This is a genomic window from Yersinia sp. 2466 StPb PI (assembly GCF_041538325.1).
GTDB lineage: Bacteria > Pseudomonadota > Gammaproteobacteria > Enterobacterales > Enterobacteriaceae > Yersinia > Yersinia enterocolitica_E.
Genome location: NZ_JAULSL010000001.1, coordinates 3056040 through 3286725 on the forward strand (window position 1 = coordinate 3056040; position 230686 = coordinate 3286725).

Genomic DNA, 230686 nt, shown 5'->3' on the forward strand with positions numbered 1-230686 from the left:
ACACGGTCGCCCAGCCCCAGACGGGTGAGTAACATATTGGCCCGCTCGCGGCGTTCATTTTTACCCAAACCGGCATAGACCGCCGGTACTTCGACATTGTGGGCAGCACTGAGATGCGGCAGCAAATGATAACGCTGGAAAATAAAGCCAAAGTGCTCACGGCGCAGAGCCGCGAGTGCATCATTATCCAATACCGCCACATCCTGCCCTGCGACGCGGTAAACACCAGCACTAGGCTTATCCAGACAACCCAGAATGTTCATCAGCGTCGATTTACCCGAACCGGAAGCGCCGATAATTGCTACTAACTCACCGGCATTAATTGTCAGTGAGACATCCTGCAATACATCCACGGTCTCTTCACCGGACTGATAGCTACGACGGATGCCTTTTAACTCAAGCAATGCCGTCATTACGTCTCCTCCGTGCCACCGCGGCTAACGATGACCTCATCACCGATATTCAAACCAGAAATCACCTGTGCATCAACGTTATTACGGATACCAATCGTCACTTCACGTTTCTCTTCTTTACCGTCTTTCAGCACCGCGACCTGATAACGGTTAGTCCCTAACTCATCACCCAAGGCCGATAACGGAATAACCATTGCCTGTTTTACATTGGCAAGTTGAATTGAAACCTGCGCAGTCATTTGCAGGCGCAATAAGCGATCTGGATTCGGCACCTCAAAACGTGCCGAGTAGAAAATGGCATCATTTACTTTTTCTGGTGTTGGTTGAATATCTTTTAACACCCCATCAAAGTGTTTCCCAGGATCACCCAGCACGGTAAATGAAGCTTTCATCCCCGGTTTAAGATGAATGACATCCGCTTCGGATACCTGCGCATTCACCAACATAGTGCTCATATCCGCCAACGTCAGAATATTAGGCGCTTGCTGAGCGGCGATCACTGTTTGCCCCTGCAAGGTGGTGATTTGCACCACATCGCCATCCATTGGCGCAGAAATTTTGGTGTAATCGAGATTGATATTTGCTGTATCCAAACTGGCTTTAGTTTTATTAATTTGCGCATTAATCGTCTCTACCTGCGCTTTTTTCACTGCCAGCGTGGTACTGGCCTGATCCAAGTCTTGGCGTGATACCACCTGTAATTTTGCCAAATCCTGTTGGCGGCGCAGGGTGACCGCGGCCAGTTGCATTTCAGCCTTCGCCTGTGCCAACTGAGCATTCAAATCCTGTAATGTCGCCTCTACTTCTTTAATTTGGTTCTGTGCCTGTTGCGGGTCGATCATCGCCAGCAATTGTCCTTGCTTAACTTGATCGCCAATCTCCACATACAGTTTTTCCAACTGGCCACTGACCTGTGCACCCACATCAACTTTACGCACCGCATCGAGTTTGCCGGTTGCCAGAACATTCTGTTGCAAGTCACGATTGGCAACTTTTACTGTTTGGTATTGCACCGGGGCTGGGGCCGTCAGATGTCTGATGAGGAAAAAACCCCCGATAATTAACACGGCAATTATGGTAAGCCATCGGCGCTGACTGCGACTGAACTGAATCAAATCAATTACCTTCCCTATTCGTCAATTTTTCAATCTGCTGAAAATAGCATCAGAAATTCTCATTTAACTAAACCAAATATCAATACAACCGTGCTATAGGCGAAATCTAAGATGCATTGAGCCTCTGTTTAGTTCCCGTTTGTTTGAATAGCGCCAGAAACACAGCGATATTACGGATTTAATCATGCATAACATCAATAACACAGCATCAATCCCCAACAATATTAACCGTTGGGGGTTAATTACATTGCTATTCAAAGGTAGTCAGGCTCTGGGTGGCTCATGGCAAAAATTGCAGTTTCGGCTTAAATTTATCGCCCGGACCCTTATCAGCCCAAAACTGACCTTTCGTTTATTGGGTGTACTGGTAAAACAACCGTTACTAAACAGTATACTGCGCGCACAACCCGATTTGCCTTGTAAGTTGCATCGTCCTTATCTGACTAACACGTTCAATAATCGCCAAAAACTGGGGGTGCTACAGGATCATTTCCTCTTGGTAAACCAATGTATGCCTGCAGTATTACGTCGCAACTACTTGCATACTTCGCCCTATAAACTGGCTGAATTAATTGGCAAGAATGAGGAAAAGTATTCTCTTTATTTGGGTGTTATTCCAAAACTCAATAAGGAAGGAGAAATTACGCTGATGCTGGCAAATGAGCAACAGCAAACGCTGGCGGTGCTGACTTTCAGCCTGTTTTACTATCAACAGCAAAAAACATTGTTTATTGGTGGGTTACAAGGTGCCGATAATGGAACACCACACAGCGCAATTCACACCAGCACTAAAGCTTGTCATGGTTTATTCCCTAAACGTTTGGTATTGGAAGCCGCATGCTGTCTGGCAGAGTTAATGGGAATAACACAAATTAAAGCCGTGGGGAATGAAACGCACATTTATCAAAACTGGCGCTATCGGGCCAAGAAAAAAGAGATATTGCATGCTGACTATGACAGTTTTTGGTTGTCTGTTGGCGGAGTAGCGTGCACAGAAGGCCATTTCAATTTACCGACCAAATTCGCGCGTAAACCGATTGAAGATATTGCTAGCAAAAAACGGGCAGAATATCGCCGCCGCTATGAGTTACTTGCACAACTTGAGGGGGCGTTAGCCACGCATTTTACTCACGACGTGGCGTGACCCGTGTTGAAGTGATCTGGTGCTAATCGGCTCGACCACGCGCCAGCCAAACTACTTGAGAGAACATTTTTTTCAGTAATAGGGGGACAGATTCTACCCCCCTCTCTTTGGCCTGACTGGCAACCTCAATAGCCAGATCCGGCTTGGAGGTACGGTGAATCGCCTTTTCAATCACTCTACGCGGCTGCATTTTGGCATTGGCAGGAATTGCTGAGATCCGATGATAGACATCATCAAAGCCAGCGCGATATAAAAAGTGTTCCATATCTGGTGCTGGCAATATGGTCAGGCGATCCCGTTCATGATCGCGCCCATTGTCCGCCATATTACGCACCGTGGCGGCATACTTTTTACCGGCATCATCGCCATCAGTCAGAACATGCCATTGAATGCCCATCCGGTTGGCAAACTTAAGCAGCGGGCGCAAACCACTCTGAGCGAACTCAATCACTTTTACCCCTTCAGCTTCAAAGTGGTAACCACACTGGCGAGCAAACTCATTGAGTAACCAGATCTCTGTTTCACCTTCCACCAGCAGCCAGCAACGGGCAAACAGGGCTGAGGGCCGATTGAAACGAATATGGAAAGCGATACGGCGGCTATCTTCAGGGCTCATGCCACGAGAGCCAATACGATAAGTCGCGACTTTTGCCGATTCGCGCACCAATCGGCAAATGCTCTCTATCGGCACTAATGACACTAACTCACCGGAATTTGTCGTGGTAATCCGTTGCAGAGGGAGCTGGCTGAGCAACCCCCAGGCGACGGACAGCATTATCGGATGCAAGCGGGTTTCAGGGTCTTCTACCAGTAGCAAGGGCCGAGAATGGGGATCGAGACTCAATGGCCCTTTAGCCTGCAATAACGTTGAAAACATCCCTAAAAGTATCAACCGCATACTGCGGCTGTTCGGCTCAGCCACCATCCGGTTTATATTGTCGAGGGCCAGCCAAGCTTCACGTTCCGGTTGTGGCCGATAACGGTGATTACGCAAACCGGCGGACTGCGATCCAGACTCGGCAAAGTAGTGTTCCAGCAGTTGGCGCATCGCCTCCAAGCCCTGGCGTAATTCTGAATTAGTCAGTTTCTGTGGGTTACGGACCAACTCACGGCTTAATTGATCCAATTGCTGGTTCAACGCCACTTTATCAGGTGCATGGCTGTTTTCGGTGCTGCTACGGAGCCGGCGCATAAAGCGCGCATCACGCAATCGCAATACCGGGTGGATACGAATAACGCCACGTGCCAACTTCTCAATATCGTGCAAAGACAGTGGCTGGCCTTCTAAATCAAGGAAAGTACGCCAGGTGCACACCGTGCCATCATCAGCCAGTTCCCCCTCGACCCGATAATAAATACGATGCAGACCATCATCATTTTTTATCCATAATGGGGCTAAATGGCGGTAACGTGGGGAGTGCCAATGACCAATGTCTTTCTCACAAAAGGTAAAAATAACCTGTAAATGGCGCTCTTTAGCCGTCTCGTCCCCTGCCGGATAATAAAAATCCTGCACGGTAAAATGATAGAGTTGAGGTTCGGGAGACAACAGCAACGTGAGCGCATCTAATAAGCTGGATTTACCCCAGGCGTTCTCACCGATTAGCACAGTATTATCGTCAAGGCTCAATGAAATACGATTAATACCGCGAAAACCGACAATATCAACACGTTCAAGATACATGCTACGCCTCCGGTGCGAATTTATTCATACTGATACTACAGATAACACTGTTAACTCAGCAATCATAGTCGATTGTCTTGACGCCAGACGCAAAAAAACCTTACGGGTCAAGTGCCGCGGCCCGTGCGTACTGCTTTACTCTGCCGCTGATTTTAGATAGCTTATTGCGCCACAGCTCATTATTAATCTGCTCATGATAACCAAAGTCATTGGCGTTACAACAAGTCCACAAACGAATGATTAATCGGTCTCGAACCGATTTGCATAACATTCATGCTCGTTCACAGGGTGAGTCTCAAGTAGGTTCATTCATTCCGATGAGCTTACATCGATAAGTGATTCGGGTGGGCAAGTGCAGCTAACACCACAGTAACGTCAATGAAGAAGGGTATAGGACGGTATAACTCGTGTATTCAGGATTGTTGATCATACTTTTGCCGTTAATTATTGGTTATCTGATCCCACTTAGTCGCAAACCATTAATTCAATTAATCAACCGCTTATTAAGCTGGATGGTTTACGTTATTTTATTTTTTATGGGGATCAGCTTGGCCTTTTTGGAAAACCTCAGCGCTAACCTGCTGCTCATTTTCCAGTACACCGGCATCTTTTTTCTGTGTATTTTTTGTGCCAATTTGCTCGCACTGTTTTTGCTCGAACGCAAAATACCGTGGAAGAATACTCATCGGCAGGAAGCATTACCCTCACGGCTGCATATGGCGCTAGAGTCATTAAAACTGTGCGGCGTAGTCATTGTTGGCTTCCTGTTGGGTCTAAGCCAATGGGAGTGGTTGCAGTTTGCCGCCAAAGGCAGCGAGTTGGCACTGATTTTCCTGCTGTTCTTAGTGGGGATTCAATTGCGTAACAGTGGTATGACACTGCGCCAGATAGTGTTGAACCGCCGTGGCACCATGGTGGCATTTGTGGTAGCAATCAGTGCCTTACTCGGTGGTATGCTTGCTGCACTACTGATCGGTTTGCCAGTTAAAACCGGGCTGGCGATGGCCTCTGGCTTTGGTTGGTATTCACTGTCTGGTATTTTGCTGACTGATGCGTTCGGCCCAGTAATTGGTAGTGCCGCATTCTTTAACGATTTGGCGCGTGAATTAGTGGCAATCATGCTGATTCCAACCTTAGTCCGCAGTAGCCGCTCCACGGCGCTTGGCTTATGTGGCGCCACTTCTATGGACTTCACCTTGCCGGTATTGCAGCGCAGTGGTGGGCTGGAGATGGTCCCTGCCGCTATCGTCCACGGTTTCTTGCTAAGCTTACTGGCCCCGGTATTGATCGCTTTCTTTTCTTAATCACTTTATTACCCAGCGCCGTGGATCAGCCGATTCACTGTGCGCTGTTCCTACCTAATAGTGAATAAATTCTCATTCGCAGCAAAAGTTGCGCCAAATCAAAACAAGTGAAAGTTGCATTAAAAAAGCCTTTTTAAACCTCGGGTGCACCTCTATGCTTTTAAACACGCATTACAAATGCAACTTTAAAAGGAAAAATAATTATGTTCTGTGTGCAATGTGAACAAACTATCCGAACACCTGCGGGTAACGGCTGCTCTTACGCGCAGGGGATGTGCGGAAAAACCGCCGAAACCTCTGATTTACAAGACCTATTAGTTGCTGTACTGCAAGGGCTTTCCGCATGGGCATTGACCGCCCGCGAACTTGGTATTATCGATCATCAGATTGATAGCTTTGCACCCAGAGCTTTTTTCTCGACCCTGACCAATGTGAATTTCGACTCAGACAGAATCGTCGGTTACGCGAAAGAAGCCATCTTATTGCGCCAATCACTGGCCATTCGTTGCCGCTTGCTTGATAGCACTATCACGGTTGATCACCCACTGGCTGAGCTACAACTACTGTCCGACGATATCCCTACCCTGCAACAACAATCGCTGCAATTTGCGCTAAACAACGATAAAGCTGACGTCGGTGACGATATCCACGGCTTGCGCATGCTGTGCTTGTATGGACTGAAGGGGGCGGCGGCCTATATGGAACATGCCCATGTCCTGGGGCAGTTCGATGAGCAGATTTATGCTGATTATCATGCTTATATGGCCTGGTTGGGTACCCAACCGCGTGATGTCGACACGCTACTGAATAATGCAATGGGTATTGGCAAAATGAACTTCAATGTGATGGCCATTTTGGACCACGGCGAAACCCAAGCCTATGGCGATCCACAGCCAACGTCGGTGAATGTGCGCCCGGTTGCCGGTAAAGCTATCTTGATCTCCGGTCATGATCTCAAAGACTTACAAATGCTGTTGGAGCAAACTCAGGGAACCGGCGTTAATATTTATACCCACGGTGAAATGCTGCCTGCTCACGGCTACCCTGAGTTAAAACGCTATCCACATCTGGTGGGTAACTATGGCAGTGGCTGGCAGAATCAGCAGACCGAATTCGCCAAATTCCCCGGTCCGATCCTAATGACATCTAACTGTATCATTGACCCGAACGTAGGCAATTACGGTGATCGTATCTGGACCCGCAGTATTGTTGGCTGGCCGGGTGTTAATCACCTGGATGGGGAAGATTTCACCCGCGTCATTGAACAGGCATTGGGGATGGCTGGCTTCCCGTATAATGAGCTGGAACACTTGATTACTGTCGGTTTTGGCCGCCAGACCTTGTTGAATGCGGCAGATACCGTTATTGATTTGGTCGCCACTAAAAAGCTGCGTCATGTATTCCTGGTCGGGGGATGTGACGGTAGCCGTACAGAACGTAGCTATTTCACTGATTTTGCCCGCAGTGTGCCACAAGATTGCATCATCATGACACTGGCTTGCGGCAAATATCGCTTCAACAAACTGGATTTTGGTACCTTGGAAGGCTTGCCACGCCTGCTGGATGTCGGCCAGTGTAATGATGCTTACTCCGCCATCATGCTGGCGGTTAAATTATCAGAAAAACTGGGTTGTACCGTCAATGACCTGCCACTCAGTCTGGTACTGTCATGGTTTGAACAGAAAGCCATTGTCATTCTCCTGACCCTGTTGTCATTGGGTGTCAAAAATATTTATACCGGCCCGACCGCGCCAGGTTTCCTGACTGACAACCTGATGGCCATCCTCTACGAGAAATTTGGTATGCGTCCTATTACCACCGTAGAGCAAGATATGAGTGCGATTTTGGGGAGTTAAGTCAATATTTTGGCTCATTAAGTAATGGCACATTGCCCGGCCAGAGTGGTTTATTGCCACTGGTCGGGCACTATTAATGGCTTTTTTGCCCGAAAATGACCTGATTCGTTGTGAGGTTTTGATGACTGATTTTATCCCAACCGCTGATTTTATCCCAACCGACTGTCCTACCGCCCTGTGCCCTAACCGCATGCAAGTTCATTCCATCTGGCAAGAAACACCCGATGTCTGGAGCCTGCGGTTAATTAATCACGATTTTTATCCTTATTTACCGGGCCAATATGCCTTGGTAAGCATTCGCAATAGTGATGAAACGCTGCGGGCATATACGCTTTCCTCGACACCCGGTTTAAGTCCGTTTATCCAGCTCACCGTGCGCTGTTTAGCTGATGGGGAAGGATCACGCTGGTTGACCCAGCAAGTCAAGGTGGGGGATTACCTGTGGCTTTCCGATGCTCAGGGCGATTTTACTTGTGCTCACGCTGATGATGACCACTACCTGATGCTAGCTGCTGGCTGTGGTGTCACTCCCGTGATGTCGATGTGTCGTGACTTACTGGCACGGCGTGCACAAGCAGATATCCGGGTGATATTTAATGTGCGCTCACCAGCAGATGTCATTTTTGCCGCTAGCTGGCAAGCCTTGTTACAGCGCTATCCACAACAATTACAGCTCACATTGATGGCTGAATCAGAGGCCAGCGATGGGTTCGTTGCAGGTAGAATCAATGCACAAATAATGCAACAGGTAGCACCTGACATTGCCCACCGCCGGGTGATGACTTGTGGGCCCGCGCCCTATATGGATTGGGTTGAGCAGTATTGCCGCGAACAATCAGTTCCAGCAGATCATTTCCAGAAAGAGCAGTTCCGCACCCGTGATAACGCTGTCGATAGCGGTAATGAATTGACGATGACCATCAGCCATCCTTTGCGCAGTGTTAAAGTCCCGGTGGGTACGTCCCTGCTATTCGCCTTGGAACAACACAAAGTACCGGTGATGGCCGCCTGCCGCGCGGGTGTTTGTGGTTCTTGTAAAACCCGTATTCTGCATGGCGAATATACCACCAGCAGCACCATGACGCTGACAGCAGAAGAGATTGCTCAAGGTTATGTGTTAGCTTGTAGCTGCCAGTTACAAGGTGATGTCCAACTAGCCTGAATGCCGATTAGCCTCCATTAATGGCGCAATTATTGCCAAACGCGCCATACTTTGACCTCATAGAATAATGACTCGCCATTAATCCTTGAGGGAACACAACTATGAAGCAAACTGTGGCAACACTGGTCGCAAAAACGTTGGAACAAGCAGGTGTTAAGCGAATATGGGGTGTAACCGGCGACTCACTCAATGGCCTGAGTGATAGTCTGCATCGGATGGGCACTATCGAATGGCTGGGTACTCGCCATGAAGAGGTGGCCGCCTTTGCCGCCGGGGCTGAGGCACAACTCACCGGGCAGTTAGCAGTCTGTGCCGGTTCCTGTGGCCCGGGTAATTTGCATTTGATTAATGGCCTGTTTGACTGTCATCGTAATCATGTCCCCGTATTGGCTATTGCCGCACATATTCCCTCCAGTGAGATTGGCAGTGGTTATTTCCAGGAAACCCATCCGCAAGAACTGTTTCGCGAATGCAGCCACTATTGTGAGCTGGTTTCTAACCCGGAACAGTTGCCACGGGTGCTGGAAATCGCCATGCGTCAAGCTATCCTCAATCGCGGCGTATCAGTGATCGTATTGCCAGGTGACGTGGCGTTACAACCTGCACCAGAAGATGCCGCCATCGTGTGGCAAACACCCAAATTACCGCTAGTTCAGCCGCTGATGAGTGAGTTGAACATTTTGGCGCAAACGCTTAATCAGGCGAAAAATATCACGCTAATGTGTGGTAGCGGCTGTGCTGACGCCCACGATGAAGTGGTGAAGTTAGCTGAAATGCTGCAAGCCCCGGTAGTACATGCCCTACGCGGGAAAGAACATATTGAGTGGGATAACCCTTACAGCGTTGGCATGACAGGGCTGATTGGTTTTGCCTCCGGCTATCATGCCATGCTCAATGCCGATACCCTAATTCTGCTGGGAACACAATTCCCCTACCGTGCATTCTATCCAACCAACGCCAATATCATCCAAATTGATATCAACCCCGGCAGTATTGGTGCGCATTGCCCGGTCAATATGGCGCTGGTCGGCGATATCAAAACCACACTTAGCGCGCTGTTGCCACAACTAGAAGTCAAAAGTGACAGCACATTTTTGCAAAAAGCGTTAGAGCACTACCGTACCACCCGTAAAGATCTGGATGGTTTGGCGACCGCCAATGATAATCAACCCATCCACCCGCAATATCTGGCACAACAGATTAGCCGCCATGCCACTGATGACGCAATATTCACCTGTGATGTCGGCACACCAACGGTATGGGCGGCCCGCTATCTGGAAATGAACGGTAAGCGGCGTTTACTGGGATCGTTTAACCATGGATCGATGGCCAATGCCATGCCACAAGCCATTGGCGCGCAAGCAACGGCCCCTGACAGGCAAGTGGTTGCCTTATGCGGTGACGGTGGTTTCACCATGCTGATGGGGGATTTTCTCACTCTGGCACAATTAAAACTGCCGGTGAAAATTGTGGTGTTTAACAACAGTGTTCTGGGGTTTGTCGCCATGGAGATGAAAGCCGGTGGCTATCTGACCGATGGCACTGACTTGCATAATCCAGACTTTGCCGCCATTGCCAATGCCGCCGGTATCAAAGGGATTCGGGTCGAGAAAGCCTCCGAATTAGATGCCGCACTAGAGAGTGCTTTCGCTCATCCGGGGCCGGTTTTGCTCGATGTGGTCACCGCCAAGCAAGAGCTGTCGATGCCACCACAAATCAAATTTGAGCAAGCCAAAGGATTCAGCCTTTACATGCTAAGGGCTATCATTAATGGCCGTGGCGATGAGGTGGTCGAGCTGGCAAAAACCAACTGGCTCCGCTGATTCCCTAAGCCATCTGGTAACAGAATAATTAGCAATGAAAGTGGTTTTTTAATCACTTTCATTGTTTCCCCCCTCCAGTTTCTGATTGAGACAGAAATTATCCTTATATTTTATGTGTCATAAACGACATTTTTTACTCGTCACCCAGCAAAATAGCAAATAGAGGCGTACTGTCTTTTAATCAGTGGTTGCCATTATTTATCAGGATAATTGTTAGTAGCTATATAAGCAGCACGCTAACTTTATTTATGGTGGTGTCATTATGTCAAAGAGAGCCAAATCAGGGACTTCGGCTACGGCTGAATTAACCTGTTTACTGCGGGCAAAGTCATACGGTGATAAACGGCCTTATTTTAAAAGTGATGATTACGTGGCGGTTATTCTAAGCCAGACCTTCCATTCATTCTTTTCTATGATGCAGAAAACCTTTCTATTGGGCGATGATAGTTTACATATCGCTACCCCGGCAGGAATTTACCCTTATATTGTCGCCAGAACCTTGTATATCGATGATCTATTTAAGAAAACCGCGGGTCGATTTAGTAAAATATTTATTCTGGGTGCGGGCTTTGATTCAAGAGCAATTCGTTTCTATCACGCACTGCAACATAGCCGGGTTTATGAGATAGACCATCCAGCCATGCAACAATCTAAAATAGAGAAACTCCGTGAGTGCGATATCACCCCACCTACCAATCTAACTTTTTTACCCCTTGATTTTAATCTGCAAAGTCTGGCGGACATTCTGGCGGATATCCCGTTACAGGCGGGTGAAAAATGCCTGTTTCTGCTGGAGGGGTTATTGATGTACCTCGAGCCAGAACAGGTAAGAACACTGTTTAGTGCCATAAGTGACTACTGCAATGAAGGTAGCCAAATTATCTGCGACTTTGTTTACGCTCATCTGTTGACGGAACTCTCGGTATTAACCGACGAAGAAGGCTTACCCCAGCACAACCCGGAATATGGCGCAAAAGAGAGTGTTGAACGTGTGCGCAGTATTGGCGAAGAGTGGACGTTTGGTATCACTACCCGCGGCATAGATACCTTGCTGGAGCAATACGGTTTCATATTATTGGATAAGGCTGATGCCCACGAACTGGAAACGCGGTTTTTTACCGATAAACAAGGCAAATGCCTGGAGGAAATTAATACATCTTCGTGTTTGGTCTATGCCCAGCGAGAAAAATCCTAATAAATCAGCCAATAATGCCAATTCGAATTAATTATCAGTTATCACGATAAATATTACTCACCAAATAGCTAAATAATACCTTTCACTCCTTTCTTGTTTTATCAATCTGGCTATGATGAAGAATATCTTCTTATTCTGACCGCGAGAAAATTATGCTGATCGATTTACGTAGTGACACAGTAACTCAACCTGACACCGCAATGCGCAATGCGATGGCTAACGCTGAAGTGGGTGATGATGTCTATGGCGATGACCCAACGGTTAATGCCTTGGAAGCTAAAGCCGCCAGCCTGTCAGGTAAGGAAGCGGCACTGTTCCTACCAACCGGCACCCAGGCCAATCTGGTGGCACTATTAACCCACTGCCAGCGGGGTGAAGAGTATATTGTCGGTCAGAAAGCCCATAACTATCTGTATGAAGCTGGTGGCGCGGCAGTGCTTGGTAGCATTCAGCCACAACCTATTGAAGCCAATGATGACGGTACCCTGCCACTGGATAAAGTGTTGGCAGCCATCAAACCCGATGATATTCATTTTGCTCAGACCCGGCTGTTGAGTTTGGAAAATACCCATAGCGGCAAAGTGTTGCCTCTTCGTTATTTACAGCAAGCTTGGGCGCTGACTCGAGAGAAGAAACTGGCACTGCATATCGATGGCGCACGTATTTTTAATGCTGCCGTCGCCTTAAATGTGCCACTAAACGAGATCAGCCAGTATTGCGATACCCTGACGATTTGCCTCTCAAAAGGGTTGGGCACACCGGTGGGTTCCCTGTTGTGCGGCAGTGCTGAGTATATTCAACGCGCCCGCCGCTGGCGTAAAATGACCGGTGGCGGTATGCGTCAGGCGGGTATTCTGGCCGCGGCAGGCTTGTATGCCTTAGAGCACAATGTCAGCCGGTTAAAAGATGACCATGACAATGCAATATGGCTAGAGCAGCAACTGCGCGCATTGGATATCGAAATTGCAGCACCCGGAGCGCAGACCAACGTACTGTATATTAAGCAATCCGCCGAGGCTGCCGCCAAGCTTGGCCCTTGGATGCGTGAACGCGGTATATTGATCAGTGCAGGCCCGGTAACTCGAATGATTACTCACCTCAATATCAGCCGCCATGATCTGGAGAAAGTGGTTGCGCTGTGGCGTGAATTTTTGACCGAGCAGCGCTCATGACACCGCAACGGATATTGGTATTAGGTGCCAGTGGCTATATCGGCCAGCACCTGGTTCCAAAGCTCAGCCAACAAGGACACCATGTTATTGCCGCCGCCCGCCGCATTGAGTGGTTAAAAGAGCAACAGTGGTCGGGAGTCGATTGTCGCTTCGTTGATCTTTATCAGCCAACCACCCTCAGTGCTGCGTTGCAAGATATTGATGTCGTTTATTATCTGGTTCATGGTATGGGCGACGGGCAGGACTTGATTGAACAGGAACGTATTGCTGCTAATAATCTGAAAACGGCGCTACAACACAGCGCCGCAACCTCATCGCCCACGGTGAAACAGATTATTTATTTAGGTGCATTACAACCCGAGGATAACAGCTCGCCTCATCTGATTGCGCGTAAGTTAACCGGTGAACTGCTGCGCCAAAGCGGCATTCCGGTCACCGAACTGCGCGCCAGTATTATCGTCGGCCCCGGTTCGGCCGCGTTTGAAGTGATGCGCGATATGGTTTATAACCTGCCCATCCTCACCCCGCCACGCTGGGTTCGTTCTAAATCTTCGCCCGTTGCACTGGATAACCTGCTGGTGTATTTGACTGAATTACTCAACCATCCGGCACAAGATAACCGAATTTTCGAGGTTGCCGGGCCGGAATACATCAGTTATCAGACCCTGTTTGAGCGCTTTATTGCGATCAGTGGTAAACGGCGTTGGCTGATTCCGATCCCACTCCCTACCCGGTTTATTTCGGTTTATTTCATCAATCTGGTCACCTCGGTACCCACGTCGATTGCCAGTGCATTGATTGCCGGATTGAACCATGATTTACCAGCCAATGGTGAGGCTTTGCAGGCGCTTATCCCACAACAGCTGATAAGTTTTGACGACGCGGTCAAAGAGACACTGCGCCGTGAAGATGAAGTGGTCGACTCCGCCGACTGGGGCTACGACCCCGAGGCCCGCGCCCGCTGGCGGCCCGGCTACGGATTTTACCCTAAACAGGCCGGTTGCCAGCTATCGACTACCGCCTCCAGTGAGGCGCTGTGGCACGTGGTGCAACAAATCGGCGGTAAAGAAGGTTATTTTTATGGCAATCCGTTATGGAAAATCCGCGCCTGGATGGATGACATCGCCGGTGGTGGCGTGGTATATGGCCGCCCAGAGCGGGAAACACTGGCATTAGGCGACCTGATTGATGGTTGGAAAGTCATTACAATCAAACCATTACGCCAATTAGCCATGATGTTCGGCATGAAAGCGCCGGGTCTGGGCCGTCTCACTTTTACTATCAAGGATTTAGGTGGCTGCCGAAGCATTGATGTGCGGGCGTGGTGGCATCCGGCCGGTTTTAGCGGTTTACTGTACTGGTTTGTAATGATGCCAGCACACCTGTTTATTTTCCGTGGAATGGCAAAACGCATCGCGGCGCTGGCCGAGCAATATGATCGTGAACCTACCGCACCCGCGCACAACGAATCAGAGCCTTAAATCAAACGGCGTGATGCATCCCCTATTTAATGGGCGTTGCAGCTAATAACGCTGCAAATTCAAGTAAGCAGGGGATTCTGATTGCATAGCACCGCATTTCACGAAAGAATGGCATCTTATTTGCTGGGCGAATGATTCCAAACGCTAGCATTCTGATTTTTGGTGGGAACCGAATTCGCTATGAAGGTATTGGTCACCGGTGCAACCTGTGGGTTAGGCCGAAATGCCGTTGAATATCTCCGTCGTCAGGGTATTAAAGTCATCGCCACCGGCAACAATCCGGCGATGGGCGCATTGTTGACAAAAATAGGTGCTGAATTTATTCATGCAGATTTGACAAACCTGGTCTCCTCGCAGGCGAAAGCCATGCTGGCAGACGTCGATACCCTATGGCATTGCTCTAGTTTTACCTCTCCTTGGGGCACCGAACAGGCGTTCGAACTGGCTAATGTGCGCGCCACACGCCGTTTGGGGGAATGGGCCGCAGCCTATGGTGTGGAGAATTTTATTCATATCTCCTCACCTGCTATCTATTTCGATTATCACCACCATCGAAATATTCAGGAGGACTTCCGCCCGGCACGTTTTGCTAACGAGTTCGCCCGCAGTAAAGCTGCCGGTGAAGAGGTTATCAAACAATTAGCACTTTCCAATCCACAAACCCATTTCACTATTTTACGTCCGCAGGGGTTATTTGGCCCTCACGACACCGTGATGCTGCCGCGCCTGTTACAGATGATTAAGTATTATGGCACTTTGCTGTTACCCCGTGGCGGTAATGCGTTGGTGGATATGACTTACCTGGAAAATGCAGTGCATGCGATGTGGCTGGCGACTCAACGTGAGAACACGCTGTCCGGTCGCGCTTATAATATTACCAATCAGCAGCCCCGCCCGTTGCGCACCATCGTGCAACATTTACTGGAAGAGTTGGATATGACATGCCGTATCCGCTCCGTGCCCTACCCGATGATGGATATCATGGCCAGAGCCATGGAGAAACTGGGGAATAAAGCAGAAAAAGAGCCGGTGCTGACACATTATGGCGTCGCTAAGCTCAATTTTGATCTAACGTTGGATACCCACCGAGCTGAAGAAGAATTAGGCTATCGGCCCATTGTCTCACTGGACGAAGGGATTATCCGTACCGCCCGCTGGCTGAAAGAGCACGGTAAGTTATGCGCTAAGTAAAACAGCACCCTAGGTAAAAATTGGTGGAAATGGTTGATTTACTGACCAACTGCAACTCTGATGACTTTGGGTATATACTGAAATAACTTTCATAACAGATTCTTTCACCTAAGGTCATCATATGAAAAAGAAAAATATTGCCGTTGTTCTTCCTCTTGCCATTCTACTTAGCGCCTGTACCAGCACCGTTGATCCCGCTTATAAGGATATCAGCAGCCGTACTGCACCTTGTGTTGAAGGTGGGCCGGATACCGTAGCGCAAAAATTCTATGACCTCCGCGTGCAACAAATTGGTCATCAAAGTGGCTTGCCTGATGATAATCTCTCGGCCCAATTTCGCCCTTATTTGAGTCAGGCGTTGTACGAGCAAATTCAGATTGCCAGAAAACAGACTGGCAACCGCACTACGACCCAGGTGAATAAAACTCAAACCATAAACGGCGATATTTTCACCAGCCTGCGGGAAGGGAGTACCAGTGCCGACGTTGCCAGTGCCTCAACCATTCCCAATACCGATGCCAGAAATATTCCGCTGCGGGTTAATTTGACGCATCAAACTGCAGGTGGCCAATCGGTGATGTGGCAAGACGAAGTGCTGATGATACGTGAAGGGACATGCTGGGTTGTCGACGATATCCGTTTTATGGGGGTATCTGCACCGGCAGGGAGCTTGCGGCAGCTACTGGGTGATCACTAACCAGCCCAAAATGCCACCAACACCCCTGCAATTTGAAAGAAAATGAGTATCCCCTATAGATTTCGGATTGCAGGTAGGCGGCAAAGGAGTGCATCCCGATGAGCTTACACCGGTAAGTGATTCGGGTTAGCGAGAGCAGCCAACACCCCTGCAATTTGAAAGAAAATGAGTATCCCCTATAGATTTCGGATTGCAGGTAGGCGGCAAAAGAGTGCATCCCGATGAGCTTACACTGGTAAGTGATTCGGGTTAGCGAGAACAGTCAACACCCCTGCAATTTGAAAGAAAATGAGTATCCCCTATAGATTTCGGATTGCAGGTAGGCGGCAAAAGAGTGCATCCCGATGAGCTTACACTGGTAAGTGATTCGGGTTGGCGAGAGCAGCCAACATCCCTGCAATTTGAAAGATAACGGGGATAGCTCTGTCAGATTTATGCATCGCGTGACAAATTCCCTCGGATATCAGTCAAATCCAAATGTTATGCTGTTTTGCTGGGTTTATTCTGGTTATTAATAAATTTTAACGCACAAAGATTGCATAAGTATGCCGCGGAAGTTACCATTCACCGCATCATTGGCTATTCAGATTTGGCGCATGAGTATTCAACTTAACGGAATTAACTGTTATTACGGCGTACATCAGGCGCTGTTCGACATTACATTAGACTGCCCGGCCGGCGAGACCTTAGTGCTATTAGGGCCAAGCGGTGCAGGTAAAAGCTCATTACTGCGCGTACTCAATCTGTTGGAAATGCCCCGTTCAGGGACTTTGCAGATCGCCGGTAATCACTTCGACTTTACTCAGGCTCCCGGTACAAAAGCGATTCGCGAATTGCGCCAAAATGTGGGTATGGTGTTTCAGCAATATAATCTTTGGCCACATCTGTCAGTGGTACAAAACCTGATTGAAGCCCCTTGCCGTGTGCTGGGTCTATCAAAAGATGAAGCCATGGCACGGGCGCAGAAGCTGCTGTCACGGTTGCGTTTGACTGATTTTGCTGACCGCTTCCCCCTGCACCTTTCTGGTGGCCAACAACAGCGAGTGGCGATTGCCCGCGCGTTGATGATGGAGCCGCAAGTTTTGCTGTTTGACGAACCCACAGCGGCACTTGACCCGGAAATTACCGCACAAATCGTCAGTATCATCCGTGAATTGGCCGGCACCGGCATCACTCAGGTGATTGTTACCCATGAGGTAGAAGTGGCCCGCAAAACGGCCAGCCGTGTGGTCTACATGGAAAACGGTCATGTGGTGGAACAAGGTGATGCCAGCCACTTTACACAACCAACAACCGAAGCTTTTGCCAGCTATCTGTCACATTGATATCTATTTGGGAATTTGCGATGAAAAAATTAATAATAGCGGCCGTCCTTGCCAGTATCAGTCTGTCCGCCTCTGCCGCGGAAACTATCCGTTTCGCGGCTGAAGCCACTTACCCGCCATTCGAATTTATTGATGCTAATAATAAAATGCAGGGCTTCGATATCGATCTGGCTAATGCGCTGTGTAAAGAGATGCAAGCCGAATGTACCTTTACCAACCAAGCCTTTGACAGCTTGATCCCAAGCCTGAAATTCAAACGTTTTGATGCGGTGATTTCAGGTATGGACATTACCCCTGAGCGCCAAAAACAAGTAGCCTTTACTAAACCTTATTACGATAACTCCGCACTGTTTATCGCTGAGAAAGGTAAAGTGGCTGATTTGGCGGCCCTGAAAGGCAAACGAGTCGGGATGCAGAATGGTTCTACCCATCAGAAATACCTGATGGAAAAACACCCTGAAATTACCGCCGTACCTTATGACAGCTATCAGAATGCTATTCTTGATTTGAAAAATGGCCGTCTGGACGCAGTATTTGGCGACACTGCGGTCGTCAACGAGTGGTTGAAGCAGAATAACCAACTCGCTGCGGTGGGTGACAAAGTGACTGACGCTGACTATTTCGGTACCGGTTTAGGTATCGCAGTGCGTCAGAACAACACCGAGTTACAGGGTAAGTTAGATGCTGCACTGGCGAAAGTTAAAGCAGATGGCACCTATCAGACAATTTATAAAAAATGGTTCCAGCAGTAATCTAAACACCCATGAATGAATTTCAACCTTTAGCAAGCGCCGCCGGTATGACCGTCGGCCTTGCCGTTTGTGCACTGGCCCTCGGTCTGGTTCTGGCGATGCTGTTTGCCGTCTGTGAATCATCACGGGTGAAAGTGGTCAGCTACCTGACTACCGGCTGGGTCACCATTTTGCGTGGGCTACCGGAGATTCTGGTGGTCCTGTTTATCTATTTCGGCTCCTCCCAGTTGTTGATGATGCTGTCGGACGGTTTTACCCTGAATCTTTATCTGTTTGAGCTACCCATTAAGCTCAATATCGATAATTTTGAGGTGAGTCCGTTCTTGTGCGGTGTTATCGCACTCGCCCTGCTCTATTCTGCTTACGCCTCGCAAACCTTACGCGGCGCACTGAAAGCAGTGCCTATCGGGCAGTGGGAGTCCGGTCAGGCATTGGGTTTGAGTCAGGCGGCCATCTTCTTCCGTTTGATCATGCCGCAGATGTGGCGTCATGCATTGCCAGGCTTGGGCAATCAGTGGTTAGTGCTGCTGAAAGACACGGCGTTAGTGTCACTTATCAGCGTCAATGACCTGATGCTACAAACCAAAAGTATTGCAACCCGGACCCAGGAACCTTTCACTTGGTATGTAATTGCAGCGGCAATCTACTTGGTGGTGACTCTGCTGAGCCAGTATGTGCTCAAATGGATTGAACTCCGTACCACTCGTTTTGAACGGAGCCCATCCTGATGCTGGAATATTTACCCGAGATCCTTAAAGGGCTGCATACCAGCCTGACGTTGACGATTGCATCACTGTTGGTGGCACTGGTGTTGTCGCTGCTGTTTACCATTGTGTTAACGCTAAAAACACCGATTATCACGCCACTGGTTAAAATTTATATCACACTGTTCACCGGCACCCCGCTGCTGGTGCAGATCTTTTTGATCTATTACGGTCCAGGTCAATTCCCCGCTATCCGTGAATATCCGTGGTTATGGAGCTTATTGTCGCAACCTTGGTTGTGCGCAATGATTGCGTTGGCATTGAACAGTGCGGCCTATACTACGCAACTGTTCTACGGTGCAGTTAGGGCAATTCCATCGGGTCAGTGGCAATCTTGCGAAGCATTGGGGATGTCAAAAGCCCAATCGTTACGCATCCTACTGCCATTTGCCTTTAAGCGCGCATTATCATCCTATTCCAATGAAGTGGTCTTGGTATTCAAAAGTACCTCATTGGCTTATACCATCACATTGATGGAAGTTATGGGCTATAGCCAACTGATGTATGGCCGTACCTATGACGTGATGGTGTTTGGTGCCGCCGGGATTGTCTATCTGTGCGTGAATGGTTTGCTGACGTTGCTGATGAGATTGGTGGAACGCAGAGCACTGGCGTTTGAGCGGCGCAATTAAGATTATTCTTTTGATTTTGTGACCAATTTGGTTGTTAGCTGTTTAGTTATCATATTCGGTTGTTAGGGCTTCACAGCTCACCTGACCTCCAATGAACCAACCGGCAAAGGGGCCATAAGCGTGGCCCCTTATGCAATCCCGCGCTTGCGCTAAATATTGCCCTGTGGGTAAACCTCCTGCGTCTTTCGGGCTAACGAGCCAGCGCGATTCGCATCCCTGCTCAAGCGCGCTTTTCGCGGGGGTAATTTGTCCCATCCCTGGAACTCACCCCTTCGGGGCCGCTGCTAGCAGCGTTCAAATGTGCTCCCGGCAGATTTGTCCATGCCCGCTCACTCTACCCTCCCTCCTGGTCGGCAACATTCCTGATTGCGCTCAACGTCAAAAGCCAATTCAAAACCATGGTTTTTAGGTTTTGATGTTTAAAAGCACATTTGAGCAGCCGAGTGAAGAGTGGAGTAAGGGAAATCCGCCATGGACGGCGGGTTGAGGCGTCATGAGCAGGGACGCGACAACACTGCGAAGCAGTTTTGAACAACGCTTGCGTTGGCCCGGAGGCTAGCCTCAAAGAGGCCATAATAAAGCCGTCCGCTAGCCGAAATGATGAGCCGAGGGCACCTGCGAAGCAGGCTGGCGATACGTGCGCAAGCGCAGGGGTTCCAAGGGGTTACGCGCTTGTAACCCCCTTGGCGGTTGAGGCACCACATGGCGAGGTGATCACCGCACTCATGTCAACCGAACTTGATCACAAACGATTATCAACCGAAACTAGATCCGATTTGCTGTCAACCAAACCCAAACCTCTCGCCTGTCCTGTCCTTCCAGTGATTAAAATAAAATTAAATTTTTAATCACATTACTTGCATATAAATTCATAAAGTGGCAATGTAAATACCATAATTTATCCGAATAGAACGTGATGAAAAACCACCAGTTATAATAAAATCAATAACTAATAGCTCATTTTATTTAAAAAATTCAGACAGGAGTTTAAGCATGAAAAAGTTACTATTGGCAACCCTACTAAGTGGTATGGTTTTCAGCGCGACTGCCGCAGAAACTATTCGTTTTGCTGCCTCAGCCACCTATCCGCCATTTGAATCAATGGATGCCAATAACGAAATCGTCGGCTTCGATATGGATCTGGCAAAAGCGTTGTGTAAACAAATGGAGGCCAACTGTACCTTCACCAATCAGGCTTTTGATAGTCTTATCCCAGCGCTGAAATTCAAACGTTATGATGCCGTCATTTCTGGCATGGATATTACCCCTGAGCGTAGCAAGCAGGTCGCGTTCACCCAACCTTACTATGCAAACTCCGCCATTGTGATTGCACCAAAAGGTAAATTCAGTTCTTTTGCCGATCTGAAAGGCAAGAAAATCGGGATGGAAAATGGCACCACTCATCAGAAGTATTTGCAGGACAAACATCCTGAAATTCAGACGGTGGCTTATGACAGCTACCAGAATGCCATCATTGACCTGAAAAATGGCCGTATTGATGGGGTGTTTGGTGATACTGCGGTAGTGAATGAGTGGCTGAAAACCAACCCGAACCTGGCATCAGTTGGCGAACATGTGACCGACCCACAATACTTCGGCACTGGCCTTGGCATTGCGGTACGCCCGGAGAATACCGCATTGTTGGAGAAGTTGAATAAAGCCATTGATGCAGTGAAAGCCGATGGGACATATAAAGCTATCAATGATAAGTGGTTTCCAAACTGATTTAATAACTTCCCCAAAGTCATTGCAGTTGTAGGTAGGCGGCAAACGAACGCATCCCGATGAGCTTACTCAAGTAAGTGATTCGGGTGAATGAAGGTAGCTAACAACCCTACAACTTCAAGGCCGCAGGGTAAGTAAGATTAGAACTTCATAGTGGGCGGTATGCGGAAACATATCAAACAACTGCACCCGCTCAATATGGTAATCGGCTAATAGGCTGATATCTTTCGCCATTGTCTGCGCATTACAGCTTGAATAGAGTATGAATTCAGGTGCCATCTGAGCAAGATAGTCACACAGTTCAGCACCAATGCCACGCCGTGGGGGGTTAACCAATACCAACTGCGGCACTTGCGTTTCTGCGGTGGCGAAACGGGTGGAATCCAGTGCAGCAAAACTGACATTCTTTAATCCCAACTGCTGCGCCGATTGGCGTGCGCAGGCGATGGCTTCCGCGTTGATTTCAATACCGGTGAGTTGCGTCTCGGTGCTGGCACAATGCAAACCAAAACCACCTACTCCGCAAAACAGATCCCACATACTGCTGATATCCAGCTCCCGCACCCATTGCCGTGCCGTGGCATACAGTGAGGCGGCAACCTGAGGATTGGTCTGGAAAAAACTTTGTGGCCGGATAAACAGCGGCACCTGATTAAACAGTTCGGGCAGCGCCTGCTGTTCAGTTAACGGGACTTCTTGCTCCCCTTCCAAGATTGCCATATGCACTGGCTGAATATTAGCCGAGATAACAGCCAGTTGAGGCAATTGCTGCTGTAACCATGGCAGTGCTGCGCGTAATTGCGCCAGCTTGGTTTCAGAACGCAGTACAAAGCGCAGCATTAACTCACCGCTATAAGTACTTTCAGTCAATAACAGGAATTTAAGCTCGCCGCGTTTACGTGCAACGTTATAGGGTGTGAGACCGGCGCGGGCTATAAACGTTTTCAGCACGGTAAAGACCGGGGCAAAACTGGCCGGGTAGAGTGGACAGTCAGATAAATCGACCGGGGTACCGTCACGATGCAACATCCCTAATAGCGGCCGTTCAACACTACCACTGACCACCATTTTCGCTTTATTACGAAAAGCGTTCTCACGCCCGAAAACCGGCGCTAACCACTGAACCACAGGGTGACCAGCTAGCAGACTCTCCAAATGATGTTGTTTGTCAGCCAGTTGTTGTGGATAGGGTTTATCCAGCCACTGGCAGGAACGACAGCGACCCGCCGTATACTGTGCGCAATGCATTAATATTGACCGTTATAATCTGAGAAGTTGAATAATTTGCAGCCGAGGCTGTTGATGAGGCGAATTGTAGCATTGTGCCGCGCTAAACACTCATTTTGACTGAGGGAAATAGCGGTACCAGGGGAAAAACAGCAAACCGATAATCACCACATCAGGGATCTTCTGTAACAGTAGGCTATGTAGAATTTCGCTGCCGGTATCACCTTCAACCCGAAAAACATCTAAATACAACCAGTCCAGTGACACCATCAACAAATAAACACTCGCGATAATCTGACACGCCAAATAGCACCAACGCGCCCAGTTCTTGCGATAACACACCGCAGCGCCGCAGACAATCTCTAACAGCAATAGCACCACACTGGCCAAGAAGATCAGGCCAAAATCCCAGCTTTGCAGACTTTCACTGATAAATTCACCGGTACCCACCCACCCCAGAGTCGCAACCAATAATAATACGCCGAGGATACGGGTAGCAATAATGGCAGTACCGGCGATGAGGACCGGTACTGGCGTCGTTGCAGAGGATGAAAATGCTAAGGATGAAAATAGTTTTCTCATGTCGCCCTATCTGCCCTCAGTCCGGTTGCTGCAACCTAATGTTATCCCTGACAATAACGCCGCTGGTCAGCGGCGTTAAAGCAGAATGAAGCCTAACAGTTTTAACGGCAATCAGCTACGGGCAGCTTTTCGTAATTCACGCAACCGCTGCTTTTCCGAACGGGACATAAACCACCACGCGATTAAACCGATTATCCCAACCACCAGCAAGATAAGTGTGGCAAGGGCATTAATCTCTGGATTAACCCCCATCCGCACACTAGAAAAGACCAGCATCGGCAAGGTTGTCGCCCCTGGGCCGGCAACAAAGCTGGCAATCACTAAATCGTCCAGCGATAAAGTAAAGGCCAATAACCAGCCGGAGATTAATGCCGGTGCAATCATCGGCACGGTAATCACGAAGAACACTTTCAGTGGTGTGGCCCCCAAATCCATGGCGGCTTCTTCAATAGAACGGTCCAGCTCACGCAGACGAGAACTTATCACTACCGTCACATAGGCAGTACAGAAGGTGACGTGCGCCAGCCAGATGGTGAACATGCCACGCTCTGCTGGCCAACCGATAGCATGCCCCATAGCAACAAACAGCAGTAGCAATGATAAACCGGTAATCACATCGGGCATCACCAACGGCGCTGTCAGCATAAAAGCAAAACCGGTTGCACCGCGAAAACGGCCAAAACGCACCATCACCACCGCGGCTATTGTCCCCAGAACCACCGCCATCGTGGCGGAGGCGGCGGCAATAGTCAGACTCAGGCCAACGGCAGATATCATCGCTGAATCATTAAATAGCTCTGTATACCAACGGGTTGACCACCCCGCCCATACGGTTACCAGTTTAGAGCTGTTAAATGAGTAGATAACCAGCATCAACATCGGCGCATACAAGAAGGTATAACCGACAATAAGGATCACCCGACGCCAGACCGAACGTACTTCCGGTAGGTTATTCATACCGGGCCTCCTATCTCTTTATTCTGATGCTTGTGGAACCAGAGTATCGGCACAATCAGCAGCACTAACATCACCGTCGCAACCGCCGAGGCAACCGGCCAATCGCGATTGTTAAAGAACTCTTGCCACAAAATACGACCAATCATAATGCTGTCCGGCCCACCGAGCAGTTCAGGGATAACAAACTCACCCACCGCAGGGATAAACACCAACATGGAACCGGCAACAATGCCACCTTTGGTCAATGGCACAATGACACTGATAAAGGTCTTAAATGGCTTGGCCCCCAGATCCAGCGCCGCCTCCACCAACGAATAATCCAGTCGGGTCAGCGCAGTATAGATTGGCAGTACCATGAATGGCAGATAGGAATAGACCACACCAATGTATACCGCCAGATTGGTGTGCAGAATAATCAGCGGTTGATCAATAATCCCGGCCCACATCAGGAAATTATTCAAGATTCCATTGTTTTTCAGAATACCCATCCAGGCATAAACCCGAATGAGGAATGAGGTCCATGAAGGTAAAATCACCAACAGCAATAAGATATTACGAGTGGATGATTTACTGTGTGCAATCGCCCAAGCCAATGGATAGCCGATAATCAGGCAGCATAGCGTCGACACCGCAGCCACTTGCAATGATTGCAGGTAAGCATCGATATACAGCGGATCATCGAGCAGTTGCAGATAGTTACCAAGATTGAGCGAGATATCCAACTTGCCGTCCAGCCAGGTAACCAGATCGGTATAAGGGGGTACGGCGCGCGCCATCTCGGCCAGACTGATTTTGAATACAATCAGGAACGGCAACATAAACAACAGAAATAGCCACAAATAAGGCATGGCAATAACCAGTTTACGGCCATGCGCCATTTGGTAACGCTGGACAAAAGCCTTAATCGGCCCGACAGTACGGGTCGGTGGTTCTGCTGCCCCACGGGTAGATTTAGACATCACGATATTAACTCCCCAAGGCTCTTAATTACCCAAAACCACGCAACTGTCAGCATCCCAACATAATTGCACTTCATCGCCCCATGTTGGCATCCCTTTACGGTAGCGATGACCATTTTGTAGCTGTGCACTCAGCATCTGCCCGCTGTGTAACTTCACATGATAAATGGATAAATCCCCCAGATAAGCAATGTGTACCACTTCACCGACCGCGAAGTTGCAGCCATCTTCTGGCACTTGTTCACACAACATCACTTTTTCCGGGCGCAGAGCCACAAATACCGGGACACCGTCTACCACCGAGGCATCAGAATCCACTTTCAATGGATGGCGCAGACCGGGGCTGTCAATCACCAATGCATCATCCAGCCGCTCTTTTAGTACTCCCTCAAATACATTCACCGAGCCGATAAATTCAGCGCTGAATCTACTGTTCGGATGTTCATAAATCTCTTCCGGTTCGCCAATTTGCACAAACTTGCCACGGTTCATAATGGCGATGCGCCCGGCCATCGTCATCGCTTCTTCCTGGTCATGGGTAACCATCACACAGGTCGCCCCCACCCGCTCCAGGATATCAACAACTTCCAGTTGCATCCGATCACGCAGCTTTTTATCCAACGCCCCCATGGGTTCATCCAGCAACAGCAGTTTTGGCCGTTTGGCCAAACTACGGGCCAGAGCCACGCGCTGACGCTGCCCGCCAGAGAGTTGGTGTGGTTTACGCTTAGCAAACTCTTGCATGTGCACCAATGTCAGCATCTCTGCGACGCGGCTTTTGATCTCATCAGCAGGTAACTTGTCTTGCTTCAAGCCAAACGCGATATTTTGCTCAACCGTCATATGGGGAAATAACGCATAAGACTGGAACATCATATTGATCGGGCGCTGATACGGCGGCACATGAGACAAGTCCTGCCCATCGAGCACTATCTGCCCCTGAGTCGGCTGCTCAAAACCGGCCAGCATCCGCAACAGGGTGGATTTACCACAGCCTGAAGCCCCTAACAGCGCAAAAATCTCACCTTTGTAGATAGTCAGATTGACGTCATCTACCGCGGCCTGACCATCAAATGACTTGGTTAAGTTGCGGATCTCCAACAAGGGTGTAAACACCTTCTGGGATTTTGGCTGCGGGCGGGGAATTACATCATTCACTCAGCGTGCTCTCCGTAAAAGCAGAACAGGCCGCATTTAAGGTGCGGCACAATAAAAAACAGGAACAGGAAGATAAACTCCCTGCCCCTACCCTCGTTCATTTCACTTTCCATCAATGTGATATCAGCCACGCGTTGAACGCAAGCTACTGATTCACACCAATGGGTTATTTACCACTTTTCACTTTTGTCCAAGCCCGGGTGATCACACGATCAATTTTCGGGTCTTGTACTTTCAGCGTGAACATTTTGGCGCGCACATCCGCTGGCGGATAAATACCAGGGTTATCACGTACTTCTGCATTTACCAATGGCGTTGCCGCTTTGTTGGCGTTGGCATAGAACACATGATTACTGATATTAGCAATCACATCAGGGCGCATCAGGTAATTCAGGAACTGATAGGCTTCATCCTGATTTTTAGCATCAGATGGCATCGCAAACACATCAAAGAAGGCTAATGCGCCTTCCTTCGGAATGCTGTAGGCCACATTCACGCCATTTTTCGCTTCTTTGGCCCGATTAGACGCCTGCATGATGTCACCGGCCCAACCGACAGCGACGCAGATGTCACCATTTGCCAGATCATTAATATATTGTGAAGAGTGGAAGTAACGGATGTTCGGCCGCAGTTTCAGCAACAATTCAGTGGCAGGACCGGTGTAGTCGGTCGCCTGAATACTGTTTGGGTCTTTACCTAAGTAATTGAGTACAGTTGCAAAGATCTCACTTGGTGCATCCAGGAAAGAGACACCGCAACTTTTCAACTTCTCAAGATTTTCAGGTTTCAGCACCAGATCCCAACTGTTTACTGGCGCATCTTTCCCCAGAGCAGCTTTCACTTTCTCGACGTTATAGCCGATACCTGTTGTCGCCCACAAATAAGGAATAGCATATTTATTTTCTGGGTCGTGTTTGCTGACCAGCGCCAACAACTCAGGATCGAGATTTTTATAATTAGGTAGCTTACTTTTATCTAACGGCTTAAAGACACCCGCAGACAATTGGCGCTCAAGGAAACTGGCTGATGGCACCACTAAATCAAACCCGGTACTCCCGGCCATCAACTTACCTTCCAACACCTCGTTGGAGTCAAACACATCATAGACAACCTTAATGCCGGTTTCCTTTTGGAAATTAGCCAGCGTATCGGGTGCGATATAATCGGACCAGTTGTAAACGTGCAGTGTTTTTTCCTCAGCAGATGCTGAGACGGACGCGGCCATTAATAAGCCAGCAGCAACACCCGATAACCACTTTTTACGATGGGTGAACATCCGTTAACTCCTCCAGAATAGGGGGTGAAGTCGTGCGCTAAATTTGTATCCGCTAGGATACAACACCTTTGCCCTGCCGAGTGCTATTGCCACCTGCACCAGATGCATGACTATGCACGGTGAGTGATTATTCACCTAGTAAGAATAATCACTGTTTAGGCGGAGGAATATTATGCCCTTTGCAGAAACAGCAGCATAACCGCACTTGGCAATCCGTACCATACTCTAGGGTAAAAAACGCCTTTTATCGATTTTTTATGCACATTCTATCTATGTAATGCGCCACTAATGGCATAAACGGCGATAAATATCTGGCAAAGTAGGGTAAAAAGCAGAATATCTTATGGTTTACAGGGGAAATAACAGTGTGCCACCGCTATCAGCGGCACATTTAATGAAGGGATATTAGTGGATAACCGGATAAGCCGTCGCCGTCTGTAGCGATTCATCGTCGTCACTGTTGCCAATAAACAGTAAATCATTGGCACGCGCTTCCAGAATGATCATCGAAATCTGCTCTTCACACTGCTGCATAAAATAGCCAAATTGAGCAAATGTGACACCCACTTCTACCGTCAGTGACTGGCAGACAATCAATTTCGGCAAATTATCATCCTGAATATCGATAAAGGCTTTAACCGTCAGCGAGCTGGCATTTATTTGACTCAGATCCGCGACTAACGGGATAAGGGCCGTCGGCCTGACTTCAGCCAGCGCCGAGAACAAGATGATGTTATCAACCAAATCAACTTTGGCATCAAACACGCCCTCAAAGTTCTGCATATGCGGCAAATGCAGCGCCTGACAGGAGTCGCACTCAAAAAATGAGATACCGAGTTGATCCAGCCAACGCCGTAATAAGGCTAAATCCGGGACGATGAGTGAATCCATAACTACCTACCTCACGATTCTCATAAGACGAAAAGTGGCATAGCTTACGGAATATTAACCGACAGTGCTATGATCAATACCGACAAATTTAATGCCCTTATAAAGACTCAGTCATTATCCTGATCGGGTTTATTATCCTTTTTGCTCTGCTCTGCCTCTGATTCTTTGTTGGATGGCGGCCTTGATATTCTATCGGCGCTACCTAATAGTGGGCCAAAACCACTCGCTACGCGCCAAACAATACACGCAGCGGCAGGGAGCATCAGGCCAATCCCGACAAAAATCATAATAATGGCGACAGCTGGTGTTCCCATTGAACCAGATAATGACAAGTAGCCATTAATACTTAGGTAGGCAACAACCAGTAACAGCATCCCCAGCACTTCTGAAATAATCACAATGCGGGGCATATCTCCTAACGAGCGCATCTTTACCTCCGATAGGCTCTGCATAAGCGTTTATACAGTGTATTGAATCCCCACAACTTGTAACAGTACCGATAAGCAAATAGGTACGATTAATCAAACTAACAGGCAAATCCTGCTTTTTTTTCACCGCGTCAAAGGGCATAGTAGACCGCAGTAAGAGTGAGTAATGCGCTAGAAGTCATTTAACAGTTGAAGATAGAAAGAGCTGTTGGCGAAGTGATTACCCCTGTTTGAGAAATGGCGGGGATAGCTCAATTTAATTAAGGAGTTTTACATGTTTGCTGTGATTTTCGGGCGTCCTGGATGTCCTTATTGTGTCCGTGCTAAAGAACTGGCAGAAAAACTGGAAACTGAACGCGACGATTTTAAATTCCGTTACATCGATATTCATGCGGAAGGTATCACCAAAGCTGATTTGGAAAAAACCGTCGGCAAACCGGTAGAAACCGTACCGCAAATCTTCATTGATGAGAAACACATTGGCGGTTGCACAGATTTTGAAGCATACGCTAAAGAAAATCTGAGCCTATTCCAGTAATCTGGTCAGCCGCACAGAGCGTTTCCTCGCCAATATTATTTGGTTTTATTCGAAAAAGGGTGCTTAGCGCCCTTTTTTTATTGCTGGGACTCTAGTACCACACAGTAAAAACCGCCTCAGGAAACCAGACGAAGCGACCTACAAACAACATATAAGCCCATCTATAATTGGTAACAAAGCATATCCTTCTAGCGAGACCAAACTTCCTGCTTATTACTGGCTGTCTCGCAGCAGACAGATTAGAATAACTCCCACTATCGCCTGCCTTTATGTGCTGTTTAGCGATAAATATTCTGAGTTTAAAGAAATGCCCCTTCTACCTTTAAACCAAGAGCGTATACATCGTGGTCATTCGAGCTAAATAGAAAGTCATACTCGTGAATATAAACGTCGCAAATCTGTTAAACGGCAATTACATCTTGCTGTTATTCGTAGTTTTAGCCTTGGGGTTGTGCCTGGGTAAACTGCGACTCGGCCCTATTCAATTAGGTAATGCTATTGGTGTGTTGGTGGTATCACTGTTGCTTGGGCAACAGCACTTTACCATCAATACTGAAGCGCTGAATCTGGGCTTTATGCTATTTATTTTTTGTGTCGGTGTTGAAGCCGGTCCAAACTTTTTCTCTATATTTTTCCGCGACGGTAAAAACTACCTGATGCTCGCTCTGGTCATGGTAAGTAGCGCAATGATTCTGGCGTTGGGGCTGGGTAAATTATTTGGCTGGGATATTGGCCTTACTGCCGGGATGCTGGCAGGCTCCATGACCTCCACACCGGTTTTGGTCGGTGCAGGTGATACGTTGCGCCATACCATCGCCAATAACCCGGCGTTGCAACACGCGCAGGATAATCTGAGCCTCGGGTACGCCCTAACCTATCTTATCGGGCTGGTGAGCCTGATTTTGGGCGCACGTTATTTGCCCAAACTCCAACACCAGGACTTACCGACCAGTGCTCAGCAGATTGCTCGGGAGCGCGGTCTGGATACCGATAGCCAGCGTAAGGTCTATTTGCCTGTCATTCGCGCTTACCGGGTTGGCCCGGAACTGGTGGCATGGGCAGATGGTAAAAATCTACGTGAATTAGGTATTTACCGCCAGACGGGTTGTTATATTGAGCGTATTCGCCGCAATGGTATTTTAGCCAACCCAGATGGTGATGCGGTGCTGCAAGTGGGAGACGAGATTTCACTGGTCGGTTACCCTGACGCTCACTCCCGTCTTGATCCCAGTTTTCGTAACGGTAAAGAAGTTTTCGACCGTGACCTGCTGGACATGCGCATTGTTACCGAAGAAATTGTGGTTAAAAATAGCAATGCTGTTGGAAAGCGACTCAGCCACTTAAAATTGACTGACCACGGCTGTTTCCTAAACCGGGTGATCCGCAGCCAAATTGAAATGCCGATTGATGACAACGTAGTATTGAATAAAGGCGACGTACTGCAAGTCAGCGGTGATGCACGGCGCGTTAAAAGCGTGGCAGAAAAAATTGGCTTTATCTCTATTCACAGTCAGGTCACCGACCTGCTGGCTTTCTGTGCCTTCTTTATTCTCGGATTGATGATTGGTTTAATTACCTTCCAATTCAGTAATTTCAGTTTCGGCATTGGTAATGCTGCCGGCCTATTAATGGCTGGCATCATGCTCGGATTTTTACGTGCTAACCACCCTACTTTTGGCTATATCCCGCAAGGTGCGTTGAATATGGTGAAAGAGTTCGGGTTAATGGTCTTTATGGCTGGCGTCGGATTAAGTGCAGGTGGCGGTATTAATAGCAGCTTGGGCGCGGTCGGTGGACAGATGCTTATCTCTGGCCTAATCGTGAGTCTGGTCCCAGTCGTCATCTGCTTTCTCTTTGGCGCTTATGTATTACGCATGAACCGTGCTCTGCTTTTTGGTGCCATTATGGGTGCTCGCACTTGCGCACCGGCCATGGACATCATCAGCGATACTGCCCGCAGTAACATCCCGGCACTAGGATACGCAGGGACTTATGCCATCGCCAACGTACTATTAACATTGGCAGGTTCGTTGATCGTTATTATCTGGCCGGGGATATTAGGCTAGTACACTAAAAAGGCCGTTGCGGAAAAAGCTAAACATTATTTTATACTTTTTTTATTTCCCCAGAACTTTCTTACTGGACTGGGGTCTGATTTAATGCCACTGCTTTTCTTTGATGTCCCCATATTGAGGAGCCCGATAGTCCCGCCTTCTTAGGTTCAAGACTAATCGGGTTTTTTCTTGCCTGAAATTTGAGTTCTGCCTATTTCTACTCTCGTCCATATCGCGCCATCTGCCCCTTAAGGCTTTCTTAAGACAATATTATTACAGTATTAGTATTCCCTATTTCCGCTTCAGGTTACTTCGTGAAGACCAGTAAACCCACCTCTCAAGCCGATGTCACTCCAGTGACATTAAATAATGCCTCAACAGCACAGATAATTAAGACAAACTCCCTTTACTCGTTGCCGTTATCCTTCTATTTTTGGCAGGTTTTTGGGTTAGTGATCTGTGGATTGCTCTTTCTGTGGCTGTCGAACAACGAGCAACTAGATTGGTTTATCAGTAATTACTGGTTTGATCCCGTCGGGCAAAATTTTCCATGGGAAAACAATTACTGGCTGGATTTACTCAACCACCGATTATTGAAAATAACCATTATCAGTACTGCCGTGGTGGCATTGTTATGGGGGATTTATCGCCGTAATGGGCGCTTGGTGACGACCATGTTGTTGTTTGGCATCGGTCCATTGGTAGTTGGGATGCTAAAGGCCGTCAGCGCCCACTCCTGCCCTTGGGATCTGGTGGAGTACGGTGGCAAAGCTATCAGTTATGCGCTGATGGGTACCGCTCCTGTAGGTGCAGGTCCCGGCCACTGTTTTCCCGGTGGCCATGCATCCAGCGGTTTTGCCGTGATGGCACTGTTCTTCCTGTTCTACCCCGAGCGGCCTCGGTTGGCTTCGCTGTGTTGGTTGCTCGGTATTGGTCTTGGCATGTTGATGGGGTTTGGTCAAATTATGCGCGGGGCACATTTTCTTACTCATAACCTGTGGGCGGGTTGGTGGGTATGGCTGAGCCAGTTGGCTCTGTTTTGGATGATTAGCGGTTTTTACCGCCGCGATAAAGGTACTGAATAATGGAACAAATGAACTATTTTTTCTTTTCCATGATAAATGCGACCCCGGCATCACCGCCATGGATGATTTCTTTTGCGACCTTCATCGCACGTGACCTGATCATGATTATCCCCATGTTACTGGTGGCACTGTGGCTATGGGGGCCAAAAGATAGCATTAACTTGCAGCGAGCAGTGGTAACCAAGGCAGCAATCGCTCTTGCTTTCTCTATGCTTTCAGCGGCTTGTATCGGGATGCTTATCCCACACGATCGCCCTTTTGTTGTCGGTTTTGGCTATAACTTTATGAGCCATGCACCCGACAGTTCTTTCCCAAGTGATCACGGCACTGCTATTTTCACCTTTGCCTTAGCCTTTGTTTTTTGGCACAAACTCTGGTCCGCAGTCAGCATGATGGTCGTCGCGGCCGCCATTGCATGGTCACGTATTTACCTGGGTGTTCATTGGCCATTAGATATGGTGGGTGCCTTCTTATTAGGGATTATTGGTTGCCTATTCGCACAGTTAGTATGGAATTTATTCGGTGACGCTATCGCAAGTGGTATGACTCGCCTTTATCGTATTAGTTTTGCTCTGCCTATCAGTAGAGGATGGGTCAGAAGCTAGTCACGCTAGGTTATAAATCTCACATTGCCGATGGATCTAAAAGATCGGCAATATCCACCGCCGCCAGTCACATTATAAAATAATCCTTTAAAATCAATTTACAAAAGAAAGTCACCTATTGATTACCGGTGCATTTAAGCCGCTAAAATGTAATTAAAATAACAAAATAAAATGTAAAACAGTTAAATATGTGAGAATTACCTTTGTTTTCCTCTGATAATGTTACTATTATAACAGCATTGATAACTTACAGATGAACAAAAGGATAAAAATCATGACGATCAATTATGCTAATTACATTGACCATACTCTATTGGCAATGGATGCCACGGAAACCCAAATTATCAAGCTGTGTGAAGAAGCTAAACAGCATCATTTCTATGCCGTATGTGTTAATTCTGGATACGTGCCAGTCGCCGCCCAACAGTTAGCCGGTAGTACGGTTAAGGTGTGCTCAGTCATTGGTTTTCCACTGGGTGCGGGTCTGACTGAAGCAAAAGCCTTTGAAGCTCAGGCAGCAATCAACGCTGGGGCGCAAGAGATTGATATGGTTATCAATGTTGGCTGGCTAAAAAGTGGCAAAATTGCCGAAGTTAAAGCCGATATTAAGGCTGTACGTGATATTTGCGCCACTACACCGTTGAAGGTAATATTAGAAACCTGCCTGCTAAGTGATGCTCAAATCGTACAAGTTTGTGAAATGTGTCGTGAGCTTGACGTAGCTTTTGTGAAAACCTCAACAGGCTTCAGCACCGGTGGTGCCAAAGAAGAACATGTTAAATTGATGCGTGCTACGGTTGGTCCGGTAATAGGCGTTAAAGCCTCTGGTGCAGTTCGTGATCAAAAGACAGCAGAAATCATGATCAACGCAGGGGCGACACGCATTGGTACCAGCTCTGGTGTAACCATTGTTTCGGGCCAACAGGCCGTGGCATCAAGCTACTAACTCATTGTAAGTCTATTAATCGATTGTTTAGATTCGAATCGATTGTCAGCCCGGCTACTGCCGGGCTTATTTATTGCAATACGTTGTATTATAAGAAACTATAGTGCAACGTATGGTATTAATAATTGTTTGTCAGGAATAGCTTATGGAAACCCGCCGTGCAGAACGAATCAATAAACTTACTCAGGCCCTAAAGCGTTCCGACAAAATCCACCTCAAAGACGCGGCCAATTTGCTGCGAGTCTCTGAAATGACTATTCGCCGTGATCTTAGCGCCGAGCCGACCGCCGTGATTTTGTTGGGTGGTTATGTGGTGATGGACCCTAAAAGCAATAACGCCAATAACTATTTTGTTTCTGACCAGCAAGCCAAACAGGTGGAAGAAAAACGCCGTATTGGTCAGTTGGCAGCAAGGTTGATCGCCGAAAATGATACGGTTTTTTTTGACTGCGGCACTACAATTCCCTCTATTATCGACGAGATAGACGAAGAACTGGTATTTACTGCCATTTGTTACTCCCTTAACACCTTTCTTTCCTTACAAGACAAACCCAACTGTAAAGTGATTCTGTGCGGTGGTGAATTCAAACCCAATAACTATATTTTCACACCGATCAGTCAGCACAATGAGCTGGACAATGCCTGCCCAAACAAAGCTTTTATCTCCGCAGCCGGCGTTTCAATTGAGTATGGCGCCACCTGTTTCAACTTCGATGAAATTCTGTTAAAGCACCGAGCTATGGCCAAATCACAACAGAAAATCCTGGTGGCCGACCACAGTAAGTTCGGTAAAATAAAACCTGCCAGCATTGGAGCATTGACCCTGTTTGATGCGTTAGTCACCGACCGCCAGCCTGATGCCGAGTTCAGCCAGTTCTTTTTACAACATGGCATCAAAATCGACTGTTAGACTTGATTACATAGCAAAAATCTTAACCCGGTAAATACCGGGTCGATAAACCTATCCGCATATATCAAGTAAAAATTGGATTATATTTAAGCAGAATAGCACAACATTAAATAACCATATTATATTTGTGGTTAAATCACTCTTTGCCTATCAAATTTCTAAAACACAATTCCATTATTAAATGAACATGCAACAGTATAAAGATTTAAGGTAAATTAATTTAACATTTAGTGTTCATTTAACGCATTTAAATAAAAGAATAACGTTAGTTTATTGTCAGACAAATTAGTGACAGAAAAAATTTATATGACAAATATAGGGCTCGATACTAATAATCATGCGCTGACTTATTCCCCCTCACTATGCCTATTGTCTTTTTTCCTCTTATTTTCCTGTTGAATTTATCATCAATTCCATAAACCACCATCACATGGTGATTTATTTAATAATATTAAAAATCAACAAGTTAAATTATTCTTGTTGTTTTAAACTAATGATATTCATCAATAAATCAGTGAAAAAATCGATTTCCGCTAGATCCATAAGCGTGGTTAAAATATATTGCACGCCAAGAAGCAAGGAATAAAGAATAGTCTGTTTATTTATCGGCCAGAAGGGAAAGTATACTTTTCATTATTTCTAGTGATAAATCATAAACATTTACATAACAATCAGTTTTAAATTCGTAACAAATGATCGGCGGCGAGTTTATTAAGCATTTGGGAGCATGATCACGGTAGTTTTCACTGCAAATCGCTATCTTGCCGCCAGCAAAAACTATTGTTCTTCCAAGAACACCAAAAATATCCGATACCGCGAATTCATCTTCTTAATATCGGTTAAATTTTGCACTTGACAATTTAGGTATAAAGCACGATTACGGCACCAAAGTAATAACCAGGGCACCAATTTTAAACGAATCGTTTTGACTGAATTTTTCGCCTGATTATGCAACTCGATAATGCATAGCGGGTATCTAACTTTCGGCTCTTAATTTTAAATTAACGTGTTCACAGTGGAGATCTTTATGGACACTACTCAAGCAGGCACTATTGCCTCCCCGGGAAAAGTTTCATCAAGCACATGGCGTAAAAGTGACACCATGTGGATGTTGGGCCTGTACGGTACTGCAATCGGTGCAGGCGTATTGTTCCTGCCTATCAATGCCGGTATCGGCGGCCTTCTGCCGCTGATTGTAATGGCCATCATTGCTTTCCCGATGACCTTCTTTGCTCACCGTGGTCTCTGCCGGTTTGTGCTGTCAGGCAAAAACCCAGGTGAAGACATTACTGAAGTGGTTGAAGAGCACTTTGGTATCGGCGCAGGTAAGTTGATTACCCTGCTTTACTTCTTCGCTATCTACCCGATTTTATTGGTATACAGTGTGGCAATCACCAACACCGTTGATAGCTTCATTACCCACCAGATGCATCTGCCATCACCACCGCGTGCTATTTTGTCCCTGATTCTGATCGTGGGCCTGATGACTATCGTGCGTTTTGGTGAGCATGCCATTGTAAAAGCAATGAGTATTCTGGTATTCCCATTTGTTGCAGCATTGATGTTGTTGGCTGTGTACCTGATCCCTAACTGGACCGGTGCAATATTTGAACATGTATCAATGGACGGCAACGGTACTGGTAGCGGTCTGTGGATGACCATGTGGCTGGTTATTCCGGTCATGGTGTTCTCATTCAACCACTCCCCTATCATCTCGGCGTTTGCAGTATCAAAACGTGAAGAGTACGGCGTAGATGCAGAGAAAAAATGTTCACGCATTTTGGCTTTTGCTCACATCATGATGGTTGTCACCGTTATGTTCTTCGTCTTCAGTTGCGTACTGAGCCTGTCTCCTGCGGATCTGGCGGATGCGAAAAGCCAGAACATTTCTATTCTGTCTTACCTGGCTAACCACTTTAATACTCCAATAATTGCCTACATGGCGCCGGTTATTGCCTTTATCGCTATCACCAAGTCTTTCCTGGGTCACTATCTGGGCGCACGTGAAGGCTTTAATGGCATGATGATTAAGTCTCTGCGTAGCAAAGGCAAAACTATCAATCATGACAAACTGAACCGTATTACTGCCCTGTTCATGCTGGTAACAACCTGGATCGTCGCAACCATGAACCCAAGCATTTTGGGTATGATTGAAACCTTGGGTGGCCCAATCATCGCGATGCTGTTGTTCCTGATGCCAATGTACGCAATCCATAAAGTTCCAGCGATGCGTAAGTACAGCGGCCATATCAGCAACGTATTCGTGGTTATCATGGGCCTGATTGCTATCTCTGCAATCTTGTTCAGCCTGTTCGGTAAATGATTCTGAGGCTGGCCAACGTCCACGGCCAGCCAGTTATCATGGTCTGATGTTGTAAATTGTTTCAAAAACCGGAGCGTCCGCTCCGGCTTCCTACCACGGCAATGTCATCACTTTAATAATTAGAACCTTTAAGGGGCGATATATGGTCAGCGTTTTTGACATTTTCAAGATTGGTATTGGTCCATCCAGCTCTCATACCGTCGGCCCAATGAAGGCTGGCAAGCTGTTTACCGATGACCTAATCGAACTGGGGCATCTTTCTGCCGTCACCCGAATCACTGTTGATGTTTACGGCTCTTTGTCTCTTACCGGTAAAGGCCATCATACCGATATTGCGATTATTATGGGTTTGGCGGGGAATCTGCCTGATACCGTTGATATTGATGCAATCTCTGGTTTTATCCGCGATGTAGAGTTGCGGGAACGTCTGCTGTTGGCAAACGGCAGCCACGAAGTTGATTTCCCGGCCAATGGCGGGATGAACTTCCACAGCACTAACCTGCCATTGCACGAAAATGGTATGACCATCAGCGCTCATGCGGGTGATGACTGTATTTTCAGTAAAACGTATTACTCCATCGGCGGTGGTTTTATTGTCGATGAAGCACACTTTGGTCAGGAAGATAGCCAAGCGATTACTGTGCCTTATCCGTTCAAGTCTGCCCGTGACTTGCAAAAGCACTGTAAAGATACCGGTTTATCACTGTCCGGTTTAGTGATGCAAAATGAACTGGCATTGCACAGCAAAGCCGAAATAAGTGCTCACTTTGCCGCAATCTGGGCAGTGATGCGTGCCGGTATTGAGCGCGGCATCAATACTGAAGGGTTATTGCCTGGTCCAATGAAAGTACCACGTCGCGCCGCAGCTTTGCGCCGAATGCTGGTTAGTACCGATAAAAATAACTCGGATCCGATGATGGTTGTCGATTGGATTAATATGTATGCATTAGCCGTCAATGAAGAGAACGCTGCGGGCGGGCGGGTCGTGACTGCCCCGACTAACGGCGCGTGTGGCATTATTCCGGCAGTTTTATCTTACTACGACAAATTCATTCGTCAGGTAAATGAGAACTCATACAGTCGCTACTTCCTGGTCTCTGGTGTGATTGGGGCGCTGTATAAAATGAATGCGTCTATTTCCGGCGCTGAAGTGGGTTGTCAGGGCGAAGTGGGTGTGGCCTGTTCCATGGCCGCAGCAGGCTTGGCTGAGTTGATGGGCGGTAGCCCTGCTCAGGTGTGCATTGCAGCAGAAATCGCGATGGAGCATAACCTAGGGCTGACCTGTGACCCAGTGGCAGGGCAAGTTCAAGTGCCGTGTATTGAGCGTAATGCAATTTCTGCGGTGCAAGCCGTTAACTCTGCGCGCATGGCGCTACGTCGTACTAGCGAACCCAGTGTTTGTCTGGATAAAGTCATCGAAACGATGTATGAAACCGGCAAAGATATGAATTCTAAATACCGCGAAACCTCCCGAGGGGGGTTAGCAATCAAGATCGTTGCCTGTAACTGATTTATATCAGTGATAGGTCACCTAATATGCTAAAAGGGCTACTTTTCAGTAGCCCTTTTTCTTATTAATCAATCATCTTCTTTAAACTAGCCAAATACGCTACCAAACCATTGACTGAGTTTCATCATCACGAAGTCCCAGATGCGACTAAAGAAACCGCCCTCTTTTACTTCGTTTAATACCACCAGCGGGCGTTGGTCAATCGTCTTGCCATTAAGCTGAAAATCGATGGTTCCGACCACTTGATTTTTGGCCAGCGGCGCACGCAGCTCCGTTTGATCCAACTTATAACTGGCTTTAAGATCCTTCATCTGCCCTTTCGGGATAGTGATAGCGGCATCCTCTGCCACCCCAAGCTCGGCCTCGCCGGTATCACCAAACCACACTTTCTGCGTCACAAAAGGTTTGGTGGCTTTAATCGGCACCACGGTTTCATAGAAACGGAAGCCCCAGGTCAACAGTTTTTCACTTTCACTAAAGCGAACCCGATCACTGGGTGCACCTAACACCACAGAGATTAAACGCATTGGCCCTTCGGTTGCAGACGCGACCAGATTATGCCCCGCACCGGAGGTAAAACCGGTTTTCATGCCATCCACATTGAGATTAGTGCTCCATAGCAGACGATTACGGTTAATCTGACGAATCTTATTAAAAGTGAATTCTTTCTCTTTGTGCAGCGCATACTCTTCCGGCACGTCGCGGATCAGTGCCTGACCTAATACCGCCATATCCCGCGCAGTGCTGTACTGCCCTGGCGCATCAAGACCATGGACGGTCATAAAGTGAGTATTCGCCAGACCCAAGGCTTTGGCGTAATTGTTCATCAGGCCAACAAAACTGTCTTGGCTACCAGCCACATAATCGGCCAACGCAATACTGGCATCATTGCCTGACTGAATCACAATACCTTTATTCAAATCGGACAATTTTACCTGATCGCCCGGTTTCAAAAACATCAGTGAGGAACCACGTAATGCCGGATTACCCGTAGCCCAAGCATCTTTCCCCACGGTCACTAAATCATCAGGGTGCACTTTCCCCGCTTTAATGGCCTGTCCAATCACATAACTGGACATAATCTTAGTCAAACTGGCCGGATCGAGGCGCTGGTCACTGTTCCCTTCCACCAACACCTTTCCACTGTTGTAATCCATCAGCACATAGGCTTTGGCATCTACCGGCGGAGCAGCCGGGTCTCCAGCCGCATGCGCGGCGGGCAGCACCAAAAGCAATAAGCCAGCACTGAAGGTTAATTTCTTTATCTTAAAGGGGAGGATAAATTTCATCATGAGGTCGCCAGAGTATCCTTGCTAATAATTGGAAATAAGTGGTATTCCCAGAACCAACCACTGTCCAATTAGCGAAAAAATAACGTCTTTTCACTTAGACTGAAATATTAGCTTAGTCATATTTCAGTCCCTTTTCTAAATTTATCCCATTGCTGGCTCAATTGGGCGTAGTTTTACGTTTTGTTTTGTAAAGAGACTGTTTTTTGTGAATATCGATGGCTATACGGCTAACCATCTTCCTGTCTGAACATCCTTACACCTAAGCACCTAAACGTCTAAAAAAACATAAATATATAACAAAAGGTAATATAGACAGGTTATTTGTTCTTTTTAATGCTTAAGCCGCTAGCGCTATTATCCAGCCCATCAGTTGTTATCCAAATTCATGCTGTTAAACAATTTATGCTGTTAAACAAATAATGCTGGAGTATGCAATGGCTATCCCACGCTCGGTACTTGATCTTATCGGCCACACCCCGCTACTGGAACTGACCCACTTTGATACCGGCCCATGCCAACTGTTCGTCAAGCTGGAAAATCAAAATCCCGGTGGGTCGATTAAAGACCGTGTCGCGCTCTCGATGATTGAGCAAGCTGAAAAAGAAGGGTTGCTGCAACCCGGCGGAACCATCATTGAAGCCACCGCTGGCAATACCGGCCTTGGGTTGGCATTGGTGGCGGCGCTAAAAGGTTACAAACTGCTATTAGTGGTACCGGATAAAATGAGCCAGGAGAAAATTTTCCACCTGCGAGCATTGGGCGCACAAGTGCTATTGACCCGCTCGGATGTGGGCAAAGGGCATCCGGCTTATTATCAGGACTATGCTCTGCGTCTGGCGCAGGAAACACCGGGGGCTTTCTATATCGATCAATTCAATAACCCGGCAAACCCCGCGGCGCACCGGACATCGACCGGCCCTGAGCTGTGGCAACAGATGGATGGGCAGGTCGATGCCATCGTGGTGGGTGTTGGCTCCAGCGGCACCCTGAGCGGCCTGAGCCAATACTTTGCCGAGGTTTCACCCGCCACCGAGTTCGTACTGGCCGATCCTGCGGGATCTATTTTGGCAGATTACGTCGACAGCTCGCAGATTGGCGATGCGGGTAGCTGGCTGGTCGAAGGAATTGGTGAGGATTTTATCCCGCCACTGAGCAACTTTTCTCAGGTAAAAAAATCTTATCGCATCGATGATGCTGAAGCCTTCAGCACCGCACGCGCGCTATTGCGGGAAGAAGGGGTACTGGCAGGCTCATCTACCGGCACCCTACTGGCCGCAGCATTACGCTATTGCCGCGAGCAAACCACACCAAAGCGAGTGGTCACCTTCGTTTGCGACAGCGGCAACAAGTACCTGTCCAAAATGTTCAACGATTACTGGCTCATGGAACAAGGTTTGCTGAGCAAGCCCCAGTATGGCGATTTGCGTGATTTCATCACTTATCGTCATGAGGACGGCGCAACAATTTCTGTTTCACCGCAGGACACGCTGGCCGTGGCTCACGCCCGAATGCGCCTATATGACATCTCCCAACTACCCGTATTAGACGGCGAAAAAGTGGTCGGGTTAATCGACGAATGGGACTTGCTGAACACCGTACAAGCAGATGCCAGCCATTTCAAATTACCGGCCAGTGCCGCTATGACCCATCAAGTGAACACATTACAAAAAGAGGCCGATTACCGCTCTCTACTGGCGACATTCAATGATGGCCATGTAGCAGTAGTGTTGGATGGAGAGCGTTTCCTTGGCTTGATTACCCGCACTGATGTTTTGAATACCTGGCGTCAAAAGCTGGCTTAATCTTCTCATATTAAGGATTTTTATTATGGCAAAGTTCGATACCTTAACCGTTCATGCCGGTTATACCCCCGATAGCACCGGTGCGGTGATGCCCGCAATTTACGCGACATCCACCTTCGCACAACCCGCTCCCGGTGAGCATACTGGTTATGAATATTCGCGCAGCGGCAACCCAACGCGTGCCGCGCTGGAAAAGGCGATTGCGGAACTGGAAGGGGGCACTCGAGGTTACGCCTTCGCCTCTGGTCTGGCAGCCTGTTCAACTGTGCTTGAACTGCTGGATCAGGGTAGCCATATCATTGCCGTGGATGATTTATATGGTGGAACCTATCGCCTGCTGGAAAAAGTTCGCAGCCGAACGGCCGGTTTGCGAGTGACCTATGTCTCCCCTGCGGATACCGAGGCATTAGAACAAGCAATATTGCCAGAAACCAAAATGATCTGGGTGGAGACACCGACCAATCCATTGCTGAAACTGGCTGACCTGGCGGCCATTGCGGCGATTGCCAAAAAGCATCAACTTATCAGTGTGGCCGATAATACCTTCGCCTCCCCTTACATCCAGCGCCCGCTGGAACTGGGCTTTGATATTGTGGTGCATTCCGCCACCAAATACCTTAATGGCCATTCTGATGTGGTCGCTGGCGTCGCGGCGGTGGGCAATAACCCTGAACTGGCAGAACAGTTAGGCTTTCTGCACAATGCGGTGGGCGGAATTTTAGATCCTTTCAGCAGCTTTCTGACGTTACGCGGACTGCGCACCTTGGCTTTGCGCATGGCGCGACATAATCACAGCGCTCAGCAGATAGCCGAGTGGCTCGAAGGGCAACCACAAGTTGAAAATGTCTATTACCCAGGGCTGAAAAGCCACCCACAACATGAGCTGGCATCACTGCAAATGGCGGGTTTCGGCGGTATGATTTCTGTGCGATTGAAAGGGGATGATGAATACGCTCGCGCGGTAATCAAACGCTCACATCTGTTTACCCTGGCCGAAAGTTTGGGCGGGGTGGAAAGTTTAATCAGCCAGCCATATAGCATGACTCATGCCTCCATCCCCTTAGAAACCCGGCTGAAACACGGTATTACGCCACAATTGCTACGTTTGTCGGTGGGTATTGAGGATACCGAGGATCTGATTGCGGACTTGGCACAAGCACTAAACGGTTAATCTCCTGCTGACAGGACGTTGCCGCGTTGATAGCGGCAACGTCCATTATTACGCAGTGAAACCACAGCAATCAATACCGCGGCTGTTATATCAAATATAGGTGGTGATAAATTTTAGCGCCGGTGAGCCAACGACCTGACCCATCTATCGCCCAGGCTTTGTACGCCCTGAACCAAAATGACCAATATGATTAATGTCGCTACCATCACTTCATTATTAAAACGTTGATAACCATAACGAATAGCCAAATCACCTAATCCACCGCCACCAATAACCCCCGCCATTGATGAGAATCCCACCAGCATCACGACAGTTAAGGTAATACCGGCCAATAAAGCGGGAAGTGCCTCTGGCAACAGAACTTTTTGAATCACATGGCGTGCCGAGCCGCCCATCGATAAAATTGCCTCAATCCGCCCTTTATCCACTTCATCCAAGGCCGCTTCGACCACTCGGGCAAAAAATGGGATGGCCCCCAGAGTAATTGGCACGATGGCCGCGGTACTGCCTAACGTGGTGCCGATAATCCAACGGGTAATCGGAATCAACGCAATCAGTAACACCACAAAGGGCATTGAGCGCCCCAGATTAACAATGGCACCGACCAATGTATTCAAGCGCGGCGCAGGCAAAACCCCATTGGGGCGCGAAATAAATAACAACACCCCCAGTGGTAAGCCAATCAATACAGTGAAAAAGGTGGCAATTACCACCATATAGATGGTTTCGCCGGTGGCATTGGTGACCAGTGCCAGCAGATCTTGCCAACTCACGCCGCTGTTCATATCAGTTCTGCCCTCACGCCACGCTCATTAAGAAATTGTAAGACCTCAGCTAAACTCAACCCGCCGTCTGGGTGGCTGAAATCAACCTGCAAACGCCCAACCCGCTGGCCACCTATCGATTCCACCCCACCGCCAAGTAGGGTTACCCCCACGGCATGTTGCTGCGCCAACTCACTGAGCACGGGGGAAGCCGATAAGGTATCGAAAAAGGTTAGCTCCGCCACTGGCGCACCAGACAACGACGCCGGCCCCCGAGCGGGAAGCAATGAACGCCCTAAACGGGAATGTGTTGATGCCAATAAGTCAGCAATAGCGCCGGTTTCCACCACCCGCCCCCGCTCCAACAGTGCTGCGCTATCACAGATGGATTTCACCACCTCCAATTCGTGAGTGATCAACACGATGGTCAATCCAAGTTGGCGATTGATATCACTGAGCAATGCCAGGATCGATGCGGTGGTTTCAGGGTCCAGCGCGCTAGTCGCTTCATCAGATAACAAATATGACGGTTTGGCGGCCAGCGCTCGGGCAATTCCCACGCGCTGTTTTTGTCCGCCCGATAACTGCGAGGGGAAAGCATAAGCCTTGTCACTCAAGCCAACCAAATCCAATAACTCCGCAACGCGCTGCTGGCGTTGCGCTTTGGGCATCCCAATAATTTCCAGACCAACAGCAATGTTGTCCCATACATTACGTGAATGAAGTAAATGGAAATTCTGAAAAATCATGCCGATATTTTGCCGTTGCAGCCGCAATTCACGGTCAGAAAGTGTGGTTAATTCCCGGCCATCCACTTGAATACGGCCCGAAGTGGGCCGTTCCAATAGGTTTAGACAACGGATTAAGGTACTTTTACCTGCCCCGCTACGGCCAATAATACCGAACACCGAGCCTGTCGGGATCTCAAGCGAGACCTCCTCCAGGGCCACCATTGGCAGCCCTCCTTGTGGATAGGTTTTACTCAGGCGTTCGATGCTAATCATGATTTAAGGCCTGCCACAGGGATAACTGAACCGGCGTATTTCTCAGTGATAAACTTCGCCACTTCGGGTGACTGTAAATCTTTCGCCAATTGTTTGATTCGTGGATCACTGGCCAGCGCGGGGGTGGTGACCAGAATATTGGCATAAGGGTTACCGGCAGCTTTCTCCAGTCCTAATGCATCTTTCGCCGGATTAAGCCCTGCCTCCAACGCATAATTTCCATTAATCACTGCTAAATCAACATCATCCAATGAACGAGGGATTTGCGGTGATTCAATCTCTAAAATTTTCAGGTGTTTTGGATTGTCCGCGATATCCTTCGGCGTCGCCTGATTTTTAGCCGGATCGGTAAAGCCCGGCTTCAAGGTAATCAGTCCCTGATCTTTCAGTAAATAGAGCGCACGGCTGAGATTAGTCACGTTATTCGGCACCGCTACCGTGCCATTTTGCGGGACATCAGCAAAGGTTTTATGTTTGTGGGAATAGACGCCAAGTGGCTCAATATGCACCGTTGCGGCCACGGCAAATTTTTGCCCCAGCGCCTGCTCCTGGGAGTGCAGATAAGGCACATGCTGGAAGTAGTTGGCATCGACATCACCGTGAGCCAGCAACTCATTCGAGTTCACACCATTGGGGATCTCGATGACCTTCAGGTTCAGAGAGGGATCGAGTTTTTGCACAAATTGCAGAATTTCTGCATGAGGAACCGGATCGGCGGCTACCCGCAGCGCTTCGGCTGCCTGTGCTGACAAACTAAAAGAAGACACCCATGCAGTTAGTAAGGTGGCACTAATCAGGCCGGAAATACGTGTTTTAGTCATTATCATCACCCCAAAAATAAAGTTTTTAATTCAAGCGACCCAAAAATCAGTGCGCCAGGTAGATTGCCAGCAGACGATCCGCGATGAGCTTATCCAACCCCTACAGCTTCAATTGCGCAGGGTAGTAACGCTCGGCAACATCGGGGTGAGAGCGCAAACGGCCCTTGAGATAATTAAGCCCAACATCACGAAACAGCGGGTTATGAGGATCACTGGCTGGCCCACGCGCTTGCGCCACCAGCGGCGCTGGCAGTTGATACAGCGGAACCACCGCATCCAGACGCGCCCCCAGGAAGAAGGCGATAGATAACCGGTCTGTACCGGCAGGAGGTGTTTCCACCCGGTGCACCGTGGCGCGCAGATAACCATTACTGGCCAGCTCCAGCAGCTCTCCAATATTGACCACGAAGGTGCCGGGTCGTGGTGCGGCATCAATCCAGCGCCCTTCCTCCACCTCCACCTGCAAGCCGCGTTGCTGGTCTTGCAATAAGAAACTGAGGAAACCGGAGTCTTTATGCGCACCGACCCCCTGACCGCTTTGTGTGGTTTCACGCCCTGGATAGCGAATCAACTTGATATGTTCATTGGGTTTATCGCCATACAACTCATCAAATGCATGTTCATCCAGTTCCAATGCCAGAGCGAAAGCCCGCAGCAAGCGCAGTGCCATTCCGGTCATTTCCCGCTGCCATTGCAGTATTGTTGGTTTTAATTCCGGCAATGCCGCTGGCCACTGGTTTGGCCCTTGCAGCCGCGCCCAACTTGGCGTATCTGGCGTTTGCGGTAATGGGGCTCTTTCCGCGCCAATATCGAACTGCTCGCGCCAGTCCGGCTGGCCTCGTGTTAACTCAGAGGCCGCACGGTTATAGCCACGAAAATGTGGCGAGCGCACCATGGCCACCGCCAGTTTGTCCTCATCAGGCAAGGCAAAAAATTCACGGGATAAGGTTTGGATTTGTTGTAATAACGCGGGGTCAATGCCATGTCCGGTGAGATAAAAGAATCCGATATCTCGTGCGGCATGGCGTAAATCGACTAAGAATGCCTGACGTTCAGTTTCACTGCCATTAAGCAGGGAAAGATCCAATAGTGGTAATGTGTTGGCAGATAATGGGTTAACCGCGGTTGGGTTAACAAATAATGGGTTGCTTAGTGTTTGATGACTCATGTTTCACTCCAGGATTTTCAGTCGGTTGTTTTTTTTGCTCAGAACCAATGAAAACTGGACAACCATATAAACGAATAATCAGCATAATCAGCTCCTGGGCTGTGGGGTGAAAGCAGACAGACGACAACACTCTTTCTTTAGCCATCGGGCGTTTAGTGACAAACCGCGTTAATAACCTGTCATTTAAGGATAAAAAGCAGTTTTAAGAGCGTTCTCGACTAGATACTTAACAATCTATATCCAAACGATATAAACAATTAACACCGAAACTGAGTAACTCACCAATATCAATCCGTTCTATGTTATTTCTTTCATTACTGATAACAATGCCGTATCACCTGCCCGGCAACATCGAAAACCAGAGTCATAACGTTGTCTTAATATTCAGATAATCTGCCATCCATAACTGTATCGGGGTGAGCTAGCAACCCTGCCGTGCTAAGTAAGCTTCCATGTTTTGCTAGAAAGTATTAGCTTAACGGTTGATACCCTTTTTTCCGTCGGGGGATTTCAGATGTCCAGCACATGCACTGTTAAGTTTCACTTCAATCTTTCTGTCAGCCGGGAGGTGACTTAATGGATTTGGCCCTGTTTGATCTCGATGAAACGCTGATCAGTGATGATAGCTCCGGCCTTTGGTTACGCTGGCTGGTTGATAAAGGGCTGGCTCCTAGTGAGCTGGCAGAACAAGAACAGTATTTGATGAAACAGTACTATCAAGGGCAGATGTCGATGTCCTGTTATATGGAATCAACATTGTCGCCCTTAATCGGCAAACATACGGCTGAAGTTGCTGGCTGGGTTGAGCGTTTTATCGAGCGAGATATTCTGCCACGAATTTATCCGCAAGCCAGGAAGCTACTGGCCTGGCACCGTAATCGCGGTGATTACATCGTGATTATTTCAGCTACCGGCGAACATTTGGTTACCCCTATTGCGCAGCATTTCTCTGCCAATGCAGCATTATCTATCGGTGTTGCGGTGGAGGATAACCGCTACACCGGCAAGACCTATGGCACCCTGACTTACCGTGAAGGCAAAGTCGAACGGTTAAAACAGTGGCTCATGGCGTCGCCTCAGTTAGATTTTCAGCATACCTACGGTTACAGCGACTCGATTAATGACAAGCCGCTACTGGAATATGTTGATCATGCGGCAGTGATTAATCCCGGTAATGAATTAGTGGATTTGGCAATACTGCATGACTGGGATATCCACCATTGGCAACGGCGTTAAATAACGCTGTTTCAGGGGCGTTGGTAGATAAAAATCAAATAAATAGAGAGAATTATATGCTGACTGTTTGGGGTCGGAATAACTCGACCAATGTCAAAAAAGTACTTTGGTGTTTAGAAGAACTGGGTATCAGCTATCAGCGCATTGATGTCGGTGGCCAATATGGCAAGCTCAATGATCCCCTGTATCGCTCAATGAATCCAAATGGCCTGATCCCTTGCCTGCAAGATGGAGACTTCATCCTGTGGGAGTCCAATACGATTGTCCGCTATCTGGCCGCACAATACGGCGATAGTGCACTTTATTTACCTGATGCACAGTTACGCGCAGGGGCAGAAAAGTGGATGGATTGGGCCACTTCCAGCATGGTGGAACCCTTTAAAGCGGTGTTTATCGGGTTGGTACGCACCCCACCAGAACAGCAGGATAAAGTGAAAATTGCTCAGGGTATGACACAACTCAATACCCTGATGGCAATTGCCGATCACGCACTTGAGAAACAAGCGTATCTGTCTGGCGATAAATTCGGTATTGGGGATATCCCGTTAGGGTGCCTGGCCTATGCCTGGTTTAACCTGTCGATCGAACGTCCATCACTGCCAAGTTTACAGCGGTGGTATCACAGCGTGTCACAACGTGCTGCATTCAAAAAAGTGATTGATATTGGCCTGAGTTGATTAAACAGGGGTGAGCTAACGCCGCTAACACCCCGGTGGCTTCAAGGACAAAGGGAGTACCCAAAGTCATTGGAGTCACAGGTAGGCAGCAAGCGAACAAATCCCGATGAGCTTACTCAAGTAAGTGATTCGGGTGAGTGAACACCGCTAACACCCCTGTGGCTTCAAGGACAAAGGGAGTACCCAAAGTCATTGGAGTCACAGGTAGGCAGCAAGCGAACAAATCCCGATGAGCTTACTCAAGTAAGTGATTCGGGTGAGTGAACGCCGCTAACACCCCTGTGGCTTCAAGGACAAAGGGAGATTAGAAATCGTAGCTGGCACCAACCATATAACGGCGCCCATCCAGCACTTTATCGTTAACTTCGATATCTACACGTTTATCCAGTACGTTATACACGCCTCCCATCAAACGGAACTCTTTGGTCAGTTGATAGTTAGCCCCTAAATCGACAAAAGTGTAAGACGGCGTTTTATTGCCCATACTGGTACGATCAAGATACTCTGATGTTCTACCCCGGTAGTTAGCCCGAACCCAGGTGGCTAATTCTTCATTTGCCTGCCAGTTCAGCGTACCGTTCAACATGTGCTTAGGCATCTGGTTCAACGGTTGACCCGAGAATTGCCCACTTTTCTGCTCAGATTGAGTAAAGGTGTAGTTCGATGTCAGTGACCAGGCTTTATTGATTTCCCAACCGAAAGTCGCTTCCACACCACGGGTCATGGCTTTATCCACGTTGGTGCGATCACTAATAAATTTATAGCTGGTACCATTGATCATACATTGGCCGGACGCATTGCCCGTGGTATCAGTACAACGGCGTACCTCGGTGATTTTATCTTTAAAATCAGTATTAAACAGTGTCACACCGGCATTCATACCTTCCTGATCATCCCACAGCACACCAATTTCCTGGCTGAGGCTTCTTTCTGGTTTCAGGTTGGCATTACCGACAATGATAGCAGGATCACCCCGACCACCGCCGGTGATTTGTCCCCAGTTTTCCGTGGCCTGACGTAAATCAGGTGAACGATAGCCACCAGATACCCCGCCCTTTAATGTCCATTGTTCAGCCAGATGCCAGACACCGTACAGACGTGGTGTCCAGTGAGTACCGTAGTTTTCGTCCTGATCCATACGGACACCACCGGTCAGCGCGAAATCATTGGTCATCTGCCATTCATCTTCTGCAAATAACGCCCAACTCCAACGGGTCAATTTAGTCAAATCTTTGGCGGAGGCTAGTTGATTACCCTTGTCATTCAGCTCTTCATAACGATATTGACCGCCAAGAATTAAAGTATGGCTATCGAACAGGAATGAGGTTTGGCTATTAAAGATATTATCAACACTCTTCATGTCACGTGATGGATTACGGGTTTCATCTCGTTGAACATAGCTGGTTGAATTACCGAAATCATAATAACCGTGGTGGGTAATCGCATAATTATTACGGTCATATTGCACGTCACTGCTTTTACCGGTTAATGCCACTGAACGCCCGGCGGTTGAGTTTCGGTCCTGCACATAATGGCCGATATCAAAATCAAATTCGTTTTTATCATCGGGAGTCAGGGTAAATGTTGCCGCACCGTTTCTCATGCGCTGTTCATTGTAGCCATCGATTATCTTATCTTCGCTACGATGCGAGAGAAGCCCGCTAACTTTCAATCCCAGCAAGCCATCAATTAATGGACCAGAAGCGTAAGCATTGGTCTGATATATATCGCCGGAGTCTGAATCCTCCTGCAAGGTGGCATCTGCGCGCACCGTGCCTTGCCACTCTTTACCCACCTTCCGGGTAATAACGTTGATTACCCCTCCCATGGCATCCGAACCATATAAAGAGGACATCGGGCCACGTACAACTTCAATACGCTCAATGGCGGCAAGTGGTGGCAGCCAGCCTTGCTCAATCCCTGAACCGTCGCTGTTAGGGCGGGTGCTACGGGTATCAACACGTTTACCATCCACCAGAATCAGGGTGTATTTAGCGGACATGCCACGAATACTGATATCACTGTGGCTACCACCACCGGTGACAACAACGCCGGGAACATCTTTCAGCGCATCGGTAATATCACGATAGGCTTTATTTTCAATCTGCTCGCGGGTAACCACAGAAATAGATGCCGCAGAATCTTGAATGCGTTGTTGGAAACCGGATGCCGTGACAACCATGGTGTCAGTTGCCGTGGTATTTTTTGTTTCAGCGGCGGATGCCTGAGATGAGATAATTGCAGCTATCACTAATGCCGCACTGTGAGATTTTCTAAAACCCTTGTTAACCTTAACCATTACACGATCTCCATGAGGTGTAAATTTATCAACAACCTTTTCAGCAGGCGTTTTTTACTTGCAGCAATGCCGCCTGGCGGACAGGTGAAAATTTATTTTTTATTAATGTCGGCAATAGCTCACCACAGCAGAAATATCGCTTCCGGCCCTTTCTGCCTAATTATTATTTTATAAAATCTGTTACTGCCAAAATATACCCAAAGTAATTAGAGTCACGGGTGAACTGCGTCCCGATGCGCTTAGACGAGTAAGTGAATCGGGTGAACCAGCATCGCTAACCCCCCCTTTGGCCATGCTCCGTGACGACTGTTGCACCGCTTCCCCTTATCGTTCCTTATAAGATGGCGCTAACAATAAAACAAACGATAATACTTATCAATAAGATTGCGATAAACAATTAGGTACAATACGATGTAAATCCTTATTTTATAATATTATTTAATCAATAAGCCTGATTTATCCCCGCATTCAAAAGGGCAATAAAGAGAAGTTAGCGAAATTATTTGCTTAACTTTGCTTAAATAATCACCAGCTTACAGCCCAAAAAAAGGGCGATAAGATTATCGCCCTGCCATCACTATGGCTTAATTTTGATTAGCGCTAAAAACTAGTCAGCGGTCATCACCGGCTTTGTCGGCTCAGGATTATCTTCACTGTCATCACGCCATTTCGGGAATTCCATCTCTTGGTATTTGATAACCTTAGTGCCACGGCTCAATTTGTAGCCAAACCAAATCACCAGGAACAATGGAATACCAATATAGGTTGCAGTCACACCATACCAATCAATGCGGTCTTGCAAGAAAGCCTGATAGTTCTGCCCCAAAGTAATAACCAAACACAGTACGAAGGCGAAAATCGGCCCTATCGGGAAGAAACCAGACTGATACGGTAAGTCGTTCAAGTCACGGCCTTGCATCATATAGCCACGGCGGAAACGATAATGGCTGATAGCAATACCCAACCAAGCAATAAAGCCAGTCATACCTGAGGTATTAAGTAACCACAGATACACAGTTTGGTTGCCAAACATTGAACTTAGGAAGCACAATCCGGCCACTACCGTGGTGGCATACAGAGCATTACGTGGCACCCCGCCCTCAGACAGCTTGGCAAAGATACGTGGCGCTTTACCTTCTGAGGCCAGGGTAAACAACATACGGGTTGAGGCATACATCCCCGAGTTACCCGCTGACAACACTGCCGTCAGGATAACCGCATTCATCACCGCGGCCGCTGACAGCAAACCTGCATTCTGGAATACCAGCGTGAATGGGCTAACACTGATATCTTTGACATCATTACGTAACAGACTTGGATCGGTATACGGAATAATCAGGCTGATAATCAAAATAGCAAAGATATAGAACAGTAAAATACGCCAGAACACCTTGCGCACTGCGCGTGGAATATTTTTACCTGGATCTTTTGATTCACCGGCCGCAATACCAATCAGTTCAGTGCCTTGGAAAGAGAAACCAACAATCATTGCCACACCAATCATCGCCGAGAAGCCCCCTGCAAAGGGTGCATCACCAATGGTCCAGTTGTGCCAACCCGCGCTCTCACCGCCTTTCATAATGCCGCTAATCATCATTACACCAATAATGATGAAGATAATGACTGTGGTGACTTTAATCAGTGAGAACCAGTATTCCGCTTCACCAAAGCCTTTTACTGAGATGTAGTTCAGTAAAAACATCAGGGCGAGGAACAGCGCACTCCAAATCCAGCCTGGTGCGTCTGGGAACCAGTAATTCATCACCAATTGTGCCGCGACCAAGTCAACAGCGATAGTGACGGCCCAGTTGTACCAATAGTTCCAGCCAAGGGCGAAACCAAAGCCTTCCTCGACGTATTTGGAGCCATAAGTTGAAAATGAGCCTGATACCGGCATAAATGCCGCCAGCTCACCGAGACTGGTCATCAGGAAATAAACCATCAGGCCAATCAATGCATAGGAGAGCAATGCTCCACCCGGGCCTGCTTGCGATACCGTTGCCCCTGAGGCAACAAACAAACCGGTACCAATAGAACCACCGATAGCAATCATGGCTAAGTGCCGTGATTTAAGCTCCCGACGTAAACGCTGCGCACCCTGCTGCACTGGGATTTTAGTATTTTGCTGAGTCATTCTTACCCTAATCCACCCTTAAAAAATAAGGCGGGATTGTAACAAATCCCACCGACTCGGATAGTAACAATGCGCTGATATAAGATACCTTCATGATCCCGGTGCAATTATTAGCAAAAGCTCATTTGCCAGTAAAAGCCTCTCTCTATCGGGTATTCTTGCCGCAATAGCCAATATCATTGGTGTAAAACGCTTAAAAACCTTATCCCTACAGGGGTAACTCACTCTCGGCTAATTCTGCGGTTCAGACCTCTTCCTGACAGTAGCTGAGAAAGCGCTGCAAGGCGTTAGAGATATGTTTTTGCCGATGATGAATCAGATATAAGGTTCGTATCAGTGGTGGCAAAGGGATGTTGAGTACGATCAGTTCGCCGTTGGCCAGTTGATCGGCAATCACCCGGCGCGACAAACAACTGATTCCCATGCCATAACGCACCGCCCGCTTAATCGCTTCTGAATTCCCAAGCTCCATAACCAACTTGAAATGCGGTAATTTTGCCAACAGTAAGTGATCGAGCACTTCGCGAGTGCCAGAACCGCGCTCACGTAGGATCCAAGCTGCATCGGCCAGTTCTTCCAGTGTCAGCATCTTATGGCATAACGGATTATCTGGGGCCGCAAACACCACCAACTCATCCTGTTGCCAGGCTTTAGTCATCAGTTCCGGCATATGGCACGGCCCTTCAATCAGCCCCAGATCACCGCGAAAATCTGCCACTGCTTCAATCACATCCTGACTGTTACCGATATTCAATTCCAGCGGTGTGTCGGGAAAGTCACGCCGGTATTTGGCAATCATGCCCGGTAACATATAGTTACCAATAGTGCTGCTGGCAGCAATCCGCAACGCGCCTAAGTCCTGCAAAAAAAGCTGTTCTATTTCAATTGCCTGATCCAGCAATGCCAATGCTTTGGGATAAAGCAACCGCCCATGCTCATTGGTGACTAAACGCTTACCGACCCTATCAAACAGTTGCACCCTCAATTGCCCTTCCAAATCCGCCAACGCAGCGCTGACTGCCGATTGTGAAAGCGCGAGCACAACCGAGGCTTGGGTCGTAGAGCCGCTTTTTAGCACCTCAGTAAAGACTTCAAGTTGACGTAAGGTTATGTGCATAACGGTCTCTGTAGTAAAAAATGGAGGACGCTATCATCACTCTGTTCGTCAGTGACTGGATGAAACGAGCTACCTAATTAGTTGTTAATACAATAACTGACGGACAAAAGTGTACCCAATAGATTTCAAAATACAGGCCGACGGCAAGCAACAGAACCCTCGATGAGCTTACACCAGTAAGTGATTCGAGTGAGCGAGCACAGCCAACACACCTGTAACATGAACGATGGCGGGTATATAGCCTCTATTACCGTATAAGACTAACACCTTTGAGTAAAATCGGGAGGTTATCAGCGGATGAAATTAAGCAGTAAGAATACTATTCATTATCATCTGAATAAAAGAATATGCGGTAAATAATAGCCACTATAGCGCTGATAACCGCGTTAAAAATCAACCAGATAAATAATAAATAGCTAAACGTTTGAGATAAAGGAATCCCACGTTCACTCTTGAAGGGATTAAAATGGGGTAGCGGGACAATATGAAAAGGATTCAAGTTATATAACTTGAAAAAATAAGCGATCAAATAAGGAGGGATCAACAAATAAATAAGTGAAGCAATCACCAATATCACCCACAGCGACTTTTCATGTTTTGCTTTCTTCATATCAAAACTGCTACCTTGACGGTTATGGGGATACCCCCGCCCGTGTACATTTCCGTTATGTATATCATACCAAACTTCATGGTCATTCACGCTCCCTCACAGAGATAGGCAAAATCAGGTGTTGGGCGCTGCCATCACCGCCATTACCACTTATATAGATTAATTATAAATATATAATGAATTTATCTATTAAGATTGAAGTCGTTAAACTGTGTGCAATCTTTACAGAACACAGGACACAAACATGGCGACTTCTCATACTAAAGAACTCCCTCGAACACATCAGTTCCCCCTAAGCCGCTATATTGCGGGCTTGGTGTTAACCGGCGTGATTACCGGGTTGGCGCTCAACGTGGGTGATATGCCGTGGTTTATCAATATGGGGTTGGGGGCACTGACGCTGGCCATTTTGTTTGGCATCGTGGTCGGCAATACCTTGTATCCGTGGGTACAACCCGTCTGCTCTGATGGCGTCGTCTTCGCCAAACAGCATTTATTGCGTCTGGGTATCATTTTATACGGCTTCCGGCTGACCTTTCAACAAGTGGCGGATGTGGGGGCTACCGGTATGGTTATTGACCTTTTGACCCTCAGTTCAACCTTTGTGCTGGCATGTTGGCTGGGTAAACGGGTATTTGGTCTGGACCAGCAAACCGTAATGTTAATTGGTGCCGGTAGCAGTATTTGTGGCGCCGCAGCTATTATGGCCACCGAGCCGGTGCTAAAAGCTGATGCCAGCAAAGTGGCGGTTGCTGTCGCCACTGTGGTGATTTTCGGCACGCTCGCCATTTTTGTCTACCCATGGTTGTATCAGCTAAACCTGCATTACCAATGGTTGCCGTTTAGTCAGGAAACCTTTGGTATTTTTGCCGGTTCAACGATTCATGAGGTCGCACAGGTGGTTGCCGCCGGGCATGCCATCGGTGATCAAGCTGAAAACGCCGCCGTGATTACTAAAATGATCCGGGTAATGATGCTGGCTCCATTCCTATTGTTACTCTCAGCCTATTTGGCGCGTTGCAACATCAAAGCCGGCAGTGAAAAACGGGAAAAAAGTGCCATCACTATTCCTTGGTTTGCAGTGATATTTATTCTGATGGCCGGGTTTAACTCACTGAATCTATTACCTGCGGCATGGGTGAATCACCTGATTACACTGGACACCATTTTGCTGGCGATGGCGATGGCCGCACTCGGACTGACCACTCATGTGGGCTCTATCCGTCAGGCTGGGGTAAAACCGTTATTATTGGCACTGCTGCTGTTTGTCTGGCTGATAGTCGGTGGGACCAGCATCAATTTGCTGGTGCAACATATCGCGGCATAAAACATGTCACTTCAGGGCCGCTCGCGGCCCTTTTCTTTTCCTTGCAGCTTCGCCCATTCAATCATGGCGTTATCAGTGCCATAATGGCCCGGTTATCAAAGGAGAATGGAATGAAATTTGTCGGTGCACATGTCAGCGCAGCAGGTGGTGTAGACCAGGCTGTTATTCGGGCGCACGAACTTGAGGCCACCGCCTTTGCCCTGTTTACCAAGAATCAACGTCAGTGGCGTGCCGCACCGCTGGCAGAAGATGTGATAGAGAAGTTCAAGCAAGCTTGTGAGCTATACGGTTATAGCTCCGCTCAAATTCTGCCACATGACAGCTATCTGATTAATCTGGGCCATCCCGTCACTGAAGCGCTAGATAAATCCCGCGAAGCCTTTATCGACGAGATAGCCCGCTGTCAACAACTAGGGCTGTCATTACTGAATTTCCACCCAGGCAGCCATTTACTGCAAATTGATGAAGATAAGTGTCTGGCACGTATTGCCGAATCTATCAATATGGCGCTCGATGTCAGTGAAGGGGTGACAGCGGTGATTGAAAACACCGCCGGTCAGGGCAGTAATCTGGGGTTTAAGTTTGAGCATCTGGCCGCCATCATTGATGGGGTGGAAGATAAGAGCCGCGTCGGTGTCTGCATTGATACTTGCCATGCTTTTGCTGCCGGTTATGATCTGCGCACGGAAGAAGATTGCGAACATACCTTCAAGCAACTTAGCGATATCGTCGGGTTTCAGTATCTGCGCGGTATGCATCTTAATGATGCGAAAAGTGAATTTAACAGCCGGGTCGATCGACACCACAGTCTCGGTGAGGGCAATATTGGTAAAACCGTGTTCAGCTATATTATGCGTGATCCCCGTTTTGATAATATCCCGCTGATTTTAGAAACGGTCAATCCTGATATTTGGGCTGAAGAGATAGCCTGGCTGAAGTCACAAGCTGAACTCACAAGCTAACGTTTAGCTGAATGGTATTTAGCCGAATCACAGTGAGTAAACATAAAAAAAACCGGCACATAAGGCCGGTTTTTTATGGGTGAAGCTTATGATGCCAGGCTTATGCCGCTTTTGCGACCACGACATCAGCGCGTTTCAACATCGCATACAGACCACCGGCCAATACGGTACCGGCAATGATTGCCACCAGATACAGCAGCACCGGATGAATTGCCCCAGGGATCAGTAACACGAACAAACCACCGTGTGGGGCCATCAGTTGCGCACCGAATGCCATAGACAATGCACCTGTCAGCGCACCACCGGCGATACAGCACGGCAAGACACGCATCGGGTCACGGGCAGCAAACGGAATTGCCCCTTCAGAGATAAAGCACAGCCCCAGAACCAGTGCAGCCTTGCCCCCTTCCTGCTCACCTTTGTCAAACTTGTGACGTGCCAACAGTGTTGCTAGTCCCATCGCCAGCGGAGGAACCATCCCTGCGGCCATGATAGCGGCCATCGGCGCGTAAACAGAAGAACTCAGGAGTGCCACACCAAACGCGTAGGCGGCTTTGTTCACCGGCCCCCCCATATCGGTACACATCATGGCGCCGAGGATAGCCCCCAACAACACGGCATTGGCGGTACCCATGGATTGCAGCCAGTTAGTCAGACCTGCCATGATTTTTGCCACCGGCGTACCGACCACATAAATCATAATCAAACCCACTATCATACTCGCTACCAGTGGAATAATCAATATCGGTTTAAGTGCTTCCATACTTTGCGGCAAACGCAGCTTAGTGCTGATTGCTTTCGCCACATAACCGGCCAGGAAACCTGCGATAATACCGCCGAGGAAACCCGCCCCGGTACTCACTGCCAACATCCCGCCAATCAAGCCTGGGGTCAGACCCGGACGATCAGCAATTGAGAATGCAATGAAACCGGCCAGAACAGGTACCATCAGCGCAAAAGCAGAACCGCCACCAATTTGCATCAAGGCGGCAGCCAATGTGCCTTTCACTTCAAAGGCTTTAATACCGAACACAAATGACAGGGCAATACACAAGCCGCCAGCAACCACCATCGGCAACATGTAAGACACACCGGTCAGCAGGTGACGATAAGGACCACCGGTTTCTGTTTTTTTGGTACCGGTGCTGCTGCCGGTTTTAGGCTGATAGACTTCAGCTTCAACCAGTGCTTTATCCAGTTCTTGTACGGTTTTCTTCAGCGCCAAACCTGTCGTGGTACGGTACATCGGTTTGCCAGCAAACTTATCCAAATCCACTTCAATATCCGCAGCAACAATCACCAGATCAGCCGCAGCCACTTCTTCTGGTGTAATTGCATTACCGGCACCAACCGAGCCTCGGGTTTCTACCTTCACCCACCAGCCACGTTTTTTCGCTTCACTTTCAATGGCTTCAGCAGCCATAAAGGTGTGTGCTACGCCTGTCGGGCAGGCGGTAATAGCCACAATACGTTTCGGGCCAGCCACCGTGGTGGTCGCGGGTGCGACAGCAACCGCAGCCTGGTAAGGTTTAGCCTGCGCAATGGCTTGCGCCAGGAAACCATCAGGATCGCGCACCGCTTTTTCCACATCACCGATATAGAGTTTTTTACCGTTCAGCGCACTGTCAGCCGGGGCTGATTGCCCGGCGACAATCACCAGCTCTGCATCAGTGGCATTCTCAACCCAGCTCAGTCCTGCTTTTGCCGCCGCAGCACCCAACATCAGTGTCGCAAGGTGGCCTCTGGCCTGCCCGAGCGAACTGTCTATTATTAGTAGCGTTTTCATTTCGCCTCCAGGGATTAATTAAAGGGTTTCAGGTCGACTCTTGCCATCATGGCTGCCAACTGCGGGCGATCCGTAATACCAACATTGCTCTGACTCACCGCCAAAGCTGCAACTGCTGTTGCCAGACGCAGCGTGTGCTCGCTGGACTCGCGCATTAACAAACCATAAATCAGGCCACCGACCATGGAGTCACCAGCACCGACGGTACTGACCACTTCACAGGCGGGTGGTTTTGCCAACCAGGCACCCGACGCATTGACCCACAATGCCCCTTCAGCCCCGAGAGAAATCACCACATGAGCAATCCCTTGATCACGCAGAGCGTGTGCAGCTTCTACCACATCACCCAATTCAGGTAATGGACGACCCGCCCAGATCTCCAGTTCACGACGATTGGGTTTCACCAACCAAGGTGAGGCTTTCAGGCCTGCGACCAATGCTTCACGACTGCTGTCGAAAATAATGCACGGGCATTGGCTACGCAGGCGTTTCATCCAATCGGTAAAGTCATCAGGGTTTACGCCCTCGGGCAAGCTACCACTGACCGCGACCATATCGAATTGCCCCAACCAGCTCAGCGAGTCAGTGACAAAACGATCCCAATCCGGTTTATTGACTTCAAAACCGGAGAAGTTGAAATCGGTCACTTCGCCATCTTTTTCTGTCAGTTTGACGTTAATGCGAGTACGGCCCGGTACCACCTGAAAGCGGTTAGCAATACCCAGCTCGCTGAATAACAGTTGAAAACCGTCTTGGTTATCTTTACCCAGGAAGCCACCGACCGTGACATCAATCCCTAGGTCTTTCAGCACCTTGGCAACATTAATCCCTTTACCAGCGGCATGCAGGCCGGCAGTTTTCACCAAATTAACTTCACCGCGTTCAATTTCAGGGCAAAAACCCACCAGATCATAAGCTGGGTTCAGCGTGATGGTTGCAACTCTTCTGCTCATGCTGCCCCCTCGCCCAAACCGGCGGCGATAGCTTCACCAATAGCATCCAATGCTGCTTGTGCATCTTCACCACTGGCGGTAAAGCGCAGGCGATTGCCTTTTTTAACCCCTAAAGCCACAACTTTCATCAGACTACGTCCATTAGCGGGTTTACCGGTGCCGTCCAGATTGGTCACGGTGATTTCACTGGTAAACTGTTTGATTGTATTGACTAAAATCGTCCCTGGGCGCGCATGTAACCCGTGTTCATTACGGATAGCAAACTCAGCGCTTAATACTTCATTCTGCTCGACATACTCACTGGTGAGCAACGCTAGCAAGGCGGCAGCATCAGCGTTCAGCAAAGCGTCAGCTTTTTTCGCCAACAGTAAATCACTTAAATAGTTCAATACCGACAGCGGTTGGTCATCGGCCACGGAGAGCGTCAGCAACAGCGCCACTTTTTCGCCATGGTGCTCAAATGCAGCTACCGGGCGGCTTACTGTGGCAGCACTGACCAAATTACCTTCAGTACTGTCGCTCAGCCAGATACCCTGTCCCAAATTGAGTGGCTCACGGGTAATGACATCGCTGACAAAATGAGCATCTACTGCGCCAATTTGTTGCAAGCGACCGGCATTCAGTGCTTGCAGCGTGATCAGATTGTCAGCCGCCACATCGATTGCGATCAGTGACGTGTCAAAATGGAATTCAGCGGTTTTTTGCTCACCCATCAGCAAACTGCGTAACTCTTCAGCCGAGGTAGTTTTCGCCAGACGTGCAGCAACGGCATCATCACTTAATACATGGGTCAGTTGGCGTAACAATGCCAGATGTTCATCTGAACGCGCGGCGATACCGATTACAATATAGGCGGTTTGATCTTCGCCCCATGCAATACCCTGCGGGAATTGGAAAACTTGCACACCGGTGTTTAGCACTAGGTCGCGAGTATCAGTGGTACCATGTGGAATGGCAATGCCATTACCCAGGTAAGTAGAGGTTTGCTGCTCGCGGGCCAGCATGCCATCGACATAAGCGGCGGCAACACAGCCAGCCTGAGTAAGTGCTGCAGCAACCTGAGTAATAGCATCGTTTTTGCTGTCTGCCTGTGCAGCCAGATGGATATCTTGCGTAGATAACTGGAACATAAATCTCCTCTCTTGCTGAAATTGAATCGTTTCAGCTTTAATGAGAAAAAGGAGCGTTACCCTTTATCATTTGGTGACGAGATAACGCTGAAACGTTTCAAGTAGTGTGTTTCCGACTGAGAATATATGCAAGTTTTCTGCTTCTATTCTTGATGGATTTTTGACAGCCCGCACATTTTCGTGGTGAATATAACTCCGTCAGCAGTAAAAAAACCATAATAGCTGATGGTTGCTGACCTTCATTTAACAGGAGTCCGTACAATGTCCGTTGCAGTCGGTGTGGGTGTCATTATCGTTAATCAACAAGGTGAGGTGTTACTGGGTAAACGTTGCGGTCAGCACGCCCCTTATTGGTCGATTCCCGGTGGTCACATGGAGGCTGGAGAGTCTTTTGAACAAGCCGCAAAACGTGAAATAGCCGAAGAAACAGGCTTAAATATCAAAGATATAAGTGTTATCGCGTTATGCAATAACATCGCCACCTGGCGCGCAGAAGGTAAACATACCGTTTCCGTTTGCTTGTTGGCGCAACACGCCGGTGGGCAGCCAGAGCTGAAAGAACCAGACAAGTGTCAGCAATGGCTATGGTGCAATCCGCGGGAATTACCCGAACCTCATTTTGAAGCCAGTCGTCATGCCATCGATTTATGGTTAAATAAGCAGTTCTATTATCCCTTCGACTAAAAAATAGCGCTATACCCGTCATACTTCAAGCTGCATGTGCGTTGGCTGCCATCACTCACCCGAGTCATTGAGTTATCTCAACTCCTTGGGTTCATTTCGTTGCCGCCTTCCTGTAACTTGAATTATTTAGGTTATATAACAAGGTATATAACCCTTTAATTCAGAGAGTTATTTGTGGTATAGCGCTAAAACTGACTGATACCTCGCATTTATATTCAGCAAATCTGAACTAATATTGCTAAATACCCCTAACGAGTTAGTCATCAGCACCAAATCCCCCTACAATAGACCTACTTATTTTATGGGAAATACTTATCGCTAGTGGATAAGGGTCTGTTGGCAGATTATCTGGCCTTTTGAGTATCGAGGCATTAGATAACTTCGTTTTACCAATAACTATTAGATATATTAAGTGGGGCAATTTATGAGCAAGAAACAAACTGGCTTCGTGAAGCGACGCCGGTGGGGATGGTTATGGCTCCTGCTGATCGGCATCATTATTGGTGCTGCACTATTAGCAGGTACCGCCACCGTCTTTCATAAAACCAGTGATACCGCGTTCTGCGTGTCCTGTCACACCATGCAACAGCCATTGGCTGAATATCAAGGCAGTGTCCACTTCCAAAACACCAAAGGCATCCGTGCTGAATGTGCTGACTGCCATGTGCCACACGAACCGCTTGATTATCTGTGGACCAAAATCCGCGCGGTCAAAGATATCTACGGTGAAATGGTTGGCACTATTAATACACCTGAGAAATATGAAGCCCATAAACTCGCCATGGCGCAGTCGGTATGGAAAACGCTAAAAGAGAATGACTCGGCCACTTGCCGCTCATGTCACAGCTTTGATGCGATGGATATCACCGGACAAAGTGCTGAAGCGCGGATTCAGCATCCGGTGGCAATTAAGCAAGGTGAAACCTGTATCGATTGCCATAAAGGTGTGGCCCATATCCTGCCGGATATGAGTGAGGTGACCCAGGCTGGCGCGGCAGAGTTGGCAACGGCGGCGGCACAAACACCCGCAACGGCGACCACTTTATATACCATCGCCACCGAGCCTTTCTTTATGAATGCTGGTGACAGCCATAACGCCGGTAACCTGATGCCCTCAACACAAGTTGAAGTGGTAAAACAGCAAGGTGATCAGGTGTTGGTTGATGTTAAAGGCTGGCAGCAAGATGGGGTGGCCGAAGTGTTCTATGCCGCACAAGGGAAACGTATTCTGAGTGTATTACTGGGCGAGGACGCACAAAAAGCGCTGAAAACATTGAATACGCAAACCGATGCAGAAACCAATCTGGTTTGGCATCAAGTTGCACTACAGGTGTGGTTACCTAAGAAACAACTCGTTGATGATCAACAGAAAATTTGGCGCTATGCCGCAGATATGATGTCGGCCAACTGTACCGGCTGCCACGGTTTAACCGCACTGGATCGCTTCAACGCTAACCAATGGATTGGGGTAATCAAAGGCATGGCACCACGCACCTCCCTGACTCAGGAACAGTTGCGTGTGATGACACAGTATGTACAAAAACATGCCAGTGATATGCCGGCCAAGCTGTAAATAAGAGGCGAAAATGACTAAATACGAACAACAACCGTTAGAAATGAGCCGCCGTCGCTTCTTACTCGGAACCAGCGCACTGGCTGTATTGCCTATCGTTGGTGGCCTGTGGCCCAAATCTGCATTAGCCCAAGCCATCAGTCAGGCATTACCTCAGTTTCTGGCACTGCGTCAGGCGCAAAAAGGTATTCTGACCGGCGCTCATTGGGGCGCATTTGAAGCTATCGTTGAGAACGGCCGGATGATCGGTGTGCAACCTGTCAAAGATGATCCATGGCCGAATGACCTGATCACTATGGCACCCTATCAGGTGCATGCCGATAACCGCATCAAATACCCGATGGTGCGTAAAAGTTGGTTGGAAGGCGGCCCCGGCAGCCATACCGAACTGCGTGGCCGGGATGAGTGGGTACGCGTCAGTTGGGATAAAGCCACTGAACTGGTATGCGGCGAAATTGTGCGGGTGCAGAAAGACCACGGTCCGCAAGCGCTGTACGCCGGATCTTATGGCTGGAAAAGTGTGGGGATGCTACATAACAGCCGCACGCTACTACAACGCTTAATGAACCTGAGTGGGGGTTTTTTGGGCTATGCCGGTGACTATTCAACCGGTGCGGCACAGGTGATTATGACCCACGTCATGGGGTCAATGGAGGTCTACGAACAGCAGACGGCCTGGCCAAACGTGGTAGATAACAGTGAACTGGTGATCCTCTGGGGCTGTAACCCAATGATCACCTTGAAAAACAGTTGGAATATCCCCGATCATGTGGGTCAAACTGGTTTTGAAGCGCTGAAAAAGAAAGGTACCAAAGTTATCAGTATTGATCCGGTGCATAACGACAGTGCTAAATTCACCAATGCACAATGGATTGCGCCACGGCCATATACCGACAGCGCCATGTTGATCGGTATCGCCCATACGCTATTGACAGAAAAACTGCATAATCCTGACTTTATAAAAACCTACACTATTGGTTTTGATAAATTCCAGGCCTATCTGCTCGGTGAAACTGACGGTCAGCCGAAAAACGCAGAATGGGCGGCGGATATCAGTGGTGTGGATGCCGATGTGTTGCGCCAACTGGCGCGAGATATGGCTAAACAGCGCACCATGATTATGGGGGGTTGGGGGATTCAACGTCAGCATCACGGTGAGCAGCAACACTGGTTACTGGTCACGGTCGCGGCAATGCTGGGCCAAATTGGCCTGCCGGGTGGCGGCTTTGGCTTCAGCTATCACTACTCCTCTGGCGGTAGCCCAACGGCCAAGGGCGGCATTTTACCGGGGATTTCTGCCGGGAGTGCACCGAAGAACTCACCATCGCCGATTCCAGTGGCGCGGATTGCCGAATGTTTGGCCAATCCAGGGAAAGTCATTGATTTCAATGGCACCAAAGTCACCTATCCAGATGTCAAAATGGTCTATGTGGCCGGTGGCAATACTTTCCATCAGCATCAGGATACCAACAATCTGGTGAAAGCCTGGCAGCACCCTGAAACCATTGTGGTTAACGAACCCTATTGGACCGCCACCGCCAAGCACGCCGATATTGTATTACCGGCGACCACCAGCTATGAGCGTAATGATCTGGAAATGGGCGGCGACTACTCACAACTTTATGTCTTCCCGATGCACCAGTGCGTACCGCCACAGCATGAAGCGCGTAATGATTTTGATATCTTCGCGGCGATGGCCACCAAGCTGGGGGTGATTGATGCCTTTACCGAGGGCAAAGATGAGACTCAGTGGCTGAAAGCGATGTACGACGATATGAAGTCACAGGCCCGTACCGCACGGGTCGCCCTGCCGCCATTCGATATGTTCTGGCAATCGAACAATTACATTCGCTTCCCTATCCCCGAAGCGAACCAGCAGTGGGTGCGCTTTGCTGATTATCGTGACAATCCATTGCTCAACCCGCTGGGTACCCCATCTGGCAAGATTGAGATCTACTCCGATACTATCGCTAAAATGGAATACGCCGATTGTCAGGGGATCCCGACCTGGATGCCACCTCATGAATGGTATCGCGGGGTGGAAGCGAAGAAATATCCACTGTCGCTAAACACCGCACACCCAATCAACCGGCTGCATTCACAGTTAGATAACACACCACTACGTGAAAAATACGCCGTGGCCGATCGGGAAGCGATACTGATAAGCCCACAGGATGCCAAGGGGCGTAACATTGTTAATGGCGATTTAGTCCGTGCGTTCAATGACCGTGGGCAGATATTGGTAGGTGCTGTGGTATCTGAAGATGTACGTCCAGGGGTGGTGCGCATCAGCGAAGGGGCATGGTTTGACCCGGCGGATCCAGCGGTACCGGGTTCCCTTTGTAAGAACGGCAATATCAACTGCCTGACTTTCGATATTGGTTCTTCCAGTCTGGCGCAGGGTAACTGTGGGCAAATGGCGCAGCTTGAGATTGAGAAGTATACCGGACCGGTGCTGAAAAACACCGCGCATGCGGTTCCTGCTGGGGCTTAGCCACCAGAAGAACCAAGGGTTAAGCGTACCAACGGGCACTCCGGCGTTTCGCGTCGTTTACGGCCCGAACAGCACGCTTCCCCTTAGATTACTGACAAAGTCCCGGCCTATTGGCGGGGACTTTACTTTAATAGGGGTAGGCTAAAAGGTGGTCAAGAGACGGTTTTATTCCCCAACAAGGAGCACTTCAATCCCACCTTTTCGTAATCCATTCAAACTTTCCTCTGGAATACCTTTATCGGTGATAACCATATGTATGCGCTGGGTATCAATTATTTTATGCAAGCTGGAGCGGTTAAATTTACTGGAATCAGTGACCACAATGATGCGTTCCGCGACTTCACACATTCGGCGATTTAGGCGAGCTTCGTCTTCATTATGCGTGCTCACACCGCGCTCAAGACTGATGGCGTCTACCCCCAGAAAAAGTATATCGAAATGATAATTTTGCAAGGACTGGTCAGCCTGATCCCCATAGAAGGAAAGGGACTGGCGGCGTAAGTGCCCTCCTGTCATCAGCAATTCCACGCCCTCAGCCTCAAGCAGCGCGTTCGCCACATTCATACCGTTTGTCATAGCAATGACCTCCTTATGATTACGCATATGACGCGCTATTTCATTAGTGGTCGTGCCCGAGTCTAGAATCACGCGGTGCCCAGGTTTAATCAGATTTGCAGCAACGCGAGCAATATCGCGTTTTAAAGAAATATTAAGGGAGCTTTTATCTTCTACCGTGGGTTCAACGCCAGGTGTGCCAGCATCACACACCAGCGCACCGCCGTATGCACGTACAGCAATCCCCTGCTTTTCCAGAAAGGCCAAATCGTTGCGGATAGTCACCGTAGAAACACCAAAGAATGACGATAAATCATTAACCTGAACACTTCCTTGCTGACGAAGCCGCTGAATGATCTGCTCACGCCTTTCACTGGTACCCGTTATACGCTTGTCCATTACTGAATCGGTATTGCTCATATCAGATCCTTCCCAAAAGCCTTTCGTTTCATTTCACTTTATCTATTAACACCTTTCTTTTGCCGGAAAGCAAGTCTTTACATCAGGCCAAACCGTGCTACCACCCGATAAAAAAGCCTTTCATTATGTTTCTTTTGCGAAACAGATCCCATTTCCATTATCTTTCGTTTTGTTTTTATCAACCCATAAAGCAGTATCAATGAAACAAACCGAAAGGCATAAGTAATCAAAACCCCATACGGAGAGGAAAGTGAAACATTTAACCGAGTTTGTGGCCGACCATAAGCACGATAAGCGATGTGGCATTTTTGCCGTCTGTTCTGCTCACCCATTGGTTCTGGAAGCAGCAATGCGCCACGCCCGGGACGCGCAATCCATCTTATTAATAGAAGCCACCTCCAATCAGGTGGATCAGTATGGCGGCTATACCGGTATGACCCCAGATGACTTCCGTGGTTTTGTTGAGCAAATGGCGGATAAACACCACTTCCCTCGCAATCAGTTGGTGTTAGGGGGCGATCATCTGGGGCCAAATCGCTGGCAAAACGCCCCAGCCGCAGAGGCTATGTTTCATGCAGAAGAACTTATTCGCCATTATGTCGCGGCTGGCTTTAAGAAAATTCACCTTGATTGCAGTATGTCTTGTGCAGATGACCCAGTGCCATTAACAGATGAAATCGTCGCCGGAAGAGCAGCAAGGCTTGCCTTAATTGCAGAACAGACCCGCAAGGAAAAACAAGGTTCGTCTGATCTGGTTTATGTTATTGGAACGGAAGTCCCTGTTCCAGGAGGAGCACATGAAACGCTGTCAACGCTGGTGGTCACCTCTCCCCAAGCGGCAAAAGCAACGCTTGAAGCTCATCGTCATGCTTTTGAACAACAAGGTCTGCACGACCTGTGGCCACGCATTATCGGGCTAGTCGTCCAACCCGGTGTAGAATTCGATCATACTCATGTTATTGATTATCAACCTGAGAAATCTCTTGCTCTGAGCCAGACTATCGAAGAGTTTGACACGATGGTCTTTGAAGCTCACTCCACCGATTACCAAACTCCGCTCGCCCTACAACAGCTAGTTCAGCACCACTTTGCCATTTTGAAAGTGGGTCCGGCACTCACTTTCGCGTTACGTGAAGCGCTATTTTCACTGGCCGCTATCGAGCAGGAACTCCGCCCCGCATACCAATGTTCGGGGCTACGAGATGTGCTGGAAAGCGTCATGCAGGAACACCCGGAGCACTGGAAACAGCATTATCACGGTAATAACGATGAACGTCGTCTGGCGCGCGGCTACAGCTATTCTGATCGCGTTCGTTACTACTGGCCCGATCACCACATTGACGAGGCTTATGCTCGGTTAGTAAATAATTTAACGGACAAACCGCTGCCCTTGCCGTTGATCAGCCAGTATCTGCCACTTCAATACGTTAAGGTCCGTGAAGGCCGGCTCGCGGCAACACCGCACGAACTGATTATTGACCATATTCAGGATGTATTGCGCCAGTACCATGCAGCCTGCATGGGAACATCGTCATCCCATTAACACAATGATAATAAGGAATAAAACATGCCAAACATTGTATTAAGTCGTATTGATGAGCGCCTGATTCACGGCCAGGTTGGTGTTCAATGGGTTGGTTTTGCCGGAGCAAATCTGGTGTTGGTTGCCAATGATGAAGTTGCCGAAGATCAGGTTCAACAAAACCTGATGGAAATGGTTCTGGCAGAAGGGATTGCCGTGCGCTTCTGGCCACTGCAAAAAGTGATCGACAATATTCATCGTGCAACCGATCGGCAGAAAATTTTACTGGTCTGCAAAAGTCCCGAAGACTTTCTAACGCTGGTCAACGGTGACGTACCCGTGGCCCGAATCAATATCGGCAACATGCATTATGCCGAAGGTAAACAACAAATAGCGAAAACCGTCTCTGTCGATGATCAGGATATTGCCGCTTTCTATGGCCTGAGAAAAGCAGGGGTGGAATGTTTTATTCAGGGCGTGCCGACCGAGCCCGCTCAGGATCTCTACAAACTCCTCTGAGGTATTTTCTATGGAAATTAGCTTATTACAGGCATCCGCGTTGGGGATTCTGGCCTTTATTGCTGGCTTGGATATGTTCAACGGCCTGACACATATGCACCGCCCGGTGGTCCTTGGGCCGTTGGTTGGCCTGATCCTTGGCGACCTTCATATGGGGATACTCACTGGTGGTACTCTGGAACTGGTCTGGATGGGGCTTGCTCCACTGGCCGGTGCCCAGCCGCCGAATGTGATTATCGGTACTATTGTCGGCACGGCTTTTGCTATTACTGCCGGTGTAAAACCGGAGGTCGCGGTTGGGGTTGCCGTGCCGTTCGCCGTGGCGGTGCAAATGGGCATCACCTTCTTATTCTCTATCATGTCTGGTGTGATGGCGCGCTGCGACCGGATGGCGGCAAATGCGGATACCGACGGCATTGAACGCGTTAATTATCTGGCCCTGCTGGCTCTGGGGACGTTCTATTTTCTGTGTGCATTCTTGCCCATCTATTTTGGTGCTGAGCATGCGAAGACGGTCATTGATGTCTTGCCAGCCCGCCTGATAGATGGCCTTGGTGTCGCCGGTGGCATCATGCCTGCAATCGGCTTTGCCGTATTGCTGAAAATAATGATGAAAAACGTTTATATCCCCTACTTCATTCTTGGCTTTGTTGCTGCGGCCTGGCTGAAACTGCCGGTACTGGCGATTGCCGCCGCAGCCTTGGCAATGGCGTTAATCGATTTCATGCGTAAAGACTCAACTCCGCAGCAGACTTCCAGCACTCAGAAAGAGGAATTCGAAGATGGCATCTAATACTCAGGTTCTGCCAAGCGCTAACGTCACTGAAAAGCCGGTCATTGATAGCAACGACAATATCTATGAAGACCAAAGTATCGGTGCGGAGCTGACAAAGAAAGATATCAACCGCGTAGCATGGCGTTCCATGCTGCTGCAAGCCTCATTTAACTATGAGCGTATGCAGGCTTCCGGCTGGCTGTATGGCATATTGCCCGCGCTGAAAAAGATCCACACCAATAAAAATGATCTGGCGCGGGCGATGAAAGGCCATATGGGGTTCTTCAACACCCATCCTTTCTTGGTGACGTTTGTCATCGGCATCATACTGGCGATGGAACGTTCAAAACAGGATGTGAACAGTATTCAAAGTACGAAAATCGCTGTTGGTGCGCCACTGGGAGGAATTGGTGATGCGATGTTTTGGCTGACCTTGCTCCCCATCTGTGGCGGTATTGGAGCCAGTTTGGCTCTGCAAGGTTCGATCCTCGGCGCCATCGTATTTCTCGTGATGTTTAATGTCGTCCATCTTGGGCTTCGTTTCGGGCTTGCTCACTATGCCTATCGCATGGGTGTCGCAGCTATCCCGCTTATCAAAGCCAATACACTTAAAGTGGGGCGAGCGGCGTCTATCGTTGGGATGACGGTGATCGGTGCACTTGTCGCCACCTACGTTCGCTTGTCCACCACGCTTGAAATCACCGCAGGCGATGCTGTGGTTAAGCTGCAAACCGATGTTATCGACAAACTGATGCCAGCCTTCCTTCCACTGGTATACACCCTCACGATGTACTGGTTAGTGCGCCGTGGCTGGAGCCCTCTGCGACTCATCGGGCTGACCGTGGTATTAGGCGTTGTTGGAAAATTTGGCCACTTTTTGTAAGCAAGAGGAAACTCCATGTTAAGCATTATTCTTAGCGGTCACGGTGGGTTTGCCACCGGACTGGAAAAAGCGATGAAACAAATACTTGGCGAACAACAGCAAGTGATAGCCATCGATTTTCCTGAAAGCTCCTCCACCGCGCTGCTTACCGCTCAGTTTGAAGAGGCGTTAGCTAATCTGGATGAAAAAGAAGGGCTAATTTTTTTGACGGATTTGCTCGGAGGTACCCCCTTCCGCGTGGCCTCGACGCTGGCAATGCAGAAAGCAGAACGTGAAGTGATCACCGGAGTAAATCTACAGCTTTTGCTGGAGATGGTGCTGGAGCGCGATGGCCTCAGTAGTAAAGAGTTTCGCCTTCAGGCGCTAGAGTGTGGTCACCGAGGGTTGACCAGTTTGGTGGACGAAATGGGCCGTTATCGCGAAGCCGCCCCTGTCGAGGAAGGAATATGACAGCACTGTTGCGGGCCAGACGGGTGCTAACCGAGCATGGCTGGCTCGACGATCATCAGTTACACATAGATGGCAACACCATCGTGGCCATCGAGCCAATCCCCGCAGGGGTTACGCTGCGCGACGTTGAACTACTGTGCCCAGCCTATATCGATATTCATGTCCACGGCGGTGATGGTGTCGATGTCATGGATGACTCGCCAGAGATACTGGATCAGTTGGCATTGTATAAAGCACGCGAAGGGGTGGCTGGCTGGTTGCCGACCACCGTCACCGCTCCCCTTGGGGAAATAGAGTGTGCACTGCGGCGTATTGCGCAGCGCTACCATCAAGGTGGACAAGGTGCGACGGTGTTGGGTAGCTATCTTGAAGGCCCTTACTTCACCCCGCAGAACAAAGGGGCACATCCACCGGAGCTGTTCCGTGAGCTGGACATTACCGAGCTAAATAGGTTGATTGACGTGTCACAAAACACATTACGTGTTGTGGCATTGGCACCTGAGAAATCGGGTGCGCTGGCGGCAATTAAGCATCTAAAAAGCCAGGGGATAAAGGTCATGCTCGGCCACAGCGCGGCGAACTATAAAGAAACTATTCGTGCGTTTGATGTGGGAGCCGATGGACTGGTGCATTGCTTTAACGGTATGACGGGCCTCCATCACCGTAATCCCGGCATGGTTGGCGCAGGGCTCACCGATAAGCGAGCATGGCTTGAGTTGATAGCAGATGGTCACCATGTTCACCCCGCAGTAATGAGCCTTTGCTGTAGCTGCGCCAAGCCTCGAATATTGCTGATAACCGATGCGATGAGCGCGGCTGGCATGCCTGATGGTGACTATGCGATTTGCGGTCATCCAGTAACAATGCAACAGGGTATTGTCCGTACTGCCTCTGGCGGGCTGGCCGGAAGTACACTTTCGTTGGATGCAGCGGTGCGAAATCTGGTCAATAACGTGGGTGTACCTGCTGCGGATGCAATTCATATGGCCTCGCTGCACCCTGCCAAAATGCTGGGGCTTGACCACACATACGGCTCTCTATTGGCAGGCAAACGAGCCAACATTATCGCGCTTGATTCGCGGCTCATGCTACAAACCATTTGGATTGATGGACAACGAATCGCCCTGTAGACCTTTCATTATATATCACTTTGGTTTGTGGCCAATTCCGCCACAAACCTTTCCTTTCCTTTCTTTATGCTCTAGCCCACTTATTAAATAAATATAATATATCCATATAAATCAATAAAATAAAACCAAAAAGTCCACTTTCAGATCACGTTTTTCGTTTTATTACTTTTCTTATATTGACCTTTCGTTTTCTTTTCTATAGATTTTCACTTAGACATAAAATTGATGAAATGAAATGAAACGAAAGATTGTCATGTTCTACTTTGTACTGACCCATTGAATATGTACTACTAAGGACTGAGTTATGAGCGAAACCCAATCTGCCGGTACTTGCGGCACATCAACCTGGACTGAAAAAGAGATCCGCCAGCAACCAGCAAGCTGGATCCGATCGTTAAAAAACATTGAACGTCAACGTAACGATATCGACACTTTCCTTGCGCCGCTCCTGCAAACATCTGACCTACAGATTGTCCTGACAGGTGCCGGTACCTCAGCATTTATCGGCGATATTATTGCGCCGTGGCTGTCGCGCCATAGCGAGAGAAATTTTGTCGCAGTGCCCACAACAGACCTCGTTACTAACCCTGCTGACTATTTATCTCCCCAGCGCCCGACACTGCTCATCTCCTTTGCACGCTCTGGTAACAGCCCTGAAAGCGTCGCCGCAGTGGACTTAGCCAACCAACTCGTCAGCCAGTGCCACCATCTGGTCATCACCTGCAATGAAGCCGGCAGCTTGTATCACAATGCGTTGAAAAGTGATAACGCACTGGCGCTGTTAATGCCAACCGAAACCCATGACCGTGGTTTCGCCATGACCAGTAGCATCAGCACCATGATGGCCAGTTGTTTGGCTGTCTTCGCCCCCGAGGTCATCAACAGCACCAGTTTTCAGGATGTAGCAACGCGCTGTAAGCAGATAGTTGCTTCGCAGGGCGACTTTAGCACTGCCGTATTTGGTGACCTTCCCTTTAAACGGATTGTTTACCTCGGCAGTGGCGGATTACAAGGCGTGGCACGCGAATCAGCACTGAAAGTGCTGGAGCTAACGGCTGGTAAATTAGCGGCGTTTTATGAGTCCCCCACCGGCTTTCGCCACGGACCAAAATCACTGGTTAACGCTGAAACTCTGGTTGTGGTGTTTGTTTCAAGCCACCCTTATACCCGTCAATACGACCTCGATTTGCTGGCTGAGTTGCGCCGCGACCAACAAGCGATGCGCGTCGTAGCGATTTGTGCCGAATCCAGCCCAGAAATCGACGCAGGCCCGCATATTTTGTTACCCGCAGCCCGAGAGTTTATTGATGTCGAACAGGCGTTCTGCTTCCTGATGTACACACAGATTTTCGCTCTCAGCGAATCTATCAAGGCAGGTATCGCCCCCGACACGCCTTCCGCCAGCGGCACGGTAAACCGTGTAGTGAAAGGCGTCGTTATTCATCCCTGGAAAGGCTGAGAGGATCACTACATGAGCATTATTTCTACCAAATATCTTTTGCAGGATGCGCAGGCTCGGCGCTACGCCGTACCTGCTTTTAATATCCATAACGCGGAAACCATTCAGGCCATTCTAGAAGTTTGCAAAGAGATGCAATCACCGGTGATCCTTGCAGGTACGCCCGGCACCTTTAAGCACATCGCTTTTGAAGAAATCTACGCACTGTGCGAAGCCTACTCTGAAAGTTATGGCATGCCGCTCGCGCTGCATCTCGACCATCACGAGTCACTGGACGATATCAGCCGCAAGGTCAACGCCGGTGTACGCAGTGCGATGATTGACGGTAGCCACTTCCCATTTGCTGAGAATGTGTCTCTGGTGAAGAGTGTCGTCGATTTTTGTCATCGCCACGATTGTAGCGTTGAAGCTGAGTTAGGGCGTCTGGGGGGGGTGGAAGACGATATGGATGTCGATGAGGAGAGTGCTTTTCTCACTGACCCACAAGAAGCGCGTCGCTTTGTGGAACTTACCGGTGTCGATAGCCTCGCGGTTGCGATCGGAACAGCCCACGGCCTGTACGCCAAACGGCCCAAAATTGATTTCCAGCGCCTGGCAGAAATCCATGAAACCGTCGATATTCCATTGGTTCTACATGGTGCAAGCGATGTCCCTGATGACTATGTCAGACGAGCCATTGAACTGGGTGTTTGCAAAGTAAACGTAGCAACTGAGTTGAAAATCGCCTTCGCAGCGGCGGTGAAAAAATGGTTTGGCGATAACCCGGAAGGTAACGACCCACGCTATTACATGCGCGTCGGTATGGATGCCATGAAAGACGTCGTGCGCAGTAAAATCATCGTCTGTGGATCAGCTAATAAGTTAATCCCCGAAACTGAAACCTCGCTATAAATCTTGTGTCATCAAAATGTTGCCCGGCTACCGTCGGGTAACATCATGAATTCTAATCATTATCAGACTCAAAGCACCGACTCAAAATGCAAATAACCTTTCTGGACCTCAAATAACAAGGATATCGTATGAGAACAATCATAAAGAGCTCGTTATTATTATTGCTGATGAGCAATGGCGCCTTTGCCTCCGAATACTTGCTGAATAACAATAAAATCTCCCTCTCTTTTGACGATACAAACTCAGCGGTGGTGATGAAAGATAAGCTTTCAGGCCACAAGCTTGCGCCGGTGGAGTTGTTCTTTCTAACACTGCCCAACGAAGAGGTTATTCACGCAGCCGATTTTAAAATTAAAAATGTCAGCCAAAAAGATGATGCAATTCATATCGACTATGAACATAAAGATTTTGATGTCACCGTGGTGCTCAACGTACTAAAAGGTCAATACGCCAGTATTGACTACCGTATTCAGGCCAAAGGTCAGGCACGGGATGTTGCGAAAATCACCTTCTTCCCAACCAAAGGGCAATCCCAGGCACCTTATGTGGACGGCGCAATTAATAGCTCCCCCATTATCGCTGACAGCTTCTTTATTCTGCCGGAAAAACCGATCGTCAATACCTATGCATATGAAACAACAACTAATCTGAATGTCGCGTTAAAAACACCGATTAAAATGGAGACGCCCGTCAGCTTCACCCTGTATTTCGGCACGTTTGAAGAAAACAACCAGTTGCGTCGCAGCTTTAACCAATTTATCAACAGCATGCGCGCGCGCCCATATCAACCCTACCTTCACTACAATAGCTGGATGGATATTGGTTTCTTCACCACCTACACCGAGCAAGAAGTACTCAACCGGATGGATACCTACGCCGACGAACTGATTAAAAAACGCGGGGTAAAACTTGATGGTTTTCTACTGGATGACGGCTGGGATGACCGCACCGGTAAATGGCTGTTCGGCCCAGCATTCAGTAAGGGATTCGGGGGAGTGAAACAGAAAGCTGACAGCTTACATACTTCGGTAGGTTTATGGCTGTCACCTTGGGGAGGCTATAACAAACCGCGCGATATTCGCGTCTCACATGCCAAAGAAAACGGCTTCGAAACCGTTGATGGGAAATTCGCACTCTCCGGCCCCAATTACTTCCGTAATTTTAATGAGCAAATCATTAAGCTTATCAAAAACGAACATATCACCTCCTTCAAGCTAGACGGTATGGGCAACGCCAATTCGTATATCCCAGGCAGCCAGTTCGCCTCTGACTTTGACGCCTCCATCGAGCTGATTAAAAACATGCGCGAGGCCAATAAAGATCTGTTTATCAACCTGACCACCGGCACCGATGCCAGCCCCTCATGGCTGTTCTACGCGGACGCTATCTGGCGTCAGGGCGATGATATCAACCTGTTTGGCAAAGGTTCCCCCGCTCAGCAATGGATGACCTACCGCGATGCTGAAACCTACCGTTCCATCGTGCGCAAAGGCCCGCTATTCCCGATAAACTCGCTGATGTACCACGGCATTGTTAGCGCGGAAAATGCCTATTTTGGGTTGGAAAAAGTGCAGACCGACCATGACTTTGCTGATCAGGTCTGGAGCTACTTTGCAACGGGAACCCAACTACAAGAGCTTTACATCACGCCGTCCATGTTAAATAACAACAAATGGGATACGCTGGCGACCGCCGCTAAATGGTCACGGAAAAATAGCGATGTGCTGGTTGATACCCATTGGATTGGCGGTGACCCTACGGCACTGGACGTTTATGGCTGGGCCTCGTGGAATAAAGATAAAGCGGTATTTGGATTGCGTAATCCATCCGACAAAGAACAAAGTTACTATTTAGATCTCACTAAAAACTTCGAAATTCCGAGCGGCGAAGCAACGAGCTTCACACTTAAGACGGTATATGGCACCAATGCAACTCTGCCACTCGATTACAGTAAGCCGGCGATTGTTACGCTAAAACCACTGGAAACACTCGTCATCGAAGCAACACCGATGACTAATATGAAGTAACGCGCCTATCAGACCTGTCGTAATAATGCCGCCCGTTCTATCACGAAGGGGCGGTATCCGCTTCCAGCTTAATCAAATAGACCAACGCTTGTTCTCGGGTATCAGCGCACATCTCCCGCAATGCTTGTAAGCTGGCACATACTGCCGGGCGAGAAGGGGAATGAAAAATGGCGCAACGCATAGTCTCATCCAAATGCAGACAACGGGTATTGGCAGGCTTACCGAATGGCATACCGGGGATCGGGCTGGAAATAGAAGGAGCAATACAGCAGGCACCGCAATCTGAGCGACAGTCCATCAGCAGGCTCCTGTAGGCTGGTGGAATAACAGCAGACAATAGCAATCACCCCCATTAACTACCAGCACTATCCTTGCTCGGCGGTTTAATAACCGATCCATGCCATAGGCGGTGCTTTTCACCTCCGCACCATCAGTTCACTTTTTAACCGTTACAATCCCAGTTTGTACGATATTCAATCACAAGTTAATACCATTACCAGACTAATCACTGATCATATGATCGGCATGAGTATATTCGTCTGTTTACAGAATCCTCGCCAACATGTACCATTAAGCTAGTACAAAAGAACCACTAACCTATCATTTATAGCCCGCGTCATTAACGTTACAGCAAGGCAACAAATTCTGCTGTAGCGGCAAAGATGAAGGATATTTGGAGTTACCGATGTCGATGGATGTATCCCAACCGTTATCACGCCCTTCCGTTCTTGGCGGAGCGATGATAGTCGCCGGAACCGCTGTAGGTGCGGGAATGTTCTCAATCCCAATCGTCACAGCCGGGGTATGGTTCAGCGGCTCAGTAATACTGCTGATTTATACCTGGGCTTGTATGCTGATTTCTGGCTTGATGATTTTGGAAGCTAACCTGAACTACCCCACCGGGGCCAGCTTTCACACCATGGTACAAGACCTGCTGGGTAAGATCTGGAGTTCCATCAATGGATTGTCGATAACCTTTGTGCTCTACATCCTGACCTACGCCTATATCTCCGCCGGTGGCTCAATCATTTCTCACACCCTGCAAAATGTCGTGGGGATTGGTCAGACCGGTGCTGGCTTTATCTTTGTGTTATTGGTCGCATTTATCGTTTGGTTATCGACCCGCGCAGTGGATCGCTTAAGTACGATATTAATCGGCGGAATGGTAATTACATTTGTCATGTCGGTTGGTGACATGTTTAGCCATGTACAAAGTGCCATTCTATTCAATCAAACTGATAGCAGCGCCCACTATTTACCTTATGCACTGGCCGCACTGCCCTACTTACTGACCTCATTTGGTTATCACGGTAATGTACCGGGGCTGGTGAAGTACTACCACAAAGACAGCAAAGCAGTGGTGCGCAGCCTGCTGTACGGCACCCTGATCGCGTTAATCATTTATGTCCTATGGCAGTATGCTATTCAAGGTAATATCGCCCGTGACGCCTTCAAACAGGTGATTGCTGACGGTGGCAACATCGGTAGCCTGCTAAAACAGATGGACACCATTTCGACCAGTCAGGCCACCAGCCAGTTACTCAATGCCTTCTCTTATATGGCGCTGGCTAGCTCATTCCTTGGGGTATCTCTGGGGTTGTTTGATTATATCGCCGACTTCTTTAAATTTAGTGATACCCGTAACGGGCGGACTAAATCAGCACTGATCACTTTTGTGCCACCGACCCTCGGTGCGCTGCTGTTCCCGAATGGTTTCTTATATGCCATTGGATTTGCCGGTTTAGCGGCTACCATTTGGGCGGTAATTGTGCCAGCGCTGATGGCGCGGGCCAGCCGTAAACGCTTCCCACTGGCTGTTTATCGTGCTCCCGGCGGGCGTTTGATGATTGGTTTTATCATCCTGTTTGGTTTGATCAATGCCATTACCCATATTGCCGCACTATTGGGTTGGTTACCGGTCTATAAATAGGGTCATTTTTACACCGGAATAACACTCTTTTTAGCGCTATCTCCAAAGCGTTTACTGTTGCCGCCAGGCCGCAAGCGAATACCCCCAGCGACTTCAAATATGGCGGCGATATTTGCTTGCCTGAAACTGGCGGCGCGAGTAACTTGTCGCAACTTATCTTCAATCCTGATTGGCGGTTAATAAATGGCTAGAGCTAACGAAATAAAACGTGGTATGGCGGTCAACCTCAACGGCAAGTTACTGCTGGTGAAAGATATTGATGTGCAAAGCCCAAGCGCCCGTGGCGCAAGTACCCTGTATAAAATGCGGTTTTCTGATGTGCGGACCGGTTTAAAAGTTGAAGAGCGTTTTAAAGGCGATGAGATCCTCGATACCATCACCCTGACCCGCCGATCAGTGAATTTCTCTTACATCGATGGCGACGAATACATCTTTATGGATGATGAAGATTTCACCCCTTATAACTTCAAAAAAGAACAGATCGAAGAAGAGCTGTTATTTATTCCTGAAGGGGGCATGCCAGGCATGCAGGTTCTGACGATGGATGGTCAATTATTGGCGCTGGAATTGCCGCAGACCGTTGATATGGAAATTGTTGATACCGCCCCAAGCATTAAAGGCGCATCGGCCAGTGCTCGCAACAAACCTGCTGTGATGAGCACCGGCTTATCTATTCAGGTGCCGGAATATATTAGCCCGGGTGAGAAAATCCGTATTCATATTGCAGAACGCCGTTATATGGGCCGCGCTGAATAATACCCAATATTCTTAATTTTTCAATATGTTAAGAGCCGGAAAACCGGCCCTTAACTGTTTTATACCCTATAGATTTCAAGATGCAGGAAGGCGGCAAGCAAGATAACCCCGATGAGCTTACATAAGTAAGTGATTCGGGTTATTGAGTGCAGCCAACACACCTGCAGTTTGAAAGATGGCGGGTTATTTTAGCTCAGGGAAGAACGCCCGCTTCAGCGCCAACTCCACACCACGCACCTCAGCTAACCCTTTCAAACGGCCAATCGCCGAATAGCCCGGATTGGTTTTCTTATGCAAATCATCCAGCATCTGATGACCGTGGTCTGGGCGCATCGGGATCGGACGCATATCACCGGCAGTCTGACGGCGTTGCTCTTCGGTCAAGATGGCTTTGACGACGGAATACATGTCCACATCGCCTTGCAGATGGCCGCCTTCATGGAAGGTCTTTGGGTTCCCTTCGCGGCAGGTCGAGCGTAAATGCGTAAAATGAATACGATCACCAAAGGTTTCGATCATCTTCACCAGATCGTTGTCAGCCCGCACCCCATAAGAGCCGGTGCACATAGTAAAACCGTTATGAATACTATCAACTGTCTCTTTCAGCCACTGCATATCTTCAATGGTGGAAACAATCCGCGGTAGGCCAAGGATTGGGCGCGGTGGATCATCGGGATGTACCGCCATACGCAGACCAACCTGTTCGGCAACCGGTATAATGGCTTGCAGGAAGTGAGCCATATTTTCACGCAGTTGCGCTTTATCGATGCCGTCATACTCCGCCAAACGTGCACGGAATTGATCCAGTGTATAACCTTCTTCAGCCCCCGGCAGACCAGCAATAATATTGCCCGTCAGCTTGGCAATATCCGCTTCAGTCATCGCATCGAAGTAATCTGCTGCCTGCGCCTGTTCTTCCGCAGTGTAATCATTCACCGCACCAGGGCGTTTAAGGATATGCAGTTCGAAGGTAGCAAATGCTATCTGATCGAAACGTAATGCTTTGGAACCATCTGGCAGTTGATATTCCAGATCTGTGCGTGTCCAGTCGAGCACTGGCATAAAGTTATAGCACACGGTATCAATACCGCAGGCCGCCAGATTACGCAGCGTTTGCTGATAATTTTCAATATGTTGCTGATAGTTGCCACTGTGCGTTTTGATCTCTTCATGAATCGGGACACTTTCAACTACCGACCACACCAAACCTTTTGCGGCAAGCTCTGCCTGACGTTGCTTGATCTCACTCACCGGCCATACTTCACCATTCGGGATGTGATGTAATGCTGTCACTACTCCAGTTGCACCCGCCTGACGGATATCATCCAGCGACACCGGATCATGCGGGCCATACCAACGCCATGTTTGTTCCATTTATTTTTACCTTCTCTGCGTAAACTGTTCAGGTGCTAAAAATGTTGTTATACCGATTTCCAAGAGGTATCACTCAGCTTTATCCTTACTTTTTAACCGCCGGGTGTCAAAAAGCAAAACCTCATTGGTTGATCCACCTCACGAATATAACCAATATTGGACTTACCAATTTTATTTTCTGTCATATGGCTTTACACTGCAAGCCGATATTCATGGCAACGAGCAAAAGAAAATGGTCAGTATGGTGTGGCTTCTTTCCTACAAACAGCCGACTAAACTGGTCTAACAACTTTTTATTTGCCACCTTTTATGTCAGCCCCTTTGTAATAATCGTGGGGTGAATGATTTTGGAGCCACGTATGAACACCATTGCCAACAGCCCCCTTCCCTCAACCGTACAGCAGCCTACTTATGATAGAACAGCACTGAAAAGCCGCATTGTTCACATTGGCTTTGGTGCATTTCATCGCGCCCATCAGGCACTGCTCACTGACCGGGTGTTAAATAAACAAGGGGGCGACTGGGGCATTTGCGAAGTCAGCTTGTTTGGTGGAGACGTTTTGATTCAAAATTTACGCCAACAGAATCATCTATTCTCAGTGCTGGAAAAAGGGGCGCAAGGTAATCAGGCCATTATTGTCGGTTCGGTATGCGAGTCAGTCCATGCCCGATTAGATGGCATCATCCAAGTATTGGAAAAATTGGCCGAACCACAAGTGGCGATTGTCTCACTGACGATTACTGAGAAAGGTTACTGCATCGAACCGGGTAGCGGCCAATTGGATCTGCAAAATGAGTTTATCCGCGCAGATCTGGCGATACCCGATGCGCCAACCTCCGCTCCCGGTATTCTGGTAGAAGCCCTGCGCTTACGTCGCTCACGCGGCCTGCCACCTTTTACTGTGCTTTCTTGCGATAATATTCCAGAAAATGGCCATGTCGTGAAAAATGCCGTCCTCGGCCTGGCTATGGCCCGAGACCCAGAACTGGCTAGTTGGATCAGTCAACATGTCACCTTCCCTAATACTATGGTCGACCGTATTGTTCCAGCTGCCACCGCTGAAACCTTGCAACAAATTGCCGATACCCTGAGCGTAGCAGACCCTTGTGGTATTGCCTGTGAGCCGTTCATTCAATGGGTAGTTGAAGACAAATTTGTCGCGGGCCGCCCGGACTGGGAAGTGGCTGGAGTACAATTGGTCGATGATGTCTTGCCATTCGAAGAAATGAAGCTGCGCATGTTAAACGGTAGCCACTCATACCTCTCCTATCTGGGTTATCTCGCCGGTTATCAACATATTAATGATTGTATGGCCGACAGTAACTATCGCCTCACCGCCCGTCGCCTGATGATGGATGAACAGGCCCCAACCTTGCGCGTTACCGGGGTGGATCTTAATGCCTATGCTGATCAATTGATTGAGCGCTACAGCAACCCGGCGTTAAAGCATCGCACCTGGCAAATTGCCATGGACGGTAGCCAAAAATTACCACAACGGATGCTCGATTCCGTGCGTTGGCATTTACAACATGGCGGCGCTTATCGCTGTCTGGCATTAGGTATCGCCGGTTGGATGCGCTATGTAGGAGGGATCGACGATAACGGCCAGGCCATAGATATCCGTGATCCGATGGCTGACAGCTTTAAAAAATGTGTCGCCAGCAGTGAAGATGGCGTGGCCCGGGTACAGAGTTTGCTCTCACTGAAGTCGCTGTTTGGTGAGTCCTTACCACAGCAGCCGGTATTTGTTGATGCAGTCACCGAGGCTTACCTCAGCTTGCAACAATTTGGCGCGAAAGAGAGTGTAAAACGTTTGGCGCAGCAGGATTAATTTAGCGCGCTCACAGGGTGAGCCTCAAGAGTGAGGCTCATTAATTCCAATCGGGTAAGTGAGTGCAGCCAACACCGCTGCAACTTCAAGGCCGAAGGGTAAATTATTCTTCAAGCTGGTACGGCGCAGACTCAAACAAATAACCATCAAAATCAGGATGGTTGGCATCTGAAAGCTCGAGCAGTTTTAGTTTTACATTTTCCAAGTGCTGCCACATGGCTTGCTTAGCCGCTTTGCTGTCACGGCGTAACACCGCTTGCAAGATTTTCTGATGGTCTTCCAACCACTGCCAACGGTAGCTGAAATCCAGGGTGTGACGGTGAGCAACCTGCCACATGGCGCTGGTTTTGCGCGCTTGCCAGGCCTCTGTAACCATATTGGCTAGCACGCTATTTTGCGTCGATTGTGCCAGTAGGCAATGAAACAACTCATCAGCGCTTTCATCCACTGCCCCCGCAGCCAGTGCAGTCTTTTCCTGCTCGATGGCGTGACGCATTTTGATGATATCGGTTTTGGTCGCCTGCATGGCAGCAAAAGCGGCAACTTCGCTTTCCAGTAATTGGCGGGCTTGCAGTAATTCAAATGGGCCGTAACCACTATCAGAGGCCACTGCGGATTCACCGTTTGCTGGCATATCGGGCACGTTAACCACATAGACGCCTGAACCTTTGCGTACCTCCACCAATTTTTCCAGCTCCAGCATAATCAGTGCTTCACGAACCACACTGCGACTGACACTGAAATTTTCGGCGATGTCACGCTCAGGCGGTAAACGATCGCCTAAGTTGTATTGCCCGCTGACAATCGCCTCACGCAATTGACTGCCCACTTCCTGATATAACCGCATAACCTTATTTCCTGCATCAGGTATTGGCGTGACTAATACCAAATTGGCCTGACCAAAGGGTGTCTGAATGAGGGTTAGTATATCATGTGGTCGAACAATATCATTGTAGCGAAACAAGATGATTTTATTTGAATCGCATCATCCATCTAACACGGCTTATCACTGTGATAAGCCGTGCTTGTAGGAATGCGTCATATTGTTTGAATATATTAGAGATAAGTGACGGTGAAAATTCCCAGACTACGCTGCGGGTTCAACCATTCCAGATGGGAAGAAGCTAAATTACCCGGTAAACGAGCAGTGAGAGGCATATTAGCAGAAACAACTTGCCGTTGAGTCAATGTCTCACCATTACGATAACAGCGTGTGGTAATGATACTCTCGATGAAAGCGGTATCACATGGACTATCTACAATAGCACCAAAAAATGTAATTGTTCCTGTAGCAGACCGGGTAGATTGCGCACTACTTGCAGCAAAGGAGACTATCCATGAAAACATTATTGCTACGATAATTAGCACTCGAAAATTCATCATAACCACCTCGACTCTCATATCTGTCATTTTAAATGATAGAGGATTCCAGCCAGAGCGATGGGAATGAGCGAGCATTTTTTATTGCCCGACTCCGTTTATAACTCACTAAGATTCCTCGTAGAAGTGAATTATATTGCTTAGTCTTGCAACGCTATTAGGCGAGGTTCCTAACATACCTAGGAAATTGTCTGCCTTTTAGCCTTTTTCGTTTAATAATAAGCTTGGCTGGTGTTATATCCTCTTCTGATAACATCGACACCCATGAGCCTTTTCTTGAGAGGTTATTGAAAATAAATTTACGGTAGGAGGCCTCTGATGACAAAAACGAACTTGATTACTGGCTTTTTGGGGTGCGGTAAGACCACCACCATTCGCCATTTATTGTCACAAAAACCGCAAAATGAAAAATGGGCGGTACTGGTTAATGAATTTGGTGAGATTGGTATTGATGGTGCGCTATTAGCAGACAGCGGTGCGGTATTAAAAGAAATACCGGGCGGGTGCATGTGTTGTGTTAATGGGTTACCGATGCAAGTGGGTTTGAATATGCTGCTACAGCAGGCAAAACCGGATCGGTTATTAATCGAACCGACTGGATTGGGCCATCCAAAACAGATCTTGTCTTTATTAACCTCCGATATTTACCAACCCTGGATTGACCTGCGTGCCACCCTCTGTCTGGTCGATGCCCGCCAGTTAAGTGAACCGCGTTATACCGAAAATGAGAACTTCCGCGACCAACTGGCGGCCGCAGATATCATCGTGGCAAATAAGCAGGATACCTACACCTCACAGGACTACAGTGCATTGCAGCAATGGCATGACCGCCAATCCATGCCACGTCCACTTTATTATGCAGAACAAGGAAAGGTAGATGCGGCCCTGCTTGATATCCCACACAGTAATAATAATGAATTGCCTGACGGTACCCATCACCACGGTTCAGGGCGACAAAAAGGCTTGGCGGCACTCCGTTTAAAAGGGATCGAGCCTTGGCGGCGAGCGCTGAATCAGGGGCAAGGTTATCAGAGCTGTGGTTGGGTATTTAATGCTGAGACAGTGTTTGATACGGTTCCATTGTTGGAATGGATACGGTTAAATCCAGTGGAGCGGGTCAAAGGTGTTATGCGTATTGCCGAAGGCACTTTGGTGGTTAACCGGCAAGGTGCTGACTTGCAAATAGAAACACGTCAAATAGCACCACTGGACAGCCGAATTGAGCTGATTAGTGCCTCTGAAGCGGATTGGAACATGCTACAGCATCAATTACTGACTATCAGACTACATAAAGGGGTATGATATACCTCGATTTTTATTTGTTACACAATTCATACATTGATAATTTATAGGCCCCGCATGACTCGGCGTAATTTACCGACAATACTACTGCTCAATTTTCTTGGGATTGCTTTGTTCTTATCTTGGTATATCCCGGCGCACCATGGCATTTGGTTTAAAATAGACTCGGCAATATTCTTCTATTTTAACCAACACCTGCTGTCCAGCACGTCATTTCTGCATTGGGTGGCTATCACCAACAACCGGATTTTTGATGTTATTTCCCTAATATCTATGGGGCTGCTTTATTTGTACTTCTATATGAAGGAAACACCCGCGGGTCGCCGCCGCCTGATAGTCACCGGGTTTGTTATGCTATTAACTGCGGTGGTCCTCAATCAACTAGGTCATCTGCTGCCTGTTTCGCATCCCAGCCCGACACTGACGTTTGAAAATATAAATCGCGTCAGTGAATTAACCGGTATTCCAACCAAAGATGCCTCCAGTGATAGTTTCCCTGGCGACCATGGCATGATGCTGATGATCTTTGCCTGCTTTATGCTGCGCTATTTTTCCCGCGGTGCTTTTGCCATCGCCCTACTGATCGTCGTTATTTTTTCAATGCCACGGGTGATGATTGGCGCGCATTGGTTTACTGACATTGCGGTCGGCTCACTGTCGATAGTGCTGGTTGGGATAAGCTGGGTATTGCTGACGCCATTAAGTGACAAGATAATTGATGTGATTAACCGGAATCTACCAGGGGCAAAAAGCCAATAGCGTTATTGGCTTTATATTAAGGCAAAAAAGTTCATTTTTTGCCTTTCTCTCACCTTAACCTTTTCCTTCATTTATTGTTACCAAACGGCTACAAATCCAGCTATCCACTTTTAATCTGAAATTTTACATTATGTTACATAACCTTTAGCTATAATAATGGATGTAAAAGGTCTCGCCTTTTATTAATCATTACGGTAATCTCGAAAACGTTTGTGTTCGGATTTGGGTCATTCGCCTCTTGCATGATTAATATTGTGCGTTCTAGCACAGTTATTCAGTTAAGTGATTGTCTAATCGGATCTCAATCAATAATCTCGATTCGTTTGGTTTTTTTGGTAGCGACATCCGTCGTAAGGACAGCAAGGGAAAACAACAACAATGGTCAAGTCTCAACCTATTATGAGATATATTCTGCGGGTAATTCCTGCGGTTGCAGCAGCGGTAATGTTATCCGCGTGTAGTTCATCACAGACTTCGAACTTACATAATGCGCAAACTGAGATGCGTGCAGTTAATGACAAAGATGGGCTTTTACTGCAAGCCTCTCAGGATGAATTCGAAGCGATGGTACGCAACGTTGACGTCAAGTCGAAGATTTTAGAACAGTATGCAGGGTGGAAAGGGGTTCGTTATCGTTTAGGCGGTAGCAGCAAACGCGGTATTGATTGCTCCGCATTTGTACAAACCACTTTCCGTGAACAATTTGGTATGGATTTGCCACGCTCAACCTCTGAGCAGCAGGATCTTGGCAAAACAATCCAACGAACTAAATTGCGCCCCGGTGATTTGGTGCTGTTCCGTGCAGGTTCGACTGGCCGCCATGTAGGTATCTACTTAGGTAACGATAAATTTGTGCATGCATCGACCAGTGTCGGTGTGACGATATCGAGCCTAAATGAAGATTATTGGAATAAGCGTTATCGCGATGGCCGTCGTGTCCTAAGTAGCGGTTCGCGCAGTTAGCTGATTTTTATTCCTGTTGTCCGAGATACCAAACGAAACTGTAAAACGCTGCCATTGGCAGCGTTTTTTATTGTCTGAACATACCTCCTTATCCTTCCGCTACCAGCCCAATTTCCGGTCAATTTGTAGGAAACCTCCTTTTTTGGCTGGAGGGCGCGAAATCCAAGAATTTTCTGTGTAAGATAATTCCCGCTTAGCTGAGACTTTTCTGGCGATCAGAGATCTCTACCAACGATTTATCCTTATAAAATTATATAGGTCGTGTTAATAAGCTGGGGATTTGTTTTATCGAAGCATATTGCCAAAAATATATCGGTATAAATGAACGCTGCTTGTTTCAGTTATTTGATGCATTTAAACCGCATCTTTTATTTATATTGAATAGAGATTCAATTGGATAGGCTAATTACTGTTAACCCTGCGCATTGGCAAACTGGTAGCGTTGCGTTGCTAACTTAACTTATACTCATAACACTTTATCGATCATGCTGAGGAGCGGCGTAACATGGGTTCAAACAGTGCGTTCTCCCGCAATATTTTATCCAGACGCCATCTTGTAAAAAAAAGTGTCATCCTCGCACTCTGTTTTTTTATTTGCTTTGTCATTATTACTTTGTCATTACTTTATCGCAGTAGTGAACGTAAATTAACAACACAAAGTGATCATATTATCTCCTACGCCTCCCAGTTTCTAAATGAACTGACTACCACTATGTCTCAACTTATCCCGCTAAGTGACAAAAGTTGTGAGCAAGCCAGCCCGGCACTCCACTATCGGGCTGCATTTACTAATGGTGTCAGAGCATTTTTATTGGTTAGAGACAGTATCGCTTATTGCTCTTCAGCAACAGGTGATATGCAAGTCGCTGTCAGTGCGCTATATCCTAAAATAAACTTACATCAGCCGTTGGACTTTAAAATTCAGCAAGGCACCCCCATGATGCCCAGTAAACCTGCGGTCGGGGTGTGGTTGCGTGAAGCTGGGCGCGGCAATACCGGTGTATTGGCGACATTAGAATTAACCTTACACCCTTATTTATTGCTGAATTATTCAGATAATCAAGTCAACGGCTTAGCCATTATTATTGATGAATTAGCGGTAACGACTTTTGACTCTAAAGTCTTACCTATCAGCCAGCTACCGGCACGCGCCTCTCGTGAGATCCAGCTACCGGGCTACCCGATTAAAATATTGATTTATCATACTAGCCTGACAGCTGATGACATTCGCATGACCCTATTAGGAGGGCTATTACTTGCCGGTCTGGTTGGAATCCTTGCTTATTATATTTTAATTGCCAGCCAGAGTGCTGAAGCTGAAATTTTGCGCGGTATTCGACGCGGCGAATTCTTCGTTGAATATCAACCAGTATTTCGTTCACATGATCGTTCATTATCTGGCCTTGAAGCGCTTATTCGTTGGGAACATCCTATTGAAGGGCGTATATCCCCGGATCTTTTTATTCCCTATGCGGAAGCTCAACATCTGATTCAGCCATTAACCCGGCATCTATTTGAGTTAATCATTAAAGACAGTGAATTAATAGCAGACCACCTTCCGGCTGGGACTAAACTGGCCTTTAATATTTCCCCTGTCCATCTTGCTGATGATAACTTCCGCAAAGATGTTTCTCAGATGTTAAAGCAATTAAATACGGATATCTTGGCACCAGTATTCGAGATTACCGAGCGTGGTATGGTTGAAGAAGAGCTCGCTATTAAACAATTTGCCTGGCTGCGTTCTCAGGGGATACAAATTGCTGTCGATGATTTTGGTACCGGTCATAGCGCCCTGATCTATTTAGAACGTTTTACTTTAGATTATATTAAAATTGATCGTGGTTTTGTCAGCACCATCGGCATTAATACCGTAGCAGCACCGGTATTAGACGCAGTACTGATGCTGGCAAATAAACTCAATATTGAAACCGTCGCTGAAGGTGTTGAAACAGAGCAACAGCTCCAGTATTTGGCACATCATGGCGTAAACTACTTACAAGGTTACTTACTCAGCAAACCATTATCTGTTAAAGATCTCGTCATATTTTATAATAAAAAATAGTAACAAAAAAACATATTCAAAGTAATTGACGTTGCGGCCTGACTGCGCATACACAGCTCGAATGAGCTGATTCGAGTAAGTTATTTGGCTTAATGTTTGCTTTAATCCCCTGCAAACTGGTAATTTCGTTTAAGATTATTATTATCAGAATGAAACGCAGGAGCTTACCGCCAATATGTTGCCACGCCTATTTGCTGCCTTGGTACTTTCAGCCCTGAGTTTTGGCCTACAGGCTGAAACCATCAAAGAAGGCGTCTCTTTTGCCATACTGGGTGAACCTAAGTATTCATCCGATTTCAGCCATTTTGATTACGTCAATCCAGCCGCCCCGAAGGGTGGGGATATCACGCTATCGGCCATTGGTACCTTTGATAACTTTAACCGTTATGCATTGCGCGGTAACCCGGCGATACGCACTGAACGGCTGTATGACTCACTATTTGGTACCTCAGACGATGAGATTGGCAGCTACTATCCATTAATTGCCGAGTCCGCACGTTTTGCGCCTGACTTACACTGGATTGAAGTTGATATAAATCCACGTGCCCGTTTTCATGATAACACCCCTATTACCGCACAGGATGTAGCCTTCACCTTCAATAAATTTATGACCGAAGGTGTGCCACAATTTCGCATTATTTATAAAGGCGTACAGGTAAAAGCCATTTCCCGGCTGACAGTGCGTTTTGAATTCCCGGAACCGAATAAAGATAAAATGTTAGGTTTGTTTGGCTTACCGGTGATGCCTGCTCATTTCTGGCAAAACCATAAACTGAGTGATCCGCTGAGCAAGCCCCCCGTTGGCAGCGGCCCTTATCGCATCGGCAAATATAAGATGGGCCAGTTTATTACCTATGAACGGGTGAGAGATTACTGGGCAGCCAATCTGCCGGTTAACCGTGGCCAATATAATTTTGATACCATCCGCTACGACTACTATCTGGATGATAAAGTCGCATTGGAAGCCTTTAAAGCCGGTGCATTCGATTTCCGTGAGGAAACCTCACCGAAGAGTTGGGCGACACAATATGTCGGGGGTAATTTTGCGAAAAATTATATCGCCAAGCAGGATATTGTCGACAACTCAGCACAAAATACCCGATGGCTGGCATTTAACGTTCAGCGCCCGATTTTTAGCGATCGACGAGTTCGCCAGGCACTGACGTTAGCTTTTGACTTTGACTGGATGAATAAAGCCTTCTATTTCAATAGTTATCAACGCACCAATAGTTTCTTCCAAAATACTGAATATGCGGCAAAAGGTTATCCAGATAGTGCCGAACTGGCTTGGCTGGGTCCGTTGAAGGGCAAAGTACCACCAGAGGTGTTCACACAGATTTATCAGCCGCCACAAACTGATGGCAGCGGCGACTCACGGGATAATCTGTTAAAAGCACGGGAATTGCTCAGCGAAGCAGGCTGGGAAGTGAAAAATCAGCAATTGGTTAACAGCAAAACCGGTAAGCCTTTTGTTTTTGAATTGCTGTTACTCAGTGGCAGTAACTTCCAATATGTTCAACCGTTTAAACATAATTTGCAGCGTTTGGGCATTACCATGAATATCCGCGAGGTTGACAGCTCCCAGTTTGTTAACCGCCTGCGCAGTCGGGATTACGATATGATCCCGACGGTTTACAGTGCCTTCCCCTACCCTAGCCCAAATCTGCAAATTTGGTGGAGCTCGGCTTATATCGATTCCAGTTATAACTCCTCCGGGATTAAAGATCCGGCTATTGACCAATTGATCGCAGAGATTATCAAACATCAGGATCAGCCAGAGGCATTACAGTCCCTTGGCCGGGCACTTGATAGGGTATTGACCTGGAACTATCTGATGATTCCGATGTGGTACTCCAACCATGCCCGCTTTGCCTATTGGGATAAATTCTCGATGCCGGCAGACCGCCCCACCTATTCGCTTGGGTTTGATAGCTGGTGGTTTGATGTCAACAAGGCAGCTCGTCTGCCAACAGAACGTCACTAGGGGGCTGCTGTGGGTGGATATCTATTACGGCGACTATTGCTGGTTATTCCCACGCTGTGGGCAATCATTACCATCAACTTTTTTATTGTGCAAATTGCACCGGGTGGGCCAGTTGATCAGGCGATTGCCAATATTGAATTGGGTCACTCCAGTGGATTTACCGCCGGTGGCGGTGATGGTGGGCTGGGGGGGGCTAAAGTCGGCCTCAATGCGGCACAAGTGGGTGATAGCAACTATCGCGGTTCACGCGGGTTAGACCCAGAAGTTATTGCCGAAATCAAACAACGCTTTGGTTTTGACAAGCCGCTGCACCAGCGCTATTTCGATATGCTATGGAGCTATGTCCGCTTTGATTTTGGCGACAGCCTGTTCCGGGGTGAATCGGTAATGTCGTTAGTGAAACATAGCCTGCCGGTCTCTATTTCACTTGGGCTATGGAGCACGCTGATTATTTATCTGGTTTCTATTCCATTAGGCATTAAAAAGGCGGTGCGCAATGGATCAGCTTTTGATACCTGGAGCAGTACTCTCATTATAATCGGGTATGCCATTCCTTCGTTTCTGTTTGCGATTTTACTGGTGGTGTTGTTTTCCGGCGGCAGTTATTTCGATCTATTCCCACTACGGGGGCTGGTTTCCAGTAACTTTGATACCCTGCCGTGGTACGGCAAAATAACCGACTATTTGTGGCATATCACTTTACCGGTATTGGCTACCGTCATTGGCGGCTTCGCCACGCTGACGATGCTGACCAAGAACTCGTTCCTTGACGAAATCCGCAAGCAATATGTGGTGACTGCGCGCGCTAAAGGGTTACCCGAAGAAAAAATTCTGTATCGCCATGTCTTTCGCAACGCCATGTTGTTGGTTATCGCTGGCTTCCCTGCCACCTTTATCAGCATGTTTTTCACCGGGTCGCTGTTGATTGAAGTGATGTTTTCACTCAATGGTTTAGGGCTATTGGGTTATGACGCCACTTTGCAGCGTGATTACCCAGTGATGTTTGGCACTCTTTATATTTTCACCCTGATTGGTTTACTGCTGAATATCCTCAGTGATATCACCTACACCCTGGTTGATCCACGGATTGATTTTGAGGGCCGCCAATAATGATACGGCTAAGTGCTATTAATCAGGCCCGCTGGGCGCGTTTTCGCAATAATCGCCGTGGCTACTGGTCACTGTGGATCTTCCTGACACTGTTTATTATCAGTCTGTTTGCCGAACTGATCGCCAATGACAAACCGCTACTGGTGAACTATCAGGGCCGAATTTATATGCCTTTTATGGTTAATTACAGCGAATCCACTTTTGGTGGGATTTTAACCACGGCGGCAGATTATCAAGACCCTTATGTGATTGGCCGGATTAATGACAATGGCTGGGCCATCTGGGCACCCATACGTTTTAGCAATAACACCATCAATTTTGCGACTGATGTCCCTTTCCCTTCGCCACCTAGCCGGACCAACTTGCTGGGCACCGACAGTACTGGCGGCGATGTCTTAGCCAAAGTCATCTATGGTTTCCGTATCTCGCTGTTATTCGGCCTGACATTAACCCTGTTCTCCAGCGTAATTGGTATCTGTGCTGGCGCGGTACAAGGTTATTACGGCGGCAAAATTGACTTGTGGGGGCAACGATTTATCGAGGTGTGGTCGGGGATGCCGACACTATTTTTAGTGATTCTACTGTCCAGCATCGTCCAACCCAACTTCTGGTGGCTGTTAGCCATCACCGTGCTGTTTGGCTGGATGGGATTAGTGGGTGTGGTGCGAGCAGAATTTCTACGTACCCGAAATTATGACTATATCCGTGCAGCACGAGCTATGGGAGTAGGTGATCGAGTCATTATGTCGCGCCATATGTTGCCCAATGCCATGGTGGCAACACTAACCTTCCTGCCCTTTATCCTGTGCGGTTCGATAACCACACTAACCTCACTGGATTTTCTCGGTTTTGGCCTGCCGATGGGGTCACCGTCATTAGGCGGTCTGTTATTAGAAGGTAAAAATAACCTTCAGGCTCCCTGGCTTGGCATCACCGCATTCCTGGTATTGGCAGTGCTGTTATCTCTGTTGATCTTTATCGGCGAAGCAGTACGTGACGCCTTTGACCCAAGTAAGGTGTACTGATATGGCGACTTCACCACTTCTGGATATTCAAAATCTCAGTGTTGCATTTCGCCAGGCGAATATTGATCGCGAGGTGGTCAGCGAGCTGTCATTGCAAATCAATGCTGGTGAGACACTGGCACTGGTCGGGGAATCGGGTTCGGGCAAGAGTGTCACCGCGTTATCAATATTGCGTTTACTGCCTTCACCACCGGTGGTCTACCCGGGCGGTGATATTCTGTTTGCCGGGCAATCTCTGCTGCATGCCGATGAACCGACGCTGCGAAAAGTGCGCGGCAATCAGATTTCAATGATTTTCCAAGAACCTATGGTGTCACTCAACCCACTGCATACCATTGAAAAACAGTTGGCAGAAGTGTTGTCACTGCACCGCGGTATGCGCCGGGAGGCGGCCAGAGTTGAGATTATTCAATGTCTCGACCGGGTGGGTATTCGTAATGCCAAAGGGCGTTTGGGCGATTTCCCTCATCAACTTTCCGGCGGAGAACGCCAGCGGGTGATGATTGCGATGGCGGTATTGACCCAACCTAAATTACTGATTGCCGATGAACCTACCACTGCGCTGGATGTTTCGGTGCAAGCCCAGATTTTGAGTTTGCTGAAAGAGTTAAAGCAAGAGATGGGCATGAGCTTGCTATTTATCACCCATAACCTGAATATCGTGCGCCGGTTGGCAGATAACGTGGCAGTGATGCGCGAAGGCCGCAAGGTGGAGCAGAATAGCCGTCAGGCGCTGTTTAGTACCCCACAGCACCCCTACACCCGCCAATTATTAGACGCCGAACCACAAGGTGACCCACTGCCCCTCACGCCGGGTCTAAAACCCCTGCTTGAAGTAAAAGGTCTACAGGTGGCGTTTCCTATTAAACGTGGTTTATTACGACGTACCGTTGATTACCATTATGCTTTGCACGATCTTAATTTCACCCTGAATCCCGGTGAGAGCCTTGGTTTGGTGGGTGAATCAGGCTCAGGGAAAAGCACCTCAGGGCTGGCATTGCTGCGCTTGTTACCCTCAAAAGGTGAGATTTGGTTTAGCGGGCAGCCATTACACAAGTTTACCCCTAAACAGATGCTGCCCTATCGCAGCCGAATTCAGGTGGTATTCCAGGATCCCTACTCAGCGCTAAACCCACGCCTGAATGTGCAGCAGATAATCGCCGAAGGGCTGGAAGTTCATCAAAGACTCAGTGCGGTACATCGTGAACAACGGGTGATTAAAGCGATGGAAGAAGTGGGATTAGATCCGGTCACCCGTTATCGTTATCCAACCGAGTTTTCTGGTGGCCAGCGCCAGCGCATTGCCATTGCCCGTGCGTTGATCTTGCAACCGCAGTTACTGATTCTTGATGAACCGACCTCTTCATTGGATAAGTCGGTACAGGCCCAAATTCTGGCTTTGCTGAAATCCCTTCAGCAGCGTTATCAGCTCAGCTATCTGTTTATCAGTCATGACTTACAGGTAGTGCGATCACTCTGCCATCAGGTGATTGTATTAAGACAAGGCGAGGTAGTAGAACAAGGTGACTGTCAGGCCATATTTGCCGCGCCCCAACAGCAGTATACACAGCAGTTGCTACAATTTGCGGATACGTCAGATTGAGGTCTGGTGCGGGGCATACCCAAGCGCCATGACACCGACCAACGCGCAATAGCTAATTAGAAGGGGTACAAGGCGGTCAGGGTTTCGGCAATGGCGACACCGACATCTTTCAGGCGACACATAGTAGCACTCTCATCCTGAGTGTGAACAAATAGACAAGGCTCGCCTTCCCATTCGACTATCGCGGAATCCACTTGTATCTCTTGTAGAGAGAGGTGGAGCCGCTGCATGATAATCTGCGCATGGCTGCCATCGTGGCTGAGTAACTTCAGCCCCATAAGATCATTATTGCTATCGTCTATCGCCGTCAGTGGTATCGGTTCAACTTTGACCCCGATAAAACCTGATAACCAACGGTAACTTTGCGGCAGACGATGTACTACCGAAAGTTGGATATTATTCACGTGTTTTTCCTAGTAAAAATAAAAATTCAAAAATTACAAAAGCACCACAATGACTCACACTCACTAAAGTTATAGCCGCTAAGTTGGCATTGTGCCTGATTCACCCCTCATCAAAACACAACATTGATAACAATTTAGAAACTTAAAACCAACAAAGCCATTTTTGTGTTGTTTTTTTAATCGTGTGTCAGCCCTGCATATCCAGACTGAAACCACCGGTTTGAGATTTAGATCCCATTTTTCGTTATATTTATACCTTTATGGCGACCATCTCAACCATTTTTCTTGCAAACCCATTACTTATTGCTCGCGAAATTTTTACATTTGATGAACAATCACATGTTATCTCTATAGCTCAAAATGAAATTAATCAATTGATAAATATATAAATTTACTAACATACGTAACTATTCGACTGACAGAAATATCTGATAAAAACGCTTCAATAACAATTTGCGATTTTTTATATGTTCGCTCAAAAAGTTAACAATATGGTGCCAATCATAACTATGCAATAAATAATGATATGCATGCTTATTATATTGATTGAACGCAAGAACCGCGCATTTTTAAGTGGCAATTCGGGCGATATTGACGGGAATAAATGAGTCGACGAGGAAAATAATTGAATAAATAAATAATGAGTACATTGAGGATAAATAATGTCAGTGAAGGGAACGCCCTAAGACGCCCCCTCACCTTCTTGCAATAACCATTAACTGATAAGCCCCAGCAACTTAGCCTTGATAAGGATTACGGCGATAGTTATTACGACGATAGTTATTTCACCGCATCCTTATGTGGGCGACTGGCATAAAGATACAACAACATGGCCACAATTATACAAAATGCCATTGAGCTTACCATTGGCCAGGCACTGCGGGATGGCGCCATCGACAACAGCGTTCCTACCACCGCACCAATACCAAAGCGTAGGGTCCCTGCCAGAGAAGACGCAGTACCGGCCATATGGGGGAAATCATCCAAAATAACCGCCATCGCATTCGAGGTGATCATGGCGATGCAACCGACATAAGCCGCTACACCCAATACCAACGCCCAGAACCCCATCCCAGTGGCGCAAACCACCAGCAACCAGATCCCCATAACAAATTGCACTAGCATGCCAAATCGGAACATTTTAAGCGCTCCGAAGCGGCGTACATTGCGGCTATTAATCAAGGTCATCAAGAACAAGAAGACAATATTCAGCGCAAAATAATAGCCAAAGTTTTGTGGAGAAACGCCGTTTAAATCGATATAAACAAAGGGACCGGCACTGAGGAATGAGAACATCCCAGCAAAAGAGAAACCGCTCGCTAACATATAGCTCAGTACCCGCTTATGGCGGAATAACGTGGCAAAATTGCCAATAGTGGTGCGCAAATGGAATCGTTGCCGTTTCTCTCGCGGCAAGCTTTCTTTAATAAACAGTGCAACCAAAATCGCGCCGACCAATGCAGCACCCGCCATGGTCCAGAAGATGGCGTGCCAGCTAAACCATACCAACAATGCACCACCGATAATCGGTGCCAGCAAGGGTGCGATGGTCATCACCAACACTACAAAAGACATCATGCGAGAGAAGTCATCTTTAGTGAACATATCGCGCATCAATGCATTAATCACCACACTCGCGGCGGCGGCAGACAAACCATGCAGGAAACGCAAGTTAATCAGTTGTTCGATTGATTGCGCCATGGCACAAGCCATACCCGCGAGCGCAAATATTAGCGTACCCCAAAAGATAACCGGCTTGCGCCCGAGGCTATCAGCCATTGGCCCATAGAACATTTGTCCGATGGCAAACCCCAGCACATAGGCGCTTAGAGTCATCTGCACCGCACCACTCTCTACGCCAAACTCCTGTGCAATAATCGGCATACTCGGCAGATACATATCAATTGCCAAAGGCATCAGCATCGATAACAAACCGAGGATAAAGATCAAGCCAACGTGGGATGTCCGGTTCTTCTCTTCATTTTGGGTACTGGCATGCACGTTCAACAACTCCTTCAATAACCTACCGCGGGTTATACCCGTCATACTTCAAGCCGCATGTGCGTTGGCTACGCTCTTTCACCCGAATCATTGACTCCCGTCAACTCATCGGGACTCTATCGCTTGCCGCCTTCCTGCAACTCGAATTATTTAGTGTAATATCAACGGCAAGACAGCCCGCGCTGTAATAGAAAATCAATTACAGATGAGGCGCGCCGACACTGGCAATCTCTTCTGTGGTTAACGGGCGGTACTCGCCTGGCGCCAAATCGTCATCAAGTTTAATGTCGCCAATTCGCTCACGATGCAGCTCTATAACCCGATTTCCCACCGCCGCGAACATCCGTTTTACCTGATGATAACGCCCTTCACTGAGGGTTAAACGCACCAACTGAGGCTCTATAACCTCAAGTTGAGCCGGTTTGGTGAGAGATTTTTCATTATGCAACTGTACACCATCAGTAAATTGTTGCGCGGTATCATCAGCCAATGGGTGTTCCAGCGTCACCAGATAGGTCTTTTCACAATGATGGCGCGGTGAGGTGATCCGATGCGACCACTGACCATCGTCGGTCATCAGTACCAATCCGGTGGTATCGATGTCCAAACGCCCGGCGGCATGGAGTTTGTATGCCACTGGCTCATCAAGGAAATACAGCACGGTCGGGTGATCTGGGTCTTCTGTCGAACACACATAACCCTGCGGTTTGTTCAGCATGAAATAACGTGGGCCAACGGTTTGTTGTAATGGGTTGCCATCAAATCTCACGTCTTGTTCCGGTGTCAGCTTAATCGCACCACTTTTGACCACTTCGCCATCAATAGTGACTCGTTTTGCCCGCAGCTCGCGCGCGACTAACGCCCGGCTGACACCTAATTGCTGAGATAAAAACTTGTCCAATCGCATTGAATCTACTTTGCCTGTTGTCTTGTCGTACCGCTGACGGGCACGATACCCGCAATCACACCCGCCAACGACAGCAGGATGCTCATGATACGGTGTGAAATGAATGAAGCAGTTGGGAGAAAATCATTTGCTGCCTACCAGATTCATCAGTATAGCGGCGGTTGCCATATCATCCTAGGAACAGTTACGTAAAAAGTTGTTATTGAGAAACAACTTACCCCCAGAGTGCGCCGCGTCTATCACGCCACCCCATCAGTGCTAACTTGGGGCCTCGCGCCAACAGCCTCCGACAGGCATAATAGTCAAAAGTTTTTCATTATAAAGAGAGAGAAATGTCACGCATACGCGCGGAAAAGGGTTGCGGGGAGAATGGGTTGAAAACCATCGGGCTGGTGCACTAATGGCATTTACACTGCGCCCCTATCAGCAAGAGGCTGTCGATGCCACTCTTGCCCATTTTCGCCGCCACAGTGAGCCTGCGTTGATTGTTCTACCCACCGGGGCAGGCAAAAGTCTGGTGATCGCCGAATTGGCGAAACTGGCTCGCGGGCGCGTTCTGGTGCTGGCTCATGTCAAAGAGTTGGTAGCACAGAATCACGCCAAATATTGCGCCTACGATTTAGAGGCTGATATTTTCGCCGCTGGCTTGCAGCAACGCCAAAGCGCAGGAAAAGTGGTGTTTGGCAGTGTGCAGTCAGTGGCACGAAACCTGCCCCTGTTTGATAGTGCCTTTTCACTACTGATTATTGATGAATGCCATCGTATCAGTGATGACGATGACAGCCAGTATCAGCAAATTATTCAGCATTTACGTACCACCAACCCCCGACTGCGCTTGCTGGGATTGACCGCCACACCTTACCGATTGGGAAAAGGCTGGATTTATCAATTCCATTATCACGGTATTACCCGTGGTGATGAAAAGTCCCTTTTTCGCGATTGTATTTATGAATTACCCTTGCGCTACATGATCAAGCACGGTTTTCTGGTCCCCCCAGAGCGGTTGGATATGCCCGTGGTACAGTATGATTTCAGTCGCCTGACCAGCAACAGTAGCGGCCTGTTCCGAGAAGCAGATTTAGACCGTGAACTTAAGCAGCAGCAACGAATTACTCCGCATATTGTTAACCAGATAATTGAATATGCCGCTCAACGTCGCGGGGTAATGATTTTTGCCGCGACAGTTGAACACGCCAAAGAGGTGTATGGCTTGCTGCCAAAAGACGAGGCTGCACTGGTGAGCGCCACTACCCCGCCTAATGAGCGCGATGCGTTAATCACTGCCTTTAAGCAGCAGCAACTGCGCTATTTGGTTAATGTGGCGGTGTTAACCACTGGCTTTGATGCCCCCCATGTTGATCTGATTGCCATTCTTCGCCCCACGGAATCGGTCAGTTTGTATCAACAGATAGTCGGCCGAGGTTTGCGGTTATCACCGGGTAAAGAAGATTGCCTGATTCTGGATTACGCTGGCAATCCCCATGACCTTTTTACCCCTGAAGTGGGTACCAGCAAGCCGCATAGTGGCAGTCAGCCGGTTCAGGTATTTTGCCCAGATTGCGGCTTTGCCAATATCTTCTGGGGAAAATGTACCGAGTCGGGTGACATTATTGAACACTATGGTCGCCGCTGTCAGGGGTGGTTTGAGGACCAACAAGGCGTGCGGGCGCAATGTGATTATCGCTTTCGCTTTAAGTGCTGCCCGCATTGTGGGGCGGAAAATGACATTGCCGCCCGCCGTTGTCACCAGTGCCAGGAGGTTCTGGTCGATCCCGATGATATGCTGAAAGCCGCGTTAAAATTAAAAGATGCCCTGGTGCTGCGTTGTGGCGGTATGAGTCTGGAGACGGGCCATGACGCAAAGGGTGAGTGGCTGAAAATCACCTACTACGACGAAGACGGCACTAATACCAGCGAACGTTTTCGCTTAACCACCGCCGCGCAACGTATGGCATTTGAACAAATTTTCCTGCGTCCACACCAACGGGCACCCGGTGTGGCGCTGAAATGGCAAACGGCGGCCGATATCATCGCGCAACAAGCCCTGTTACGTTATCCCGATTTTGTCGTGGCCCGCCGTCGTGGGCAATGGTGGCAAATTAGAGAAAAGATATTTGATTATCAGGGCCGTTTCCGGCGGGCTGACTCCCTTGCCTGAGCCGCATTTAGCCTGAGATTTTCGCAGTTTTATTTGCTGTCTGGTCGATATTTCGCTAGAATGCCGCCCGCTTTGCTCTGGGTTTACCCAATCAAAGCCGAGTATCGAACCTGTTGCTGGGTCGCCTGTAGCAGGGTAAATTTTCTTTAAGAGAAAACAAAATGACCACTATCAATGTAGAAGTACGTAACGACCAGGGTAAGGGTGCGAGCCGCCGCCTGCGTGCAGCAAATAAATTTCCGGCAATCATTTACGGTGGTTCTGAAGCAGCTATCTCTATTGCTCTTGACCATGACACCACCAAGAACCTTGAATTGAAACCGGGCTTTTATGATTCCGTACTGACTCTGGTTGTTGACGGTAAAGAAACCAAAGTTAAAGTACAGGCTGTTCAGCGTCACGCTTTCAAGCCAAAACTGACTCATATCGACTTCGTTCGCGTTTAATCGCGTCGCTTTCGATATTCGGGACGCCGAAATAAAAAACGCCGCTTATGCGGCGTTTTTTATTGGCTATCGTCACGGTGCTAACCGTTACTTTTTGCCTGAATTACGCTGTAACTGATCACGCAGATTGGGTGGAGTGCCTTTAATAGTCAACGTATCTGTCGCGGCATCCCAAAAAATACGCTCACCCAGCAACAATGCATCAAAATTGATACTCAACCCACCCCCACTGCCAGCAAATTTGGTTAACTGGCGCAAAGTACCGCGATCTGCTGGGAAACTCTCTTCTAACGCATAACCCTGTTCAGCCGAGAATTGCTGAAAATCTTTCTCACCCAGCGTTGGTAGCTCTTGAGAAAGCGCCTGCAACGCAATCTCTTCACCGGCTTGTAACTGCTCATTACAATAGCTATAAACCTGCTGACGGTATGCCTGGCGCTCATTTTTGCCAAGTTCAGCATCCGCGCAGTAATCATCAACCGCCTGTAATAAGCCCCGATTTTGTGCTTTGGTGTCCAGCCCCTCTGCTGCAGAGAGGAAATCCATAAAGAAGTCGGACACTTTGCGCCCTACCCGCCCTTTCAAGAACGTAAGGTAACGCGTGGATTCTGGATTATTTTCCCATTCGGTTAAATCGATACGGGCAACAATATCAGCACGGTTAATATCGAGATAATGAGTGGTACTGAGATCAAGTTGCTCATTCACTCGCATACTATTACAACTGCTCAGTACCGAGATAAGCAGATACTCCACCGCCAGATAACGATATTGGCAAAACAGCACCACACCGCCTTCGGCAAACGGATATTTGGCTAACTCATCACGTAAACGCCCGGTGGCAGCACGGCTAAAACTGAGGAAGTCTTCATCACCCTTACGGCTTCGTTTCAGCGCTTCAGCCAGCTCGCTCTGCTCATTAAACAGCCCGTAAGCTTTGCTTTTGGCGCTGTAAACACGATGCAGTTCGGCCATCATTTCTTCAACTACAGCATTGGCAGGTAACAGAGAATCGCGCAACACCACATCAAGCGTTTGTTCATCACGCTTGATAAGCTGATGTAAGGCTATCTGGTCAATATCCAGACTCATGATAAATACTCCTTTTGGCTAGGGGCGTATTCAATCACTGATGCCTGAGAGCTGCAACCCTAAAGCATTCGCGCCCCTCAATTAATGGCTAATGATTCTTAATGCTATAAAATAGCGGAAAAGCGTGTCTCTATACGGTAAGATGTGGGACTTTGTCAGGTATTGAGCACACTTTTTATGGCACAATCATCCCGTTATAGCGACGAACAAGTCGAAAAACTGCTGTCAGAATTGGTCAGCGTAATGGAAAAAAACCGTACTCCCACCAATCTTTCTTTGATGGTGTTGGGGAATATGGTAACAAATTTGATCAATACTAGCGTGGCCCCAGCGCAGCGCAAAGTATTGGCACGTTCTTTCGCTGAAGCTCTTCAAGCTTCGATAAGTGAAGATAAAGCTCATTAATTTATCGGCCAAGACTGCAATCTCAATATGGTGACAAATCGTCAGCGCTATCGTGAAAAAGTCTCCCAGATGATCAGCTGGGGGCACTGGTTCGCCCTGTTTAATATCCTGTTTAGCCTGGTGCTGGGTAGCCGCTATCTGTTTGTCTCCGATTGGCCCTCATCGCTGGTTGGCCGTATCTATGCCCTCGTCAGTTGGCTCGGGCACTTTAGTTTTATCGTTTTTGCTGCTTATTTGTTGGTGATCTTCCCACTCACCTTTGTGGTGATGTCGCAGCGACTACTCCGTTTCCTTTCCGCCGCTTTTGCCACTGCCGGCCTGACTCTGCTGTTGGTTGATACCGAAGTTTTCACCCGTTTCCATTTACACCTTAACTCGGTGGTATGGGAATTGGTGGTTAACCCAGACCAGACCGAGCTGGCGCGTGATTGGCAATTAATGTTTATTGCCGTGCCTGTCATTTTCCTGGTCGAGATGCTTTTCGGCACTTGGGCCTGGCAAAAACTACGCAGCCTTAACCGGCAACGCTTTGTTAAGCCGTTGGTGGCGGTGTTTATTTCTGCGTTCTTTGCCTCTCATCTGATTTATATTTGGGCCGATGCCAATTTTTATCGCCCAATCAGTATGCAACGCGCAAACCTGCCACTCTCTTACCCGATGACCGCCCGTAAGTTCCTTGAGAAACACGGCCTGCTCGATCAGCAGGAATATCAGCGTCGCTTGGTGGAACAAGGTAATCCAGATGCACTGGCGGTTGAATATCCACTCAACCCAATTACCTTCAGCGATAAAGGCAGTGGTTATAATTTGTTGCTTATTGTGGTTGATGGTATTCGTGCCAGTAGCCTGCAAAAAGACATGCCTACCCTGGCCGAATTTGGCCGTTCCAACATTCAGTTTGACAGCCACTACAGTTCAGGCAACCGTCAGGATACGGGCTTATTTGGCCTGTTTTATGGCATTTCGCCTACTTATTTAGACGGTATTCTCTCCGCGCGCGAACCCTCAGCGTTTGTTACAGCATTAAGCGCGCAGGGTTATCAGTTTGGTCTGTTCTCATCCGATGGTTTTGAGTCACCACTCTACCGCCAGGCACTGTTAGCTGATTTCACATTACCAACTCCCGCAGTGCAACCGGATAGCGAAACCACGGCACAGTGGCAGCAATGGCTGTCCACGCTCAACAATAATGCACCATGGTTCTCATACATTAACCTCAACGGGGCAGTTGAAGCACAAGACCCGGTAATCGGGCAGAAGGTTGCGTTACCGACTGACTTTATCCGTCACTACCAGGCTGGCGCAAAAGATGTAGATCAACAGATTGCGACTATTCTGGATACACTGAAACAGCGCGGTCAGCTCGATAAAACCGTAGTTATTATTACTGCAGCCCATGGTGTTGAATTTAATGACAGCGGCAATGATACCTGGGGTGCAAGCAGCAGCTTTAATCGCCAACAACTGCAAGTGCCATTAGTGGTTCATTGGCCAGGCACGCCAGCGCAGGCCGTGAATAAACTGACCAACCATGAAGATATCATGACAACGCTAATGCAACGTTTGTTACACGTCAAAACAGCGCCTGAGGATTATTCGCAAGGGGAAGATTTATTCGCCGCACAGCGCAATAATAACTGGGTGGCAACCGGTGACAATGGCATGTTAGTTATTACTACGCCAACACAAACCGTTGTATTAGATAATAACGGTGAATACCGCACCTATGATGAGCAAGGCAATGAAATCAAAAATGAAAAGCCTCAGCTTCCATTACTGCTGCAAGTGTTGACGGATATAAAACGTTTTATTGCGAACTAGCTCTAAAAACAGGCATTGGTGCGCTCAAAAAACAAGCGAACGTTTTGCCAAGTCTTGCATTAATAACGGTAAAATGTAGTATAACCGTCATAGCATCGGCATGTAGCGCAGCTTGGTAGCGCACCGTCATGGGGTGTCGGGGGTCGGAGGTTCAAATCCTCTCATGCCGACCAAAATACCTCAAGAAAACCAATCCGTTAGGGTTGGTTTTTTTGTTTGTGGGATTTGACTGATGTGGCTATGGTGTAAAATAACCAGACGGCAAAAAGCCACGCGCACTACCTGCCAGAAGACAGGATAGTGCGACTCATACGTAGTTTTAATCGATAATGACTCGGCCATTAAGTGGCTGTACAGGGCGATTATTCGTATGATGAACCACAGAGCGGAATTGATTAATTTGTTCAGCAGAAGCGCTCGCAGGCTGCTCAAGCACCATCCAACTGACACCTTCAGAGCAAGGTGGTGTGGTTAGTGAGCCACTAAAGCGATAAAAATCAAACTTTTTGGGTAGCAATGCTTTGATATCAAGAGGCTTATTTAATATCGCCATTTGGTCAATCGCCGTTGGCATTTGCTGCCAAGCCTGTGCCAGTTGTGGATTTGCATCCCCCTGCTGGAACATGAGTGCGAGCACAGCCAGTGCCCCATCTTTATCTTTATAAACAAAATGAGCTTCTAACGGAAACTGTTTGCCATCAATCTCATTTTCACTTGGGGTATGGAAATGGAATTGCTGTAATGTGAAAGTATCGCCGTCCAGTTTCAGGGTATTGCCAGTGCTGACATTCACCTGAATCGTATGGCCGTTATTCACGATTTGCTGTTTACCTGGTTGGAAAGCCAACTCGAGTTGATTGTGATGGGTTTTCAATGCTCCGTGAATATTAACCGGCGACTGATTTTTACCTGTTTCGCACAGTGAGAAATCCGGTGAGAGCTTTCCCCAATGGGCAGGATCTTCCTGACCTTCATATCCCCAATGAGCATGTTCCGCCGCACAGACTGAAAAACTGGCGGCCAACAGCGCTGCAACTAATAACTGCCCTTTCATTTCTAATCCTTTTTACACAAAAAAACTGAATTAACCCTGACGAATATCCCATGCAAAGAATGATGTTATCGCTTAGGGTAAGAGAATAACCCAGCTTTTTTTAAGGATATGTCAGCCACATCCTACAGACAGGAGGAATAAGCTCTAATTAACTGAATTTAAATATATTTTTTAATCAACCAGAAATGTAACAAACTGCGTTTGTTCACCTGAAGTGATGGGTAAAATGGGGCGAGGGGAAATTAATGGAAAGGCCAAAATTATAATCAGCCTTTCCAACATTACGGGGTTATCGCGGGTTTAGAGCACTTCACCATTGCTGGCAATCACTTGCTTATACCAGTCAAAACTTAATTTGCGTGAACGCGCCATAGTACCAGTGCCATCATCATTTTTATCCACGTAGATAAAGCCATAACGTTTGCTATATTCACCCGTAGTGAATGATACACAATCAATACAGCCCCATGGGGTATAGCCCATTAAATCAACACCATCTTCAAATACCGCTTTTTTCATTTGCTCAATGTGGGCTTTGAGGTAAGCAATGCGGTAATCATCGTGGACCATACCGTCGGCAGCCACTTTGTCGATCGCGCCAAAACCATTTTCAACAATAAACAGCGGCTTTTGATAGCGCTCGTACAATACGCTCAGTGAATAACGTAAGCCGACAGGGTCAATCTGCCATCCCCAGTCTGACGCTTTAACGTGTGGATTTGGCACGCTGCCTTCAAAGCCAGAAAGTGAATTACCGCTGCCAGGGTTAGTAGCAGAAACGGCATTACTCATGTAATAACTCAGCCCCATATAATCAGCACAGCCATCACGCAGAGTATCAAGATCACCCTCTTCCATTTTGATGGTGAATCCGCGACGTTCCCACTCATTTAGAATATAGGAAGGATAGTAACCGCGCATATGGACGTCACCAAACAGATAACGCTCACGCATAGCTTCTACTGAATACATCATGTCATCAGGATGGCAGGAGAATGGATACAACGGCACCATCGCCACCATACAACCAATTTTGAACTCAGGATTAATGGCATGACCAAGCTTGACGACCTTAGCACTGGCAACAAACTGATGATGCAGCACTTGGTACAGCGTTTCCTCTGGATTTTCTTGCTCAGTAAACACTACGCCCGAACAGCAATAACCAAATAACGGATACTTCCAGTTGCGCTGATTATTGATCTCGTTAAAGGTCATCCAGTATTTAACTTTGCTTTTATAACGCGCCATCACCACTTCACTGAACTTCACGAAGAAATCGACCACCTGACGGTTTTTCCAACCACCGTATTCTTTCACCAGATGCCAGGGCATTTCGAAATGAGATAAAGTAATGACCGGTTCGATACCGTGTTTCAGTAACTCATCAAACATATCATCGTAAAATTGTAACCCGGCCTCATTGGGTTGCTGCTCATCGCCATTCGGGAAGATACGCGTCCAGGCAATAGAAGTACGGAAACATTTGAAGCCCATCTCAGCAAACAGCGCAATGTCTTGTTTGTAATGGCCATAAAAATCAACCGCTTCATGGTTAGGATAACGGTAGCCGTCCTGTACGCCATCAGTCATCACCCGGTCAATTCCATGCGCACCACCCGACAATACATCGGCGATACTCACACCCTTGCCGTCTTTATCCCAGCCGCCTTCAACCTGGTGTGCTGCAACTGCGCCGCCCCATAAGAAATCTTTCGGTAATTGTTTGTGGCTCATTATTTTCTCCCTTAATACTGTGGGCAACTGTAGGCCCTTGAAATGAAAATCAATGGCGGGATGGCCCACCTGAATATTTAAACGGTTAACCCCGATTCATTTGCGCCTGAGTAATCGGCGCGCCAGATGCTTTAGCGCTGTTTTGCTGTTGCACACTTTCAGGCTCATCAGTAAACCCAACCAACCAAGTGAAAAGTGCGCCCAACACGAACGCTACCGTGATCGACAGCAAGAAACCAAGGAACTGCGCCATATGGCCCTCTTTGAAAAAGACCGGTAATACCGCAATACCCGGTAAGCAGTAACTCCATGACACCGCATTAGATGCCCCTGCGATAGCACCGCCAATTCCGCCAGCAGCACAACTGCATAAGAACGGTTTTTTTAGGCGTAGTGCCACACCATAAATTGCCGGTTCGGTAATACCGAACAACGCGGTGATACCGGCCGACAGTGAAATACCCTTCATCTCACTATTGCGGGTTTTTAAGTAAACGCCAAACATGGTGCCCGCCATGGCAAAGACAGCGGAAGCTTGTAAGCCAGTAAAGGTGTCATAACCCAGCGTCGCATAGTTACCAACGGTAACAGGCGTGATCCCCCAATGCACACCCAGTGTGACCAGCGGCTGCCAGAAAGCGCCGACCATAAACCCAGCCACTGCCGGGCTAAGGTTATAAAGAGAGTTATAAACACCACCAATCGCACCGCCGATCAGATTACCCACCGGGCCGAACACCAATAACGTTAGTGGCACCATGATGGCAATACAGAACATTGGGGTGAATAGATTGCGCACCACCATTGGCAGGATCCGCTCAAAGAAGCGCTGCACGTAAGACATGGCCCATACCATCAAAATAATCGGAATAACCGAGGCGGTATAGCTCAGGTATTGCACGGGAATACCGAAGAAATCCAAGGTTGGCGATGATAAGGGAATACCAGCGATAGTGTTTAAAATATGGGCCACTTGCGGATTATTCAGTGCTTCTTGCATTAGCTGCTGAACGGCTGGATCGGCCGAATTCAGCGTAGTAATTTTATTGGCCGTCAGCATATTCATATAATCAGGACTGATCAGGGCACAAGCGGTAATGACTGCGGTGAAAGGATTAACATTAAATTTTTTGGCAGCGGTAAAGGCCACCAGCACGGGCAGGAAGGTAAAACCGGTCCAGGAAACAAAATTCAGAATACGGTAGGTGCCGCTCGCCGCATCCATCCAGCCAATGGCGGCAAGAAATGAAATAATCCCCTGTAAAATACCGCAGGCGGCTAACGGGTAAAGGAATGGGGCGAAGATGCTGGAGATAATATCCATCAAACGGCTAACAATACCGACCTTGGGTGCAGCAACCGGGGCACTTTCATCGACATTAATCAAGCTGATGACATGTTTATAAGCATCGCCGACATGATTACCGATCACCACTTGCATTTGCCCACCCGCTTCAATAACGGTGATGACCCCTTTAACACGATTTAAACGTTCTTTGTCGACAATTTTATTGTCTTTCAATATAAACCGTAAACGGGTCGCACAATGTGTGACATTAATCACATTATTATCACCGCCAATATATTGGATAATTTCCTGAGCGGTCAGTGCGTAATCTATTGCCATTATTAATCTCCTGTCGCGGGTACTGAGCGTAAGATAAACAGAGCGTTATTGGCTTATTATTAATATTCGTAGCCGATTGAGATTGGATTCTAGCAAAAAGAAAAGCGAAGTCACGATATAACAAAAATCGTGAATTGGAATATGTTACACTCAAAAAACACAGTGTTTTATGGTGCTTTTTTATTAATTAATTGCGGGAGTTTTTTACCAATAGTTTCTATTATATATAATACTGGAATTTGAGTGGTAATATTATAAGGCCCTTCCAATACAATAGGTGGCATATGATAGGAGATATTAAGGTCGGCCATTTTGGCCAGCGTTGAGTTATCACTGTTTGTCAGGCTGATTATTTTACAATTATGTAAACTGAACTGATTAGCAATACGGATAATCTCTTCGGTTTCACCCGAGACGGAAAATATGATAGCAATAGCATCCTGATACATATCGCTGTTGATAGGATAATAGGGATCGTCAATATAAGTACTAAACTTGCCAATATTCGAGAAGAAACGCGCGCTGTATTTCCCTAACGCCCCAGAGGTTCCTATACCCACAAAAATAATTCGGCGCGTGGCGGCTATTTGTGCCGCAGCCATATCCAATAAGTCATCAAACTCGCTATTATTAATACTTTTAAAATAGCTAATTATCTCACTGATACCAAAACTAACCGGTGGTTTTTCGTCATGCTCTACATATAATTTAAACCGCACCCGGAATTCAGAATAACCATCACAATTCATTTTTTTGCAGAATCGTAAAACCGTGGTAGTAGAAACACCCGCTGCATCAGCCAGTTCTCTGATGGTCATATACATCACTTTATCAGTGTTTTTTATGATGTAATTATAAACGATCAATTCCAGTTCGTTCAGCGCTGATATTTCTTTATATGTAAACATACTGATACCTGAAGTCCCGTTAGCTGCCTGAAACCATGACACATATGTCATGATCCGAGATAGGCGAATTTAGCACGAAATCAAGCGACGAACGAGGCAGTTGTTGTCGGTTGTTGGAGCAATGCTGCTGTTGTAATTGCAAGATAGTTTCCTTGCCCAACATCCGCCTGGCTTGCGCCATAACCTCGGCCGTCATTAGTCAATGTAAGTACAGTGTCTGATATGACCAGACCTACAGCACCTAGCAATTAAATAAACCGGGCAATTAAGCCCGGATTTGTACTTTACTCTGCAATTGTAATAGGCTCAGGTAACCCATCAAGCCACATATGTACTTTGTCATAAAAGACTGCCCACATGGGATCATCGGCTTCAATCTCCCCTTGATTTGGAAAATACTCTGGATCTTGTGGGCCACCAAAGTAAGCAATAATTTCTTCTTTTGTTGAATTTTTAAATTGAACAAGCATATTCACTCCTTAAAAATCATAACCACGGCCAGCGATAATGTATGTTCCTGGGTTTGTATTGGACATTGAAAAATAGAGCCGCTGGATTTCTATTAATGACAGCGTTCCTGTGGTAATGGACGTTGCTGTTTGCCCTGTAACGGTTGAAATAGCACCGAACTGTCCGATACCTGACAGAGATGAGCCAATACTCAGCGCAACACCGTTGCCAGCGACTGTTTCATTTACTGTTATAGCAATATCTATCTGTGTGGCATTGGGTGGAGCCACAGGTGAAACACCTAACGGCGTTTGCGCTGTTGTACCACTAGAAACGGAATATATAGTAGCTGTTTGGATTGCTACATGCCTATGGGATTGAAATCCTATCTTCAACAATGATGATGCCGTCCCCCACACACTAACCAACGCTGATGCTGTATAACCTGATGGCATATTAGCCCCGCCATACACTTCAGGAGCAAGCACTGACGTGGAATTAACTGCCAGCAATGCAGATACTTGAGTTGTTGGGTTATAAATCGCATACAGCGCTACAAATCCCGCAGCTGGCGCGGTGCCAGTATCCATACCGCCAGCGCCCGTAGTCGCAAGGTTAATTGCTTTATTGAAGCTAATAAGTTTGTACTGACGTCCACCTAACGCCGTTTGTACGATCAATTCATCTGCCGTGAAAGTGGCCGTTGACGATGCGGCTGTAACACTCATTTTTGCATTGCGTGATGTGCCAACAACGCCCGTTAATTGGGGCAGATGGGCTGCATCGCCCAAACCAAGGTTTAAGAGAGTACTTGCAACGGCTGCCGCCCCCGCATTTTTAATTTCCACAAGGTTATTGGCTGTTTTTAAAAATCCACCATCAGTAATTAATTTAGAGACAGCAGTCGCCACCTGATCAAACTTCTCACTGTCAGCATCAATATTCGCGGCAGAAAGAACACTCATTAATTCCCGCTGTAAGGTGTTAAACCATTCAGCCGGTAATATCGTTGGGGGAACGCCGCCGGCGACATTGCCGTCGGTAAATTCGCCATTATTGTCGGCGCGTGAATTAGGAATATCTCCAATTTTTTGCATAGTAATACCTCACCAATTAAGGCGTTTTAAATTAATAGAAATTGATTAGTTAGCTAACGTAGCCAAACTTCAGAATGCTATGAGACGGATTTAACACCGCAAACCGGCATTCAAGTTGTTTATTGCCCCATGACCGCAGTGGATCATTGCAATAAGTGAGGCCACATTGAGCATAATGAAGCGTGGTTTCGGGTGCAGTAATCAACCACGTGAATGGCCACTCGTCACCGTTCAATGCATCACGACATACCGACATACCTGCACAGGCTTGCCGGTATTGGGTGATAGCAATGGAGTAACCCAATGCCTTGGCCACACGGATAAAATAGGCCGCAGACTGGCCGCCGATACCAAACAATTTCGACACCACTGCCCGCTGGCGCTGGATCATGCTGTCTACTTCACCAATGGCACATAGATCCGGTAGCCCCACAGTGGCTTCCCACTCAGGTAACATAGCCGTCGCCGTTGCCGGGAATGCCGCAGACAGCAAATCTTGCGCATCTTCATCGCTACGCTGATACGCATTCGCCAGCGCCCGCAAGACATCAGTCTGCACACCATCCGGTCGCCGTGGCCAGACTAATCCCATCGGCATTAATGCTTGCAAAGCGGAGGTATATTCACTGACAGAGTAGCGACTCATAGGTAGCTCACCGTACCCCTAATGGGGAGTTTGCCAGTTTGTAACTCAATATTGGCCGCCGGAGATTGCATAATAAAGCCCCCGGTTCCCGGGATCTCACCAATTGCCAGTAATAGTGATGACCACAAGATTTTGCCACCGGGTTCACCTTCGCTGAAAAACACCTCATCGATGGCGGCATTGATGGCGGTCGTGGTAGCACTGTCGGCATGCGATATCCCACTAATAATAAAATCAATGGGTTGTGCAACTGGCGCACAAACATAGACCAGCGCGATGATCGGTTGCTGTGGATAAATATTATCTGCCACCCGTTGTTGATCACCAGTGGCTTTTACCGCACCCCATGATTCCAGAGATGAAATACCGTCGCTACCTTGCGGAAAACCGTCGTGGTCGTTGTCATCGCACATAATATAAACCCCGACAGTCCCTGCCCCCATCAGCCGCCGTTTTACCCAACAACGGGTCACTCCCGGTACCCTTAATGCCCAAGATTGATAGTCGGTATCATTACCACCTTGCGGGATATTCTGGTAAGCCAATAGCATACGGGAACGAAATGCATCCTCAGATTCAATATCCGCACCGCCGGAAATTTTACTCAGTGCCGTGGCGGTGGCCTGAACACCATCAATAGCAATATCTAGCGTCAGCAGGGTGCCAGCCGCACTGTTACCCCGGCTACCGCCGCCAGTCGCATCCTCTAATGGACGGGGTAAAATGGCAGTAATAACTCCCAGGACGTGGCCATCTGGAGAAATCTTCACTTCATTATCAAGCCGATACTGATAGCCGTCGGCCCGATTAAGCAAGCGGCCTGCAGGAATAGTTCGTCCGGCTATCCCACTAAAGCGAACGTCAGTCGCAGTAGCCGGATTTGCTGCTTTACGAAACACGTCTTTCAGTGCCGCCCAAGCCGCAAGGTACTCGTCGGTGGCATGGTATGGTGTGGCTTGCTGGGCGATATAATCCAGATAGCCATAGTGCAGGTGTGCCATCCCCGCATCTGCGTCACTGATAACGCCAATATTGGAGAAACGCAGTAAGTTGCCGCCGGTTTTCAGTTCCGATTGAATATAAGACTGATTGCGTTGTCGCAATTCACTTAACGTGGGTCGATTAAATGGCATGAATTACTCCTCCCATACCCATGAAAATTTCACTGAAGATTGGGCTTTACCCGGTTGTTGGTAAGCAATAATCAACAGCAATGTATTGGGGTAAATTATTTGTGCCCGGGTGTTTATGGCCGCCACAACACTATCCTCGGTCAGCCACGCCAATGCTTCTGCCGCGTAGTCCTCGGCTTTGATCGCAACCTGAGTGGTAAGTTTTTCCCGCCGCAATAACCACAACCGCGAACCAATAGCTGATAGCGCCCCGCTGTCCCCCCACCAGCCGCGGCGATCATCGCCATCAATAGCATCATCAATTCGCGCCAGACGGTCAGTAAACAAACTCAGTAAAATAGCGGTATGCAAATCATCGCCATCCAGCACTCCCCCGCGACCTGTCTGCCAATCCCCCAATGAGGCATCGACATCCCAAACCGTTTTAATATCTGTTGTCATTGCACCACCTTAGCGGGCGTCTCACTGGTAAGGGTCGCGCTGCCCGACTGTACATTTTTGAGTTGATGGTTGTGGCTGTTATAGGCATCACGTAAGGTTTTCAGCGTGATGTTATTGCTGTCTGCGTTATCAACAATATCGCCGCTAACCTCGAGTAACGGCGTATTCAGCCGTACTTTTACCGATGCGTTTACCGTCACCGCGGTAGCATTATTGATTGTCACCGGCTGATTGTTAGCCTCAATGATTACCCCACTTTCCGTCAGTTTTATAAATTGCCCCCACTGGGAATAAATCACCGTTTCTCCGGCTGTTAGTCCTGAATGGCGATAAGCCGGATGGTTGGAGGCGATGATCAGGCCGTTGGATCGGTCCCCGCCCAGAAAACCGATAACCACGTCACTGCCAGCGGGCAATCCCGATGAAAAACCAAACTCAGCCAGCCTGGGGGTATCAGAGTGGACTTCCAGTTGGGTTTGATACTGCACAGTTTGTATCCCGTCACTGTCGTCAACGGCACTCACTCGCCCGAGTCCCAACAGCATTTTTATCTGCCGGTACAGGGTCGAAATTTGCCCGGTTAGGTCATTCATAGTTAGCCCCTATGTCACTTAATGTTGTAAGGCTGGAATGTGAAGGCAGCAGGTGGCATCAGGGTCATTTTGCTCGTCGTCCCTTTCTCATCTTTGGCATAAACCACTTCCGAGAGTAGCCACAGCTCATCATTAAGCCCAAATGCTGGAATAGTAATGGGAATCAATGTATTAACTTCCCATAGCCGGCCATCGCGATCGCGCCAACTGTCAACTTGCACTGTCAAGACGTTGGCGCGACCAGAGCGGCGGTTCATTTCCCATTCGATGCAATCTTTCAGCAAATGTGGCGAGTTCACGGTACTTTCGACAATAATGACCCGGTTACGATGGCGGGCCGGAAATTGTTCAGCCAATCGTGTGTCTCGCGTGGTAGCTCGCATCGAGGTGTTATCCCCACCCGAGGCAGAATGCCTGGCTGCGGCATTGGAAGAGAGCACCACGCCGGTGTAATCAACAAAGCGTTGATTGATATCGGTATGAAGGTTGGCATTGAGAATATTGATGCCCTGCGCCACACCGCTTGCCGCTTTATGCGTTCCAGCGCGGGTCAGATATAAGTTGCCATCCGGCTGGTCGTAATAGAGCAATGCAGCGGAACGCGTGACATGATCAATAACCGCTTGCGCCGTTTCCCCCCAATTCAGGGTGAATTTCGGCACAATGGTCATATCAGTAATATCAGAGGTCACTTTGATGCCGTAAGGTTCGGACAGCTTTTGCGCAATCTGCAACACCGTGGACTGGCTAATTACGCTGTTTGTCCACTCAGCGGAGCAATCCACCAGATCCTGGCACTTACCACGCCCCGAGGCACTGACTTGGTGCGTTGTGGCCGCAATGGCGCAATCCCAACTGTCAATATAGCCGTTTAACACGGCATCATTACCCAACTTAACCACGCAAGGAGCACCAGGGTTAATCCACTGCTGCCCTCCACTGGCGGGATAACGATCCATCAGCGATAACTCAAAGCTACTGGGTAATTTTTCAATGCTCCGCGTGACCTGAACTTTGCTCCAACCGGTGATCGCTCTGCCACCTACCTCCAGTGTTAAGTCATCACTTGGCATTTTATTATTCATAGATTCAATGCCCTAAATCGAATTGGCATAAATGCCGGATGAATCGGATTCGCCATTTTCACTAGTGCATCACCACGTAGCGCATCCTGATATAACCGATTCGCCAGCATCAGCGCGGGTAGTGAGCGGTTAAAACTAACCTCGTTGATGCGAGATAAATTCGCCCCGGACTGTTGCAATAGCGCCACGATAGATTCGCGCATTTGCATCAGCGCACGGTAGGTTTCATCATTGCCGCGATCGGCGGCGGCCAGTGCTGAGCTATCAATCACCTTACTGACCCTGCCAAGTACAGCGACAGCATCGTCATAACTTTCCGGTTGATACTGCGCCGCCGCGATGGCCATCCCTCCGGCGCATAAAGTCATCATTAAATGATGGCTGGCGTCAGCAATTGCGATATCACTGCTATTGGCTCGGAAGGCGTCGTCGTGAGCCGCTGTCAGGCTTTCCATCATGCGGATAACATCCAGTGTGCTAAAACCACCATTTAGCAGCGTGTTAACCAGAGTGAGTAACTTGTCGGCATGACCCTCAACACTGTTAGTCGCAAGTAACTCATTCACGGCAGCACTGATTGCCGCTCGCCCTTCGACGATAAACGCCAGCCGTTGCGCCACTAACATGGGTAAGTTGGTGGTATCACTTTGCTGGTTCACAGCTTCCGTCACGCCCGAACTGCTGCCACCGACAGTACCGTGGTTAAAGCGGCCATAACGGTTTCGGCCAAAGGTTGAGCGCAGTGCGTTACCCAGATTACTGGCCTCATTGGCAGTATTCGTTACCATTCGGCTCCAAAATTCCGCCGTACTTTTCAAGGTTTTTATTACCTGAGTGGCCGAGCGCATCTCTCCTTTTACCGTTGAGATAAAACCAGCGACTGCTTTGGCGCTCAATCCCAGCCAAGAGGAGTGCGCAGACGCGCTCATTTCAGCCATACCGGTGATGGCAAAGGCACGTAAGCCGGATTCGATAACGGTTAAGCTGAACGCGAATACCCGCTCGCTGCCAACACCTTCATCAATTTTCAGCCCCGTGTCAGCGATGCTGACAGTCATCTCACCCAAGGTTGGGTGGACCAATGTCCCTGGCCCGGCCATTTCACAAGCTGCGATCAATGAATCGCGCTGAGTCATTACATCAGGTGCGGCGTAGATCTGGCTGTTTTGTACCAAAAATCCAGTTAAAACAATGTTCCGCGTACTGCGCCCCAAATCCTCGATATAGCTGGTATCGCGATAAGGGTAAGTGTGCACTGCCTGACGACGACCAAAACTGCCCTTGCTATTCAGGACCACGAAGGGCACTCCCCGAAAGGAGGCTTGATGGAGGTGTTCCGACCATTGCCAACTGTCGTCGCTTCCTCCCAAGAGCGCTGATAGTGCGTTATTGATAAGTGACATTTCGTTCTCCTGTCCAGTAGTAGACGTTAGGAAATAAAAAACCCGCCGGAGCGGGTTATATCGATATGCTGATTGGTTAATTTTTACGGATATTAATAGGGAATTACATCTGCATGGCGTGAGCTATTCTGCTGCCTCCCTGAGTTGGGATCACTAAGCTTTCACCGCTTCGACTGTCGATTAACGTCAATTCAATCTGCACCCGATTGTTCTGCATCGCGGTAGCGATAACATCAGCAATAGCATTAACGTTAAAGCCCCCCACTGAGTCAGTATAAAAAGGTGATTCAGCTGTAGGGATGCTGCCTATATTATTATCTGGTACAAGAGAAGATGAGGGGCTAAGGGAATAGGGATCTTCAGCACCGAATTCAGTTATGCGATTGTTGCTCCAGGTGTTTTGTGTTTGAGTTTCAACTTCAACCCCGGATCCCAGATTAAAAGGATCGGTTAATGGAGTGGACTCAATTTTAATTGGCCGGCGTCCGGAAATATCACCCGCATTTTCAGTCTGATAATTTATTTTCTCTGCATCATTGGGCTTAATATGATCCTGATATTTCTTACGAAATCCATCAGTCATAAGACCGCTATTAAGCATGGTTATTTCATACCAATTAAGTTGTTTTTTAAAATCTGTATTATTATATGCCCATCGCATTTTCGCCGAATCATTACCACTGATTACCCCTAAAGTACGCATTATGGCAAAATTATCTGGACCATAAGTCAGCGTGTCAGTTAAACCACCAATGCCATCAGCCACTGAGCCATCAGAGACAAGAATTTCGTATCCGATGTTAGATAGCTTATCTTTCAGACCATCCCAAGCAGCACTTAACTCATCGGTGTTCTGGTCTAACTCTGTCAATTGTATATTAAGCTCAGGATCAATAGTTAGGCCAAATAGAGTAGATTTAGCCAGCAAATCTTTTAGTTGCGCCCCCTCTCGCAGCAACTCAATAGTATTACCGTCTATTTTCAGAGCATTCGTCAGTTTACTTTGTACTTGGGGTGCCATTTGTGGAAAATCCTCGGCAATTTTAGCTATTGTTGCTGTAGCATCAACCGTGCCATTTTCATTACTGATAATGTCAAACCCATACTCATGTAGCTGCGCCAGCCCCTGAACATTATGGCCCCATAGCATATTATTCAAATTGCTGTAGAGCTGCTCAGTTGATTTTATCGCAGCCATTTGTTCAACACCTCGAATACGCATAGCGCCACTTATTTGACTAAATTGATCAATAGGTGCATTAACGTTCCTCGCCGCTGTATTTATTTTACGGGCCTCATCAGCACCGTTATTAAGCCATTCCACTCCCGCAGTTCCAACAGCAATAATTGTGTTTCCACCACCAGCTAATTTATAGTTACTGAATATTTGAGGCGATATTTTAGATAATGGAGAAACCGTATTCATATTATATTTATTAGCCATTTTTGCCAGCCTTAATTTTATTAATCCGCCCGGCCTGCTGGCACCACCACATTAAGCTACTGTAGGTCAGGGACCAGGCATCGCCCGGCCCCCAGCTATAATAGTAAGTGACGTCAGCGATTATTTCGCGCCATCGCCCCCTGTTGGGGAGTAGGCTAAAAAACCCATCATATAAACCTCACAGGCTTTATAGTCGGTAAAAGCCATTTTCTTGATAGCCTCACGCGGCACCCCTGAGACCAAGGCAATCAGCAATCCCATACCGCTGAGCGAACCTGACTTGGTTTGCTCATCGTAGAATTGCTGTACTTGCAACAGTGTCGGTTCACTAAGCTCGACCACCTCGTAGGTGGTCTTGGTTGCGTCGTGTTGAATGGCTTTCACCAGTGAAATAGTTTTACTGCGCTCCAGTACAGTCATATCAATTCTCCGTCACCGAACCGCCTTCCCAGCTCACATCAACCGTGCCTTCAGTGCTGTCAACCACCAACGTGCTCACCGACCACATGCCGCTACCAATAATGGTTTTGCCGTTCGCCAATTCGCAGACAATATTGACATTGGTCTGGTCGTTAAAATCACTGATAGAGACCCCGCCGCTGTCACGGATAGTGCAGGAAATGGACGGTGCCACCACGGTTTCTTTATAGCCATGTACCCCATCCATGCCCATGACAGTTTCACGTTTTACCTTTGAAGGGCTGTATTTGAACTGACCGGCCACCATAATAGTAATGCCATCAACGGTGACATAAGCCGTACCTGCCAGGCGGTTTGAAGTATCGCTCATAATTTATTTCCTATTTTGTTAGTGCATTAAATGGCTAAGGGTTAAACAGCCGCTTGCAGACGGAATTGATTGAGAACCGCAAAGATACGCAACTGATTAATCAGCACGCCGGTCCACAACACATCAACACGATTTGGATTACTGGCATTTTTCTCAACTATCAGGCCACGGGCGAAACCTTTGGCATCCTGAACATAGCCATTAAATTCCAGGGTCTGATACTGAGCAATCAACTCGGCACGGATGGTATTTGGCGTGATGATGGCCGAGCCTGGTGCAAAACGGGTACCATCGGCAGCCAACTTCATGCGAGCAAACTTCGAGGTCACCTGAGTTCGTAGGTAGCGCGTGACAAACATCAATAAGAACAAGGTCTCAATTTGCAAATAACTATCATCCGCAGCACCGTATTTGTTGGTCTGATAAGTCGTAATGATATTTTCGATTTGAACTGTCCCGTCGTCCGCCACCGTCACGGTTGAAATACCGCTATGCAGCAAGTTATTCCGCTCAGTCAGGGTAAAACGGCTAGAAAGGGGCGCTGCCAATACACCACTTACTGCCAACGTTTGCAGTGGGCGGCCGGGATCATTACGCAAGCTTTGTGCAATAGCACCAACATACGCGGCTGACCAGAGGTAAGCCGGTGTCGGCGAGTTATGGATCCCGAGCAATGAGGCATGTTGGTCATTACGCAGTTCACCGGCCGCAGTCAGTTGACCATAGGTGCCGGAGTGAGCGGCAAAGCTGTGACCATACAGTTGCTGACTATAGCTCCAGCGCCCGGTGCTATCAGAAAGGAATGCCTTGATGGCATCCAATGACGCGGTATCCGTGTAAGGGTTGATAATGAAATCGAAGGTACGATCTTGTAAGTTTGCCAGGCCACTTGCCAGTTCAGGCGCACCTGCACCGCCTGCCATCGGGGTGATCGACAACACCAGACTCTCCGGAGTGGTCTCTCCACCGGCACTCCCCAAATAATTCAAACGCAGATCGATATTGTTGCCATGTGCTCCTTTGTTTTTGGCTGTTAGCACCACAACAGCGCCTTCCGATACGCCATCACCAGTATGGGCAACCGTTACCGGTAATTCAGGTTTACTCTCGATTGCCGCTGCCAGCGCCAGAGCGATGGTATTGGCATCATCAGTCGGCACTACCGTGGTTTGTACACGAATACCGGCGATATACAGTGAGATAACACCGGTTGCTGATGCCGGGGTCGTCACGGTAATTTTACCGATGGCAGCAACCATAGCTTCAGAGTCGCGCAATGGTAGAAGATAGATTTCGCCAGCGCTGTCATTGGCCAGATATGCTGCCATTTGCCCATGTAGCATTGAACCTGCACCACACAAACCGGCAACGGTGGCGACAGATGAAACCAGCAGCGGCACATTGACGGGCAAAGTGCTTTCCGCCAGGGTTTGCCCGATAATCAAAGTCCGTTGAGGGGTGCTCGCTGTGTTAGCTTGGGAATTATCAAACTCGGCAAAGAACAGTGGCGTACGCAGATTACTCGGGATATTAGTGAAAGGAATTGTCATAATTTTTTACTCTCCGTTGTTAACACTTAAAATGCAGGTTTCGCTGTTTTTACCGTAACCTGCACCACATCACCGTCTTGAATACGACGGTGCCAAAATGGGTTATCAGGAACCTCTGCGCCAGATTCAGGCAAAAAGGTGCCCTTGACCGGGTCACGCACTGCGCGGCCAGTCATCGGTTTTACAAACATAGGGTTACTCCGAAAGGGTGATGGCGATCAGCGGGTCTGTGGTGCCATCAGGCATATCAATCGCAATGTCGATACCTGTCAGTGGCGTGGTTTCTACTGGGAAGAAGTCTTCCGGCCCTTGGTAATACTCAAGATCGAGTTCTATTTTCACTTCAGCAAAATGTTGCTCGCTGCTGGTATCGATACCCATCGTGGTACGCACTTTGGCAAATTGCTGAATCTGGCGAGTCAGTTCATAACTGTTAATCACTGCCCGTTGAATCTGTTCACACAAACGCTCAAGTGCCGATGCCGCTTCCGTGACTCGATTTACTGCCTCACTTAGTTGGATATGTCCGCTAATGCGTAAGGTAGTCATGGTATTAAACTGCGGTACATTGCGGCCAATAGACTCTTTTACTTCAAGTGGTGTCTGTAACAAAATGGCTGGATAAGTGGTTACCGGCCATGCATCAGTTGAATAGATACGACCTTCCGCATCTGTTTTGCCCAATAATGCGGCAGCGGCCAGTTGCCTGATTAGTGCAGCATTCATAGGCTCACCTGATAAAAAATGAGATATCTGACATTACTACCGATCATGGTTATTCTCCTGGTAAATGGTTGCCCCGTTCGGGGATAAGCCTGTCGTCTCACGGCGGTAGTGGATTATCGATTTGGTTATTACGCCAACGAATGACCTCATCAAGCCGTCCTTTACAGAGGCGTAACTCTCGCTTGAGTGCCAACGCATATAAACTACTGTCACCCCATGTGGAACCAACAAATTCCGGGATTTCACACTGGGTCATCGCCGACTCAGGTGGCAGTAATAAGGGGGATTTCACCACCTGAAGGGCCGGCTTATTCACGCAAGATACTAATGCCAGGCTCAGGCATACGGCTGACAGCGCAGTTGTCAGTTGCGGTTGCCGCCACAAAACGCTTGAGACGATCCTCAGTTTCATGTCGCAATACCCTTTCATTTTCCAACTGCCGTGCGACGGCAGCCCGATTAGCCGCATCGTTTAACTGATAGGCAGCGATGGTGTTATCCAATGTTTGATTAACAACTCGTTCAGCCTGTAACTCCGCATGCTCCTGCACCTGTTTGGCACTCAAGCGATAGGTATTGGCCATCAGCCCCATGAGTAATATCGCGAGCAACACCGTGGTGATGGCACGCCTATTCATTTGCCCTCCCTGGCTTTCGCTTTTATTGCCGTCAGGTTCGGTGTCAGACAAAGTTCATGTTCAATCTCACGCCGATTAACCAAACCCTGCCAGCGCTTGCCACCCGCCATAATCCAGCGCCGCAACTCCCCGCATGCGCCGGTTATATTTCCGCTATTGAGTTTCTTTAATAAGGTTGAGTGGATAAATGCGGTTTTACCGACGTTATAGGTAAATGAATAGAGCGCTGCGCGGGTGTAATCTCCCACAGGTACCTGTATCGCATCATCGACCGACTTTTTCACCACCAGTAAATCCTGCTGTAATAGCGCATCACACTGTTGATCGCTATACAGTTTTCCCTGGATAATGTCGTTACCAGTGTGACCATCACACAGCGTCATGACGCCCACTACGTCGTTGTAGGCGATGTATTTACGTCCTTCAAAACCATCGTGCCCACCCAGCAATGTTCCGGCAATGGCTACTGCTCCACCGGCTGCGGCACCCAAAACTTTCTTACGCAGTGAAGGCGTCATGTCAGCTCTCCATTTTGTGTAGCGCGTCATTACATACCGCAATTGCGGCTGGAATATCGGCCACTGTTTTATTACGCAAAAAATCCCGTAGAATTTCTGTTCGTCTCTGCTCTTCTTTAATTATTGCGTCCTTTTCCCGTAAATTAACGTAATAAGTTTTGATGGTAAATATTACGCTAATAATAGTACCCAGAATAAAGATGTAATCCTGTAAACTCAGCGCTGAAAATAGAGCAAGCGATCCTGCCCACCAATACGGCAGTGGATTTTGTTCACTCATTTAATACCTCCCAAGCCGATACACTTGCGCGTATGACTAACAGAAAGAGGAAAGCCCCAACCATGCGGGGCTTTCCTCTTTCTTAATCAGTATGTAACGAACCAGTGATATCAGACTAATATACTTTTTGCGGACCGCGTTAGTGTTTTTTTATAAAAAATAGATTTATTTTTAATTAAATACACATCAACTAAAAAACAAAAAACCTCACCAAAGCGAGATTTTAAATTATGATAATTGCGTAACAAACTAACCAGTAATGTCAGACTAATACACTTTTTGCGGACCGCGTGAGTGTTTCTTCATAAATATGTAAATTCTCTATTAAAGGGTCCATAGTTAATTTCACATTCAACATTGCCAGGCAGCCATCAACAAAGCCTTCCGCCATTTGCATATTAATTCGCACCAGTTTTTCATCTCTTTTCTGCTGACGAGCAATTGCTCGCTTGGATTGATTAAGCACATAGTGACGAATGATCAATTCATATTCATCTGGCCGGTATTGTTTTAATCGAGCAACGCAACCATCGACAACCAGACCGTCATCATCACAACAGGAGGCTTTACTCTTAGACGTATCAGGCAATAACCCCTTAAAGCCCGCAGCGATAGATGAATAATCCAGCCCGGAGCTATATCTTGCCCATACTCCCCAGCGCGCCAGGACTAATTGAATATCTCTCATGTTTTGGTTCTGCTGACTGTGGCTTCCGGTTTGTGTACCGTTTATTGAACTCATAAATAATTACTCCACAAAAGGCAGGGCACCGTGATGACACCTCAGCCTATCGATTGCTCAACAACGGAAACCACCGTAAGTCTGGCCGCCGTCTTCTTGTGATAAACAGGAACAACCTATGCTACATATCTGGATAGCAGTGATGCGTGCCAGAACGATCTCATACGTTTCCCTGATATATTTTGATTGATTATTACCGCAAGTGATTTTATAGTCAACACCGCAGATGATTGGATATTATTGCTAACGGTAATAAAATTGACTGATGAAAAAGAAGCCATTAACGCCAGAACAGTTAGACGACGCTAAGCGGCTGAAAGAGCTGTTTAATGCCAAGAAAAAAGTACTGGGTATATCCCAAGAGTCTGTCGCGCACGAATTAGGGGTTGGGCAAAGTGCCGTAAACCAATTCCTTAACGGCATAAATCCGCTCAATGTGACCAACGCCGCTGCTTTTGCCAAAATACTCAATGAACCAATCAGCAGCTTTAGCCCTTCTCTGGCGAAAGAATTGGCGAAAATGGCCGAAAGTTTATCGATCTCGGCGCGTAATGGGCTAAATGATAAACCGGCCGGATCAGTTGCTAACAGCTATCCGTTAATCAGTTGGATAAGTGCAGGTAACTGGTATGAGGCAATAGAGCCTTATACGCTGCGTGATATTGAAATCTGGCCTGAATCGACCAAAAATGCCCATGACAACGCTTTTTGGCTCAGCGTTAAAGGAGACTCCATGACATCGCCTTCAGGGATCAGTTTTCCTGAAGGAATGATTATTCTGGTTGACCCGGAAAAAGAGCCGCTACCCGGTAATTTTGTTATTGCCAAACTGACTGATGATAACGAAGCAACATTTAAGAAACTCATTGTTGATGCTGGTGTTAAGTATTTGAAACCATTGAATCCCTCCTATCGATTAATCGAACTCAATGGCAACTGTAAGATACTGGGTGTGGTGGTTGATGCTCGCTGGCTGGAAATAAACTAGCCCCCATCTAGATAAACACCGGTGCTCAGTTGTAGTTGGAAAAATAAATCACTTGTATAAACAATCAGATAAGCACCCACACATAAAATAACCGCCAGTGATTCCCACAATTAATCACCTGCGGTTATTTTATTGACATTAAAAAATCAGTAATAGTCGTTTTCTCGCCTCAATCCGTGTAAAACAGCGTTGTCTGCCACTCGCCAGTGCTGTATATTAACACAGTATTTACTCATTCAGGAAAAAGCCATGCGTGTTGAATTGATTTATGACAAACGGAATGTCGCCGGCCTACCCAACGCCGCTGAAATGATTAAGGCAGAGTTAACCAAGCGGGTGCATCGGGTGTTTCCTGATGCTGAAGTTAAGGTTAAACCAATGCAAGCCAATGGCATCAATACTGATGCTAATAAACAAGAAAAATCAGTACTGAACCGGTTGGTTGAAGAAATGTTTGATGAAGCCGACGAATGGCTGGTTAATGAGTTTTGAAAACCATTTAGCCGGGTAATCAGGCCCGGCTCATATTAATGCATTATAGTGCGCCATTATTAAGTAATATTTTTAATACGTTTAATTTTCTTTTAATCTTTATTTTAAAAAATTAATCTCCCGTCAATGTTAACTTTTACCTTCTATTTTTAAAGGGATTAAAGGTTAATGATGGAAAAGAATAGATGGGTAAAGAGAAGTGTTGCTGTATTACCGCTGATTATCACCTGCCATACAGCAGTAGCCAGCTATCACTCAGATATAAACGATGGTCTGACGATTAGCTCCTCATTGGGGTTATTGAATGCAGAATCACAAGAGTTTGTTTATCAGCGCCAATATAATGGTCACAAACTAAGCCAGATAGATTGGAAAGCGGAAAACACGCCTATTGTAAAAATGGATATATCATGGGATCTGTTATCACGGTTAACATTAACCGCGCGCGGATGGTCCACATTATCACCTGGGAAGGGGGTCATGGATGATTATGATTGGAAGACGTTAGGGCAATCTAAGTGGACTGATTGGTCTCATCACGAAAAAACCAATTTAAATTATGCGAATGAAATCGATCTTAATGCAAAGCTTTGGCTTTTAAAGCAAGACAATTACCGTATTGGTATGATGGCCGGTTATCAGCGCAATAATAATAGCTGGACATCTTATGGTGGAAACTATAATTACAATAAAGGCAATAACCTATTTACAGGTTCCGATAGTGTTACCGGCATTGGTTATAAGCAAAAGTTTGAAATGCCCTATCTTGGCTTAGCCGGGAGCTATCATTATCAAAAATTTGAGTTTAATACCTTGCTGAAATACAGCAGTTGGGTAAATGCCTATGGTGATGATGAACACTATTTACGTCAACTTTCATTTAAAGACAGCAGCAAAGGCTCTCGCTATTACGCAGTAGTGGTTGATGCGGGCTACTACGTCACCGATAACACTAAATTATTTGTTGAAGCGTCCTGGAACAGGCATGCCGAAGGAAAAGGAGATACACAAATCATCGACACTGGTGCAGGTGTTTCTGCAAATGTAGCTAATAGCGCCGGCATTGCTCAACAACATCAAACTATCGCTATAGGTTTGCAGTATAAATTTTAATCTAACCACCCTCTTATTACTGCCATCCCTCAGCATCAATGCAGCCTGAAAACCGCTGCTTTAGCTGCATTGATGCTAATTTTACCCTTTTGATGTCACTATTTTTTTCAACTTTATTTGAATTTTTACCTTCAAATGAAGCAGAAAGGAATAATCAAGCTTATGTTTTTATTGAATATAGATGTCAATAAAATCCACCTACTTTGTCACCGTTACATAAAGAAGTATTAACAATGGCGTATTAATTACAGTTTGTTACTGTGACACAGCTCAAGTTTATCTCTGCCAAGCCGTTACTTGAATCATGCCTTCCCTCTTATTTAGGACGCTCTATGCTTGATTCCATTCGTTCACGTATCTTGGCTGCCTGTATCATCATCGTGGCAGGCTCTCTGGCCATTAACACCTATTTTAACTACTCGGTTGCCAGTAAATATAACAATAGTGCCATAGATAATACCCTGACCGCCGTTACCGCCAGTCATGGTGTCGGGATCGCCGATTGGGTTGCCTCCAAAACACAAATGATTGTGTCACTAAAAGACAGCGCACTGACGGCAGACCCGACAGCGGCACTGCGACAAGTTGCAGCCGCAGGTAACTTCATCAACGTGTATATCGGTTACGCGAACAAAACCGCGATTTTTTCTAATCCCGATGGTATTCCAGCTGGCTACGACCCCACTGGGCGGCCATGGTATCTACAAGCGGTAAAAGCGGGCAAACCCGTGGTCACCCCACCCTATGTTGATGCTGGAACCAATCAGTTAGTGGTAACGTTCGCATTGCCGATTATTCAGGACGGCAGCGTTAAAGGGGTATTGGCTGCTGATGTCACCATGGACAGCGTGATTGCAAACGTGAAATCCATACACCCGACTGAAGATAGTTTTGGTATGTTAATCGATGCCGATGGCACCATTATCGCTCATCAAGATGCGAAACTAGCCCTTAAGCCACTGAGCGATATTGCGCCGACGCTGGACCTTAAAACACTGTTAACAGCAACTGAGCCTGTCGCTGCCAATATTGGCGATAACAGTAAATTGCTGCTGGCCCAAGCAGTACCAGGGACTCAATGGTTTACCGTTGTCGCCCTGGACAAAGCTCAAGCTACCACCGGCATGCGGTCGTTACTGACCACATCACTGGTGACGCTGGTGATTATTATTTTAATCGCTGTTGTCATTATTAGCCTCATTACCAAACGTGCTCTGGCACCGCTGACCCATGTGCATAAAGCCATGGATGCTATCAGCTCCGGCTCAGAAGACTTAACTCAGCGACTGCCGGTAGAAGGCCGTGATGAAGTGGCAAAAATAGCCCTTTCGTTCAACAATTTTGCCGACAAACTGAGTGTAGTAATGGCGCAAATCCGTGATACCAGCGAATCAGTACGGATTGCAGCCAATGAGATAGCGGCAGGTAATCAGGATCTGTCGGGCCGCACAGAGTCTGCCGCCGCCAGTTTGCAGCAAACCTCGGCGGCGTTGGAACAAATCTCGGCAACCGTGGCCCACTCCGCCAGCGCAGCGCGCCAGGCCAATACTGCGGTACTTTCGGCGGCTAACGATGCTTCACGTGGTGGCGACGTGATAGCTAAAGTCATCACCACAATGGAATCGATTGAAGCGGCATCTGGCAAGATCGGCGATATCACCAGTGTGATCGACGGTATCGCTTTCCAAACCAATATTCTGGCACTTAACGCGGCGGTAGAAGCGGCACGCGCGGGTGAGCAAGGACGCGGTTTTGCTGTGGTCGCAGGGGAAGTTCGTACATTGGCGCAGCGCAGTGCACAGGCAGCGAAAGAGATCAAAACGCTGATCGAATCGACAGTCAGCAGTGTGGCATCTGGCTCCGGCCAGGTACGTCAAGCCAGTAATACCATGACCGAAATCGTCAGCAGCGTGTCAGATGTCACCACCATTATGTCTGAAATAACCAACGCAGCCGATGAACAAATGCGCGGCATCCACGAAATAAATAGTGCGGTCGCGCAATTGGATACCATGGTGCAACAAAATGCCGCATTGGTGCAGGAATCCACCGCAGCATCTGCGGCGTTACAAGCTCAGGCTGCTGATTTAACCAGTGCCGTGAATCAATTTAGGATCTAGTTCAGCATCGGTATACATAGAGAAAATACCGATTGGTTTCAGTGGGTTGAAAATTACCCACTGAAACCCCCTACCCCAGCAATATTCGTGCACCAATTTTAATCGGTGCAAAATTGTCGTGTTTCATACCCGCTTCAGTTAATGCCTGCTTGAGTTGTTGTGGTGGTTCATCCAGTGGTTCGTCAGCCAATTCAAACACCCCCCAATGAATCGGTACTGTCATCGGCTGCTGTAATTGTTTAAATAACTGCACCGACTGCTGTGGATCCATATGTTGGGCCTGCATAAACCACCGCGGGGCATAAGCACCAATGGGCAAGGCGGCATAATTGAATGGCCCTAACCTTTCGCCAATGGTTAATAGTTGCTGGCAATAACCTGTATCACCGGTAAAGTAAAAGTTAATATCATCACGCTTGACCACCCAACCAGACCACAAACTTTGGTTACGATCCCAGGGGGTACGCATGCTCCAATGCCGTGCCGGTACACAATGAAACTCAAATTCAGCTGCGAGGTGTTTATCCCACCAATCCAGTTCATGAACATGGCGAGCACCCTGCTGTAGTAACCAACTTTTTAACCCTAACGGCGCCAGAAAAATCAGCTTAGGAAAGCGGCGCAATAATTGGCTAATCGTTGTCACATCCAAATGGTCGTAATGGTTGTGAGAAATCACTACCACATCTATATGGGGCAACTCTTTTACGCTGGCAGGTACCGGTGTTCTCCGTGCTGGCCCGTAAAAATTGAGCGGCGAGGCACGGCCGGAGAGTACCGGATCAAACAAAACCGTTTTCCCACTGACCCGCAATAACAGTGACGCATGGCCTAGCCACCACAACGCATCCTGCTGCCCGCTAAAATCAGCCGCTTGCCACCAATCAGTGACAAACTGCGCATATCCTTGCTGCGGCGGTTTTGGTAGCGACTGGCGTTTTCGCTCTTCACGCCAACGCTTCAAATCTTGTGGATGATGAACAACCGGCTCCAGATTCTGAAATCCAAACTCAGTGTGGTGTGGCTTACTGGCATCATAATAGGGGTTTTTCTTTGCCATTCTACGTCCTTCACTGTCAGCCGCGATTGCAACCAACATTTATTCATGGGCTATGCCCGCAATAATTCGCCCTTTCACAAAAGTGATATTTTCACACTGTAAGTAATAGCGCTAATTCTAGTAATGGTCTTTCATTTTGCTGGTTAAAATCTTGCCACACGTGTCACGGTCATTATTGTCACAAAATGGCATTATCGATTATTCGCATTATCATGGATATTCTGTTTTTTGCTGAATATCCACCCTAGCTACTAATTTGATTCATATCAATTTTTACTGTAATAGGCGCCTTTTCTGGCCGAAAAACCCTTTTTCGTGATCGAACACTCATTTTTATAAACGCCATACCTTTATAAAGAAAACGATTATCCATTATTAATGAAACATTGTTTTAATTTGAGGTGGCAGTAAAAATGAGTAAACAGATTTCAACAAGGCATACGCTGGCGTACGGGAGTGCCAACTTACTGGGAAGTGGGGCACTGGCAATCAGCGGAGCCTGGCTGATGTATTTCTACACCACCTTTTGCGGGCTATCAGTCGTAGAGGCTGCGACTATTTTCTCAATCGCCAGTATTCTTGATGCGATTAGTAATCCAGTAATGGGTTATATCACCGATAACTTCTATAACACCAGACTGGGCCGCATCTTTGGTCGTCGTCGCTTCTTTATCTTACTGGGTATCCCGCTGGTACTTGTCTATCCAATGTTATGGATGAGCGGTTTTGGCTTTTGGTATTACCTACTGACCTACGCGCTGTTTGAACTGATTTATACCTCCATCATGGTGCCATATGAAACATTGGCGACCGAGATGACCACCGATTTTGCCAAACGCTCCAAATTAACTGGTTCTAAAGCCATTTTCGGTAAAGTAGCAAACTTTTTGGCCGCTTTCATTCCCGGTCAGTTTATTGCCATTTACGGTAAAGATTCTGCAACCCCCTTCCTTTATACCGGTATCGCCTACGGTCTGATTATGTGCTGCGCGATGATCTGGCTTTATAGCTCATCATGGGAACGCCCAGCGAGCGAAGTGGTCCGTGAAACCACCAGCAGTTTCGGCCAGGCGCTGAAAAAGCTGTGTGTTGATATGGCGTCTACTTTCCATCTGCGCATTTTCCGCAAGCATCTGGGTATGTATCTGTTCGGCTTTGGCGCGGAGTGGTTATTCGCATCGGCATTTACCTACTTTATTATTTTTGGTTTAGGTCAAGATGCCGCACTGGTTTCTCAGCTCAATAGTTTCAGTTCAATAATGCAGTTGATTTCCACCGCCGTCTTTATCGGTATCTGCGTCAAAATGGGCTTTGCTCGCCCGTTCCGCATCGCTCTGCAAGTGGTTATTGTCAGTGTGATTGCCTATGCTGCGCTCTATTTCACTGGTTGGTCGCAAACAACAACTGTCATTGTACTGTTCTGTATTACCGCAGTTTTCGGTTTAAGCACTGGGGGGATTTATTATATTCCGTGGACGGTTTATACCTTCCTGGCGGATGTGGACGAAGTATTGACCGGCCGTCGCCGTGAAGGGATCTACGCCGGAGCCATGACCTTTGCAGGTAAAATGGTACGTTCGATTATTGTTTTCGCCATGGGCTGGACATTAAGTCGCTTTGGTTTTGTCTCCGGGCAATCGAGCCAACCGGAAGTTGCCGTGCAAGCCATCGTAGGGGTATTTGCCATCGGCGTTATCGCTCTGGCACTGGTGGCTATCTATTACACCACGCAAATGAAACTGGACCGTAATAATCACAAAATCCTGCTAGAAGAGATTGAGCGGATTAAAGGTGGCGGTGCCATGGCAGATATTCCGGCCCATGCCAGAGCGGTTGCTGAAGAACTAACCGGTTGGAAATATGAACAGTGCTGGGGCAACAACCACCTTGGCATGAAAGAATCATCCAATGTGGCTCCAAAGCCTGTGACTGAAAGCTAATTGATTTTCGGTTTTAACCACAAAACGCATCGGCCAACACCGGTGCGTTTTTTATTACGTAGAATAACCTTATGATTCTGCTCAACTAACCGCAGGATTTCATTCGTTTAACGATATCCCGCTAGTGAGCAACTCGCGATCCTAAATCACGATCCTGAGTTTCGCCGTGGATCAGATGTGTCAATTCTTCAACACACTGAATCAGCCCATGTTCGATGCGGTAAAAAGCGATAACTTTCATCAAGACCCTTTGCCCGCTCTTTTTGACCACATCAACCAGATGCACACTGGCAATCTGATCACCATCCGCCATCACTTTTTCCAGCGTGATGGTTCCACTAGCAAGTGTGCTTTTCAACACCTGCACATGGCGAATAAACGCCTCATAATCTAATTGATTACCATCAGCTTGCTGTTGATAATCGGTCGAAAAAAATGCAGCAACATCCTGGGTGCTATAGCTCGAGTCAACCAAAGCAGTAAATACCTGTTGGAGAAATTGTTTTGCCTGTTGCGAATTCATCATGGTGACTCCCGTTATCCAGCGCCAATGCTGAGAATGCCAGACTAGCAATATCCTTGTGGCCTTGATAACGTATCTGAGTCATTCAATACGGTTTTTACGCCATGCAATCTCATTTAATTGATCCTTCACAACTGATGCTGACAACGATGCCAGTATTGACCGTGGTACAGCGTCACGACAAGCTAGCGCGAATGACGCAGCCGCATCGCCACAGTGCGGGCCAATTATTAGCGGCAATAAATGGCTTGCTAACTATCGTCATACCCGAGGGTCAATGGGTGGTACCGGCAACACATGTGGTCTGGCTTCCCCCTCATCAACAGCACGGTTTCCGCTCGCACGGCCCTTTTCACGGCTGGAGTGTATATTTGCGCGAAGATGTCTGTGCGTCTTTACCGCTACAGCCGCGAACGATGCAATTAAGTGGCTTATTACGAGAAACCGTAAATCGCGCAGCGCAATGGCCCCGAGGGGAATTACTTGAGAACCAGCAGCGGATTATGGCGGTGATGCTAGACGAAATTGCATCATTACCTGCCGAACCATTTGAATTACCAATGCCACAAGATCCACGGCTGATAAAGGTCGCGCATGAGTTACTGAGTGACCTAGCTAACAAACAGAGAATGGATCAATGGGCACACTGGGCTGGAATGTCACCCCGAACACTGAGCCGTCGTTTCATCGCAGAGACAGGCTATAGTTTTAGCCACTGGCGGCAACGCGCACGTTTCATGCGCGCGCTGGAAATGCTGGCAGAGAAAATACCCGTGACCCATGTCGCGTTGGATGTCGGCTACGAAAACCTCAGCGCTTTTATTGATCAATTTCAGCGCGTTTTTGGCGTGACCCCCGGCAAGTACTTCCCGGTAATGTAAATTTTTCGTCTGTCTGAAAATTTCAGCATGTTTTATGCCAATATCCGATTACTATAAGCACACGACCACTTACTTTGTTTTTGAACATGGATAAAAGATTGTTGAAACATTTCACTGCCCCGCTACTGGCCGCTGCTCTATTCACTATTCCATTGCACAGCGATGCCAAGACAGAGCTTTTGACCTCACAAGTTGTTGATCAATATGCCGAACATATTTTCTATAACAGTGGTGCCATGGGAATGGCTCTGGTGGTTATTGATAACAATCAAGTGGTAAACCGTAGTTTTGGGGAAACCAAACCCGGCAACAACCTGCGTCCACGGCCAGACTCACTGATTCGCATTGCATCAATTACCAAGCTAATGACCAGTGAAGTGATGGTAAAACTGGCCGATGACGGCACGGTAAAATTGACCGATCCCCTGCGAAAATACGCACCTAAGGGCGCACGAGTCCCTGCTTATAACGCAAAACAGCCGATTACCTTGCTGAATCTAGCCAGCCACACCAGTGGCCTGCCGCGCGAGCAACCCGGTGGCCCACAAAAAAGGCCGGTGTTTACCTGGCCGACTAAAGATAACCGCTGGCAATGGATGAAGCAGGCCACGGTCACCGTGCCGCCTGGGGTTAAAGCCGCCTACTCCAATTTGGCCTACGACTTGCTGGCCGATGCGCTGTCACGGGCATCAGGCAAGCCTTATAGCAGTTTGCTGCGTGACAAAATCACTGCTCCGTTGGGGATGAAAAACACCACCCTGACCCCAACGGCAGAACAATGTAACCGTCTGATGGTCGGAGTAGGCAGTAGTCGTTGTGAAAACACCCTTGCGGCGGCGGGAAGTGGTGGGATTTACTCAACACCGGAAGATATGCAGCGTTGGATGCAGCAATTCTTAGCTTCTGATAACAGCGCGCGCAAAAGCTCAGCCAAACGTGAACAGGCGCTCTATTTCCAACGTCGTGATTTGGTGTCATTAAAAGGTATGGATGTTGCCGGTCAGGCAGACGCACTGGGGTTAGGCTGGGTCTACATGGCGCCTAATGCCGAACTACCAGGAATTATGCAAAAAACCGGTGGTGGCGGTGGATTTATTACCTATATGGCGATGATTCCAGAAAAGAACATTGGGGTTTTCGTCGTAGTGACCCGTACCCAACTGACTAAATTTACTAATATGAGTGATGGCGTTAATCGATTAGTCGCTCAATTGGCGAAGAATAGTTAGCATCGGCTCAATTGCGGTGAACATAGGCCCGTTTTAGTTCCCAGCACTTTTTGATATACCGACCGAATAATAGCTCGGTGAGTATTGCTTCGGTATCAGATTGTTAGGCGACATATGCGGGCATTCGATGTCAGTTTGCCGCAAACCGCCCCAGCACAGCACAACCCGCGGTGCTGGTAGGTATCGGCAATGGGCAAACATACCTGCGCATAGATGTAGCCCGTAGCATCAATTATGCTGCCGCTCAATGATGCTAACTCTCGAGCCGTGAGGAAGATAAGGCGCACAGTTGCGCCATAAAGGACCTGCCGTTCTGTGGCGGGGCCGCGTTAAAGAAATCACAAACAGTGGCCCCTACATCAGACAGCGTTGTGCGGTAACCAATCTCCCCTCCGGCAATACCGGGTCGCCACACCAGTAAGGGCACATTCTCGCGAGTGTGATTACTATGCCCAATTGTCGGGTCATTACCGTGATCCGCCATCACCACCAGGCAATCATCCTGCTGCATTCGCCCCATCAAGATCGCCAGATTCTGATCCACTACCTGCAACCTTTCGGCGTAGCGCGCCACATCCTGTGCATGACCCGCCAGATCGGTTTCCTGAATGTTAGTGCAGATAAATCCATCTCCTGGTTTTTGCAATTCCGCCAAGGTGATATCCATGATGGTCTGGGTATCGACCAGATTTTGATAGTTGGTACCGTGCGGATTGAGTGCGATATCGGCCACTTTGCCCACCAGCACCGTTGGAATACCAATATCATAGAGCTGCTGTGGAACTTGAACGCTGGCATCTACGCCATAGCCCAGATGTACGACCTGAAATCCTTGTTGATAAACCCCTGAGCGTGGTGCATTAATCCCGATATAACGACCCTGTTTCTCCTCTGCGGCAGCGAGTAGCTGCTCATTGCTCGCTAGCAAGCCACCAAAAGCAATCACCCGCCCAACCTTCACACAGCTACGCACTGTCTCACCAATGGCACGGACATCAGCAAACGAAATCGCACTCAGGTTAGCGCTGATGTTAAACACCTGTCCGAGATCCGCTTCCAGGTTATCACCGACCGCCGCGGCCTGATTTACCAACAGATACTGCAACCGGCTTCCCTGACGTTCGACATGCCAACCCGCCGCGACCAGTTTTTGCTCGACCTTATCGATCACCTCGGAAAACGGCATACGCAGCGGTGACTGTGGGCGGGTACCCAGTATTTCCTGATGCCCCATAAAGGTGTCACCGCCTTCGTGTTGCAGCGCTGCCCTGCCGTACACCGCCGTTAGCGAAGGTTTCATCACGTTCGGCGCGAACCCCAGAGCGTTGATGAGCCCCAATTGTTCAAGTGTCGCTAGACTCAATTGCGGAAAACGCTCCAGAATATGCCCACAGGTATTCGCACCGAGGTCCTGCGGCCTGACCTGAGGCACATCGGCCATGCTTCCCACACCAAAGCTGTCTATGACTACCACCACGAATTTACTCACCTTGCCCCCTGAATAACATTGCCGAGTCTGTCATACAGCGCTTCGAGTACTGGGTGACCAGACACAATAGCGAAAACCAGTGCCACATCGCTACCCGTGACAAAAATCTGAGTACGGAAACTGACTTACCTACACCGAATGACTTAGGTGCAAGGCCGGGAGACATAGCTTGCCGCTAGACTCCATCAGATTAAAAGCCTAATAATCATTTTTTTGAATATTTAACATGAAGGCAAAACTCACTGGCATTGACCTTTATGCGCCATCCACAAGCTCAACAGATTAGCTAATAAATACCCCTCTTCATTTGGGTGCAGGGCCAAATTAAACCGTGACAGCAGCGCCAAATGGATCTGTAAAATTTGTGGAAACGCGTCAGAGGCTCTGATTTCAGCCAACAATTCATCATCAAGCGGCCCAACTTCCTCACCACGGCGACTGCGCATTAATGCATTTGCCATATGCGTGAGCGCCATTTCCCCCTGCTCCGTGCGCACCGGCAGTGCCCATACCGTTTCCAACTGTGCGACAACCTTTTTCATGCCATCGCAGATGTCCTTATCAATAACCCCTGCCTGATATAGCACGTTTAGCCGATTCTCCATACCGCCAACTCCCTGATAGCTTTTAGTCATTGGGTTGCTGCTCGGCGTTCAACGCCCATGCTGTGATCAGCCAACAATAATTGAATATAGATAACAAGCAGAGAACAGACAAAAAGAGAATGGGATCACAAAAAATAAATAGCCCAGGAGGGGGACAGCAGAAAATCAGCAGTGGCAGCAGTACAAAGGCAAAAACCCGCTATCTTATTCAGATAACGGGTTTTTAATTGGTGCCGGCACCAAGAGTCGAACTCGGGACCTACTGATTACAAGTCAGTTGCTCTACCAACTGAGCTATGCCGGCGAAATTTTTTGGAACGTTAGTACGTTTCCTTGGCGCGCAATATAGTATAACTCAGAACAAACAATCAAGCGTTATCAACAAATTATTTGTATCCCGCTTCATAAAACAACAGATTGATGAATAAATAAGCGTAGCAGTTATCATAATCGGATTCCCATCACCAATCGATACCTTTCTGCGCCTTAATTCCATGATCAAATGCATGCTTCACTGGTCGTAACTCACTAACGGTATCTGCCAGTGCGATAATTTCCCGATGGCAAGCTCGCCCGGTGATGACCACACTTTGATGTACAGGCCGATTTTTTAACGCCGCCAACACCGCATCCAAGCTCAAATAACCGTAAGTGAGCATATAAGTGAGCTCATCTAAAACCACAAGCTGGTAACCAGGGTCAGATAACATCCGCGCGCCCTGCTGCCACACTAGTCTGGCCGCTTGGATATCCGCCGCTTTATCTTGGGTATCCCAAGTAAAACCGGTTGCCATGACATGAAATTCGACCCCGTTACGCTCCAGTAGGTTACGTTCACCACACTCCCAGTCCCCCTTGATAAATTGAAGCACACCTACCCGCATATCATGGCCAACGGCTCTGGCTGCAGTTCCAAATGCGGCGGTACTTTTCCCTTTGCCATTACCGGTAAATACAATAATGATCCCGCCGTTTTTTGCCGCGGCAGCAACCCGCTCCTCAACCTGTTGTTTAAGATGTTGCTGCCGCTGCTGATAACGCTCTTCGTACATCGTGGTTTCCTCAACACAACGTTATTTCTGACAACCGGCACAGGCCTTGATTTGAATTTGATCAAAGAATGAATTGCCTTTGTTATCAACGAGTATGAACGCCGGAAAGTTCCTGACTTCCATCTTCCACACAGCTTCCATTCCCAGTTCGGGATACTCAAGGCATTCCAGACTTTCGATATACTCCTGCGCCAGAATGGCCGCAGAACCGCCGATACTGCCCAAATAGAAACCACCGTGCTTATGGCATGATTCGGTGACTTGCTGGCTACGATTGCCTTTTGCCAACATGATTAAGCTGCCCCCCTGGGATTGGAACAGATCGACATAAGGATCCATGCGCCCTCCAGTCGTTGGCCCCATCGAGCCGGATACCAATTCATCTGGTTTTTTTGCAGGTCCAGCATAATAGACGGGATGATCTTTCATGTATTGAGGTAATGGCTGATTCTGTTCCAAACGCTGTTGCAGCTTGGCATGCACAATATCGCGGGCAACAATTAACGGGCCATTGAGTGATACGCGGGTGGATACCGGGTAAAGTGAAAGCTGTTGACGAATTTCATCCATCGGGCGGTTAAGATCAATGTTAATTACCGTCCCTTCGTTATTAATCCGCAAATCTTCAGGAATATATCGCTCAGGGTGGCGCTCTAATTTCTCCAACCATATGCCCTCTTTATTAATTTTGGCTTTAATGTTCCGATCAGAAGAACATGAAATTGCCATCCCTATCGGGCAAGAGCCACCATGACGCGGCAAACGAATAACCCGAACATCATGTGCAAAATATTTGCCACCAAACTGAGCACCCAAGCCAAATTCACGTGAAGCTTGTAACAGATCCTCTTCCAGCGCCTTATCACGGAAAGCCTGACCGAACGCATTACCCTCGCCAGGTAAGTTATCGTAATATTTTGTCGAGGCGAGTTTAGCGGTCTTCAAGGTTAATTCTGCGGAGGTACCTCCTATAACAAAAGCAATATGATAAGGAGGACAAGCAGCCGTTCCCAGGCTCTTCATTTTCTCAATTAAAAAGGCTTTGAGTTTTGCCGGTTCCAACACCGCTTTTGTTTCCTGATAAAGCGCTGCTTTATTGGCGGAGCCGCCGCCCTTATTCACAAACAAGAACGAATATTGCATACCCGAGGTAGCAAAAATATCAATTTGCCCAGGAAGATTGGTACCGGTATTCACTTCGTTATACATATCTAACGCCGCATTTTGTGAGTAGCGCAGATTATCTTGGCGGAAGGTGTTATAGATGCCGCGTGATAATGCTTCGGCATCATCAGTATCAGTCCAAACCCGTTGGCCTTTTTTCGCCACAATGGTAGATGTGCCCGTATCCTGGCAGTTCGGCAAAATACCTTTGGCTGAAATCTCCGAATTTCTCAATAATTGCAATGCGACATATTTGTCATTTTCGCTCGCTTGCGGATCATGCAAAATGGCAGCAACTTGCTGCTGATGTGCTGGGCGCAGGAAGAATGAGGCATCATGGAACGCTTGCTGGGAGACTAATGTCAGCGCTTCAGGTTCAACTTTTAATACTTCGTTGCCATCAACCTCGATAGTGGAAACATACTTATCCGTTAACAAGTAATATTCTGTGCGGTCCTCAGACAGAGGGAAGAGATCTTGGTAAAAAAAATCATTTTTATACATTATTTTCACTCGATTAGCTGAATGGGAAATAGTAAGAAAATATCGCTGACCCTTTGTATTTAAAAAATCAAAGAATAAAAAAACCTCAGTAAGTCGCTGGTATCATCGTGCTATTATTAATAGAGTAAAATAAAAAGCAATTGTTCTATCTGCAACACATAATGCGTATTGGTGAATAACTCCAGAACAATTTCCACAGCCGAAAAAGAAAGAAAAACCAAGGTAACAACCCATTAAAAATAGGCACAAACCAGAAATGGCTGCGCTATGGTAATATGCCATAAAAATACGACAACTCAATTATCATCGTAAATTTAGAACACGACATTAATTTAATCCTACGTTCAAAACATATATTTTATTTTAAAAAATAAAATATAATTCTTTATCTGTCGCTTTGAAAAATTAATTAACCCATGCTCTTTTTAGCTCTTCCTCTTTAGATTTATCATGGAGCCAGCGACTTAATTTTTGCAAGCTTCTCAACCCTCTTTTACCTTCTTTGTAGGTCAGTACAAAGTGGTTTCCGGTGCTCATGGGTAAATCACATGGAATGACCATATCACCATTTTCCAAATCCTTGTGAATAGCAAATCGGGGCAATAACGCCATGCCAAGATTGGAGCGCACAGCAGAAATCAGCATCGATAAAAGATCAAAACGTGGCCCCATTCGTACTTTAGGGCTATTAACGCCTGATAATGTAAACCAGTCATGCCACGAATCTAAACGAGTTGTTTGATGAAGCAACGTAAGTTCATCCATCAACTGCTCTGCAAGCATCACTTTTTTCTCATCCTGCCACAACATCCGGCTGCAGACAGGCACTAGCTCTTCTTCAAACAAGTGCTCATTTTCAGCCCACGGGCTACAGAAATCCTCACGCATAATTGCCGCATCGTATTTCAAATTCAGAAAATCAGCAGGCGTAGTCAGCGCCACTAAATTAAGGACAATCTCAGGATGCTTCTCATGAAAGTCACTGAGATTTGGAATGAGCCAATGTGTGCTAAATGTTGGTGTAACCGCCAGCTCCAACACTTGCTGAGTTGACTGGTAAGACATAATGCTTTGCGTATCTCTTTCCAGTTGCTCCAATGTATCTCTGACTAAACCAAGATAATAACGACCCGCATCATTGAGGAAAATTCGCTTACGGACATGGTGGAATAATGACACATTAAGTAGCTCCTCCAGTGCTGTAATTTGACGGAAAACAGCACTTTGGGTTAACGCTAACTTTTCTGCCGCTCGCGTGTAGCTTTCATATTGAGCAACAGCTTCAAATGTCACTAATAAATCAGTTTTAGGAATTTTACACCGCATTATAGCTCACCCATTATTTCATAAAACACCGATTAAATAGTTGTGTGTACCTGGGCACAACTAATATTCAAATATTGATAGCGACGCTTCTTTTTTTGATTTTTAAAATACACATTTCTATTTAGATAGACATGGGTCTCCGTCATTTTTGTGATAGCCCTCATGATTATCAATAGCAATATCATATTAAAGATAAAAAATAAGCGAATAAACCAAAACTATAACGAAGGACATTGCACATTTAAATATTGATGCTTTAGCGTTAACACAAATAAAATAAAACCATAATTTAATATGAAAATCATATAGTTATAAAAACAAACATTAAATGCGAAATATTTGAAAGAGATCATTCCATAAAATGATTAAATATTGGGAGCAAGGTCAAATATATAATCTAATATTTATGAATAATGATGCGGAGTTTAATAATCATATGCCGTTTTTATATAACGCATTTCTGGTGATTAATTTTAATAAAATTAAAAATCTTATCGGCCATAAAGGTTGCTCGAATGAGTAAAGGAAAAGTATTGTTAGTTGGGGCGGGACCGGGGGATGCATCTCTAATCACTGTAAAAGGATTGCTAGCCATTCGTGAAGCTCAAGTTATTGTGCATGACCGTCTGGTTAATCTTGAGTTAATTTCTCAAGCACCACCCCATTGCCAAATTATTAATGTGGGGAAAACCTCAAATCATCATCCAGTCCCACAAGAACAGATCAATAAAATCTTGGTCGAGCATGCCCTGGCGGGGAAAAATGTTGTTCGTCTTAAAGGAGGCGACCCTTATGTATTTGGCCGAGGTGGAGAAGAAGCCGAGGCACTTGCCCATGAAGAGATCCCTTTTGAGATAATTCCAGGTATCAGCTCAGCTATTGGCGGTTTAGCCTATGCCGGTATCCCCGTGACCCATCGGCACTACGCTTCCAGCTTTCATGTGGTCACCGGGCATATGTGTCAGGGAAATGAACCACAAAACTGGGATATTTTGGCCCAACTGGATGGGACGTTAATCGTATTAATGGGAATGACGCGACAAGAGGAGATCTGCCAACGCCTAATCGACGGAGGTAAATCACCCGACACCCCCGCCGCCGCCGTGATGTATGCCAGCCAGCAACGGCAAGAGATAGCAAAAGGGACACTGACCACGCTAAAAGATGAAATTGTACGTAAAAAATTACATGCCCCCGCACTGTTAGTGATTGGTCATGTCGTCAATCTTAGTGATGTTCTGGCTTTTACTGCCCACCAAATTGATATCAGTCATGAACCACTATTGCAGGCAATCTGAGTATGTTGTCAGCAATAGTTATTTGTTCCAAGGGGCCAGCAGTGCAGAAGAACGGCATTCAATCCGTCAGTTATATCAGGCATCCAGACCACATCTGGCCACAGGCTGTTTCTCATGGCTGAAGCCCGTTGCCCAGCCTCTTGCGGTGAACTGATCCAAGGGTGGATTTTTGGCGGAGAAAAACTTATCTCTTGCCCGATTAACTGGTTTAGCACCGTTTCAGTTACCGAAGGGGAACCGAGCTGGCGTGAACGACCGCGTATGCGTCATATGGTCAGGCAAGTGTTGGCGCATTTTGGCGAGCCTGCCCAATATAGCGAGAATATCTGCATTGCGTTTGAATCCACTATTCCCGTGGCTAAAGGATTAGCCAGTAGCACCGCCGATATTGCCGCAACAGCTATCGCGACCAGCCGCTTACTGGGTAAATCACTGAGTGACGAATCACTGGCCAAACTCTGCGTGGCAGTTGAACCCACCGACAGCACGATATTTAAAGATCTCACCCTTTTTGATCACCAGACCGCGCAAAGTCATCATCCCTTTACCTGGCGACCCGACATCGACATTCTGCTACTTGAAAGTACACAAACGCTGTTAACCGAAGAGTTCCATAAACGAAATCGCCAACCCTTGTTACTTAAACAGGCAGCCAACTTAGCCAATGCTATGCAACTGTTTCAACAGGCTAACGATACCCAGTGCCACTATCGTTTGGGCGAAGCCACCACGCTAAGTGCCGTCGCCAGCCAGTCAATGCTGCCTAAGCCTGAATTTCATCAGTTACTGGATATCGTTGAGCGCAGCGGAATTTATGGTTTGAACGTAGCCCACAGTGGCAGCGTTATTGGTTTGCTGTTCAATCATCAACGACACGATCTAGACCGCCTTATCAGCACACTGCATCAACCACAGATAATTAAGCACTATCCGCATATTCATATTGTCAAAATGGTTGTGGGTGGCGTGCGTTGATGAACATATTATTTTCGCAAACATCATTGATTTTTAATATTCAGCTAATGTGATAATAACTCACTATTATTTTTAACATTATAACTCTCACATCTATAAAATATCTCATATTAATTCATTAAATATAGCCAACCAACAGAAAACAAAACTAAACCCTAGAAATATAAATATGATAAGCATCACACAAACAGAATTAACCCATAACTTTTATATAGATCACACTATCACTCTAAATAATCACATTCATTTTTAATTATATTTATAACCATGCGTTAACAAAAAACAAATAAAATAAACAACAGATTGATTTTAAAGAATTTATTCAATCTAAACCGCCAATTTAAAATAATTTATTTTGCTTTTTTTATTTTTTTCAAGATGTCCTGACAATAAATCAATTGTATTTAATTTGTTGGAAAAGCACATTATAAGCCAGCCAATTCCCAGTGAATTGCCATCGATACCTGAAGAATAAAATAGATAATCTTGATTTACGCGTAGAGGGCTAAAAAAATAAATTTAGCTCTCTACTCACAAAACCAATATACGGATCGTAATCTACATAGAGGACTTAACATGCAAAATCCAACAATTGTTATTGGCGTCATTGGTGCTGATTGCCATGCTGTTGGTAATAAGGTGCTAGACCGAGTGTTTACAATGCACAACTTCAACGTCATCAATCTCGGAGTGATGGTGAGTCAGGATGAATATATTGATGCTGCCATTGAAACCGGTGCTCACGCCATTGTCATCTCCTCTATCTATGGGCACGGTGAAGTGGATTGTATTGGTATGCGTGAGAACTGCATTGAACGCGGAATTGGCGAAATCTTGCTGTATGTCGGCGGAAATTTGGTTATTGGTAAACATGCATTCTCAGAAATTGAGTCAAAATTCAAAGAGATGGGATTCAACCGCGTCTTCGCACCCGACACTGATTTGGAATTAGTCTGTTCTTTAATGAAAGGCGATATTGAACATGCCATGCAACCAGAAGCAGCGGCTGGGGGCGTGCAATGATCACCGTTTCTATCGATATCGGCTCCACCTGGACAAAAGGGGCAGTGTTCGAGGTGGGAGATGATGACCATATTGATGTGAAGAATTATGCATTATCTCCTACTACGCCACACCATTTGGCTGAAGGATTTTTTTCGGTATTGAATAAGATCCTGAATGTTGCCGATGCACGCCCTTTATTAGCGTCAGGGCAGGTCAATATTGATTACTCCTCATCGGCCAAAGGCGGATTAGCGGTTGCTGCTATTGGGCTGGTGCCCAATATTACCCTCGAATCCGCCAAGGTCACCGCGCATTCTGCGGGGGCTAAAGTGTCACAACACTTCGCCTATAACCTGAATAAATCAGATGTACGGGCTTTAGAAGCATCACCGCCGGATATCCTGTTATTTACCGGTGGTACTGACGGCGGTGACTACGCTCATGGCCTGTCGAACGCGAAACTATTGGCTCAATCTAAATTGAAGTGCTCCATTATTTATGCCGGAAATCGCGACTTGCAAGATGACGTATTGGAGATCCTCGGTGATAAAGATTTAACCATCGTTAATAACGTGCTGCCCAATCTCGACAGCCCTAATCCATTTGATGCGCGTAAGGCTATTTGCAACATTTTCCTTAAGAAGATTATTAGAGGGAAAGGTTTAGACGTCATTGTTGATCAAACGGGTGAAGACCCACTGCCTACGCCCTATTCAGTCTTCGAACTGGTGCAACAAATTCGCCAATACGTACCCGATTGGGAAACGTTCATGTTGATAGATATGGGGGGTGCCACCACCGATGTTTACTCCTCCTATAACAGTCATATGCTGCCCGACACCGTGATACACGGGATCCCAGAACCGCTGATTAAACGAACCGTCGAAGGTGACCTGGGGATGCGCGTTTCAGCGATGAATGCCGGCGAAACCGGTATGCCGATGATTGCTCATTACTTCTCACACCAACAAAGTCAAATTGATGCTTTTTATCGATATTTAACCCATATCACTGCACATCCGGGCTATTTACCCCGTAGCGACGAAGAAGTTGTTTTCGACCAATTGTTGGCTGGGATTTGTGTCGGATATGCCACTGAACGTCATGCGGGCAAAAAAACACAGGTTTGTACCTGCGCAGGCAATATTGACCTACAGGTCGGTCGCGACTTAAGCCTGGTTAAAAAGGTGATTGGCACTGGCGGGTGGCTATCCCGAGCAGAATCATTCGATATTCATAACTGGCTGAAATATCGCAATTTAGATGATGAGGGCAAGCAGGTTCTGCTCCCCGGCAAGTTTGAATATTACAGAGATACACAAGGTTTACTTCCCCTGCTCGCCAATGTCGCCCGTCGCTTTCCTAAAGCTGCCGCCCAAACTGGCGTTCGAATTTTGAACAAGTAAAAACTGGAGTCATGATGGAACTTCGCAACAAAAAGATTTCTTTAGATCACTTTATGTCAGAACGTTTTCACGTCTTACAAACGTGGCACACCGGCAAAGACGTTGAGAAATTTGAAGATGGCGTTAAGTATCAGCAAACAATTCCTGAGTCGAAAAATTTTGCCCGGGCATTATTTGAAGCAGACCGCCAAGGCATTACGTTGAGCCAACCTCGTGCTGGGGTCGCATTAATCGAAGAACATATCGCACTGCTGACAGCGTTGCAAAAAGATTGCGACCTCCTACCCACCACGATTGATGCCTATACCCGCCTTAATCGTTACGAAGATGCAGCCATCGGCATCCAAAAATCTATCGAAGCAGGGACATCAAAACTCAATGGTTTACCGGTCGTCAACCACGGTGTAACAGCTTGTCGCAGCATTACTGAAAGTTTGTCTAAACCGTTGCAGATCCGTCACGGAACACCTGATGCACGGCTGCTGGCCGAGATAGCAATGGCCAGTGGGTTTACCAGCTACGAAGGCGGCGGGATCTCCTACAACATTCCTTATGCAAAACGCGTAACGCTGGAGAAATCCATTCGTGACTGGCAGTACTGCGATCGCTTGATTGGGGTATATGAAGAGCATGGTATTCGTATTAACCGCGAGCCATTTGGCCCATTGACCGGCACCTTAATCCCGCCGTTTGTGTCCCATGCGGTCGCGATTATTGAAGGTTTACTCGCGCTGGAACAAGGTGTCCGGTCTATCACCGTGGGCTACGGCCAGGTGGGTAATATTGTGCAAGATATCGCGGCTATCCAATCATTACGCGAGCTGGCTCATGAATATTTCCACGCTAATGGCTACGACAATTACGAGTTGAGTACCGTGTTCCATCAATGGATGGGGGGATTCCCAGAAGATGAGTCCCGTGCATTCGCGGTTATCTCTTGGGGGGCCGCAGTAGCGGGGATGGCCGGTGCTACCAAGGTGATTACCAAAAGCCCACATGAGGCCTACGGGATCCCAACTGCCGAGGCAAATGGTCAAGGATTAAGAGCCTCGAACCAAATGCTGAACATGGTTCGTGACCAAAAATTCCCACCTTGTCTGGAGGTCGATCGCGAGGTTGATCTGATTAAACGTGAAGTTCGCGCCGTTATGAACAAAGTGCTGGAACTGGGTCAGGGCGATATTGCGATAGGTACCGTACGTGCCTTTGAAGCGGGAGTCCTTGATGTGCCATTTGCCCCCGCCACCTGTAACTCCGGCAAAATGATGCCTATCCGCGATAACCACGGCGCCATCCGCGTCTTCGATCCGGGTTCAGTACCCCTGCCTGAAGATGTACTAGCACTCCACCATGATTTTGTTGCTGAACGCGCTAAAGAAGAAGGCCGTGTACCTTCATTCCAAATGATTATTGATGACATTAACGCTGTATCCCACAGTAAATTAATAGGAAGACCATAATGAAAATCAAACACGCTCTGTTCACCGCCGGTTACTCATCTTTCTACTTCGATGACCAACAAGCAATCAAAAATGGCGCGAAATTGGATGGGTTTATCTATCAAGGCAAGCCGGTGACTGAGGGATTCACGTCAATTCGGCAGGCAGGTGAATGCGTCAACATCCAATTAATTTTAGAAAATGGGGCCGTGGCAGTGGGTGACTGTGCCGCAGTGCAATACTCAGGCGCTGGTGGTCGTGATCCTTTGTTTATCGCAGCAAATTTTGTTCCTTTCTTAGAAAAACATATCAAACCCCTACTGGAAGGGCGCGATGTCAGTGAGTTTCGTCTGAATGCCCGTTTCTTTGACGACGTGACCATTGATGGCAAACAGCTACATACCGCCATTCGTTACGGCCTTTCTCAGGCATTGCTGGATGCCACTGCGTTAGCTACCGGGCGTTTAAAAGCCGAGGTAGTGTGTGACGAATGGCATCTGCCGCTGGTTGCCAAACCTATTCCGCTGTTTGGTCAAAGTGGCGATGACCGTTATATCGCTGTGGATAAAATGATCGTTAAAGGCGTCGATGTTCTGCCACATGGTCTTATCAACAACGTTGATGAAAAACTGGGCCGCAATGGCGAAAAACTGCGTGACTATGTGAGTTGGTTAGCCAAACGCGTGGCTGAACTGCGCGTTGATCCTAACTACAAACCGAATCTGCATATTGATGTTTACGGCACCATTGGCCTGATTTTTGACATGGACCCAATGCGGTGCGCTGAATATATCGCCAGTCTGCAAGAACAAGCCGGCGATCTGGATCTGTATATCGAAGGGCCGGTTGATGCGGGCAATAAACCAGACCAAATCCGCCTGTTAACTGAGATTACCCGCAATCTGGCAAAACTCGGTTCGAAAGTCAAAATTGTGGCCGATGAATGGTGTAACACCTATCAAGACATCATCGATTTTACTGATGCGGGTAGTTGTCACATGGTGCAGATCAAAACCCCTGATTTGGGCAGTATTCACAACATCGTGGACGCAGTTCTTTACTGCAATAAAAAAGGGATGGAAGCGTACCAGGGGGGGACTTGTAACGAAACCGATATCAGCGCTCGCACCTGTGTGCATGTCGCTATCGCCTCCCGTCCGATGCGGATGCTAATCAAACCGGGGATGGGTTTTGATGAAGGGATGAACATTGTGTTCAACGAGATGTCTCGCACCATCGCGCAACTTAATGCAAAGGCTAACTGATATGTCTAAGACCTTTAAAATTCTCTCACCAACGGCCATCTTGGGGTACGGATTCCCGGAAGAGAGCTTTATGAAAGCGATGGAGGAGTCACCTGATTTAATCGCCGTAGATGCTGGATCCTCTGACCCCGGCCCTCACTATTTGGGTGCCGGTAAACCTTTTACCGACCGCGCTGGAGTAAAACGCGATCTGCGCTATATGATAACCGCAGGGGTGAAAAATGGTATTCCTGTGGTTATCGGTACTGCGGGTGGTTCAGGTGCTGCACCGCACCTGGAGTGGTGTCGCCAGATAATTTTAGAGATTGCCAAAGAGGAATCGCTCAACTTTACGCTGGCTGTTATCCCTGCCGACGTCAGTAAAGAAGTGGTGCACGCCGCCCTTGATGCCGGCAAGATTCAGTCGCTGGATTTTGTCCCTGAACTGACTCATGAAGCCATTGATGCCACAACCTATATCGTTGCTCAAATGGGGATCGAGCCTTTTCAGGAAGCATTGCAAGCGGGCGCACAAGTGGTGTTAGGTGGCCGTGCTTATGATCCCGCCTGCTTTGCGGCGTTACCGATTATGAGGGGATTCGATGAAGGTCTGGCGTTGCATTGTGGCAAGATTTTGGAATGTGCTGCTATTGCAGCAACACCGGGATCAGGCTCCGACTGCGCAATGGGTATTCTGGACGAAACTGGCTTTACCTTAAAAACCTTCAACGAGAAACGTCAATTTACCGAAACCTCGGCCGCGGCACATACCTTGTATGAAAAATCTGACCCATATTTCTTACCCGGCCCCGGCGGCGTGTTGAACCTGAAAGCCTGTCGCTTTGAAAATGTCGGCAACGGCCAGGTTCGTGTCAGCGGGTCAGTACATGAAAACACGCCATACACCGTGAAGTTGGAAGGCGCACGTCCGGTGGGCTATCGTACCCTGAGTATTGCCGGCACCCGTGATTCCATTATGATTGCCGGTATTGATAATATTTTGGTCGAAGTACGCAACAGTGTCGAAAAAAACCTCAAAATCGATCCTGATGCGGTGAAGCTCAATTTTCATCTGTACGGCAAGAACGGTGTCATGGGCAAAATGGAGCCAGAGCCAGATACCACTTCTTATGAATTGGGTATTTTGCTGGATGTTGTCGCCCCGACTCAAGCCATGGCTGATAGCATATGTTCACTCGCCCGCTCTACTCTGCTTCATTATGGTTATGCCGGGCGAATAGCTACTGCGGGTAATTTGGCCTTCCCATTCTCTCCGTCAGATATTCGAGCGGGACTGGTTTATGAATTCTCCATTTATCATTTGATGGAATACACACCAGAAGTTGCATTTAAATTCCGCTTGGAAAATGTAACAACCGAAGGAGTGGTAGCATGAAAAAATCAATTTTAGATTTGGCACACGTTGTCAGATCGAAAAATGCCGGTCCTTATGAATTAGTGCTGGATATTTTATTTAAGGATAAAGAGATATATTCAAGCATTAAAGCATCAGGGCAATTTAAAAAAGAACTGATTGCGCAACTCTATAAAATTGACCCCAAATTTGTACACCGCATTGTTTGGTTCGATCCCGCCAATGCTGTCAAGGTAGTCATACCGCGCAGCCTGGTATCGGGTGCAGTAGGCGATACTGACGTCTATGGTGCTCAGCAACATGCACCATTATTGAAACTCGAGTTTAGCATTTAGTATTTCATTAACTGTAGCAATAGAAAAAACACTCTAATAATCCGGTGCACTGCGCTGCGTCATTCGCTTCGTCCTGCACCGTGATTAATATAGAGGCAAATACAACATCAGCACTGTTATTAATTAAGTTTAGAGCAACGATACCACCCTACTTATAAATGGAATCCTTATGAAATCAAAAAATTTGACCACAATGATCATATTGGGTCTGATAATAGGTATTATTGTCGGATTTTTAATTAATTCCTTTAGCAGCCCTGAGTTCGCTAAATCATACTCATCTGAAATATCTATTTTCACCGATATTTTCCTGCGATTGATCAAAATGATCATTGCTCCATTAATCATCTCAACATTAGTGGTTGGGATTGCCAAAATGGGGGATGCCAAAACCTTAGGGCGCGTTTTCTCAAAAACGCTGTTCTTGTTCATTTGCGCCGCATTCATTTCCATTCTGCTCGGGTTGGTGATTGTTAACCTGTTAAGACCCGGTGATGGGATTAACTTCGTGGCGGAGACTGCCAGCGCTGTTGACGGTATCGCACCAGTACCATTCTCGGCTAAGGTGTTTATCTCACACGCTATCCCAACCAGTATTGTGGATGCGATGGCACGCAATGAAATCCTGCAAATTGTTGTGTTCTCTATATTTATGGGAATTAGCCTGTCCGCCATCGGTGAAAAAGCTACCCCTATCGTTTCGGTATTAGATTCGTTGGCACACCTGATGCTAAAACTCACAGGTTACGTCATGTTGTTTGCCCCTCTGACCGTATTCGCTGCCATTTCAGCCATGATTTCTGAGCGTGGCTTAAGTGTATTAGTCAGTGCCGGTATCTTTATGGGCGAGTTCTATCTCACCCTCGGCCTGCTGTGGCTTATTTTGATTGGTTGTTCGATACTTCTGATTGGCCGCTGCACGCTGCGCTTAATTAAAGGCATCAGCGAACCCGCGCTGTTAGCTTTTACCACCTCAAGTTCTGAAGCGGCCTTCCCTGGTACGTTAGAGAAATTAGAAGAGTTTGGCGTATCCAACAAAATTGCCAGTTTTGTGTTGCCGATTGGTTATTCCTTTAACCTTGTAGGCTCCATGGCATATTGTTCGTTCGCGGTCATATTTATTGCTCAGGCATGTAATATCCATTTGAGCATGGGTGAGCAAGTCACCATGTTATTGATTCTAATGCTGACTTCTAAGGGCATGGCGGGGGTTCCACGTGCTTCATTAGTGGTTATTGCCGCAACGTTGAGCCAGTTCAATATCCCGGAAGCAGGGTTGATTCTACTGATGGGTGTTGATCCCTTCCTCGATATGGGCCGTTCTGCCACTAATGTGATGAGTAACGCAGTTGGTGCAGCATTGGTTGGGCGTTGGGAAGGTGAACACTATGGTGAAGGCTGCCGTGGCGTGGCAAAAGCGCGCACGGAAACTATCATGGTTAAAGAGATGGCGGTGATTCAAGAGACATTTACTCTCGAGGCGCAGGCCAAGTAATAGCCGCTCTCTGTTTGTTCCCGCTGAAAAAGCAAAAAGCCCAAGCTTGCAATAAGCTTGGGCTTTAAATTTGGCGGAAGGATAGAGATTCGAACTCTAGGACCTGTTACAGTCGACGGTTTTCAAGACCGTTGCCTTAAACCACTCGGCCATCCTTCCAATGGGCAGCATTATCATCTATAGCGCGATGATATGTCTAGTGTTTCATTTAGAAAAAATTGAAATTCGATTCGTTTGGTTAAACTTCACACCAAAATTGGTCAAAAAAAGTCTGTGCGGCTAAAAATGGCGCGCCTTTTGATAAACCATCGGCTGTTTTCAATGCACGTAAGAGCTGCCTTCGGCGGATAAACATCCTGTCCTAACAATACCAGCCTGATGACCGACACAAAAAAACGCGGCCAGATTGACCGCGTTCTGCCTCAGAACTTATCCTGTAATCAGAATTAGAACTGGTAAACCACACCAACAGCTACGATATCATCAGTGTTGATACCGGCGTTTTTGGTAAAGGTATTTTCATCCAACAGGTTGATTTTGTAATCAACGTAGGTGGACATATTTTTGTTGAAGGCATAAGTTGCGCCGACATCAACGTATTTCAACAGATCCTGGTCACCATAACCGTTGCCAAGGTCTTTACCTTTGGATTGCAGGTAAGCCACGGATGGGCGCAGGCCGAAATCAAATTGATATTGAGCCACTAACTCAATGTTTTGCGCTTTGTTAGCATAACCTGCATCGGCATTGTTATTGCCGAAATCACCGAAGCGGGTCAGGTTATAAGTCTGAGTATAGTTAGCCGCCAGATAGACATTGTTGGCATCGTATTTCAAACCACCGGTGTATGCATCTGCACGGTCACCGTGACCAAATTTCAGGTTATTTTGATCAGTAGTACGCAGAGAACTGGCCATCGCCGCAGACGCACTCACACCCCAGCCCAAATCGTAAGATACGGACATACCGTAACCATCACCATTCTGCCCTTGTACATCACGGCCATTATTGGTTTCAGTACCGTTACCATTTTTGCCCTGATATTGCAGCGCAAAGTTCAGGCCGTCCACCAGACCAAAGAAGTTGGTGTTACGGTAAGTCGCCATGCCGTTACCACGTTGAGACAGGAAGTTATCCGCACCATATGTATCGCCACCAAACTCTGGCAGCACGTCAGTCCATGAAGTTACGTCGTACAGCACACCATAGTTACGGCCGTAATCCAGAGAACCGTAATCCGCAAATTTCAGACCCGCAAAGCCAACACGCGTGAAGTTGCCTTGATCCTGACTTTCAGCTTTATTCAGGTTTGCCTGATATTCCCACTCGCCATAACCGGTCAGTTGGTCATTAATTTGTGTTTCGCCTTTTAGGCCGAAACGCATGTAGGACTGATCGCCATCATTGCTTTTATTGTCAGAGAAATAATGCAGACCATCAATTTTACCGAACAAGTCCAGTTTGTTGCCGTCTTTGTTGTAAATTTCAGCTGCACCTGCACTACCTGCGACTAATAAAGCCGGAACCAGCAGAGAAAGAACTCGAAGTTTCATCGTTATTATCCTCTATTATTAGATTTGATTATGCCACTGCTCTTTCGAGCAATTACTCCCAATGGGGTTTCTCTATTGTGGGAATAAGATTAGGATTAATCTATACAGAAAATGCTACTAAGTGACGGATAATGTTTCATATACCCAACAAAGTATTTCAAAATGTAAATACTGGCGAACTTTAACAAATATTAAAAACACTAAAAATATAGCACTTATAATCAAGAGCAAATATAATTCACATATAAAACAATATGTTGAAAAAATACATCAGCAGCACAAATTGATAAGTAAAATACAATAATCGAGGGCTATAATACATCCGCTATCATCATTATTTTTACTTTTATTCACATTATGGCTTATGTGGCCAGATAATTAGTTAGTGTTACGGCCGGTCTTTGACCGGCTTTTTTATTGCCAATAATATATAGTTAAGTATATTCATAGTGAGCACGTATTAACAAGATGAAATAGTAGCCGAATAATATAGTTTCATGGTTTTATTTAAGCACAAATAGCTTAAAAATATCTAATCAGTGATTATAATGCCCTATGGATGACCGTTCAATTATTCATCAACGATGAATAATTGAACGGTTCACTCTCTACTAGAAATAATCCTCGGCTAATCATTTTTGATTTTAAGCCACAATCTTATTGAGTGATACGGTTATCCTGCGGTGTATTTAGGATGATAAAAACCACATTTTAGCCTAATGAGTAGCTAAAGAGAGGCCAGCTATGCCATGCATATATAGGGCTTAGAGTCATGGGGTGCCCGCAAGCAACCGTATATAAAAAGCAACTATTCTACTAATCCAGACAAATCCCTTCGACCCGCATTTCTCTTTGTGATAGAAACATCTGTCAATATCACTTGTTCGTTTCAATCGCAGATCTGATACCTCATGACCACCAAAGTACTCCAACAAACATTGCAGCCAGGTGTTGCACAGCAAGTCTCGACCCGACTGGCATTCTTTATTGCAGGATTGGGTATGGCCGCTTGGGCCCCTCTGGTGCCTTTTGCCAAAGCGCGTATCGGTCTTAACGATGCGTCGTTGGGCTTACTGCTATTGTGTATTGGTATCGGTTCGATGCTGGCAATGCCCCTGACCGGGGTACTAACGGCAAAATGGGGTTGCCGCCCAGTGATTTTACTGGCAGGGGCAGTGCTGTGCCTCGATCTTCCCTTGTTAGTCCTGATGAATACCCCGGTGACGATGGCTCTCGCTCTGCTCGTATTCGGTGCTGCTATGGGCATAATAGATGTCGCCATGAATATTCAGGCGGTTATTGTTGAAAAAGCCAGTGGCCGGGCCATGATGTCCGGTTTCCACGGTCTGTTTAGTGTCGGAGGGATTGCCGGTGCTGGTGGCGTGAGTGCTTTATTATGGTTGGGGCTAAGCCCATTGGCGGCGATTATCGCTACCGTGGTGCTAATGATTGTTCTCCTGCTCACTGCCAATAAGAATTTGCTACGAGGTAGCGGAGAAGCCCATGACGGCCCACTGTTTGTTTTGCCGCGTGGTTGGGTGATGTTTATTGGCTTCCTGTGCTTTGTTATGTTTCTGGCCGAAGGCTCGATGCTTGACTGGAGTGCGGTTTTCCTGACTACACTGCGCGGTATGGACCCCTCACAAGCGGGAATGGGATATGCGGTATTTGCCATCGCCATGACACTCGGGCGTTTGAATGGCGATCGGATTGTCAACGGATTGGGCCGATACAAGGTATTATTAGGTGGCAGTCTGTGTGCTGCGCTTGGGATTATCATTGCGATAAGCGTTGATAGCTCAATTGCCGCTCTTTTGGGCTTTATGCTCGTAGGGCTTGGGGCATCTAATGTCGTGCCTATCTTATTTACCGCCGCCGGTAACCAAACCGTGATGCCAGCCAATTTGGCGGTAGCATCGATTACCACCATCGGATACGCCGGGATTTTAGCCGGGCCTGCGGCAATTGGGTTTGTCGCACAATTAAGCAATTTATCGGTGGCTTTTGGCTGTGTGGCGTTACTATTACTGACCGTCACTGCCAGCGCCAGAGCCGTCACGCGCTAATCAAGGAATATGCATTATCGTTATGCAAAATAACTCGTTATCTACCAGTTCTGCGAATATCACTCGCTGTTTCTGGCTGTTTATCGTCCTGCTGCTCGTCACGATGGGCCTGTATAGCTACAACTATACCAATGCCTATCTGGCAGAAAAAAAATACGCGCTAACGACTATCGCCGCAGGCCTGCAACAACGTATCGATGATTACCGCTATCATACCTATCAGATATACGATTTAGCCAATAACCCCAATATGTCTGAGAAAAGTATCCTCTCCGCACAAGAGGTCCGGCTACGCCCTGATATTTACTATATCGAAAAGCCGCGCAGAAAAACTGACTCGGTCATTTTTGGCAATCACGAGCCAGCAACACTGCCGATGATCTTGCAGATATCTGACTATCTTGATAGCCATTGGGGGTCACAAAATGATACTTACTCGATGTATTATCTTAACGGCCAAGATAATAGTCTGACACTCATCACCACCCAGGCATTAAAAGAAGTCACTTCGCGTTTTAAAGAAAGTTACCTGACCGTTGCTGCTGAATCTCGGCGCGCGGAAATGTTGCAACAGGCCAATACCTTAGATGAACGTGAGAGTTTCTCACCGTTACGTAAATTTCGCTTTCAGAACGCCTACTATTTTACGCTGAGAACCACATTTAACCATCCTGGGCATTTGGCTACCGTTATCGCTTTTGACTTACCAATTAATGACTTAATACCTTCCAACATGGCGCGTTCTAACTTTTTGCTGCAACAAGATAAGACTCCCATTAATGAAGGTATGGCGCCCGAGGACATTGTAGCAACCAGCGTGGCATTGAATGGTTCCTGGCTAGAATTTTCAGCCCCTCTGGCGAATGCCGCGCTGAAAATTGTCTATCGTGTCCCGGTCGGGGGGTTAGCCATTGATTTGCTGAGAAACAACTTTTGGCTCCTTTTGTCCAATATATTGTTGCTAGTACTGGCTGTTTTAGGCATCTATTTTGTGCGCCGCCAATATGTGCGCCCAAGTGCAGATATGGTCGAACAGTTAGAAACACAGAAATCACTGAGTCAGGAGATTATTACCAGCCTGCCACAAGGGTTATTGGTCTATAACTTCAGCAACAGCACTGTAGTCGCTAGTAACCAGATTGCCGATAACCTGATGCCCCATCTAAATCTGCAAAAAATTGCTCATATGGCAGAACAGCACCACGGGGTGATTCAGGGCACGGTAAATAATGAAGTTTATGAGATTCGGATGTTCCGCAGCCAGATTTCACCAGAAACCTATCTGTTCCTGCTTCATGATCAGGATAAAGAGGTACTGGTAAATAAAAAGCTGCAACAAGCAAGGCGTGAATACGACAAAAACCTGCAAGCCCGCAAATTGATGTTGCACAACTTGGGGATTGAGCTGAATCAACCTATCAACAACCTCAATCAGATAGCCCATGAGCTCCAGAACACCACCGACTTACAGCAACAACAGAATCTGAAAGCCAAATTGGTAGCGCAAACTGACACTATCGCCGAGTTGATAGATAACATTACCCTCCTGACGCGGCTGGAGACTCAGGACTGGCAGCCTGAACAGGGAGCCTTCTCTCTATCAGCATTAATCGATGCGCTACTGCTGGAGGTACTGCCTGCGATAAATCAGAAAGGTTTAACGCTGTTTAATCACTATCATGTCAATATCGATCAGGATTACATCGGCGATGAAAAAATCTTACGTAAAATACTGTCGCTGCTACTGCATTATTCTGTTATCACCACAGCTTATGGGAAAATCACGCTCAATGTTGGCCACGAACCCGGGCATCCAGAACAACTGATTATCCAGATAACCGATACTGGTGTCGGTATTTCTGATGAAGAGATCAGTAATCTTAATTATCCTTTTCTCAGTCAAACATTGGTTGACCGATACAACCATGGCTCGGGGTTAACATTCTTTTTATGTAACCAATTATGTAAGAAATTAAACGGCCAACTTGAGATTCGCAGTAAAGTAGATATAGGTACTCGCTATACTATCCGTGTAACCATGGCTATCCAAAATGAACAAGTAGAGGAGCAAGAAAAATTATTGGACGGAGTTACGGCGCTATTAGATATAACTTCAGAAGAAGTACGTTCAATTATCACCACGTTATTGAATTCATTCGGCGCCAATTGCATTGTCGCGGATGATCGTTTGCCAGGGCGGGATTACGATGTAACCTTAACGGATAACCCACAACAGTATGATAACTTTACCTTATTGCTAGTCTCAGACGAGGTGGGTTTACAGCAGTTGCAGGATAATTATATTCGGGTAAATTATAATTTGGGCAGCGCTGTCATTGATGCAATATTATTATTAATCGAGCAACGAATCTTATCAGATGAGTCTCCTGAAGAGTCTGAATCCATTGCTGCTGATGATATAAATACCTACGAGCAACAACTAAAGTCCAGTGACTATTATTCCTTATTTGTTGAGACAGTACCGGTAGATCTGAAGAAACTGTATACTGAAGTTCAGCAACGTGATTTCATATCGCTTTCGCAGACCGCACATCGATTGAAAGGCGTATTTGCTATGTTGAACCTGATACTTGGCAAACAGCTATGTGAAACATTAGAACAGCATATCGCAGATGGCGATCGGTTGAAGATCGAAAATAGCATCAGTCAAATTGATTCTTTCGTCACCAGACTGTTGCAGCAAGGTAACCCATAACCATGAACAACCTTAATGTAATTATTGCTGATGACCATCCAATTGTGTTGTTTGGCATCCGAAAGTCGCTTGAGCAAATTGAATGGGTAAACGTTGTCGGGGAGTTTGAAGACTCTACAGCGCTTATTAACAGTTTGTCTAAACTTGATGCCAATGTGCTAATTACCGACCTCTCCATGCCTGGGGATAAGTACGGTGATGGCATCACTCTGATAAAATATATAAAAAGGCATTACCCAGATTTAGCCATAATTGTTCTGACCATGAATAATAATCCCGCTATTCTTAGTTCAGTTTTGGACTTGGATATTGATGGGATAGTATTAAAGCAAGGCGCACCAGCCGACTTGCCTAAGGCATTGGCCGCACTACAAAAAGGGAAGAAATTCACCCCAGAGAGCGTGGCTAAACTGCTAGAGAAAATCAGTGCTAATGGTTACGGTGATAAACGTTTATCACCGAAAGAGAGTGAAGTTTTACGGTTATTTGCTGAAGGTTTCTTAGTGACTGAAATCGCCAGAAAACTCAATCGCAGCATTAAAACCATCAGTAGCCAGAAGAAATCGGCCATGATGAAGCTGGGCGTAGATAATGATATCGCGCTGTTAAACTATCTTTCATCTGTAACCATTAGTCAGGTTGATAAAGAACAATAATCTTTATCTACCGATATAATCTCAAGCCCGGTGTTGCTCAGCAAAATTTGCTCAGTGACCTCGGGCTTATTTTTATCCATTTTTCCATTCATGCTATTAATGCATTAACTCTCGTTATAACAACCAAACGACCTAAACAGCTAACCCCTGCGGCTTCAAGACCAAGGCATAAGCCAAAGTAATTGGAGTTGCAGGTAGGCAGCAAACGAATAAATCCCGAGGAGCTTACTCACGTAAGTGATTCGGGTGAATGAGTGCAGCTAACACCCCTGCGGCTTCAAGACCAAGATATAAGCCAAAGTAATTGGAGTTGCAGGTAGGCAGCAAACGAATAAATCCCGAGGAGCTTACTCACGTAAGTGATTCGGGTGAATGAGTGCAGCTAACACCCCTGCGGCTTCAAGACCAAGATATAAGCCAAAGTAATTGGAGTTGCAGGTAGGCAGCAAACGAATAAATCCCGAGGAGCTTACTCACGTAAGTGATTCGGGTGAATGAGTGCAGCTAACACCCCTGCGGCTTCAAGACCAAGATATAAGCCAAAGTAATTGGAGTTGCAGGTAGGCAGCAAACGAATAAATCCCGAGGAGCTTACTCACGTAAGTGATTCGGGTGAATGAGTGCAGCTAACACCCCTGCGGCTTCAAGTACGAAGGCTTTAACGTGAACGGCGGACTTTGTCACTATAGTAAACCAACATCTGGCGCAATGTATCCAGTGTCACTGGCTTGGACAAACAGTTATCCATCCCTGCTTCAATACAGCGTTGTTTGCCTTCAGCTAATGCATTGGCGGTTACGCCAATGATCGGGAAATGATGGTTTAACTGCCGCAGGCGCTGAGTCAGACGATAACCATCCATATTTGGCATGTTCACGTCAGTCAGTACAATATCGACATTATTGGCACTCAATACTGCCAGAGCATCCAACCCATCATTCGCGGTAATCACTTGGTAGCCCAGAGTGGTGAGCTGATCGGCTAACAAGCGGCGATTAATGGGATGATCGTCCACAACCAGAATTTGCAAGTCTGCATTCTCATCCTGATTTGCTTTCGGTGCTGGCAACTGTAATGGCGCGCACTCAACCAATTGTTGTTCCAGCAATATCTGGTCCAATAGCGGGATAATCTCGAGTAGGGTCGATGTGCTCAGTAACCAATAGCCTGGACGCGTCTCTTGTGGCAGACCAATGTGCTCAATGGAGATTTGAATCCACGTCGATAGAGGTGCGTTTATTTGCGGTAAGTAATCACAAATCAGCACTTGATCCTGCAAGGTCTGTTCATTACTGTAACGCCGGATCGTGGCTCCAAAATGACGCAATAAATCAAGTAAATAGCTTTCCAACCGCGCATTGCGGATATCCAACCACAAGGTTTTCCCTTGCCAACGGTCGCTTTGCGGTAACACGGCATTTTTAGCCCGATTGCCATTTTCGGCAAAATATAATGGAATGCGGATAGCAAAAATACTGCCCATTCCTAGCTCTGAAACCACTTCAACATCGCCATCCATCAGGTTGACCAACTTCTCACAGATAGCCAGGCCTAGCCCCGTCCCTTGAAAATGGCGCTGCACTCCAGTTCCAACCTGGAAGAATGGATCAAATAACTGGTTAATCTCACGTGAATTAATCCCCACGCCGGTATCTCGCACTCGGAATTCCAGATAATCACCGCGCACCCGTACTTGCAAGATAATACAGCCAGTATCTGTAAATTTTATAGCATTATTCAACAGGTTAGAAATCACCTGTTGCAAACGGACAGGATCGCCGAGCATCTGTCGTGGTACATCAGGCTCAATAAAGCAGTAGAGACCTAAGCGTTTTTTGACCACCAGCGGTAAATAGTTAGCCGTAATATGGGTTATCACCTCCACGGTAGAGAACTCACTCGGCTCAATTTTCAGTTGTTCAGATTCTATTTTAGAAAAATCGAGGATGTCGCTGATAATTTTGAGTAATAAGCCTGACGAATTATTCATCGCCGTCACCAGCCGCTCAACACCGTGAGGTAACTCTTTGGTTTGCAACAAATCGAGGTTACCGATAATCCCATATAACGGCGTGCGCAACTCATGGCTGACCGTGGCTAAAAACATCGATTTTGATTGGCTGGCCTGCTCCGCCGCCGCCGCCATCTCTTGCAGTGACTCTTCCATTTTGACCCGCGAGCTGACGTCAACCAGCACACAGATAGCCACATCTTCATTACGATAACGGGAGTGAACAAAGCTAATTTGTAGATTATTGTTATTGCTGGTCATGACATCGACAAAGTTCGCCTGCTGCTCACAAATAATGCGTGTAATACGTTCGCGATCCTCATTCGTCAGCAAATTAATATAATTATGTGCCAATTCATTGCTGAGGATATTGGTCCCGTCACTAATGCGCAGAATAGAAATGCCCACAGGAGCCGAAGCGACAATTTTGCGGTTGAACTGTTCATGTTCCTCCAGCCTCAAAGCGTTATCTTCTGCTGGATGGAACATTTTTCGCTCAAATAGCCACGCCAGAGTAAAGATCACAACACCAGAAAGCGCATTCAGAAGAAATGCATTAAAAATTAATAACTTGAATGTATCTATTATCGTTCTAACCGGCAAGGAATAAGCGATGCTGAGGGTTGATGGCAGTAAATTCTTTTTTAGAATAAGCGAGTTGTAGTCATCAACGTAGCCAAAATAAGACGGAGAATCAGGGTAATCGTCTAACATCGAAGCATACCGTTCCCCTGTTGCTAACCGTAATACCGGCTCATTATCCTGATCAAGTAATGTCACGCCGACAGGCAATGTCCCGGAAGAGATAAAATCCTCCAGGCGGATAGTTTGCTCAGTACCCACCATTGCCTCTAGCTTGTTGCCCACATAGAGGGGGGTCAGGACATATAAGGTACCAATTTCAGGCCGCACACCCGGTACTATCCAATACAACGTGCTGTCTTTATCCTGATTTTTTGCATCTCGATATTTTAAAATATTTTCATTCAATGACTTAAGCAGACTCTCCTGCTCCATCGGGGTATTGCGAATATCGAAATCCACCATGCACAGCGTGTCGCTGCCAATAAAGAATATCCGGTTAAGGTCATAAGCTGCGGCAAAGTTCTCTTTCCAGTACAGAATCAGGTTACTAAGAGAACTTAATGAAGAGTGGCGCGACGAATTAAGTGCAGCACAATCCGCACCGGTATTAAGCGGATGATATTGTGGTGTCGTTTTGTTTTTGATAAAAGCGCCAGCAGCGATATCACTGCTCGCCGAATCCTGATTTAATCTGTTTTCCGCCATATATTTGATATCGCGGATGATATCGGCAGAGTGCCTGATGTAGCTCTGAGCCTGCTCAAAGTTAGTATTATATTCCTGACGGATGTCAGATTTTTTCTCGTTGAGGATGTTCAGGATATAAAAAGTGGTCAACAGTGCACCAAGTGACCATAACATAATGGCCAATACCCGAAACAAGTAACGGGATATTTTCAGGGTCGTGCGAAATGAAGAGAGATATTTCAATCTGATTCCAGGGTGGAAAGTAGGGCCAGACAGGCTGCATGAGCAACAGAATACACTACCAATAGCCCATAAAAAAGCCAGCTCGTAAGCTGGCTCTTGTTTTCAACAACGCATTATACGTTGTCGTCCTCATCTTCAGCATCGCCTTCTTCTGCTTCATCAGCAGCATCTTCATCTTCTGGTGTATTCAGTGCAGCATCGTCTTCGCCGCCCTCTTCACCTTCTAATGATTCGCCATCAAGGATTTCATCATCCTCTTCTGGCTCAGCAACACGTTGCAGACCAACGACATGCTCATCTTCTGCGGTACGGATCAGCGTCACACCTTGGGTATTACGCCCCACGACACTCACCTCAGATACGCGAGTACGCACCAGAGTACCCGCATCGGTGATCATCATGATCTGGTCAGTCGGAGCCACCTGAACAGCCCCCACAACCTTACCATTACGCTCACTGACTTTAATGGAGATAACACCCTGAGTCGCACGGGACTTGGTTGGGTACTCTTCCACTGCGGTACGCTTACCATAACCGTTTTCAGTCACAGTCAAGATTTCGCCATCACCACGTGGGATAATCAGAGAAATAACCCGATCATCACCATTGAGGTTGATACCACGTACACCGGTCGCAGTACGGCCCATCGAACGGACCTGTGACTCAGGGAAGCGAACCACTTTACCCAATGCAGAGAACAGCATGACTTCATTGCTGCCATCGGTCAGATCCACACCAATCAGCTCATCGCCTTCATTCAGATTGACGGCAATAATACCGGCGCTGCGTGGACGACTGAACTCGGTCAAAGCGGTTTTCTTCACAGTGCCGCTGGCGGTCGCCATAAAGATGTGACGGCCTTCTTCATATTCCCGCACTGGCAGAATGGCGGTAATACGCTCATTTGGCTCAAGCGGCAATAAGTTGACGATCGGACGACCACGTGCACCACGGCTGGCTTCTGGCAACTGATAGACCTTCATCCAATAGAGACGGCCACGGCTGGAGAAGCACAAAATAGTATCATGGGTATTGGCAACCAACAGACGATCAATGAAGTCTTCTTCTTTGATACGGGCAGCCGACTTACCTTTACCACCACGGCGCTGAGCTTCGTAATCCGTCAGCGGTTGATATTTGACGTAGCCCTGATGGGACAGCGTCACAACCACATCTTCCTGATTAATCAGATCTTCGATGTTGATGTCGGAAGTATTAGCCGTTATCTCAGTACGACGTGCGTCGTTATATTGCTCTTTGATAGCAACCAATTCTTCACGGATAACCTCCATCAGGCGATCCGGGTTTTCCAGAATAAAGATCAACTCACCAATTAAGGTCAACAGCTCTTTATACTCATCCAGCAGTTTTTCATGCTCCAGGCCCGTCAGTTTCTGCAAACGCAGATCCAAGATTGCCTGAGCTTGTTGCTCGGTGAGGAAATATCTGCCGTCACGGATACCGTATTCAGCTTCCAGCCACTCAGGGCGGGCAGCGTCATCACCGGCACGTTCCAACATTGACGCCACGTTGCCTAATTCCCATGAATTGGCAATCAAGCCCGCTTTGGCTTCAGCAGGAGTGGCGGCACGGCGGATCAATTCGATAATCGGATCGATGTTAGCCAGTGCAATTGCCAATGCTTCAAGGATGTGTGCGCGGTCACGTGCTTTACGCAGTTCAAAAATGGTACGACGCGTCACCACTTCACGACGGTGGCGCACAAATGCAACCAGAATGTCTTTCAGGTTAAGCAATTTAGGCTGCCCTTGAGACAGAGCCACCATATTGATACCGAAAGTCACCTGAAGTTGCGTCAGTGAATAGAGGTTATTTAGAACCACTTCCCCGACGGCGTCACGTTTAATCTCAATCACGATACGCATGCCGTCTTTATCAGACTCATCACGTAACGCGCTGATGCCTTCTACGCGTTTCTCTTTGACCAGCTCAGCGATTTTCTCAATCAACCGTGCTTTGTTCACCTGATACGGGATCTCGTGAACAATAATGGTTTCACGGCCGGTTTTCGCGTCAGCTTCAACTTCAGCACGGGCACGGATATAGACCTTGCCACGGCCAGTACGATAAGCCTCTTCAATACCACGGCGACCATTAATAATGGCGGCTGTTGGGAAATCTGGACCTGGAATGAACTCCATCAACCCTTCAATGGTGATGTTTTCATCTTCGATCAGAGCCAGACAGCCATCAATAACCTCAGACAGGTTATGTGGCGGAATATTGGTTGCCATCCCTACGGCAATACCTGACGAACCGTTAACCAACAGGTTAGGGATTCGGGTTGGCATCACTGCGGGGATCTGTTCCGTACCATCATAGTTAGGCACGAAGTCAACGGTATCTTTTTCTAAATCCGCTAACAATTCGTGAGCAATTTTAGACATACGGATTTCGGTATAACGCATCGCCGCAGCAGAATCGCCATCGACGGAACCGAAGTTGCCCTGCCCATCCACCAGCATATAGCGCAGTGAGAACGGCTGGGCCATACGCACAATTGTGTCGTAGACCGCGCTGTCACCATGCGGGTGATATTTACCGATAACGTCCCCGACTACACGGGCCGATTTTTTGTATGGTTTATTCCAGTCATTACCCAGTACATTCATCGCATACAGTACGCGACGGTGCACCGGTTTCAGTCCATCCCGGACATCTGGTAAAGCACGTCCGACAATAACGGACATCGCATAATCCAGATAGGAGCTTTTCAGCTCTTCCTCGATGTTGACCGGTGTTATTTCTCTGGCAAGGTCGCTCATTGAGCCGCTATCCCTCTACTAATTACCGGATTTAAAGGTACGAAACTATATCACAAAACCCAGATTTTGGCGAAACTACGTGATGTTTGTCGAAACGACTTTATGTCGGGCTTATCCGCCTAACTTAACGGTATTATTCTGCGTCAATTGGAAGGGAACATGTATAATCTGCGCAAAGAAACAGAACAGTGAGAACTCTCCATGCGTGTAGATAACACAGCTAGCCATCAGAATGTCGACGAGCAAGAAATCGCTAAATTTGAGGCAGTTGCCTCTCGCTGGTGGGATTTAGAAGGTGAATTCAAACCTCTTCATCGCATTAACCCGCTGCGTCTTGATTACATTTTACAGCGCTCTGGCGGTATTTTTGATAAGAAAGTGCTGGATGTCGGCTGCGGTGGTGGAATTTTGGCCGAAAGCATGGCTCGGGAAGGAGCACACGTCACCGGTCTGGACATGGGCTATGAGCCGTTGCAAGTGGCTCGCCTACATGCGCTGGAAACCGGTACCAAACTGGATTATGTACAAGAAACAGTTGAAAGCCACGCGCAAGCACACCCACAACACTACGATGTGGTGACCTGCATGGAGATGCTCGAACACGTGCCAGATCCCGCCTCGGTTATCCGCGCCTGCGCTCAATTGGTCAAACCCGGTGGCCACGTATTCTTTTCAACTATTAACCGCAATACCAAATCCTGGCTGATGGCCGTGGTCGGTGCAGAATATATATTGAAAATGGTTCCGAAAGGCACCCATGATTCGAAAAAATTTATTCGCCCATCAGAACTTATCGGTTGGGTTGATCAAACCCTGTTGCGTGAGCGCCACATTATCGGGCTACATTACAATCCGATAACAGATCGTTTTAAGCTTGGCGGTAATGTTGATGTGAATTATATGGTGCATACTCAACGAGATAGCGAATAAACTCATCGCGTGGGGAGTATAAAAATCAAACAATACCCAATAGATTTCGCGTTGTAGCAAGGCGGCAACCGAACAAATTCCCAGGAGCTTAGTCCACTAAGTGACTGGGGTGAGTGAGGATAGCCAACACCGCTACGGCGCGAAAGATGAAGGGGATTTTCCTAATGTTTAATAAACCGGCAAACGATCCACTTTTTAAGATTTTCAGTAAAATCTTATCCCCCAAAGCGACAGTAGGTAAGATCCAGTGATGGCGCAGTCTGAGAGCGTTTCGTAACAATTCACCCCCAAGTTATCCACACAATTAAGCGATCTTGTTCACTTGCCAAAAGCCGCAATACTCACTATCTTGTTATCTATCCACTACCCACCCCCTACATATAGTGTTTACATACTGAACAATACACTACAGCCTCAATGATTTTCGTAATCATAGAGAGTGTAAATTTGTGCTGTTTGTGCATGAAGAACGGGGATAAAAGGTCAAGAACACATGAACCAAAGCCTACTTGTTACTAAACGCGATGGCAGCAAAGAACGCATCAATCTGGATAAAATCCACCGGGTCATCGACTGGGCCGCAGAAGGTTTACATAACGTCTCGGTCTCTCAAGTAGAATTGCGTTCACACATTCAGTTTTATGATGGCATTAAGACTGCCGATATCCATGAAACTATCATCAAAGCAGCGGCCGATCTTATCTCGCGCGATGCGCCTGACTATCAGTATCTGGCTGCGCGTCTGGCTATTTTCCATCTGCGCAAAAAAGCTTATGGCCAGTTTGAACCGCCAAAACTCGTCGATCATGTCGCGAAAATGGTAGAAATGGGTAAATACGACAAGCATCTGCTGGAAGATTATACCGCAGAAGAATTCGAACAGATGGACACTTTCATCGACCATTGGCGCGATATGAACTTCTCCTACGCTGCGGTTAAGCAGTTGGAGGGTAAATATCTGGTGCAGAACCGCGTCAGCGGTGAGATCTATGAAAGTGCCCAATTCCTGTACATTCTGGTTTCCGCCTGCCTGTTCTCTAACTACCCGCGCGAAACTCGTCTCGATTACGTGAAACGCTTCTATGATGCGGTTTCAACCTTTAAGATTTCGCTGCCGACACCGATTATGTCAGGGGTGCGTACCCCAACTCGTCAGTTCAGTTCTTGTGTGTTAATCGAGTGTGGTGACAGCCTGGATTCTATCAATGCCACCTCCAGTGCCATTGTTAAATATGTGTCACAGCGTGCCGGTATCGGTATCAATGCGGGTCGTATCCGTGCGTTAGGTAGCCCAATCCGTGGTGGTGAAGCTTTCCATACCGGTTGTATCCCGTTCTATAAACACTTCCAGACTGCGGTGAAATCCTGTTCACAGGGTGGCGTGCGTGGAGGTGCTGCCACGTTGTTCTACCCAATGTGGCATCTGGAAGTTGAAAGCCTACTGGTGTTGAAGAACAACCGTGGTGTTGAAGGCAACCGCGTGCGCCATATGGATTACGGCGTCCAAATCAACAAACTGATGTATCAACGCCTGCTAAAAGGTGAAGATATCACCCTGTTTAGCCCATCGGATGTACCGGGGCTATATGACGCGTTCTTCGCTGATCAGGATGAGTTTGAACGCCTTTATACCCAATACGAACAAGACAGCAGCATCCGTAAGCAACGGGTAAAAGCGGTTGAGTTATTCTCTCTGATGATGCAAGAGCGTGCTTCGACTGGCCGTATCTATATTCAGAACGTTGACCACTGCAACACCCACAGCCCGTTTGACCCGAAAATTGCCCCCGTGCGGCAGTCAAACCTGTGTCTGGAAATTGCATTACCAACCAAACCACTCAATGACATCAATGACGAGAATGGCGAAATTGCGCTCTGCACCCTGTCTGCCTTCAACTTAGGTGCCATTGATAGCCTTGACGATTTAGAAGAGTTGGCGGTACTGGCTGTACGTGCGCTGGATGCCTTGCTCGATTACCAAGATTACCCTATTGCCGCCGCGCAGCGTGGCGCGATGGGCCGTCGCACCTTAGGTATTGGGGTGATTAACTTTGCTTATTACTTGGCGAAGAATGGCGTGCGTTATTCCGATGGCAGCGCTAATAACCTGACTCACCGCACCTTCGAAGCGATTCAGTACTACTTGCTGAAAGCCTCTAACGCGTTGGCTCGTGAGCAAGGTGCCTGCCAGTGGTTCAATGAAACCACCTATTCGCAAGGTATTTTGCCGATCGATACCTATAAGAAAGATTTGGATGCCATCAGCAACGAGCCACTGCACTACGATTGGGAAACGCTGCGTAACGATATTAAGACTCACGGCCTGCGTAACTCCACACTGTCTGCGCTGATGCCATCTGAAACGTCTTCGCAGATCTCGAATGCCACTAATGGTATCGAGCCACCGCGTGGTTACGTCAGTATCAAAGCCTCGAAAGATGGCATTTTACGCCAGGTTGTGCCTGAATATGAGCGTTTGAAAGATGCTTACGAACTGCTGTGGGATATGCCAAATAATGATGGTTACCTGCAACTGGTCGGCTTAATGCAGAAATTCGTCGATCAGGCGATTTCAGCTAACACCAATTATGACCCAACCCGCTTCCCATCTGGCAAAGTGCCGATGAAGCAATTGCTGAAAGATTTGCTGACCACCTACAAATTTGGTGTGAAGACCCTTTACTATCAAAACACCCGCGACGGTGCTGATGATGTGCAGGAAGATATTCAAAGTCAGCCGGGTGATGATGACTGTGAAGGCGGCGCATGTAAGATCTGATTTATAGTTCTGGCCCTACGCGATAATCGCAAATACGGTTATCGCCGGGCCATTCTTCATTTGCCCTTGCATTGTTGTCCCCTGAGGAAATCATGGCCTATACCACTTTTTCGCAAAATAAAAATAACCAGTTGCTTGAACCGATGTTCTTTGGTCAATCCGTTAACGTGGCGCGTTTCGACCAGCAAAAACACGCTATTTTCGAAAAACTGATTGAGAAGCAATTGTCATTTTTCTGGCGTCCAGAAGAGATAGATGTCTCCCGTGATCGTATCGATTACAACGCACTGCCAGATCATGAAAAACACATTTTTATCAGCAACCTGAAATACCAGACCTTGCTGGACTCAATTCAGGGCCGCAGCCCTAACGTTGCCTTACTGCCGCTTATCTCAATTCCAGAACTGGAAACCTGGGTGGAAACCTGGTCATTCTCAGAAACCATCCACTCACGCTCGTACACCCATATCATCCGTAATATCGTGAATGATCCGTCGATAGTTTTCGATGATATCGTGACCAACGAAGAGATCCTCAAACGCGCAAAAGATATCTCAGCCTATTATGATGATTTGATCGAAATGACCAGCTACTACCACCTGCTGGGGGAAGGCACCCATCAAGTTAATGGTAAAACTGTCGTCGTCAATTTGCATGAGCTGAAAAAACAGCTTTATCTGTGTCTGATGAGCGTCAATGCGCTAGAAGCCATCCGTTTTTATGTCAGTTTCGCCTGCTCCTTTGCTTTTGCGGAGCGCGAATTGATGGAAGGCAATGCCAAAATCATCAAAATGATTGCCCGCGATGAAGCCCTGCATTTAACTGGTACCCAGCATATTCTTAATTTGATGCGTTCTGGCGAAGATGACCCGGAAATGGCCGAAATTGCCGTAGAGTGCCAACAACAGTGTTATGACCTGTTCGTTCTGGCCGCCCAACAAGAGAAAGAGTGGGCTGAATACCTGTTCCGTGACGGTTCCATGATTGGTCTGAACAAAGAGATTCTGTGTCAGTACGTGGAATACATCACCAATATCCGCATGCAGGCGGTGGGGCTGGGTGTGCCGTTTGCTACTCGAACCAACCCTATTCCGTGGATCAACTCCTGGTTAGTGTCTGATAACGTGCAGGTGGCACCGCAGGAAGTTGAAGTCAGCTCTTATCTGGTCGGTCAAATTGATTCAGAAGTCAGTGCTGACGACCTGAGTGATTTCGAGCTGTAATCCATGAAATCTATTATCAAGTTGAGCACCACCGGTGCTCGACTTAACCGGCCCGCGAACAGCCGTAACTTGCTAGAAACGCTTGAATATCATCAGGTACCCATCGAATACCAATGCCGCTCTGGCTATTGTGGCTCCTGCCGCCTGCGCTTGCTGAAAGGCGAAGTCTGCTATTCGCAGCAACCTTTAGCTTTTATTCAGGCCGGCGAGATCCTGCCCTGTTGTTGTCAGCCAAAAGGCGATATTGAAATCGAGCTTTAAGCAGATAGATAAATCAGCCAATCGGATTTCACCTATAATCAGCCTGTTGAATAGATGATATTTTTGCATCTGGAATTAAAATCATAGGGACAAAAGATGAAAAGACTGTCAATCGCCATAACCAGCCTGTTAATGGCCGCCTCTGCCAGCACTATTGCCGCTACTGAGCCACCACTTAATCAACAACAGCCGTTAGAGAAGATTGCGCCTTATCCTCAAGCTGAAAAAGGCATGAGCCGCCAGGTCATTTTCCTCGAGCCACAAGAAGACGAAAGCCGCTTCAAAGTTGAATTGCTGATCGGTAAAACCATTGAAGTTGACTGCAACCGCCATATGCTCGGTGGCAAGCTGGAAACCAGAACCTTGTCTGGCTGGGGCTTTGACTATTTGGTGATGGATAAAATCTCCGAACCGGCCTCAACCATGATGGCTTGCCCGGATAACACCCGCCGCCCACAATTTATCGCCGCCAATCTGGGGGACGCCGCTATGCAGCGCTATAACAGTCGCCTACCGATCGTGGTTTATGTACCAAAAGGAGTTGATGTGAAATACCGCATTTGGGAAGCAGGCAAAGATGTAAGAAACGCGCAGGTAAAATAAACGGTTCTGTCGCATTAAGACATCGTCAGGTAACATGCTGTTTTTTTTTTAAGATGTTGCCTAACCATGTCTCTGATCCGAAACGCCTTTAAACGCCGGCATTATCCCGTTGATATCATCGTACAATGTGTTCGCTGGTATCTGGCTTATACCCTGAGCCTGCGCAATTTGGAAGAGATGATGGCTGAACGCGGTATTGCCGTTGACCATTCCACGTTACATCGTTGGGTTATCCGCTTGGTGCCCTTGCTGGATAAGGCGTTTCGTCGGCATAAACGTACCGTAGGTCGGCGGTGGCGAATGGACGAGACCTACATCAAAGTCAAAGGTCAGTGGAAATATCTGTACCAGGCGGTCGATACTGCAGGCCAGACCATCGACTTCCTACTCACCGCCAAACGGGACGCTGGGGCGGCACTGCGTTTTTTCCGCAAGGCTATTCGCCAACACGGCGAACCTGAGGTGGTCACCATTGATAAAAGTGGTGCCAATACAGCGGCTCTGGCTACACTCAATGCCAGCAAACCGGCGGAAGAAAGCATTACCGTCAGGCAGAATAAGTACCTGAATAACCTTGTGGAGCAGGATCACCGAAATATCAAACGGCGGATACGATCGATGCTGGGCTTCAAATCATTTAGACGTGCGCAGACGATATTGGCGGGCATTGAGTTAGTGCACATGATACGCAAAGAACAGCTTCAACATCCAACTGGTGACAGATTGTCACCGGCGGAAAAATTTTATCTGTTGGCCACCTAAATAACCGACAACGCAACTTTTGCCAACTTCATATCACTAATGCGACAGAGCCTTCTTGATAACGTATATCGGAGCAAGGCACTTTATTTTTTAAAGTATTTAGTATATGCAACTTTCAGGAAACACCATTAATGAGATAAAATATGTCTTCTTCATACAATATAGCAGGAAATAATTTATGATATTTTGGGTACGTATTTGTCTGGTAACATTAGTGTCAGCAGCATTTGGCTTCACATTTCATGTCTTATATGGAAGAGGATGGGTTTTAGACTACATGGATGCTGCAACTAAAGCAGGTAGGATGGATGGTCTTTTGCAGGAACCTTATCCTGTTTATATTGTAGTTATAGCTGCTTTAACTGCTTTAATCCCGACTCTGGGTAAAGTGTTTATTTGGTTATTTATTCGAGAGAAGCTACCTGGAAAAAATCTTCTAATCAAAGGAATGTGGTTTACTGTAATAATGATGATTGCTGACAGCGATTTGCTGCGTCAGTCTATAATGAATCTCCTTATAGGGATGCCTATAGATGTATGGTTTGTATACAGCGCTGAGCAGTGGATTATAGTACCAACTATGTGTTTTCTAATTGTTGCGCTATCTCCTAAGAATGAGGAAGGCTAACATGCTGTTTTTTATGATGTTACAACCCTATTAGTTAATAAATTCAATTCAAAAATGTTTCTGAATGGAGCAGGATTTTGGGGTAGGTCAAGCGTGAAGATCCGCCAGTTTGGGATAATTGGGGTAAAGCCAAGGGCAGCAGGAAGGGGAGATAATCCATGAGAAAATATTCCCTATCGTACGCTTCCGTACCATTGGACCTCAAACCCAGACTACTACAAAATATTCTTAACCATATCCAGCAGTAAAGAACTCCCCCCCATCTCAGTAAATCTATCTACACCGTGTGTACGCATATAGATAACCGATTGCCTCCACATGACAGGTTTATTAATATGCTCAGAGAGGTTTTTTATTACAGAGGATACGGTATACGGACAGGCCGTCCTATTGGAGATAACTGATATCGTGGGCGATGAAAATGAAAAGTCTTGTATATATTCCCCGAATTTTATAGCTGCGGAATTTAACATCGTACTATGAAAAGCACCACTCACTCTCAGTACAACATATTTAATTGCATAGTTATCGTAAAATATCTCTTCTGCCTGTTTAATACTCTCAATCGGCCCTGATATCACCATTTGTAAATCGGAGTTAATATTAGCTATCGAAATATCAAAAAGATTATTCTCCTCAAGGATTTGAGCCACTTCTTCAGCATTCAGACCAAGAACAGCAGCCATACCTCCCCCCTGACTTTCAGACATCAGCAAGGCTCTTTTTTTTACCAGACGCAATCCTGTTTCAAAGTCGAATACACCGGCGGCATGTAATGCATTAAATTCGCCAAGAGAATGACCCGCTAGAAATAATGGTAACGCCCCAGACTCATCAATATATCGACGATAATACAAAGCATTAACTGTATATAAAGCTGGCTGAACGTAAAGGGTGTTGCTAAACCGATCCGCAGGATAATCCAGAAAAAAATCACGAATACTAAACTCAGCAATTTCTTCAGCATCTGCCACTAATTTGGGGTAGATATCAAATATCGGAGCCCCCATGTCTGGACGCTGCGCCCCCTGCCCCGGAAATAAAATTGCATGATGTGATGCCATGTATCGCCCTCTTTACTGTGGTGGTGCTATAAAAATAGGTAATCTTTCCTATTTTAGTTCGGAAAATGGCCCCTCCGTAGGCCATAGTTCATAGATGTCTAAGCCTCTGAACTGCTCGTTACAAACATATCAATCAGGCCGTTTATAGATTTAATATTTTTTAACTCAGTACGTGGGATTTTTATTTTTAACTCTCTCATAGCACCTGAGACAACGGAAACTATGTCTAAGCTGCTTGCGCCATAGTCTGCCATTGATTTTTGCAAATCAATGTCATCTTCCTTGATACCATCGACAGAATTAATAATGTGTTTTTTCACAATATTAGCAATATATTCTCTATCCATAACATCCTCTCTTATTTATTAATAAAAATTTATTCTTCTCTGTTCCAAACAAGCTCAAACAACCATGACTCCCCATTGAGAAATATACCATCCGTGGATTTAAGAATTAACTTATCATACTCAAAAATAAAGTATCGGCGAAATTCAGTGCCAATTTGATTGGGAATTTTGCTATTTTCAATAAAATGCGTGACGATGTTTTTATCGTGATTCACATCGTAATGGCCACAATATGTTTCAAATTTAGGAAAATCTGCCACGATCTGTTCTGACGGGATAGCACGAATATCCTCCGTGCTAAATTGAGTTCTTTTACCTGATGCAATAAACACCATCATATATTGTTCGGTATAGGTCAACATACCAAACGGTTCACTACCTATAGGATAAATATGTATACCTCCACTGTTACCAACACAGGACTCAAGTTTCCATCGGCCAAGAAATGAGTTACCTTTGGAAATAGACATGATTAATACCTTTTAGGTTAAAGTAACGTGAATAATACCGAGCGATATATGAGTTAACTCGGAGTAATATTCGTGATAGAGGAGATTCTCCCTCATTATTTCTCGACAAAATGAGTTTCAATCATTTCGATCCACTTGGTAAAGTTGTCAGTAAACATCCTGCCATTATCAACGGTGATGACCTGACCACGCACGGCATCCATTAATCCGCTGCAAAGAGCTACACTTACATTGCCAACAGCCTCAGGTTTGACAATGAAATCTGGATCAAATTTTCGAATAAATGTTTGTGCTTTTTTACCAAAAACCAATTCAAAGGCTTCTGTATCTACCACACCAGGTGAAATGCAGTTAATAATGATATTTTCCCGTGCACCAATGTATTTAGTTAATGTTTCCAATACCGCTTTCGATGCCGCAACATAATCATAGCCTGTTATATGGCAACTACGATGTCCTTCGGAAGTAATTGCAACTACATAACCAGGATATTGAAAAAAATATTGCTTAATGCAATCTATATAAGTGACAAGTGGCCAGGCGTTGTGTTCAATACTATCAAGCAGCCCCCTAAATTTATAAGTATCTTTAAATTGGGGAGCAAACGCAGCATTGAGAATAAGAATATCGATTCTTTTGTTTTCTTGAGCAATGGTTTCAATTAGCCGTATGGTTGTGTCTTCATCACTGATATCCGCCTGAAGGAAGATTGGACGATTGATATATTGAGAAAAATAGTTTTCAACTTCATCTAAATTGTCTCCCCAAAAATAAGTGCCATATACTTTTGCTCCCGCCTTAACAAAGCTTTCAACAGTAGCCCGCCCGATACCTTTCGTACCGCCAGTTACCAATACGGTCATTTCACTAAAGTTATTCAGCATATCTAACCCGTGTAATTGTCTTGTATTTGCTGTTCAATATTGCTTTGATTAAATGCAATATGGTGCATAAACGCCTCTATGGTGCTTGTTTCCTCTAGTGTTTTTCGTCTGTCGATAGACATGTATTTTTTTAATAACTCCAAGCTATGGCGTGGTTTTTCAGCAATGGCTGTAGCCAATTCAATGGCTTTTTCCATGACCGTGGCGCGAGGCAAAATATAATTGAAACAACATTTTCCTTTCAGCTCACAGCCTCTAAGATAGTTACCGGTGACCATCATTTCAAAACCGGTATAGTAACCAAATGCCGCCTTACTCATGGCGGTTGATCCCATCCCTGGGGTGAAACCCATGTTCATAAATGACATGCCATAGCGGCTCTCTTCCGCCGCGACTAAAATATCCGCATATAAACCTAAGACTAATCCCCCACCTGTAGCACTGCCTTCCATCGCAGCAATAACTGGGATCGGTATATTCAGAAAGTTCTTGAGGTGATTGGCATACTCATGCTCAATATTAGTTTTGTAGTGTGTGATTAGGCTTTGTAAAAACGCCTCGGTTCCACCGGTACAAAATATATCAGGCAATCCGACTAAAATAAGTACTTTAATGGTTTTGTCTTTCTTTATCGTGTCGATAATACCATGCAACTGTAAACAGAATTCATCATCAATGGCATTATTGTTGACTGGATCGTTAATATGCATAAAAACGATGCCTTCATCAATTTTTCTTAAATAGAGTTTTTTCATATTTGTCATCCGCATATTCATCATTAAACAACTTGATGTTTTCTAAATACTGACATATTTTTTCTATGGTCTGAGAGTCATTTAATTTTTTCACCAGAAGATGCCCACCTAAATCCAGCCTTTCGTCGAAAGAATGATGTTCCGTCAACAGTAACTTACTTTCTTTTATAGCGGATGTTGGAACGCGAGATAGCTTCTTACTCATAACTTGAATATCTTGGTCTAAGTTTTCCAGTATATTTACCTGATCGATTAAACCCCATTTTAGGGCTTGTTTTGCCGAAATAACACTTGAACTCCATACGAAGTATTTAAGATGATGAGGCCTAATACGTTCAAGTAAGCAAGACATGGCTATTGTTGGTGTAATTCCAAATGTGACTTCTGGCAAACTAAAAGAAGCAGTATCGCTCGATAGAATAAAATCGACGACTGACAGTAAGGCAATTCCCCCCGCGATAACATTTCCTTCAACCTTAGCTAATACTGGCTTATGGCTACTCCTTACCATTTTTAGGATAGTGCAGAACTGTGACACAAAGTTGGCGTCATAATCGGTAGAAATATACGTAAGATCCATACCCATACTAAAGTAGGTAGGCCCGCCCGTAAGCACAATAACGTTATAGCGCTCGTTATTTAGCGCAGAGATAAAGCGGCTTTCGAAGTCGGCTAATGAATTGGGATTAAATTTGATAGGTACAGTGACATATTCATGCATAGCGATAACTCCGTAAGTGGTTATCAATACGCTCAAGAATAAGGAGCCCACTCCCGCTGTAATGTTGTGTATACCAGTCCTGTAAGTTGTCCCTGTCTAAGCTATAGTCTTTACCTTGCATTTGTGCACTACGCGCATTTTCCAGTTGCTCGTATGCCGCTATATCCAATATTTTCCGCTGGGCAAGCAATATGTCCAATGCCGTACCTTGCTGTTGCGCAATCTCTAACGCTTGATCCCCGACCTGCATACTGAAATACTCAGCACAGGACCCTGAACCATAAGAGTAGACCCCAATTCGATCACCTGGTTGAAGCTCTGGTGCTTTTACAATCAGTGAAAATAGGGAAAGAAAAATACTGCCACAATAGGTTGCCCCTATTTCTTGCGAATAATATAGAGAAGGCATAACTTTTTGTTTAAATAAAGTAGCTAATGCCTCTTTTCCAAAGAGCCCTTGGAGTTCTAATAATATTTTATGTGCTTCTTTACTAATTCCAGGGAAAGGGACGTGGTATAAATTATAATTGAAGTAGGCACTCTCTCGAGCATCAGGTGTCTGTTTACAATATTCCTCGAAAGCATTTTCGAGTCCATCCATATAAGAGAAAAGACTGGCTTCTACATCGAAAGCGACCTCTTTCCAAGGAAGAGGACGAATAACATCCGTCACTTCATGAGTATGAATACCCGATTTCCCCGTTTCAATGACCGCAAAAAGAGGATTATTTGAGATAAGCAAGGCAATAGCCCCAGCGCCAAGGCTATACTCCATCTTTCCGTGGCAAATCATGTTATTACTGATATCCACATTGATCAATAGCACTTTCTTACCGTGATTAAGACCGGATGATATCCATGACTCAGCCATTTTTAATGCCGCCGCTCCGGCATGGCAGGCAGATTTCAGTTCAAAAACACGGCAAGTCGCAGGCAGTCTCAAATAGCGGTGCGCCCAAGTACTTATAGCCTTTTCCTGGTCTAAGCCTGACTCTGTTGCAATAATAAATAAACCAATATCCGAACGGTCCTGATCGTTGAGCATATCTTTGGCACTATTGACTGCAAGGGTGACCGCATCTTCCCACTGTGGTACTAAACTGCGCTTTATAACCATTAAAGATTCTTGAATGTATTTGTTGTCTCCACCACGTGCTTGTGCCAATTCAGATAACTTCAGCGCCAAGCTACTTGGGTAGATACGGATTTTTTCAATACCAATATTATTCATTAAGGTATCCCGAAGTTAATAAACCCAGTCAATGCCACCGGTCACACTGAAAACCGCGCCGTTTACATAACTACTTTCTTTAGCTACAAGAAATAAAATGACCTCAGCTACTTCACTGGGGGAACCTAGCCTTCCCACTGGCGCATGTTGAGCAAAAAAATTCTTAATACCCTTAATGTCATTTCCAATAATTTCGGTATCAATTAAGCCTGGGACAACAACATTGGCCGTAATACCGAAACGTCCATATTCCTTCGCCGTTGTTTTAGTTAACCCGACCAAACCGGCTTTTGATGCAGCATAAGCCGCTTGTCCTGATGACCCATCTTTAGCGAGGGAAGATAGAGTGACAATGCGCCCATATTTATTGGCAAGAAATAAAGGCAAGAAATAACGAATGAGATAGAACGAGCCACTTAAATTGGTATTAAGTACTAAAGCCCAATCTTCATCAGTCATCGAAACCAAATTGCCAGGTAAATCTATCCCGGCATTGCAAATAACCGCATCAAAATTGCTAAAATCGGCGAGAAGGCAGTCACCTACTGACTCTACTGCGCCGCTGTCGGTAACATCGAGTTCATAAGCGCGACATAATTGTTGTGGGAACTGTGCGGCGGCGATATCAAGAAGTTGTTGTGCGCCATCCCTATTATTATAGTAACTAAAACCAACATTCCAGCCTTTGCCTAAAGCCGCAATGACCACACTCCGTCCAATGCCACTGGCACCACCGCTGATAAAAAGGTTCATGCTAACCATGGTATCGACCAAATAAGCTAGCGCTGTTAATCCCACCCATACCAAAAGAATTGTTTAGAAAAATATTAACTTCTTTTTTTACATTCCCAAAGGCACAAACATTTAATTCGACCTCGGGATCAAGGGTTTCGATATTATGTGATTGGTGGAATTCACCCTGCCTCATTTGCCAAATGGCTATCGCGGCTTCCACGCCACCAGATGACCACATCGTGTGCCCCAGCAAGGATTTTGGGGCATTGATAATCAGTTTTTCCGCATGCGTACCAAACACTTTTTTAATTGATTTTAATTCTACAATATCCCCTAATTTAGTAGAGGTGGCATGCGCACTGACATAATCAACTTGCTCTGGGGAGATATTGCATTTCTTTAGGACATCTTGAATAACCCGAACTTGCCCTTCATGAGAGGGATCGCCTAAATGGTTGGCATCAGAGTTAACATTGGCACCAAGAAGCTCAGCATAAATTCTAGCTCCCCGATTTTTGGCATGGTCTATTTGCTCAAGTATTAAGACTGCACCGCCTTCAGACGGCAGGAAGCCACTGCGATTTATGTCATAGGGACGACTGGCTTTGGTGGGAGTATCTTGATACTGGCTATAACAGATAGCGTCTAAAATCGTCAGCGAATGTAACATCATCGGGTGGAAAGAGGCCATTGGGCAAACAACGGCCATTACCTGTTTTTTTTCTACTGTAATTGCATTGATTGCCGCCTGAATAGCAATGTTCCCCGTAGCACAGGTGCCACCAACCAGATAGGCTAATCCTTTGGTATTTAATACCTGGGCCACAGAAGATGAATGGTCCGTATCAAGCGAATTTAACCCGGAAAAAGCATCAATAAATTCGGGTTCATCAGAGAAAATCTTTTGCTGATCAAGTAAATATTTATCAGAAAGGTTATGGCCCCCACAAATGACTCCGCAATCAAAAGGGTCAATAATTTGTTCAAATAACCCAGCGTCTAACCAGGCATCCATTGCCATCAATACTGAAAGTTGGACACCTGTGTTAGTTTGTTTAAAGACCTTCTCCGCACGGGCAAGCACGCTTTCTGGGATACGGTTTCTAAACGAGTGCAACTTGCTTTTAATATCATACTCAGGTAGCTGGCCGCCAATCTTTGAATAGATGTTGCTGGTATCAAAATTGCGCCAGTAACCAATGGCTGATTTTCCAGATAATAAATTATTGCCCACGAGATCTAATGTGTCACCAATGGGAGTATTAATGGCAATGCCTGTAACAACGATACGATCAGTAGACATAAAATTCTCCTTTTCCGATGGTTACGATCTGATCGTTAACCGTGATTTGAACAATGGCAGTGGCTATAAATGAGTCGTACTCTGTAATGCAGCAGCGAATAGTCATTAATTCACCGGGGTGTACTGCAGACAAATGAAAGACATCATAGACTCGAGTTCCCACCGCGTTAATAATATTATCCTCTACTGGTGGTATAGCCGTTTCATTTAACAGAAAATACATCAAAATAAGCGCGGTTTGAAACATGCTCTCTTGTTGCAATACACCTGGATATATAGGATCATTGGGGAAATGACCATCAAATACTGGGTTTTTTTCGTCTACTCTTCTTATTGCTTGTATTAACCTGAGCTCCAGATTGATCAGTTCCACATTGTCTACCATAAGAAATGGCTCACGATGCGGTATCATTTTTTTAATGACATCTTGTCCAAATGATGAATTCAACTCATTAGTAACATCGTTATTAAATAACAATTTCGTTTTTAAATTATTTAATTCAGTATTTTTCATATTTAAACATGGCCCATAAAAAGTGTTTGCCATCTGAACTTTACTTATATTTATCACGAAATTACTAGCCATTAATTTATGAGACATACTCCGCACGTCAGATTTTAAATCTTCTATAATATACACACCATAAACTTCAACTTAAATTGAATGTATCTTTAATTAAAAAGATAAAATATATCATCTAAAATCAATTATTAAATATAGCTTTTTTTTACATTCCCGTGATTAATCTGATAGATGATTTTTAATTCTCCACCTCGGGTGTACCATTCTCATTAAGGTCGACTAAATGTATCACCTACATGCCTGCCATCAATGACCGTTTCGCCAAGTGAACTAAAATATGCTCTCCAAAATAAGACCGCTTCTTCAGCATCTTCTTCGGAGGAAACGTTCTCTATTTCAAACACTTCGGAAATCTGAGGGTTCTGACTAACTTGCCAATCATGTAATATCTGATCTGGGCAAAGTTCTATCTGCTGCAATAAATACATTTCATGTGTTGGGATCGACTCGCACACATAATCAATGAACAGGCTATAATCGCGTGTCCCACAGACGCCATAAATGTGATAACAACCAGTACTTACCATCATATCGGCTCCTTTCTATTTAGTCACATCATAGTCATCTGCAATTCATATCCTACTTAAGAGATTATCGATAACTGGTTTAATAGAAAGTATATACAGTGTATTCAAGAATGCTAGTTGCATCCATAGATGCTGTAAAAGAGTCATTTTCTATTTAAATAAAACACAATTAATTGAAATAATTAGTTATTTAAGTTGTTTATTTGTTTTTTAAATAAGAATTATTGATGTTTTTTTTGGGAGAAAACTCAACTCCCCCACTAACTACAATTGATTATGTCGATTAATGCTGTAATTATGGTATTTAACACTGAGATATGTTTTTTACCATAAGAAATATTTCATATTAATATAACGGGCTGTGAAAATCATTTTCCCTAGTCTAGGGTATAGGAACAGTAAATTTCGGTGAATATGTAGGGTGTGAGTATTTTAAACTGTCATGTTTGTTTTAATTTTTGTTTTTAAATAAAAATTAACTGAAGTTGCCATAAGTGTATTTTTAAGGCAATGGCATGTATCGAGTTACACTCTATAAAAATAGGTATTACATGAAAAAAACAATATTGATAACGGGGGCGCTTTCTGGGATTGGGAATGCGGCGACTAAGCTATTCTCTGAAATGGGCTATAATGTCGTGTTTTCAGGTCGCCGACCCGAAGAAGGAGAAGTGATATTAAATTCCCTCAAACTCATTAATAAAGACGTACTTTATGTTAATGCTGATATGAATAGTGAATCAGATATAAAGCACCTTATCGAGATGACTCTGGAGCGATTCGACTCGTTGGATGTAGCTGTAAATTGTGCAGGCACGGTAGGTGAAACTGCAGAGATCCAAGCCGTAACCCAAGATAACTTTCATTTGGTATTCAATACCAACGTATTAGGTACTCTGCTGGCGATGAAATATCAAATTCCTGTGATGGTGGAAAGAGGAAAAGGTAGCATCATCAATATATCTTCAATTGCTGGTATCGTTGGCCTTCCTAACACTGGGATTTATGTTGCAAGTAAACACGCAATTGAGGGATTGACCAAAACAGCAGCTCTGGAAGTTGCAACTACTGGAGTTAGGGTTAATTCGATTTCCCCAGGGCCCGTAGAAGGAAAAATGTTTGATCGTTTTTTAGGCCATAGTGAAAACAATAAAAAGACATTTATAGAAATGATGCCAAACAAGCGTTTTACCACTCAGGAAGAGGTTGCACATACTATTGTTTTTCTTGCAGAAGATAACGTGACAGCTATTACTGGACAAACGATTACGATAGATGGTGGATACACAGCACAATAAGAAGAAAAGGCTTTTGTTGCAATAAGTGAAAATCAGGAGTGCGGGGGCTTCTGTCGCATTAAGGTGCAGAAAGGTAACATGCTGTTTTTTTTAATGTTGCCTATTGCCATTCAGTCAAGTTATCTGCCAATCCAATAAACCGTGGAGGCTTTAATGACGACAACCCTTGATATTCTCAATAGTGCTAAAGACCTGGATCCTGCTGAGTATCGCGCGTTTTTTCTTCAAAGCAAGGCGCCCCTATTTTACGATCTGCGATTTCTTATCGCGGCTGAGCAATCACCGTTGTTAAACGTCAGTAAAATTTTCTATTTGCTTGCGCGAGACGAGGGGAGGCTGATTGCGCTGGTCCCGATTTATCTTCAAGAATTTCGGTCCGTTGATCCGTTAGGGTTATTGGTTTCCTCCACTAAGCTCTCGGTAGGATCTGAAGAGCGCGGACTGTTTAGTCATATTATACATTGTACGGATACCACGATACCGACGTTAAGTCACGACCCGAGTCTTTACGCACGAATATTCGATGCTATTACGGCTATCGCACAGGCTGAGCAGGCACGTTATTTCTGTTTTCTCAATGTACAGGATGGTGTGCTCTTGCGTGAGGCTCAACGTAATGGGCTAAATATAAACTACATGGCGGATAAATTTTCAATCGAACTGGATGCTTTTCCGGATTTTGACAGTTTTGTGCAGCCTTTGCCCAACTATGGGCATTACGAAATGATACGCCAGCTTCGTATCTTCAACCACAGCGATGCCAAAGTTCGAATACTTGCTCCTCCCTTTGATAATGAAATTGAGAAACTGGCCCGGTTGTATCATTTGACCACCAAACGGCTGGGGACGCCCTATTATTGGCCAGAATCACAATTGGCTGTTTTTTGCCATTTTTGCGGCGATTTGGTTCGCCTTATCGTCGTAGAACAGAACGGGCAAATTGTCAGCGGCTTTATCTGCTTCGAGGAAGACGGCGCTCTCCATGTCTGGTCGGCCGGCATGGATTTTGAGAGTTCCGATTTCAGCCCTTACACCTTGGGTGTGTCTGCCGTGTATCGCTATGCATTCGAAAGAGGAATTAATCTTATCGAGTGCGGCCGCTTGAATTCCCACATCAAGACTCACTTGGAGTTCAAACCGAAACGACTCTATTCCATCGTCAGCCAGGATCTGGGAATATCCGCCGCTACGCAGACTTCTCGGTCTCTACTGAAGCTGGCATCGCAACTGGATGGCGAGGTTCGTCTTGCTTCGCATCCCGCCTTTGATGAGTGGTATCTCACCAGCGTCTGGAATGGTCGAGGCCCAACACGTAGACCTGCTGGAATAGTACGCGCTGCGACTGAGGCCGATGTGATTCGCGCGGTTGTATTTGCCAAGGAGCGAAGCATGGAAGTGAGCGTGCGTGGAAGTGGGCACAATTACTCCGGTTGTTTTCTTCGCGTTGATACGCTGATGTTGGACATTTCCGGCTTGAAGGGACTTGATATCGATAGCCGGCGCAAACGCGCCATCGTTGAACCTGGGGTCAGTAGTGGTCAATTGAGTCATGCACTGGCGGCTAAAGGTTTGGCTTTTCCGACAGGGCATGTAAAAGAAGTGGGTATCAGCGGATTCCTGTTGGGGGGAGGGCTCGGGATCAACTGTAGCCAATGGGGAGGAATGAGCGTATTCAACGTACAAGCCTTGGACATTGTCACCGCAGACGGTCGTTTACGACATGTTTCCGAAACCCAGGAGCCAGACTTGTTCTGGGCCGCTCGTGGCGCTGGACCCTGTTCGTTTTTTGTTGTGACCCGTTTTTATCTCAGTTGCTACTCATTGCCTCGGGTAATAACCAACAGCTCATATACGCTACCTTTCACGCATTTGCACGATTTATTGGCGAGACTTGAAGACGCATCTCCCCCTACAAATCTTCAGGTGATGATGTCTGTCAGCCCCCCGACATCGGGTGGCACACCAACAGTGCTGTTAAATATTTTGGCGTTTACCGATAGCCCGCAAGAGGCGCAAGCGCTACGCGAATCTTTTGAAACCAGCCTAGAGCTGCCACTTACAGCCTTGGCCATCAATCAGCCCTCAAACTTCGAGGCCATTTACGAGCAGTTCAACAGCATGGTGGTATCAAAAAGGTTTTATGCCGACAATATCCTTACAGATAACACGCAAGAATTGGTTTCCATCCTATCCCGGTATTTATCAGACGCGCCGTCCCGGAGTACCCTTACAACGATTCTCTGGCGGGGTGTGACCACCTATCCGCAAGCAGCATTTTCGGCACACGGCAAGTTCTTTGTATCGACCTACGCCCAGTGGGATGATGCAAAAGATGACAGTGTCAATCAATATTGGTTAAAACGGATGTATGACGAGCTTCAGGAGATTGCTCGTAGCAGTTATATCAACGAGTACGATCTTGAGACAAGGGCGGGCGAGACCAGCATGTGCTTCGCCGCAGAGAACTGGGAGAAACTGCAAAGACTCCGGCTTGAATACGATCCTGACGGCGTATTTGTTGAGGTGCAACAGTTGGAGGAGCATGGCGATCAGCCAGGAGCGAACAACTAAATGGAATGTCAGCGCCTTGGTCCACCGCTGGGTTATCCGCCTGGTGCCATTACTGGATAAGGCGTTTCGCCGACATAAACGCTAAGGAGGTCGTCTGTGGAGCATGGATGAAACCTATATCAAAATCAAATGGCAGTGGAAATATCTATACCGGGCGGTGGATACTTCAGGCCAGACCATCTACTTCCTGCTGACCACCAAACGTAATGCTGCAGCTGCATTACGTTTCTTTAGCAAGGCCATTAGACACCGCGATGAACCTGAAACAGTGACCATCGATAAAAGTGGCGCCAACACGGCAGCGCTGACAAACTAAAAGAAGAAACCATTACTGTTAGGCAGAACAAGTATCTGAATAACCTCGTTGAACAAGATCAACGGAATATCAAACGCCGTATACGACCCATGCAGGGATTCAAATCGTTTCGGCGGGCACAGACGATATTGGGAGGTATTGAGTTAGTTCACATGATACGTAAAGGGCAACTTCAGCATCCTACCGGAGAGGGATTATCACCGGCAGAACAATTTTATCTGTTGGCCGCCTAAATAACCGACAACGCAACTTTTGCCAACTTCATATCACTAATGCGGCAGAGCCGTTTTGTTGGGTATTAAGATAGCCGTGCGCCATATCATAACGAATATGCTTAATATCCGTTTCAGTGAGGTGTTTATTATGACGGACCCCCACACTTTCCATATTGTGAATAGCCATGGCACCAGCGATAGAATCCCCCCTAGCCACACCATTGGCTAATATGGCATAGCGATCGCCTTTGCTGGCTAAAAAATCATACATCGGGCCGGGGTCTTTACTCTCCTTATTTGCTTCTAATAATTGCCGGGCGCAGACCAGATCGGCGGCATTAAGTTGTAACTTACCTGCATTGCTATTTTGCTGTAGCATAATTATCTTCCTTAACGTTTAATATGCGATAAAAGAAATTGTTGAGTACTGCTAACAATGGCTCTCCATTGCGGTAATTTCTCTACTGTAAAAATGACTTCAACCAGTGAGCCTATTTCTGGCATCACAAAACGGGCCTCACAGATATAATATCTTTTCTCTAACGGCAGCCACTGACAGTCAAATACCACCGGCACTTGCCCGTTAACTTCTGCCCAGTAATAACCATTAATCGTCTTATCAAACCAATAAGGGCTATTCCTATCCTGTGGTTCTGCCCGGAATAATTTTCTGGTGGCTTTAACAAAAAACAGCCCTAATTCATTAATATAAACAACCGGATCAAAGGTTTTATTCTCGTATTTTCTAAGTCTAAGATAGGCATCGCGCATAAAAGCAACATCAGTATCAGATCGTCTATACGGCTCGACGCTGATTGCTAATCCCTCAAACCTCAGCCCCTGTTTATACCATTTCGATTTATCCCCCGGTTGCATATCCGGCCAACTGGCGATCATGGGTAAAGAGGTAAAATTGGCATCGCAGCCTTTTTTATTTTTAGTAAAGCCAGGCGTCCAGGAACTTTTCCCTTCATATTCTGCCCAGTAGATAATATATTCTTTAGGCACTTCCATTACATGACCATTAAATTTACCACAAACAAAACCGGGGCGGTTTTCGGCAAAACTGAGTGGTGACATTAGCAGAAAAGCCATTATCAATAATGTGACAAAATATCTCAATCGTGTTTTATCACATAACAAACTACTCATATTTATCTTAGGGAACATAATTACCTTCCTTAACGTTTAATATGCGATAAAAGAAATTGTTGAGTACTGCTAACAATGGCTCTCCATTGCGGTAATTTCTCTACTGTAAAAATGACTTCAACCAGTGAGCCTATTTCTGGCATCACAAAACGGGCCTCACAGATATAATATCTTTTCTCTAACGGCAGCCACTGACAGTCAAATACCACCGGCACTTGCCCGTTAACTTCTGCCCAGTAATAACCATTAACATCCTCATCAAACCAATAAGGGCTATTCCTATCCTGTGGTTCTGCCCGGAATAATTTTCTGGTGGCTTTAACGAAAAACAGCCCTAATTTATCGATATAAACAACCGAATCAAAGGTTCTATCATTCTGTTTTCTTAGAAAAAAGTCACGCTTATAGGTGATATCGGTATCGGATCGTTTAAATGGCTCGACGCTGATTGCTAATCCCTCATACTCCAGCCCCTGTTTATACCATTTCGATTTATCCCCCGGTTGCATATCCGGCCAACTGGCTATCATGGGTAAAGAGGTAAAATTGGCATCGCAGCCTTTTTTATTTTTAGTAAAGCCAGGTGTCCAGGAACTTTTCCCTTCATATTCCGCCCAGTAGATAATATATTCTTTAGGCACTTCCATTACATGAACATTAAATTTTCCGCAAACAAAACCGGGGCGATTTTCGGCAAAACTTAGTGGTAACATTAGCAGAAAAGCCATTATCAATAATATGATAAAATATCTCACCAGTGTTTTATCACATAACAAACTACTTATATTTATCTTAGGAAACATAATTACCTTCCTTAACGTTTAATATGCGATAAAAGAAATCCTCTAGTAGATGTGGATATTTCCTTACATTGCGGTAGTTTATTTTTATGAAAAGGAACATTAACCGACGATTGTATCTTTGGTAAAACAAACACAAGCCAGCAGTCAGGATAACATCTCATTTTTGGCATGTGATGGCATTTGATAATAATTGGCACTTAACATAACTAAAATATAAATAATTACGAATTATAATAAAACCGCCCGATTCAAGTAATTCAAAAAAATCGATATAAGTCAGCACCTACGCAGTTAAATAGACAAAATGAAAGTAACGCAAGTGTAAAAATAAAACAAGAGATAAAAATAAAACAATAGAGCAGCAATAAATATAAAACCAAGATAATAAATAATATGAATATAATAAAAAAGGCGCAGTTTAAATACGCGCCTTTATATTATAATCGAGAGTTATTGATTAACTACAAAATCTTAACCACATCCAGCCAGCCATGCTGACCGCACACCGGGCGACCATTCAACCAACGGCGCACCATATCCAGCGCCAGCATCGCACTGCTTTCCTGGCGAATACGCAGACCATGACGGCTGGCCTGATAACGTACTGTTTGAGCAAATGTTCCTTCAGGGGTATACAGAGCCACGCTCAGGTGATCATTTTGCATAGCGCCGACCGCCAGCACCACTTGCGCACCGCACAACATAGATAACGATTGTGCACGGCAGGCAATCTCGTCTAATGTCTCCTGACAATGCGCCGGTAGCAATTCACCGCCCGCCAATGGCACACCAGCACTCTGCAACTGCCAGTTCATCAACCCGCCGGTAAATTGTTCGCTCACCGCCAGTAGCAAGCCGCGTTGGTTCAATTGCTCAGCTAACAATGCCGGCAACCCTCGCGTACCTTCAAATAGGGTGCTGTCTCCCGCCACTTCCCTCACCTGCTGCCATACCTGTTCCATCGCCTGATGTTGCGAGGCAGGACCGGTCAGCTTCAATTCAATAATCGGCGCAGATGAACGGTAGCCTAACACCACCCCCTCAGGGAGTCGCAGTGGGTCCAGTTCCTGTGCCAAATCACTTTCCGAGCGGCCAAAAGTGGTCATACGTAAGCATAATGGGGGTTCGGCCACATCAAAATGTTGACGTAAACGTGGCATGATTTGCTGTTCAACCATTACTTTAAACTCTGATGGCACGCCGGGTGTGAAGAACATCAGGCACTTATTTAGCCGTAACGCGAAACCGCACGCTGTACCTACTGGGTTATCCAGCATTTCAGCATTAGCCGGAATATGTGCCTGTTTACGGTTAGTCGCCGACATCACCCTGCCGCGCTCATGGAAGAAAGCCTCCATACGCGCGATCCATTCCGGGTGTTCAACTAGCTCCGTTCCGGCGGCGCGTGCGGCGGCCAGAGCGCTCAGATCATCACTGGTTGGCCCCAGCCCGCCGTTGACAATCAACACATCAGCAACCTGACTGCGTTCGGTCAGCACTTCTATCAGTGCCGAAAGTGAGTCACCGACCGTTTCCCTACTGCTGATTGGCAAGCCTTGATTAAATAAATAGTCAGCCAGCCATGCCGCGTTGGTATCGATAATCTGCCCATGCAGCACTTCATCTCCGGTACTCAACATCTCAACTCTGATCATTTTTTTCTCCGTCAGTGCTTATATATTCACTTTATGAATCTGATTACATAAACACAACGTTTATCTATTATCTGAATAATTAACCCCGATAAAAGTCGACTCTTCAATACACCAACAAACGTAACTATAAGTTTACACCTTGCGTAACGTCCATTTGACACAAACAGGGCAATCCACTACCCTGCTGCACTCAATAATTCCAATAAATTGTCATGTAGTAGAGGAAAGCGTGAAGAATCGCACTCTGGGCAGTATATTTATCGTTGCCGGCACCACTATTGGTGCAGGTATGTTGGCGATGCCATTGGCAGCCGCAGGCGTGGGTTTTGGTGTCACACTTGCATTGCTTATTTCTCTTTGGATATTAATGTGTTACACCGCTTTACTGCTAGTTGAAGTTTATCAGCATGAAGCGGCAGATACCGGGCTTGGTACTTTGGCCAAACGCTATCTTGGCAACCGGGGCCAATGGTTGACTGGTTTCAGTATGATGTTTCTGATGTATGCCCTGACTGCTGCCTATATCAGCGGCGCCGGTGAATTACTGGCAACCAGTATCAGCCAATGGACGCAACAATCGTTTCCGACCTCACTCGGCGTATTACTGTTTACACTGGTCGCGGGCGGTGTGGTCTGTATCGGCACCCACTCAGTCGACTTATTCAATCGTATCTTATTTAGCGCCAAAATCATTTTTCTGATTGTGATGCTGGCACTGATGATGCCACATATCGAAAAAACCAACCTACTGACACTGCCGCTGGAACAAGGGTTGGCACTGTCCGCTATTCCGGTGATATTCACCTCATTTGGCTTCCACGGCAGTGTGCCGAGTATCGTCAATTACATGGGCGGTAATATTCGCAAGTTGCGCTGGGTATTTATTATCGGCAGCGCTATTCCGCTGGTTGCCTATATCTTCTGGCAGTTGACCACGCTTGGGGCTATTTCCTCTCATACCTTTGTCGGTATTTTGGCGCAACAGGCGGGTTTGAACGGCTTATTACAAGCGGTACGCGATGTCGTGGCCTCACCTCACGTTGAGCTGGCAGTACACCTGTTTGCAGATCTGGCGCTGGCTACCTCATTCCTTGGTGTGGCCTTAGGGTTGTTCGATTATCTGGCCGACTTATTTAAACGTCGTAATTCAGTACGAGGCCGCCTGCAAACAGGGGTTATCACCTTCACCCCCCCGCTGCTGTTTGCGCTGTTTTACCCGCGTGGCTTTATTATGGCATTGGGCTTTGCTGCGGTGGCGCTGTCAGTTCTGGCATTACTGCTGCCTGCAATGCTGGCGTGGAAAGCCCGTAAGGTCCATCAAGGGCACTATCGGGTCTGGGGTGGGAAACCAGCACTGGCTGCGGTATTTGCCTGCGGTGTGATGGTCATTGCTATTCAAGTGGGGATAGTGACTGGCGCATTACCGGCTGTCGGCTAATACCCTCCCCAATTAAAAGGGCGCATATCCTGTCAGGAATGCGCCCTTTTTTAATCAAATATTACTCATGTATTATCCAAAGTAATTGGAGTCGCAGGTAGGCAGCAAGCGAACGCATCCCAATGAGCTTACACAAGTAAGTGATTCGGGTTCGCAAGCGAAGCTAACACCCCTGTGGCTTCAAGAACGAAGGATAATCAAAATGCTAAGCCAGCGCCGATATACACGCCATCCGCCACACGGTTATCCCGATGTCCGTCTTTACCTTTCATATTGATATAGCGGTAACCGACATCCACGGTTAACGGGCGGAATACACTCCAGCGCAAGCCACCGTTAGCTTCGCTATAGGATTTCATGCCACTGGTCAGCTCTTCCGGGGCGAAATAACCTTCACCGTACAGAGTGAACGATTTGTTGATCGGATAGGTTAACCCACCGCCAATCGCAATTGCACCACCGCTGCTACCGTCTTCCGGTGACATATAGATACCCTTGCCACCGACTGTTGCCATCATTGGGCCGAGGGGGAGGTTGAAGCCCAGCCCCAGTCCGTAGACATCACCATCGTGATCACTACGTGCCCAGTTACCATTGATAGCCAAACCGCCAGTGTTGGTGCCCATGCCAAAACCTAAATTAGTGTAATCACTGCCGACTTCACCATTAAAACTCACGGCACTGGCGGAACCCGCCACAAACAGCAGGCTGGCTGCACACGCGATTAAATGCTTTTTCATATTTTTCTCTCGTTATTCGTGATGTCACCCGTGAGCAAACTCTGGCCGACAGGTTTTCCCTGTCCGAGTTTAACCGAAAAAAACAGCATAAACATACCAAAAACCGATTAAATACCACAGTAATTCAAATGATTGTAAATATTTAAGCTATAGGTCCGTATTATGCTAACAATAACAACGATAAGGTATGCCTATTTGCTGAATACAACCAATAAGGCTACAACTAGTGTGGAGATCAAAGAATAACCCCTTGTTGTTGTTTAAATTATTATTTTGTCAATCAGGCTTTTGGCGCGATGTAATGCTGTAAAACACCTAAGAAAGCAATCAATTCAACAGCCATACTGGAGAAAATGATGAGCAAAAAGAAAGGATTAACTACTGCCGCGGGCGCACCCGTTGTTGATAATAATAATGTCGTTACTGCGGGCCGACGTGGACCAATGCTATTACAAGATGTGTGGTTTCTGGAAAAACTGGCCCATTTCGATCGTGAAGTGATCCCAGAACGCCGCATGCATGCTAAAGGCTCCGGTGCCTACGGTACCTTTACTGTTACCCACGATATTACCCGATATACCCGCGCAAAGATTTTCGCAGAAATAGGCAAACAAACCGAAATGTTTGTCCGCTTCTCAACGGTGGCTGGTGAACGTGGTGCTGCCGATGCCGAACGTGATATTCGTGGCTTCGCCATGAAATATTATACCGAGGAAGGGAACTGGGATTTAGTGGGTAACGATACGCCGGTGTTCTATCTACGTGACCCGCTGAAGTTCCCTGACCTGAACCACGTGGTTAAACGTGACCCTCGCACTAACCTGCGCAACCCTATTTATAAGTGGGATTTCTTCTCCCAACTCCCTGAGTCTCTGCATCAGTTAACGATCGATTTCAGTGACCGTGGTCTGCCAAAATCTTATCGTCATATGCATGGGTTCAGCAGCCATACCTTCAGTTTTATCAATGCCAATAATGAGCGTTTCTGGGTTAAATTCCATTTCCGCTGCCAGCAAGGCATTGAAAACCTTATGGATGATGAGGCTGAAAAACTGGTTGGAACTGATCGGGAAAGCTCCCAACGTGACCTGTATGACGCTATTGAGCGTAAAGACTTCCCGCGCTGGAATCTACAAATTCAGGTGATGCCAGAACATGAAGCCTCACAAACACCTTACAACCCGTTTGATCTGACCAAAGTGTGGCCACACGGCGATTACCCACTGATTGATGTTGGTTTCTTCGAACTGAACCGTAACCCGGAAAACTACTTTGCCGAAGTTGAGCAAGCGGCATTTAATCCAGCTAACGTGGTGCCGGGGGTGAGTTTCTCCCCTGATCGGATGTTACAAGGCCGGCTGTTCTCCTACGGCGACGCTGCACGCTATCGCTTAGGTGTGAACCATCATCAGATCCCTGTCAACAGTGCTAAATGCCCGTTCCATAACTACCATCGCGATGGCGCAATGCGTGTTGATGGTAACAGCGGTAATGGTGCAACTTATGAGCCAAACAGTTTTGGCCTGTTCCAGGAACAACCTGATTTCAGCGAACCGCCATTAACACTGGAAGGCGCAGCAGATCACTGGAATCACCGTGAGGATGATGATTACTTCTCCCAGCCACGGGCGTTGTTTAACCTGCTGAGTGAAGAGGAGCATCAGCGGATGTTTACCCGCATTGCCGGTGAGTTGTCACAAGTACCGGAAGAGATTCAGCGCCGTCAGGTGGCGTTGTTTACTCAGGTTCACCCGGATTATGGTGATGGGGTTAAAAAGGCGCTGGGGCTAAATTAGCATTATTATTGTAACCGATTAGGTGATCAGCTCAATTGATGGTTGCCAGCGATCAGGTTCGGTTGTTAAAGCACCGAGTTAACAACCGAACCCTGTCACCTAATCGTCTATCAACCGAACCCGATCATCAAATCAACTTAGCCACAAAATCAATAACCGCCTGTCTGGATACCTTAATCCCCCCCAGCTTAAGCGCCGCCGGTAAGCGGTAAAACGCAATTGGTCGTTGGAATACCGCCAATTGTGGTATCAGCCAATCTGATAAACTCACGTCATCCACCTCATCGGCAGCATCTATCACCGCGACCGGTCGGTGGCCGAATTCAGCATCAACCATCGGCACGACGAAAGCTTGTTGTATCCCCGGATACTGTGACAAAACCCGCTCAATATCCTCCGGCTGAATGCCCTCGCCACCACTGAAAAACAGATTATCCAACCGCCCGAGAATATGCAGTTCACCTTGCCGCCACATCCCGCGATCACGGGTATGAAACCACCCTTCGCTGTCGGTTATGGGCTGCAACTTTCCCTGCTGCCAGTAACCCGCCGCAAGGCAATCTGCTTTTATCCATACTTCATCTGCTACCAGTTTTACCTCGCGCCCCGCCAGCGCAACCCCCACACCGGGCAAGCCATCGGCACGTTTGGCACAAACCGTTGAGGCCGACTCCGTCAGCCCATAACCGCACCAGCAGCGGATGCCACGGGCTTCGGCATGCTCCGTCAGCGCAGTTGGAATAGCCGCGCCCCCCAACAAAACCTCTTTCAGTGTTAGACGAGTGTCAGTGTTCGCTAACAAACGCCACAGTTGGGTTGGCACCAACGATGCATGGCTACATCCGGCCAGAGCATCATGCAATGCCATCCCCTCCTGCACCACCAAAGTGGCCCCGGCACTCAGCCAGCGCCAGACAATACCCTGCCCCGAAACATGAAACAGCGGTAACGACAGCAACCAGCTATCCGTCGAGGTGAAACTCATCAGCTTTAATATGCCATCGGCGCTAACCAGATGCGCCGCCAGCGAATGCACTGCGGCTTTGGGCAAACCGGAAGAGCCCGACGTTAATGTCATCGTCGCCAGCCGTAGACTATCCCAGACAACCGGTGTCATAACGGAGTTATCGGTATCAAGTACCAGTGGCGTGAAGCAGAGAGCCGCTGACAGCGGGGCTGCCAGGTTCAGCACAAAATCAATATCCAACTGGGGCAGAAGCTGTGCCAGCAACGCATCAGGTAACTGTGGATTGAGCGGTAAAACGCGCGCGCCACACTGCAATGCCGCCAGATAGGCCATCAACAATGTGTGACTATTCTTACCGCGCAGTACCACACCACTACCGGGGGCGACACCTTGCAGTTGAAAACCCGCCGCCAGGCTATCGATATCAGCCGCCAATTGTTGCCAACTGATCAGTTGTGACCCCGAGCGGATGGCGATCGCCTGAGGTCGCAGATTGGCCCAGTATTTCCAAGGAGAAGAGTAAGTCCAGGGAGAAGAATATTGCCAGGGCCAATCATTCAACTGTGCCATAGAACGGCCAACTGTTCGGTTGTCACCATAGGCAAGGGACTCTCCGGCCACGGACGGACTAACTGTGCCTGCATCAGGTTCAGTGTATCCAACCCCGGCACGGTATCCGGTGTCAGCCAATCAGCCAGCCGTGCCAGTTGGGTTAAGCCAAGACTGGATTCAATGCTGGAACTGATCACCGCCACTAATCCCGCCTGATGCGCTTGCTGCACCAGTTGCTGACAGCGGCTGATGCTGCCCACCAGCGTCGGTTTGATAACAATCGCTACCACGCCGGGTTCGGCTTCAACCTTAAAATCAGCCTCGCGCACACTCTCATCCCACGCGATAGCAATCCCCGTGTCACGGGCAAACTCTCGAGACTCGGCGCGGGTTTTACAAGGTTCTTCCAAAAATGCAATGCGTGCACGCAGTTCAGGATTGACATATTTCGCAAACCCATCAGCTTTCGCCCGCGTCCAACTACGATTGGCATCCAGCCGTAGTGTCAAATCCGGCAAAGCTTCCAGCAGCACATTAACAATCATGCCATCACGCACCGCTTCATACAGCCCGACTTTCACCTTGGCGACTTTTTCCCCAGGCAGTGCTTGTAACACTGCAAATAGCTCATCTGGATCACCGGTGCACAGTGGTGCTTTGCGGTAATTTGCCGCTAATGGCAGCGTTTGATTCAGCTCCGCCAGCGCACAACTAAGGCCAAAAGCAACTGATGGCAAAGCATCAAATTCAGGTTCTGCCCCATTCACCCAGTTTTGCAGCCAATGCTGTGTCACAACCTGAGCTTCAGGCAGGGTTTCCTGGCTGAACTCCGGTAAGGGGGCAATTTCTCCCCAGCCAATCTGGTCGCCCTGCTGTAATTTAACCAATAGCCCATCGCGGCTTTTCAGCCGCTGGTGGCGCAATATCACTCCCGCTTCCATCGGAAGGCTATAGTGGTAAAGCGTGGCCGCGCGCATTACGGATTACGCTTGAATTTGCTGAAGTCCGGCTGGCGTTTCTCATTGAATGCGTTACGCCCTTCCTGACCTTCGTCGGTCATATAGAACAGCATCGTGGCGTTACCGGCCAACTCTTGCAGACCCGCCTGACCATCACAGTCAGCATTCAATGCGGCTTTCAGGCAGCGCAGTGCCATGGGGCTGTTTTGCAGCATTTCACGACACCAACGCACGGTTTCACGTTCCAGTTCAGCGATAGGTACCACGGTATTCACCAGCCCCATATCCAAGGCTTGTTTAGCATCATATTGGCGGCACAGGAACCAGATTTCACGCGCTTTTTTCTGGCCGACAATACGCGCCATATAGGCCGCACCCCAGCCGCCATCGAATGAACCGACTTTTGGCCCGGTCTGGCCGAAAATAGCGTTATCGGCGGCGACGGTTAAGTCACACATCATGTGTAATACATGACCGCCACCAATGGAATAACCCGCGACCATTGCCACGACTGGTTTCGGGCAGGTGCGGATCTGGCGCTGGAAATCCAACACATTCAGATGATGGACGCCACTGGTGTCTTTATAACCGCCGTAGTCGCCACGGACTTTCTGATCACCGCCGGAACAGAACGCTTTATCACCTTCGCCGGTCAAAATGATCACCCCGATATTGTCGTCATAGCGGGCATCAGCCAGCGCCTGAATCATCTCTTTAACCGTTAACGGGCGGAATGCGTTACGCACATGGGGGCGGTTGATGGTTATCTTGGCAATACCATCGCTGGATTTGTGATAACGAATATCTTCAAATCCAGTAGAGCAATCCTGCCAGTCGATAGCGGCGTACAACTGTTCTTCGCTCGGATAAAGCATAGTAAGCATTCCTTTAACGGGGGAGTGACAAAAATGAAGACTGTGATAAAAATGAAAGTACCTGCGCGGCAAAAGCACCGGGATTCGCCCGATGTGCATTGTGTCCGGCACGTGCCAGTGTGCGTAATGGCAACTGGTATTGAACAGCCAATTGCTGGAATTTATGGTCGCGATCGCCACACAGATAAGTGTAAGGGACCGTGAGCCGTTGTAACGCCGGTAGCAGCCAAGGTTGATGGCCGAGTGACGTTGCTTCGAGCATATCAGCGACTGATGGGCCATGATTGTCCGCCCGCAGTAACACCAATTTCTCGCGCTGTTGTGGGTCTAAATCAGCAAATACATCCTGTTGATACCAGTCAGCCAGCACCTGCGGCAACGGCTCTTGGCGAAAACGCTGGCCCCACAGGCGGTCTTGCTGCAAGCGTTTTTCACGCAATTCAGTGCTTTCCAGCCCGAGGTTACCCCCTTCGACCAATAAGCCCTGCAAACCATGATGGCTACCATAGCAGGCGTGATACATCGCAATTCGCCCCCCTAAAGAGTAGCCTGCCAGCCAATATTCGCGAATACCGTTAGCCTGTAACGTTTGTACTAACTGACGGCTGATATCCGCAAAACCACAGGTAGTCTCGGCGGCCGATTTACCGTGGCCGGGCAGGTCTATCAGCAGCGAGGGATAATCGCCACATAACTCAGCAACCGGCAACCAATCCAGACCACTGCCTAACAAACCATGTAACCACACCAACCATGGCCCACTATGATGCCGGGCGGGAGACTGCGGGTGGGGATCGAGTTTACGGCAAGCCAGCGTCATAATTGGGCCACCTGTTGCACCAGTTGTTGCAGTGTTTCTGCCCCCTGACTGGGCGGCACCACGATTTCAATCAATGTAACGCCACCTTGCAACCAGCATTGCGCCACCTGTTGTTGGAGCTGGGGCCAGCTATCCGGTCGAGCATAATGCAGACTGAACATAGCTGCGGCGTGCTCAAAACTCACATCTTGCGGCATACAATAAAAGCGCTGGCGGTCTGCTTCTGGGGTAGGCAACAACGAGAAAATCTGCCCACCATTATTGTTCACCACCAGCAGCACCGTAGGGGCCGAGCTTTGGCGCAATAAGGCGAGAGCATTAAGGTCATATAAGGCCGATAAATCACCCACGATAACCAACGTCGGCTTAGCGGTTGCACGCTGAACACCGGCTGCCGTTGACAATAAACCGTCGATGCCACTGGCACCACGGTTACTGTAAACCGGATAGCCAGCAGGCAGTTGGCCCAACGCATCAATCAAACGCACAATTAAACTGTTACCGACAAACAACTGACCATTATCCGGCAATAATTCTGCCAGTTGATGCGCGACCGCGGCTTCGCTAAATTGCTCATTCAAGGCTTCAGCCACATGGGCTTGAGCATTCTCCGAGCAGACGGTCAGCTCACCGGCCCACGGCGTGCGACGCTGTGCTGGATGTTCCTCCAGCCATGTATTCACCGGTGAAATAATTCTGCGGCCACGATGATTCGCCGGATCGAGGCGACCGGGCAGGTTATCGACCAACCAGTACTCTTGCGGCTGACACCCAGCCTGCCATTGCAACAGCCGTTTACCGGTCAGGCTGCTACCCAATTGCAGCACAATCTGCGCCTGCGAGAGAATAGTTTTAGCGGTGGGATGCCCAAGCCATAAGTCAGCACAAGGTAGCGGCTGACCGGTTTGTGACAACACATCACCGATCAGCGGCCAACCGAGCAGAGCAGCCCATTCAGCCAGTAGCTGCCCCTCTTGTGCCGTCATGCGCCCGGCAATCAACACTCCGCGCTTTTGTCGCCAGAAAAACCAGTCCGCTTGCTGGCCTTGTGGCACAGATAAGGATTGACGCAGCCACGGATGGCACTCCTGCCACCAGTCGCCTAAGGTGGCAGACCATTCGGCATAGGCGTGCTCATCACCACCATACAAGGGTTCGGCAAACGGGCAGTTAATGTGCAAGCCACCGTGCTGTAATTGTGCCATCGCATTATCGAGTGTGGAAACCAGCCAACTGGCAGAAATATCGGGGGTCGGACGCGGCAGATTGAGGCTTAGTGTAGGGTGGCTGGCAAACAGCCCTTGTTGACGAATAGCCTGATTGGCACCGCAATCAATCAATTCTGGCGGACGATCTGCGGTCAATAACACCAGCCGCTCACCGGTTAGCCCGGCTTCAATCAGAGCAGGATAAAGATTGGCGGCGGCAGTACCGGAAGTGACAATAACGGCCACAGGCTCGGTGGAAGCTTTTGCCAGACCTAAGGCCAAATGGCCCAAACCGCGCTCATCAAAATGGGTATGACAAACCAGCGCAGGATTGGCCGCTGCCGCCAGTGTTAACGGCGTCGAGCGGGAGCCGGGAGCAATACAGATATGACGCACACCGTGGCGGGTCAAGGCTTCCAGTAGCAACGCCGCCCAACGACGGTTAAAAACACTTGTCGACATTGTTCGCTCAACAGTCAGTTAACAGACACTGCGACCCCGATAATCAACATGAGGATAGTGCTTCATCCTGTTAAAAAAGCCCGGAGTGACTGATTAATGGTTATAAGTAAGGAAAGTGCTCACAGTTTACACCTGCCGCTTAGGTGTCACAATCCGCCCACATAATGAGTGCGGTTAATTACGGCATTTTATTATCCTACAGCTGACTTTCCAGCAAGGTGCGTAGCCCGGCTGATTTATTGTTAATTTCTTGCCATTCCTGTTCCGGGTCAGAGCCGGCCACAATACCGGCTCCGGCATACAGATGGACCTGCTGTTCTTCTACCCTGGCAGAACGCAGGGCGACACTAAATTCAGTCTGTTTTGCCGAAAGATAGCCGGCCGAACCGGCATACCAGCCGCGGGAAAAAGGTTCATATTGCGCAATAAACTGTCGCGCGACATTGCGAGGCAAACCGGCGACGGCCGCCGTCGGTTGTAGACGTTGCAGGCAATCGGTATCGCTGGCGCGGGTGAGTTGAGCATGAATGCAGCGGCGCAAGTGCTGCACTTTACGCAAGCGGATGATTTCCGGTGGCATTACATCAACTGCTGCCACCCCGCCCTGCAATCGCTGGCAGATATCATCCACCACCAACAAGTTCTCGCGTTGATTCTTTTCATCATGCATCAGCCAATCGGCCAGTTCTGCCGCTTGCTCGGGGGTTTCTGCGCTGGATACCGTGCCCGCCAGAGCCTCAGTCTCCAGATGCAACTGCTGGCGTAGATAGAGACGCTCAGGGCTGGAGCCGAGAAATGCGCGCCGCGCATCAAAACGCAGCATAAAGTGGAAACAGTGGTGATTGACCTGCCGGCTGGCGGCCATAAATGCCCCACTGGAGAGAGGCTTATCCAGCGTCAGTTGGGTGGCACGCGCCAGAACCACTTTCTCCATCTTCTGCTGCTCAATCTCAGCCAACGCGTGCTGAATAAGATGGCGCCACTGCGGATATTCCGGCATATGGCGGGCATGTTGCACCTGAGTATCAAGTGCAGGCAACGGCCTGGCAGCCACCAGTTGGTCGATAAAGCTAATTGCGTGCAGAGCATCTTGCTGTAGGGAGAAGTCGCTGGCCAAATTGAGCGTTAAATAGGTCTGCTCACCCCGACGTAATATTTCAATGCGGGGTAGAAACAGGAAACTGGCCTGCGCCAGTGGCGCGCCATCAGCGGGTTGGTTAACGATCACCGGTTCAAAGGCATTCAAGCCCCAAATACGTAATCCGCTCGCATCCCGATGCTGCTGAATAAAATGATCAGCCGCTTGCATATCATTGAAGAGCCGAGTTTGACCGCAGACCGCAGCCTCTTCATGACCTTCGCGATGGAGCCAGTAAAATTGTGGGAAATGGCATTGGGCGGCCAGCCACTCTAATAGTTGGCTACCGATTCGACCCGGTGCGGGCACGATAATTTGCCGGATACCTGCCTGGTCAGGGAAACCGGCACGTAATTTCTGCCGTAATTCACCCAGCAAACCAGAAAGTTGTTTCACGACCACCTCGGCAAATCAACAGAAAGAGTGGGATTATACGGGGCGTGAATAATAAGAAAAGTCAGATTCAAAAGTTATTGTTAGTTATCACACTAATATTTGATATTGATGGTTTTGTATACTCAATAAGTGTTATCTGGCACTCAGCACAGGTGTCTACTGGCTAGACTCCAATTATGTCGCGTTGCAGCAAAGCGGCAATTGAAAAATAAAGGGGCCGCAGCCCCTTGTAATGGATCCAGTGATCAGCCGTCAATCCTTCAGCGACGGGCGATCAATAGCCCCACGATCAAGCCAGCAGTCGCCCCTATCCCTACGCTGCACCAAGGTTTTTCACGCACATAATCATCGGTGCAACACGCCAGTGCTTTCGCCCGCTTGATATAGCATTCACTGCGGCCATTCAAACGGTTCTGAACCTCCTTTAATGCTTTTTCCGCCCGGGCTTTAATCTCTTGATAGCTTTCATCAGCCGCATCACCCGAGGCGCGCAGCACTTCTTCCAGCGTATCGGTCAGCATAGTCAGATCGTCATCCAGCGAGGTTTGCTGTTCTTTATCTCGGTTCATATGCGTTCTCCATGAGTGAAAAAAGGACATCTCATAAGGATAGTCGAAAATAGCCGGCGTAATATTGATTCAAGGTGGAAATGGAGTTTTCAGGATTAATCTGTATAGCAAGTAATATGAGGGGAAAAAGGGTTACTGATGCCCCTTCCCCCTGTTTTATGACTAAAAACGGATACAACAAGCCCCTTGCTCAGCACCGGAAAGTTGTTCGCGCAATGCACCAAACAATTCACGGCCACATCCTACGTGGAAGGCAGCAATATCTGGCAAGTCGGTATGGCGGGCAGCCAGTTCAGCTTGATCCACTAACAGTGAAAGCTCGCCAGTGACACCATCAACACGCACCCGATCGCCATTACGGATTTTCGCCAGCAAACCACCGCAATACGCTTCGGGTGTCACATGGATGGCTGAGGGCACTTTACCTGACGCACCAGACAAGCGGCCATCGGTGACCAGTGCCACCTTAAAGCCACGGTCCAGTAATACACCTAATGGTGGCATCAGTTTATGCAACTCCGGCATACCAATAGCACGCGGCCCCTGATAACGCACCACCACCACGCAATCGCGATCCAGTGCGCCTGCGTCAAATGCCGGACCAACGTCGTGCTGGCTTTCAAACACCACGGCCGGGCCTTCAATGATCTGATGATCACGCGGTACTGCCGAGGTTTTCATCACTGCCCGCCCTAGGTTGCCACTTAAGACTTTGGTGCCGCCATGTGGTGAGAAAGGCATCGCGATACTGGCGATAACAGTTTCATCCAGCGATTGCTGTGCCCCGTCACGCCAACATAATTGCCCCTGATCCAGATAAGGCTCTTGGGTATAGCGCTGCAAGCCAAATCCGGCCACGGTATGGACATCTTCATGGAGTAAACCGCCCTGCAACAGCTCTTTTACCAGCAGCGCTACACCACCGGCCGCCTGAAAGTAGTTGATATCTGCTGGGCCATTGGGATAAATGCGGCATAACTGTGGTATCACTTCCGATAACTCAGAAAAATCATCCCAATCGATGATGATCCCCGCCGCGCGCGCCATCGCCACTAAATGCATGGTGTGGTTAGTCGAACCGCCGGTCGCCAGTAGTGCCACAATGCCATTGACCACCACCTTTTCATCCACCAACTGACCAATGGGTAAATAGCTACCGCTGGTTTCTGTCAGGCGCGTGACCTGACGGGCGGCAGCGGCGGTGAGCGCATCACGTAGCGGCGTATTGGGCTGGATAAAGGAAGAGCCGGGTAAGTGTAACCCCATCACCTCCATCACCATCTGGTTGGAGTTGGCGGTGCCGTAAAAAGTACAGGTACCGGCACTGTGGTAGGAGGCAGCTTCCGCGTCCAATAAAGCCTGTCTATCGACTTTGCCCTCCGCAAACAACTGGCGCACCCGCACTTTTTCTTTATTAGACAGGCCGCTGGCCATCGGCCCGGCGGGGACAAAAACCGCCGGTAAATGACCGAATGACAACGCCGCCATCAACAAACCGGGGACAATTTTGTCACACACCCCAAGATAGAGTGCACCATCAAACATATTATGTGACAGGCCAATCGCCGCAGACATCGCAATTACATCGCGGCTCATCAGCGACAGTTCCATGCCATCCTGCCCTTGCGTCACCCCGTCACACATCGCCGGAACACCGCCCGCCACCTGGCCGACCGCCCCCACAGCATGCAAGGCATCTTTTAGTTGTTGCGGATAATGTTCATACGGCTGATGTGCCGATAGCATGTCGTTATAGGAGGTAATAATCGCGATATCGCTGCGTACCATGTTCTTCAGCGCTATTTTGTCGTCCGGCTGGCAGGCCGCAAAACCGTGCGCCAAATTGCCACAGGCCAGTTGCGAACGGCGAACTGTATTTTCCTTAGCCGCGCTGATACGTTGCAAATAGGCAGTACGGGTGGCTACGGATCGCGCAGTAATACGTTGCGTGACTCGGGTGAGGGTCGCGTTCATCGCCATTCCTTATTCACTCAAGGGCGTTAAAAGTTCAATGCTGCTCAGAGGCAGGCCGATAAAATCTGCCAATACCTGTAACAACAGATTGTGATCATCCAGATGGGGGGCGCCGGATACATTCACACTACCAATCACACCAGCCTGTTGAACCTGTAACGGAAAGCCACCGCCCAAGGCGGCATAATCCCGCAAGCTGACACCATAGCGTGCTTCCAGTGAGGTTTGACGCTGCTGTAACATCAAGCCAGCGGCATAAGAGCTGGTATTAAGTAGCTCTACCACATTGCGCTTACGTCGCAGCCAGTCATGGTTTTCAGCGCTAGTCCCCAACATGGCATAACTAAACAGTGTCTGACGATTTACCGTGATATCGATGGCCAGAGCCACGCCTTGCCGCTCAGCCTGACACTTTATTTTCTCACCCAACCGCCAGGCCGTTTCATGATTGAAATGAGGCAATTGCAGTAGTTGTTGATGCTGCTGACAGCGAGCTAATTGCTGTTGTAGATTCATGAAATTCTCCGGTGATAAATGGCGGGGCATAGTGGTTATCCACCAAAACCCCACCACGGCTTAAGCGCGTTTAGCTTTAGCCAAACCTTTGTCAGCGATGCCCTTCCCCGCCGTGCTAACTTCAACATCACACTCTTTCGGCAGGGTTAAGGTTATCAATCCCGCAATAATCAGGGAGCCTGCCAGCATGCAAACTGCCGCGCTCTGTCCATAGAAGAAAATCATCACGCCTACCAGATACGGGCCACAGAAACCGCCCAGATTGCCTAAGCCATTGATCACCCCGCGTGCGCCACCCGCCACTTCAGGCACCGCGATACGGCCCGGAATTGACCAAAATGGACTGGTTGCGGCTTTGAGGAAGAACCCGCACACCACCAGTGCCAAGTAAGAGACCAGTACGTTGTGGCGGAAAATCACCGACGTCACCAGACCGGCGGCGAAGCAGAACAGGGAAACCATAATCAGCAGCCGGCGCTTACCGGTTCTGTCCGACAAGGCAGAAATGAAGTAGATACCGGCAGTGGTGGCAATAAAGGGTAAAATCGCCAGAATACCGACGGAAGCCATATTACCGCCGGTTAGGTTTTTCAAGATGGTCGGCAGCCATAAGGTATAACCATAATCGCCGGTCTGATAAAAGAAGTTCAGTGCGACCAGTTTCATCAAGCCTTTATTCAGGAATACCGCCTTTAATGGCGCATTGGTCACCGGAGCATCGAGCATCCGTTCAGCCCGTTCCCGCGCCAACTCAGTCACCAGATAATCGCGCTCCCTTGCCGACAACCATTTAGCTTCCTCTGGTCGGTCACTGATAACAAACCACCACATCACCAGCACCACGGCTGACAGTGAACCTTCGAGGAAAAACAGCCAACGCCAGTCCAGAGCATTAATAATGAAACCCGATAGCGGTGCGGTGAACATGCCGCCAATTGGGGCAAACATCATGACAAAAGCATTGGCCCGGCCGATTTCGCGTTCCGGGAACCAGTTACTGACCATAGTCAGCACCACTGGCAGCATGCCGCCTTCTGACACCCCAAGCACAAAGCGCAGGAATAGCAGTTGATAATGATTAGTGACAAAACCGGTCAGAATCGAGACGACGGCCCAAACACAAAGAGAGTAAGCAATAAATTTTCTGCCGCTGCCATGAACCGCAATACGGCCACCCGGTACTTGTAGAAATAAATAACCAATAAAGAAAATACCGCCCGCTAAACCAGCCATTTGACTGGTAATTGCTAGATCACTTTCCATACCACCAGGTAATGCAAAACTAATATTTACCCGGTCCATAAAAGAAATAATACAAGCAATCATTATTGGAACAATAACGCGAAACCAACGGGCATTAGGGATCTTACTGTCCATATAAACACGCCTCATGATAATAGCAGAGTATTACCCGCACCATAAATAATGGTGTAGGGAATGCCGCAAGCAAATAAACAGAAGTTTATTTTCTGGTGTTAATTAAAATTCACTGGCCATTTTTAATATTTAATTAAAAGTAATTATCTATTATTTATAGGTGATCGCCGTAGGGGCTTTTTCACCAGAAAAATGGGCTAATATATTTGAGAAGACAATATCGCTCATTTGAATTCGAGTTTCCGTCGTTGCACTAGCAATGTGTGGCAGCAAAACCACATTATCCATCTCGATCAATGCTGGTGGCACATTAGGCTCATCGGCAAAAACATCTAAGCCCGCACCACCAATATTTTGCTGCTGCAACGCAAGGATTAAATCATCCTGATTCACCATACTGCCCCGGGCAATATTGATCAAAATGGCGTGATTAGGCATCGCAGCAAAAACGGTTTTATTCACCAAACCGGCACTGTCTTTCCCTCCCGAGATTGCGACCACCAGAATATCGCTTTGGCTGGCAAGACTCATAAGATCAGGCATATATTGGTAGGGCAGCGTTTCGTTGTGTGCTTTGTCGGTATAGGCAATTTGCATATCAAACCCCGCCGCTCGGCGAGCAATGGCTTGGCCAATCTGCCCCATACCAAAGACCCCCAGACGCTTGCCGGTAACCTTAGATGATAATGGCAAAGTACTGTGCGGCCACTGTCCGGCACGCAGGAATTTATCAGCCAGACACAGGCGACGAGAAGTCGCAATGATTAGCCCCAGCGCGGTATCAGCAACATCGTCAGTCAGTACACCGGGAGTGGTAGTAACAATAATATTGCGCTCGTGGGTGGTTGCTAAATCCACCGCATCGGTACCGACGCCAAAGATTGAGATTATCTGCACTTCAGGCAACAGTGCCAACACCTCATTGCTGACACCAATATCACCACGGGTCACTATGCCTTTAATATTCTGCCCCTGTTCTGCAAAAAACTCAGCATGATCGGTAACCTGGAAGAGTTTATGAACAGTAAAGGTTTGCTCCAATTTTTCAGTTAAATAGTCCATTACCGGAGCGATGATTAATACGGCTTGTTTGCTATTTTTCATTACGGGTACCTGATCATGTCAATAAATCATAAAAAACCAGAATGGCGGCAGGTAATCATCGGATGATTTAGCCATTCAGCGAATGTCGTTATAAGACCCGTTTTCAATGTTTTATTTTGTGATATAGGTCACTGTAAATCATGTTAAGAAAACATGTTACCGGTAACGTGATCGACCTATCATTGCCAGTGCTGAATTGTTTCAGCCAGGCAAATGCCGGTTAAGAACTTATAGAATTAACTAAGTAAAATGTTATCGGTTGCCGTTATTTGTTATTGATTGACGGAGGGATAATTTAGCGGCCATTGACCAAAGTGATTCGCAGCCATCATCCAGAGCCATGGCTGCTAGCGGTGATAAGAAGATCAGATAGTCCCACCGAGTGAAATGCGGTAATGCAGGTCAACCTGTTCAATTGTAGGGATTTTATTTATTTTCTTAATCAGAATTTCCGCTGCAACTTTACCCATTTCAAACCGTGGGGTGGTAACACTGGCCAGCACCGGGGTGGTTGCCTGGCCGATATCTAAGCCATGGAAACCCGAAATTGCCATTTCAGCCGGTATCGCCATGCCTATTTTCAGACATTCTTGTAACACGCCGACGGCCATATCATCATTAGTACAGAAAATAGCATCAACCTGCGGATACATTTGTCGTGCCAGAGCTAGCATCCCAGCCCCGATCGAGACAGAAGAGACCTTATTAGGAGTGATATGCAATGGCGTAAATCCTGTATCTATCATCGCCTGGCTATATCCCTGATAACGTTTGCGATCTCGTACATCTGACATCGAGCCAAAATAGACAATATTCTGCTTACCACTGGCCAATAGTGTCGCTGTCATATCGTAGGCAGCCTGATAATTATTAAAACCAACGGTAATACGATTGAACTGTGGCTCTAAATCCATCACTTGTGCAACCGGAATTTCGGCTGCATTCAAATACTTATCAGCACGTAAGGTGTGTTCTGAATCGGTGAGTATCAGACCTGAGATCTGACAGGACAACAGATTAACGATCTGCTGCTCCTCACGTTCTTTATCATAGTTATAGTTAACCACCAGCGTTTGATAGCCGCTGGCAGCGGTTACCGATTCAATACCCGCCAGCAAGTCAGAGAAAATCTGGTTATTAAAGGAAGGTATCAAGATACCAATACGCGGGATCTTTTGATTGAAACCATTTTCCCCTTCAGAATCAGGAGCATAATTAACCTCCGCCATCACTTGAGCAATACGCTCAGCCGTCTCTGGAGCCACTTTTTCCGGCGTGCGTAAGTAGCGGCTGACAGTCATTTTGGTCACGCCTGCAAGTAACGCGATATCCTGCAACGTAACACGCTGGTTTTTCATGGCAAATACCTGGAACAAGAGTGCGCAATGGGTAATATGATTATGCACTGTTAGCTTGTGTAATGAAAAGCATGTTACTGCTTTAAAATACAATAACAGCCAGGTGACATATTATTAATCTAGTATATTATCAATAAGTTAACCTGAAACCTTGCAATAAAACAGCAAAAAAACCGGCTAACAGCAGTATTTCCCCTTCATCAAGGGGATATCGCTCACGTATGTGGTAACAGCTTGTTGTAACATGATTTAAAGTGATCTACATCACAGTTTACCCAAGCGGAAAACGGTTTGATATGCACATGTTTTCACCCAGTCATTATTCAATAATATTTATTTTATAATGTCGCTTAATAAGCGCCATTTCCATCAGGAATTTATTATGAAGAATTTATTTTCGTTAGAAAACCGCAAAGTATTAATTACGGGATCTGCTCAAGGCATTGGTTTTTTATTAGCGAAAGGCCTGGCCGAATTTGGTGCAGAGATAATTATTAATGATATTACCGCAGAACGAGCGGAAAAAGCCGTGGCGGAATTACGTGCTAGCGGTTTTATTGCTCATGCTGCCGCCTTTAATGTGACTAATCACGATGCGGTTAATGAAGCCATTGAACAAATAGAAAGTAGCATCGGTGCTATCGATATTTTAATTAATAATGCCGGCATTCAGCGCCGCCATGCCTTTACTGAATTCCCAGAAAAAGATTGGGATGACGTGATTGCGGTCAACCAGAAGTCCGTATTCTTGGTTTCACAGGCCGTATCCCGCTATATGGTTAAACGTCAACGCGGCAAAATTATCAATATTTGCTCGATGCAAAGCGAATTAGGCCGCGACACTATTACCCCCTATGCCGCCTCTAAAGGTGCGGTAAAAATGCTAACTCGTGGTATGTGTGTTGAGCTGGCTCGCTATAATATTCAGGTCAATGGTATCGCACCTGGCTATTTCAAAACGGATATGACAAAAGCGCTGGTAGATGATAAAGCCTTTACTGACTGGTTATGTAAACGGACACCGGCTGCTCGCTGGGGAGACCCGGAAGAGTTGATTGGTGCTGCGGTTTATCTCTCCTCCAAAGCCTCTGATTTCGTGAATGGTCATCTGTTGTTTGTTGATGGCGGGATGTTAGTTGCAGTTTAACCTTCGCTTGAAGTGATTGGGAGATTAGCGACCTTCGTTATTCGTCCCATCAATAACGTTGGTTAATGCTTCAATTGACTGGGAACAGAGGAACATTATGTCTGGGAAATGCATTATTGTTATGGGCGTATCCGGCACGGGGAAATCCTGCGTCGGTCAAGCGCTGGCACAAGCGCTTAACGCCAAGTTTATTGATGGTGATGACCTACACCCGCGCGCCAACATCCAAAAAATGGCCTCAGGTCAGCCGCTAAATGATGTTGATCGTGCCCCTTGGTTAGAACGGTTAAGTGATGTGGCCTATAGCCTGCAACAGAAAAATGAAGTCGGTTTTTTAGTCTGTTCGGCGCTGAAAAAGCAGTATCGCGATCGTTTGCGTGCCGGCAATCAAGGGATACGTTTTCTGTGGCTGAGCGGTGATTACGATTTGGTGCTACACAGAATGCAGCAGCGCGCTGGGCATTTTATGCCTGAAAGCCTGTTGCAAAGCCAATTCGCAACCCTGGAAGTACCGGGTATCAGTGAACCGGATGTTATCCAGATAGATATTTCGCCCGACGTCGCCGGTGTGGTTAAGCACTGTATTGCCGCGCTGGAGCATGAAAATAGCGTGAGTCATTGCGCCTAAACGCGCGGGCCACATAAGCATATAGGAAGAGTTATGATACTTGATGAACTGAAAAGCGCGGCGAATAATCCAATCTATCCAGATGTTATCCGCCGCACCCTTGCGGCTATCTGCAAAATGGATTTGGTTAACCTGCCAGCGGGCGAGCAAGAAATCGAAGGGCGTGAGATTTACTTAAATCATATTATCGCCGCGACCAAGCCACTATATGAACAAGCCCCTGAATTACACCGTTACTATATTGATATTCATATTTTGCTGGAAGGTAGTGAAGTGATTGGTGCGTCGCCATCCACACAGGGCCAGCGCCCGACGATGGATTTTGATAGCGAGCGGGATTATGGGTTGTTTGAAGGTATTACTACCGAAACCTTGTTAACACTGGCGCCGGGTGATATTGCCCTGCTGTTCCCCGGCGAGTTACATCGCCCGATGGGAACATTAGGTGACATCGCACCGATTCGTAAGATCGTGGTTAAAGTGGCGAATCATCTTATCTGATTCGGTATTATTTCGGTTGATAGATACCGGATCAGGTTTCGGTTGATAGTCGTTCAGATTATCGGTTCGATTGATAGATACCGGAGCAGGTTTCGGTTGATAGTCGTTCAGTTATCACCTTACCTCTGTCGCCTCAACCGAGCAGGAGGGCAAGCCGGCCCTCCTGTTCAAGCGCGCTTTTCGCCGCCGTCCATGGCGGCTCACTCGGGCCATCGTCTTTGTCGGTAATCTTCCTAATTGCGCTCAACGTCAAAATCAAAACCATTGTTTTTAGGTTTTGAAGTTTAAAAGCACATTTGAGCTGCCGAGTGAAGAGTGTAGCAAGGGAAATCCGCCATGGACGGCGGGTTTAGGCGTCACGCGGAGGGACCCGCGTAAAGCCGTCCCGCCAGCGAAATGATGAGTGAGGGGACCCGCGAAGTGGGCAAGCGATACGTGCGCTAGCGCAGGGGTTCCAAGGGGGTTACGCGCTTGTAACCCCTTTGGCGGTTGAGGCGCAGGAGGTCAAGTGAACACCGATCTCATGTCAACCGAACCGAAAATCTGGACGACTATCAACCGAAACCTGATCCGCTCTGCGGTTCACATGCCCGAAGCTAAGTCAGCCGTAAAGTTATATCAACCGAACCGGATCATCTAATCAATATCAACCGGCGCTCCCAAGGAGCGCCTCCCTTGACCCCGCCGCGCCGCCAACCACAACCCGCTGTTCTTCATAGCGTAGCCAAATACCACCCCGACTAACAATGAAGCAACCACCAGCTTCCAATGACCATTACCGGCAAAAGTAGCGCAAGCGCCGATAAAAGTACCTGGAACAAATGATAACCACTGTTGGCAGGCCTGGATGCACATCAAAAACGCCACAAGCCCTGTTAAAACATACCCAAGGATGGTCCATTCCGGTTGCAAGGCACTGCCCTGGATAATCATCATCGCCCAGAACACCCCGCTCAGGCAGGTTAACAGCGTAATCAGTAATCCTTTTAAACCACCTTGTGGGCAAGCGAAATAGGCGGTACAGCCAAGGAAACCAGCCCAACTGATTAGCCCTAAACTGACCGCTACCCAGCCCCAGACACCCGAGAGAATGCCGGTGGTAATGGCAATCATCAGAATAATGTTCATCAGTGTTACCTGCGCGAAAGTATCAAAGCAATATCGATTGAGTGAAAGTCGAGCAGTTTACCTGAATTGATGAGCAATATTCCGTATTTTTGTCACGAAAATATAAATATTGTTGTTATCATTACATTTGTAATGTGATCAAAGTCACACAATAAACACTATGCATAATTTGGAAGCGCGATACACGCGCGTTTATTAAAAATTTGCTTATCACCATTTGCGGTCCATTCGCTAAAATAACCCTTTTCATTAGCATATGGTGTTATTTGTGTTTGGAAATTAAAAATATTGAAAAGCAGTCTATTAGTAAGTACCTCAGGGTCGCAATCTAAAAAAGACACTCCGTTTTTTATAGATTGATAGTACTGAATGACTCTCTCTGAGATAACCGCATTAATATCAGCCTGCCCATGATTATCTTTAATACAAAACTTCAGCGCTTTAGTTAGCGGGTTTCTATTTACCCAATTATCAATATTGATATCATCTATTTTTAAGTCAGATGCTGTGCCAATGAAATGATTAATGATGACTTTATTTAGCAATTCGCCAGCTTTAATATAAATATCACTGCCTTCATCTATTTTTTTCTGCAAAATATTCAAAGAGTTAATTGCAGAAATGTTAACCTTGTCGATTAAGTCAACATAAGGGTTTCTCATATATGTATCATTTTTATTTGTAATTAAATATGCATTTTCTATCATCGCCATATTGAATTTTTCATCTCCCTTCGCCCTATCAAGCAAGAAGTTGATTGTTTCTTTATCTTTAAAAAAACCGGCCGTTGGAACTATTTCATCTGATAGCGATAAAAAATCATCCATAGAATCATATTTTGTATAAGAGTTATTATCATTAATTGATGGAGGTGAAGGTATACAGCACAACATAAATATCCTTAAGAATAGAGTGAAATAATCACTGATAAAGATATCTCAAAAAAATGTGTTCACCGCTCCATGTTTTACCCCACCCCCACCTTAAATAACATTAATTTCAGCACCGGGTAAAAAAACAAAACCCCCTGCGCGTTTCGGCTAACAGGGGGTTTGGGAACAGGCTTAACAATCAATTACATCAGTGGCTGAGCCATCTGAACCAGCGAGATCAACGGCTGCGGGTAAATACCCAGGAACAGCACCAAAATCGCAGAAATCAGCACCACCACACCGCCAGCAGTCAATGCCCAGTTGCTTGGTGTGTCACGCACCAGTGTTTCCGGCGCGCTGAGGAACAGGCTCACCGTCACACGCAGATAGTAGTACAGGCCGATGGCACTGCCTAAGACCACCGCACCGGTCAACCACCACAGGTTGGCGCTGACACCCATTGCGACCACAAAGAACTTACCGATAAAGCCCAACGTCATTGGGATACCGGCCAGTGATAGCATCATTACGGTCATCACCGCCGACAGAATCGGTTTATGCCAGAACAGACCACGATAAGAGAACAGCGATTCTGCATCCGGGCCTTTATACGGGCTGGACATCAAGCTAACCACACCGAACGCACCCAAGCTGCTGAACAGGTAACCGGCCAGATAAACACCGACGGTTTCCAGTGCCAACTGATGGGTCTGCACCGCCACCAGCGCAATCAGCAAGTAGCCAAGGTGCGCGATAGAAGAGTAACCCAGCAGACGCTTGATGTTGGTCTGGCTGATAGCCATTAAGTTACCGAACAGTATTGATGCCACCGCAATCAAGGAGAGCACCAAACGCACCGCTTCACTGTCGGCGGCCGGCGCGTACAGGAACAAGCGCATGACTACCGCAAAGATGGCAATCTTACTGGCGGTCGCCAGGAAGGTAGATACCGGAGCGGGAGCACCCTGATACACATCCGGCGTCCACAGTTGGAACGGCACCAGCGACAACTTAAAGCCAAGACCAACAATCATCATCCCGAGGCCCGCCAGAATCAACGGCTGGTGGATAGCGGAGTCACTTAGGCTCTTGCCCAGACCGGCGAAAGACAAACTGCCAGACTCAGCATACAGCAGCGCCATCCCGAACAGCAGGAATGACGATGCCGCCGCAGACAGCAGCATGTATTTGATACTAGCTTCCAGTGAACGCTTCTGGCGATAGGCATAACCAATCAGGCCAAACAGCGGCAGGGAGATAAGCTCAATACCCAGGAACAGCGACGCCAGATGGTTGGCACTGGCTAACAGAATGCCGCCCATGGTGGCAATCAGCACCAACAGGTAGAACTCTTCGCGGTTATCTGGATAGCCATTCAACCAAGGATAAGCAAAGGTGCTGGTTGCCAGGCTGGCAACAATCACCAGCCCGGTATAGAACATCGCATAGCCGTCAATCCGCATCAGCGGCGTGACATCCATCGGCCCGACCTGGCCGACAAAATAGAGTGACAGCAGCGCCAGGTTAAGCCCGATGACCGTCAGGGTGGCGTTAATAAAGTGATCGCGTCGCCACGCAATGGAGAGCATCACAACCACCACCGTCAATCCGACGATCAACAGCGGTAGCATTGCGATCAGTTGTTGAGGAGTTATTGTCATGGCGAATTACGGCCTTGTTGTTATAAGTGATTGAGCTGGAATAGATGAAGCATTGAACCACTGCTGTACATTACTCATCGCAGCATGGGAGGTATCAAGAATCGGCTGCGGGTAAACCCCCAGCAACACTAATAACACCACTAACAGCAGGATGATGGACAGTTCCCTTGCGCTCATGCCCGGTAACGCTTCTTGTGATTTTGGCGCACCGTAATAAGCACGCTGCATCATGATAAGCGAATAAACCGAAGCAAAGACCAGACCAAAGGTAGAGATCACGGTAATCACCGGAACCACCTGGAAGCTGCCAAACAGGATCATAAACTCGCCGACGAAGTTACCGGTGCCCGGCATCCCCAGTGTCGCTACCGCGAAGAACAGCGATAGTGCAGGCAAGTATTTGATTCGGCCCCACAGGCCGCCCATCTGACGCATGTCACGGGTATGCAGGCGCTCATACAACTGACCACAGATGATGAACATACCGGCGGCAGACAAGCCGTGGGCAATCATCTGGATAACCGCACCTTGATAAGCCAGTTGGCTGCCGGTATAGATGGCAATCAATACAAAGCCCATGTGCGACACGCTGGTATAAGCAATCAGGCGTTTGATATCAGTCTGGCAGAAGGCCATCCACGCACCGTAGAAGATACCGATGACACCTAACCACATGGCGATAGGTGCAAACTCATGAGAGGCGTTCGGGAACAGCGGCAGACTAAAGCGCAGCAAACCATAAGCTGCGGTTTTCAGCAAAATCCCCGCCAGGTCAACAGAACCTGCGGTGGGTGCCTGACTGTGTGCATCTGGCAACCAGCCGTGCAGTGGCACAACCGGCATTTTTACCGCAAAGGCGATAAAGAAGCCCAGCATCAGCAGATATTCCACATTGTGGGACATCGGCGTCTTCAACAGATCTTCGTAGTTGAAGGTCCAGATACCGGTGGCGTTGTAGTGCACAAACACCAACCCCAAAATGGCAATCAACATGATAAGACCGCTGGCCTGGGTATAGATGAAGAACTTGGTTGCTGCCGCGATACGGGTTTTACCGTCTGATGCTTTGTGACCCCACAAGGCAATCAAGAAGTACATCGGCACCAACATCATTTCCCAGAAGAAGAAGAACAGGAACATGTCGATGGCGAGGAACACGCCGATAACCCCACCCAGAATCCACAACAGATTCAGGTAGAAGAAGCCCTGGTTGCGCTGAATTTCACGCCACGAACAGAGGATAGCCAGCACACCTAGCAGGCCGGTTAGCACCACCATCAGCAGTGATAACCCATCCAGCGCCAGATGGAATTCAATACCAAACCGTGGGATCCACGGCAAGATGAACTCTGATTGCCACTGCGGTATACCCGCCGGGTTAACCAGTGAATAGTTGCCCTGCCCCCATAACAGCAGAGAGAGCACCAATGTCAGCCCCATCGCGAATAGCGCTATCCAACGCGGTACCTTAGTACCGAAGCGCTCACACTGCCAAGACAGCAGGCCGCCGATAAAGGGGAGAAGAATTAGCCAAGGTAATAGCATGGCGTTTTGTGTCCCTAATTAAACGAAAAGCAACAGAGCCAGTACGACGACTGCACCCAAACCCATAGACGCGACATACCAACGCACCTGTCCATTTTCACTGAGCGTCAAACCGCGATTACTCCAGCGCGAAAGTATCGCCGGGGTATTCATCAGTGAGTTCAGCGGATCACGCTGCAATAGCCTTGCAATCCACAAATACGGGCGGACAAACACATTGTGGTACAGCCAGTCGAAGCCCCACGCATGGAACCACCAGACCGTAAAGAAGCGGCCCGGCGCACTTTGCGCGATGCTGTTGACCAACTGACGCTTGCCCAGATAGAGTGCCGCAGCCAGTGCAATCCCGATAACCACTAACACGCCTGAGAAGATTTCCAGTGGCATTTTACCCTCTTCACCGAAGTGAAGCTCTGGCAACACACCCGCCAGCGGTGGTGTTATCAGCGCGCCGACGAAAGTCGACAGCACCAGCAACACAATCAGCGGCAGGCTGTGAGCTACCCCTTTAACCGGATGCGCTTTGGTTTTTGGCTCGCCGTGGAACACAATGAAAATCATACGGAAGGTATACAGCGCGGTGAGGAATGCCCCAACCAGCCCGGCGACCATCAGATTGATATGGCCACTGGCCAATGCGCCCCACAGAATTTCGTCTTTACTGTAGAAGCCTGCGGTAACCACTGGCAGTGCAGCCAATGCCGCGCCACCTACCAGGAAGCAGATATAAACCAATGGGATCGTCTTGCGCAGACCACCCATTTTGAAAATATTCTGCTCGTGGTGACAGGCCAGAATCACTGAACCCGAAGAGAGGAACAGTAACGCTTTAAAGAAGGCATGGGTCATCAGGTGGAAGATAGCCGCATCCCACGCCTGAACGCCCAGCGCCAGGAACATGTAGCCAATCTGGCTCATGGTGGAATAAGCCAGCACCCGCTTGATGTCGGTTTGTACCAGCGCGGCAAAGCCTGCCAGCACTAGGGTTACCGCGCCGATAATACCCACTAAATGCAGCACTTCAGGCGCCATCAGGAACAAGCCGTGGGTACGCGCAATCAGGTAGACACCTGCAGTCACCATGGTTGCCGCATGGATAAGCGCGGAGACCGGGGTTGGGCCTGCCATTGCATCGGCCAACCAGGTTTGTAACGGCAACTGTGCCGATTTACCCACCGCACCACCGAGCAACATCAGCGTCGCCCAGGTAATGGCAGTAGAGCCCATTTCCAGTTTCTGCGGTGCCAATACCATCAGCTCGCGAATATTCAGCGTACCCAGTTCTTGATAAAGGATGAACAGGGCAATGGCGAGGAATACGTCACCAACGCGGGTCACGATAAAGGCTTTCATCGCCGCCGCGCCGTTGGCAGGATTGGTGTAGTAGAAACCGATCAGCAGGTAACTGCACAGACCCACCCCTTCCCAACCCAGATACATCAGCATCAGGTTATCTGCCAACACCAAAATCACCATGCTGGCGATAAACAAGTTGGTGTAGGCGAAGAAACGAGAATAACCCTCCTCCCCACGCATATACCAAGAGGCATACATATGAATCAGGAAACCCACGCCGGTGACCACAGACAACATGGTCAGCGACAGGCCATCCAGTGTCAGGGTCAACGGAATGTTGAAGGTGCCAACCGACATCCAGTTCCACAACGTCTGGTTAAAGACTTGGACACCGGTGGCCTTTTGGCTAAGAAAATCCACTGCAACATACAGTGTGACCAACGCCGTCAGGCCAATCGATCCCACCCCGACCGTGGCTGAGGTATTTTCAGACCAGCGCCCACGGGAGAATGCCAACAGCAAGAAGCCCAGCAGTGGCAGCAGAATTGTTAAATATAATAGGTTCATCCGCGCATCTCACTGACTGTATCGATATTCAGAGTATGACGGCGACGATATAGCTGTAACAGCAATGCCAAGCCAATACTGGCCTCCGCTGCTGCCAGCGTGATCGCCAGGATATACATCACCTGACCGTCAGCCTGACCCCAATAACTGCCCGCCACAACAAAGGCGAGCGCCGCTGCGTTGATCATCACTTCAAGGCTTATCAGCATAAACAACAGATTGCGACGAATCAGCAACCCCGTCAGCCCTAGCACAAACAGTATGGCCGCCAGAATCAGGCCATGTTGTAGAGGGATCATACTTGTTCCTCCGTTTTTCTTTTCGCGCTGTCGCTCGCGCCCATCACGTCACCCGGCTTATGTTCGCGCCCGATATGGAAGGCAACCACCAGACCGGCCAGCAACAACATTGACGCCAGTTCAACTGCCAGCACATAAGGACCAAACAGGCTGATACCCACAGCTTTGGCATCGACCATTTCACCGCTAATACCGGAATCAGTCACTGAACTGATGGCATAAATCAGTACCGACAGCAGCACCAGTGCTAGCAAGCCGGGGCCAATCCACAAACTCGGTTTCAGCCAGTCGCGCTCTTGTTGTTCGACGTTGCCCAAGTTCAGCATCATCACCACGAACACGAACAGCACCATAATGGCCCCGGCGTAGACGATGATTTCCAGCGCACCGGCGAAATAAGCACCCAGCGAGAAAAACACCGCCGAGATAGCCAGTAAAGAGATAATTAGGTACAGCAGCGCATGTACCGGGTTGGTGTGAGTGATGACGCGAATAGTCGCCACCACTGCCACCAATGCTGCAATATAAAATGCAAATTCCATGGAAAGCGGCTCCTAAGGCATCAGACCTTTAACGTCAATCGGTTTGGCTTCGTTTTCGGCTTCGCCTTTCTGCTTGCCGTCTACTGCCATACCGGACATCCGGTAGAAGTTATATTCAGGATATTTACCCGGGCCGGAGATCAACAAGTCTTCTTTCTCATACACCAGATCCTGACGCTTAAATTCACCCATTTCGAAATCCGGTGTTAGCTGGATAGCAGTTGTTGGGCAAGCCTCTTCACACAAACCACAGAAAATGCAGCGGGAGAAGTTGATACGGAAGAACTCAGGATACCAGCGGCCATCTTTGTGCTCAGCTTTCTGTAATGAGATACAGCCAACCGGACAAGCAACAGCACACAGATTACAAGCAACGCAGCGCTCTTCACCGTCAGGGTCACGCGTTAACACGATACGACCACGGTAGCGCGGCGGCAGGTAAACCGGCTCTTCAGGATACATTTGGGTTTCACGCTTGTGGAAGGCATGAAGGCCAATCATCCACAGGCTGCGCACTTGGGTGCCGAAACCAACCACTAACTCTTTCAACGTCATGGTTCATTCACCCCTTATTGAGCGTTGTACAAAATGACCGCGGCAGTCGCCAGCAGATTCAGCAGGGTCAACGGCAGGCAAACTTTCCAGCCGAATGACATCACTTGGTCATAACGTGGGCGCGGCAAGGATGCACGGATCAGAATGAACATCACCATGAAGAAAGCCGTTTTCAGCGCAAACCAGATAAATGGCGGCAGGAACGGACCTTGCCAACCACCGAAGAACAGAGTGACTATCAGAGCAGAGACGGTCACGATACCGATATATTCACCGACGAAGAACAGACCGAATTTCATACCGGAATATTCAATGTGGTAACCATCGGCCAGCTCTTGTTCAGCTTCTGGCTGGTCAAAGGGATGACGGTGACATACTGCAACACCCGCAATGGCAAAGGTCAGAAAACCAAAGAATTGCGGAATCACATTCCAGACGTGTTCCTGAGAGTTAACAATATCCTGCATATTGAACGAACCCGCCTGTGCGACTACGCCCATCAATGATAAGCCGAGGAACACTTCGTAGCTCAGGGTTTGCGCAGATGCACGCATCGCCCCTAACAGAGAATATTTGTTATTACTGGACCAACCGGCAAACAGCACGGCATATACCGTCAGCCCGGCCATCATCAGAAAGAACAGAATACCGATATTAAGATCCGCAACCGCCCAGGTCGGGCTGACCGGGACGATGGCGAAAGAGAGCAGTAGTGAGGTAAAGGCAATCACCGGGGCCAATGTAAAGATAGCCTTGTCGGAGAAGCGCGGAACCCAGTCCTCTTTGAAGAACATTTTGATCATGTCAGCAACCAACTGCAATGACCCGCCCCAACCGACACGGTTTGGCCCGTAACGGTTCTGGAACAAGCCCAGCAGGCGGCGCTCGCCGAAGCTCATAAATGCGCCGCAGGTCACCACCACCAACAGAATCACTACCGCTTTCAGGACAGAGATTAAAATCTCAATCAATTCAGGGGTAAACCAGCTCATAATACTGCCTCCCGCAGATTCTCAACACGCGCACCCACCATAATCGGCGGAATGCCCGGTAAGCCAAGCGGCAAGCCGACCTGACCCCGAGCCAAGGTTTCACTCAGGCGCACTGGCAGACGCAATGTCTGACCGGCACAGTTGAATTCCACCAGCGTACCGAGGTTAACCCCGAGCGTTGCAGCATCGGCTGGATTGACCATCACATAAGGTGCTGGCATGCGCTGCTGGATGACATCTGAGCGCTGCGACATCTCTTCACTACCAAACAAATGGTAGTAAGGGGCAATCTGCCAGCCATCAACCTGAGCGGTAAAGGCTGCCGGTACTGAATCAAAGTAACCGAGCGTCCCCTCACCTGCTTCAATCAGGCGCACACCCGGATCACCAAAGCGCAAGCTCCCCCCCACTTCAGCCTGGAATTTGTTCCATGCCTGCGGTGAGTTCCAGCCCGGTGCCCAAGCAAATGGGATCTGCTGACGATCGGCCAATGGGCTGTTGTTCCCTTCCATTGAGAAAGCGAACGGCGTGTCGATATCCTGTGGCTGACGCGGTTCATGCACACTGATATCCGCGCGCATAGCCGTGCGGCCACTGTAACGGATAGGTGAACGCGCCAGTTTCTGACCACGAATACGGAAGGTCGCATCCGGTGCCGCTTCAACAATACCTTCCAACTGTGGTAATGCGCGAACACAAGCCGCAATCACGTGATCCAGTTGCGTCCAGTCTACATGGCGACTGGTATAAGTTGAATGCAAGGAGTGCAACCAGCGCCAGCTTTCCAGCATGATGCTGTTGTTTTCCGGTTTTTTCGGGTCGTCGTAATAGGTTGGATCGTAAACCTGGAAGAAACGCTGAGCGCGGCCTTCCTGATTGACCAGCGTACCGTCGCTTTCAGCAAAGCTGGCGGCAGACAGAATCAAGTCTGCTTTTGCCATGATTGCGGTGCGTTGATGATCAACCACGATCACGTTGGCTGCTTGCTCCAGCGCGGCGTCAACTTTGTCTTGCGCCGCATGGCGATAGAGGTCGTTCTCCATCACGATAACGCTGTCAGCATCACCACAGGTCAGCAATTCCAGCGCGCTATCCAGTGAGCCGCCGCCAATCATGGTCAAGCCGATGCTGTTCGCTGCACTGGCAACAAAGGTGATACCCACATCAGAGCCACGGCTTTTCAGCGCGGTTGCCACGTTAGCTGCCGCAGCAATGATGGCTTCGCTGCCTGCATTGCTGCCGGTCACGATCAGTGGTTTCTTCGCGCCCGCCAGAGCCTGCACGATGATATCCACTTTGCCTTTCAGCGCAGGGTCCAGATCCGTGACCGCCGGTGACGACGCATCCAGCGCGTTAGCGATAGCAAAGCCTAAACGTGCCTGATCATCCACCGGTGCGCGGTAGTTCCACGCCGCGATATCATCCATACGGGTGTTATCAACGTTAGTGATAAACAGCGGATGTTTAGCGTGCTGACCGATATTCATAATCGCCGCGATTTGCCAGTCAGCCACTTTCTGTGCGGCGGCCATTTCACGGGCTTTACCTTTCACCGCCTGACGGACAGACAGTGCGATACGTGCGCCAGTCTGGGTCAAATCTTCACCCAGAATCAGCACCGCATCATAGCTTTCAATCTCGCGCAGCGATGGTGTGTAAACCCCACCTTCTTGCAGCACTTTCAGCATCAATTGCAGGCGTTGTTGTTCACTCGCGGCAATGCCGGTATAGAAGTTTTCCGCACCGACCAGCTCGCGTAACGCAAAGTTACTTTCCAGGCTGGCACGCGGTGAACCGATACCGATGGTTTTCTTCGCCTGACGTAGAATATCCGCCGCGCCCTGCATTGCCTGTTCGGCATTCAGGTGGATCCAGTCATTACCACGCAATTGTTGTGGCTGACGTGGGCGGTCTTTCAGGTTGACATAGCCATAGCCAAAGCGGCCACGGTCACACAAAAAGTAGTGGTTGACGCTGCCGTTGTAGCGGTTCTCGATGCGGCGCAATTCACCATAGCGTTCGCCAGGGCTGGTGTTACACCCCACACTGCACTGCTGGCAGATACTTGGCGCAAACTGCATATCCCATTTACGGTTATAACGTTCGGAATGGGTTTTATCGGTGAATACCCCGGTCGGGCACACTTCTACTAGGTTGCCAGAGAACTCGCTTTCCAGCGTGCCACTCTCAGTACGACCAAAGTAGACGTTGTCGTGCGCGCCATAAACACCCAGATCGGTGCCATCAGCGTAATCTTTGTAGTAACGCACACAACGATAACAGGCGATACAGCGGTTCATTTCATGTGAGATGAACGGACCGAGATCCTGATTCTGATGAGTACGTTTACTGAAGCGATAGCGGCGGAAACTGTGTCCGGTCATCACTGTCATATCTTGCAGATGACAGTTACCCCCTTCTTCACAGACCGGGCAATCGTGTGGGTGGTTAGTCATCAACCATTCAACCACACTCTCACGGAACGCTTTGGCTTCGCCGTCATCAATGGAAATAAAGGTTCCATCGGTGGCCGGGGTCATACAGGACATGACCAAACGCCCACGGGTATCATCGGCGTTTTGGTATTGCTTTACCGCACATTGGCGGCAAGCACCGACGCTTCCCAGCGCCGGATGCCAGCAAAAGTAAGGAATATCGAGTCCCAGGGAGAGACAAGCTTGTAACAGGTTGTCGGCCCCGTTTACGTCGTATTCTTTGCCGTCTACATGTATCGTAGCCATATGCATGCTTCCAAGTGGCCTGAAATAACCGTCATTCTTTACGCTGCTGCTGTGTTGGCTGCCGTCGTTCACACCGGTCATTTAGTTCACTAAACTCCCGGCGTTTCTCTTCGTTGCCGCCTTGCCGCCACGCAAATTATTTGGTTATTTTTCAAGCGTTAATTATAAAAACTTTCTTATTGGGTACACTGAGAGGCTACATTCAACGTATCTCATATATTACCCAAAGTATCACCAGCGCGCTTTTAATAGGTTCGGTTGAATACCGGCTATGGCTCGGGTATTGCCATAGTCTTTACTTGCGATCCCGGCTTCGAATTCTTCGCGGAAATATTTGATAGCACTTTGTAGTGGTTCAACCGCGCCCGGCGCGTGAGCACAGAAGGTTTTGCCCGGCCCCAAGAAGCGGCAAAGTTGTTCCAGCGTCTCAATGTCGCCCGGCTGACCTTCGCCGCGCTCCAATGCACGCAAGATCTTCACGCTCCACGGCAACCCATCGCGGCAAGGGGTACACCAGCCGCAGGATTCACGGGAAAAGAACTCTTCCAGATTGCGCACCAGCGGCACCATACCGATTTCATGGTCTACCGCCATCGCCAGTGCAGTGCCTAACCGGCTACCTGCTTTGGCAATATTCTCGAAGTCCATCGGTAAATCCAGATGATCAGCGGTCAGGAAGTCGGTCCCTGCCCCACCCGGCTGCCAGGCTTTGAACTTCAAGCCATCGCGCATACCACCCGCGTAATCTTCCAAAATTTCACGCGCCGAAATACCAAATGGCAGTTCCCACAGACCTGGGTTTTTCACCCGGCCAGAGAAGCCCATCAGTTTGGTACCGGCATCGTTACTCTTACCCGCCGTGATCCCCTGATACCAGTCAACGCCGTGCTCAAGAATGGCCGGAACGTTACACAGGGTTTCAACGTTATTGACGCAAGTCGGTTTGCCCCATACCCCGGACGATGCGGGGAAAGGCGGCTTGGAACGTGGATTGGCGCGGCGGCCTTCCAGCGAGTTAATCAGGGCGGTTTCTTCACCACAGATATAACGGCCAGCACCGGTATGAACAATCAGTTCAAAATCAAAACCGCTGCCCATGATGTTTTTGCCCAGCAAGCCGGCTTCGGTTGCTTCGCTAATCGCACGGCGCAAATGCACGGCAGCTTCGATATATTCGCCACGCAGGAAGATGTAGCCGCGGTAAGCTTTCAGCGCAAATGCACTGATCAACATCCCTTCCACCAGCAGATGAGGCAATTGCTCCATTAGCAGACGGTCTTTATAGGTACCCGGCTCCATTTCATCGGCGTTACACAGCAGATAGCGGATGTTCATGCTTTCGTCTTTTGGCATCAGGCTCCACTTTAAACCGGTGGAAAAGCCTGCGCCGCCGCGCCCTTTCAGGCCAGCGTCTTTTACCAAATTAACAACATCAGGGGCTGCCATGCCTTTTAACGCTTTTTCAGCACCCAAGTAGCCGTTTTTGCTGCGATATTCATCCAGCCATACCGGCTGTTTGTCATCGCGCAAACGCCAGGTCAGCGGATGCATTTCTGGCGTGCGAATAACCTCTTTGGTAAAACCCGAATTAGTTGTCATGGATATTGCTCCAGTAACTTCTCAATATCTTCAGGTTTCAGATAGCTGTGGGTATCGTCGTCGATCATCATGGTCGGACCGCGATCACAGTTGCCCAAGCAGCAGGTTGGCAGCAGCGTAAAGCGGCCATCAAACGTGGTCTGGCCCGGCTCAATACTGAGTTTCTTCGAAATCGCGGCCTGAATCCCTTGATAACCGGTGATGTGGCACACCACGCTGTCACAATAACGGATCACATGGCGCCCAACCGGCTGACGGAAGATCTGACTGTAGAATGTGGCCACACCTTCGACATCGCTGGCCGGGATACCCAGCACTTCAGCAATGGCGTGAATCGCCCCATCCGGCACCCAACCACGTTGTTTCTGCACAATTTTCAGTGCTTCGATCGACGCGGCGCGGGCATCTTCGTAATGGTGTTTTTCATGCTCGATAGCATCACGTTCTTCAGCACTCAACTCAAAAACTTCAGTTGTGGTCGCCGGTTCAGCCGCATTGACTGCCAGATCCACCACATTTTGGCTTTCGTTATGATTCTGAGTCTCTTTTTGGTAGCTCATAATTAGCGGTCCACATCAGACATTACAAAATCGATACTGCCCAGATAGACGATCAGGTCAGATACCAGGCTGCCACGGATAACCGAGGGGATCTGCTGCAAATGGGCATAGCTTGGCGTACGTATCCGGGTGCGATAGCTCATAGTGCTGCCGTCACTGGTCAGATAGTAGCTGTTGATCCCTTTGGTCGCTTCAACCATTTGGAATGATTCGTTAGCTGGCATTACCGGACCCCATGAAACTTGCAGGAAGTGGGTAATCAGCGTTTCGATATGTTGCAGCGTACGTTCTTTCGGCGGCGGCGTCGTCAGTGGATGGTCAGCCTTAAATGGCCCTTCTGGCATGTTTTTATAACATTGCTCCAGAATGCGCAGGCTTTGACGTAACTCTTCCACTTTCAGCATCACGCGGTCATAACAGTCGCCGTTATTCCCGACCGGAACTTCAAAATCAAAGTTTTCATAGCCGGAATACGGACGCCATTTACGCACGTCAAACTCAACCCCGGTGGCACGCAGGCCAGCCCCGGTCACACCCCATTCCAGTGCTTCTTTGGAATTGTAAGCAGCAACACCGATAGAACGCCCTTTCAGGATACTGTTCTGCAACGCCGCTTTGACGTAGGAATCGAGCCGTTTTGGCATCCAGTCAAGGAAGTCACGCAGCAAACGTTCCCAGCCGCGAGGTAAATCATGCGCCACACCACCAATACGGAACCAGGCCGGATGCATACGGAAACCGGTAATCGCTTCAACCAAGTCATACACTTTCTGACGATCGGTAAAGGCGAAGAACACTGGCGTCATTGCGCCTACGTCCTGAATAAAGGTACTGATATACAGTAAGTGACTGTTGATACGGAATAATTCAGACAACATTACCCGGATGGTTTTAACGCGATCAGGAACCTCAATACCCGCCAGCTTTTCAACTGCCAGCACATAAGGCATTTCGTTAACACAACCACCCAGATATTCGATACGGTCGGTATAGGGGATGTAGCTGTGCCAGGACTGGCGCTCACCCATCTTCTCCGCACCACGGTGGTGGTAACCCACATCCGGTACGCAGTCGACAATCTCTTCACCATCAAGCTGCAACACGATACGGAACGCACCATGTGAAGAAGGATGGTTCGGACCGAGGTTAAGGAACATAAAGTCCTCGTTTTCGGTGCCGCGCTTCATCCCCCAATCTTCGGGTTTGAAGGTCAGAGATTCCATCTCCAGATCCTCTTTCTGCTTGGTCAGCACAAAGGGATCGAATTCGGTAGCACGCGCCGGGTAATCTTTACGCAGCGGGTGCCCTTCCCAAGTCTGTGGCATCATGATGCGCGTCAGATGTGGGTGACCATCGAAGGTAATACCGAACATTTCCCAAGTTTCCCGCTCATACCAGTTAGCATTGGGGAAAATCTTAGTCGCTGTGGACACGTGCAAGTCTTTTTCAGACAGTGCCACTTTCAGCATAATGTCGCGGTTACGCTCGATGGAAAGCAGATGATAGAAAACAGAAAAATCCGCTTCAGGGAGGCCCTGGCGGTGAGTGCGAAGACGCTCATCGACACCATGCAAGTCGAACAGCATGACATACGGCTTCGGTTGTTTTCTCAGGAACGTCATTACTTCCAGCAATTGCTCACGCTTTACCCATACCACGGGCATACCGGTACGGGTCGCTTGAACAACAAAGGCCTCAGGCCCAAAACGGTTCGACAGCTCGCTAATCACCGGATCATCGAGATGGTCACGGGTCTGCCATGCAGGCTGAGTGCTATCGGACGTCGTTAAATCGGTCATTATTTATTCACCACACTGTTTTTTCACCACACTGAATGTGTCATTTTGTGGTCATTTGCCGCACACATGTTCTGGAAGAAAATCATTCATTCCCAAAACAAATCACTTACGCACCGCGATCCTGAGCCGTTATTTTTGCCAAAATAATAAGCTTAGATCTCGTCAGGTGTACGCAGGTTAGTTACTGCAATTCGTTCAGCATGCTTACGTTCTCTTTCTGGTTGCATATTGGCGCGGTAAACGCCTTGGTCACCTACAACCCAAGAGAGAGGACGGCGCTCTTTACCGATAGATTCTTGTAGCAGTAACAGTGCTTGCATATAAGCTTCAGGGCGCGGTGGGCAGCCAGGAATATACACATCGACCGGTAGGAATTTATCCACGCCTTGTACTACGGAATAGATATCGTACATGCCGCCGGAGTTAGCACAGGCACCCATGGAGATAACCCACTTGGGTTCCAGCATTTGTTCATACAAGCGCTGAATAACCGGGGCCATTTTGGTAAAACAAGTGCCCGCCACGACCATGAAGTCAGCCTGACGCGGAGAAGCACGCAGCACTTCCGCACCGAAACGTGCCACATCATGTACGGCAGTGAACGAGGTCACCATCTCCACATAACAGCAGGAAAGACCGAAGTTATACGGCCAAAGAGAGTTCTTACGCCCCCAGTTCACCATGTCGTGCATGGCGTTCTCAAGTTTACCCATGTAAACACTACGATGGACATGTTGCTCGAGAGGATCGCCGCTGACGGTTTCCTGAGTTTGCAGGGGGTAACGGTCATTCTCACCGTTAGGGTCTATGCGGGTGAGCGTATAGTCCATGTTAATGCCTCGCTGTATTTATTGACCACTATACCCTTTGTACTTAGAGCTGCAGGGTTGTTAGCTACTTTCACTCACCCGAATCACTGACTTGAGTCAGCTCATCGGGATTAATGAGCCTCATGGTTGAGACTCACCCTACGGGCTAGCATACATGCGGTTCAAATCGTGACCGATTTATCGCCCGCTTGCTGCCGACCTGCAACACCAAGACTGTTAGGTATATCTTGTGGAGGACTGCTGGCGTATTTGACTATGCTCGGTTTGCTCACTCGGCGATTAGAATGCGTAGGAGTCCAATCCAGCGCGCCGATACGCACCAGATAAACCAAACCAGCCAAGAGCACCAAAATGAAAATGGTTGCTTCGATAAAGCCTACCCAGCCACTCTCACGAATAGAGATTGACCACGCATACAAGTACAGGGCTTCAACATCGAAAATAACGAAGAACATGGCGACCAGATAAAACTTGGCGGACAAACGCATACGCGCCGAGCCGACCGAGTCAATACCGGACTCATAGGGGACATTTTTGGCGCGGGCCAGAGCTCTCCCACCCAGAAAGAACGCACCCAATAGCATCAAGCCGCATAACCCGATAGCGCCGATCAGAAATACAGCGAACGCCCAATGATGAGCGATAACTTCAGTGGTTGTTGACATACTCATTGCTTACTCATCAAAAGTGGCGTCGGACATCCTGCTCTTATGTTGGCAGTTAGTACACCACATCGATTCAAAGGGAAGGATAAAAACCACACGAAACACACTGTCTTTACAACTGTTTAGCCAGTGTTTTACTGTGGGCTTTTTACTCCTTTCAGTAACCTTTTGTCAACTTTGACAAAAGTAACTACAGATTAATTTACAAACGCACGATCTTACTTAACATTTGGTGCGAAGTATAAAGCTAAATCGAGTCAGTAATTTGTTAAGTCAGAACATACACCTATAACCCAACGTGGAAACTTCGCTTTAACTATACCATTGTCTCAGGAATAACCGGTTCTTCCACTCACTAGCTAGGGGTATTTTTTTGATCCAGAACACGTTTTGAGTGTTATTTCATAAATATTCGGCATGAAAAGTTGTTTTTTAAAAAAAATAAATAATGGAACACTGTTTTAATAAAAAACAAATAGCAGAAAATGAGAAGAAATATTAACCACTATTTTTATCTGGTTTATTCCCCCTGATCCAGTACGCAGATATACCGCTAAATGAAATAAAACGACGTTTTAAGCATGAAATTAAACTGGAGCAGTAGAAAACTGTTTTTTTAAAAGTTATAAATAAAAAAAAAGCCCCTAAAATAAGGGGCTTACGATTTTTTAGTCACGTTAGACGATCAACTGTTCTCGTCTATTAAATAATCAGAATCCAGCACTAAATCCGATCCAGACTGCAAGCCATGTTGGTGGCCCGTCTGCATGGCATCGAAAATGGCTAAAGCCAATTCGTTGCCACACTGATTGTCTTTACATAATGCATAATGTGTTTCAGGCAACCGAGGTAGCCCTTCTGTTTCACCCAGTACGCGTAAATCAGGACTCATCATCTCTATTGGCCTGGCGGTCACACCCAGCCCTGCCCTGACTGCCGCACGAATGGCAGAAAGTGAAGAGGCTACATAGGCGATTCGCCATGCAATACCGGCTCTGGTCAGGTTTTCTATTGCCATATCGCGGAATGGGCTTGGCTCATCCATCACCACTAACGGTACCGATTCACCGGACTGGAACTGATAGTCGGCGGAACAGTACCAAAGCGTAGGTGATGTCCTTAAGATCACATGAGGATGAGTGTCGACCTTGGCTGTAGTAATAGCCAGGTCCACTTCGCCATTACTCAGCATATCAGCGATAAATGGACTGCGTTTTACCCGCACATCTATCGCTAGCCGAGGATATAGCGTCGCCACTCGGTTCAGCAAGAAAGGCAACAACGTATCGGCAGTATCATCAGATGCGCCGATAATGAGTGACCCTTCTATATTGCTGTACATAAGTGACGTACAAGCTTCATCGTTGAAACGCAAAATTTTTCTGGCATAGCCAAGTAACTGGAGACCATGTTCAGTCAATAATTTGTTACGCCCATGGCGGGCAAATAACTCCTTACCGACTAACTGTTCTAACCGTTGCATTTGTTGGCTAACTGCTGACTGAGTGCGACAAACCGCTGCGGCAGCAGAGGCAAAAGTATTCAAGTCAGCAACAGCTACAAAGGTTCTAAGCAGATCGAGGTCGAGATTAATTATCGGACGATTTGCATTTGTCATAGTGTATTCTTCACTTTTTTGAATTCTAATTACAAACTACCCTGGTGTATAAGTATCGCGCCATCAATAAGGGACAACGCTAAGTATGACAGTACCCCACTCACTAGAGTAGGGCAAAAAATTTACTTATATTTCGTTACCGTTATCTCTTTTTATAAAAATCTATTGAGTAAGTTATGTATTTATTTGTGAATACGGTCATAAAAAGCCACTAAATCTTCGATTAATGAAGATTTTTTCCCTTTAGGATCTTGCTTTTCCTCAGGCATTTTTAAGTGCTGCAATGCTATTTTAATTAAACAAATCTGCACTAACCCTTTTCGAAATATCAAAAAATATCAATATATCTCTATGTGTGTTTTTTATCTAATTGAGTAAATTCAACTATTAACATAGATATTCTCTAAGATTCAGCCTATTTAACATTAATTATTCTTAATAGTTTTCCTATCTACAATTTTTTTTCTTTTCACATCTTAATAATATGTATGATGATATAAATTGTTGGATTGAGATCCCAGCTAATACGATGCAGCATAATCGCGTCTCATTATCATCGGTATCAACCCGCGATTTTGGCACCGAAAGTGAACCTCATCTTATAGATATATTTTGTTGGTAACTGCTGTATGTCACGCAATCAGCCGAAATAAAACTTCAGATAAACCAATAAATAAGGCATAAACCAGTGGATTTAAAGACGAAAACATCGGTTATATTCCATACCAATGAAGCTGGCAGTCATTTAAAATAAGAGCAGCTATTCGCACTAAAGATGTGCATAGAACTTCAAAAAGCAGCAGCGTCGGAGTACATTGGATACCTTGCAGTGTTCCACGCTGAGGACACGCTTTTACCAGCAAAAGGCTCAATTTTTTATGTCCCCCATTGAGAAATCCAGCAAACTGGACAACGTCTGTTACGACATTCGTGGACCAGTGCTAAAAGAAGCTAAGCGTCTTGAAGAAGAAGGTAATAAAGTTCTGAAACTGAACATCGGCAACCCTGCTCCGTTTGGTTTCGATGCACCCGATGAAATTCTGGTGGATGTGATCCGTAATTTGCCAACTGCGCAGGGCTATTGCGATTCCAAAGGCCTGTTTTCGGCGCGCAAAGCTATTATGCAGCACTATCAGGCACGGGATATGCGTGACCTGACAGTCGAGGATATCTACATTGGGAACGGGGTCTCTGAGCTGATCGTGCAATCCATGCAAGCATTGCTGAATCTGGGCGATGAAATGCTGGTACCTGCACCAGATTATCCGTTATGGACGGCGGCAGTTTCGCTTTCAAGTGGTACCGCCGTACATTATATGTGTGATGAAGAGTCGGGCTGGTTCCCTGATTTAGATGATATCCGTAGTAAAATCACGCCGCGTACCCGTGGGATTGTGATTATCAACCCGAATAACCCGACCGGCGCGGTATACAGCAAAGAGCTGTTACTGGAGATTGTTGAAATCGCCCGTCAAAATGACCTGATTATTTTCGCCGATGAGATCTACGATAAGATTTTATATGACGAGGCTCAGCATCATTCTATTGCGGCTCTGGCGCCTGATTTGTTAACTGTGACCTTCAATGGTTTATCCAAGACTTACCGTGTTGCCGGTTTCCGTCAGGGCTGGATGGTGCTGAATGGTCCTAAAAAACACGCTAAAGGTTATATTGAAGGTTTAGAGATGCTGGCATCAATGCGTCTGTGCGCCAACGTCCCTATGCAGCATGCCATTCAGACGGCATTAGGTGGTTATCAGAGCATTAGCGAGTTTATTCAGCCAGGCGGGCGCTTGTACGAACAGCGTGACCGTGCCTGGGAACTGATCAACCAAATACCGGGGGTTTCCTGCGTGAAACCTCAAGGCGCGTTGTATATGTTCCCACGTATTGATCAGAAGCGTTTTAACCTGAAAGATGATCAGAAACTGGTATTGGATCTGCTATTGCAGGAAAAAGTGCTGTTGGTTCAAGGCAGCGCCTTTAACTGGCCATACCCTGATCATGTGCGGATTGTCACGTTACCGCGCGTGGATGAGCTGGAGATGGCAGTGAGGAAACTGGGGCGGTTTTTGGAGACCTACCACCAGTAATTAATCAGGGCTTGTATAGCAAGCCCTGTTTTATTTATGCAGTGATTATCTTAAACACCCTAGTTCTTCCCTTTGTTGACGGTCAATTAAAACCCTCACCGAATCATTAATGCTCCAAGATATTGCAGAACCTTGTTGTTTAATCAGCTTATTGCAACGTTCTATTCTTCGTTGCTCTTGCTGCTTATCCCTCGCGGCGTTATGCGTAGCGCAAAACTCCTCACTGAACGGCCCCAAATTTCCCCCTACACAGAATTCCTCCTGAGCTTGTGTTGTCGCACTGAATAATAAAATTGACATAGGAATAAATAATAATTTCATATAACTATCCTTAGCTTTATAATTTAAATAAAATTTATATGCTGAAATTTAATAATCCATAATATGGACAAAAAAAGAATAATGAGTTCACATCACTAATTCAATAGAGCTAATGTTAAATAATTTCTTTTATAATTAATGAGATAGAATGGATGGCAAGAATGAAACACAAAGATAAAGTGAGGGTTTAATAAACAAAATTGAGACATTGTGAGAATATTTAATTAACTCATTATCTCATTGATAAAATCGATTTGATGTTATCCTCGTATGCAGATTGTTTCCATCATCTTATGGTTAATATATTGAATAGAGAGAAAACTATGAGTCACTTCTTCGCCCATCTATCTCGTCTGAAACTGATCAACCGCTGGCCGCTGATGCGCAATGTTCGCACTGAGAATGTCTCTGAACACAGTTTGCAGGTGGCATTTGTCGCTCATGCGTTAGCTATCATTAAGAACCGTAAGTTTAACGGCAATCTCAATGCCGACCGTATTGCGCTGCTGGCGATGTACCACGATGCCAGTGAAGTGATAACCGGTGATTTACCCACCCCTATCAAGTATTACAATCCTCAGATTGCCCATGAATACAAGAAGATAGAAAAAGTTGCTCAACAAAAACTGATTGAAATGCTGCCAAAAGAATTACAGCAAGATTTCCGCTGTCTGCTGGATGAGCATTATTATAGCGAAGAGGAAAAAGCACTGGTTAAACAGGCAGATGCTCTATGTGCTTATCTCAAATGTTTGGAAGAATTATCCGCCGGTAATAATGAGTTTATTCAAGCTAAAGCGCGGTTGGAGAAAACCCTCGCCATGCGCCAAAGCCCGGAAATGGATTACTTTATGGAAGTCTTCGTGCCCAGCTTTAGCCTGTCACTGGATGAAATCAGCCTCGATTCGCTGGATTAAAGTTGAAGTTGAAATTGAAGTTGATTTTCAAAAGCACATTTGAGCTGTCGAGCGAAGAGTATAGGCAAGGAAAATGGGCATGACGCCCGTTTTAGGGGTCACGCGCTTGTGACCCCTTTGGCGGTTGAGGCACCAAGGGGCAAGGTGAGCACCAATCTCATATCAACCGAACTAAACACAACTCTTACCCTGTAGCATCCCAATCAGAATGGAAACAGCACCGGCACCACCATCACACTAACAATCATGACTAATATCGTAAATGGCACCCCCATGCGGACAAAATCACCGAATTTATAACCACCTGGCCCCAATACTAAGGTATTCACCGGTGACGAAACTGGCGTCATAAAGGCCGCTGAAGCTGCAATACCAATAATCATCGCAAAGGGATACGGCGAGACCGACATCTCCCGCGCAGCAGCAATCGCAATCGGTGCCATTAGAACTGCCGTGGCAGTATTAGAGATAAACAGCCCAATCGTGGCACACAACACAAACAAACATAGCAGCATGACGCGCGGCCCCATCCCACCGGCCACATCCATCAAGCCACGGACAATCAAATCTACCCCACCGGTTTTTTGCAATGCTTGTGCAAAGGGCATCATCCCGATGATCAAAATCAAACTCGGCCAATGGATTGAACGATAAGCACTTTCCATATCAATACATCGGAACTGACCCAT

General features: G+C 47.5%; 203 protein-coding genes, 3 tRNA genes and 2 pseudogenes (2 of these 208 only partly in view). 94 read left to right on the top strand and 114 right to left on the bottom strand.

Annotated features, from left to right (window positions below; genetic code table 11):
* Both macB and macA read right to left on the bottom strand, forming a co-directional pair.
* On the bottom strand, window positions 1-413 hold the 5' portion of the coding sequence (gene macB, locus Q2T72_RS13835) for a macrolide ABC transporter ATP-binding protein/permease MacB (protein ID WP_372569322.1). 1537 nt of this gene lie to the left of the window's left edge; the window shows 413 of its 1950 coding nt (coding positions 1-413); the start codon lies at window positions 411-413; the stop codon falls past the left edge of the window.
* On the bottom strand, window positions 413-1525 hold the full coding sequence (gene macA / locus Q2T72_RS13840) for a macrolide transporter subunit MacA (protein ID WP_193784808.1): 1113 nt from the start codon (window positions 1523-1525) through the stop codon (window positions 413-415). The genes macB and macA overlap by 1 nt, the downstream gene beginning before the upstream one ends.
* Before the next feature lie 187 nt (window positions 1526-1712).
* Between macA and Q2T72_RS13845 the strand changes: the two genes are divergently transcribed.
* Window positions 1713-2672 carry a VirK/YbjX family protein gene (locus tag Q2T72_RS13845; RefSeq protein WP_372569323.1) on the top strand — a complete coding sequence of 320 codons (960 nt, stop codon included), beginning with the start codon at window positions 1713-1715 and terminating at the stop codon, window positions 2670-2672.
* A 22-nt stretch (window positions 2673-2694) separates the two neighbouring features.
* Here the strand turns inward: Q2T72_RS13845 and Q2T72_RS13850 are convergent, their stop codons facing one another.
* On the bottom strand, window positions 2695-4356 hold the full coding sequence (locus tag Q2T72_RS13850; protein ID WP_372569324.1) for an ATP-dependent endonuclease: 1662 nt from the start codon (window positions 4354-4356) through the stop codon (window positions 2695-2697).
* A gap of 407 nt (window positions 4357-4763) precedes the next feature.
* Here Q2T72_RS13850 and Q2T72_RS13855 point away from each other — a divergent pair, with 407 nt between their 5' ends.
* The 14 genes from Q2T72_RS13855 (at window position 4764) to artJ (Q2T72_RS13920) (ending at window position 21435) form a co-directional block, all read left to right on the top strand.
* Window positions 4764-5660: a lysine exporter LysO family protein gene (locus Q2T72_RS13855; RefSeq protein ID WP_083158418.1), complete on the top strand. Its 897-nt coding sequence runs from the start codon at window positions 4764-4766 to the stop codon at window positions 5658-5660.
* Window positions 5661-5863: 203 nt separating this feature from the next.
* Entirely contained in the window at window positions 5864-7516 is a 1653-nt protein-coding gene (gene hcp, locus Q2T72_RS13860; protein ID WP_083158417.1) for a hydroxylamine reductase, read from the top strand.
* 190 nt (window positions 7517-7706) lie between these two features.
* Complete coding sequence (hcr, locus tag Q2T72_RS13865) at window positions 7707-8678, top strand: NADH oxidoreductase (protein WP_372569896.1); 972 nt, start codon at window positions 7707-7709, stop codon at window positions 8676-8678.
* Window positions 8679-8779: 101 nt separating this feature from the next.
* A complete protein-coding gene (gene poxB / locus Q2T72_RS13870; protein ID WP_372569325.1) occupies window positions 8780-10501 on the top strand; it encodes a ubiquinone-dependent pyruvate dehydrogenase in 1722 nt (573 codons plus the stop codon).
* Window positions 10502-10763: 262 nt separating this feature from the next.
* Complete coding sequence (locus tag Q2T72_RS13875) at window positions 10764-11696, top strand: class I SAM-dependent methyltransferase (protein ID WP_372569326.1); 933 nt, start codon at window positions 10764-10766, stop codon at window positions 11694-11696.
* Window positions 11697-11848: 152 nt separating this feature from the next.
* A complete protein-coding gene (gene ltaE, locus Q2T72_RS13880) occupies window positions 11849-12868 on the top strand; it encodes a low-specificity L-threonine aldolase (RefSeq protein WP_372569327.1) in 1020 nt (339 codons plus the stop codon).
* Window positions 12865-14349, top strand: coding sequence for a DUF2867 domain-containing protein (locus tag Q2T72_RS13885; protein WP_372569328.1), 1485 nt, complete (start codon window positions 12865-12867; stop codon window positions 14347-14349). Before ltaE ends, Q2T72_RS13885 begins: the two co-directional genes overlap by 4 nt.
* Window positions 14350-14529: 180 nt before the next feature.
* A complete protein-coding gene (locus Q2T72_RS13890) occupies window positions 14530-15540 on the top strand; it encodes an NAD(P)-dependent oxidoreductase (RefSeq protein ID WP_083158412.1) in 1011 nt (336 codons plus the stop codon).
* Between the two features lie 121 nt (window positions 15541-15661).
* Window positions 15662-16237: a lipoprotein gene (locus Q2T72_RS13895; RefSeq protein WP_372569329.1), complete on the top strand. Its 576-nt coding sequence runs from the start codon at window positions 15662-15664 to the stop codon at window positions 16235-16237.
* A gap of 596 nt (window positions 16238-16833) precedes the next feature.
* Window positions 16834-17562 (top strand): arginine ABC transporter ATP-binding protein ArtP, encoded by a 729-nt coding sequence (gene artP / locus Q2T72_RS13900; RefSeq protein ID WP_372569897.1) that lies wholly within the window; start codon window positions 16834-16836, stop codon window positions 17560-17562.
* 20 nt (window positions 17563-17582) lie between these two features.
* The gene (gene artJ, locus Q2T72_RS13905; protein ID WP_005184779.1) at window positions 17583-18314 is read left to right on the top strand and encodes an arginine ABC transporter substrate-binding protein; all 732 of its coding nucleotides are present in this window, start codon (window positions 17583-17585) and stop codon (window positions 18312-18314) included.
* Window positions 18315-18325: 11 nt separating this feature from the next.
* The gene (gene artQ, locus Q2T72_RS13910) at window positions 18326-19042 is read left to right on the top strand and encodes an arginine ABC transporter permease ArtQ (RefSeq protein ID WP_005184781.1); all 717 of its coding nucleotides are present in this window, start codon (window positions 18326-18328) and stop codon (window positions 19040-19042) included.
* Complete coding sequence (gene artM, locus Q2T72_RS13915) at window positions 19042-19710, top strand: arginine ABC transporter permease ArtM (protein WP_032899150.1); 669 nt, start codon at window positions 19042-19044, stop codon at window positions 19708-19710. The genes artQ and artM overlap by 1 nt, the downstream gene beginning before the upstream one ends.
* Window positions 19711-20703: 993 nt before the next feature.
* Window positions 20704-21435, top strand: coding sequence for an arginine ABC transporter substrate-binding protein (gene artJ / locus Q2T72_RS13920; RefSeq protein WP_083158405.1), 732 nt, complete (start codon window positions 20704-20706; stop codon window positions 21433-21435).
* A gap of 117 nt (window positions 21436-21552) precedes the next feature.
* Here artJ (Q2T72_RS13920) and rlmC read toward each other — a convergent pair whose 3' ends face one another.
* The 8 genes from rlmC to Q2T72_RS13960 all read right to left on the bottom strand — a co-directional run bounded on the left by rlmC (window position 21553) and on the right by Q2T72_RS13960 (window position 28913).
* Window positions 21553-22683: a 23S rRNA (uracil(747)-C(5))-methyltransferase RlmC gene (gene rlmC / locus Q2T72_RS13925; protein WP_372569330.1), complete on the bottom strand. Its 1131-nt coding sequence runs from the start codon at window positions 22681-22683 to the stop codon at window positions 21553-21555.
* A gap of 90 nt (window positions 22684-22773) precedes the next feature.
* Window positions 22774-23244 carry a YbjO family protein gene (locus Q2T72_RS13930; protein ID WP_083158403.1) on the bottom strand — a complete coding sequence of 157 codons (471 nt, stop codon included), beginning with the start codon at window positions 23242-23244 and terminating at the stop codon, window positions 22774-22776.
* 111 nt (window positions 23245-23355) lie between these two features.
* Window positions 23356-24201: a putrescine ABC transporter permease PotI gene (gene potI, locus Q2T72_RS13935; protein WP_372569331.1), complete on the bottom strand. Its 846-nt coding sequence runs from the start codon at window positions 24199-24201 to the stop codon at window positions 23356-23358.
* Entirely contained in the window at window positions 24198-25160 is a 963-nt protein-coding gene (gene potH, locus Q2T72_RS13940; protein ID WP_372569332.1) for a putrescine ABC transporter permease PotH, read from the bottom strand. Before potH ends, potI begins: the two co-directional genes overlap by 4 nt.
* A gap of 24 nt (window positions 25161-25184) precedes the next feature.
* On the bottom strand, window positions 25185-26318 hold the full coding sequence (gene potG, locus Q2T72_RS13945) for a putrescine ABC transporter ATP-binding subunit PotG (protein WP_083158401.1): 1134 nt from the start codon (window positions 26316-26318) through the stop codon (window positions 25185-25187).
* 166 nt (window positions 26319-26484) lie between these two features.
* Complete coding sequence (gene potF, locus Q2T72_RS13950; protein ID WP_083158400.1) at window positions 26485-27594, bottom strand: spermidine/putrescine ABC transporter substrate-binding protein PotF; 1110 nt, start codon at window positions 27592-27594, stop codon at window positions 26485-26487.
* Between the two features lie 405 nt (window positions 27595-27999).
* On the bottom strand, window positions 28000-28485 hold the full coding sequence (locus tag Q2T72_RS13955) for a YbjN domain-containing protein (protein WP_083158399.1): 486 nt from the start codon (window positions 28483-28485) through the stop codon (window positions 28000-28002).
* 107 nt (window positions 28486-28592) lie between these two features.
* Window positions 28593-28913 (bottom strand): YbjC family protein, encoded by a 321-nt coding sequence (locus Q2T72_RS13960; RefSeq protein WP_083158398.1) that lies wholly within the window; start codon window positions 28911-28913, stop codon window positions 28593-28595.
* 274 nt (window positions 28914-29187) lie between these two features.
* Here Q2T72_RS13960 and Q2T72_RS13965 point away from each other — a divergent pair, with 274 nt between their 5' ends.
* The 8 genes from Q2T72_RS13965 to Q2T72_RS14000 all read left to right on the top strand — a co-directional run bounded on the left by Q2T72_RS13965 (window position 29188) and on the right by Q2T72_RS14000 (window position 38884).
* Window positions 29188-29451 carry a GrxA family glutaredoxin gene (locus Q2T72_RS13965; protein WP_004873700.1) on the top strand — a complete coding sequence of 88 codons (264 nt, stop codon included), beginning with the start codon at window positions 29188-29190 and terminating at the stop codon, window positions 29449-29451.
* Between the two features lie 377 nt (window positions 29452-29828).
* Complete coding sequence (locus Q2T72_RS13970) at window positions 29829-31517, top strand: aspartate:alanine antiporter (protein ID WP_372559363.1); 1689 nt, start codon at window positions 29829-29831, stop codon at window positions 31515-31517.
* A 401-nt stretch (window positions 31518-31918) separates the two neighbouring features.
* Entirely contained in the window at window positions 31919-32590 is a 672-nt protein-coding gene (locus tag Q2T72_RS13975) for a phosphatase PAP2 family protein (protein ID WP_372569898.1), read from the top strand.
* Window positions 32590-33195 (top strand): undecaprenyl-diphosphate phosphatase, encoded by a 606-nt coding sequence (ybjG, locus tag Q2T72_RS13980; protein ID WP_372569333.1) that lies wholly within the window; start codon window positions 32590-32592, stop codon window positions 33193-33195. The genes Q2T72_RS13975 and ybjG overlap by 1 nt, the downstream gene beginning before the upstream one ends.
* A 274-nt stretch (window positions 33196-33469) precedes the next feature.
* Window positions 33470-34141, top strand: coding sequence for a deoxyribose-phosphate aldolase (deoC, locus tag Q2T72_RS13985; RefSeq protein ID WP_372569334.1), 672 nt, complete (start codon window positions 33470-33472; stop codon window positions 34139-34141).
* A gap of 145 nt (window positions 34142-34286) precedes the next feature.
* Window positions 34287-35051, top strand: coding sequence for a DNA-binding transcriptional repressor DeoR (gene deoR / locus Q2T72_RS13990; protein ID WP_083158394.1), 765 nt, complete (start codon window positions 34287-34289; stop codon window positions 35049-35051).
* 1027 nt (window positions 35052-36078) lie between these two features.
* Window positions 36079-37374 carry an HAAAP family serine/threonine permease gene (locus Q2T72_RS13995; RefSeq protein WP_083158393.1) on the top strand — a complete coding sequence of 432 codons (1296 nt, stop codon included), beginning with the start codon at window positions 36079-36081 and terminating at the stop codon, window positions 37372-37374.
* Between the two features lie 142 nt (window positions 37375-37516).
* Entirely contained in the window at window positions 37517-38884 is a 1368-nt protein-coding gene (locus Q2T72_RS14000; RefSeq protein ID WP_083158392.1) for an L-serine ammonia-lyase, read from the top strand.
* Between the two features lie 86 nt (window positions 38885-38970).
* Here the strand turns inward: Q2T72_RS14000 and Q2T72_RS14005 are convergent, their stop codons facing one another.
* A complete protein-coding gene (locus Q2T72_RS14005) occupies window positions 38971-40176 on the bottom strand; it encodes a serine hydrolase (protein ID WP_083158391.1) in 1206 nt (401 codons plus the stop codon).
* Window positions 40177-40610: 434 nt separating this feature from the next.
* Here Q2T72_RS14005 and Q2T72_RS14010 point away from each other — a divergent pair, with 434 nt between their 5' ends.
* Window positions 40611-41978: a cystathionine beta-synthase gene (locus tag Q2T72_RS14010; protein ID WP_083158390.1), complete on the top strand. Its 1368-nt coding sequence runs from the start codon at window positions 40611-40613 to the stop codon at window positions 41976-41978.
* Between the two features lie 25 nt (window positions 41979-42003).
* Window positions 42004-43149: a PLP-dependent aspartate aminotransferase family protein gene (locus Q2T72_RS14015; RefSeq protein ID WP_372569335.1), complete on the top strand. Its 1146-nt coding sequence runs from the start codon at window positions 42004-42006 to the stop codon at window positions 43147-43149.
* 113 nt (window positions 43150-43262) lie between these two features.
* Here the strand turns inward: Q2T72_RS14015 and Q2T72_RS14020 are convergent, their stop codons facing one another.
* The 4 genes from Q2T72_RS14020 to Q2T72_RS14035 all read right to left on the bottom strand — a co-directional run bounded on the left by Q2T72_RS14020 (window position 43263) and on the right by Q2T72_RS14035 (window position 46906).
* Window positions 43263-43934, bottom strand: a complete 672-nt coding sequence (locus Q2T72_RS14020) for a methionine ABC transporter permease (RefSeq protein WP_372569336.1) — start codon at window positions 43932-43934, stop codon at window positions 43263-43265.
* Window positions 43931-44917: a methionine ABC transporter ATP-binding protein gene (locus Q2T72_RS14025; RefSeq protein ID WP_372569337.1), complete on the bottom strand. Its 987-nt coding sequence runs from the start codon at window positions 44915-44917 to the stop codon at window positions 43931-43933. The genes Q2T72_RS14020 and Q2T72_RS14025 overlap by 4 nt, the downstream gene beginning before the upstream one ends.
* Window positions 44914-45738, bottom strand: a complete 825-nt coding sequence (locus tag Q2T72_RS14030; RefSeq protein WP_083158386.1) for a MetQ/NlpA family ABC transporter substrate-binding protein — start codon at window positions 45736-45738, stop codon at window positions 44914-44916. The genes Q2T72_RS14025 and Q2T72_RS14030 overlap by 4 nt, the downstream gene beginning before the upstream one ends.
* 100 nt (window positions 45739-45838) lie before the next feature.
* Complete coding sequence (locus Q2T72_RS14035; RefSeq protein ID WP_372569338.1) at window positions 45839-46906, bottom strand: isopenicillin N synthase family dioxygenase; 1068 nt, start codon at window positions 46904-46906, stop codon at window positions 45839-45841.
* A gap of 576 nt (window positions 46907-47482) precedes the next feature.
* Here Q2T72_RS14035 and Q2T72_RS14040 point away from each other — a divergent pair.
* Window positions 47483-48142, top strand: a complete 660-nt coding sequence (locus Q2T72_RS14040) for an HAD family phosphatase (RefSeq protein ID WP_083158385.1) — start codon at window positions 47483-47485, stop codon at window positions 48140-48142.
* A 56-nt stretch (window positions 48143-48198) separates the two neighbouring features.
* Window positions 48199-48819, top strand: a complete 621-nt coding sequence (locus Q2T72_RS14045; RefSeq protein WP_083158384.1) for a glutathione S-transferase — start codon at window positions 48199-48201, stop codon at window positions 48817-48819.
* 304 nt (window positions 48820-49123) lie between these two features.
* Here the strand turns inward: Q2T72_RS14045 and Q2T72_RS14050 are convergent, their stop codons facing one another.
* From Q2T72_RS14050 to Q2T72_RS14065, 4 genes are all read right to left on the bottom strand, one after another.
* Window positions 49124-51118, bottom strand: coding sequence for a ligand-gated channel protein (locus tag Q2T72_RS14050; protein ID WP_083158383.1), 1995 nt, complete (start codon window positions 51116-51118; stop codon window positions 49124-49126).
* A 607-nt stretch (window positions 51119-51725) separates the two neighbouring features.
* On the bottom strand, window positions 51726-53252 hold the full coding sequence (locus tag Q2T72_RS14055) for an amino acid permease (RefSeq protein WP_083158382.1): 1527 nt from the start codon (window positions 53250-53252) through the stop codon (window positions 51726-51728).
* A gap of 244 nt (window positions 53253-53496) precedes the next feature.
* Window positions 53497-54369 carry a DNA-binding transcriptional regulator YeiE gene (gene yieE, locus Q2T72_RS14060; protein WP_372559375.1) on the bottom strand — a complete coding sequence of 291 codons (873 nt, stop codon included), beginning with the start codon at window positions 54367-54369 and terminating at the stop codon, window positions 53497-53499.
* Window positions 54370-54688: 319 nt separating this feature from the next.
* Window positions 54689-55069, bottom strand: a complete 381-nt coding sequence (locus Q2T72_RS14065; protein ID WP_227746528.1) for a hypothetical protein — start codon at window positions 55067-55069, stop codon at window positions 54689-54691.
* Between the two features lie 154 nt (window positions 55070-55223).
* Between Q2T72_RS14065 and Q2T72_RS14070 the strand changes: the two genes are divergently transcribed.
* Window positions 55224-56306: a YeiH family protein gene (locus Q2T72_RS14070; protein ID WP_372569339.1), complete on the top strand. Its 1083-nt coding sequence runs from the start codon at window positions 55224-55226 to the stop codon at window positions 56304-56306.
* A 110-nt stretch (window positions 56307-56416) separates the two neighbouring features.
* Complete coding sequence (nfo, locus tag Q2T72_RS14075) at window positions 56417-57268, top strand: deoxyribonuclease IV (RefSeq protein WP_372569340.1); 852 nt, start codon at window positions 56417-56419, stop codon at window positions 57266-57268.
* A 100-nt stretch (window positions 57269-57368) separates the two neighbouring features.
* Here the strand turns inward: nfo and fruA are convergent, their stop codons facing one another.
* The 3 genes from fruA to fruB are packed head-to-tail and all read right to left on the bottom strand — an operon-like array spanning window position 57369 to window position 61137.
* Entirely contained in the window at window positions 57369-59054 is a 1686-nt protein-coding gene (fruA, locus tag Q2T72_RS14080; protein WP_372569341.1) for a PTS fructose transporter subunit IIBC, read from the bottom strand.
* A gap of 14 nt (window positions 59055-59068) precedes the next feature.
* Window positions 59069-60007 (bottom strand): 1-phosphofructokinase, encoded by a 939-nt coding sequence (gene fruK / locus Q2T72_RS14085; RefSeq protein WP_083158377.1) that lies wholly within the window; start codon window positions 60005-60007, stop codon window positions 59069-59071.
* A complete protein-coding gene (fruB, locus tag Q2T72_RS14090; RefSeq protein ID WP_083158376.1) occupies window positions 60004-61137 on the bottom strand; it encodes a fused PTS fructose transporter subunit IIA/HPr protein in 1134 nt (377 codons plus the stop codon). Before fruB ends, fruK begins: the two co-directional genes overlap by 4 nt.
* A 261-nt stretch (window positions 61138-61398) precedes the next feature.
* Between fruB and Q2T72_RS14095 the strand changes: the two genes are divergently transcribed.
* From Q2T72_RS14095 to torA, 3 genes are all read left to right on the top strand, one after another.
* Window positions 61399-61821 carry an NUDIX hydrolase gene (locus Q2T72_RS14095; protein WP_083158375.1) on the top strand — a complete coding sequence of 141 codons (423 nt, stop codon included), beginning with the start codon at window positions 61399-61401 and terminating at the stop codon, window positions 61819-61821.
* Between the two features lie 424 nt (window positions 61822-62245).
* Window positions 62246-63394 carry a NapC/NirT family cytochrome c gene (locus tag Q2T72_RS14100; RefSeq protein WP_083158374.1) on the top strand — a complete coding sequence of 383 codons (1149 nt, stop codon included), beginning with the start codon at window positions 62246-62248 and terminating at the stop codon, window positions 63392-63394.
* 13 nt (window positions 63395-63407) lie between these two features.
* The gene (gene torA, locus Q2T72_RS14105) at window positions 63408-65888 is read left to right on the top strand and encodes a trimethylamine-N-oxide reductase TorA (RefSeq protein ID WP_083158373.1); all 2481 of its coding nucleotides are present in this window, start codon (window positions 63408-63410) and stop codon (window positions 65886-65888) included.
* A gap of 165 nt (window positions 65889-66053) precedes the next feature.
* On the opposite strand, the gene Q2T72_RS14110 is transcribed toward torA, so the two are convergent.
* Window positions 66054-66863 carry a DeoR family transcriptional regulator gene (locus Q2T72_RS14110; RefSeq protein WP_083158372.1) on the bottom strand — a complete coding sequence of 270 codons (810 nt, stop codon included), beginning with the start codon at window positions 66861-66863 and terminating at the stop codon, window positions 66054-66056.
* A gap of 250 nt (window positions 66864-67113) precedes the next feature.
* Here Q2T72_RS14110 and kbaZ point away from each other — a divergent pair, with 250 nt between their 5' ends.
* The 9 genes from kbaZ (at window position 67114) to Q2T72_RS14155 (ending at window position 76519) form a co-directional block, all read left to right on the top strand.
* Complete coding sequence (kbaZ, locus tag Q2T72_RS14115) at window positions 67114-68406, top strand: tagatose-bisphosphate aldolase subunit KbaZ (RefSeq protein ID WP_102970387.1); 1293 nt, start codon at window positions 67114-67116, stop codon at window positions 68404-68406.
* A gap of 24 nt (window positions 68407-68430) precedes the next feature.
* Window positions 68431-68904, top strand: a complete 474-nt coding sequence (gene agaV / locus Q2T72_RS14120; RefSeq protein ID WP_372569342.1) for a PTS N-acetylgalactosamine transporter subunit IIB — start codon at window positions 68431-68433, stop codon at window positions 68902-68904.
* A gap of 10 nt (window positions 68905-68914) precedes the next feature.
* Window positions 68915-69697, top strand: a complete 783-nt coding sequence (gene agaW, locus Q2T72_RS14125) for a PTS N-acetylgalactosamine transporter subunit IIC (RefSeq protein WP_005193049.1) — start codon at window positions 68915-68917, stop codon at window positions 69695-69697.
* Complete coding sequence (gene agaE / locus Q2T72_RS14130) at window positions 69687-70562, top strand: PTS N-acetylgalactosamine transporter subunit IID (protein ID WP_083158369.1); 876 nt, start codon at window positions 69687-69689, stop codon at window positions 70560-70562. Before agaW ends, agaE begins: the two co-directional genes overlap by 11 nt.
* 15 nt (window positions 70563-70577) lie before the next feature.
* The gene (gene agaF, locus Q2T72_RS14135; RefSeq protein ID WP_005193054.1) at window positions 70578-71012 is read left to right on the top strand and encodes a PTS galactosamine/N-acetylgalactosamine transporter subunit IIA; all 435 of its coding nucleotides are present in this window, start codon (window positions 70578-70580) and stop codon (window positions 71010-71012) included.
* Entirely contained in the window at window positions 71009-72142 is a 1134-nt protein-coding gene (nagA, locus tag Q2T72_RS14140) for an N-acetylglucosamine-6-phosphate deacetylase (protein ID WP_372569343.1), read from the top strand. Before agaF ends, nagA begins: the two co-directional genes overlap by 4 nt.
* A 304-nt stretch (window positions 72143-72446) precedes the next feature.
* On the top strand, window positions 72447-73601 hold the full coding sequence (locus tag Q2T72_RS14145) for an SIS domain-containing protein (RefSeq protein WP_372569344.1): 1155 nt from the start codon (window positions 72447-72449) through the stop codon (window positions 73599-73601).
* Between the two features lie 12 nt (window positions 73602-73613).
* Complete coding sequence (gene kbaY, locus Q2T72_RS14150; protein ID WP_042568261.1) at window positions 73614-74492, top strand: tagatose-bisphosphate aldolase subunit KbaY; 879 nt, start codon at window positions 73614-73616, stop codon at window positions 74490-74492.
* 128 nt (window positions 74493-74620) lie between these two features.
* A complete protein-coding gene (locus Q2T72_RS14155; protein ID WP_372569345.1) occupies window positions 74621-76519 on the top strand; it encodes an enterotoxin in 1899 nt (632 codons plus the stop codon).
* Window positions 76520-76559: 40 nt separating this feature from the next.
* On the opposite strand, the gene Q2T72_RS14160 is transcribed toward Q2T72_RS14155, so the two are convergent.
* Window positions 76560-76817, bottom strand: a complete 258-nt coding sequence (locus tag Q2T72_RS14160) for a YkgJ family cysteine cluster protein (protein ID WP_083158365.1) — start codon at window positions 76815-76817, stop codon at window positions 76560-76562.
* Between the two features lie 387 nt (window positions 76818-77204).
* Between Q2T72_RS14160 and mtr the strand changes: the two genes are divergently transcribed.
* Window positions 77205-78449: a tryptophan permease gene (gene mtr, locus Q2T72_RS14165; RefSeq protein ID WP_372569346.1), complete on the top strand. Its 1245-nt coding sequence runs from the start codon at window positions 77205-77207 to the stop codon at window positions 78447-78449.
* An 8-nt stretch (window positions 78450-78457) separates the two neighbouring features.
* On the opposite strand, the gene Q2T72_RS14170 is transcribed toward mtr, so the two are convergent.
* Window positions 78458-78601, bottom strand: coding sequence for a hypothetical protein (locus tag Q2T72_RS14170; RefSeq protein WP_193784630.1), 144 nt, complete (start codon window positions 78599-78601; stop codon window positions 78458-78460).
* A gap of 31 nt (window positions 78602-78632) precedes the next feature.
* Between Q2T72_RS14170 and yeiP the strand changes: the two genes are divergently transcribed.
* The gene (gene yeiP, locus Q2T72_RS14175; RefSeq protein WP_083158363.1) at window positions 78633-79205 is read left to right on the top strand and encodes an elongation factor P-like protein YeiP; all 573 of its coding nucleotides are present in this window, start codon (window positions 78633-78635) and stop codon (window positions 79203-79205) included.
* A gap of 183 nt (window positions 79206-79388) precedes the next feature.
* On the opposite strand, the gene uxuA is transcribed toward yeiP, so the two are convergent.
* On the bottom strand, window positions 79389-80579 hold the full coding sequence (uxuA, locus tag Q2T72_RS14180) for a mannonate dehydratase (RefSeq protein ID WP_083158362.1): 1191 nt from the start codon (window positions 80577-80579) through the stop codon (window positions 79389-79391).
* Window positions 80580-80682: 103 nt separating this feature from the next.
* Between uxuA and Q2T72_RS14185 the strand changes: the two genes are divergently transcribed.
* Window positions 80683-80865: a hypothetical protein gene (locus tag Q2T72_RS14185; RefSeq protein WP_372569347.1), complete on the top strand. Its 183-nt coding sequence runs from the start codon at window positions 80683-80685 to the stop codon at window positions 80863-80865.
* A gap of 73 nt (window positions 80866-80938) precedes the next feature.
* Window positions 80939-82411: a mannitol dehydrogenase family protein gene (locus Q2T72_RS14190; RefSeq protein ID WP_372559390.1), complete on the top strand. Its 1473-nt coding sequence runs from the start codon at window positions 80939-80941 to the stop codon at window positions 82409-82411.
* A gap of 103 nt (window positions 82412-82514) precedes the next feature.
* On the opposite strand, the gene Q2T72_RS14195 is transcribed toward Q2T72_RS14190, so the two are convergent.
* Both Q2T72_RS14195 and Q2T72_RS14200 read right to left on the bottom strand, forming a co-directional pair.
* Complete coding sequence (locus Q2T72_RS14195) at window positions 82515-83258, bottom strand: GntR family transcriptional regulator (RefSeq protein ID WP_083158360.1); 744 nt, start codon at window positions 83256-83258, stop codon at window positions 82515-82517.
* 209 nt (window positions 83259-83467) lie between these two features.
* Window positions 83468-83794, bottom strand: a complete 327-nt coding sequence (locus Q2T72_RS14200) for a hypothetical protein (protein ID WP_083163547.1) — start codon at window positions 83792-83794, stop codon at window positions 83468-83470.
* A 315-nt stretch (window positions 83795-84109) separates the two neighbouring features.
* On the opposite strand from Q2T72_RS14200, the gene Q2T72_RS14205 reads away from it, so the two are divergent.
* The 8 genes from Q2T72_RS14205 (at window position 84110) to yejF (ending at window position 94599) form a co-directional block, all read left to right on the top strand.
* Window positions 84110-85093: a GTP-binding protein gene (locus Q2T72_RS14205; protein ID WP_083158359.1), complete on the top strand. Its 984-nt coding sequence runs from the start codon at window positions 84110-84112 to the stop codon at window positions 85091-85093.
* A gap of 57 nt (window positions 85094-85150) precedes the next feature.
* Complete coding sequence (locus tag Q2T72_RS14210; RefSeq protein ID WP_083158358.1) at window positions 85151-85852, top strand: phosphatase PAP2 family protein; 702 nt, start codon at window positions 85151-85153, stop codon at window positions 85850-85852.
* Window positions 85853-86230: 378 nt separating this feature from the next.
* On the top strand, window positions 86231-86815 hold the full coding sequence (gene mepS, locus Q2T72_RS14215) for a bifunctional murein DD-endopeptidase/murein LD-carboxypeptidase (protein ID WP_083158357.1): 585 nt from the start codon (window positions 86231-86233) through the stop codon (window positions 86813-86815).
* 505 nt (window positions 86816-87320) lie between these two features.
* Window positions 87321-88877, top strand: a complete 1557-nt coding sequence (locus Q2T72_RS14220; RefSeq protein ID WP_083158356.1) for a cyclic di-GMP phosphodiesterase — start codon at window positions 87321-87323, stop codon at window positions 88875-88877.
* Between the two features lie 175 nt (window positions 88878-89052).
* Window positions 89053-90861, top strand: coding sequence for an extracellular solute-binding protein (locus Q2T72_RS14225; protein WP_372569348.1), 1809 nt, complete (start codon window positions 89053-89055; stop codon window positions 90859-90861).
* A gap of 9 nt (window positions 90862-90870) precedes the next feature.
* Window positions 90871-91971 carry a microcin C ABC transporter permease YejB gene (locus Q2T72_RS14230; RefSeq protein ID WP_083158354.1) on the top strand — a complete coding sequence of 367 codons (1101 nt, stop codon included), beginning with the start codon at window positions 90871-90873 and terminating at the stop codon, window positions 91969-91971.
* Complete coding sequence (locus tag Q2T72_RS14235) at window positions 91971-92996, top strand: microcin C ABC transporter permease (RefSeq protein ID WP_193784629.1); 1026 nt, start codon at window positions 91971-91973, stop codon at window positions 92994-92996. The genes Q2T72_RS14230 and Q2T72_RS14235 overlap by 1 nt, the downstream gene beginning before the upstream one ends.
* A 1-nt stretch (window position 92997) precedes the next feature.
* Complete coding sequence (yejF, locus tag Q2T72_RS14240; RefSeq protein WP_372559398.1) at window positions 92998-94599, top strand: microcin C ABC transporter ATP-binding protein YejF; 1602 nt, start codon at window positions 92998-93000, stop codon at window positions 94597-94599.
* A 56-nt stretch (window positions 94600-94655) separates the two neighbouring features.
* On the opposite strand, the gene Q2T72_RS14245 is transcribed toward yejF, so the two are convergent.
* From Q2T72_RS14245 to rsuA, 3 genes are all read right to left on the bottom strand, one after another.
* Window positions 94656-95003, bottom strand: a complete 348-nt coding sequence (locus tag Q2T72_RS14245) for a YejG family protein (RefSeq protein ID WP_083158351.1) — start codon at window positions 95001-95003, stop codon at window positions 94656-94658.
* Between the two features lie 780 nt (window positions 95004-95783).
* The gene (locus tag Q2T72_RS14250) at window positions 95784-97004 is read right to left on the bottom strand and encodes a Bcr/CflA family multidrug efflux MFS transporter (protein WP_083158350.1); all 1221 of its coding nucleotides are present in this window, start codon (window positions 97002-97004) and stop codon (window positions 95784-95786) included.
* A gap of 199 nt (window positions 97005-97203) precedes the next feature.
* Complete coding sequence (rsuA, locus tag Q2T72_RS14255; RefSeq protein ID WP_083158348.1) at window positions 97204-97911, bottom strand: 16S rRNA pseudouridine(516) synthase RsuA; 708 nt, start codon at window positions 97909-97911, stop codon at window positions 97204-97206.
* A gap of 400 nt (window positions 97912-98311) precedes the next feature.
* Here rsuA and Q2T72_RS14260 point away from each other — a divergent pair, with 400 nt between their 5' ends.
* Together Q2T72_RS14260 and rplY are read left to right on the top strand one after the other, a co-directional pair.
* Window positions 98312-100069: a DEAD/DEAH box helicase gene (locus tag Q2T72_RS14260; protein WP_083158347.1), complete on the top strand. Its 1758-nt coding sequence runs from the start codon at window positions 98312-98314 to the stop codon at window positions 100067-100069.
* A 161-nt stretch (window positions 100070-100230) separates the two neighbouring features.
* Window positions 100231-100515, top strand: coding sequence for a 50S ribosomal protein L25 (rplY, locus tag Q2T72_RS14265; RefSeq protein WP_004700538.1), 285 nt, complete (start codon window positions 100231-100233; stop codon window positions 100513-100515).
* 87 nt (window positions 100516-100602) lie between these two features.
* On the opposite strand, the gene yejK is transcribed toward rplY, so the two are convergent.
* Complete coding sequence (gene yejK / locus Q2T72_RS14270; RefSeq protein WP_083158346.1) at window positions 100603-101607, bottom strand: nucleoid-associated protein YejK; 1005 nt, start codon at window positions 101605-101607, stop codon at window positions 100603-100605.
* A gap of 177 nt (window positions 101608-101784) precedes the next feature.
* Here yejK and Q2T72_RS14275 point away from each other — a divergent pair, with 177 nt between their 5' ends.
* The 3 genes from Q2T72_RS14275 (at window position 101785) to Q2T72_RS14285 (ending at window position 104006) form a co-directional block, all read left to right on the top strand.
* Complete coding sequence (locus Q2T72_RS14275) at window positions 101785-102012, top strand: YejL family protein (RefSeq protein WP_372559402.1); 228 nt, start codon at window positions 101785-101787, stop codon at window positions 102010-102012.
* A 27-nt stretch (window positions 102013-102039) separates the two neighbouring features.
* Window positions 102040-103833: an LPS biosynthesis-modulating metalloenzyme YejM gene (yejM, locus tag Q2T72_RS14280; protein WP_083158344.1), complete on the top strand. Its 1794-nt coding sequence runs from the start codon at window positions 102040-102042 to the stop codon at window positions 103831-103833.
* Window positions 103834-103929: 96 nt separating this feature from the next.
* Window positions 103930-104006: transfer RNA gene (locus Q2T72_RS14285), tRNA-Pro, on the top strand.
* A 146-nt stretch (window positions 104007-104152) separates the two neighbouring features.
* On the opposite strand, the gene Q2T72_RS14290 is transcribed toward Q2T72_RS14285, so the two are convergent.
* From Q2T72_RS14290 to Q2T72_RS14400, 23 genes are all read right to left on the bottom strand, one after another.
* A complete protein-coding gene (locus Q2T72_RS14290) occupies window positions 104153-104887 on the bottom strand; it encodes a carbonic anhydrase (RefSeq protein ID WP_372569349.1) in 735 nt (244 codons plus the stop codon).
* A gap of 300 nt (window positions 104888-105187) precedes the next feature.
* On the bottom strand, window positions 105188-106624 hold the full coding sequence (locus Q2T72_RS14295; protein WP_083158342.1) for a 6-phospho-beta-glucosidase: 1437 nt from the start codon (window positions 106622-106624) through the stop codon (window positions 105188-105190).
* Window positions 106625-106709: 85 nt separating this feature from the next.
* Window positions 106710-108251: a PTS transporter subunit EIIC gene (locus Q2T72_RS14300; protein WP_083158341.1), complete on the bottom strand. Its 1542-nt coding sequence runs from the start codon at window positions 108249-108251 to the stop codon at window positions 106710-106712.
* A gap of 167 nt (window positions 108252-108418) precedes the next feature.
* On the bottom strand, window positions 108419-109159 hold the full coding sequence (locus Q2T72_RS14305) for a MurR/RpiR family transcriptional regulator (RefSeq protein ID WP_372569350.1): 741 nt from the start codon (window positions 109157-109159) through the stop codon (window positions 108419-108421).
* Between the two features lie 284 nt (window positions 109160-109443).
* On the bottom strand, window positions 109444-109629 hold the full coding sequence (locus Q2T72_RS14310; protein ID WP_050297013.1) for a hypothetical protein: 186 nt from the start codon (window positions 109627-109629) through the stop codon (window positions 109444-109446).
* 9 nt (window positions 109630-109638) lie between these two features.
* The gene (locus Q2T72_RS14315) at window positions 109639-110706 is read right to left on the bottom strand and encodes a hypothetical protein (RefSeq protein WP_372569351.1); all 1068 of its coding nucleotides are present in this window, start codon (window positions 110704-110706) and stop codon (window positions 109639-109641) included.
* A 49-nt stretch (window positions 110707-110755) separates the two neighbouring features.
* Complete coding sequence (locus Q2T72_RS14320; RefSeq protein ID WP_372569352.1) at window positions 110756-111352, bottom strand: YmfQ family protein; 597 nt, start codon at window positions 111350-111352, stop codon at window positions 110756-110758.
* On the bottom strand, window positions 111349-112485 hold the full coding sequence (locus Q2T72_RS14325) for a baseplate J/gp47 family protein (RefSeq protein WP_372569353.1): 1137 nt from the start codon (window positions 112483-112485) through the stop codon (window positions 111349-111351). The genes Q2T72_RS14320 and Q2T72_RS14325 overlap by 4 nt, the downstream gene beginning before the upstream one ends.
* A 3-nt stretch (window positions 112486-112488) precedes the next feature.
* Entirely contained in the window at window positions 112489-112926 is a 438-nt protein-coding gene (locus Q2T72_RS14330; protein WP_083158337.1) for a phage GP46 family protein, read from the bottom strand.
* Window positions 112923-113519 (bottom strand): phage baseplate assembly protein, encoded by a 597-nt coding sequence (locus tag Q2T72_RS14335; protein WP_083158336.1) that lies wholly within the window; start codon window positions 113517-113519, stop codon window positions 112923-112925. The genes Q2T72_RS14330 and Q2T72_RS14335 overlap by 4 nt, the downstream gene beginning before the upstream one ends.
* 14 nt (window positions 113520-113533) lie before the next feature.
* Window positions 113534-114604, bottom strand: a complete 1071-nt coding sequence (locus Q2T72_RS14340; RefSeq protein ID WP_372569354.1) for a phage baseplate assembly protein — start codon at window positions 114602-114604, stop codon at window positions 113534-113536.
* On the bottom strand, window positions 114601-116007 hold the full coding sequence (locus Q2T72_RS14345) for a DNA circularization protein (protein WP_372569355.1): 1407 nt from the start codon (window positions 116005-116007) through the stop codon (window positions 114601-114603). Before Q2T72_RS14345 ends, Q2T72_RS14340 begins: the two co-directional genes overlap by 4 nt.
* A 103-nt stretch (window positions 116008-116110) precedes the next feature.
* Entirely contained in the window at window positions 116111-117451 is a 1341-nt protein-coding gene (locus Q2T72_RS14350) for a chemotaxis protein (protein ID WP_372569356.1), read from the bottom strand.
* Between the two features lie 120 nt (window positions 117452-117571).
* Window positions 117572-117871 (bottom strand): phage tail assembly protein, encoded by a 300-nt coding sequence (locus tag Q2T72_RS14355; protein ID WP_042568283.1) that lies wholly within the window; start codon window positions 117869-117871, stop codon window positions 117572-117574.
* Between the two features lies 1 nt (window position 117872).
* Window positions 117873-118241: a phage tail tube protein gene (locus Q2T72_RS14360; RefSeq protein ID WP_042568284.1), complete on the bottom strand. Its 369-nt coding sequence runs from the start codon at window positions 118239-118241 to the stop codon at window positions 117873-117875.
* A gap of 41 nt (window positions 118242-118282) precedes the next feature.
* Window positions 118283-119791 (bottom strand): phage tail sheath subtilisin-like domain-containing protein, encoded by a 1509-nt coding sequence (locus tag Q2T72_RS14365; RefSeq protein ID WP_372569357.1) that lies wholly within the window; start codon window positions 119789-119791, stop codon window positions 118283-118285.
* Between the two features lie 26 nt (window positions 119792-119817).
* Entirely contained in the window at window positions 119818-119982 is a 165-nt protein-coding gene (locus tag Q2T72_RS14370) for a DUF2635 domain-containing protein (protein WP_071843434.1), read from the bottom strand.
* Between the two features lie 4 nt (window positions 119983-119986).
* Window positions 119987-120517: an ATP-binding protein gene (locus Q2T72_RS14375; RefSeq protein ID WP_083158331.1), complete on the bottom strand. Its 531-nt coding sequence runs from the start codon at window positions 120515-120517 to the stop codon at window positions 119987-119989.
* A 97-nt stretch (window positions 120518-120614) separates the two neighbouring features.
* Complete coding sequence (locus tag Q2T72_RS14380) at window positions 120615-120833, bottom strand: hypothetical protein (protein WP_083158330.1); 219 nt, start codon at window positions 120831-120833, stop codon at window positions 120615-120617.
* Window positions 120826-121155, bottom strand: coding sequence for a DUF2570 domain-containing protein (locus Q2T72_RS14385; RefSeq protein WP_083158329.1), 330 nt, complete (start codon window positions 121153-121155; stop codon window positions 120826-120828). The genes Q2T72_RS14380 and Q2T72_RS14385 overlap by 8 nt, the downstream gene beginning before the upstream one ends.
* A complete protein-coding gene (locus tag Q2T72_RS14390) occupies window positions 121152-121673 on the bottom strand; it encodes a lysozyme (protein WP_083158328.1) in 522 nt (173 codons plus the stop codon). The genes Q2T72_RS14385 and Q2T72_RS14390 overlap by 4 nt, the downstream gene beginning before the upstream one ends.
* A 1-nt stretch (window position 121674) precedes the next feature.
* Window positions 121675-121953, bottom strand: coding sequence for a hypothetical protein (locus Q2T72_RS14395; protein WP_083158327.1), 279 nt, complete (start codon window positions 121951-121953; stop codon window positions 121675-121677).
* Window positions 121954-122215: 262 nt separating this feature from the next.
* Window positions 122216-122641, bottom strand: a complete 426-nt coding sequence (locus Q2T72_RS14400; RefSeq protein WP_372569899.1) for an antiterminator Q family protein — start codon at window positions 122639-122641, stop codon at window positions 122216-122218.
* Window positions 122642-122960: 319 nt separating this feature from the next.
* Between Q2T72_RS14400 and Q2T72_RS14405 the strand changes: the two genes are divergently transcribed.
* The 4 genes from Q2T72_RS14405 to Q2T72_RS14420 all read left to right on the top strand — a co-directional run bounded on the left by Q2T72_RS14405 (window position 122961) and on the right by Q2T72_RS14420 (window position 127408).
* Entirely contained in the window at window positions 122961-123683 is a 723-nt protein-coding gene (locus Q2T72_RS14405; protein ID WP_083158325.1) for a LexA family transcriptional regulator, read from the top strand.
* A 249-nt stretch (window positions 123684-123932) separates the two neighbouring features.
* A complete protein-coding gene (locus tag Q2T72_RS14410; protein ID WP_005190119.1) occupies window positions 123933-124175 on the top strand; it encodes a DinI family protein in 243 nt (80 codons plus the stop codon).
* A 168-nt stretch (window positions 124176-124343) separates the two neighbouring features.
* A complete protein-coding gene (locus tag Q2T72_RS14415) occupies window positions 124344-125288 on the top strand; it encodes an omptin family outer membrane protease (RefSeq protein WP_372569358.1) in 945 nt (314 codons plus the stop codon).
* Window positions 125289-125620: 332 nt separating this feature from the next.
* Window positions 125621-127408, top strand: a complete 1788-nt coding sequence (locus Q2T72_RS14420) for a methyl-accepting chemotaxis protein (RefSeq protein ID WP_083158323.1) — start codon at window positions 125621-125623, stop codon at window positions 127406-127408.
* 70 nt (window positions 127409-127478) lie between these two features.
* Here Q2T72_RS14420 and Q2T72_RS14425 read toward each other — a convergent pair whose 3' ends face one another.
* Complete coding sequence (locus Q2T72_RS14425) at window positions 127479-128507, bottom strand: MBL fold metallo-hydrolase (protein ID WP_083158322.1); 1029 nt, start codon at window positions 128505-128507, stop codon at window positions 127479-127481.
* 374 nt (window positions 128508-128881) lie between these two features.
* On the opposite strand from Q2T72_RS14425, the gene Q2T72_RS14430 reads away from it, so the two are divergent.
* On the top strand, window positions 128882-130408 hold the full coding sequence (locus tag Q2T72_RS14430) for an MFS transporter (RefSeq protein WP_083158321.1): 1527 nt from the start codon (window positions 128882-128884) through the stop codon (window positions 130406-130408).
* A gap of 121 nt (window positions 130409-130529) precedes the next feature.
* Here the strand turns inward: Q2T72_RS14430 and Q2T72_RS14435 are convergent, their stop codons facing one another.
* Window positions 130530-130934: a nuclear transport factor 2 family protein gene (locus Q2T72_RS14435; protein ID WP_083158320.1), complete on the bottom strand. Its 405-nt coding sequence runs from the start codon at window positions 130932-130934 to the stop codon at window positions 130530-130532.
* 101 nt (window positions 130935-131035) lie between these two features.
* Between Q2T72_RS14435 and Q2T72_RS14440 the strand changes: the two genes are divergently transcribed.
* On the top strand, window positions 131036-131812 hold the full coding sequence (locus tag Q2T72_RS14440; RefSeq protein WP_372569359.1) for a helix-turn-helix transcriptional regulator: 777 nt from the start codon (window positions 131036-131038) through the stop codon (window positions 131810-131812).
* 86 nt (window positions 131813-131898) lie between these two features.
* Window positions 131899-133041 carry a D-alanyl-D-alanine-carboxypeptidase/endopeptidase AmpH gene (ampH, locus tag Q2T72_RS14445; RefSeq protein WP_372559427.1) on the top strand — a complete coding sequence of 381 codons (1143 nt, stop codon included), beginning with the start codon at window positions 131899-131901 and terminating at the stop codon, window positions 133039-133041.
* Between the two features lie 253 nt (window positions 133042-133294).
* Here the strand turns inward: ampH and Q2T72_RS14450 are convergent, their stop codons facing one another.
* The 6 genes from Q2T72_RS14450 to Q2T72_RS14475 form a co-directional block, all read right to left on the bottom strand.
* On the bottom strand, window positions 133295-134530 hold the full coding sequence (locus Q2T72_RS14450) for a phosphopentomutase (RefSeq protein ID WP_372569360.1): 1236 nt from the start codon (window positions 134528-134530) through the stop codon (window positions 133295-133297).
* Window positions 134531-134769: 239 nt separating this feature from the next.
* Window positions 134770-135135: a PRD domain-containing protein gene (locus Q2T72_RS14455; protein ID WP_372569900.1), complete on the bottom strand. Its 366-nt coding sequence runs from the start codon at window positions 135133-135135 to the stop codon at window positions 134770-134772.
* Between the two features lie 228 nt (window positions 135136-135363).
* A tRNA-Thr gene (locus Q2T72_RS14460) sits at window positions 135364-135439 on the bottom strand.
* 157 nt (window positions 135440-135596) lie between these two features.
* Window positions 135597-136187, bottom strand: a complete 591-nt coding sequence (gene cobO, locus Q2T72_RS14465; protein WP_372569361.1) for a cob(I)yrinic acid a,c-diamide adenosyltransferase — start codon at window positions 136185-136187, stop codon at window positions 135597-135599.
* A 21-nt stretch (window positions 136188-136208) separates the two neighbouring features.
* On the bottom strand, window positions 136209-137855 hold the full coding sequence (locus Q2T72_RS14470) for a fumarate hydratase (protein WP_372569362.1): 1647 nt from the start codon (window positions 137853-137855) through the stop codon (window positions 136209-136211).
* Window positions 137856-138260: 405 nt separating this feature from the next.
* A complete protein-coding gene (locus Q2T72_RS14475; protein ID WP_083158314.1) occupies window positions 138261-139181 on the bottom strand; it encodes a LysR family transcriptional regulator in 921 nt (306 codons plus the stop codon).
* A 515-nt stretch (window positions 139182-139696) separates the two neighbouring features.
* Here Q2T72_RS14475 and cobA point away from each other — a divergent pair.
* From cobA to Q2T72_RS14520, 9 genes are all read left to right on the top strand, one after another.
* Entirely contained in the window at window positions 139697-140479 is a 783-nt protein-coding gene (gene cobA / locus Q2T72_RS14480) for a uroporphyrinogen-III C-methyltransferase (protein ID WP_083158313.1), read from the top strand.
* A 114-nt stretch (window positions 140480-140593) separates the two neighbouring features.
* Window positions 140594-141454 (top strand): GHMP kinase, encoded by an 861-nt coding sequence (locus Q2T72_RS14485; RefSeq protein ID WP_372569363.1) that lies wholly within the window; start codon window positions 140594-140596, stop codon window positions 141452-141454.
* A 576-nt stretch (window positions 141455-142030) separates the two neighbouring features.
* Entirely contained in the window at window positions 142031-142477 is a 447-nt protein-coding gene (gene glmS / locus Q2T72_RS14490) for a methylaspartate mutase subunit S (protein WP_083158311.1), read from the top strand.
* The gene (glmL, locus tag Q2T72_RS14495; protein WP_372569364.1) at window positions 142474-143865 is read left to right on the top strand and encodes a methylaspartate mutase accessory protein GlmL; all 1392 of its coding nucleotides are present in this window, start codon (window positions 142474-142476) and stop codon (window positions 143863-143865) included. Before glmS ends, glmL begins: the two co-directional genes overlap by 4 nt.
* Window positions 143866-143879: 14 nt before the next feature.
* Complete coding sequence (locus Q2T72_RS14500) at window positions 143880-145325, top strand: methylaspartate mutase subunit E (RefSeq protein WP_083158309.1); 1446 nt, start codon at window positions 143880-143882, stop codon at window positions 145323-145325.
* A complete protein-coding gene (locus Q2T72_RS14505; RefSeq protein WP_102970385.1) occupies window positions 145325-146569 on the top strand; it encodes a methylaspartate ammonia-lyase in 1245 nt (414 codons plus the stop codon). The genes Q2T72_RS14500 and Q2T72_RS14505 overlap by 1 nt, the downstream gene beginning before the upstream one ends.
* A gap of 1 nt (window position 146570) precedes the next feature.
* The gene (locus tag Q2T72_RS14510; protein WP_083158308.1) at window positions 146571-147944 is read left to right on the top strand and encodes an acyclic terpene utilization AtuA family protein; all 1374 of its coding nucleotides are present in this window, start codon (window positions 146571-146573) and stop codon (window positions 147942-147944) included.
* Complete coding sequence (locus tag Q2T72_RS14515) at window positions 147941-148258, top strand: DUF4387 domain-containing protein (protein ID WP_372569365.1); 318 nt, start codon at window positions 147941-147943, stop codon at window positions 148256-148258. Before Q2T72_RS14510 ends, Q2T72_RS14515 begins: the two co-directional genes overlap by 4 nt.
* A 169-nt stretch (window positions 148259-148427) precedes the next feature.
* Window positions 148428-149753: a dicarboxylate/amino acid:cation symporter gene (locus Q2T72_RS14520; protein WP_083158306.1), complete on the top strand. Its 1326-nt coding sequence runs from the start codon at window positions 148428-148430 to the stop codon at window positions 149751-149753.
* Window positions 149754-149824: 71 nt separating this feature from the next.
* Here the strand turns inward: Q2T72_RS14520 and Q2T72_RS14525 are convergent.
* A tRNA-Ser gene (locus Q2T72_RS14525) sits at window positions 149825-149912 on the bottom strand.
* 287 nt (window positions 149913-150199) lie between these two features.
* Entirely contained in the window at window positions 150200-151306 is a 1107-nt protein-coding gene (gene ompC / locus Q2T72_RS14530) for a porin OmpC (protein ID WP_083158305.1), read from the bottom strand.
* A gap of 911 nt (window positions 151307-152217) precedes the next feature.
* On the opposite strand from ompC, the gene Q2T72_RS14535 reads away from it, so the two are divergent.
* The 3 genes from Q2T72_RS14535 to rcsB are packed head-to-tail and all read left to right on the top strand — an operon-like array spanning window position 152218 to window position 156744.
* Window positions 152218-153372, top strand: a complete 1155-nt coding sequence (locus tag Q2T72_RS14535) for an MFS transporter (protein WP_083158304.1) — start codon at window positions 152218-152220, stop codon at window positions 153370-153372.
* Window positions 153373-153394: 22 nt separating this feature from the next.
* Complete coding sequence (rcsD, locus tag Q2T72_RS14540) at window positions 153395-156088, top strand: phosphotransferase RcsD (RefSeq protein ID WP_083158303.1); 2694 nt, start codon at window positions 153395-153397, stop codon at window positions 156086-156088.
* A 2-nt stretch (window positions 156089-156090) separates the two neighbouring features.
* Entirely contained in the window at window positions 156091-156744 is a 654-nt protein-coding gene (rcsB, locus tag Q2T72_RS14545; RefSeq protein WP_005192390.1) for a response regulator transcription factor RcsB, read from the top strand.
* A gap of 658 nt (window positions 156745-157402) precedes the next feature.
* On the opposite strand, the gene rcsC is transcribed toward rcsB, so the two are convergent.
* On the bottom strand, window positions 157403-160270 hold the full coding sequence (gene rcsC / locus Q2T72_RS14550; protein WP_372569366.1) for a two-component system sensor histidine kinase RcsC: 2868 nt from the start codon (window positions 160268-160270) through the stop codon (window positions 157403-157405).
* 113 nt (window positions 160271-160383) lie between these two features.
* Window positions 160384-163056, bottom strand: coding sequence for a DNA topoisomerase (ATP-hydrolyzing) subunit A (gene gyrA / locus Q2T72_RS14555; protein ID WP_083158301.1), 2673 nt, complete (start codon window positions 163054-163056; stop codon window positions 160384-160386).
* Between the two features lie 201 nt (window positions 163057-163257).
* Here gyrA and ubiG point away from each other — a divergent pair, with 201 nt between their 5' ends.
* The 7 genes from ubiG (at window position 163258) to Q2T72_RS14590 (ending at window position 170242) form a co-directional block, all read left to right on the top strand.
* Window positions 163258-163986, top strand: a complete 729-nt coding sequence (gene ubiG, locus Q2T72_RS14560; protein ID WP_372559445.1) for a bifunctional 2-polyprenyl-6-hydroxyphenol methylase/3-demethylubiquinol 3-O-methyltransferase UbiG — start codon at window positions 163258-163260, stop codon at window positions 163984-163986.
* A 493-nt stretch (window positions 163987-164479) separates the two neighbouring features.
* Complete coding sequence (nrdA, locus tag Q2T72_RS14565; protein ID WP_083158299.1) at window positions 164480-166765, top strand: class 1a ribonucleoside-diphosphate reductase subunit alpha; 2286 nt, start codon at window positions 164480-164482, stop codon at window positions 166763-166765.
* 92 nt (window positions 166766-166857) lie between these two features.
* Window positions 166858-167988: a class Ia ribonucleoside-diphosphate reductase subunit beta gene (nrdB, locus tag Q2T72_RS14570; protein ID WP_083158298.1), complete on the top strand. Its 1131-nt coding sequence runs from the start codon at window positions 166858-166860 to the stop codon at window positions 167986-167988.
* 3 nt (window positions 167989-167991) lie between these two features.
* Window positions 167992-168249 carry a class I ribonucleotide reductase maintenance protein YfaE gene (yfaE, locus tag Q2T72_RS14575; protein ID WP_372569367.1) on the top strand — a complete coding sequence of 86 codons (258 nt, stop codon included), beginning with the start codon at window positions 167992-167994 and terminating at the stop codon, window positions 168247-168249.
* Window positions 168250-168345: 96 nt separating this feature from the next.
* A complete protein-coding gene (gene eco, locus Q2T72_RS14580) occupies window positions 168346-168852 on the top strand; it encodes a serine protease inhibitor ecotin (RefSeq protein WP_372569368.1) in 507 nt (168 codons plus the stop codon).
* A 66-nt stretch (window positions 168853-168918) separates the two neighbouring features.
* On the top strand, window positions 168919-169614 hold the full coding sequence (locus Q2T72_RS14585; protein WP_083158296.1) for an IS6 family transposase: 696 nt from the start codon (window positions 168919-168921) through the stop codon (window positions 169612-169614).
* Between the two features lie 178 nt (window positions 169615-169792).
* Complete coding sequence (locus tag Q2T72_RS14590) at window positions 169793-170242, top strand: hypothetical protein (protein ID WP_083158295.1); 450 nt, start codon at window positions 169793-169795, stop codon at window positions 170240-170242.
* Between the two features lie 215 nt (window positions 170243-170457).
* On the opposite strand, the gene fabD is transcribed toward Q2T72_RS14590, so the two are convergent.
* From fabD to Q2T72_RS14645, 11 genes are all read right to left on the bottom strand, one after another.
* Window positions 170458-171306, bottom strand: coding sequence for an ACP S-malonyltransferase (gene fabD, locus Q2T72_RS14595; RefSeq protein WP_083158294.1), 849 nt, complete (start codon window positions 171304-171306; stop codon window positions 170458-170460).
* 98 nt (window positions 171307-171404) lie between these two features.
* A complete protein-coding gene (locus tag Q2T72_RS14600; protein WP_083158293.1) occupies window positions 171405-171653 on the bottom strand; it encodes an acyl carrier protein in 249 nt (82 codons plus the stop codon).
* A 29-nt stretch (window positions 171654-171682) separates the two neighbouring features.
* Window positions 171683-172123, bottom strand: a complete 441-nt coding sequence (locus tag Q2T72_RS14605) for a lipocalin-like domain-containing protein (protein WP_083158292.1) — start codon at window positions 172121-172123, stop codon at window positions 171683-171685.
* Window positions 172124-172218: 95 nt separating this feature from the next.
* Entirely contained in the window at window positions 172219-173007 is a 789-nt protein-coding gene (locus Q2T72_RS14610; protein WP_372569369.1) for an SDR family oxidoreductase, read from the bottom strand.
* 2 nt (window positions 173008-173009) lie between these two features.
* Window positions 173010-173762, bottom strand: coding sequence for a polyketide synthase (locus tag Q2T72_RS14615; protein ID WP_083158290.1), 753 nt, complete (start codon window positions 173760-173762; stop codon window positions 173010-173012).
* Window positions 173734-174483, bottom strand: a complete 750-nt coding sequence (locus Q2T72_RS14620) for an enoyl-CoA hydratase/isomerase family protein (protein WP_083158289.1) — start codon at window positions 174481-174483, stop codon at window positions 173734-173736. Before Q2T72_RS14620 ends, Q2T72_RS14615 begins: the two co-directional genes overlap by 29 nt.
* Complete coding sequence (locus tag Q2T72_RS14625; RefSeq protein ID WP_083158288.1) at window positions 174476-175714, bottom strand: hydroxymethylglutaryl-CoA synthase family protein; 1239 nt, start codon at window positions 175712-175714, stop codon at window positions 174476-174478. The genes Q2T72_RS14620 and Q2T72_RS14625 overlap by 8 nt, the downstream gene beginning before the upstream one ends.
* A 15-nt stretch (window positions 175715-175729) precedes the next feature.
* Window positions 175730-176467, bottom strand: a complete 738-nt coding sequence (locus Q2T72_RS14630) for an SDR family NAD(P)-dependent oxidoreductase (protein ID WP_083158287.1) — start codon at window positions 176465-176467, stop codon at window positions 175730-175732.
* 1 nt (window position 176468) lies between these two features.
* Window positions 176469-177752 (bottom strand): beta-ketoacyl-[acyl-carrier-protein] synthase family protein, encoded by a 1284-nt coding sequence (locus tag Q2T72_RS14635; protein ID WP_083158286.1) that lies wholly within the window; start codon window positions 177750-177752, stop codon window positions 176469-176471.
* Window positions 177742-178266, bottom strand: a complete 525-nt coding sequence (locus Q2T72_RS14640; RefSeq protein WP_083163538.1) for a 3-hydroxyacyl-ACP dehydratase FabZ family protein — start codon at window positions 178264-178266, stop codon at window positions 177742-177744. The genes Q2T72_RS14635 and Q2T72_RS14640 overlap by 11 nt, the downstream gene beginning before the upstream one ends.
* A 278-nt stretch (window positions 178267-178544) precedes the next feature.
* Complete coding sequence (locus tag Q2T72_RS14645; RefSeq protein ID WP_050691900.1) at window positions 178545-178763, bottom strand: hypothetical protein; 219 nt, start codon at window positions 178761-178763, stop codon at window positions 178545-178547.
* A gap of 650 nt (window positions 178764-179413) precedes the next feature.
* On the opposite strand from Q2T72_RS14645, the gene Q2T72_RS14650 reads away from it, so the two are divergent.
* The 3 genes and pseudogenes from Q2T72_RS14650 to Q2T72_RS14660 all read left to right on the top strand — a co-directional run.
* Window positions 179414-180160, top strand: a complete 747-nt coding sequence (locus tag Q2T72_RS14650; protein ID WP_083163536.1) for an SDR family NAD(P)-dependent oxidoreductase — start codon at window positions 179414-179416, stop codon at window positions 180158-180160.
* A 153-nt stretch (window positions 180161-180313) separates the two neighbouring features.
* Window positions 180314-182731: a GNAT family N-acetyltransferase gene (locus Q2T72_RS14655; protein ID WP_083158285.1), complete on the top strand. Its 2418-nt coding sequence runs from the start codon at window positions 180314-180316 to the stop codon at window positions 182729-182731.
* Between the two features lie 19 nt (window positions 182732-182750).
* Window positions 182751-183280: pseudogene (locus tag Q2T72_RS14660) on the top strand (IS6 family transposase); the annotation flags it as partial.
* A 52-nt stretch (window positions 183281-183332) separates the two neighbouring features.
* Here the strand turns inward: Q2T72_RS14660 and Q2T72_RS14665 are convergent.
* The 4 genes and pseudogenes from Q2T72_RS14665 to Q2T72_RS14680 all read right to left on the bottom strand — a co-directional run.
* Window positions 183333-183641 (bottom strand): annotated as a pseudogene (locus tag Q2T72_RS14665) (hypothetical protein); the annotation flags it as partial.
* An 11-nt stretch (window positions 183642-183652) separates the two neighbouring features.
* Window positions 183653-184357: a hypothetical protein gene (locus tag Q2T72_RS14670; RefSeq protein WP_372569901.1), complete on the bottom strand. Its 705-nt coding sequence runs from the start codon at window positions 184355-184357 to the stop codon at window positions 183653-183655.
* 86 nt (window positions 184358-184443) lie between these two features.
* The gene (locus Q2T72_RS14675; RefSeq protein WP_372569370.1) at window positions 184444-185217 is read right to left on the bottom strand and encodes a hypothetical protein; all 774 of its coding nucleotides are present in this window, start codon (window positions 185215-185217) and stop codon (window positions 184444-184446) included.
* 461 nt (window positions 185218-185678) lie between these two features.
* Window positions 185679-186872 (bottom strand): nicotinamide mononucleotide deamidase-related protein YfaY, encoded by a 1194-nt coding sequence (locus Q2T72_RS14680; RefSeq protein ID WP_372569371.1) that lies wholly within the window; start codon window positions 186870-186872, stop codon window positions 185679-185681.
* Window positions 186873-187101: 229 nt separating this feature from the next.
* On the opposite strand from Q2T72_RS14680, the gene tyrP reads away from it, so the two are divergent.
* The gene (gene tyrP / locus Q2T72_RS14685; RefSeq protein ID WP_083158282.1) at window positions 187102-188310 is read left to right on the top strand and encodes a tyrosine transporter TyrP; all 1209 of its coding nucleotides are present in this window, start codon (window positions 187102-187104) and stop codon (window positions 188308-188310) included.
* Window positions 188311-188507: 197 nt separating this feature from the next.
* On the opposite strand, the gene Q2T72_RS14690 is transcribed toward tyrP, so the two are convergent.
* Window positions 188508-189050, bottom strand: a complete 543-nt coding sequence (locus Q2T72_RS14690) for a YfaZ family outer membrane protein (protein ID WP_083158281.1) — start codon at window positions 189048-189050, stop codon at window positions 188508-188510.
* A gap of 356 nt (window positions 189051-189406) precedes the next feature.
* On the opposite strand from Q2T72_RS14690, the gene Q2T72_RS14695 reads away from it, so the two are divergent.
* Window positions 189407-190846, top strand: coding sequence for a catalase (locus Q2T72_RS14695; protein ID WP_193784627.1), 1440 nt, complete (start codon window positions 189407-189409; stop codon window positions 190844-190846).
* Between the two features lie 127 nt (window positions 190847-190973).
* Here the strand turns inward: Q2T72_RS14695 and menE are convergent, their stop codons facing one another.
* The 12 genes from menE to Q2T72_RS14755 form a co-directional block, all read right to left on the bottom strand.
* Window positions 190974-192383, bottom strand: a complete 1410-nt coding sequence (gene menE, locus Q2T72_RS14700) for an o-succinylbenzoate--CoA ligase (protein WP_372569372.1) — start codon at window positions 192381-192383, stop codon at window positions 190974-190976.
* Complete coding sequence (gene menC / locus Q2T72_RS14705; protein ID WP_083158278.1) at window positions 192371-193342, bottom strand: o-succinylbenzoate synthase; 972 nt, start codon at window positions 193340-193342, stop codon at window positions 192371-192373. Before menC ends, menE begins: the two co-directional genes overlap by 13 nt.
* Window positions 193342-194199 (bottom strand): 1,4-dihydroxy-2-naphthoyl-CoA synthase, encoded by an 858-nt coding sequence (gene menB, locus Q2T72_RS14710; protein WP_005191245.1) that lies wholly within the window; start codon window positions 194197-194199, stop codon window positions 193342-193344. The genes menC and menB overlap by 1 nt, the downstream gene beginning before the upstream one ends.
* Window positions 194200-194212: 13 nt before the next feature.
* Window positions 194213-195022: a 2-succinyl-6-hydroxy-2,4-cyclohexadiene-1-carboxylate synthase gene (gene menH, locus Q2T72_RS14715; protein WP_102970380.1), complete on the bottom strand. Its 810-nt coding sequence runs from the start codon at window positions 195020-195022 to the stop codon at window positions 194213-194215.
* Window positions 195016-196689 carry a 2-succinyl-5-enolpyruvyl-6-hydroxy-3-cyclohexene-1-carboxylic-acid synthase gene (gene menD / locus Q2T72_RS14720; RefSeq protein ID WP_372569373.1) on the bottom strand — a complete coding sequence of 558 codons (1674 nt, stop codon included), beginning with the start codon at window positions 196687-196689 and terminating at the stop codon, window positions 195016-195018. Before menD ends, menH begins: the two co-directional genes overlap by 7 nt.
* A gap of 196 nt (window positions 196690-196885) precedes the next feature.
* Entirely contained in the window at window positions 196886-198223 is a 1338-nt protein-coding gene (gene menF, locus Q2T72_RS14725) for an isochorismate synthase MenF (protein WP_083158275.1), read from the bottom strand.
* 260 nt (window positions 198224-198483) lie between these two features.
* Window positions 198484-198792 carry a DUF883 domain-containing protein gene (locus Q2T72_RS14730; RefSeq protein ID WP_083158274.1) on the bottom strand — a complete coding sequence of 103 codons (309 nt, stop codon included), beginning with the start codon at window positions 198790-198792 and terminating at the stop codon, window positions 198484-198486.
* Between the two features lie 162 nt (window positions 198793-198954).
* Window positions 198955-200766: a phosphogluconate dehydratase gene (gene edd, locus Q2T72_RS14735; protein ID WP_372569374.1), complete on the bottom strand. Its 1812-nt coding sequence runs from the start codon at window positions 200764-200766 to the stop codon at window positions 198955-198957.
* Window positions 200767-200775: 9 nt separating this feature from the next.
* The gene (locus Q2T72_RS14740; RefSeq protein WP_083158272.1) at window positions 200776-201282 is read right to left on the bottom strand and encodes a heme-degrading domain-containing protein; all 507 of its coding nucleotides are present in this window, start codon (window positions 201280-201282) and stop codon (window positions 200776-200778) included.
* A 60-nt stretch (window positions 201283-201342) separates the two neighbouring features.
* Window positions 201343-202659, bottom strand: a complete 1317-nt coding sequence (locus tag Q2T72_RS14745) for an MFS transporter (RefSeq protein ID WP_083158271.1) — start codon at window positions 202657-202659, stop codon at window positions 201343-201345.
* Between the two features lie 150 nt (window positions 202660-202809).
* The gene (locus Q2T72_RS14750) at window positions 202810-203763 is read right to left on the bottom strand and encodes a 2-hydroxyacid dehydrogenase (RefSeq protein WP_083158270.1); all 954 of its coding nucleotides are present in this window, start codon (window positions 203761-203763) and stop codon (window positions 202810-202812) included.
* 365 nt (window positions 203764-204128) lie between these two features.
* Window positions 204129-205121, bottom strand: a complete 993-nt coding sequence (locus tag Q2T72_RS14755) for a substrate-binding domain-containing protein (protein WP_083158269.1) — start codon at window positions 205119-205121, stop codon at window positions 204129-204131.
* Between the two features lie 382 nt (window positions 205122-205503).
* On the opposite strand from Q2T72_RS14755, the gene idnO reads away from it, so the two are divergent.
* The 3 genes from idnO (at window position 205504) to Q2T72_RS14770 (ending at window position 207397) form a co-directional block, all read left to right on the top strand.
* On the top strand, window positions 205504-206268 hold the full coding sequence (gene idnO / locus Q2T72_RS14760; protein ID WP_083158268.1) for a gluconate 5-dehydrogenase: 765 nt from the start codon (window positions 205504-205506) through the stop codon (window positions 206266-206268).
* Between the two features lie 97 nt (window positions 206269-206365).
* Window positions 206366-206896 carry a gluconokinase gene (locus Q2T72_RS14765; protein ID WP_372569375.1) on the top strand — a complete coding sequence of 177 codons (531 nt, stop codon included), beginning with the start codon at window positions 206366-206368 and terminating at the stop codon, window positions 206894-206896.
* A 33-nt stretch (window positions 206897-206929) separates the two neighbouring features.
* A complete protein-coding gene (locus Q2T72_RS14770) occupies window positions 206930-207397 on the top strand; it encodes a YhcH/YjgK/YiaL family protein (protein WP_083158266.1) in 468 nt (155 codons plus the stop codon).
* Between the two features lie 636 nt (window positions 207398-208033).
* On the opposite strand, the gene Q2T72_RS14775 is transcribed toward Q2T72_RS14770, so the two are convergent.
* The 16 genes from Q2T72_RS14775 to rovM form a co-directional block, all read right to left on the bottom strand.
* Window positions 208034-208525, bottom strand: coding sequence for a DUF1097 domain-containing protein (locus Q2T72_RS14775; RefSeq protein WP_372569376.1), 492 nt, complete (start codon window positions 208523-208525; stop codon window positions 208034-208036).
* 158 nt (window positions 208526-208683) lie between these two features.
* Window positions 208684-209352, bottom strand: a complete 669-nt coding sequence (locus Q2T72_RS14780) for a hypothetical protein (protein WP_102970379.1) — start codon at window positions 209350-209352, stop codon at window positions 208684-208686.
* A gap of 248 nt (window positions 209353-209600) precedes the next feature.
* The gene (gene nuoN / locus Q2T72_RS14785; protein ID WP_083158263.1) at window positions 209601-211058 is read right to left on the bottom strand and encodes an NADH-quinone oxidoreductase subunit NuoN; all 1458 of its coding nucleotides are present in this window, start codon (window positions 211056-211058) and stop codon (window positions 209601-209603) included.
* 6 nt (window positions 211059-211064) lie between these two features.
* Window positions 211065-212603 (bottom strand): NADH-quinone oxidoreductase subunit M, encoded by a 1539-nt coding sequence (gene nuoM, locus Q2T72_RS14790; protein WP_372569377.1) that lies wholly within the window; start codon window positions 212601-212603, stop codon window positions 211065-211067.
* Window positions 212604-212621: 18 nt separating this feature from the next.
* A complete protein-coding gene (gene nuoL / locus Q2T72_RS14795) occupies window positions 212622-214466 on the bottom strand; it encodes an NADH-quinone oxidoreductase subunit L (protein ID WP_083158261.1) in 1845 nt (614 codons plus the stop codon).
* Window positions 214463-214765 (bottom strand): NADH-quinone oxidoreductase subunit NuoK, encoded by a 303-nt coding sequence (gene nuoK / locus Q2T72_RS14800; RefSeq protein WP_032815102.1) that lies wholly within the window; start codon window positions 214763-214765, stop codon window positions 214463-214465. Before nuoK ends, nuoL begins: the two co-directional genes overlap by 4 nt.
* Window positions 214762-215307 carry an NADH-quinone oxidoreductase subunit J gene (nuoJ, locus tag Q2T72_RS14805; protein WP_372569378.1) on the bottom strand — a complete coding sequence of 182 codons (546 nt, stop codon included), beginning with the start codon at window positions 215305-215307 and terminating at the stop codon, window positions 214762-214764. The genes nuoK and nuoJ overlap by 4 nt, the downstream gene beginning before the upstream one ends.
* A gap of 12 nt (window positions 215308-215319) precedes the next feature.
* Window positions 215320-215862, bottom strand: coding sequence for an NADH-quinone oxidoreductase subunit NuoI (nuoI, locus tag Q2T72_RS14810; RefSeq protein ID WP_005191305.1), 543 nt, complete (start codon window positions 215860-215862; stop codon window positions 215320-215322).
* 14 nt (window positions 215863-215876) lie between these two features.
* On the bottom strand, window positions 215877-216854 hold the full coding sequence (gene nuoH / locus Q2T72_RS14815) for an NADH-quinone oxidoreductase subunit NuoH (RefSeq protein WP_049613037.1): 978 nt from the start codon (window positions 216852-216854) through the stop codon (window positions 215877-215879).
* On the bottom strand, window positions 216851-219595 hold the full coding sequence (gene nuoG / locus Q2T72_RS14820) for an NADH-quinone oxidoreductase subunit NuoG (RefSeq protein ID WP_372569379.1): 2745 nt from the start codon (window positions 219593-219595) through the stop codon (window positions 216851-216853). Before nuoG ends, nuoH begins: the two co-directional genes overlap by 4 nt.
* Window positions 219596-219826: 231 nt before the next feature.
* Window positions 219827-221194 (bottom strand): NADH-quinone oxidoreductase subunit NuoF, encoded by a 1368-nt coding sequence (gene nuoF / locus Q2T72_RS14825; protein ID WP_050132658.1) that lies wholly within the window; start codon window positions 221192-221194, stop codon window positions 219827-219829.
* The gene (gene nuoE, locus Q2T72_RS14830) at window positions 221191-221754 is read right to left on the bottom strand and encodes an NADH-quinone oxidoreductase subunit NuoE (protein WP_227746524.1); all 564 of its coding nucleotides are present in this window, start codon (window positions 221752-221754) and stop codon (window positions 221191-221193) included. The genes nuoF and nuoE overlap by 4 nt, the downstream gene beginning before the upstream one ends.
* A gap of 2 nt (window positions 221755-221756) precedes the next feature.
* The gene (gene nuoC, locus Q2T72_RS14835; RefSeq protein WP_083158259.1) at window positions 221757-223553 is read right to left on the bottom strand and encodes an NADH-quinone oxidoreductase subunit C/D; all 1797 of its coding nucleotides are present in this window, start codon (window positions 223551-223553) and stop codon (window positions 221757-221759) included.
* Window positions 223554-223705: 152 nt separating this feature from the next.
* Window positions 223706-224383 (bottom strand): NADH-quinone oxidoreductase subunit B family protein, encoded by a 678-nt coding sequence (locus Q2T72_RS14840; RefSeq protein WP_002210278.1) that lies wholly within the window; start codon window positions 224381-224383, stop codon window positions 223706-223708.
* Window positions 224384-224544: 161 nt separating this feature from the next.
* A complete protein-coding gene (gene nuoA / locus Q2T72_RS14845) occupies window positions 224545-225054 on the bottom strand; it encodes an NADH-quinone oxidoreductase subunit NuoA (RefSeq protein WP_372569380.1) in 510 nt (169 codons plus the stop codon).
* A 679-nt stretch (window positions 225055-225733) separates the two neighbouring features.
* Window positions 225734-226666, bottom strand: coding sequence for a virulence transcriptional regulator RovM (gene rovM, locus Q2T72_RS14850; protein WP_083158258.1), 933 nt, complete (start codon window positions 226664-226666; stop codon window positions 225734-225736).
* Between the two features lie 878 nt (window positions 226667-227544).
* On the opposite strand from rovM, the gene Q2T72_RS14855 reads away from it, so the two are divergent.
* Window positions 227545-228759: a pyridoxal phosphate-dependent aminotransferase gene (locus Q2T72_RS14855; RefSeq protein ID WP_083158257.1), complete on the top strand. Its 1215-nt coding sequence runs from the start codon at window positions 227545-227547 to the stop codon at window positions 228757-228759.
* A 45-nt stretch (window positions 228760-228804) separates the two neighbouring features.
* On the opposite strand, the gene Q2T72_RS14860 is transcribed toward Q2T72_RS14855, so the two are convergent.
* Window positions 228805-229080, bottom strand: coding sequence for a hypothetical protein (locus Q2T72_RS14860; protein ID WP_032907645.1), 276 nt, complete (start codon window positions 229078-229080; stop codon window positions 228805-228807).
* A 323-nt stretch (window positions 229081-229403) separates the two neighbouring features.
* Between Q2T72_RS14860 and yfbR the strand changes: the two genes are divergently transcribed.
* Window positions 229404-229997 (top strand): 5'-deoxynucleotidase, encoded by a 594-nt coding sequence (gene yfbR, locus Q2T72_RS14865; RefSeq protein ID WP_372569381.1) that lies wholly within the window; start codon window positions 229404-229406, stop codon window positions 229995-229997.
* Window positions 229998-230200: 203 nt separating this feature from the next.
* Here the strand turns inward: yfbR and Q2T72_RS14870 are convergent, their stop codons facing one another.
* Window positions 230201-230686, bottom strand: partial view of an SLC13 family permease gene (locus Q2T72_RS14870; protein ID WP_372569382.1) — the 3' end only. The gene runs 1350 nt beyond the window's last position; 486 of the gene's 1836 nt are visible here — the last part of the coding sequence; its start codon lies off the right edge, out of view; the stop codon is at window positions 230201-230203.

Excerpts from the sequence above, each read along its gene's own strand:
- torA (WP_083158373.1), top strand. The coding sequence starts at position 63,408 with ATGACTAAATACGAACAACAACCGTTAGAAATGAGCCGCCGTCGCTTC.
- deoR (WP_083158394.1), top strand. The coding sequence starts at position 34,287 with ATGGAAACCCGCCGTGCAGAACGAATCAATAAACTTACTCAGGCCCTA.
- nuoJ (WP_372569378.1), bottom strand. The coding sequence starts at position 215,307 with ATGGAATTTGCATTTTATATTGCAGCATTGGTGGCAGTGGTGGCGACT.
- nuoF (WP_050132658.1), bottom strand. The coding sequence starts at position 221,194 with ATGACAACTAATTCGGGTTTTACCAAAGAGGTTATTCGCACGCCAGAA.
- Q2T72_RS14620 (WP_083158289.1), bottom strand. The coding sequence starts at position 174,483 with ATGCATGAATATGTCACTGTACCTATCAAATTTAATCCCAATTCATTA.
- Q2T72_RS14775 (WP_372569376.1), bottom strand. The coding sequence starts at position 208,525 with ATGAACATTATTCTGATGATTGCCATTACCACCGGCATTCTCTCGGGT.
- agaW (WP_005193049.1), top strand. The coding sequence starts at position 68,915 with ATGGAAATTAGCTTATTACAGGCATCCGCGTTGGGGATTCTGGCCTTT.
- Q2T72_RS14010 (WP_083158390.1), top strand. The coding sequence starts at position 40,611 with ATGGCTATCCCACGCTCGGTACTTGATCTTATCGGCCACACCCCGCTA.
- Q2T72_RS13960 (WP_083158398.1), bottom strand. The coding sequence starts at position 28,913 with ATGCGCTCGTTAGGAGATATGCCCCGCATTGTGATTATTTCAGAAGTG.
- Q2T72_RS14355 (WP_042568283.1), bottom strand. The coding sequence starts at position 117,871 with ATGACTGTACTGGAGCGCAGTAAAACTATTTCACTGGTGAAAGCCATT.
- Q2T72_RS14840 (WP_002210278.1), bottom strand. The coding sequence starts at position 224,383 with ATGGACTATACGCTCACCCGCATAGACCCTAACGGTGAGAATGACCGT.
- nuoE (WP_227746524.1), bottom strand. The coding sequence starts at position 221,754 with ATGAGCTACCAAAAAGAGACTCAGAATCATAACGAAAGCCAAAATGTG.
- Q2T72_RS14500 (WP_083158309.1), top strand. The coding sequence starts at position 143,880 with ATGGAACTTCGCAACAAAAAGATTTCTTTAGATCACTTTATGTCAGAA.
- mtr (WP_372569346.1), top strand. The coding sequence starts at position 77,205 with ATGTCGATGGATGTATCCCAACCGTTATCACGCCCTTCCGTTCTTGGC.
- potI (WP_372569331.1), bottom strand. The coding sequence starts at position 24,201 with ATGAATAACCTACCGGAAGTACGTTCGGTCTGGCGTCGGGTGATCCTT.
- Q2T72_RS14290 (WP_372569349.1), bottom strand. The coding sequence starts at position 104,887 with ATGAAAGGGCAGTTATTAGTTGCAGCGCTGTTGGCCGCCAGTTTTTCA.
- Q2T72_RS14350 (WP_372569356.1), bottom strand. The coding sequence starts at position 117,451 with ATGGCTAATAAATATAATATGAATACGGTTTCTCCATTATCTAAAATA.
- rcsD (WP_083158303.1), top strand. The coding sequence starts at position 153,395 with ATGCAAAATAACTCGTTATCTACCAGTTCTGCGAATATCACTCGCTGT.
- Q2T72_RS14005 (WP_083158391.1), bottom strand. The coding sequence starts at position 40,176 with ATGATGAAATTTATCCTCCCCTTTAAGATAAAGAAATTAACCTTCAGT.
- yejK (WP_083158346.1), bottom strand. The coding sequence starts at position 101,607 with ATGAGTCTGGATATTGACCAGATAGCCTTACATCAGCTTATCAAGCGT.
- Q2T72_RS13850 (WP_372569324.1), bottom strand. The coding sequence starts at position 4,356 with ATGTATCTTGAACGTGTTGATATTGTCGGTTTTCGCGGTATTAATCGT.
- Q2T72_RS14535 (WP_083158304.1), top strand. The coding sequence starts at position 152,218 with ATGACCACCAAAGTACTCCAACAAACATTGCAGCCAGGTGTTGCACAG.
- nuoL (WP_083158261.1), bottom strand. The coding sequence starts at position 214,466 with ATGAACCTATTATATTTAACAATTCTGCTGCCACTGCTGGGCTTCTTG.
- Q2T72_RS14365 (WP_372569357.1), bottom strand. The coding sequence starts at position 119,791 with ATGACAATTCCTTTCACTAATATCCCGAGTAATCTGCGTACGCCACTG.
- Q2T72_RS14405 (WP_083158325.1), top strand. The coding sequence starts at position 122,961 with ATGAAAAAGAAGCCATTAACGCCAGAACAGTTAGACGACGCTAAGCGG.
- Q2T72_RS14320 (WP_372569352.1), bottom strand. The coding sequence starts at position 111,352 with ATGAGTCGCTACTCTGTCAGTGAATATACCTCCGCTTTGCAAGCATTA.
- agaF (WP_005193054.1), top strand. The coding sequence starts at position 70,578 with ATGTTAAGCATTATTCTTAGCGGTCACGGTGGGTTTGCCACCGGACTG.
- rplY (WP_004700538.1), top strand. The coding sequence starts at position 100,231 with ATGACCACTATCAATGTAGAAGTACGTAACGACCAGGGTAAGGGTGCG.
- Q2T72_RS14310 (WP_050297013.1), bottom strand. The coding sequence starts at position 109,629 with ATGCTTGTTCAATTTAAAAATTCAACAAAAGAAGAAATTATTGCTTAC.
- nuoG (WP_372569379.1), bottom strand. The coding sequence starts at position 219,595 with ATGGCTACGATACATGTAGACGGCAAAGAATACGACGTAAACGGGGCC.
- Q2T72_RS14860 (WP_032907645.1), bottom strand. The coding sequence starts at position 229,080 with ATGAAATTATTATTTATTCCTATGTCAATTTTATTATTCAGTGCGACA.
- nfo (WP_372569340.1), top strand. The coding sequence starts at position 56,417 with ATGAAATTTGTCGGTGCACATGTCAGCGCAGCAGGTGGTGTAGACCAG.
- Q2T72_RS14100 (WP_083158374.1), top strand. The coding sequence starts at position 62,246 with ATGAGCAAGAAACAAACTGGCTTCGTGAAGCGACGCCGGTGGGGATGG.
- Q2T72_RS14780 (WP_102970379.1), bottom strand. The coding sequence starts at position 209,352 with ATGGATGATTTTTTATCGCTATCAGATGAAATAGTTCCAACGGCCGGT.
- Q2T72_RS14020 (WP_372569336.1), bottom strand. The coding sequence starts at position 43,934 with ATGAACAGCGGCGTGAGTTGGCAAGATCTGCTGGCACTGGTCACCAAT.
- fruB (WP_083158376.1), bottom strand. The coding sequence starts at position 61,137 with ATGTTCCAGTTATCTACGCAAGATATCCATCTGGCTGCACAGGCAGAC.
- rovM (WP_083158258.1), bottom strand. The coding sequence starts at position 226,666 with ATGACAAATGCAAATCGTCCGATAATTAATCTCGACCTCGATCTGCTT.
- Q2T72_RS14605 (WP_083158292.1), bottom strand. The coding sequence starts at position 172,123 with ATGTCTATTTCCAAAGGTAACTCATTTCTTGGCCGATGGAAACTTGAG.
- Q2T72_RS14515 (WP_372569365.1), top strand. The coding sequence starts at position 147,941 with ATGAAAAAATCAATTTTAGATTTGGCACACGTTGTCAGATCGAAAAAT.
- nuoN (WP_083158263.1), bottom strand. The coding sequence starts at position 211,058 with ATGACAATAACTCCTCAACAACTGATCGCAATGCTACCGCTGTTGATC.
- Q2T72_RS14765 (WP_372569375.1), top strand. The coding sequence starts at position 206,366 with ATGTCTGGGAAATGCATTATTGTTATGGGCGTATCCGGCACGGGGAAA.
- rsuA (WP_083158348.1), bottom strand. The coding sequence starts at position 97,911 with ATGCGATTGGACAAGTTTTTATCTCAGCAATTAGGTGTCAGCCGGGCG.
- Q2T72_RS14225 (WP_372569348.1), top strand. The coding sequence starts at position 89,053 with ATGTTGCCACGCCTATTTGCTGCCTTGGTACTTTCAGCCCTGAGTTTT.
- Q2T72_RS14475 (WP_083158314.1), bottom strand. The coding sequence starts at position 139,181 with ATGCGGTGTAAAATTCCTAAAACTGATTTATTAGTGACATTTGAAGCT.
- Q2T72_RS14425 (WP_083158322.1), bottom strand. The coding sequence starts at position 128,507 with ATGTTGGTTGCAATCGCGGCTGACAGTGAAGGACGTAGAATGGCAAAG.
- Q2T72_RS14260 (WP_083158347.1), top strand. The coding sequence starts at position 98,312 with ATGGCATTTACACTGCGCCCCTATCAGCAAGAGGCTGTCGATGCCACT.
- Q2T72_RS13955 (WP_083158399.1), bottom strand. The coding sequence starts at position 28,485 with ATGGATTCACTCATCGTCCCGGATTTAGCCTTATTACGGCGTTGGCTG.
- artM (WP_032899150.1), top strand. The coding sequence starts at position 19,042 with ATGCTGGAATATTTACCCGAGATCCTTAAAGGGCTGCATACCAGCCTG.
- Q2T72_RS14385 (WP_083158329.1), bottom strand. The coding sequence starts at position 121,155 with ATGAATAGGCGTGCCATCACCACGGTGTTGCTCGCGATATTACTCATG.
- yejM (WP_083158344.1), top strand. The coding sequence starts at position 102,040 with ATGGTGACAAATCGTCAGCGCTATCGTGAAAAAGTCTCCCAGATGATC.
- ybjG (WP_372569333.1), top strand. The coding sequence starts at position 32,590 with ATGGAACAAATGAACTATTTTTTCTTTTCCATGATAAATGCGACCCCG.
- nuoC (WP_083158259.1), bottom strand. The coding sequence starts at position 223,553 with ATGACCGATTTAACGACGTCCGATAGCACTCAGCCTGCATGGCAGACC.
- Q2T72_RS14070 (WP_372569339.1), top strand. The coding sequence starts at position 55,224 with ATGGCGACTTCTCATACTAAAGAACTCCCTCGAACACATCAGTTCCCC.
- Q2T72_RS14420 (WP_083158323.1), top strand. The coding sequence starts at position 125,621 with ATGCTTGATTCCATTCGTTCACGTATCTTGGCTGCCTGTATCATCATC.
- Q2T72_RS14015 (WP_372569335.1), top strand. The coding sequence starts at position 42,004 with ATGGCAAAGTTCGATACCTTAACCGTTCATGCCGGTTATACCCCCGAT.
- Q2T72_RS14600 (WP_083158293.1), bottom strand. The coding sequence starts at position 171,653 with ATGGATAGAGAATATATTGCTAATATTGTGAAAAAACACATTATTAAT.
- Q2T72_RS14645 (WP_050691900.1), bottom strand. The coding sequence starts at position 178,763 with ATGTATTTATTGCAGCAGATAGAACTTTGCCCAGATCAGATATTACAT.
- mepS (WP_083158357.1), top strand. The coding sequence starts at position 86,231 with ATGGTCAAGTCTCAACCTATTATGAGATATATTCTGCGGGTAATTCCT.
- Q2T72_RS13895 (WP_372569329.1), top strand. The coding sequence starts at position 15,662 with ATGAAAAAGAAAAATATTGCCGTTGTTCTTCCTCTTGCCATTCTACTT.
- yfbR (WP_372569381.1), top strand. The coding sequence starts at position 229,404 with ATGAGTCACTTCTTCGCCCATCTATCTCGTCTGAAACTGATCAACCGC.
- Q2T72_RS14470 (WP_372569362.1), bottom strand. The coding sequence starts at position 137,855 with ATGTATAAAAATGATTTTTTTTACCAAGATCTCTTCCCTCTGTCTGAG.
- nuoH (WP_049613037.1), bottom strand. The coding sequence starts at position 216,854 with ATGAGCTGGTTTACCCCTGAATTGATTGAGATTTTAATCTCTGTCCTG.
- Q2T72_RS14210 (WP_083158358.1), top strand. The coding sequence starts at position 85,151 with ATGACTCGGCGTAATTTACCGACAATACTACTGCTCAATTTTCTTGGG.
- idnO (WP_083158268.1), top strand. The coding sequence starts at position 205,504 with ATGAAGAATTTATTTTCGTTAGAAAACCGCAAAGTATTAATTACGGGA.
- Q2T72_RS14045 (WP_083158384.1), top strand. The coding sequence starts at position 48,199 with ATGCTGACTGTTTGGGGTCGGAATAACTCGACCAATGTCAAAAAAGTA.
- artP (WP_372569897.1), top strand. The coding sequence starts at position 16,834 with ATGAGTATTCAACTTAACGGAATTAACTGTTATTACGGCGTACATCAG.
- ompC (WP_083158305.1), bottom strand. The coding sequence starts at position 151,306 with ATGAAACTTCGAGTTCTTTCTCTGCTGGTTCCGGCTTTATTAGTCGCA.
- hcr (WP_372569896.1), top strand. The coding sequence starts at position 7,707 with ATGCAAGTTCATTCCATCTGGCAAGAAACACCCGATGTCTGGAGCCTG.
- nuoK (WP_032815102.1), bottom strand. The coding sequence starts at position 214,765 with ATGATCCCTCTACAACATGGCCTGATTCTGGCGGCCATACTGTTTGTG.
- Q2T72_RS14415 (WP_372569358.1), top strand. The coding sequence starts at position 124,344 with ATGATGGAAAAGAATAGATGGGTAAAGAGAAGTGTTGCTGTATTACCG.
- Q2T72_RS14205 (WP_083158359.1), top strand. The coding sequence starts at position 84,110 with ATGACAAAAACGAACTTGATTACTGGCTTTTTGGGGTGCGGTAAGACC.
- Q2T72_RS13885 (WP_372569328.1), top strand. The coding sequence starts at position 12,865 with ATGACACCGCAACGGATATTGGTATTAGGTGCCAGTGGCTATATCGGC.
- uxuA (WP_083158362.1), bottom strand. The coding sequence starts at position 80,579 with ATGGAACAAACATGGCGTTGGTATGGCCCGCATGATCCGGTGTCGCTG.
- poxB (WP_372569325.1), top strand. The coding sequence starts at position 8,780 with ATGAAGCAAACTGTGGCAACACTGGTCGCAAAAACGTTGGAACAAGCA.
- Q2T72_RS14750 (WP_083158270.1), bottom strand. The coding sequence starts at position 203,763 with ATGAAAAATAGCAAACAAGCCGTATTAATCATCGCTCCGGTAATGGAC.
- cobA (WP_083158313.1), top strand. The coding sequence starts at position 139,697 with ATGAGTAAAGGAAAAGTATTGTTAGTTGGGGCGGGACCGGGGGATGCA.
- nuoI (WP_005191305.1), bottom strand. The coding sequence starts at position 215,862 with ATGACGTTGAAAGAGTTAGTGGTTGGTTTCGGCACCCAAGTGCGCAGC.
- nrdB (WP_083158298.1), top strand. The coding sequence starts at position 166,858 with ATGGCCTATACCACTTTTTCGCAAAATAAAAATAACCAGTTGCTTGAA.
- Q2T72_RS13875 (WP_372569326.1), top strand. The coding sequence starts at position 10,764 with ATGTCAAAGAGAGCCAAATCAGGGACTTCGGCTACGGCTGAATTAACC.
- menC (WP_083158278.1), bottom strand. The coding sequence starts at position 193,342 with ATGCGCGCGGCCACGCTTTACCACTATAGCCTTCCGATGGAAGCGGGA.
- kbaY (WP_042568261.1), top strand. The coding sequence starts at position 73,614 with ATGAGCATTATTTCTACCAAATATCTTTTGCAGGATGCGCAGGCTCGG.
- Q2T72_RS14295 (WP_083158342.1), bottom strand. The coding sequence starts at position 106,624 with ATGAGCCACAAACAATTACCGAAAGATTTCTTATGGGGCGGCGCAGTT.
- Q2T72_RS14035 (WP_372569338.1), bottom strand. The coding sequence starts at position 46,906 with ATGAGTCATCAAACACTAAGCAACCCATTATTTGTTAACCCAACCGCG.
- Q2T72_RS14275 (WP_372559402.1), top strand. The coding sequence starts at position 101,785 with ATGGCACAATCATCCCGTTATAGCGACGAACAAGTCGAAAAACTGCTG.
- Q2T72_RS14740 (WP_083158272.1), bottom strand. The coding sequence starts at position 201,282 with ATGAATCTACAACAGCAATTAGCTCGCTGTCAGCAGCATCAACAACTA.
- Q2T72_RS14630 (WP_083158287.1), bottom strand. The coding sequence starts at position 176,467 with ATGAACCTTTTTATCAGCGGTGGTGCCAGTGGCATTGGACGGAGTGTG.
- fruA (WP_372569341.1), bottom strand. The coding sequence starts at position 59,054 with ATGAAAACGCTACTAATAATAGACAGTTCGCTCGGGCAGGCCAGAGGC.
- eco (WP_372569368.1), top strand. The coding sequence starts at position 168,346 with ATGAAAAGACTGTCAATCGCCATAACCAGCCTGTTAATGGCCGCCTCT.
- Q2T72_RS14305 (WP_372569350.1), bottom strand. The coding sequence starts at position 109,159 with ATGTTTACATATAAAGAAATATCAGCGCTGAACGAACTGGAATTGATC.
- Q2T72_RS14315 (WP_372569351.1), bottom strand. The coding sequence starts at position 110,706 with ATGCAAAAAATTGGAGATATTCCTAATTCACGCGCCGACAATAATGGC.
- Q2T72_RS14055 (WP_083158382.1), bottom strand. The coding sequence starts at position 53,252 with ATGACTCAGCAAAATACTAAAATCCCAGTGCAGCAGGGTGCGCAGCGT.
- Q2T72_RS14675 (WP_372569370.1), bottom strand. The coding sequence starts at position 185,217 with ATGTTTCCTAAGATAAATATAAGTAGTTTGTTATGTGATAAAACACTG.
- nagA (WP_372569343.1), top strand. The coding sequence starts at position 71,009 with ATGACAGCACTGTTGCGGGCCAGACGGGTGCTAACCGAGCATGGCTGG.
- Q2T72_RS14370 (WP_071843434.1), bottom strand. The coding sequence starts at position 119,982 with ATGTTTGTAAAACCGATGACTGGCCGCGCAGTGCGTGACCCGGTCAAG.
- Q2T72_RS14200 (WP_083163547.1), bottom strand. The coding sequence starts at position 83,794 with ATGATGAATTTTCGAGTGCTAATTATCGTAGCAATAATGTTTTCATGG.
- Q2T72_RS14695 (WP_193784627.1), top strand. The coding sequence starts at position 189,407 with ATGAGCAAAAAGAAAGGATTAACTACTGCCGCGGGCGCACCCGTTGTT.
- Q2T72_RS14435 (WP_083158320.1), bottom strand. The coding sequence starts at position 130,934 with ATGATGAATTCGCAACAGGCAAAACAATTTCTCCAACAGGTATTTACT.
- Q2T72_RS14375 (WP_083158331.1), bottom strand. The coding sequence starts at position 120,517 with ATGAATGCTGCACTAATCAGGCAACTGGCCGCTGCCGCATTATTGGGC.
- agaE (WP_083158369.1), top strand. The coding sequence starts at position 69,687 with ATGGCATCTAATACTCAGGTTCTGCCAAGCGCTAACGTCACTGAAAAG.
- Q2T72_RS14025 (WP_372569337.1), bottom strand. The coding sequence starts at position 44,917 with ATGATTAGCATCGAACGCCTGAGTAAAACCTATCCACAAGGAGGGCTG.
- Q2T72_RS14655 (WP_083158285.1), top strand. The coding sequence starts at position 180,314 with ATGACGACAACCCTTGATATTCTCAATAGTGCTAAAGACCTGGATCCT.
- artJ (WP_083158405.1), top strand. The coding sequence starts at position 20,704 with ATGAAAAAGTTACTATTGGCAACCCTACTAAGTGGTATGGTTTTCAGC.
- ampH (WP_372559427.1), top strand. The coding sequence starts at position 131,899 with ATGGATAAAAGATTGTTGAAACATTTCACTGCCCCGCTACTGGCCGCT.
- Q2T72_RS14680 (WP_372569371.1), bottom strand. The coding sequence starts at position 186,872 with ATGATCAGAGTTGAGATGTTGAGTACCGGAGATGAAGTGCTGCATGGG.
- Q2T72_RS14155 (WP_372569345.1), top strand. The coding sequence starts at position 74,621 with ATGAGAACAATCATAAAGAGCTCGTTATTATTATTGCTGATGAGCAAT.
- Q2T72_RS14625 (WP_083158288.1), bottom strand. The coding sequence starts at position 175,714 with ATGAATAATATTGGTATTGAAAAAATCCGTATCTACCCAAGTAGCTTG.
- fabD (WP_083158294.1), bottom strand. The coding sequence starts at position 171,306 with ATGGCATCACATCATGCAATTTTATTTCCGGGGCAGGGGGCGCAGCGT.
- Q2T72_RS14770 (WP_083158266.1), top strand. The coding sequence starts at position 206,930 with ATGATACTTGATGAACTGAAAAGCGCGGCGAATAATCCAATCTATCCA.
- Q2T72_RS14510 (WP_083158308.1), top strand. The coding sequence starts at position 146,571 with ATGTCTAAGACCTTTAAAATTCTCTCACCAACGGCCATCTTGGGGTAC.
- glmL (WP_372569364.1), top strand. The coding sequence starts at position 142,474 with ATGATCACCGTTTCTATCGATATCGGCTCCACCTGGACAAAAGGGGCA.
- Q2T72_RS14000 (WP_083158392.1), top strand. The coding sequence starts at position 37,517 with ATGGTCAGCGTTTTTGACATTTTCAAGATTGGTATTGGTCCATCCAGC.
- yejF (WP_372559398.1), top strand. The coding sequence starts at position 92,998 with ATGGCGACTTCACCACTTCTGGATATTCAAAATCTCAGTGTTGCATTT.
- yieE (WP_372559375.1), bottom strand. The coding sequence starts at position 54,369 with ATGCACATAACCTTACGTCAACTTGAAGTCTTTACTGAGGTGCTAAAA.
- Q2T72_RS14190 (WP_372559390.1), top strand. The coding sequence starts at position 80,939 with ATGAACACCATTGCCAACAGCCCCCTTCCCTCAACCGTACAGCAGCCT.
- Q2T72_RS14040 (WP_083158385.1), top strand. The coding sequence starts at position 47,483 with ATGGATTTGGCCCTGTTTGATCTCGATGAAACGCTGATCAGTGATGAT.
- Q2T72_RS14345 (WP_372569355.1), bottom strand. The coding sequence starts at position 116,007 with ATGTCACTTATCAATAACGCACTATCAGCGCTCTTGGGAGGAAGCGAC.
- artQ (WP_005184781.1), top strand. The coding sequence starts at position 18,326 with ATGAATGAATTTCAACCTTTAGCAAGCGCCGCCGGTATGACCGTCGGC.
- Q2T72_RS14030 (WP_083158386.1), bottom strand. The coding sequence starts at position 45,738 with ATGACTAAAACACGTATTTCCGGCCTGATTAGTGCCACCTTACTAACT.
- Q2T72_RS13965 (WP_004873700.1), top strand. The coding sequence starts at position 29,188 with ATGTTTGCTGTGATTTTCGGGCGTCCTGGATGTCCTTATTGTGTCCGT.
- fruK (WP_083158377.1), bottom strand. The coding sequence starts at position 60,007 with ATGAGCAGAAGAGTTGCAACCATCACGCTGAACCCAGCTTATGATCTG.
- deoC (WP_372569334.1), top strand. The coding sequence starts at position 33,470 with ATGACGATCAATTATGCTAATTACATTGACCATACTCTATTGGCAATG.
- Q2T72_RS14335 (WP_083158336.1), bottom strand. The coding sequence starts at position 113,519 with ATGAATGACCTAACCGGGCAAATTTCGACCCTGTACCGGCAGATAAAA.
- Q2T72_RS14430 (WP_083158321.1), top strand. The coding sequence starts at position 128,882 with ATGAGTAAACAGATTTCAACAAGGCATACGCTGGCGTACGGGAGTGCC.
- Q2T72_RS14410 (WP_005190119.1), top strand. The coding sequence starts at position 123,933 with ATGCGTGTTGAATTGATTTATGACAAACGGAATGTCGCCGGCCTACCC.
- gyrA (WP_083158301.1), bottom strand. The coding sequence starts at position 163,056 with ATGAGCGACCTTGCCAGAGAAATAACACCGGTCAACATCGAGGAAGAG.
- ubiG (WP_372559445.1), top strand. The coding sequence starts at position 163,258 with ATGCGTGTAGATAACACAGCTAGCCATCAGAATGTCGACGAGCAAGAA.
- menD (WP_372569373.1), bottom strand. The coding sequence starts at position 196,689 with ATGTCGACAAGTGTTTTTAACCGTCGTTGGGCGGCGTTGCTACTGGAA.
- artJ (WP_005184779.1), top strand. The coding sequence starts at position 17,583 with ATGAAAAAATTAATAATAGCGGCCGTCCTTGCCAGTATCAGTCTGTCC.
- Q2T72_RS14330 (WP_083158337.1), bottom strand. The coding sequence starts at position 112,926 with ATGACAACAGATATTAAAACGGTTTGGGATGTCGATGCCTCATTGGGG.
- Q2T72_RS14505 (WP_102970385.1), top strand. The coding sequence starts at position 145,325 with ATGAAAATCAAACACGCTCTGTTCACCGCCGGTTACTCATCTTTCTAC.
- cobO (WP_372569361.1), bottom strand. The coding sequence starts at position 136,187 with ATGTACGAAGAGCGTTATCAGCAGCGGCAGCAACATCTTAAACAACAG.
- hcp (WP_083158417.1), top strand. The coding sequence starts at position 5,864 with ATGTTCTGTGTGCAATGTGAACAAACTATCCGAACACCTGCGGGTAAC.
- Q2T72_RS14050 (WP_083158383.1), bottom strand. The coding sequence starts at position 51,118 with ATGGTTAAGGTTAACAAGGGTTTTAGAAAATCTCACAGTGCGGCATTA.
- nuoM (WP_372569377.1), bottom strand. The coding sequence starts at position 212,603 with ATGCTATTACCTTGGCTAATTCTTCTCCCCTTTATCGGCGGCCTGCTG.
- Q2T72_RS14590 (WP_083158295.1), top strand. The coding sequence starts at position 169,793 with ATGATATTTTGGGTACGTATTTGTCTGGTAACATTAGTGTCAGCAGCA.
- Q2T72_RS14690 (WP_083158281.1), bottom strand. The coding sequence starts at position 189,050 with ATGAAAAAGCATTTAATCGCGTGTGCAGCCAGCCTGCTGTTTGTGGCG.
- Q2T72_RS14340 (WP_372569354.1), bottom strand. The coding sequence starts at position 114,604 with ATGAATAATAAAATGCCAAGTGATGACTTAACACTGGAGGTAGGTGGC.
- potF (WP_083158400.1), bottom strand. The coding sequence starts at position 27,594 with ATGTTCACCCATCGTAAAAAGTGGTTATCGGGTGTTGCTGCTGGCTTA.
- nuoA (WP_372569380.1), bottom strand. The coding sequence starts at position 225,054 with ATGAGTATGTCAACAACCACTGAAGTTATCGCTCATCATTGGGCGTTC.
- Q2T72_RS14160 (WP_083158365.1), bottom strand. The coding sequence starts at position 76,817 with ATGGACTGTCGCTCAGATTGCGGTGCCTGCTGTATTGCTCCTTCTATT.
- potH (WP_372569332.1), bottom strand. The coding sequence starts at position 25,160 with ATGTCTAAATCTACCCGTGGGGCAGCAGAACCACCGACCCGTACTGTC.
- Q2T72_RS14440 (WP_372569359.1), top strand. The coding sequence starts at position 131,036 with ATGCAATCTCATTTAATTGATCCTTCACAACTGATGCTGACAACGATG.
- rcsB (WP_005192390.1), top strand. The coding sequence starts at position 156,091 with ATGAACAACCTTAATGTAATTATTGCTGATGACCATCCAATTGTGTTG.
- Q2T72_RS14300 (WP_083158341.1), bottom strand. The coding sequence starts at position 108,251 with ATGGCAATAGATTACGCACTGACCGCTCAGGAAATTATCCAATATATT.
- Q2T72_RS14400 (WP_372569899.1), bottom strand. The coding sequence starts at position 122,641 with ATGAGAGATATTCAATTAGTCCTGGCGCGCTGGGGAGTATGGGCAAGA.
- yfaE (WP_372569367.1), top strand. The coding sequence starts at position 167,992 with ATGAAATCTATTATCAAGTTGAGCACCACCGGTGCTCGACTTAACCGG.
- Q2T72_RS14455 (WP_372569900.1), bottom strand. The coding sequence starts at position 135,135 with ATGGAGAATCGGCTAAACGTGCTATATCAGGCAGGGGTTATTGATAAG.
- Q2T72_RS14110 (WP_083158372.1), bottom strand. The coding sequence starts at position 66,863 with ATGAGCAATACCGATTCAGTAATGGACAAGCGTATAACGGGTACCAGT.
- Q2T72_RS14235 (WP_193784629.1), top strand. The coding sequence starts at position 91,971 with ATGATACGGCTAAGTGCTATTAATCAGGCCCGCTGGGCGCGTTTTCGC.
- Q2T72_RS14195 (WP_083158360.1), bottom strand. The coding sequence starts at position 83,258 with ATGCGGTTATATCAGGAAGTGGGCAGTCAATTGCGTGAGGCGATTGTC.
- menE (WP_372569372.1), bottom strand. The coding sequence starts at position 192,383 with ATGGCACAGTTGAATGATTGGCCCTGGCAATATTCTTCTCCCTGGACT.
- agaV (WP_372569342.1), top strand. The coding sequence starts at position 68,431 with ATGCCAAACATTGTATTAAGTCGTATTGATGAGCGCCTGATTCACGGC.
- Q2T72_RS14755 (WP_083158269.1), bottom strand. The coding sequence starts at position 205,121 with ATGAAAAACCAGCGTGTTACGTTGCAGGATATCGCGTTACTTGCAGGC.
- Q2T72_RS14325 (WP_372569353.1), bottom strand. The coding sequence starts at position 112,485 with ATGCCATTTAATCGACCCACGTTAAGTGAATTGCGACAACGCAATCAG.
- Q2T72_RS14610 (WP_372569369.1), bottom strand. The coding sequence starts at position 173,007 with ATGCTGAATAACTTTAGTGAAATGACCGTATTGGTAACTGGCGGTACG.
- Q2T72_RS14095 (WP_083158375.1), top strand. The coding sequence starts at position 61,399 with ATGTCCGTTGCAGTCGGTGTGGGTGTCATTATCGTTAATCAACAAGGT.
- menB (WP_005191245.1), bottom strand. The coding sequence starts at position 194,199 with ATGCTTTATCCGAGCGAAGAACAGTTGTACGCCGCTATCGACTGGCAG.
- Q2T72_RS14220 (WP_083158356.1), top strand. The coding sequence starts at position 87,321 with ATGGGTTCAAACAGTGCGTTCTCCCGCAATATTTTATCCAGACGCCAT.
- yeiP (WP_083158363.1), top strand. The coding sequence starts at position 78,633 with ATGGCTAGAGCTAACGAAATAAAACGTGGTATGGCGGTCAACCTCAAC.
- Q2T72_RS14745 (WP_083158271.1), bottom strand. The coding sequence starts at position 202,659 with ATGGACAGTAAGATCCCTAATGCCCGTTGGTTTCGCGTTATTGTTCCA.
- Q2T72_RS14520 (WP_083158306.1), top strand. The coding sequence starts at position 148,428 with ATGAAATCAAAAAATTTGACCACAATGATCATATTGGGTCTGATAATA.
- Q2T72_RS14395 (WP_083158327.1), bottom strand. The coding sequence starts at position 121,953 with ATGAGTGAACAAAATCCACTGCCGTATTGGTGGGCAGGATCGCTTGCT.
- nrdA (WP_083158299.1), top strand. The coding sequence starts at position 164,480 with ATGAACCAAAGCCTACTTGTTACTAAACGCGATGGCAGCAAAGAACGC.
- Q2T72_RS14640 (WP_083163538.1), bottom strand. The coding sequence starts at position 178,266 with ATGAAAAATACTGAATTAAATAATTTAAAAACGAAATTGTTATTTAAT.
- Q2T72_RS14485 (WP_372569363.1), top strand. The coding sequence starts at position 140,594 with ATGGCTGAAGCCCGTTGCCCAGCCTCTTGCGGTGAACTGATCCAAGGG.
- Q2T72_RS13930 (WP_083158403.1), bottom strand. The coding sequence starts at position 23,244 with ATGAGAAAACTATTTTCATCCTTAGCATTTTCATCCTCTGCAACGACG.
- edd (WP_372569374.1), bottom strand. The coding sequence starts at position 200,766 with ATGAACGCGACCCTCACCCGAGTCACGCAACGTATTACTGCGCGATCC.
- ltaE (WP_372569327.1), top strand. The coding sequence starts at position 11,849 with ATGCTGATCGATTTACGTAGTGACACAGTAACTCAACCTGACACCGCA.
- Q2T72_RS13890 (WP_083158412.1), top strand. The coding sequence starts at position 14,530 with ATGAAGGTATTGGTCACCGGTGCAACCTGTGGGTTAGGCCGAAATGCC.
- Q2T72_RS14635 (WP_083158286.1), bottom strand. The coding sequence starts at position 177,752 with ATGTCTACTGATCGTATCGTTGTTACAGGCATTGCCATTAATACTCCC.
- Q2T72_RS14615 (WP_083158290.1), bottom strand. The coding sequence starts at position 173,762 with ATGAAAAAACTCTATTTAAGAAAAATTGATGAAGGCATCGTTTTTATG.
- Q2T72_RS14145 (WP_372569344.1), top strand. The coding sequence starts at position 72,447 with ATGAGCGAAACCCAATCTGCCGGTACTTGCGGCACATCAACCTGGACT.
- Q2T72_RS14360 (WP_042568284.1), bottom strand. The coding sequence starts at position 118,241 with ATGAGCGATACTTCAAACCGCCTGGCAGGTACGGCTTATGTCACCGTT.
- Q2T72_RS14390 (WP_083158328.1), bottom strand. The coding sequence starts at position 121,673 with ATGACGCCTTCACTGCGTAAGAAAGTTTTGGGTGCCGCAGCCGGTGGA.
- Q2T72_RS13995 (WP_083158393.1), top strand. The coding sequence starts at position 36,079 with ATGGACACTACTCAAGCAGGCACTATTGCCTCCCCGGGAAAAGTTTCA.
- Q2T72_RS14730 (WP_083158274.1), bottom strand. The coding sequence starts at position 198,792 with ATGAACCGAGATAAAGAACAGCAAACCTCGCTGGATGACGATCTGACT.
- Q2T72_RS14670 (WP_372569901.1), bottom strand. The coding sequence starts at position 184,357 with ATGGCTTTTCTGCTAATGTCACCACTCAGTTTTGCCGAAAACCGCCCC.
- Q2T72_RS14650 (WP_083163536.1), top strand. The coding sequence starts at position 179,414 with ATGAAAAAAACAATATTGATAACGGGGGCGCTTTCTGGGATTGGGAAT.
- Q2T72_RS14855 (WP_083158257.1), top strand. The coding sequence starts at position 227,545 with ATGTCCCCCATTGAGAAATCCAGCAAACTGGACAACGTCTGTTACGAC.
- glmS (WP_083158311.1), top strand. The coding sequence starts at position 142,031 with ATGCAAAATCCAACAATTGTTATTGGCGTCATTGGTGCTGATTGCCAT.
- Q2T72_RS14585 (WP_083158296.1), top strand. The coding sequence starts at position 168,919 with ATGTCTCTGATCCGAAACGCCTTTAAACGCCGGCATTATCCCGTTGAT.
- Q2T72_RS13845 (WP_372569323.1), top strand. The coding sequence starts at position 1,713 with ATGCATAACATCAATAACACAGCATCAATCCCCAACAATATTAACCGT.
- rlmC (WP_372569330.1), bottom strand. The coding sequence starts at position 22,683 with ATGCATTGCGCACAGTATACGGCGGGTCGCTGTCGTTCCTGCCAGTGG.